This is a genomic window from Corynebacterium minutissimum, assembly GCF_000805675.1.
Lineage (GTDB): Bacteria > Actinomycetota > Actinomycetes > Mycobacteriales > Mycobacteriaceae > Corynebacterium > Corynebacterium minutissimum.
In genome coordinates, this window is the sequence record NZ_JSEF01000015.1 from 173,015 (window position 1) to 373,158 (window position 200,144).

Here is a 200,144-nt window from a genome sequence, read left to right on the forward strand (position 1 = left end):
ACCATCCTGGTGCACGCCCACATCGATAAACGCGCCAAAGGCCGCCACGTTCGTCACGGTGCCCTCCAGAATCATGCCCGGTTTCAAGTCCGAGACCTTGTCCACGCCTTCCTTGAACGTCGCGGTCTTGAACTCCGGGCGCGGGTCGCGGCCGGGCTTGTCCAGCTCCGCGATGATGTCCGTAACGGTTGGCACACCAAAGGTCTCGTCAGCGAAGTCGGATGGAGCAAGCTTGGCGAGCACCCGAGAATTACCAATGAGCTCCGACACTCCCAAGCCGGTCTTCTCCGCGATGCGCGCTACCACCGGGTAGGCCTCCGGGTGCACGGCCGAGGCATCGAGCGGATCCTTGCCACCGTTGATGCGCAAGAAGCCTGCGGACTGCTCGAAAGCTTTCGGACCCAAGCGCGGCACCTTCTTCAGCTCCTTGCGCGAAGCAAACATCCCGTTCTCATCGCGGTAGGCCACAATGTTGGCGGCAATCGTGGAATTCACGCCGGCTACGCGCTCCAGCAACGGGGCTGATGCCGTATTAAGGTCCACGCCAACGCCATTGACGGCAGCCTCCACCACGCCGTCGAGGGTGCGGGCAAGCGCCACCTGGTTGACGTCGTGCTGGTACTGCCCCACGCCAATCGCCTTCGGGTCAATCTTCACCAGCTCCGCCAGCGGGTCCTGCAGGCGGCGTGCGATCGACACTGCGCCGCGCAAGGAGACGTCCATGTCGGGGAATTCGTCAGCCGCCAGCTGCGAGGCTGAGTAGACGGAGGCGCCTGCCTCAGACACCACCACCGGCGTGGGGCGCGCACCGCCGGCCTGCGCAATAAGGTCCGCGACTTGACCTGCGAGCTTCTCCGTCTCACGCGAAGCAGTACCGTTGCCAATCGCCATGAGGTCCACCGAATGAGCAGCGCTTAGCGACGCCAACTCCCTCACCGCCTCCGCCCACTTCTGCTGTGGCTGGTGCGGGTAGACAATCGTGGTGGCTAAGACCTTGCCCGTTGGGTCGACAACCGCGCACTTCACGCCATTGCGGTAACCGGGGTCTAAGCCCAGGGTGGCGCGCTGGCCAGCCGGAGCGGCCAAGAGAACGTCGCGCAGGTTGGTGGCGAAGACCTTGAGAGCGCCTTCCTCGGCCTTTTCCTTGAGGCGCATGCGCACGTCGAGGCCCGAGGAGATGGAGAGTTTGGTGCGCCAGCCCCAGCGGACGGCGTCGGCAAGCCAGCGCGAGGAAGCGACATCCAGGTCGAAGCGGTCAGCAATCAGGCCCTCATACACAGCATCATCGCCAGCATCGAGGTTGAGCTGCAGCACGCCCTCATTCTCACCGCGCAACAGCGCCAGGATGCGGTGCGAAGGCAATTTCTCAAAGGGCTCAGAAAATTCGAAGTAGTCTTTGAACTTCGTTCCCTCTGCCTCTTTACCTTCCACCACGCCGGCGTTCATGGAACCGCTAGAGTACATGCGCTCGCGCACCTCACCAACGAGGTCGGCATCCAGCGCGAAACGGTCGATGAGGATCGACCGTGCGCCGTCGAGAGCCTTCTTGGTGTCTTCAAACCCCTCGGTGAGGTACTCCCCCGCCAGCTCGGACGGATCCGCCGAGGGGTTCTCAATGAGCTTATCCGTAAGCGGCTCCAGGCCTGCCTCGCGCGCGATATCCGCCTTCGTCTTGCGGCGCTTCTTGTACGGCAAGTAAAGGTCTTCCAGGCGGGCCTTGGTCTCACAGGCCACGATGAGCGCGCGCAACTCCTCGGTCAGCTTGCCCTGCTCCTCAATCGCGGCGAGCACCGCTTCCTTGCGCTCCTCCAGTTCCCGCAGGTAGGTCGAGCGCTCCTCGATGATGCGCAGCTGGGAATCATCCAACCCGCCGGTGGCTTCTTTGCGGTAGCGGGCGATGAACGGAACAGTATTTCCCTCCGCCATGAGCTTAAGGGCGGCGTCGACGAACTGTTCTTTCACGCCCAGCTCGCCGGCGATGGTGGCTGCGATATTCACAAAACCTCTTTGTATGGGTCGGGGACTTAAGACCTTCCCACCCTATACCCCGCCCTGCCACGCGCAGGAAGTGCCTAGCCCAAACTCGGTATGCCCAATTTCCGAGGTTCCGTACCACAAGGTATGCGGCGGCAGGCAGTCTGCAACGACTATGGTCACCTTCGTCAGCGGTAAATCTGAAGAGCCGTTGACGATGACGCGCCACACGTGCTCGCTTACCGGCGCGTAGCCATGTGTGGTCATGTACTCATTGACCAGGATGTTGTCCGGCTCGCAGGTAAAGGACACGATCTCAGCATTGATGTCACGCGGTTCGACGCCGCCCTCGCGTAGGCGCTGTGGCATGTCCGCTAGGACCTTGTTCCATTCAGCTTCGGTCATCAAGATTGACAGGTCAGTGCTCACGTCCATGACGTCTCCTCCTTCAGTGCTTCAAGATATGCGCGGTCGGCAGCATCTAGTTCAGCGGTCTCCAGCAGCTCAGGCCGGCGCTGCAGTGTCCGCTTCAGCGACTGTTCGCGGCGCCAGCGATCCACCTTGGCATGGTCGCCGGACGTCAGAACGTCTGGAACGGAAAGGCCACGCCACTCGCGAGGCTTGGTGTAGCTCGGGCCTTCCAAAAGACCGTCAGAGAAAGAATCCTCCTCGTGGGATCTCCGATTGCCCAGCACTCCCGGGATAAGGCGTACCACGGCCTCCGCGATGACAAGTGCAGCCACCTCACCGCCGATGAGCACGTAGTCCCCGATGGAAACTTCCCGCACGCGGTAGCGCTTAGCAGCATCCTCCACCACGCGCTGGTCAATCCCCTCATAGCGCCCGCAGGCGAACACAATGTGTTCCTCAGCCGACCACGCCTGGGCGTCTTCCTGTGTAAAAGGCTTTCCGGCGGGAGTCGGCACGATAAGCAGAGGTTTTTCTTCGGCGCTGGGCTCGGCATAAGCATGGGATTCCACGCCGTGGATATCGTCGTGTCGCGGCTTTGACAGGTGCGGCAGGGCACTGTCGAGATCGGACGCGGAGGCGGTGCCAGAGGAGACGTCGTCAAGCGCAGGGCCCCACACCTCAGGTTTCATCACCATCCCGGGCCCGCCACCATACGGGGAATCATCGACGGACTTGTGCACGTCCATAGCCCATTGACGCAGGTCATGCACACCCACGGCGAGCTTTCCCTGCTCAATCGCCTTGCCTAGCAGCGCGTGCCGCAGCGGGTCGAGGTACTCGGGAAAAATAGTGACAACGTCGATTCTCATAGCTCGAGCAGCCCCTCCGGCGGGGTAATGGTGCAGGTGCCGGCATCAAGGTCAACGTCCGGGACAATCGCCTCGACGAAAGGAACCAGCACTTCTTTACCGCTCGCCAGCTCTACTTCGAGTAGTGACTGCGTAGGGCCGTGCGTCACGCCGGTTACTTCACCAACGTCCTGGCCGTCCAGTCGTACGCGCAGCCCTTCCAGCTCGTGGTCATAGAAACCGTCATCGTCCGGATCCTCGATAGGCTCAGCAAAGAACTGGGTTCCTCGCAACGAGTCTGCCGCGGTACGGTCAGGGATTTCTTTAAAGCTAATAAGCAGACGCCCCTTATGCGCTCGGAGGGTGGCGATAGTGAGCTCGTGTTCCTTCTTTCCTTGTTTGCCATGAAGGACCTCGCCCACAACGTAGCGTTCCTCCGGGGAATCCGTGGTTACCTCGACGACAACCTCGCCTTTGATGCCGTGGGATTTCACCACGCGGCCGATAAGTAGTTCCATGCCTTAAAGCTTAACGGGATAGCCTGGGAAAGTATGACTAACCTTCCCATCAATGATGCCACCACGTTCGGCGATGCGACCCACGACGGTTCCGTGCTCACTGCTCTGAACCTGCTCGACGAAGCTCCGGCTCCTGATTCCACGCGCCCACGCCCGGCGGTCAAACGCGTGCTTAGTGCCGACGGTGCGAACCTGATTCTCTTTTCATTCACGCCTGGCCAGGATCTTCCCGACCACAAAGCCGCACACCCGATTACGGTCCAGGTTCTGCATGGTTCAGTAACCTTTAGCTGCGGTGAACAGGAAGAACCCCTCACTCCTGGACGTATCGTGCACCTACCGGCATATGCGCCCCATGCGGTGGCTTGTCGCGATGAACCGGCGCTCATGCTGCTCACGATGTTAACGCCGAACACTGGCCCTAATGTATAGACACGTAGTAGCATCGTTCTATCGTGAACAGTTCTAAGCCTTACCACCACGGAAATTTGCATGAGGCGATCCTCCACGAGGCGATCGCCCTTGGCCGCGAAGGAGGCCCCCAAGCCGTCACCATTCGCGCGGCCACTCGTGCGGTCGGTGTCTCCCCCACGGCGGCGTACCGCCACTTTAGAGACCAAGCCGAGCTTCTCGACGCCGTCTCTGACGTCGCCACCGCTGAGCTCATCACCCGTCTCAGCGCCGCCTTCCAGGACACCGAGGGCACCATCGTGGACAAGATGATGGCGGCCGGGTTTGCCTACTACCACTACGCCCTCGATGAGCCAGACTTCTTCGAATGCATGATGGCCTCACGTGGCTACGACATTCCCGGCGGCTTGGCAACCGCGACCGACGGCCCTAACGAGGACCCACGCGTACAAGCTGCGCATAACTTTTATTGCTACATGGAGCAATACGCTCGTGAATGCGGCCAGGTCCCAGACCGGAAGCACATGATGCGCAATTGCTTGGCGGGGTGGTCTACGGTGCATGGCTTTACCGTCCTGTGCACGAGCGGCCACTTAGCGTCGCTATCAGATGAGCAAAGGGAGGAGATGGCGAAGGCTGTCTTTGCCTCTGCCATTCGCGGCTTGGACTTTGAGAATTCCTCGGATCCTCACCGCAGTTACAAGAAGTCATAAAAAATCCCCGCTGGCCATTACAGGCAAGCGGGGATTAAGTATTTCGAGTGCGATTACTCTGCGGACTCTTCGGTCTCAGCAGACTCGGACTCCTCGGCCTCAGCGGCCTCTTCCTCAGCCTTTGCAGCCTCAGCAGCAGCGGCCTCCTCGGCAGCCTTCTCAGCGGCAGCCTTAGCCTCGGCCTCTTCCTTGGCCTTACGCTTCTTCTCGGTGATGGCCTCGATAGTCGGGCCATTGTTGGCCTCAGCCAGAGCAGCGTTGAAGAGATCCAGCTTGGACGGCTTCTCCTCAGCAACCTTCAGGGTGCCCTCTGCGCCCGGCAGACCCTTGAACTTCTGCCAGTCACCGGTCACCTTGAGCAGAGCGAGAACCGGCTCGGTCGGCTGAGCGCCGACGCCCAGCCAGTACTGTGCGCGCTCGGAATCGATCTGGATGAGGGACGGCTCCTGCTTCGGCTGGTAGATACCGATGTTCTCGATAGCCTTGCCGGAACGACGGGTGCGGGCGTCAGCAACAATGACGCGGTACTCAGCGTTGCGGATCTTACCGATACGCTGCAGCTTAATCTTTACAGCCATGATTGGCTCCTTTTCTAGTCACCGGGCAGTGCAGGCACGCGCCTTGGAATGGCGCGCCGGTTCAACCCTTGGATTTATCCTGCGCGTGACGTGCCGGCCGTCCGTAGGCGGTTGCGGCGTTACGCAGAAATGAAGTTGTCAGTGTTATCCACGCACAGTACGCAGACAACCCCACTAACTTTAGCGATACAGGTGGAAAATAGGAAATCCACCCTTTCGCCGCACTATTATGCCCCTCCCCGTGAAAGGGGTAGTCTGTAATGCGGTCAATTCGCTGCCACACATAGATCTTTTTATGACTCAACAAGCCCCATCCAGATTCCGCTACCGCTACGACCTTGACGGTCTGCGTGGCATCGCGATCGCTTTGGTCGTGATCTACCACGTCTTCGTCGGCCGTGTGTCGGGTGGCGTGGACGTCTTCCTGTTGCTGTCCGGTTACTTCTTCCTGGGTTCCCAGCTTCGCTACGCCGCACGCCCGAATGCCTCCCTCAACCCGTGGTGGCCCATCTGGCGAACGATTCGCCGCCTCGTGCCCGCCCTAGTGCTGGTTATCGGCGCAAGCTATATTCTCGTGCGGCTGTTCGCCCCAGAGCTCATGAACACCGAGCTCACCAAGCAGATTACGGCGACGGTCTTTTACTACCAGAACTGGGAGCTGGCACGCCAGAATGCCGACTACGCGGCGGCATCCGCGACGACGTCTCCCCTGCAGCACATGTGGTCCATGGCAGTGCAGGGACAGTTCTATCTCATCGGCATCCTGTTCGCCCTTGGTTTGGCGGCGTTCATGCGGCTGCGCCCGAAGAACACCGGGCTTACTCCCCAGCGTTTCCCCACCGTTAATTCAATTGCTGGCCCCATTCTTATTGTGGTCACCATCGCGTCCTTCGCCTATGCCAGCCGTGACGGCCTTTTCGGCACCCCGGAGAACTACTATTCCACATGGTCGCGTGCGTGGGAACTCACCTTAGGTGCTGTTCTGGTGATTTATGGCTCGCGGCTGCAGATGCCGCAGCGCCTGTCCAACATCGCCACTGCCGTGGGTTTGACGGCCCTGGCCTGCACGGGCCTTGTCATCTCCGATACCTTGGCATTCCCTGGCCCGCTGTCGCTGCTGCCAATTGGCGGCGCTGTACTCATCATCATCGGCTCCGGCGGTTCCTTCTCCCGAGTGCTGACCTCCCGTATCTCGCGCGGGCTAGGAGACATTGCTTACCCACTCTATCTGTGGCACTGGCCCCTGCTCATTATCTTTACGGTAGCTCTCGGCCTGGAAACTCCTCCTTGGTGGCTGGGCGTCATCATCATCGCGGTGTCGCTGGGGTTGGCGGATGTGACACATCGATTCGTCGAGAAGCCCCTGCGTCAGCACCGCAAACGCCCGCTTGCCGACGACCTCCCGGTCCAACGTGGCCTCGCTGACCTGCGGACCCGAAAGGGCGCTGCCCGCGGAGTTGGCGGTGTCGTGGTGGCCGCCTGCACCGTGGCGCTCGTGGCTATTCAGCCACTGTGGGCACGTACTTTGGACGAGGCCAATGCTGAGGTGCTGGATCCGGCGCTCTACCCAGGAGCAACCACCTTCCCCTATGGCATCACGCCTCCCGATAACGTCGAGTTTAAGCCTGACCCCATCCTGGCGCGCGGTATTACCCCGCCGGTGGCGGATAACTGGTGCTTCATTCCGGAAGGCCAACCCACGGACTTCTTCTTCGAAACCCGCAGAGACGGCGAAACTCCCTGTGTCTTTGGCGATATGGATTCCGATGTCGAAGTGTTCTTGGTAGGCGGTTCACACGCCGAGCAGTACTCCTCTGCTTTGGATTACTTGGGCCGTGAGATGGGCTTTAAGCTTGTCCCGCTCACTCGTGTGGGCTGCCCAATTGAGTTGGGCGATGAGCTCTCCGTGAAGCCCGAGTGCGCGGAATGGAGCAAACATGCCGTGCAGCGCATCATCGATGCTGACCCAGCCTTGGTGGTGTCGAACTCTACCCGTCCGGGTCAGCCCTTCGGCCACGGCCCTGACGCGGTCCCGCCAGGCTACAAAGCTTTTTGGGACGAGCTGGCCAAGCACGAGATTCCTTTCGTAGGCTTCCGCGATAATCCGTGGGGTTTTGATGATGAAGGTAACGGTCTGGAGTTTGATGAATGCTACGTTGCCACCAAGGATGCCCTGGGCTGTGGCATGCGCTTCGAGGAGGTCTACGAGAGCTACGACCCTGGTGCCGCAGTGTTGTCGGAGTACCAGAACATGCTGGCGGTGGATACCTCGAAGTGGTTCTGCAACGATGCCGGCGACTGCCCCGTTGTCATCGGCAACGTGATGGTCTACCGCGATATGCATCACTTCACGAAGGCCTTCGCGGATTCCATGATCCCACTCATCCGTGACATCATCACTCCGATCCTCAACGGTGAAACGGTACAGCAAGAAGCCCCGGAGATTCCGGCGCAAGCAGCAGCCGCCGATTCACAGCAGTCCACTCCTGCGCCCACCTCAACGCGCAATCAGCCTGTCCCCTACCCGCTGTACCCGGCAGGCCAGGCTATCTAAGGAGCCTATCCAATAGGGCCTATCCACGATAGGCCGGAAAAATGGCCCGTGGGATGTTTCCCACGGGCCATTAGTGTGCTGCGGTTACTTCTTCTTGCCCTGACCGAAGTCGAGGTTGTTGAGGTCGATATTCTCCATGCCCTTCGGCATCTTCATATCGCTGAGGTCCGGCATTCCGCCGCCCATCTGCTCCTGGAGCTTCTGCAGCTCCTGCATCGACGGCATTCCGCCGCCCATTCCCGGCATGCCACCGCCGCCGCCACGGCGCTTTGGCGGCTTGCGCTTGCCGTTCTTGCCCTTGCGGCCCTTCGGCTTCTTCTTCGTCGCCGAGCGGCCGCCACCCATGCCCGGCATGCCGAAGCGGCCGGCCATCTGGTTCATCATCTTCTTCGCTTCGTTGAAGCGCTCAATGAGCTGGTTGACATCGGAGACAGCCACGCCAGAACCGTTAGCGATGCGCTTGCGGCGCGAGGCGTTAAGGATCTTCGGATCTTCACGCTCCTGCGGGGTCATACCGCGGATGATGGCCTGGATGCGGTCGAGCTGCTTCTCATCAACCATGTCGGCGATCTGGTTCATCTTGTTGCCGCCCGGCATCATCTTGAGCAGGTTGCCCATCGGCCCCAGGTTGCGCACCATGAGCATCATGTCCAAGAAGTCATTGAGCGTCATCTCGCCAGAGCTCATCTTCTTGGCGGCTTCTTCCGCCTTAGACTGATCCAGCTTGGATTCCGCCTGCTCAATAAGTGTGAGCAGGTCACCCATGCCCAGGATGCGCGAGGACATGCGCTCCGGGTGGAAGACATCGAAATCATCGAGCTTCTCACCGGTCGAGGCAAACATGATGGGCTTGCCGGTGACCTCACGAATGGAGAGTGCGGCACCACCGCGGGCGTCACCGTCCAGCTTGGTCAGGACGACGCCGGTAAAGTCCACACCGTCGCGGAAAGCCTCGGCGGTCTGGACGGCGTCCTGACCGATCATTGAGTCGATGACGAAGAGGACCTCGTCGGGGTTGACCGCATCGCGGATGTTACGGGCCTGCGTCATCAAGGTTTCATCGATGCCGAGGCGGCCGGCGGTATCGATGATGACGATGTCGTGCTGCGTGCGCTTGGCTTCCTCAATACCGCGCTTGGCGACGTCCACCGGATCACCGTGCGACGTACCCATCTCATGCTCGTGGGAATCGAGGGAGGTACCCGGCTCCGGAGCGTAGACGTCAACGCCTGCGCGCTCGCCGACGATCTGCAGCTGCTGCACCGCTCCTGGGCGCTGAAGGTCACACGCGACCAGCATCGGAGTGTGGCCCTTGGACGCCAAGTGCTTGGAGAGCTTTCCTGCCAGGGTCGTCTTACCGGCACCTTGGAGGCCGGCAAGCATGATGACCGTTGGCGGGTTCTTCGCCAGGTTGAGGCGGCGAGTTTCACCACCGAGGATCTCGATGAGCTCCTCATTGACAATCTTGACAACCTGCTGCGCTGGGTTCAGTGCCTCAGAAACCTCGGCGCCGGCGGCGCGCTCCTTGATGCGCTTGATGAAGCCGCGAACGACGGTCAGCGAGACGTCGGCCTCCAGCAGCGCGAGGCGGATTTCGCGCGCGGTGGCATTAATGTCTGCCTCGGTCAGTTTGCCCTTGCCGCGCAGGCCTGACAGGGCTGATTGCAAGCGGTCAGACAAAGACTCAAACACGTCGGAGTGCTCCCTCAACTATCGTCGATAATTTTTAACTCCCCCAGCTTAGCCGTTGACCAGTGCTTGGGTCACATTCCGGACCAGCGCCGCGCGAGGAATGTCCTCACTCGGAAGCGCATGAAGCACCATCGTGGAGCCCGGAGTGGTTGTCGACAACCACTCGCAATCAGGCAACAGCGACAGCACATGACCGAGGGTGCCGGTGTAATCGTCGATGCGGATCTCGAAGATTCCTCCAGTCCACATGGCGGTTGCGGGCCCTGGAACAAACGGCGGCAGCACGGAGTGGGTTCCTGATTTATAGGCCTGGATAAGGCGCTGCTCGTCCGAAACCAGGTCGATGCTGCCCTGCAGAGCACGCACATCGAACTCGCCGGCATAGCCTTCCGCGGTGCGCACGAGACGTGACGACACAATGAACCATCCGAAGGCCGCGATGAGGGCGAGCGCTCGCACGGCTTCGCGTTGATAGTTGCCGCGCCACACCACGGTAAAGATGTCGTCTTCTGGGTTGTACCGCAACCCCATGTCCCGGTCGGCGGCCACCAAAGGCTTCGTCGGACGCAAGGATTCCAGCTGCTCAAAGGCGCGGCAACTCACCGTCTCAATGCCGCGCGCCAAGCGCTGATTCCATACCCCGGGCCCCGTCGATTCCGCATCAGCTTGAGCTAGCACGACGAGGAGCGCAAGGGTCAGGTAGTCATAGCGCACAGCTTCCAGGAGCTCGTCACGAGCAGCGTCGGACTGCGGGTCCGTGCGCGAAACGATACGCGCGAGTGTGGTGTGCTCCGCCACCACGGTTTGCACTCGCGACCGGTCCGCGAGGTCAAGACGTAGCTTCGCGGCCGCCCGGGCCACCATTTCCGCACCTACCACCGAATGTGGGCGGCCGTAGCCCTTACCAATATCGTGATAGAGCCCTGCCAGCAGCAACAAGTCCGGCCGCGCGACGGAGGTGCGCGCATCGGCGCAACGGGCCACGGTAAGAATCGAGTGATAGTCCACGGTGTGCGCATGCGTGCGCTCTCGTGGTAGTAGCCCACGAATGTGCGCCCACTCGGGGACGATCCGCTCCCACAGACCGTGTGCCTCCATCTCCTGGATAAGGCGTGGTGTGTGCACGGGTGAGGACAGCAGGGCGAAGAAGGAATCCGTCGCCGCGGCTGTCCACCGCTCGGGAAGCGCGGGGAGTTCGCGAAGCTGCTCCCAGACTTTGTCAGCCACTGGTCGGCCCGACCGCGCTGAGGCAGCCGCCACGCGCAGCAACAGCCATGGTTCGGTCAAGTCAGCGGTGCGGGCAAGGTGGATTTCACCGCCGGCATCAACGACGCCAATATCCAACGGTTTACGGGAGCGGCTAGGGCTGCGCTTGGCGACGACCCCTCGTGCCGTCGCCAGCGCCCTCTCCATAGCCTTATCCACCGCTGAAGCGGCCGTCACCACAGCGGAGGACAACTCATAACGGTCGGCAAAGCCTAACTGCTGCGCAATTTCGGCGGCGAACTCGGGATCGAGTACGTCGCGGTGGCGGCGCGCGGTGACGTGGAGGAGCGTGCGGACGTCGAGAAGCAAGGCTCTTTCGTTCTCCAGAGTGGGAACGTCCGCAAGGTTGCCCAGAGCTAGCGCCCGAAGGAACTGGATATCACGCAATCCCCCGCGGCCGTTCTTGATGTCCGGATGGGTCATCGTGGCGAGGGTGCCGGAGCGGCGCCAGCGCGCAATGGCGATATCAACAAAAGCATCAAAATTACGCTGCAGGAGGCGGCGCCAGGTGGCATACACCTGGGCACGGGTGGAATCGACAAGCTGCTTATCCCCCGCCACGAAAGCAAGGTCTAGCTGCGCAAACCCCGCCGCAGGGTCAGAGCCGGCGATGGCGGCGAATTCACTCGGGGTACGCACCGCATAATCGAGGCGGTACTTGGCATCCCAGATGGGATACCACACCTCGGACACGACCTCTTCAGACAGCGTCGTTCCCTCCGGGTGCAGGAGGATAAGGTCGAGGTCCGAAAACGGTGTCATAGCACGGCGAGCGAAAGACCCAGTGGCCGCTAAGGCGCAGCCTGGCGGTAGGACAAGGGACTGTGTGAGACGGGTGGCCGCCGCGAAGGCCTCCTCACGCAGTTGGGCGGCAGTAGGCAAGGTTTAGAGGGCCGACTCGCCGCGCTCGCCCGTGCGCACGCGAATGATGTCCTCGACCGGAGTAATCCAAATCTTGCCGTCACCAATTTTGCCGGTGTAGGCAGCATCAACGACAGCAGAGATAATCTCTTCTACTTGGTCGTCGGAGGTGACGATTTCCAGCTTGACCTTGGGCACGAAGTCAGTGGCGTATTCGGCGCCGCGGTAGACCTCGCTGTGGCCGCGCTGCTGGCCGAAACCTTGGGTCTCAGTAACGGTAAGACCATGGACGTTGTGCTGTTCGAGGGCCTCGCGGATATCCGGCAGCGTGAACGGCTTGACGATGGCAGTGATGAGCTTCATGTGTTTAATCCTATCCTGTCTATACGTCCTCGTCGCTGGCCTCAACTGTGCCAGCACGCTTATGCATACGCTTGGCGTACTTAACGTCCGTGACCGTCACGCCGTAGATGGAGCGGCCCATATAGTACGAGCCCACCGAGCCGATGATCCACACACCAAAGCAAGCGATGAGAACGCGAACCAGTGACCACAGAGAAAAGCCGTTCTCGGAGAAGTCCACGATGAGCTTCGCTAGGAGCAACAGCGGCACGGCCAAACCCACGGTGGGGCCCAGCAGGTTGACTCGAGTCAGGGCATCGGGGGCGCGCCACAGGGCGATAACCGTAGCAATCACCAGAATGGTGGCCAGTACCAACAACACGCTGGCAATGATTTCTGCAATGGTCATGGTCTACCTCCTGCCCTTCGAAATGATACGGGCCATGGACAACGTCGGCAGCACACCGGCGGCAATACCCGCAAGCATGGCGATGTCATACACGATGGACGCGTGGTTCGTCATGGCCCAGGCAAAGTACATGCACATCATGCCGTAGAAGACCATGTCACTCATCACGGTGCGGGTAAGCTCATCGCGCGAGCGCAGCGCGAGAGCCAATGCGGCACACACGCATGCGCACATGATGAAGACGCAGACAAAGACCACCCACTGAAAGGCGCTGAAAGAGGAAAAATCGATCATTTCTTGTCATCCTTTCGGGCTTTGCTCGGCACGCTGCGGCGCCGCGGCCGAACGGGGCGCTTGTCCACCTCGTGGGCGGCCAACGGTGTGTCATCGGTCTGCGCAATATCCGGGGCGCGCATATGCCGGCCCAGGGTATCGAGGGGGTATTCGTAGAAGGTCTCCGCCAGCTCGGTGGTCGGTCCTTGGCCAGGCACGCCATAATCAGTGCCCTTCACGTGCGGGGCAAGGCGCTCCTCCATATCCGCGAGGTCTGCCATGACGCTGGCGGGGTCATCGCCCATGACTGCCTGCACAAGCACAATGCGCGGCAAACCTTCCCGCACCGGCTCACGCAGGCCCAGCGAGAGGGTACCCGGCGTCGCCGTGATGGAGGAGGTAAACCAGAAGATTTCCCATGCCCCTGTTACACGCAACGGATAGCGCACGACGACGGGATTGTAGTTATTGTGTGGCTTAAAGGACTCGAGGGCGAGCGAAAAGCCAGCCACGAAAATCTCCTTGATGAGCCACAGTGCGTAGACAACAGAGTTCATAGCGGTCTTCATTTAACGGCCCTCCTGGATGGAGTCGATATCGGGTAGGGCTACGGGGTCGTCGCCAAGCACGGCGTTGGTATAAGCCTCCGTGTCGAGCAGGTCCGCAGAAGCCGCCATGGTGACGTCGATGACGAGGCCAGACAGGATGAACATGGTCAACGAACCCAAGATAAGGGCGGCCGAGGGAGCCATGAGCTTTTTACGGATGACCAATTCATTCGGCACCTTTTCCTTGGGCAGGTCCTTACCCCAGAACACGCGGCGCCAGACGCGCAGCATGGACAGGAAAGCGGCGAAGGACGCGATGATGATCACCGTGATCACGGTCCAGGCCCATCCCCCACCAGTGCGTGCCACCTCGGCCACAATAAGGACCTTGCCCCACATGCCGGAAAAGGGCGGGAAACCCACGACAGAGAAGGCACCGGCAGCGAAGATCCACGCGATGATGGGGTCACGCCGCGCCAAGCCGGAGAGCTTGTTGAGGCGGCCCGTGCCGTAGGTCTCCTCAATGGCACCTGCAGCCAGAATGAGCGAGCCGACTGTCAGCATGTGGTGAATCGTGTACAAGATACCGGCCGCCAATGCGCGCTGGGCATCGTGCGTGGTGAAAGCCATCATGACGAGAATGAACGGCATACCGTTGAGCATCTGATAACCCAGCACACGGCGGATGGAGTTTTCGGCCAAGCCACCGAAGGCGCCGACAATCATGGAAATGATCATCACGACGATGATGAGCGTGCCCCAGCGCTCGTCCATATCGAAAAGCTGGACCCACAAGCGGTACAGCATGTAGACCGCGACCTTGGTGTGTAGGCCGGAGAACAAGCCCATCACCGCGGCGGAGGTTCCCGGATAGGTTCGCGGCAACCAGTTCTGTACGGGAAAGACACCGGCTTTGGCTGCCACCGCGATAACGATAATGCCGGCGGCGACCGTCACTGGGCCATTGCCCGCCGCAGCGCCCTTTAGAGCGCCAAGGTTCACCACGCCGGTGACGGAGTAGATATAGCCCACACCGACAACCAGCAACGTGGAGGCAAATAGGTTCACCAACACGAAAGCACGGCCGGCGGCCAGACGTGACCACGTACCCGACATGGTGATGAGGCCATAGGACGGCAACAGCATGACCTCGATGAACACGAAGAAGTTGAAGAGGTCTGCGGTGAGTAGGGCACCGCACACGCCGGTAATGAGAATGAGCGTGAGCGATGGGTAGTAGCGCGACTTGGTCTCACCACCGACGATGGCGAACCAGTTAGCACCGAAGGCAACGATCATCGTCGTCACAATCATCAACGCCGAAAACGTATCCGCTGCGAAGGCAATACCCGCGTTGCCGAGGTAATTACCCACATTGTGGGCAACGACGCCATTGTTCATGGTGTAGAGCAGCAAAGCGAAGGCCGCGAAGATGCCAATGCCCGGCACAATCAACATGATCGCATCACGCACGCGGCGCCACGGCGCCAACAGCGCCAAGGCCGCTGATACGAGCGGAACGGCTGCAAAAAGCGGGAGGAGAGCACTTACGGTGTCAGACATTTACTTCTCCCCTTCCTGGTCGAGTTCCTTCAAACGGTCCATCTTGTTCGCCGAACGTTCCAGGATCGCACGGTTTTGTGTGTCACGGCCCAGCGTGGAGAAGGCATGGTCAATGGTGTTGTCATCCACAGGCTCAGCAACATCCGTGTCATCGTTAGCGCCCATGGCAGCCAACGTCAACAGGATCGTCGAGGTCGCCATGGAAATAACCACAGCGGTCAGGACGAACGCCTGCGGGAGCGGATCTCCCATCTGCTCCATCGGAACCTGCGATGGGAAGGACTCACCGCGGTAGGAGTACACACCAGTAGCCAACAGGGTCAGGTTCGCACCGTGGCCAAAGGCCATCATGCCCAGCACGATGTGCACGAGACTGCGCTGTTGGATGAGGTAGACGGCGCTGCCGATGAGCAGCGCGATAGTCAAGGCGAGAATCATGAGTTCTTCTCCTCTCCAGCCGGGGTGAAGTGAGGCGAGGACACGCGCTGGCGTGCCTGGGCGTCATTCAGCAGGGCCTCCGGATTGGAGGATGGATTGATGGATTCGGGGTAAGGATCGTCGACGTCGTCAAGCACTACGCGTGGCGTGTTCGGCAACGCCGAATCGTCATCATGGACCCACGGCAGGAAGTCGCGTTCCGTACCCGGGCGCAGGTAGCCGCCCAGGGCGTTAATCGCCATGGTGAGCATGCCCAGAACGGCGAGATAAATACCCAGGTCGAAGATGAGGGACGTCGTCCAGTGCTGCCCCAGCGCGTGACCGTGGATAGCGGTAAGGAATCCGCCATCATTGTGCGAGGTCGGAATGTAGCCGATGAAACCCGCAGTCAACGCGACGATGATGCCGATGCCGGTGAGGTGAATCGGCGTCATACGGCCAAAGACAATCTCATCCGTACCGCGCGAGAGATACGTCAAACCGATAGCTGCGCCCATAATGAGGGCGGCCGGGAAGCCACCACCGGTGGCCTGGTGGCCACGGTAGAAGACGATGACGGACAGCACCACCAGAATCGGAATAGTCAAAGCAATGCCCTTGCGCAGTGGAACCGAGTTGAGCTGTGACTGACCAAACGGTGCCGGGCGCGTACCCGAGGTGAACGGGAAGCGCGGCAGCGTCGAGGTCACCGCAGCAATAACCACGGCGGCCATACCCAACACGGAGAGCTCGCCCAGGGTATCGAGCGCACGGAACTCCACGATGATGGTGGCCACAACGTTGTCGCCGCCAGTGATGTCCGGCGCGCTGTTGAGATACCACATAGCCAGGTCCGAACGTTCGTGGCGGCCCATGAGCGCCCATACGCCGAGGAACGCAGCGGCACCTGCCAAGACTGCGATGATGATGGCACCAGTCTGGCGGCCCTTGTGGGACACCGGGTGGAATTTCTCTGGCAGGTAGCGCAGCACCATCATCATGACGATGACGGACAGTGCCTCCACCGTGAACTGGGTCAGTGCCACGTCCGGGGCACCCAGCAGGAACATTTGCAGGGTCACACCGGTACCGGCCGTACCGATCATGACCGCACCTGTGAGGCGGTTCTTCGTACGCACCAGCCCAATCATGGAGAGCGCAATGATGCCGAGCGGCAAGAGATCCCACGGGTTATCCAGGCCTTCGACGCGCGAGTTAAGTGCGACGCCATCCACGCCGTCGGACAGCAGCGTCGCACCAGCCAGAAGAATAATGAGGAAGATAATCGGCAGGATGAACAGCGACGGGTTGTGGGTATCAGACATACGGCCTACGAAGCGGCCGAACTTGGCGCATACGTCCTGAATCCATTTCAGGACTTCATTACCGGTACGCGGCAAGAGCTCTCGCTCCTCCATCGCCGACCACAGCGGCTTGCGGTACAGCACGCCTACCACGCCAGCGATGAGCACAAGCGCCGAGATAGCGAACGGAACGTTGAAGCCGTGCCACAGGGCCAAGTGCGAGTGGCCTTCCATGCCGATAGCAGCGACAACCTTATCGAGCGGGCCATCAAGCATGCCCATGAAGAAGACGATCGGCACGGACATAACTCCCGGCAGTGCTGCCGGCAGCCACAGGCGCACTGGAGCCTCGTGGGTCTTCGACATATCGCGCGGGCCGTCGAAGAAGGCGCCAAAGACAATCTTGGCCGAGTAGGTGAAGGTAAAGAAGGCACCAATGCCTGCAACGATGAGCAGAACAATCTGGCCTGCCGAGCCAATCGGCGCCTCCTCGAATGCGGTGAGCATTCCCTCCTTGGATACGAAGCCAAAGAGCGGCGGTACTGCGGCCATCGACGCCGCACCGATGAGCATGGAGCCGAACGTCCACGGCATCTTGTTCCACAGCACGCCAAGGCGGCGGATATCGCGGGAACCAGCCTCATGGTCAATGACGCCGATAAGCATAAAGATGGAGGACTTGAACAGTGCGTGCGCCAGAGTGTGGACCAGCGCTGCGGCGATGGCGAACGGGGTTCCAACACCGATGGTGGCCACGATCCACCCCAAGTGGGAGACGGTGGAGTACGCAGTAAGTTTCTTCAGGTCCGTCTTCTGTACCGCGAAGACGGCCGACATGACGGCCGTTCCCATACCGGCCACGATGAGCAACCAATTCCATGCCGCAACGTCGTGGAAGATGGTGGAGAAGCGAATCAGCAGGTACACGCCGGCCTTGACGACGGCCGCCGCGTGCAGGAAGGCCGACACCGGCGTGGCCGCCGCCATGGCCTCAGGAAGCCAGAAGTGGAATGGGAACTGTGCCGACTTGGTAAAGGCTGACAGAGCGATGAGGATAGCCACACCGGTGGTCAGGCCCGGGCGCTGTGCCCACACCTCAGAAGCCAAGATTCCCTCAAGGTTCGTCGTGCCTGCTGCCGTGGCGGCAATCGCTACACCAGTCAGCAGCGTCAAACCCCCGACGAAGGTGAGAATCAGCGTGCGCTGCGATCCTGCCTCGCCGGACTTGCCGCTGCGCGCAATGAGCATGAACGACGCCAACGACACTAGCTCCCAGGCGAGGAAGAGCACCACGACGTCATTCGCCAACACCAGCAACAGGATGGACAGCGTAAACGCTGTCATCAGCACGTAGAAGCTGACGTTTCCCTTGCCTTTAGGCAGATACGCTGCGGAGTAACAAAACACCACCGCACCGATGACGAGTGCCAGCATGGCGAAGAAAATGCCCAGCGCATCGCCCCTAAAGGCGAGGTTCACGTCAACGCCAGGCGCGATGACATCGCGGACCCACGTCACGGAGTAGGACAGTTCTTCACCGCGGGCAAGTGTAGGAAATTCTCGCGCTAACAATGCCGCGGCGATAATAAAAATGCCGGCTAGCGGGTAGCCGGCTGCGCGATCAGCAACTTTGACAGCTACTGGTGCAAGCGCCACTGCGACAGCTGCGAGGAGGACGACATACAAGAGTGTCACGAAAGAGTAGCCTCACGAACCGTTGAAGGGGCTGAAAAATCAGCCTCATAAAGACAGGACCGTCTCAGACTATCATTGTGACCTCCCACAAAGCACATTATTTGCGCTTTAAAAAGACCGTAGCGCCTTCCCACTGAGGCGCTACGGTCTCAGAAGAGATATAGGAATAGATCAGGCAGAATTCCGCCTGAAGAAATTCCTCTATTTTTCTCCCAACAGGGCATCAACGAAGCCCTCGATTTCGAACGGGGCGAGGTCATCTGCGCCCTCGCCGAGGCCCACGAGCTTCACCGGCACGCCCAGTTCCTCCTGAACCTGGAAGACAATGCCGCCCTTGGCTGTACCGTCCAACTTGGTGAGCACAACGCCGGTGATGTCCACGACGTCACGGAAGATCCGCGCCTGGGTCAGACCATTCTGCCCCACGGTGGCATCCAGCACCAGCAGGACCTCATCCACCTCGGTCTTCTTTTCCACGACGCGCTTGACCTTGCCCAGCTGGTCCATAAGATCCACGGAGGTGTGCAGGCGGCCAGCGGTGTCGACGAGAACAACGTCGACGCCCTGGTCCACACCGGCTGCAACAGCATCGAAGGCCACGGAGGCGGGGTCTGCGCCTTCCTTGCCGCGAACAGTGGTGGCGCCGACTCGGCGACCCCAGGTCTCCAACTGGTCTGCGGCCGCTGCGCGGAAGGTATCGGCAGCTCCGAGCAGCACGTTGTGTCCCATGGAGACGAGCACGCGGGCGAGCTTACCGGTCGTGGTGGTCTTGCCTGTGCCGTTGACACCTACCACCATGATGACGGCCGGCTTGCCCTCGTTCGGCATTGCCTTGATGGAGCGGTCCATTTCTGGGTGGCCCACCTCAATGAGCGCTTCGCGCAGCATGGCGCGTGCTTCTTCTTCGGAGCTCACGCCGCGTTCCGCAATCTTGTCACGCAGAGAATCGGTGACCTGCATGGTGGCCTTGGTGCCGAGGTCCGCCATGATGAGGGTGTCCTCGATGTCCTCCCATGCGTCATCATCAAGGTCACCGGCAGACAGGATGCCCATGAGGCCCTGGCCAATGGCGTTCTGGGAACGCGACAGGCGCCCACGGAGCTTGCCCAAACGGCCCGCTGCCGGCGCGATGTCCTCCTGGGGCTGCGCTGGAGCCTCAACGACCTCTGCGTCTTCGGAAACCTCGAGCTCCTCCGGCTCGGTTTCGAGCGCCGCGCTTGCCGACGCCGCCTGCTCCCCCGCCGCCGCAGCAGCTTCCTCTGCCTCTGCTTCTGCAGCTGTGTCAGCCTCTGCTTCAGGTTCCTCGATTGGCTGCTCTTCTTCCTGCGTGTCAGCGATGGGCTCATCGGCCTCCGTCTGAACCGGAGCTTCCTTCTCAGTGAGGGAATCCTGAGCCTCGTCTTCGCGCTCCTCCCCCTTAGCGGTTGCAGCACCTGTCACGGCCGCACCAGCGGCCGCTGCGGTCGCGGCACCAGCAGCGACAGCACCGCCAGTGGACTCAGCTTCCTTAGCCTTCTCGGGCGTGTCTTCTACCTTCTTGGTCGGCTCTGCCGGCGCGGCTGGCTTTTCTTCAGCCTTGGCTGGCTCTGCCGGCGCGGCAGGCTTAGCCGGCTCTGCTTCTCGGGTCTGCGCGGTGCCGCTGAGTTGCTCATTGGCCAGTTGCGTGGCGTCACGCTGCTCGGGCTGGGCTTCAGGCTGACGTTCCGGCTCGGCCTCAGCTCGCTGTACAGGTTCTGCGGCCGCGGGTTTGGGGCTCGCTGCCTGCGGCTCTGCGGGCTTGTGGGACTCAGCGGGCTTCTGCGGCTCGTTAGCCTTCGGCGCGCTAGCTGGCTGCTTGGTAGCATCACCGCCAGCGGGGGCAAAGTTAAAGCCGGACTTGGCTTGGTAATTACCCGATTTTTGCTGCTGGGTGAGCTCCTTGGGCTTCTCTACGGGCTTTTCAAAAGAGACCTTCTTTGACTCGCCGCGCTTCTTACCCAGCACGACCAGCCCGATCACCAGCAGGATCAGAACGATGACTGCTATCGCAATCCACAGATACGTAGTATTCATGCCCTCCATAGTGCCAGGGTTGCGCACCGCGGGCACCACGAGCCAAAGAAAAGCCAGTGAAATAGGCAGGGAAGCACTGCTCGCCTTCCTCGCCCGCGATTACTGCGGGCGCGGAGCATCGACGCCCAGGCGCGTGGCGTCTTCTGCAGCTTGTGCGGAGCCGGGGGCGTCGCCAGCGCGGCTCATCCTCTGCGAGATGACACGCGTAACACCATCGCCGCGCATGGTGACACCGTAGAGGACATTGGCCACATCCATCGTTGGCTTCTGGTGCGTAATGACGATGAGCTGCGAATCCTTACGCAATTCTTCGAAGAGGGCGATGAGGCGGCGCAGGTTGACGTCGTCAAGCGCGGCCTCCACCTCATCCATGACATAGAACGGTGAGGGACGCGCGCGGAAAATGGCCACGAGCATCGCCAACGCGGTCAGGGACTTCTCACCACCCGAAAGCAAGGTGAGACGCTTGACCTTCTTGCCCGGTGGGCGCGCCTCGACTTCGATGCCGGTCGCCAACATGTCATTAGGCTCGGTAAGGATGAGTCGGCCCTCACCGCCTGGGAAGAGCGTCTGGAAGACTTTCGGAAATTCGGCTTCCACGTCGTGCCACGCGTCCGTGAACAGTTGCAGAATCTGCGCGTCGACATCTTCAATGACACCCGTTAAGTCCTTGCGGGCTTGGATGACGTCATCGAGCTGCGTCGACAGGAAGGTATAGCGTTCCTCCAAAGCCTTGTACTCTTCCAAGGCGAGGGGGTTGACCTTGCCCAAGGAATTAAGGTCCTTCTCTGCCTGCTTGAGACGTGCAGTCTCCGCCGCACGGTCGAAGTCCTCGCCCGGAGTGTAATCCTTGAGCAAATCCGGAATCGCGATACCGAGCTGTTCGACGATCTTGGCCTCGGCTTCATCTACTCGGACCTGCGCCTGGCTGCGTGCGATTTCTGAGCTGTGGGCAGAATCAGTAAGCCTATCCAACTGTTGGCGGGTAGCGGATACTGCCTGCTTTGCGGTCTGGGCACGGCCCTGCAACACTCCCCGCTGGGTCACGAGTTCATCGCGCTCCTCAGCAGCACGTTCCAGGGCATGGGCTGCACGCGCGGCTACGTCTTGGGCATGTTTATCCACGGCCCCAGCCAACTGCGCCTGCGCTTGACGCCGAGCCATCGCTTGGTCATGGCGGGCCTTGGCTTGGCGTTCGTGTTGAGCTTGGCGGCGCAAGGCGTCTCCCCTACCCGCGGCTTGAGCTGCCTTATCCTCGGCACTACGGGCAGCAAGCTGAGCTTCGACCTCCATGGCCTTGACTTGTTCTAAAGCTGTGGACGCCTCATCGCGTTCAATAGAGGACGGTTCATCGGACTGCTCATCCGTATCAACGCGGGACAAGCGGTCGCGAGCTTCATCCAATTCTTCGCGCAGGCGCACGAGCTGGACCTCAATATCGGTGGCACGAGCTGCCGACTTCTCATGCTCTGCCTTGTTGGCCTCATATTGTTTGAGCAAGCGTTGATGGTCACGCTTCCAGGCCTCTACCTCCTGGTCGTGCTCACGCAGGGCTGCTTTAGCGCTAGCGGCGGCAACGCGTGCATCGTCAGCAGCAATCTTCGCGCCTTCGAGAGTTCCGGAAAGCTCCTCCAATTCCTGGGAGGCTTTGTCCAACTGCTTTTCAGCTTCCGCGATATGGGCGCTGACCTCCACGGTAGAGGTGCTGCCGGTGCCGGCCTCGACCCAGCCTTCGCCGACGAGCAGGCCCTTCGGGGTCACCGCACGCAGGCGCGGGTCATCGGCAACAACTGCACGTGCGGCAGAGAAATCCTTGACTAGGACGACATCGGACAGCAACCGCGTCAGCGCCGCTGACACCTCGGGGACCACCACCATGTGGTCCAACAGCCATTCCGCTCCGCTGGGCAGGTCTGCGTCGAGACGCCAGCCAGTAGCCGAGCTCGAAGCTCCAGAGCCCAGGTCGGCCGCGGAGACGTCGACCAGCGGCGTACGGCTAGCTTCCGCCAAGTTAGCGACGATCTCCTCGCTCACAGCACCTGCTTGCGCCTCAGCGAAAGACCCGAGCGCAGCGGCGACGGCAGTCTCATAACGCGTGGAGATGAAATCTGCCAGAGGTGCGAAGCCCTCGCCCAAGTCGAGCGCCTCCGGTGCAGTCTGGCCCAAGGTGTCGATGCGCGCGCGGAGGGAGTACACGGCGCGCTCACGTTCGCGTTGGGCATCGCGCAGTTGTTCCAAGCGCTTGTCAGCGGCAGCAGATTCACTGGCCGCACGCACGTGTGCCTCTTCGAGTGGCTCGCGCTCAGAGGCAAGCGTGCTCAACTTGTCAGCCACCTCATCTACTTCCGTCTGCGCGTCCCTCGTGCGAGCCTTGGTGCTCGACAGGGTCTCTTCTTGGCGGCCTAGCTCCGACTCGGCAGCGGCGACTTGGCCCGCTAGGTTTTCCTCGGCAGCGATGAGGCGAACTACGCCTTCGCGCCTATCAGCAATGGCACGCAACTGTGCCATGTGCTCTTTATCCGCAGCCTCGAAGGCCTCACGGCGTTCCGCTACTTCCTCACGAATCGATTCAAGCCGCTCCGCAGCCTCCTCGGCGGCGGCGAGGAGTTCGGCATGGGAGTCGTCGGCAAGCTGGGCCTTCGCGTCCAAGTCGTCCGGATCCTGACCGGCATAGGCTACCTGTGCGCCCACGTTGCTGGCGCGCTCAGCTGCGATGCGTTGCGTAGCGGAAATGCGCTCCGAGAGAGTCGACAAATCAAACCACAGTTTTTGAGCTGCCTCCGCACGCGGTGACACTTCCCCCAGCTCTGCCTCAATCTCCAACTGATTCGCGGTGGCTTCCTCAAGCTGCGCCGTAACTTCCTCGACCTGCTCAGCAAGCACCTCGGCGCGGCGCTCAGCATCCTCGAAGGTCGCACGGACACGGACGACGCGGTCGCCGGCCAAGCGCAAGCGGGCGTCACGAAGATCCGCTTGCACCGAGGCGGCGCGTTTCGCAGCTTCGGCTTGGCGTGCCAAAGGTTTGAGTTGCTTGCCCAATTCATCAGTCAGGTCCTGCAAGCGGTCAAGGTTGGCTTGCATGCCAGTGAGCTTGCGCTGTGCTTTTTCCTTGCGGCGGCGGTGCTTCAGCACACCTGCGGCTTCCTCAATGTAGGCGCGACGATCCTCCGGCCGCGATTCCAGGATTTCTGCCAGCTTTCCTTGGCCCACAATGATGTGCATCTCGCGACCAATACCGGAGTCTGAGAGCAGCTCTTGGATGTCCATGAGGCGCGCCTTAGCGCCGTTAATCTCGTATTCACTCGCGCCATCGCGGAACATGCGCCGCGTGACGGAAACCTCCGAATACTCAATGGGAAGCGCACCATCCGAGTTATCAATGGTGAGGGTAACCTCAGCACGTCCTAAGGCTTTGCGCTCGCCGGCACCGGCGAAGATGACATCTTGCATCTTGCCGCCGCGCAGCGTCTTAGCGCTTCCTTCGCCCATGACCCACGCCAAGGCGTCGACGACGTTGGACTTACCCGAGCCGTTCGGGCCCACAACGGCACAAATGCCGGGCTCGAATTTCAGGTTCGTCGCAGACGCGAAGGACTTAAATCCTTTGAGCGTGAGCGATTTGAGGTGCATTCGAACCAGTTTAGCGTTCGATGAAGCCGGACTCGCCGCGTGGCTCGGCCCACTGCTCCACCACGGCCTCAACCACGCCAGGGCGACGGGTGGTGGACGGTTCTTCACGCAGCAATTCCAGCAAACGCTCGCACTTCTCACGTGGGCCTTCGGCGACAACCTGAACGCGGCCGTCCTGCAGGTTGGTGGCGTGGCCAGCCAAGCCCAATTCCAAGGCGCGGGAACGGGTCCACCAACGGAAACCTACGCCCTGCACGGAGCCGAGAACGAACGCGGTCAGGCGCTGCTGTGTCATTTAAAACTCCCTCAAATTCGTGCGATCACCCAAATCGCGCTGGTGCTGCAGTTGGCGGCGATCCTCCAGGCTGCGGCGGGTTACCGGATCCGAGCCATCCCAGCATTCCACGCCCTTCAGTTCGGGCAGCATATCACGGTGGAAGACTGGGTCCACGCCTGTCCGGCGCTGCTCGTTGTAGTTCTTAAGCAGCTTAATGGCCACGCCCGACAGCGGCACGATGGCGCACACGTTGAGCAGCACCATGATGGCCGCGCCGGTATCGGCAAGATCGAAGATGGTACCCAACGGCGCGACCGCACCATAGAAGACGAAGGCCAGCACGATGATGCGGAAAGCCCACAGCACCCACTTCTTCTCCGAGAGGTACTCCACGTTGGACTCGGCAAGGTAGTAATTGCCCAGGATGGAGGAGAACGCTAGGAAGAAGAGGATAAAGGTGACAAAGTGGATTCCCCACTCACCTACCGTTCCGGCAAGAGCGTTCTGAGTCAGCGTAACGCCTTCAATGGCATCAGAGCCGAAAGTCTCAAAGTCGGTTCCCAGCAAAATGATGAAAGCCGTAATGGAGCAGACCACGAGGGTATCGAAGTACACACCGAGAGTCTGGACGAGGCCCTGTTTGACTGGGTGGGACACCGTGGCAGTTGCCGCGGCGTTAGGGGCAGAACCTTCACCGGCTTCGTTAGAGAACAAACCACGCTGAATGCCCTTGAGCATAGCCAAGCCCAAGGTGGCACCAGCCGCCTCACGGAAGCCGAAGGCAGAACCGATGATAGACACAACCATGTCCGGCACCTTGTCAAAGTTCAACGCCACAACAATGAAGCCAACGACCAGGTAGGCAGCTGCCATGAAGGGAACAATAAATTGCGTCATAGTAGCGATACGCTGCACGCCACCAACGATGATGAGGCCTGCCACGAGGACGATGGCAATGCCGACGCCTGCCTTAAACGCTAGGGAATCCTGACCGAAGGAAGCAGCCAGGGAATCAGAAATAGCGTTGGTCTGGAAGGCGTTGTAGAACCATCCGAAGGTAATCGCGATGGCTACGGAAAACACAGTCGCCAGCGGAGTCCAGCCCAGTCCGCGGGACATGTAGTAGGCGGGGCCACCGCGATAGGCATCCCCTTCGCGTACCTTCCACAGCTGAGCCAAGGTGGACTCCACGAATGCCGTAGCACCACCCAAAATGGCGATGAGCCACATCCAGAACACCGCACCGGGGCCACCCACCGAAATCGCCACGGCAACACCCGCAACGTTGCCGGTTCCGACGCGGGATGCTGCGGAAATCGTGAAGGCCTTGAATGCCGAAATTCCGCCATAATTGGCATCTTCATCCACGCCGATGCCCTTGGGCTTTTCGACGACCGCCTTGAACATGTCCGGCACCATACGCACCTGCACCACAGCGGTACGGATACCGAAGAAGAGGCCGGCGGCGATGAGCAGCCACGGCAAAACATAGGACCAGAGGCTGTTATTAATGGCACCAATCACAGTGCTAAAAACTTCTTGCATGGGCCATAATCTTAACGGCACCACCTACTAGAGACCTACTTGTGCGCCCCCTAAGCAGCACCCCTGCGCTGACAGGAGGGGCAATAGTGCGTGCCGCGTCCTCCCACGACGGTTTTTACTAGTTCGGTTCCGCATCGATCACAAGGCCGACCGCCACGTCCGTAGGCATGCAAGGACCGGTCAAAATACCCGGATTCGCCATTGACATTGACGTAGAGCGCATCGAAGCTGGTGCCGCCAACGTCGAGCGCAGCGCGCATAACCTCGGTGGCTGCGTGGACAATAGCCACGGCGTCTTTCTGACGCAGGGTGCTCGCCTTTTTCAGCGGGGAGATACCTGCTGCCCACAGAGCCTCATCGGCATAGATATTGCCCACACCACTGACGACAGTTTGGTCCAAAAGAGCCACCTTGACGGCGGTCTTCTTGGCGCGGATGCGGCGCGCGGCCGCAGTGATGTCGAAATCCGGCTCCAGCGGGTCAGGCGCAATGTGCGCCATCGTCAGCCACGGAGCCAGACGCCAGTACCCGAAGGTGCGCTGGTCGACGAAGCTGATGGGGGTGGCGTCATCAAGCACAGCCCGAATGCGCACGTGCGGGGAGTCCACCGCGCCGATGCGCACCTGGCCGGACATTCCTAAGTGGATAAAGAGGACATCGCGGGCCGGATCGCTCAGGTCTTCATCAGCGAATTCGAGCCACATGAATTTGCCTCGGCGTGCCGCCGCAGCAATGGTCCGGCCTTCCAGGAGCGCTGCGAGTGGCTCCTCCTGCCCGCGGTTCGCCCGCGGGTGCAGCACCTCTACCGAGGTAAACGTACGCCCAGCGATGTAAGGCTCAAGGCCGCGGCGAACGGATTCGACTTCTGGAAGCTCCGGCATCTAGCTCTCTTTGGCTGCAGTGCCTTGGACTAGAAGCGGGGTTTCGCGCAGCGCTTGGCAGGCTTCTTCCGCTGCTTTCTGCTCCGCGAGCTTCTTGTTGTGGCCCGTACCGCGCCCCACGGTCAGACCAGCGACAGTGGCCACGGCGCTAAAGGTTTGATCATGTTCCGGCCCAGTAGAAGTAGCCGAATAGACCGGCATTGCTGCCTTCAGCTCCGCGCACAGCTCCTGCAGAGTTGTCTTCCAGTCCATATGGCGGCCAGACACCACGGCGTTCTCGATCTTGGCGGCAAAAAGGTTCAGGATGACCTTGCGTGCTACTTCGAATCCGTGCTGGCGGTAAATCGCTCCCAGGATCGCTTCCGTGGTATCAGCGAGGATGGAGTCCTTATCGCGACCGCCGGTGGTCTGCTCGCCTTTGCCCAACAAAATGTGCTTGCCCAGATCAATCTCACGGGCCACATCTGACAGGCCGTAGCGCGAGACGATGGAGGCGCGCATCTTGGAGATATCCGATTCCGGGCGGGACGGATAGCGCTCATAGAGCTTCGCGGCAATCGACAAACCCAGCACGGCATCCCCGAGGAACTCGAGGCGCTCGTTATTGGGTAGGTGGCCGTTCTCGTTGGCAAAGGATCGGTGCGTCAGTGCCAAACACAGGTGTTCGTCACTGATGTCTACGCCCAGTGCGGCGAGCAACGGGGCGTGGTCTACCTCGGCATAGGCAGCTGCGAGGGCTTCTTCTCCTGTGAGCTTCTTTTTCTTGCTCATAGGAACTTCTCCAGACCTGACCAGCGAGGATCCACACGTTCTTCTTCACCAGAGACACCCGTGGTAACGCCCTCCGGTGTATCTGCTTCACAGCCGTCCTCGCAGGTCGGGGCGAAAGGCAAAGTTAAACCGGCTTCATCAATAACGGTCTGCAGCAAATCGAGGATTCCATCTTTGACCTCCGGTACTTCATCACCGGAGCCTTGGTCGTGCTCATCGGTGTCGTCTCCACTGATGAAAGACTCATCCGCCGCGAAGACCTGGGACACGTGGAGATCCAATTCTGGGTGGAGTTCCGCCAAACAGCGCGCGCATTCGCCGCTGAGGGTGCCAGTGACATCGGCATCCACCAGAATGCCCGATCCCAATGGGGTCAGGGTGGCGTCTACCGTTAGTTCATCGCCTTTCGGAATGGCGATCATTTCCACGCCGATGCGTTCCGGGGCGGGGCCGGTCTGAACGCGGTGCTCGGGCAGCACTTCGGAGCCTTGGCTGCGCAACAATTCCGTCACGTCGAACTTCAAAGGTGAATTCATAGCATCACCCAGCTTACCTTGTGCCGCCTAATCCCCCACTCCGGTGCCAGCTGGCAATGCCTGCCAGTTGACCCCCGCTGACTGGCAACAGCCTGAATGCTGGGGCACAACCGCGTAGGGACTTGTGTGCAGCACTCGCTAAGTGGTGCTTGCACCCCTACGGTGGAATGACATGAGCAACGCCACTACTCATTCAGCCACCATCACGGACGCGGCGCACAACCTCGCGGGGCTCTACCCAGTGCAGTGCCTCGCCCCAGCCGTGGTGTTGGCCGCCATCGGTGTGGTTTTCCGGCACGTGGTGACGCGACATCGGCCGAGTGTCTTTGGCCGTGATGGCCTTGTGCTGCACCACGTGGCGCCGATCGCCGCCCTCGCCGGCATTATGGTGGGCGCCGTGGCGCTGCTGCCGCTGCATTTCAGCTCCACCGTGATTATCTCCTCGGCATTGTTTTCTCTGTTTGCCGCGTTCATTGTCTGGGGCGCCCGGGAATCTATTTCCGCAGCATTCCTCACCGTCGGCATGATGATGCTCAGCGTGGGCGCAGTTGACCTCATGATCGCCGTGGCTGGCGCCCCATGGGCTCCCCTCACTGATCCCCTGACGGGCGGGCTGGGCTTTGGCAGCATGTGGGTACTCTATGCCCTACCCGGTATTATTGCTGCTGGCCTCGCTGCCGCTTTAAGTACCATGCCTGCAGCTGAAGCTGACCGCATTCGCCGCGCCGAGGCTGCCCGCGAGGCCTCCCAGGCTCCCGATGCCTCGCGCCGCTCCTACCCCGCCGCAGCTTAAGAATGAGCTCCGAGTAACGCTCCCGGCAACGGCCTAACGGCCTCGGCTGGGAGCTTTGTACGTTGTGCGTTCTAGTAGTCGCGCGGTGCGCGGGGCGCACGGCGCGGACGGGTCTCGCCGCGGTCCCAGCTTTCGCTACGCGCCTCACCGCGTGCCTCACGGCCCTCTGGGCGACCTTCGGCACGGGAGTCACCGCGCGACTCGCCTCGGGAACGCACTCCCGCGCCGCGGCGCAGAGCGGAGCGGTCATTGTTCACGGTGCGCAGCAGATCAGACAACGTGGTCTCGAATTCGCCCAGCTTTGCGTCCACAAACTCATCACACTCGGTACGCAGGCGGTTGGACTCAGAATGCGCAGTTTCGACAATGCGGTGCGCCTCATCATCAGCGCGGCGCACAACCTCAGACTCAGAAACGAGACGTTCCTGCTCTGCCTGTCCGGCGGCAACGGTACGCTGGTATTCCTCATCTGCCTGGGCGCGGGTGCGCTCAGCATCGGCGCGGGCGTTATCCACTAGGTTGGTAGCTTCATCTTCGGCTTGGGCCACCATGGTGGTGGCGCGATGTTGAGCGTCGGCAAGCATGGCATCCGCATCCTCACGCGCACGAGTAACCGTGTCATCTGCCTGGGCATTGGCATCAGAAATAATCTGGTCCGCGCGCTCCTCCGCGCCCTGCAGAATCTCATCCTGCTTGTCCAAGACGTCCTGAGCGTCATCCATTTCGACGGGGAGGGCATTACGAAGGTCATCAAGAAGCGCCAGCATCTCGTGGCGCGGGACCATGCAATTGGAGGTCATTGGAACGGCGTAGGCCTGTTCCAGATTGCGAACAAGTTCATCGAGGGACTCAAAAACGCGGTACATGGCACCAGCCTAACCAAGCCCGTGCGCAGCGCGACGTATCCCACGCGGGTGTTGACAGCGAAAACCTCCCCGTCGCGCTCTTGTTTGTTAGCGCGAGGGGTGGAGGTTGCATCGCGGCAGAACGCCTGACGCCGAACGTTAGATAACGCCCTGCGCCAGCATGGCGTCCGCTACCTTCTTGAAACCGGCAATATTGGCACCAGCCACGTAGTCACCGTCAAGCCCATATTCCTTCGACGTCTTATCGATGTTGCGGAAAATGCTCGACATGATGTCGTGCAGGCGCTGATCGGTGTACTCAAAGGTCCAAGAGTCACGGGAGGCGTTTTGCTGCATCTCCAGTGCGGAAGTAGCAACACCACCCGCGTTAGCTGCTTTGCCCGGCGCGAAGGCAATCTTCCGGTCCAAGAAGTAGTGAACTGCCTCCGGGGTACACGGCATGTTGGCGCCCTCCGCCACGTAGCGCACCTTGTTGTCGACCAACAGCTTGGCGTCATCACCATCGAGTTCGTTCTGGGTTGCGCACGGGAGAGCGACATCCGCCTGGACCTCCCAGACGTTACCGCCGTCGTGGTACTCGACTCCTTCGCCAGCCTCCTTGGCATACGCGGAGATACGCTCACGGCGGACTTCCTTGATGTCCTTCAGCAGCTCCAAGTCCACGCCCTTCGGGGTGGTGATGTAGCCGGAGGAGTCCGACATGGCCACAACGGTGCCGCCTAGCTGCTGGACCTTTTCGGCGGCGTAGATGGCCACGTTGCCGGAACCAGAGACAATAACTTTCGCGCCATCGAAGGACTCGCCGTGCGCCTTCATCATCTCTTCGGTGAGGTACACCAAGCCGTAGCCGGTAGCCTCGGTACGCACGAGCGACCCTCCCCAGGTCAGGCCCTTACCAGTGAGGATGCCGGACTCGTGCTTGTTCTCAAGGCGGCGGTACTGGCCGAAGAGGTATCCAATTTCGCGGCCGCCCACACCGATGTCACCGGCCGGAACGTCGCGGTATTCACCGATATGGTTGTGCAGCTCAGTCATGAAGGACTGGCAGAAGCGCATGACTTCAGCATCAGACTTGCCTTTAGGGTCAAAGTCCGAGCCACCCTTGCCACCACCAATGGGCAGGCCAGTCAGGGAGTTCTTAAAGATCTGCTCGAAACCGAGGAACTTGATAATGCCCAGGTTCACACTGGGGTGGAAACGCAGGCCGCCCTTGTATGGGCCTAGCGCGGAGTTGAACTGCACACGGAAACCACGATTGACCTGGATTTCACCATTGTCATCGACCCACGGGACGCGGAAGATGAGCTGACGCTCAGGCTCGCACAGACGCTCCACCAGGCCGTAATCCGCGTAGTGCGGATCCTTGTTAAGGACGATCTTGAGGGAATCAAGGACCTCAGCAAGCGCCTGATGGAACTCGGGTTCGCCCGCGTTCCGCTTCAGAAGCTTGCTGTAATAGTCAGAGATCTGCTGGTCGATGGACATGGCAATCCTTTCATCTGGCACTGTTCCGAATGGAAAGTGCTTCATTTAATGAACAGTTGTTAGTTTTCTATCATGCGACCTAAATTGCAACCTGGGCTGGCCCACTAATCACTAACTAGCAGCTCAGATACCCAAAATTTTTTCGTCACACGAGGGCCCATATACTCGTGACCATGCGCATCCTTGTTGCCCCTGACTCTTTTAAAGGCACCGCCACTGCAAACGAGGCCGCTGCCGCGATAGCTCTCGGTGCCCGGCGCGCCCTGAATAGTGCCGGGCTTTCCGCTACGTCCACTGTGACAACGCTTCCGATGGCTGATGGCGGCGAAGGTACTGCTGAGGTACTCGCCAGCGCCGCAGTCGCGCGTACTGGCAGCACTGGCCAGACTATTACGCTACCCACCACGGATGCGGTGGGCCGACTCACCGAAGCCAGCTACTACCTCGTGGGCGAGGAGGCGTTTATCGACGTTGCCGCGGCGACCGGCCTGCCTGCTGTATCCGATGCCCTCGACCCGCTGCATGCAGATTCCTACGGCACCGGTGTTTTAATCGCTGATGCGGAGGCGCGCGGCGCAAAGCACATTGTCTTAGGCTTGGGTGGAAGCGTCAGTATCGACGGCGGCCTGGGAATTCTCACCGCATTAGGCGCGGCAGCCCACGATGCACGCGGCTATGCACTCCCTAAAGGCGGCGCCCCACTGGTCACCCTCAACACCATCGATACCGCGCAACTCAACATGAAAGCTGCCCTGCTGGACTACACGTTGGTAACTGATACGCGCGCAGTCCCCATCCAGGCGGCCACAATGTATGGCCCACAAAAAGGCGCCGAGGGCGAGCAGGTAGCGCTACTGGCTGGCGCCATGCTCCAGCTGTGCGCAGTCACTGATACCAATCCGCAGGCGGAATTTATGGGCGCGGCCGGCGGAATCCCGATTGCGTTGAGCTGGCTTTCGCGCACGCTGTGGGGCACAGATGAGCACTGCCGAATCGTTCCCGGCGGGCGCTACGTCGCTGAAGCACTTAATCTCCCCACGCTCGCTGCGGAGGCCGACCTCCTCATTACTGGCGAAGGCCGCTTTGACGAACAATCCCTCACCGGAAAAGTAGTCGGCACGCTAGCCGAGCTCACGGAAGAAGCAGCAGGTTCCCCGACTCTCGGCATCGTTGCCGGTTCCGCAACTGCCCCGGCCCCAGCCGGGGCACTGCTCCAAGAATTAGAAAGCGACGGGAGCAATGCCACCAGCAGTGAGGTGGCCGCAGCAATCAGCAGCGCCGCCGAGCGCCTCGTGACAGAATTTATTGAGGCATCCGTTCCGGACGCTAGGGGTTAACCTGCACCGACCACGGGAAGATGGCCGGGCGCTCGTGTGCTACTTCATCTTCGAGCAGGACGTGATCCTTCGGCAGCACCGCATGGGGCGTGAGTAGACGGGCAAGCACCATGGTGAGCTGATTGACCGACCCGGTCACGCCCTCCACCGCAATCTCGTAGCGGTGAACACTCGCACCGTCGAGGTCGCGGTCTTCATGCTCGTCGCGGTAGGTCTGGCGCAGCTGCTCCTCCAGCCCCTCTTGGATCGCCGGTTCCTCTACGTGGGTAACATCGGCTGAGGTCAGCGAGTTGTTATCTACCAGCTTCTGCGTGGCAGTACAAAAGATTTCGGCAACGCGCTCGACTTGGGCATTCGGCACCAGAACATCAAACTGAATCATTGGCATGTAGGCAACCCTACCCTAACTTGAAGGAGAGTAACTATGGCAGATCCCACACTCGCGGCCCTTCTTGACAGTGACGCTGTTGACCTTTCTTGGCAGCGTGCCTTCTACGAGGATCTGCACTCCCACCCAGAGCTTCCCCACGAGGAGGAACGTACTGCCGGCCGCATTCTGGAGCAGCTCGACACGTATGACTGTGAGGTCGTCACTGACATCGGAGGCCATGGCATCGTCGCCATTTTCCGCAATGGCGACGGCCCCACAGCGCTCATGCGCGCGGACTTCGACGCGCTACCGGTAGCCGAGGAAACCGGCGTTGACTTCGCCGCCACCAACGGCAAGATGCATGCCTGTGGCCACGACGTCCACACCACCGCACTTTTGGGAGCCTGTGCGCTTATCGACGTCCACCGCGACGCCTGGCAAGGCACCTTCCTCGCCCTCTTCCAACCAGCGGAGGAATCCTCCATGGGCGCAAAATACATGATTGCCGATGGCCTCACCGAACGCGTGCCGAAGCCGGATGTCTGCTTGGGTCAGCACGTCATGCCTGGACCTGCAGGCCAGGTCCAGTCCACATCTGGCCCCATCCTCGCTGGCTGCGATTCCCTGCGCATCCACATCACAGGCCGCTCCGCTCACGCCTCTATGCCGCACGAATCCATCGACCCTTCTTACGTTGCCGCAATGGTGGTCACGCGCCTCCAAGCCATCGTGGGCCGCGAGGTTCCTCCCCACGACTTCTTTGTCATCTCCGTGGGCGAACTACATGCAGGAGACAAGAACAACATCATCCCCGGCAGCGCCGAGCTGGTGCTCAATACCCGTTATTACAAGCCGGAGTTAGCCGAACGCGTCTACGCTTCTCTAGAACGCATGGTGCGCGCGGAGTGCGTAGCTTCTGGTTGCCCCGCCGAGCCAACCTTTGAGTATTACGCTCATGGCGAAGTGACCGATAACGACCCCGTCGCCCACGATGCTGTGCGCGCCTCGTTCGACCAGGTCTTTGGGGAGCTTTCTGTCACCGCCACGCCGTCCACAGTGTCTGAGGATTTTTGCTATATTCCGCAGGCATGGGGCGTGCCTTACTACTTCTGGTTCATCGGCTCTACCCCAGATGAGCTCCTTGATAACCCTCCGGTTAACCACCAGTCCACCTTCCTACCGGACTACGCTCCCACGATGGACTCCGCTACGCGTGCCGCCGCCGCTGCGGTCCTGTCTTTTCTCAAGCACTAAAGCCAAACGTGCTCACTGCGTGTCGCCAAGGAACTGGTTAAGCTTGTAGGCGGTATTTTCCACACATTTCGAGTGCAACTTCTAAGGAATCTCATGAGCCAGCCCCAGCACGCTGATTTTCAGACCGCAGTTCCCGGGCACGTCCGCGCCGCCGCCGGTGTGACACCGCCAACCGCCTCCAACCGCAAGTTCTGGTCCGGCCTCTCTGCCGCAGTCATGGAACAGATTGCCGATAACTGGGAAGCCACCCGCAGCGCGTATGCCGCTGCCCGTCAGCAGCACTACTTCTCCGCAGAGTTCCTGCAGGGCCGCGCGCTGCTCAACAACCTCACCAACGTCGGTCTCGTCGATGAGGCCCGCGCCGCTGCCAAGGCCGCCGGACACGAGTTGGCTGATGTTCTCGAGGCCGAGCATGATGCCGCTCTGGGTAACGGTGGTTTGGGCCGCCTTGCCGCGTGCTTCCTCGACTCCGCCGTAACCCAGGATTACCCGGTGACCGGTTATGGTCTCCTGTACCGCTATGGCTTGTTCCGCCAGTCCTTCGAGGACGGTTTCCAGCGCGAGGAGCCGGATGCTTGGATGGAGAATGGCTACGATTTCATCATTCGCCGCGCCTCCGAGCAGCGCTGCGTTCACTTCGATGACATGGATGTGCGCGCCATCCCGTATGACATGCCCATTACCGGTTATGGCACCGATAACGTTGGCACCCTGCGCTTGTGGAAGTCCGAACCGATCGATGAGTTCGACTATGACGCTTTCAACTCCCAGCGCTTTACCGAGGCCATCGTTGAACGCGAGCGCGTTATGGACATTTGCCGCGTGCTCTACCCCAACGACACCACCTACGAAGGCAAAGTCCTGCGCGTTCGCCAGCAGTACTTCTTCGTCTCTGCGTCTCTGCAGCAGATGATTGATAACTACATTGAGCACCACGGTGACGATCTCACAGGCTTTGCCAAGTACAACTGCATCCAGCTCAATGACACCCACCCGGTGCTCGCTATTCCGGAATTGCTGCGCCTGCTTCTCGACGAGCATGGGATGGGCTGGGATGAAGCGTGGAAGGTTGTCACTGAGACCTTCGCGTATACCAACCACACCGTCTTGGCAGAGGCCCTGGAAAGCTGGGAAGTCTCCATCTTCCAGAAGCTGTTCTGGCGCATCTGGGAGCTTGTGGAGGAAATTGACCGTCGATTCCGTGAGGACATGACCCAGCGCGGGCTGGATCAGGGCCGTATCGACTACATGGCTCCCGTTTCCAACGGCCAGGTCCACATGGCGTGGATTGCCTGCTACGCTGCCTACTCCATCAACGGCGTGGCGGCACTGCATACCGAGATCATCAAGGCAGATACTCTGTCCGAGTGGCATGAACTGTGGCCGGAGAAGTTCAATAACAAGACCAACGGAGTGACCCCGCGCCGCTGGCTGCGCATGTGCAACCCGCGCCTGTCGAGCCTACTAACTGAGCAGGCCGGTTCCGATGCCTGGGTCACTGATCTGACCGAACTGGCCAAGCTCGCACCGTTGGTAGAAGATGAAAAGGTTCTGCGTCAGCTCATCAACGTCAAGCGTGCAAACAAGCAGGACTTTGCTACGTGGATTGAGGAGCACCAAGGCTCCACTGTGGACCCCGATTCGATTTTTGACGTCCAGATTAAGCGCCTCCACGAGTACAAGCGCCAGCTCATGAATGCTCTGTACATCCTGGATCTTTATTTCCGCATCAAGGTCGATGGTGAAACTGTTCCGAAGCGCACCTTCATCTTCGGTGCGAAGGCAGCCCCGGGCTATGTCCGCGCCAAGGCCATCATCAAGCTCATCAACACCATCGGTGATCTGGTGAACAACGACCCGGCTACCAAGGACGTGCTCAACGTTGTCTTCGTGGAGAACTACAACGTTTCCCCCGCCGAGCATATTATCCCGGCCGCAGATGTCTCCGAGCAGATTTCCGTCGCGGGTAAGGAGGCATCGGGTACCTCCAACATGAAGTTCATGATGAACGGCGCTCTGACGCTGGGCACCATGGATGGCGCCAACGTAGAGATCGTTGAGGCAGTGGACGAAGAAAACGCCTACATCTTCGGCGCTCGCAACGAGGAGATCCCGCAGCTGCGCGCCGAGTACAACCCCGGTGAACTCTACAACTCTGTTCCGGGAATGGCCCGCGTTCTGGATGCCTTTACTGATGGCACTCTGGGCTCGGAGAATAACGGCATGTTTGGTGACCTGCGCTCCTCGCTTCTGGATGGTTATGGCGAGCACGCTCAGGACACCTACTACGTTCTGGGTGACTTCGCTGACTACCGTGAGACCCGCGACCGCATGGCTGCTGACTATGACGCCGATGAGATGGCATGGGCTAAGAAGGCTTGGCTGAACATCTGCTACTCCGGTCGCTTCTCCTCCGACCGCACCATCGCGGACTACGCCAACGAAGTATGGAAGCTGGCCCCGACCCCCATTTCCAACGTCTAAAGGGAAACGACTGAAGAGACGGGGTTCCCTAAAAGGCAAAAGCGCCGCCTCACCCACCTGTCTCCTTGCTACTCGGTAGTTAAGGAGGCTGTGGGTAAGGCGGCGTTGTCTGTCTGCGGCCGTATTACTTATCGCGCAGCGTCTGGCCCAACTCGTGGACCTGAATCATGTTGGTGTTGCCAGAGATTCCCGGAGGGGTACCGGCGATGACAACGATCATGTCACCTTCCTTGTACTTGTCCATGCCAAGGAGGGCCTCATCGATGCTAGCCATCATGTCATCGGTGGACTTGACCTCAGAGCTCAAGAAAGTCTCTGCACCCCAGGTCAGGGCCAACTGTGAGCGAATTGCCGGGTGCGGAGTAAACGCCAGCAACGGCAACGGGGAGTGCAAACGAGCCACGCGCTTCGCAGTATCACCAGACGTGGTGAAGGCGACGATGGCCTTCGCGTTGAGGCGCTCTGCAATATCACGCGCGGAGTAAGACACCACACCCCGCTTGGTGCGCGGCACGTGGCTCAGCGGTGGAACCTGACCGCCAGACTCAGCGTTGGCCACAATCTTGGACATCGTGCGTACGACGTTTTGCGGGTCGATACCAACGGAGGTCTCACCCGAGAGCATGACTGCATCAGCACCGTCGAGCACGGCATTAGCCACGTCGGAGGCCTCCGCACGAGTTGGGCGCAGGTTGGAAATCATGGAATCCAGCATCTGAGTAGCCACGATGACCGGCTTGGCGTTCTCGCGTGCAATCTGGATGGCGCGCTTCTGAAACAGCGGAACCTGCTCGAGCGGTACCTCCACACCCAGGTCACCACGGGCAATCATGATGGCGTCGAAAGCCAGCACGATGGACTCGAGGGCGTCGACAGCCTCCGGCTTCTCCAGCTTGGCGATAACCGGAACGCGACGGCCTTCCTCATCCATGATTTCGTGGACCTTGTCCACATCCGCTGGGGAACGGACGAAGGACAGGGCAATCATGTCAACGCCCAGATTCAGCGCGAAGCGAAGGTCAGCGATGTCCTTCTCCGACAGGGCCGGCACGGAGATGTCCATGCCCGGCAAGGAAACGCCCTTGTTATTGGAAACTGGGCCACCTTCGGTGACCTCACAAACAACGTCGTTGCCTTCTACTTCCTTGCACACGACGGCAACCTTGCCATCGTCGATCAGCAGGCGGTCCCCCGGCTTAGCGTCCTTGGCCAGGCCCTTGTAGGTGGTGGAGACGCGGTCGTGGGTACCTTCGACGTCATCGACGGTAATTCGAACGATTTCCCCTTCTTTCCACATCTCCTCACCGTTGACAAAGCGACCCAGACGGATCTTCGGACCCTGAAGGTCGGCGAGGACACCGACGGCGTGGCCGGTCTCATCGGTAGCTTCGCGGACCCAGGCGTAATTTGCTTCGTGGTCTGCGTGCTCGCCGTGGGACATGTTCAGACGCGCGACGTCCATGCCCGCTTCCACCAAGCCCAGGATTCCCTCCTTGCTTGCCACTGCGGGACCCAACGTACAAACGATTTTGGTTCTTCTATCCAACATGGAGTGCCTTATTCGCATCGGGGATGTCTAACGGTTCCTAAACTACCCCCGTTTTCTAGTCTCTGCCACCATAAATGGCGCTCACATCTCCGTCCGAGTCGTGCCGTTATACCTTTCAATACCCTGCTTTCCACCACAAAACGCAGCATGAAATGGGCGCGAGCGGGCACGATCAGACATTTCTGGCGGGCCCCATAAGGCTCCTAGCGCGACGCCATCACCGCCCAAAGATGTACTGTGATTCCGGCTACTGTACCATCCCTCCGGCAGAGGAAGAATCCGAATGCGGGTACAGGTGAACCTGTGAACCTGCGCGCCCATCAGCGCCAGCGCTATGGTCTGCCCCACCTTTGACGCGATGTGGATCCACCTCTTCGGGAGTCTCCTGACCGCGCGGCAGACGGACAAACGCGATGAGCGCAATGATGAAGCAGACGACGGACACAATGACGTTGACGCGGAATCCGAAGATGTGCGTGGCCTCATCCGCGCGCATGTTCTCAACCACGAAACGGCCCGCGGTGTAGCCCGCCACGTACAGAGCAAAGACGCGTCCGTGTCCCAGCTTCCAGGCTTTGTGCGCCCACAGAAGGAAGAGGCAAATAACCACGTTCCACACGAGCTCGTAGAGGAAGGTCGGGTGCACCGACGTCATGACCTCACCCGTAGAGCGTCCACTAATCGGCGCGTAGTCGCCGTTCTCATTGACGCGGTAGTAAATATCGAGTGCCCAGGGCACTGTGGTTTCCCGGCCGTAGAGCTCTTGGTTAAACCAGTTTCCAAGGCGTCCAATGGCCTGGGCCAGGATAAGGCCGGGTGCTACGGCGTCGGCAAACGGCCCCAGCGGAATTCCCTTGATTTTAAACATGACCCACACAGCTACCGCACCAAGCGCCACCGCACCCCAAATACCGAGGCCACCGTTGGTGATCTTCAGCGCGTCGATAGGGTCACACGTGGAACAGAAGTATTTATCGTTATCCGTAATCACGTGGTAAAGGCGCCCACCGATAATGCCGGCGGGAATGACCACGATGGCCGCGTCCCACACCACGTCAGGGTTTCCGCCGCGCGCAGTGTAGCGGCGCAACGTCATCCACATAGCAACGAGGATGCCCAGAATGATGCACATGGCGTAGGCACGAATCGGAATCGGGCCCAGGTGCCATACGCCCTGCGGCGGGGAAGGGATATTCGCGAGGTAGTAAATCTGCACGGGAGATAGTGTGCCTGAAAAATGCGGGTACTACAACGCTTCCGCTACAGACCTAAAACTTGCGGGACGGGCAGGCCGGGTGTTGTCCGGCCGCCACCAGCGAACGAGCTAGCGCCATAGGGTCCTGAGCCGCCATGATTGACTCGCCCACGAGGATGGCATCCGCGCCGTGTGAGGCATAGGCCAGCACGTTGCGGGGGCTGTTCACGCCGCCGACGGCGATGCGGGTTATGGATTCGGGCAGACCGGGCGAAATAGTAGAAAAGGCCTCCCGATTAATAGCATCGGAGGCCAAAGACCACGCATTGATCGCCACAACAGAGCCGCCAGCTTTGATGACTCGATCTACTTCGGCACACGTGCGCACCTCAAGAATGGCGGTCATTCCCAACGATTCCACGCGATCCAGCAGTGACTCGAGGCGGGCTTGCTCAAGCAGCTCTACTTGCAGCGGAATCGCGTCCGCACCATAGCAACGTGCCTCATGAACCTGATAGGGATCAACGATGATGTCGCGACATACCATCGGTATGTCCACGGCATCGCGGGCAACCCGCATGTCCTCTAGCGAGCCATGAAAGCGACGGCGATCCGTCTGGCAGGCCATGACGTGTACGCCGGCTTGCTCAAGATCGTGGGCCAAAGCCGCCACTGACTGTGGGCTATCTAAGTGCGCAATCTCGCCGGCATACGGCACGGCGCGTTTGATTTCGGTGATGATGGAACATCCAGGACGAAGCAGCGCCGTCGCAGCATCGCGCGGGGTATCCATGTCGCGTGAACGCGCTTTTACTTCTTTGAAGGGAACACGGGCCTCACGCGCGGAGACATCGGCAAGCACGCCAGCGACAAGACGATCGACGGCTATTGGGGTAGGCATCAGCACCTCCCTCCGTGAAGAGACTCAAGGACGAACCGGGGCGATTGAGATCACAATCAGGCTAGCGCGCAGACACCTCTAACCGGAAATCCGGGGTACCCAAGGCGCTAGGTGCGCGGCGGAGTATCCGTAGGATCGATATCGGCATCGAGCGCATCCCACATCACGCGGCCGGAGTCCTGTGACGTCTCCAAATCCTCTTGCAGGCGCTCCTGACGTACGGCCGGGGTTTCGTATTTAGCGGTTCGCGGTTTGTCCACGCCCGGATTGCTGGCCACCATGACCGCGCCAAACAGTGCAAGCGCAGCGCCCACAATCGCGAGGATCGGCCCAGCAGAAGACGCATCGGCGGCGAGCACTACTGCCCAGTCGGAAATAGTGGTCGAATCAACCGAGGTGTCGTTCGTTCCACCATGCAGCAGCTCCTGGGCACGTTCAGCCTCAGCGCCTGCAGTGAGCAACGAAACCGGACGCCACGCGGCACCTGCTGCCGCCAGTGCAGTGAGGATCGCCACGATTCGTCGTGCGGTCCGGCGCAAGGCCAGCGCAGCCACGCTGCCGGCCAGAACCACGACCGTCAGGGCAATAAGCTCGAGTGACCACAGCGAACCTGATAAGTCCATCACGCTCGAACCGGCTTTATCGTCCTCAACTGCAGCCGTCACCCACGTCATACGAGAGGACAACCACAACACAATCGCGCCCACAAACATGAGGACTGGTCCCACTCGTTTAGCCATTCGTGGACTCCTTCAAGCTGTTGGATGTGCTGACAGAAGTGCTGCCGTTTGTGCAATCGCTTGTACTGTCGTTGTTCGCGGAGTCCGCGAAAAGGTCGCGGGCGTCGAAACATGTTCGGTCACCTGTATGGCAGGCGCCGCCTGTCTGGCGCACGGTGAGCAAGATAGTGTCACCATCGCAGTCGAGGCGCGCACCGATGACCTCTTGGGTATGTCCCGACGTTAAGCCCTTGACCCAGTACTCCTGGCGAGAACGTGAGTAATAAGTCCCCCGGCGAGTTGCCAACGTGTAGGCCAAAGCATGGTCATCCATCCACGCCATCATGAGGACTTCGCCGCGCTCCGACTGCACAATGGCCGGAACCAGTCCAGCCTCATTGCGCTTCAGTTGCTGAGCTATCTCTGCGGCGAGTTCATAGTCTTCAATTCTTTCTTCGCCACTGCTATTTGTGGAGCTGCCAGTGGATTCCTGTGTTGTACTCACTGTCGCACCTCATAACCGGCTTCAGCGAGTTTCTGCTTGACCGCAGAAATCTCGACTTCCCCAAAGTGGAAAATGCTGGCGGCCAAGACGGCATTGGCGCCGGCTGCAACGGCTGGTGGAAAGTGCTCGGCCTTACCCGCACCACCAGAGGCAATGACGGGAACAGAAACCGCCGCACGGACGGCCTCGAGGAGTTCAATGTCGAAACCTTCCTTGGTGCCGTCACCATCCATCGAGTTGAGCAAGATTTCACCCACACCGAGTTCTTCACCGCAGCGTGCCCACTCCACGGCATCCAAACCCGCGGGTTTAGTACCGCCATGAGTTGTGACCTCAAAACCGCTCGGGTAGTCCGGCGAACGCCGGGCATCAACAGACAGCACAATGCACTGTGAGCCGAAGACATCGGCGAGCTCTCGCAACAACTCGGGGCGGGCAATCGCCGAAGAATTGACGGAGACCTTATCTGCACCGGCGCGCAGTAGTTCGCGCACGTCCTCCACAGAGCGCACGCCACCACCCACGGTCAATGGGATAAAGACCTGGTCCGCGGTGCGGCGCACAACATCGAGCATGGTGCCACGACCGTCCTTAGACGCGGAGACGTCCAAGAAGGTGAGTTCATCCGCACCCAGCTTGTCATAGCGGGCGGCCAGCTCAACTGGGTCACCGGCATCACGCAGGTTGGCAAAGTTGACGCCTTTGACCACGCGGCCATTGTCAACGTCAAGGCACGGGATCACGCGCACGGCAAGCGCCATGATGAAAGTCCTCCTAGGGAGATGAGATAGTAATGGGCAATCTGGTTTAAGGTCTTAAGGCTTAGGGTCTAAATGCCCTAAGGCACTGTGCGAAGTATCAGCGCTGGCCCCGCGGGTTGCGGGCAATGGCGTCCAAAATGGTGGCATGGACTTGCGGGGTACCGCCGACGAAGCCCTTCGAGGTAGCGGTCCACTCGTTTCCATCGGGATCACTGACACGTCCGCCGGCAGCCTTAATCATGAGCGCACCGGCAGCGTTATCCCACGGGTGCGGGGAAAAGTTCACGGCACCATCGAACACACCCTGTGCCACGAAGGCATTATCAAGACCAACTGATCCGGTCATGCGTGGCCGCAGACCAGTTTCGCGGAGGTCATTGAACAAATCGGTGGGAAGGTGCGAGGAACAGCCGACGTGACCACGTGCCTCATCGAAGCCTTGGGCGCCTTCTCCCCCGCCGAACCCGGTGGCTGGTCCTCCGCTAGAACGCAGCGGCATGCCCTCAGCAGCGACAACGCGGCGCTCTAGCAGCGGGAAATCCGCCACGGCAACGACCGGCTTTGTGTCATGAAGCAGCGACACCAGAATTCCGCAGCAAGGATTTCCAGCGGAAAAGTTAGCGGTGCCGTCCACTGGGTCCACCACCCACACGGTGTCCTCCAAGGCACCGCCAGACTCCTCCCCGAAGACGGGAATGCCGGTGAGCTGGCTCAAGGTCACACGCAAGTGCTCCTCGATGCGCAGGTCAATTTCGGTGGCGAAATCGCTTTCGCCTTTGAAGCGGGCTGGCTCAGCACCAAGGCCAGCGCGGAAAAGGTCAGTGACCTGATCCACCGCAGCCTCAGCAAAAGCAACGAGCTCGCGAGGATCCGAGGAAGAAAGTCCTCTCATCGGGGCCATGTACTTTAGTCCTCCTCGATAGGGTCGATGTACTCCTCGGCCGGAAGCGGGGTGACTTCAGCAACGGCTGCGAGTGCGTCGCTCAGCGTAAATCGTTCCTCATACAGCGCCTTGCCAATGATGGCGGAATCGATTCCCTCGTTCTCATATAGGGCCAACTCACGCAGATCATCCAAGGTGGAGATTCCACCCGACGCGGTCACCGCGGCATCGGTGGCTGCAGCTACCTCACGCAACAATTCAATGTTCGGGCCCTGCAGCGTGCCATCCTTAGACACATCAGTGACCACAAAACGGGTGCAGCCAGCAGCATCAAGGCGCTCGAGTACCTCCCAGAGGTCCCCGCCGTCGGATACCCAGCCATGTCCGCGCGTACGCCATTCACCATCAACCAGCCGTACCGCCAGGTCCACAGCAATGCGATCGCCGTGCTCCGCGAGCACCTTAGCAATCCATTCCGGTTGCTCCAGCGCTGCGGTACCGATATTGACGCGACGTGCACCGGTGGCTAAGGCGCGAGCGAGGGACTCATCATCCCGAATACCACCGGTAAGCTCCACCTCAAGGTCCACACTCGACGTGATTTCCGCGAGCAGCTCATGGTTGGAACCGCGGCCAAATGCGGCGTCGAGGTCCACCGCATGCAACCACTGCGCCCCTTGGGCCTGCCATTTAAGGGCGGCCTCACGCGGGGAGCCATAGGACTTTTCGGTTCCGGCTTCTCCTTGGTCCAAGCGCACAGCCTGGCCATCAACAACGTCAACCGCGGGCAACAGTGTAAAGCTCATGGTGCTTAGTCTACCTTTCAGGCGAGCGCTTTAAAGCGTTCCAACCCAGTTCTTTAGCAGCTGCAAGCCCACGTCCCCGGACTTCTCCGGGTGGAACTGCGTAGCCCATAATGCGCCATTGTCCACGGCAGACACAAAACGGTCGCCGCCATACTCCGTCCAGGCAACCTTGGGCGGCTCAGTAATTTCGGTCTCCAGTTCCCAGCTGCGAGCAGCATAGGAGTGGACGAAGTAGAAGCGATCCTCGGCATCGATGTTGTCAAACATGCGGCTACCCTCGGGCATCTCGACGGTATTCCACCCCATGTGAGGAAGCACGTCTGCCTGGAGCTTTCCGACGTTCCCCGGCCACTCACCGCAGCCCTCCGTGTGGACGCCGTGCTCAGTACCGGATTCAAAAAGCACCTGCATGCCCACGCAAATACCCAGAACTGGGCGGCCACCAGCAAGACGCTGGCCGATAATGCGCGGCCCCTGGGCTGCGCGCAAACCCTCCATGCATGCAGCGAAGGCACCGACACCTGGGACCAGCAGGCCGTCAGCCTCGACGGCGATTGCGGGGTCCGCAGTCACAGTAACGTGAGCACCGACGCGCTCTAGGGCGCGAACCGCGGAGCGCAGGTTACCCGCTCCATAGTCCAAGATGGCAACGTTGTGCGAGCTCATCGTGGTTCCTTTCCGGGCCTTCTCGGCCGCCTAATCATGCGAAGTCGGGTTTGAATATCGTTGATTTCGCTCACGCGGGTCTTGCCCAAGGCACTATCAGCCAACGTCATGAGCAGACCCACCGCAATGATGGCAGAGCCCACGGCGAAAGCACCGTCATAGCCAGACATCGCTACGACCGCTCCAAGAGCGGTGGAGCCGAGACCGGTGCCGCCGTCATAGAAGATGTTCCACACCGCCGAACCTTCGGACAGGCGCTCACGCGGCAAGCGATCAAACATAGCCAGCAAAGCTTCGTTTTGGACGATGCCGAATCCAGCGCCGTACACCATCGTTCCGAAGACCAGCAGCCAAATCGACCATTCCTGCCACAGCACTGCGGCAATCAGGCCGACACCGAAGACAGAAAAAATCTGTGCAGGAATCATGAGCGTGCCAGGTCTGCCCGCACGGTCAGCGACAACGCCAGCCACGTAGCGGAAGATCATCGCCGCACCACCGATCACGGACAACATGAAGCCACCGAGCACAGCACCGCGTTCCGGATCGAGCTCACGCACGGCCGGGGAGATGAAGTTCGACGCCACACCGTAGCTCACCGAGAAACTCGTCAGCGCCAAGGCAGGGACGAGGACGAGCTTCCACATAGGAGCCCGTGGAGTCGTATCCGAGGGATCTGGGCTTCCCACAGGGGCCGCCTTAATCTTCGGCACCAAAATACACGTGAAGAAGCCCAGCAAGCCCAACCCAGCCGCCAACAGGTAAACGAGGTTGTAGTTATAGGCGGCAGCGACCGCAAGGCCGACCGGCAAGAAGGCCATTTGAGCTGCGCCGATAAAAAGACCGAAGATACCCGTTGCCTTCCCCAGCAGGCGCCGCGGCGTAATCTCTGCGATGAGAGCATTCTCCGCCACGGTCAGAGCACCGAAACCTACGCCACGCAGGGCAGAAAAGCCGAGGGCGATGGGGGCGGCGTCACCAAGCATATGGCCCAGCGCGGGAACACCCAGCAACAGCGCCGAGGAGGCCATAATGGGCCGGTATCCAAAGATGCGCAGCAGCATCGGCGTGATCATCTGCGTCAGCACGGTCGCCAACATGAAGACGCCGGTGGTCGCACCAGCCAAGGTCGCTGAACCACCAGCATCGAGAACCGCCAACGGCACGACCGGCAGCAAGACTGACCATGCACCGAACGCGGAGACCACCGCGATCATGGTCTCTTTAAAACCGGCGACCTTCCACACACTCGTCGGGGTCGCTTCAGTCACTTCGCCGCCACCCCTGCCGAAAAGATGTCCAGCAGCCATGCCAGCGCAGCGGCCACGGTGATGGCCGCCAGCACACCGGCTACAACGGTCAGCAGCTTCGAATCATTCTGGTAGGCCGACCATGCGCCGCCGATGAGCAGACCAGCAACGAGGAAAAGAATAAGAACAACAATGTTCATGACGGCTTAGAGGGCTCCCTTCGTCGATGGGACGCCGCTCACGCGCGGATCACGTTCAGTGGCCTGGCGCAGTGCACGGGCCACGGCCTTATACTCCGCTTCCGTGATGTGGTGTGGGTCGCGGCCATAGCGCACGTTGACGTGCAACGTCGTTGCCGAGTGGATAGCAAAGGTATCGAAGAAGTGACGGTTTATCACCGTGGCATAGTGACCACCGATAATCTGCCACTCGAGGTTCTCGGGTTCGCCATTCATGACGAAGTACGGGCGCCCCGAAATGTCCACGACGGCCTCAACCAAGGTCTCATCCATAGGCAGTAACTGGGAGCCAAAGCGGCGAATGCCGGCCTTATCCCCGAGCGCATTCAAGAACGCGCGGCCCAAGACAATGGCGGTGTCTTCGACGGTGTGGTGCGCGTCGATGTCGATATCACCCTCAGCATGGACAGTGAGGTCGAAGGAGCCGTGAGTACTCACTGCGGTGAGCATGTGATCAAAGAATGGCAGACCGGTGGAAATATCCGCCTGTCCTGTGCCGTCGAGATTGATTTCTACGGAGATCCTCGTCTCCCCCGTGGCGCGCTCAGCGCGGCCGATACGGTCACCGTTGTCCTGGCGCGCAGTTACGTCGGCACTCATATTCTCACGTTCCTCCTTCGCGTCGTGTTCATAGCGTTATCTCTTGACCATCTCTACTGTATCTGCCAAGTCCGCCGCCGCAGAAAGGAAGGCATCATTTTCTTGCGGCAGACCAATTGTGGCGCGCAGTAGTCCCGGAACTCCGTTGTCACGGATCAGAACATCGCGGTCGAGGAAGCCTTGCCACACCGCATGTTGGTCGGCAAAGCGTCCAAAGGACACAAAGTTGGATTCGCTGGGAACGACGTAGTACCCCAGCTCCTCGAGTCGATTAACCACGCGCTCACGTTCGGCCGACAGCTTCGCCACCGTGCTCAAGGTTTCATCCTTGTGCTCGATGGCCACAATGGCCGCAATTTGAGACAGCACCGAAAGGTGATACGGCAAACGCACGAGCATGACGGCCTCAACGAAGGCAGGGTCCGCCACCAAATACCCTAAGCGTCCACCGGCAAAGTCGAAGGCCTTCGACATCGTGCGGGAGACCACGAGCTTGGTGGGATACTTCTCCAGCAACGTGGTGGCTGATGGCGACGCTGAAAATTCCATGTACGCCTCATCCACAATGACGATGCCCGGCGCGGCCTGAATGATCTTTTCTACCAGCTCAATCGGGGTGACATCACCGGTGGGGTTGTTCGGGGTGGTGATGAAGATGACGTCGGGCTGGTGCTTCTCGACGTCCCTCAGCGCCGCCTCTTCATCAATCCGGAAGTCCTCATCACGTGGGGAGGAAATGAATTCCGTCTGCGTACCGGCACACAAGATGGGGTGCATGGAATAGCTCGGAGTAAAACCGAGTGCGCTGCGTCCAGGACCGCCGAAAGCCTGCAAGAGCTGCTGCAAAACTTCGTTGGAGCCATTGGCTGCCCACACGTTATCCACACTCACAGCCACGCCGGTCTGCTCAGAAACGTAATCTGCCAAGGCGGTGCGCAGCTCCACGGCATCGCGCTCCGGGTAACGGTTGAGCTCGGTCGCGTGCTTCTCGACGGCCTTCACCATATCCCGTACCAGCGCCTCCGACGGCGAGTACGGGTTCTCGTTGGTGTTGAGCTGGTTCGTGACCGTCAACTGCGGTGCGCCATAGGCGCTGGAGCCGCGCAGTTCTTCACGCAGGGGAAGATCTTTCAACTCAGCCATGGTATCGGCCTCCTCAAGTGGTGCTAGCTCTTTAATTCTTGGGTACGTTCGAGTCATCGAAGCGAGCGGCAATCGCCTCACCGTGCGCCGGAAGTTCCTCAGCGGCGGCGAAGGCAATGACCTTATCGGCCACCTCCCCCAGCGCCGAGCGGTCGTATTCCACAAGGTTGACTGGACGCAGGAACGTGTGCGTGGATAGGCCCGCGCTGAATCGTGCCGTGCCGGAGGTCGGCAAAACGTGGTTGGAGCCTGCCGTGTAATCACCCAACGGCACCGGTGAGTTGTCGCCCACAAAGATGGCACCCGCATGGCGGATGCGTTCGGCCACCTCACGGGCGTTCGCGGTGTGAACCTCCAAGTGCTCGGCGGCATACGCATCAGCCACGGCAATGCCCGCCTCGAGGTCGTCGACAAGCACAATGCCGGACTGCTCGCCGCGCAGCGCCTCGGCAGCACGCTCGGCATTCGCCGTCGCGGTGTAACGCTGCGCTACTTCCGCCGCCACGGCCTCTGCTAGTTTTTCGCTGGCGGTAATGAGAACCGACGCTGCCATCGGGTCGTGCTCCGCTTGGGAAATAAGGTCATACGCAACGTACACGGGATTTGCCGTGTCATCAGCCAGAATGGCGATCTCAGTCGGGCCCGCCTCGGCATCGATGCCCACCACGCCCTGCACAGCTCGCTTAGCTGCGGCCACGAAGACGTTGCCTGGACCAGTAATGATGTCGACTGGCTCAAGCGCTTCTTCTCCCGTGGCTGGCTCATCGTCACCATAGGCCAGCAGCGCGATAGCCTGTCCGCCACCAACCGCCCAAACCTCGTCCACGCCCAACATGTGACAGGTTGCCAGAACCGTCGGGTGCGGCAGTCCGCCGAAGTCTTTCTGTGGCGGGGAGGCCACAACCATAGCCTCAGCACCGGCTTCCTGAGCCGGGACGGCGTTCATGATGACTGAGGAAGGATAAACTGCCTTGCCGCCAGGCACGTAGAGACCTACGCGTTCGATCGGCTGGAACACCTCCGTGACCGTGGCGCCAGGAGCTAGCGTTGTGGTGTGCGAGGACGGATTCTGGTCCGCATGCACAGCGCGCACACGGGTCATGGATTCCTCGATAGCGGACCGGACCTGAGGATCAATGTCCGCTGCAGCCTTCTCAAGGGCGTCCGCACTGACACGCACCGCTTCCGGGCGTACGCCATCAAAGCGCTCGCCAAAGTCGAGGGCTGCTGCCGCACCACCGTTGCGCACCGCCTCCACCATAGGAACAACGGTGTCCATGACTGACGATACATCCGTCCCGCCACGCGGCAGGACTCGTCGCAAGCGGGAGGTGCTGAGCTTTTCTCCGCGCAGATCAATGGTTCGTAGCATGGCAAGGCCCCTTTAATAATATTTATAATATGCAGCGGTTTCTATACCTTCCCATTACTATACCTGCGCCAAAAAGCCAGCGGGCCCCAAGGTGCAGGTTATAGAATGTGTCACTAATAACACATTGAGGCACCACACCAATTGGTGAAGAGAGGCGGCGAGATGAATAACGACGCCGACGAGCACGACGGCCAGGCCCACTCCGAGCTACTCACACGCGTAGAAAAGCTCGCGCACTGTGAAGAGCTGGACTGCATCCGCGTTCATGCCGACGAACTCCTCTTTCCCCACTCACCGCTAGGTGAAACACGCGCCTATATGGATACAGAAGGCGAGCCCATTCTGCGCTTCTACACCACCCATAACGGCGTTCTAGGCTTCGGTGAAATTCCAGAGCTCAGCGAGTTTGTCAACGACTGGAACCATGACTGCCTCTCACCCCATTTGGTACTCAATTACTCCTCCCCCACTGAGGTTGAGGTGTGGGGTCATTCCTTCCTCGTCGTCCATCAGGAACCCACCACAGCGCAGCTTGCGGCATCCGTCCTACCTGCTTTGTTCAACGCCGGAGCGTGCCTCGAAGAGCTCGCCTCCCGATTCCCAGCCCTCATGTTGCCACGTCCACCAGCGCCGGACGAACCTTCAGAACTCGATGGTCCCGTAGCAACCGTCGACATCGCTCGCTTGGAGGAGCTCTTACCTTCGCTCGGGATCACGCGGTTTCAAGCTGATTCCACAGACGCACTTTACGCGTGGATTAACGATGTCCTCTTTGCCTTCGCCATCGATTCCGGCCCCAGCCTCATCATCAAAGGTCATTGGGACCCCAACTTGCCCGGCAGCGAGTTTTCCAGGATTTTCCTCATTTGCAATGACTGGAACCGCACCAATCACTCCGCCTCCGCGTTCTGCCACTCCAACGTCGATGGGCTCCAGGTTCGCGTGGACTATGCGGTGATGACGGGAGCAGGGCTTTCCGACGTCCAACTGGTCACCACCCTAGGTCGCGGCATCAAGCACGTGCTCCATGGCATCGACGACATTTCGCACGATGCTGTGGGCTCCTCCCCTGTTGTATGGCCCTAGTCAGTGTCTTCCGGCAGTGCACCAAGACCGGGATCGGGATTGATAAAAACTGCAGACCAGTAGGCAAACATAGCCATAAATGGTGCCACCAACCATCCAATGGCCGGGGTGAATTTAGGAACGAATTCGACGAACTCGCCAGGATTCTCCGGAGCCGAGGTCGCCGTGACTCCTCCACAAACGTAGAAGGCCGCTGCGCCAGCGAGGCAGACCACGCCAGACCAGACCAATACGCCGACTCCGCGGTAGCGCTCACCACGCAGATAGGCCACCGTTCCCATCACCACGCCTAGTATTCCAGTGATGATGACGAAGGTAATGAAGGACAGGAACTGAACGTTGGCACCGTTGCTCAACGCATAACCCCCGCCCTCTACTCGATGGCCTTCAAGCGTTGGCCGCCATAGACCCCACAGCGCGCCCGAGATACTAAAGATAAGGAGTGCCAACGCGAGCAACCCCGCGCCAAATCCGATGGCGCGGGGTATGCGAAAGCTAGGTGCACGTAGTGCAGTCACGAGCTGTTTTAGTTGCAGAAGGTCCAGTTACCGTTCTCACGCTTGAAGCGCATGGTGGAGCTGTCCAAGCCCTTGCTGGTGTTGACGTTCACGGTTGCGGAGGCGGAGTCACCGTCAACAACGACGTCGTTGATGGACTCAACACCGGTCTGGGTCCAGTCGAAGCCCTCCATCTGAGAGGTATCAGCACCGGAGGCGGCCATCATGTCCTTGAGCTGGTTCATCGGAACGTCCGGAATCTGGTTGTAGTCAAGCTCGCTTAGACCAGAGTTCGGGTCGTTGCGCACAGCTTCACAGGTGTGATCCGGCAGGTACTTCACGAAGCTACGCATGGTCTGCTGGTCGTACATACCGCGAACCAGTCCGTTGATGCCGTCGATGTCTTCCTGGCTAGCTTCCTGGCCCTGAATGGGCTCTACCTTCGGCATGCTCTGGAAGGGGTCTACGCCGTTCTCGAACGGGTTGGCCAGAGTCTGGTCAGCGCCTTCCTCAGCCGGGGCTTCCTCCTCACCCTCCGGCTTCGGATCCTGGCCCTCGCCTTCGTTCTTCTCTTCGCCTTCCTTCTTGTCCTGCTCCTCGCCTTCCTTCTTCTCTTCGCCTTCCTTCTTGTCCTTACCCTCGGAGGTCTCACCCTCCTTGGCCTTGGTCGTGGTGGTGGTCTTCACAGCGGAGGATGCAGCGTCAGCTACGTCTTCGCCTTTGTCGCCGCATGCAGTCAAGGTCAACGGTGCAACCAGCGCGACTGCAATGAGGGACTTTTTAGCGGGGGTCAGGAAAGACAAGGGATAACTCCTAATTTTCTAATGATGAGAGTGACAGATTGCACGCTCGTGTGCAGTTCACATAACCCTAACAAGCAGTGGTTGAAGAATTCATGACCTAAACCTTGAAGGTTCCTGTGAACCCCACTACTCTTTTTTACTCACAAGAGCCACACTGAGACCACGAGACCCGTACAGTAGTCTGTTGTGCACCTTTCTCGCGACGCTATTGTTTCCACGGCCCTCGAGCTCCTCACGAGCTACGGGCTGGCTGATGTCACCATGCGGCGCGTCGCTACCACCCTCGGTGTGGCTCCTGGCGCATTGTACTGGCATGTAGCCAACAAGCAGGCGTTGATTGCCGCCATGGCCACCGAAATCATCTCGCCGGTTTCCGGAGACACCCCTGCCGAGTTGGCGAGCTCCCTCCACCGCGAGCTCAGCCGTTGGCGCGACGGCGCGGAGGTAGCCATCGCCGGTGCTGCTTTCCCCGAGTCCACAACCCGCGCAGACCTCGAGGAGCTTTTCGCCGCAGCGTTGGAGCGAGAGGTTCCGGAGGGGACGTCGGAAAGCATCGGCGTTGCCGCACGCACCTTGATCCATTACGTCCTCGGCGCCACCTTCTTGGAACAATCCCATGCCCAGTTGGGAGGCGTCTCTGCATCGGCACACACTGATGACGCCTCCATCCGCGCCACCGAACTCGTGGTCGCGGGATTACGTGCGCTCTAAACTCACCTGCGCCGATAGTTTAAGGTCAGCCGCATTCCCCAGAATTGGCTAAGCTGAACCCCATGACTGACACCCGTGCCGAAGCACCCCATTCCCGCCAGGTGTGGCCTGGTTCCCCATCCCCACTCGGTTCCACCTTCGATGGAGCCGGTACCAACTTCGCTATCTTTTCCGAAGTCGCTGAGAAAGTCGAACTCTGCCTCATAGATCAAGACAACAACGAAGAGCGCATCGAACTCACCGAAGTCACGGCCCACGTGTGGCATGCCTACCTCCCCAACGTCACCCCCGGCCAGCGCTATGGCTACCGTGTCCATGGTCCCTACGATCCCGAGCAAGGCTTGCGCTGTGACCCCTCCAAGCTGCTTGTCGACCCCTACGCCCGGGCCTTCGACGGCGACTTCGACGGGGACGCCTCACTGTATTCCTATGACATCCATGCCGAAGAACCAGGCACCGGCCGCAACGAGGAAGACTCGCTGGGCCACACCATGCTCTCAGTTGTCATCAACCCGTTCTTCGAGTGGCACGGCGACAACCGCCCCCATACCCCGGATAACGAGACCATCATTTACGAAGCCCACGTTAAGGGTATGACGATGACCCACCCGGAGGTCCCCGAAGAACTCCGCGGTACTTATGCCGGCATGGCGCACCCGACCATCATCAATTACTTCAAGGACCTTGGCGTAACGGCAGTGGAGTTGCTGCCCGTCCACCAGTTCCTTCAGGATGATCGCCTACGTCAGCTGGACCTGCGCAACTACTGGGGTTACAACACCTTTGGCTTCTTTGCCCCGCACGCAGACTATGCCTACGCCAAGAAGCCCGGCGAGGTCGTTGCCGAGTTCAAGGCCATGGTTCGCGCCTTCCACGAAGCCGGCATCGAGGTCATCCTCGACGTGGTGTACAACCACACCGCTGAAGGCAACCATATGGGCCCCACCATCGCTTTCCGCGGCATTGACAACCACGCTTACTACCGCTTGGTGGATGACAACCCCGAGCACTACATGGACTACACCGGCACCGGTAACTCCCTGAACGTACGCCACCCACACTCGCTGCAGCTCATCATGGATTCCCTGCGCTACTGGGTCACGGAAATGCGTGTCGATGGTTTCCGCTTCGACTTGGCTTCCACTCTGGCGCGTGAACTGGATGACGTCGATAAGCTCGCCACCTTCTTTGATTTGGTGCAGCAGGACCCCGTGGTATCCAAGGTCAAGCTCATTGCTGAGCCGTGGGACGTGGGGCACAACGGCTACCAAGTTGGTAATTTCCCGCCGATTTGGAGCGAATGGAACGGCAAGTACCGCGACACCGTCCGAGACTTCTGGCGCGGTGAGCCTGCCACCATGGGTGAGTTCGCCTCTCGCTTGACTGGCTCTTCTGACTTGTACGCCAACAACGGCCGCCGCCCCACTGCGTCCATCAACTTCATCACCGCGCACGATGGATTCACGCTGCGTGACTTGGTGACATACAACGAAAAGCACAACGACGCTAACGGTGAAGACAACCGTGATGGCGAGTCCCACAACCGTTCCTGGAACCACGGTGTGGAGGGGCCGACTGACGACGAAGAAATTAAGAAGCTTCGCCGCCGCCAGGTCCGAAACTTCCTCACCACCCTCCTGCTGTCTCAGGGCACCCCGATGCTCTGCCACGGTGACGAGCTGGGCCGCACGCAAGACGGCAACAACAACGTCTATTGCCAGGACAACGAGATTTCCTGGATTGACTGGTCCATGATGAATGAGGAAAAGAATGCCGCCATGCACGGCTTCACCAAGCGCCTCATCAACATCCGCCGCAACCACCCGGTCTTCCGCCGGCAGCGCTTCCTGGCCGGTGGCCCCTTCGGTTCTGATGTCAAGGACCGTGATATCGCGTGGCTCGTGCCTTCTGGCAAGCTCATGACTCCAGAGGACTGGGACTTTGAATTCGGTAAGGCCCTCATGGTCTACCTCAACGGCAATGCGATTACGGAAACCACTGCCCGTGGTGAGCGTATTACGGATGATTCCTTCATCATGATCTTCAATGCCCACCACGAGGACATCGAGTTCACTCTTCCCACCAAGGACCTGGGTGCTAGCTGGCGCCTCATCGTGGATACGTCCGATTCCGGCGGTTACCCGGACGAGGAGAAGATTATTGACGCTGCCGGAACCATCGTGGTTCAGCCGCGTACGACTCTTATCCTGCGCCAGACCGAACCACCAGTGTTCGATGAAGCCGACGAGGCAACAGAAGCCGCTGACTCTTCCGAATCGAACGAGAACTAGACTGGCTTCTCATCCCCAGTCTGAAATGATGCCCTGAAAGGAATCCGTGTCCTATACCGCCCACGGTGCCGTCGTTGACGTCACCGCCGATGCTCTGATTCTTCACCGCTCCCAGCTTGCAGCTTCCCTTGGCGCACCAGCCCACGAGGAAATCCCGCTGGCTGGGGCCACGGGGGTAGAGTGCTCGGCACCGACGGCAACAAGTTTCGGACAGGTTGTCGTGCGTGGCGAAAGCGATACCGAACTCACTATCATTCGTATCGCTCCCGGCCAGGACTCGGAAGGACTAGCTTCCGCAGTAGAGGCTGTTTTGCGCGGCGAGACACCAGCCGTCAGCGCAGGTGTCAAAGGGCTGAATTTCACCGCCGTTGACGTGGAAACCGCCAACGATAACTGGGGTTCCGTGTGCCAGATTGGTGCGGTCCGTTTCCGCGATGGTGAGGAAACCGAATCCCGCACGTGGCTGTGTACTCCTCCGCCCGGTTTGGAGCACTTCGACGAAGTCAACGTCAGCATTCACGGAATTACGGCGGATGACGTTGCCGATGCCTCTCCTTTCGCGGACGCCGCTGCGGAGCTCTTCGAATTCCTCGGCACGGACACCCTTGTTGCCCACAATGCGCAGTTCGATTCAACTGCACTGCGCACGGGTCTGCGCACGGCCAAGGCTCCTGTTCCGGATGTTCGCCTCGCGTGTTCTTTAGCCTTGGCACGCGACGCCTCCCGCGCCGGCGTTATCGATGTGGCCAACCACAAGCTACCCACTGTGGCGTCCTTCGTCGGTGCGGACGACTTCCAGCACCACGAGGCCACCGCCGATGCCCGCGCGGCTGGCGCCATCGTCACCGGTCTCGCCCGCCGTTTCGGACACTCGGGTTCCATCGAGGACCTTTTCACCACCCGCGAGTTTGCTTTGGGCAGCTTAAGCGAAGAATCCGTCATTCCGATGTTGCGCGCTAACACTGCTCCACTATCCGCTGCGGATCTGGGTGCCGGCACAGATTTCCGTGATAACACTCGCATGGCCGGCACCGAAACGAGCTCGAAGAAAAAGAGCTCCGGCTCCCAGGACCGTCGCGGCCCAGCGCCCTGGCAATCAGTCGCTACCCCAGACACGATTCCGGACCCTAACCCCTACGCTGACCCTGAGGGCGCACTCTTTAACCAACACGTCACCCTCACCGGTGACTTTGAGCCTTTCGATAAAGGCCTGTTGTGGTCCAAGATTGCTGAGCGCGGCGGCCAGGTGGGCAAGAACGTGACCAAGAAAACCACCATCCTCGTCGTGGGACAGTGGGCTACGAAGACCTCCAAGGAAAAGCGCGCCGAAGAGTTACAAGCCAAGGGCCAGGACATCGCGATTTGGCCGGTGGACAAACTTCTCTCCGAACTCCAACTCGACGAAGCACCACCGTTTTAAAGGCACAACCGGCACGGCGTCTTGTCTAGCTCACGGAAATTTTTCCCGAAAGGCTGGGAACCAACGGGCATGTGGCGCAGTCCAATAAGGGCAAGAAATTCTTAAGCTCTACCCTTACTGGAGAACGCCATGACCGTTGTAGCGCCTTCTGCCCTCGATGTTGACCGCCTTTTACCGTCTTTGTGCCCGAGCAACGAGCTCAGCGGTGTGAAACTCTGTGATGACGGATTTGGTGACTCCCCTGCCAGCATCCAGCTTTCCCGCACGCTTTCCATGACGTTGACTCATGGCGAAGGTTCTTCGGTAAAACGCGTCAGCCAGCGTGCACTCGACGATATGGGGCTCACGGTTCGCCAGGCATGGGACGCCTCATCGCTCAACCTGCAGCGCAGGGCCCTGACGGACCAAGGGTTGCGCTTCTTTACTCGCCCTGCCGAACACAGCCTGCCCGGTGCTGAGGGCAGCGTGGAGGTTCGTGCGCACCGCTGCTCTATCTCCGCGTGGTTGGCACACCCCCAAACGTTCGTCATTGTGGATAATCACCTTCGCCGTCTGACCCAAGCTCAGCGCATCACGTACCTCGTTCCCGACGCACACACGCTATTCGCTTTGACTGATACTCCTGACAGCACAGCAACCGCGTTAGCCGGCCGCGCTAGCGAACTGCGCCCACGCCATCGCCCCACACTGAGCCTGCGCCCACTAGTATTGGCTAACGGCTTTCCTTTGGAGGTATAAAACAACCTCCTTTTCCCCCTCACCGCCGTGGCCGAAAGGAGTCGTGTTCATAGCGATGCCCGAATCCCCAATTTCTCGCCTGAGCAATCAATACCACTCCTGGGTTCACGCACACCCCACTGCAGCACAAGATTTCCTCGATGCCATCGAGGACTTGCTTAACGACGCCGGCATTATCTTCGACCGCGTGGCTACCCGCGTCAAGCAGTGGCCTTCTCTTAAGGCCAAGGCGAAGAAACGTCGTGAGAATGGCGAGCTTATGTACCCCGCACCGTGGGACGACATCCACGATGTTCTCGGCGTGCGTATCAACGTCTTTCACTCCACCATCATCCCGGAAACTATTGAGGTTTTGGGGGAAACCTTCAAGGTTGTGCGCTCCGTGGACAAGGCCGCGGAGACCCGTATTTCCGGCGGTTTTGGCTACGGCTCCCACCATCTCGTTCTCACGGTCACTGAAGATAGCGCTGCTGCCCTCGATGAGCTCGAGCCTTATGTGGGCTGGACTTTCGAGGTACAGATCCGCACTGTCCTGCAGCATGCTTGGGCAGAGTTTGAGCACGATATTCGCTACAAGCAGGGGCCGAACCCACCTTCTCCGCAGGTCGATCGTCTCTTTACTCTAGCCGCAGGTCTCATTGAATTGGCTGACCAGCAATTCGATGAAATCGCAGCGCTCAAGGCCCCCAGCACGGAAACCGATGAGGACATTGAGCTCACCGCGGAGACCCTACCGGGTGTGCTTGCCATCATTCTGGGTAGCCGCTTCCCACGCTCACGCTCGGAGCACTACCGCTTCCTGGCGGAGCTGCTAGAGAACAACGGCATCAACCGTTTGAGCCAGCTCAAACAACTCTTGGATGATGATGACATCGCCCACGTGCACGACGCTATGCGCTACCGCTTCCGCCCCGGGCAGGTCAGGCTTATCGACGACTTGTTGCTCAACAAGTTCGGTTCCCAGCACATCGACGCCACATATGAAGCAGGTGACCGCCCGGACCGCAAGCGCCGCTTGATCGCGCGGCTCAAAGCCCTGAAGAACGTCTCATCGAACTAGCAAACCCGAGACAACGAGGGAAAGCTAGCCGCGATTCCTCCCCAAAAACTTGTCCATCTGCCGGCGTTCCTTCTTCGTGGGACGGCCGGTGCCCCGGGCGCGGACGGGGACGGAGGGAAGGAATTCCTTCGGCGGGGGCGGCGGGGCGTGGTCGATGTAGCAGGTACGTGCCACGGGAGCGCCCACACGCTTCGATACGGTGGCAAGGACCTCGAGGTCATGCTCGTGGTGGTTTCGCCACACGCGTACGCGGTCGCCGGGGACAACCTGCTGGGCGGGCTTGGTGGCGTTGCCGTTGAGTTTGACGTGCCCAGCGCGCACTGCGGTGGCGGCCTCCGAGCGGGTCTTGAACATGCGGACGGACCATACCCAGGCATCGATGCGGACTGGGCGCCCGTCGGGCTGGTTGACCATACGGCTCTTAAAGGTTGTGGTTTTCGTTGACGATCTTCTGGATCTTTACCCAGTTATAGACGCCACCGACCACGGCAACGACGAGGCCAATGGCCATCCACGTCCAGAACCCAGTAAGCGCCCAGCCCAGCAGGATGCCGCCACCGATGCCGCCCACCACGGCAATGGCGCCGTTGCGAGCGTGCGTGCGTACAGCCTGCTTCCGCTTTTCAATGGGGTTATTGGGGCGTCGCTGCATAGTCATGCTGCCAATACTACAAGGCAACCACGCCGTGCGAGGAACTAGTGACGCGCTAGTGCGAAAGCTCCACCCAGGCGCTGCCGGCTTCCTTCGGAGCAACCTCACCTTGGGTCAAGGCGGCCAGTGTGGCCGCGAGTTCTTCCTCGTCACCCGGGGCGACGGAGACGGTAAAAGTCACTGCTTGGCCGTAAGCAGTATCGACAAGGTCCACGCCGCGGTTGCGCAGGTCCGCCTCCAAGCGGCCGGCATCGGCATGGGAGACCTCCAGCGTGTAGAGCTCACGCAAAGCGCGGGTGGCGCGCTCGACGTGCTCCATCGTCTCACTCACAGCGCCGCCATAAGCGTGGACCAAACCGCCCGCGCCCAGCTTGGTGCCACCGAAGTAGCGCACCACCACCGCGCAGATGTCCAGCATCCCGGACCCTTTGAGGACGTCAAGCATGGGTTTGCCTGCGGTGCCGGAGGGCTCACCATCGTCAGAGGAGCGTTCCACTGGGTTCGAGGCATCGACGTGGTAGATGTACGCCGAGCAGTGATGACGAGCATCCGGGAAGCGCTCCCTGGCAGCGTCAATGAACGCGCGTGCTTCTTCCTCATTTGTCACGCGCCCGATGAAGGTGATGAAACGGGAGCGCTTAATCTCAATCTCGTGCTCGTAAAGCTCGCCGGCAACGGGGCGCTGATAACTGTCCAGCATTATGCGACGAGGAAGTCGTACTCAGGAGTGCCAGGCTTCAACTGCTTGCATTGCAGCTTGGAGTCTGCCAATCTGCGCAACAATCCATCAATGCCGGCGGCGGATCCCAGCTCAATACCGACGAGCGCCGCACCGGTTTCGCGGTTGTTGCGCTTGAGGTACTCGAACAGGGTGATGTCATCCTCTGGCCCAAGCACATCTTGGAGGAAGTGGCGGAGCTGACCCGGTTCCTGCGGAAAGTTCACCAGGAAGTAGTGCTTAAGACCTCGGTGTACGAGGGAGCGCTCCATGATTTCGGCGTAACGCAATACATCGTTATTTCCGCCGGAGATAACGCACACGACGGTCGATCCCGGCTGCAGCTTCAGGGAGCGCAGACCGGTCACACTCAACGCGCCGGCGGGCTCCGCAATGATGCCTTCGTTCTGATACAAGGCCAGCTGCTCCGTGCACACCGCACCTTCGGACACATTATCCCAGTGCAAACGCCCCTGGTTGGCCTCCAGAATCTTGAAAGGTACGTCACCAATTCGCTTCACTGCAGCACCATCGACGAAGGGGTCCACGGTCTCCAGCGTCACTGGTTCGCCAGCGTCGAAAGCAGCGCTTAGCGACGCCGCCCCGGCCGGCTCAATCCCCACCACCGCAGTGCGGGGAGCCATGTCTGCAAGGTAGGACGTGATTCCGGAGATGAGTCCGCCTCCACCCACTGGAACCACCACGGTGTCGAGGGCCTTGCCCAACGAGGACAGCTGCGCCACGATCTCGGCAGCCACGGTGCCTTGACCGATGACGGTATCGCGGGCGTCGAAAGGCTCGATGAAGAATGCTCCACGCTCAGCGGCATCAGCATGAGCGGCAGCCGCCGCCTCATCAAAATTAGCTCCGGTGACGACGAGCTCCACGAAGTCACCGCCGTGAACGAGGATGCGGTCACGCTTCTGCTTCGGCGTAGGTTCCGGGACGAAAACCTTGCCTTGAATTCCCATGGTCCGGCAGGCATAGGCGACGCCTTGAGCATGATTGCCTGCCGACGCCGTCACGATGCCCTGCGCGCGCTCCTTGTCACCAAGGTTGGACATTCCATAAATGGCGCCGCGGATCTTGTACGAGCGCACATCCTGGAGGTCCTCCCGCTTGAGATAGACCTCGTAGCCGGTCTCCTGGGACAGGCGTGGGCAGTACTGCAGTGGGGTCGGAGCAATCTCCGAGCTAATCCGCGATTGGGCCAACTGGATGTCGGAGGCGTGGACTGGCTCGAAGTCTTCCGGGGTACGTGTCATGAGGGCTCATTCTACGCTCTACAGAGTGCCCTGCATGCATTACCTAGCATTCGACCGATTCACCAAAGGTTTACTCAAATCTTCCCCTGTCGTTACTCTCTGTTCTCCGAAAGGGGACGGTGTGACACGTACGGTGGTGCGGAATCTTTGTCGTCTCAACGCTAGGAGTTCTTCTATGTCTCGCTCTTTCTCTCGCCGCGCGCTTGCCCTGTGTGTCGCTACCGCCACCAGCGTAAGCTTGGCCGTTCCGGCAGCTTCCGCCAAGATTGTGGACAACGTCCACGTGCACTCTGCGGCTAACGCTAGCCTAAAGGTCAGCCCTATCGGCACCTACGAATCCGGCGTATACGAAGAGTCCGCTGCGGAGATCGTGGCCTTCCACCCAGCATCCAAGCGCATTCTGACCGTCAATGCCCACGCCGGCCAGATTGACGTTATCGACGCCGCCGACCCGACCAATCTACAGCACATCGGCTCTATCTCTGCTGGTGACAGCAAGGAAATTAACTCCGTGGCCGTGCGCCCGGACGGCCTGGCTGTCGCCGCCGTTCAGCAGGAAGACAAGACTGAGAACGGTGAAGCTCTGTTCTTCAACGCTGCCGCGGAGAACCTGGATTCCGCAGAGCTCGGCCGAGTTGCGGTAGGCGCTTTGCCGGATAACGTTCACATCACCGCTGACGGTGGTTACGCGCTGGTGGCCAACGAAGGCGAGCCGTCCGACGAACTCAACGCCGAGGGCACCGATTACGTGACTGACCCGGAGGGTTCGATTTCCGTTATCGCGCTGCCGAAGGATGTTGCAGCTCCCTCCGAGGCTGACGCCCGCATCGCGGATTTCACTGCCTTCGATGACCAGGAGCTTCCCGAAGGTGTGCGTGTCTTCGGCCCATCTGGCCATGACTCCAAGCCTTCTATCGACTTCGAGCCAGAATACATCTCCTCCCAGGACGGCAAGGCATTCGTGACCTTGCAGGAGGCCAATGCCATTGCCATCGTCGATATCGAGTCCGCCACCGTCGAAAAGATTGTCCCAGCCCACGTTGCTGACCACAGCAAGACTCCGCTCGACCCGTCCAATAAGGATGACAAGGCCGAGCTGCGCACCATCCCGGTGAAGGGCCTGTCCATGCCGGACTCGGTCGGTGCTTTTACTACCGGCGGCCAGACCTACTTCGCTACCGCTAACGAAGGCGATGCCCGCGAGTGGGGCGTGAAGGAAAAGGATGGAGGCTCCGGTGTCTACACCGACGAGGTAGAGCTCAAGGACCTCATCGAGGAGGGCGCGGTGTGCGAGGGCGCGCTTGGCGACGTCTCCGCGGAAGACCTCGCCGACAAAAAGCACGCCGGCAACCTGAAGCTCACCAATGCGTCCGGCTGGAATGAGGAGAAGGGCTGCTTCGACGAGCTGTACTCCTACGGCTCCCGCTCCTTCAGCATCTACGACGCTGAGGGCAACGTTGTCTTTGACTCCGGCGCTGAGTTTGAGCAGATCACCGCTGAGCTCAACGAGCCAGGTATCTTCCACCACAACGCTGACAACGAAGAAGCAGAGTTCGATGACCGCTCCGACAACAAGGGCCCCGAGCCGGAGGCACTCGTCGTTGGTACCGTCGGCGAGCGGACCTACGCTTTCATCGGTGCGGAGCGCGTAGGTGGCATCTTCGTCTACGACGTCACCGACCCGGCCAACGCTTCCTTCGTCACCTACGTCAATAACCGTGACTTCTCCACCGATGAGTACGCCGATGCTGGCGACCTTGGCCCAGAGGGCTTCGCCTTCGTCGACAAGAAGGACTCCCCCACTGGTGAGTACCTGCTCGTCGTGGGCAACGAGGTCTCTGGCACCACCACCGTGTACTCCGTTGAGGACCTCCTCACCGTCGAGGAAGACGAAGACGCCGACCAGGGCGACGGCAAGGACACGGATAAAGACAAGGACAAGGACGAGCAGGACACTCCGAAGAAGCCAGGCAACGATGCCGGTAAGGACGGCAAGGGCTCTGCAGACAAGAGCTCCAGCAGCGTCTCCGGCGGCATCATCGCTGGTTCCGTCATCGGCGTCATTGCTGCGCTGGCCGCCACCATTGGTGTGCTGCGCGTCCCGGGTATCCGCGAGACTGTCCTGAGCCTTGCACCAGCTCCGCTGCGCGCTCAGTTGGAGAAGTTCCTCTAAGCCCTATCCACCCCGCGGGAAGGGCTGCTACATTGAAGTGAGCTTTTCCAAGAAGCCCTTTCACACCTGTCCTTTCCCTTCCCAAGGAGAACCCTCGATATGCGTCTTTCCACCTCCCTCGTCGCCATTTGTGCCACGACCATGGCACTGGTCACCCCACTGGCCGCTGCTGATGATTCCTCTGCGTCAGCCAGCTCGACCGCGACAGCCACCTCAACCGTGGCTGACTCGGCCTCCCCGGAGTCCGCCACGCAGGACGCCTCCGAGGAAGCTTCCGAGGAGAAGGCTGCTGAAGACGTATCCGAGGAGAAGGCTGCCGAGGAGGCCGCGCAGGAGACGGCAAAGGACTCTTCCAAAGCTCTGGGAAGTTCTCTGAATGTTGGCCATACCAGCACCAAGGATCTCTCTCAGGAGTGTGCCGACCAGGTCAACCAAGCGCGTAAGGACCACGAGGCTGCCGTCGCTGATGGCACCGCAGGTTCGTCGTTCATGGGCCCACAAGAGCTGGCCAACGGTGTGCTCAACGGCTATGGCTCCTCCGGCATGCCGGACACCCCGGATTGCGTTGCGGAAGAAAAGGAAGCGAAGCTGCAGAAGGACTGGGACGAGATGCCCGAGTTCGTTCAGTCTGCACGTCCAACGGAAAAGTCCAAGGAGATTTACGCCTGGGTTGGCGGTGCTCTGGCATTGCTCTCCGTGGGTATTCGAGTTCTCGTCGTCGCCGCTGAGTTCGACCCGTCCATCCTGAATGGTCTGCGTGCCTTCCTCAAGAGCATGGGCTTCTACTGGGATAACTCCAAGAAGAAGGAAGAAGTCGAGAAGGCCGAAGACTAATCCCGCTCCAATGGGGATAGTAAAGGAGGCGCTGCGAGATTTTCTCCGCAGCGCCTCCTTCGTTTTGGCCCGTTAAAACCAATGAGACGAGAACTTAAAACAGTTCCTTCGTCGCAATCTCTGCGCCCTCAACGAGGGACTGGAGCTTGGCCCATGCGATCTGGTGGTGCAGGCGGCCGCCTAGGCCACAGTCGGTCGAGGCGATGACGTTTTCCGGGCCCACGAGCTCAGCAAACTGGATGATGCGGTCAGCGACCAGACGCGGGTGCTCCACAGCGTTCGTGGAATGCGACACCACGCCTGGGTAGATGACAGTTCCCTCCGGCAGCGTGTGGTCCTTCCACACACGCCACTCGTGAGCATGGCGCGGCGAAGCACCTTCGAAGGAGAATCCACCGACCTTGGCCTGCAGGATCTCCTCGATGATGTCCTCGAACGGAATGTCCGTGACGTGCGGGCAGTGCCAGGAACCCCAGCAGATGTGCAGACGAGTCTGCTCGCGCGGGATGTCCTTAATAGAGTCGTTGAGAATCTCAATACGCTCGTGCAGGAAGGCCTGGAAATCCTTCACGGTGGGCTCCGGCACCACAGAATCCCATGCCTCCGCCAAATCCGGCGCATCGAACTGCACGGTGAGACCCGCATCCGTGATGGCCTTATACTCGACCTTCAGCGCCTCACCACAGGCGCGAACGAGCTCAGACTCGTCCTCGTAGTACTTGTTGGGAAGACGTGCCGCGGCACCCGGGGACAGGGCGGCGACGAAACCTTCGGTGCCTTCGGGGAGGGCGTCGGCAAGCAACTTAACGTCCGCCTCAACCTGCTCCTGGCCGATGTAGGTCACCGGACCGGTGAATTCCGGGTTAGCTACCTTCTTGCGGCCGGTGAAGATGCCCGAATCAGGGTCATTGTAGGCTTCAGAAAACAGCGCACGGTCGCGGCGATCCTTCATCGAGGAAAGGCGAATCTTACCCGGCTCGGAACGAACCTTGTCACCGATTTCCCAGCGGTCCTTGTCCGTCATGGTCAGACCACCCAGGCGGGTAAAAGAGTAGTTCCACCACGCACCGTAGTCCACGGCGCCGGAGGTGATGTGGCCGTATTCGCCCTCGTTGATGATGTCGATGCCGAGATCAACCTGGCGCTTCACCACATCCGCTACGGAGCGTTCCAAGATGTCGTGGAACTTCTCGTCTGAGATGGTGCCGGCAGAGCGCTCGAGGTTAGCCTCGAGCAGCTCCTTCGTGCGAGGCAGCGAGCCAACGTGGGTGGTACGAATCTTGTTCACCATGGGAAACAGGCTTCCTTTCTTCTAGACTATGCTGTCTAGAGTAACCCAGGAGCCTGGTTCCCATGGGATCTTGATTCAACTTAAATTCACCCGAGGATGCCGGCCCCCATCGTGGCCTTGAGGTCACCCATAAGGTTGCTCGAGCGCTCCACACGCAAATGCTCACCGAGGACCATCATGGTGGACTCTTCGCCGTCGACAAGCGTGAGGTATACGTCCGACTCGCCCTTGTTGTTAACGAGCACCTGCTTGAGCTTGGCAATGTTATCCATCGTGCACTGGTCTGTGCGCATAGTCAGGCGCAGGGGCAGGCCGGCACCATTGCCAGGGCCTAAGTCAGGCACCTTGATATCGGAACAGAAGAGGGACATGCGCTCATCCCGAACCTTCACCTGAACCTTGGCCAAGATGATGTTGTCTTCTGCAATCTGCGGAGCCACTAGCGAGTACACCTGGTTGAACACGAGGATGTCTACCTGGGCGCCGTTATGATCTTCAATGCTGACGATGGCCCATGGAGAACCATCGCGCTTGGAAAAACGCCTGTCCACGCCCGAGATGATGCCGCCAATCACCAGCTCCTGCCCGTTGCCGACTTCACCGTTAAGAATCTTGGTAATCGGCGTATCGGTCTGTGCATCGAGTGCTTCCTCGAAACCATCGAGCGGGTGGCCGGAGACGTAAAGGCCCAGCATCTCACGCTCCAGGGCCAGCTCGTGCTTGCGGTCCCAATTCTCATCGGGGACGTCAATAGCAAAGGCGGAGCCAGAACCAGAATCGCCGTCCTCGTCGCCGCCACCGAAGCCGGCGAAAAGGTCGAACTGGCCTTTATCAGCTGCCTTCTTCGTGGTCTGAACCGAGTCCACTGCGTCCTCGTGAATGAGCATAAGGCCCTTGCGTGGGTGCTCCAAGGAGTCGAAAGCGCCGGCCTTGATGAGGGACTCCGTCACGCGCTTGGAGCAGGCCGCTAGCTCAATCTTGTCCAAATAGTCAGAGAAGGACGTATATGCGCCTTTCTCCCGACGGGTCTTCACGATGGAATCGACCACTTCCCCACCAACGTTGCGGATAGCGCCCATGCCGAAGCGAATATCGTCCCCCACAGCCTGGAAGGTTTCCTGGGACTCGTTAACGTCCGGGGAGAGCACGCGGATGCCAAGGTGGCGGCAATCGGCAAGGTAGATAGCGGACTTATCCTTCTTGTCACCTACCGAGGTCAAAAGCGCTGCCATGTACTCCGGCGCATAGTAGGCCTTGAGGTAGGCCGTCCAGAAGGACACCAAGCCGTAGCCCGCGGCGTGGGACTTGTTAAACGCGTAGGAGGCAAAGGGCTCAATCGTGCCCCACAGCGCGTCCATGGCTTCCTTGGAGTAGCCGTTGTCCTTCATGCCGCCCCAGAACTTGTCGTACTGCTGTGCCAAGACTTCCGGCTTCTTCTTACCCATGGCCTTGCGGAAGCCATCTGCCTCGCCGGCGGTGTAGTTCGCCACCTTCTGCGAGATACGCATGATCTGCTCCTGATACACGATGAGGCCGTAGGTCTCATCGAGGATTTCCTTGAGCGGCTCTTCCAGCTCCGGGTGAATCGGCGTAATTTCCTTACGCCCATTCTTGCGGTCCGCGTAATCCCAGTGAGCGTTCACGCCCATCGGGCCCGGGCGGTAGAGCGCCAGCGACGCGACAATATCCTTGAAACCTGTCGGTTTCATACGTTTGAGCAGCTCCTGCATGCCGCCAGAGTCGAGCTGGAACACGCCCAGGGTATCGCCGCGTGACAGCAGGTCATAGACCTTGGATACCTTCGGATCATCGGCGTGAAGGTCCTCCAGGCCAATCTCTTCGCCGCGGTTTTTCTTGATGTTCTCTAGGCAGTCACCAATCACGGTGAGGTTGCGCAGGCCCAGAAAGTCCATCTTCAGCAGGCCAATGGCCTCACAGGCTGGGTAGTCCCAACCGGTGATGTAGGCGCCGTCGGCTGGTCGCTTCCACATCGGAATGTGGTCCATGAGTCGGACCGAAGCCATAATCACCGCACAGGCATGCACGCCTGCCTGCCTGACGACGCCTTCAAGACCACGCGCGGTCTCATAAATCTTCTTGACGTCCGGGTCAGTCTCAATCATCTGACGGACCTCGGTGGCCTCCGAGTAGCGCTCGTGCTCCGGATCAGTAATACCGGCCAGCGGAATATCCTTGGCCATAATGGCCGGCGGCAACGCGCCGTTGATGCGGTCCGCCATCTGGAAGCCCGGCTGGCCAAAGTGCACCTTGGCGGAGTCCTTAATGGCCTGTTTGGTCTTCACGGTGCCGAAGGTAATCACCTGGGCAACCTTGTCCTCGCCCCAGCGCTCAGCAGCGTAGGTAATCATTTCGCCGCGGCGGCGATCATCGAAGTCGATATCGATATCCGGTGCGGAGGGACGCTCCGGGTTAAGGAATCGCTCGAAGAGGAGGCCGTGCTCGATGGGGTCAATGTTGGTAATCGTCAGCGCATACGCCACGAGCGCACCTGCAGCCGAACCACGCCCCGGACCGACGCGAATACCGATGGAGCGCGCGTGCTTGATGAGCTCGGCCACGATGAGGAAGTAGGAGGGGTAGCCCTTCATGTCGATGACGCTGATTTCATACTCGGCGCGGTCGATGTACTCCTGCGGCACATCCCCGCCGTTGAAACGATCCTTAAGGCCCTCCATGACCTCGTGGGTCAGCCACGACGTTGGGGTGTGGCCCTCGGGGACGTCCGCAATCGGCATGCGGTCGTGGGTATGCTCTTCCCAAATCGCGCCATAATCCTGGACGCGCTCCGCAATCCACAGCGTATTATCGCAGGCTTCAGGGACCATGTGGTCCCACAGTTCACGCATCTGTTGGGCGGACTTGATGTAGTAGCCGGTGCCATCGAATTTGAAGCGGTCCGGGTCCATGAAGGTCTTGCCCGTCTGCACGCACAGCATGGCCTCGTGCGCTGGGGCTTGGGACTCCAGAACGTAGTGGCAGTCATTGGTCACCAGCGGCGGCAGGTCCAGCTTGCGGCCAATCTCCAGCAACCCGTCTCGGGTGCGCTTCTCAATATCCAGCCCATGGTCCATGAGCTCGAGGAAGAAGTTGTCCTTGCCATAGATGTCCTGCCACATCGCAGCGGCCTCGAGGGCCTCGTTGAACTGGCCTAGACGCAGGCGGGTTTGAACATCACCGGAGGGGCAGCCGGTGGTCGCGATAATGCCTTCAGCATGCTCAGCGATGAGTTCCGCGTCCATACGCGGCCACTTGCCCAGCTGACCTTCGTAAGAGGCAAGCGAGGAGAGCTTGAACAGGTTGCGCAGACCAGTTTCATTTTCCGCCAGCATGGTCTGGTGCAGGTAGGCACCGGAGGCAGAAACATCATCACGCTTTTGATCCGGCGTTCCCCACAGCACGCGCTTCTTATTGAAACGCGACTCCGGCGCGAGGTAGGCCTCAATACCAATGATGGGTTTGACGCCTGCGCTCGTCATCCTCTGGTAAAAGGCATTGGAGCCGTACATGTTGCCGTGGTCTGTCATGCCGACGGCGGGCATGCCTTGGCGGACCACCTCATCCGCCAACATATCCACCTTTGCCATGCCGTCCAGCATGGAAAACTCGGTGTGGTTGTGTAGGTGGACGAAGGATGAGTTTTTGGCCATGCGGTCATCTTAGCGGGGCCGTCAAACTTCCCGGATTACTCAACGTCCTGTACATTTTTCTGTGATGTTCTACACTATTGCCGCCTATCTCATGTGGGGCTTCTTCCCGGCGTTCTTCCCGCTTCTGCGCCCCGCCAGCCCATTTGAAATCCTTGCGCACCGCATTGTGTGGACTGCGGTGCTCGTCACCTTCATGCTGGTGATTACTGGCGGCTGGCGCGAGCTGAAAGAGATGAGCCTGCGCACGTGGGGCTGGATGCTGGGCTGCGGTATCACCATCACTATCAACTGGGGTACGTACGTCATCGCGGTCAACAGCAACCACGTGGCCGATGCCGCGCTGGGATATTTCATCAACCCGCTCGTCTCCGTGGCCTTAGGCATCATCTTCCTCAAGGAAACGCTGACGAAGGCACAGGTGGCATCGGTCAGCATTGCCTTCGTGGCGGTGCTGTGGCTGACATTCATGACCGGCCAGGCACCGTATTATTCGCTGGCCCTGGCTTTCAGTTTCGCACTCTACGGGCTGCTAAAGAAACAGATTTCGGTCTCTTCCATGGGCTCCGTGGCCGCGGAAACCATCGTCATGCTGCCCTTCGCACTCATGTACCTGGGATACCTGCAGGTCCAGGGCGAATCCACCTTTGCCAGCGAGGGCCCCGGCCACATGGCGCTGCTCGTCACCTCCGGACTAGTGACTGCTCTGCCGCTGCTCTGTTTTGCACAGGGCGCTAAACACCTGCGCCTATCCACCATCGGCATGCTGCAGTACATGACGCCGATTATGCAGATGCTGTGGGCAGTCTTCGTCACCCAGGAGGATATGCCAACCGAGCGCTGGATCGGCTTCATCATCATTTGGGTAGCGGTCATCATTTACCTGGCGGATTTAGTGCGGATGGGCCGCGCTTCCCGACGCCGCGCCCGCCTCCACTCCCCGGCCCCCAGCACCGACGAGGCTGCCACCTAGAAGGCTGTAGCGCGCCTGCTTCTGCTTCTTCATCCGGCGCAGCTCGTCACGGGCTTCCTTGGCTCGGGCCCGCTTGGCGGCTTCCTCTGCACCGTTGAGCGCCCACCGCGGCATGAGCACTGCCATGGCGATGCAGTAGAGGGCCACAACAATCATGATGCCCAGCGTCAGCCCATCACTACCCAAGAGTGCTAGCGCGATGGCGGCGAGGACTGTGATGATGGCTCCTGCCCATACAAGAATGTAGGCGAAGCGGTAGTTGGCAGGCCACGTGGAGGTCTTGGGGAATAGTCGCATCATCGCTCCTTACTGGTGTGCTCTGTGTTGGGCGTTGGAAGGTGGGCGCACGCCGAAGGAACCCCAGGCGGCGTCGGCAGGCGCGGCTTCCACAGTCTTTACGCGAGGGTCAGCGGCGAGGGCTCGCAGGTCAGCGCCGCGGGAATAGACCACCGCGGCATCGACCTGCGTTGGTGTCTCGCCGCCATCGCCGGCGGCGTGAGCCACACGCTGAAGAACGGTAGTAATGACGTCCGCGCGGTCCTTGCCTGCTGTAGGTTCCGGGACTGCTACGGGGGCGGCCAATCCAATGATGATGGCATCCATACGCTGCACGGAACGCAGCACTTCAGCGGTGTCCTCCGGTGACAGCGCTGTGTGGAATCCCACGAGCGCATACGTCGGCTCATCTGCCTGGGCTAGGGACGCTTCCGCCCGCTCGAGATACTCGGCAGCGGTCTCAGAGCCGTCTGGGCCTAGCTGGTCTCCTTGGAGCGCAGTGCTTGGCTGCGTGCCAAAGATGCCAAAGGAAAGAACCACGAGCAGCGCTGTCACCGCAAGCAATACATAGGCCGCGATGCGGCGACGGCGATAAATGCGCTGGCGAGTGGAGCGTTTCCCCGTCATCCGCGCAAGACCTCTACTGCGTGTTCGAGGTCCTCCGGGTACGGCGCGGTGCACTCAAACCATTTGCCGGTGCCCGGGTGGGTAAAGCCCAAGGACACCGCATGGAGCCATTGCCGGATAAGGCCAACGCGCTTAGCCAGGTTCGGGTCGCAGCCATACATCGGATCGCCAACGCAAGGATGCCCGGTGGCGGACATGTGGACGCGAATCTGGTGGGTGCGGCCAGTCTCCAAATGAACTTCCAACAGGCTGGCCTCGCGGAAAGCTTCAAGGAGCTTGTAATGAGTAACCGCCGGCTTGCCATCGTCCACCACGGCGAACTTCCAGCCCGCCGACGGATGACGGCCAATCGGTGCATCAATCGTGCCGACGATGGGATCGGGTAGGCCTTGGACCACCGCGTGGTAGGTCTTGTCCACGGTCCGCTCGCGGAAAGCGGTCTTCAGCTGGGAGTAGGCGCGCTCGCTGGCGGCAACCACCATGACCCCGGAGGTGCCCACGTCGAGGCGGTGCACGATGCCCTTGCGTTCGGTAGGTCCGGCGTCGGCAAGCGCATAGCCCGCCGCGCGAAGCCCGCCAATCACGGTGGGCCCCTCCCACCCCAACGTCGGGTGCGCGGCCACACCCACGGGTTTGAACACGCAAATGATGTCCTCATCCTCGTAGAGGACGTCCATGCCCTCCACCAGCTCCTCTTTAGGCACCAGCGGTTCTTCCGGCGCCGGCATCATGACGTCAATCCAGCCGCCGGCGCTAAGCCGCTCGGACTTGCCCACTGCCACGCCGTCGATCTCCACGTCACCCGCCGCGCACAGCTCCGCCACCTTGGCCCGGGAAACACCCAAAAGCTTGGCCAAAGCAGCATCGGCACGCATACCCTCGAGGCCCTCAGGTACCGGCAATCTACGACTTTCACGCATCGGACTCTTGTGCCTCCTTCCGCTCTGCCATGAACATCGCGATGATAAACACCACCACACCACACGTGATTGAGGCATCCGCGATGTTAAAGACAGCGAAGCTGCCGACGGAAATGTAATCCACCACGTGTCCAAACCAGAATCCCGGCTCGCGCACCAGGCGGTCGATCAGATTACCCAGCGCCCCGCCCGCAATCATGGCCAAGCCTACCGCCTGCCACTTGTCATGAATCCTCGGCGCAGCGATGGCAACACCTACGACGAAGGCCAGCTGGATGGTGGTAAACAGCCACGTCGAGCCCTCCCCTCCCATGGAGAAAGCCGCGCCGGGGTTGAAAAGGAGGTAGAAGCGGAACCAGTTACCAATCACCGGCAGCGCTTCACCTTCGGTAAGGATCGACAGCATCAGTTGCTTCACTGCTTGGTCCACGGCAGCTACTCCCAGCACCACCGCGGCCATTGTTCCGATATATCTCCTTGCCTTCACCCGTTCCATTCTAAACAGCCCCATCCGGTATTTTGGAATGCGTGTTTCGTGTGAGAGTCGTTTCAGTTCTGTCCGCTGCAGCCTTGGCCTTGACCGGCACTCTTGCTGGCTGTTCCTATTCCCAGCCGGCCAAGCCGGTGGAAGAACCCGTGGGCTTGCCTCTCGACGCCCCACGCGTCACCGTCCACTCCCCCGGTGACGGCGCCGGCCGCGTGCTGGCCTATCAGGACCTTGATTCCGAGCAGTCCCTGACCTACTCCGTCGCCACTGGCTTTGACCAGGAGCTGCGCAAAGATGGCAGCGAAGGCACTGCGCCCGAAGCTACCGATAAAATCACCCTCCCGTTGCAGGCTTCCGTGGAGGCGGCTACCGAAAACGTCGAGGGCCAGCTGCCGGCGAGCCGCAATGCCTTCGTCACCGTGGGCAAGCCCGAGGCCGAAGGTGCTGATGTGGAGTCTGCTGAAGGTTTCCAGTTTGGTTGGCGCGGCACCGATACCGGCCAAATGAACTCACTGCGCCTCGCCGCGCCGCAGGCAGCCACCGATGAGGCGCGCAGTGCCGTGGAGCGCGCGATTACCAGCCTGACGTCGCTGCCCATTGTCTTCCCTGAAGAAGAGATCGGTCCCGGCGCGGAGTGGACGGTGGAGTCCCGCGTCACCGGTGAATCCACGCTGTTGCAAACCACCACGTACACCTTGGACAAGCTCGACGGCGATGTGGCGACGCTCAACGTTTCCGTGGAGCAGCGCCCGTCCCTGGGCGCGCTGTCCTTCGACGGCGCCGACGCCCCTGAAGAGCTACAGGACAAGGAACTTAAGGTCCTCGATACCACGACGCAGTCCGAGGGCACCGTCACCGTGGATCTGACCAAGCCGCTGCCGACTGCTGGCGAGGTCTCCATCACCACCGTCATCTCCTATGGTGCGGAAGGTTCGGACCTGCGTGTCCTGCAGACCAGCGCTACCGAAATGAGTTTTCACACCGACTAAACTCTCCACACCCATAAGAAAGCGCCCGTCGGCCCCGGTTTCGTACCGAGGACTGACTGGGCGCTTGTGCTTTCTCGCAGCTGCTGCGCGAGAAACTTACTGCGCTGGAGCCTCACCTTCGGCGGGGGCGTCAGCTGCGTCGACGGGAGCCTCGCCCTCGGCTGGCGTCTCACCGTCTGGGGCGTCGGCAGGCGCGTCTACTGCGGAATCGGCACACATCTCCGGAACCTCTTCCGGCGGCACAATATTGGTCACGAGGACACAGGCCCACGTCTGGGACAGCTTCCACGTACCGCCATCGTTGATGAACTCCACCTGATCAGCGGTCTGCTGCTGGCCGTCCGGGGTATTGATGTGAACGGTCGCCAGTGCAGAGTCCGGCACGAGGCCCGGGATGACCGGGGCAACAACCTCAAAGGTGGCGCCGGATTCGGCCTGGGACTGAGACATGACGTCGAAAAGCTCCGGCGCCGTCTCGCTGCCCTGGACCAGCTGAACTTTCTCTTCCTGCGGCACGTTCGGGTCAGAAGCCTTCGCCAGGATCTCGTTGAGCTGCTCCACGGACGGCATCTCGGTGGAGACGACCTGGGAGGCAGAGGTCTCGCCGGTGGGCTTCGCGGCGCTGCTCGAGTTCGCCGCGTCCTCGTCCGAGGACGAGCAGGCAGCCAAGGAGACACTTGTACCCAGGGCCAGGATGGCGGCGCTCAGCTTGATGGATTTCACAGATACTCCTCACGTAGGGGGTCGTGGTTAATCTCCTTCACTCTAGCGCTCACGCACACCAGCCTGTGTTTCCCGCGCAGGGTTGCGCCTGAAGTACCCTGGTGGAATGACTTTCGCGCTCATCGCCACCGGCGGCACCATTGCCTGCACCACCATTGCTGACGGTTCCCTCGTCCCAACTGTTAGCGGCCAACAGCTGGCTGACTCCCTGGGCAACGACATCGAAGTCGTGGAATTTCGCGCACTGGATTCGAGCTCAATTACGCTGGCTGACCTCGATGAGCTTCTGCTTTGCGTGCGCACACAGCTTGCTCGCCCGGAAATTAAAGGCGTGCTCATTACTCACGGCACGGATTCGATGGAGGAAACCGCGCTGGCCTTGTCCCTGTTTGACTTAGGTGATGGCCCCATTGTTCTTACGGGCGCGCAGCGCGCCTTCGACCACCCAGAGGGCGATGGCCCGCGCAATCTGCGTGATGCCTTCGACCTTCTGTGCTCGGGCAAACCTGGTGTGTGGGTTCAGTTTGGGGGAAAGACCATCCCCGGCCGCGGGGCGCGCAAGTGGCATACCTCGCACCTCAACGGCTTTGAGGAGCTGCCGGTGGGAGACTCCGCACTGCCGGCCTTGCCCCTAACAGCGATGGCCGAGTACCCAGTCGAGATCATCGCCGCCTACCCGGGTGCCGGATCCATGCTTGTCGACGCCTCCCTGGGCCACACCAAAGGCCTCGTCATCGAAGCCATGGGCTCGGGCAATATGGGCGCAGAGATGGGCGCCGGGGTGGCCCGCGCGCTGCAGGCAGGAGTGCCGGTGGTGATCAGCACGCGCACTCCCTATGGGGTAACCAAGCTGGCCTATGGCGGCGCGGGTGGAGGCGCCACCTTAGGCGAGATGGGCGCGGTGGCTTCCGGCGGATTCCGTGCCGGCCAGGCGCGTATTATGCTCGCCGCAGCATTGGCTACCGGCACTCCAGTGGCCGACATGTTTAGCTCCGCGCCGCAGGCCACGACGTATACCGCGAGCTAGCTGTCCCCAGCCGGTACTTCTTCCTCCGCATCATCGGACTCTGCGTCTGCCTCCATCGGGATGTCCTCCCACGCCAGCGAATCCAGCGGATCGGCGGGTCGGAGTTCTTCATCTTCAGCAGCAAAAGAACGAACAAACCCCGGCCCCGTCGCCCGCGTTTCAAAGCGCACGCTGACTACCCCATGTCCGGTGCCTTGAATCCAGCCGTGGCCAAACTCCGGGTGGTAGACGTCCTGGGTCGCATGCCAGCGCTGCGCCGAGTCCGGCCCCGCTTCCCTGAACGATTCCGCCTCTGCGCCGGTCTCTGTTTCAGTGTCAGGCACGCCGGGCAGGTGGTCGCTGACTCCGGTCTCGTAGTCCGTATCCGGAGCTGGGCGTACGATCTCGCGGTCAAGTTCCGGGAAAAGGACATCTTGGCGGGCTGTTTCCAAGCCCGAATAGCTCACTCCAACCAACCGGATGGGCCCTAATTCGTCGGGGTAGCGCGCCAAGCTCAATGCTCGCGCTTTGAGGATTTCTAGATCGTCGGTGGCATAGGGCAAGGTGGCTGAACGTGACTCAATGTGGAAATCCGCCATCCGCAATTTCACTGTCACGGTACGAGCACCCCGCCCATCCTTGAGCAAGCGGCGGTGCGCACCTTCTGCTGCCCGCGTCAACGCAGCATCCACCTCCGGCACCGTGCGCAAGTCCGTGGGGTAGGTAAACTCCGTGGAAATCTGCTTCGCAATCGCGCGCGGAGCTACAGGCCTCTCATCAATGCCTTGCGCCAACTGCCACAGCTGCACGCCCACCACTCCACCAAGGGAAATCTCCACCTCTTTGCGGCTCATGGCCGCCAGCTGCCCAATGGTCTCTACCCCAATGGCCGCGAGCTTCTGCTGCGTCACCGGACCCGCGCCCCACAGCTTGCCCACGGGCAACGGGTGGATAAGTTCACCGAACCGTTCCTGCGGCACCACGAAGGTGCCATCTGGTTTCGCTTCGCCCGAGGCAATCTTCGCCGCTTGCTTTCCCGCCCCCGCACCGATAGAGCTAGGTAGGCCGGTTTCCTCGCGGATCACACGGCGTAGGTTCTCGGCCCACTCGTGGACGTCGTCAGGCGCGGCCCCAGCCAGCGCAGCCGGTTCCATGAACGCTTCATCAATGGAAAGCTGCTCAATGAGCCCCGCATGGTCAGCGATGATGCCAAAGACTCGGCGTGAGGCCGCCGAATACACTGCTCGACGCGGCGTCACCACCACGGCCTGGTAGCCCACCAGCTGCTGGGCGCGGAACATGGGCATAGCGGAATGCGCACCATATTCACGGGCTTCGTAAGAAGCTCCAGCCACCACGCCGCGCCCACCTGCGCCGCCCACGAGCACGGGCCGGCCTCGCAGCGTGGGCCGGGTCAGCTGCTCCACGGAGGCAAAGAAGGCATCCATGTCGATATGAAGGACCCAGCGTTGCATGTGCTCCAGTGTAAACACCGCGCGCGGGTAACCACCCCATTATTCATGTTTCTTTGTTTCTTTCGTAACTTTTACGCTCCCCTCTGCTTACTTTACCGCCCTAACCTTTTTCGCCGTGACTTCTCAGCTCTCGCCCCAACACCCTGCCTCCCAAGCCCACGTGGTCATCAACGGCATTAAGCGCGAGTTCGCGGACAACACCGGTCTCCATGCCACTGACCTCGTCATTAACTCCGGCGAGTTCATCTCTATCCTCGGCCCCTCCGGCTGTGGAAAGTCCACGCTTCTGCGCTGCATCGCAGGCCTCGAAACACCTGATGCCGGCACCATTACCTTTTCCGGTAAAGAAATGTTCGGCCCCCACACGAACGTTCCGGTGAATAAGCGTAACTTGTCCATGGTGTTTCAAGATCTGGCCCTGTGGCCGCACATGACTGTGGAGAAGAACATCGAGTTTTCCCTCACGACCGCGGGGAACAAGCTGTCGTCTGCGGAACGCGCCGAACGAGTGCGCACGTGCATGGACATGGTCGGTATTACCCCGAAAGCTCAGGCTCGCCCCAATCAGCTCTCCGGCGGCCAGCAGCAGCGCGTAGCTATCGCCCGCGCGCTTGTCTCCAACCCGCAGCTACTTCTCATGGATGAGCCACTCTCTGCGCTCGATGCCGCTCTACGCGTTCAAATTCGTGCCGAGCTCACCGCGCTTGCTCACGATTTGGGCCTCACGGTCATTTACGTCACCCACGATCAATCCGAGGCTCTGTCGATGTCGGACCGAGTCGTCGTCATGAAAGACGGTGTCATCGAACAGTTCGCCGATCCTGTTACCCTCTACGATTCCCCCGCCACTCCCTTCGTCGGCGGCTTCGTGGGCACCATGAACCGCCGCGCCGGGCTTCCCGACGTCCGTCCAGAAAACCTCACCGTCCTTGGCGCGGAGGAAGACATCGGGTCTTTCCCGCACCACGTGGACGGGGTCGTCCGCACTGCTCAGTACATCGGCGGGCGCTACGAGTTGCACTGCGATGTCGAGGGCGCTGACGAACCCTGGGTGGCTTACAGCCGCTCCCGAGTCGAACGTGGTTCGACGGTACGTCTCGCGTACTAAACTCATCTGTTTTCTACTGTTAAGGATTCTCCATGCTGTATAAGAAGCTTTCTCTCGCTGTGGCTGCCACCGCTGCTTCCGCCCTGGCTCTGGCCGGTTGCGGTTCTGTTGATTCAGCCGACTCCACCGACGCCTCCTCCGCTGACAACACCGGCGCTGAGTCCACCGCTGAGGCCTGGGAGGCCCCGGAAGGACTGTCCGGCGAGCTGGACTACTACTCCGCGAACCCGCAGGGCCTTACCGACGCCCTCGTCGAGGCCTTCGAGGAAAAGACCGATGTCAAGGTCAACGTCTTCGCCGACACCACCGGAAAGATTACTGCCAAGCTCAAGGCGGAAGAGGCTAACCCGCAGGCTGACGTGGTCTACCTGGCTTCCTGGTCCGCTGCGTCCAAGCAGGACAAGGCCGGCGCTCTGGAAGAGTACACCCCGGAAGGCGCTGACAAGATCACCTCGAGCTGGGTGTCCAAGAACGGCACCTTCACCGGCCGCGATGGATCCGCATTGGCGCTGGTTACCAACACCAACGTGGTGGACTCCGCCCCTCAGGACTGGGAGGATCTCGCCGACGAAAAGTACAAGGATCAGGTCATCATGCCGGATCCGCGCGAGTCTGGCACGGCCGCTGACCTCATTGCCGCCATGGTGGACCAGTGGGGCGAGGACAAGACGTGGGAGCTCTTTGACAAGCTCTTCGACAACGGCATGATTGTTCAGGGCGCTAACGGTCCGGCCTTGGATCAGGTCACCTCCGGCTCCCGCGGCATCGTCATGGGCGGCGTGGACTACTCGGCGTACTCCGCTAAAGCCAAGGGCGAGCCGCTTGAGGTTGTTATCCCGTCCTCCGGCACTACCGTCACCCCGCGCCCAGTCATGATCCTCAAGACCACCGATAACAAGGACGCCGCCGAGGCTTTTGTTGACTTCATGTTCTCCGATGAGGCACAGGAGATTTCTGCGTCCAAGAACATGATCCCAGCCAACACCGACATCGCCCCGAAGAACGGACCAAAGCTGGAGGAGATTGACACTCTTAACGAAGATCTCGATGGCATCGCCTCTTCCTCGAAGGACGTCAAGGAAAAGTTCGCCGAGCGCTACCTGAAGTAGTCCCTACTTTCTCACCACGGAGTAACCCCACCACATGAGCACTACTACCCGCAGCCCACAGCGCACTCTTGGTATCTATGCAGTACTCATCGTGCTGCTCGTGCTTGTCGCCGCGCCGTTGGTATCGGTGCTCATCAGCGCCGTGGTGGGATACCGCGATGAGCCTTCCTCCCTCCACAAGATTGTGGAGCCGGGCATGGGAGAGGTACTGCTCAATACGGTCATCTTCTCCCTTCTCGTGGTGGTATTTTCTACTCTGTTCGCCGCCCCGCTAGCTTTCCTGCGCGCGTGGACGTCTTTCTCCAAGGCGAACTGGATAGAAATCGCCATCATGATTCCTTTCATGACCCCACCTTTTGCCGCAGCAATGGCGTGGATGGATTTCACCCGCCGCGGTGGAGTCTCCGAATTGCTCTTCGGGCATACCGTCGGCAAGCTCGCGCACGACGCCATTTACTCGGTTCCTGGCATGGCTTTCATCATGGCGTGCGAGCTCTTTCCCTTCCTCTACCTCATCCTGCGCAACTGCCTGACCTCAATTCCCGCATCCTCTCTGGAAATGGCTCAAGTCGCCGGAGCAAGTCGGTGGCAACAGATTAGTCGCATCATCCTGCCCACCGTCGTGGGCCCCTATTCACTGGGCGCACTCATCATTTTCATCAAGGCTGCCGGCGAGTTCGGCACCCCGGTTACCTTGGGAAACGCCATCGGCTTCACAGTATTGGTCTCCTCCATCTACCAAGACGTCACCATTGACCCGTTGAGTTTCTCTGATGCAGCAGCGTCCTCATCAGTATTGTTCGCACTTGGTGTCGGCGCGTGGGCATTCCAGCAATGGGTCTCGCGACGAGACCTCACCGGTGGCGGACGTGTCTCCCGTCAGGTCTCACTCCACATCGGCGCCGCGGGCAAGGCGCTCGGCGGCTTAGTCACCTTCCTCATCATCGCCTGCTCGGTGCTCATCCCGTATATCTCAATCACGCTTGCGGCGATGACCATTCTGCGCTCCGCTCCCCCGACCCCGCAGAATCTCACCTTTGATTACTTCGCCATCGTCCTCCAGATGCCCTCGGCCCAGGAAGCTTTGCTGCGTTCCATCGCCCTCGGCGCAATCGGCGCCACAACGGCGGTCATCCTCGGCATCGCCGTCACCTTGCTCACTCAGCGGACCAAGCAGGTCAGCGCCCGTGTCGCGGACTTCCTTGCGGTAGCACCGGATACGGTCCCTGGTATTGTGCTCGCCATCGGCTTCATTCTCCTTTGGAACGCTCCGTGGCTGCCGTGGACACCGTACGGCTCCATGGTCATCCTCGTCATGGCTTTTACTGTTCTCTTCCTGCCCATGGCGGTGCAGAACATCAAGACTTCTGCCGGTGCTGTCTCCCCCACTGTGTACGAGGCCGCCGCCGTATCCGGCGCCTCCGTGTCCCACACGTTGCGCAGCATCACCTTGCCGCTGCTTGCCCCGGGTATCTTTGCCGGTTGGCTGCTGGCGTTCTTTGTGGGCTTCCGCGAGCTCGTCATGTCCTCCCTAATCCGTCCGAGCCAGCTCAATCTGCTCGCGCCGTGGATTATGAACCAGTTTGACCAGGGGCACCGTGCCGAAGCCATGGCCATGACGCTCATCGGTGTAGGCACCTCCACCGTCGTGCTAGTACTTATCACCTGGTGGCAGGGACGGCGGGCGCGTGGCTAGCATTCTCATTTTCGCGGATCTTCACCTTGGCAGGCCTGGCGCGCCCGGCATGGAGTGGGCGCTCAACGTGCTCGAGACCACGGACGCGGATGCCTGCATCTGTCTCGGTGACATCATTGACCGTACGGCCGACACAGATACCTACGTCCCCCAGGCCCAACAGGTCATGGCCCGCGCCGGCGAGCTTTTCGACGACGCCCATTTCATCTCCGGAAATCACGACGTCCACCACAAACTCAGCTTCCCGTCGTCTGTGACCGTTCACCCCACCGAAGTTCATTCTTTTCACTGCGCCGGCGCAATCATCGTCACTGCCGCAGTGGCCACAGACCCTGACCCGCGCACGCTCGCGTTCCCCACTCGTGGAAGCAACGAACCGCACGTGGGACTGCTGCATACATCCGCAACTGGGGAGTTTTCCAAAAGCGTGTGCCTGCCCGCGACGCCTGAGGATCTACAGAGCTGTGGCTATGATGCCTGGATTCTGGGGCATGTCCATAAACCGCGGGTACTTGCGAAGGCTCCTTTTATCGGTTGGGTCGGCATGGGTAACGCAGTGCTTTACGACGTCCCCTCTGCCTCCCTCACCTACCTCTGATACTTCTCCTGTTTCTCTCACGCGGCGCACGGAGAACTAGCTCTCACTTGCCCTCCGCGTGATCGATGTCTCACGAATTGGCGCTTGCGCTAGATCTTGCGCACCGCATGCATGCATCATGTATGCATGCAGAAAGACAAGGCGCCCGCCGCGGAACGGGCCTACGAACACCTCAAACGCCGAATCATCGATGACGAGGTTAGTGACTCGGAGATGCTCTCCGAAGCCGCCCTCGCCTCAGAGCTGGGGATGAGCCGCACCCCGGTGCGTGAAGCTTTCCTCCGCCTCGAGGTGGAAGGCTTTTTGAAGCTCTATCCCAAACGTGGCGCCCTCGTGGTACCGATTAGTCCCCGCGAGATTCGTGAAGTGTACGAGACACGCATGCTCGTCGACGAGCACTCTGCCCGTCATATCTGCTCTTTAACAGCCGAGGAGCGCGGCCTCATCGCCGATGTCCTCGACGCCACCATTGCGGAACAACATGCCGCGCTCGACAAAGACGACTTACGCGCCTATGCCAGGCTCGACGCGAAATTCCACCAGACCATCATGGACAACGGTGGCAACCGTCTGCTGGCCAATCTGGGGCATACTTTGCGCGAGCGCCAGCAACGTTTCACCGCCACGGCCGTGGGGCGCAGCGTTAAGCGCGCACGTACCTTCGTCGCCCAGCACGCCTTGCTTGCCGACGCCCTCCGCGCCGGCCACCTCGACACCTACCTCACCGAACTCGAATCTCACCTCAACTCTTCAAGGAAGCAACTGTGACTGTCTCCGCACATTCGCACCCGGAGGTCGACGCGTCTGCCGACGACTCCGACCTATCAACTGACTCCGCTGTGTCCCCAGCCCAGGGAGCGCTCTCCTCACGCGCGTGGTTCCCCGTTGCCGGCTCCATGGTCGCTGTGGCCTGGGGTGGCAATGAATTCACGCCGCTGCTCGTGATGTACCGCGAGACCTCTCATTTCTCTCAAGTGACCGTCAACGGCCTCCTCGCGGCATATGTTGTCGGTATTATCCCGGCGCTGCTCATCGGCGGGCCGCGCTCTGATCTCATCGGCCGCCGCCCGATGCTGCTTCCGGCCGCTCCGCTCTCTCTTGCTGGTTCTTTCCTGCTTTCTATCGCTCCCGAGGAACCTCTCATTATCGCCTTGGGCCGTGTTCTATGCGGCATGGCGTTGGGCCTTGTCATGGCTGTGGGTTCAACGTGGATTACTGAGCTCATTACCCGTGCCGGTGGTGACCCTGCCTCCGGTGCACGCAAGGCATCACTGTGCTTGACCGCAGGTTTCCTCGTGGGTGCGGGCATCGCTTCTGTCCTGGCGCAGTGGGGTCCGTGGCCGACGCACACCGCATATATCCTCCATATGCTGCTCACCGTGGTCACTGCTATCTGGATTCTTCACACTCCGGAAACCCGCCAGCCCAGCCATGGCACCGTGAAGATGACCATCTTGGATCTCACCGTCCGCGAAATGCTCCAAATACTCCACGTCCCGACGGCCGCTCACAAGCGTTTCGTGCGCGTTGTCATGCCCGTAGCTCCCTGGGTCTTTGGCTGTGCGGGTGCTGCCTATGCTCTGCTGCCGCAGTTGCTGTCCGACTCCGCCGGCAATGCCCCCATCGCCTTCTCCGGTCTCATGACCGTCATTACCCTCGGCTGCGGCGTGGGCGTGCAAATGCTTGGCCGTATCGTGGATACGCACAAGTCCGCTCGCGCCTCCGCCATCGCCATGGGCGTTATCACCGCCGGAGCTATCTTTGCAGCTTTCGCCGCGTATACCTTGTCTCTGCCTCTGGGTATCGCCGCAGCTGCCACTATGGGAGCTGGCTACGGTCTCGCGCTCGTCGCGGGTCTCTCTGAGGTTCAGCGCATTGCGGGAGAACGGGAGCTTGCTGGCTTGACCGCCGTCTACTACTCCATCTCCTACACCGGCTTCTTCATCCCTATGGCCTTCAGCGCCTTGGCGCCGTACTTTGGGTTTAGCAACCTCTTCATCATCGGCAGCGTCCTCGCTCTGCTGTGCCTCGTCAACGTCGTCATGGCGTGGCGCGCACACTTGCCGGGAGCCCGCCGTTAGTTCTGCCGATACTAGAAAAGCTCCACTCTCCCTGCTGGGAGGTGGAGCTTTTCTCCTCGACGCTCAAGCGTATCGTGTGCTGAGCGCTGCTAACTAGGCCTTAAGCTTTGGCCACAGTGGCGGTGACGCCCTTGAGGACATCATGCACCGTCTGGCCGCTATTGCTCGGCAGAGTCTCCGCCGTCACGGTGAAGTCGACAGCGAGTACCTCCGCCGCGATGTGATCGCGGTGGCGGTTGGCCCACTCTTCCTTTTCTGCGGGAACGCAGAGGACCACCGTGATGCGGTCAGTCACCACGAAGTCCTCGGCCTTGCGAGCATCCTGGAGGCCGCGGATGACATCAGCAGCCCAGCCTTCGGCCTCGAGCTCTTCGGTGACCTCGGTATCCAGCACCACTAGGCCATCCACGCCGTCCACGCGCGCCGTAGACTCCGGGTTAGCCGCCTGCAGGCGCTCGGTGTACTCCTCTGGGCTCAGACGAATATCGCCGTCAACGACGACCTCGTCACCCTCGCGCTCGTAGTTACCAGCCTTGAGGTTTTTGATGGCACGCTGGACATCCTTACCCAAGCGCGGGCCCGCAACCTTGGCGTTGCACACCACGTCGAAGGTACCGACTTCGTCGACATCATCGGTAAGAACGACGTCTTTGACGTTGACCTCATCGCGGATGATGTCCTTGAAGTCCGCCAGGCGTGCCGAATCCGGCATCGCCACGGTCAGCTTCGGCAACGGCAAACGGTTGCGCAGCTTGTTGGACTTGCGCACCGACGACGCCGCCGAGGCCACCGCACGGGTAGCATCCATCGCTGCCACGAGGTCGTGATCAGCCGGGTAATCCTCAGCCTTCGGGTAGGACGCCAAGTGCACGGAACGCTCACCGGTCAGGCCACGGTAGATGACCTCAGCAACGTGCGGCAGCAGCGGAGCCACCACGCGAGAGACGGTCTCCAGCACCGTGTAGAGGGTATTGAACGCCTCAGCGTGGGTCTCCTCGCCTTCCCAGAAGCGATCGCGGGAACGGCGCACGTACCAGTTGGTCAAGGCATCCGCGAAGAGGCGAACCTCTTCGGTAGCCGAAGCAATGTCAGTATTCGCCAGCGCGTCATTCGTGTTCTTCACCAAGTCATGCGTCTTGGCCAAGATATAGCGGTCCAGCACGTTGGTGGAGCTGACATCGAACTTCGCTTCCTGGGAAGCATAAAGCTGCAGGAAGGTGTAAGCATTCCAGATCGGCAAGATAGCCTGGCGCACGCCTTCACGGATGCCCTGCTCGGTCACGATGAGGTTGCCGCCGCGCAGGATCGGCGAGGACATGAGGAACCAGCGCATCGCATCCGAACCATCGCGGTCGAAGACCTCGTTGACGTTCGGGTAGTTGCCCTTGGACTTGGACATCTTCAGGCCATCATTGCCCAGAACGATGCCGTGGGCCACAACCTTCTTGTACGCCGGACGGTCAAAGAGCGCGGTGGACAGCGCATGCATGACATAGAACCAGCCGCGGGTCTGACCGGAGTACTCCACGATGAAATCCGACGGCGAGTGGGTCTCAAACCACTCCTTGTTCTCAAACGGGTAGTGCTTCTGGGCAAACGGCATGGAACCAGACTCGAACCAGCAGTCCAGCACGTCCGGCACGCGGCGCATCGTGGACTTGCCCGTCGGATCGTCCGGATTCGGGCGAGTCAGCTCATCGATGTGCGGGCGGTGCAGGCTGGTCGGGCGCACGCCAAAGTCACGCTCCAGCTCATCCAAGGAACCGTAGACATCCACGCGCGGGTACTCCGGATCATCGGAGATCCAGGCTGGGATCGGAGCACCCCAGTAGCGGGTACGGGAGATGTTCCAATCACGAGCGCCTTCCAGCCACTTGCCGAACTGACCGTCGCGGATGTGCTCCGGCAGCCACTCGATCTCGTTGTGGTTGAGCTCCACCATGCGGTCACGGAACTCCGTCACCTTGACGAACCATGCGGGCAGCGCCATGTAGATGAGCGGCTCGCCGGAGCGCCAGGAATGCGGGTAGGAGTGCTCGATCGTCACGTGACGCACCACGCGGCCAGCAGCCTTGAGGTCCTTGATGATGGCCTTGTTAGCGTCGAAGACCAGCTTGCCCTCATACGGCGGTACCTGCGAGGTGAACTTGCCATCTTCATCCACCGGGATGACCAGGCCTACGCCGTACTTCTGGCAGGTGAGCATATCGTCCTCACCGAAGGCCGGAGCCTGGTGGACAACACCGGTACCGTCCTCAGTAGTGACGTAATCCGCAAGCAGCAGCCGGTAAGCATTCTCGACGTCCGGGAAGAAATCGAAGATCGGCTGGTACGTAAAGCCCTCCAGATCAGCGCCCTTGAAGGTCTTGAGGACCTCCGCCTCACCCAGCTCCTTCGCCAAAGTGCCGGTGAGTGCTTCGGCCATCACGAAGGTGCGGCCAGCAAAGTCGCCTTCGGTAGCCTTGAACAGGACGTAGTCGACCTCCGGGTGGACCGCCAAAGCCAGGTTGGACGGCAGGGTCCAGGGGGTGGTGGTCCAGGCGAGGAAGGAGGCGTCGGCAAGCTCGGCGTTCTCCGCCAACGTCTTCTCCGCCGCACTTCCCTCAACCGCACCAGCCACCGGGAAAGTCACCGTCAGGGTCGGATCCTGGCGCATCTTATAAGAATCATCCAGGCGTGTTTCCTGGTTGGACAGCGAGGTGTGCTCAGCCCAGGAATACGGCAGAACCCTAAATCCCTGGTATATCAGGCCCTTGTCATAGAGCTCCTTAAAGGCCCACATGACAGACTCCATGTACTCCAAGTCCATGGTCTTATAGCCGTTTTCAAAGTCCACCCAGCGAGCCTGGCGGTTAACATACTCTTCCCACTCATCGGTGTACTCGAGAACGGACTTAGCACAGTACTCGTTGAACTTCTCTAGGCCCATGTCCTCGATCTGGGCCTTATCGGTGATTCCGAGCTGCTTTTCTGCCTCCAGCTCCGCCGGCAGGCCGTGGGTATCCCAGCCGAAGACGCGCGGGACGTGGTTGCCGGCCATGGTGCGGTAGCGCGGGACGATGTCTTTGACGTAACCGGTCAACAGGTGGCCATAGTGCGGCAGGCCATTGGCAAAGGGCGGGCCATCATAAAACACGTACTCGGGGCAACCCTCTGTCTGTTCGAGGCTGGCTTTAAAAGTATCGTCGGCCGTCCAGTACTTCTGGACTTCCTGCTCCATGTCGGGGAAGCGGGAAGACCCAGCAGTCATATCGACCTTGGGATAAACGCTGCCGACGTTCGCAGGGTTGTTGCTCATCTGAAAATTCCTTCACTCGTTCGCTGTGACGGGGACGCGCCTTGCGGCTCGCGGTACCACCCCGCTTGGACGCCGAGGCGCCCCGCTTCGTTGATGTGAAGGAGATGACGGTCCCTACCCGCCCGGTTCTAATAATGCGGCACTCGCGCGCCTCACGTTCTTCCGGAATGCTCCCCGGTGATAGCCGGCTCACTGCATATAGCTCCAAAGTATAACCGAGGAGTCAAGTTTTCACAGGCTCCGGTTCCCCAGATCACGAAATAGAAACCCGTGTGTGCACACGATGCTCAGGTGAAAAGGTTATTCACAGGAACATTCTTTCTAGTGCGTGTGGTTCACATTGAGTCTTAGGCTTCGGAGTCATGAACGCACTTCAGACTTTTCTTGACGCCCTAGCGCCCGGCATTGATGTCGTCGCCGGGTGCGAAGGCATGTCTGAAGCAGATCTCATTGCTGCCGGATCACCGGATAAGACGGCCAAGGAATTGGTGCGCTTGCACTCGAGTTTCTTTGGCACGACTGCAATGACTCGCATGCAACGCGACGCCGTGACTGCAGCCCGCCAGCGCGGCCACTCCCTGCCCACACTCAACGTCATTGACCGCTATGCGCGCAAAGCGCGGACACTGGCGCTCGGGTGGCAGATGCGCCTTGAGCTGTGCCGCACGAGTGCTGATACCTTGGCGATGGAAGCTCTGGCCAAGAAGAAGCTCAAAGAGCTTTCTAAACCGCCGCAGCCCCACGGTGTATCGCCGGCGAAACTCGTTGTGGACAATGGCGATTACTGCCCCTTCTCATGTCATCGCTGAGCTTAACGACGCCGTCGATGAGCAACGTCCCATCGAATCCATCCAGGAAGCCTTCTTTCATGGCGCGGCCCCACGCAAAGGACTGCAGACCAATATCCTTGTCCCCTTGGATGCGTTGACTCAGATCCTCAATGGTGATGGTGAGGAAGTTACGCTGCGTATGACCAACGGCGCGACAATGACGGGTGCGGAGTATGTCAACAAGGTGATCTCCGGTGAAATAGACCTTGACGGCACATTGGCGACGCTCTTTCACCCCGTCCGCGGACCTGTGAACCTCTATCGGGAGGAGCGGAGCGCTAGCATCAAACAGCGCATCATGGCTATGGCCGAGTTTCCGGTCTGTGCATGGAATGACTGCATGAGACCGGCCGATGAGTGTCAGGTGCACCACATCATCGCGTGGAAGTACGGGGGCTATACCAACCCAGAGAACCTCGTCATGCTGTGTCCGTACCACAACGGGATCAACCAAGATAACCCCCAATGCTCCGCCAGGGCGTGGGCGGATGGCCCGGGTTGAAGGGACGGTAAAGCGCATCTTCGGTCCTCTCCCACCGCCTTCGCCACGGCAGGCGACTACGAGGGCAACTGGACCGCCAGACAACGGTGGCACATAGATGTGTACCTCCGGACAACGGTGGCCCCAAGACTCGGGCCGTGTCACTATCCGACAGAAGCTCTCCGCCCAAGGCCCTCCATCACAGGAGCCCTCTAGTTCAAGAGCCCTCTACCTCAGGAATCCCTTGAGGCCGAGGGCTACTTGTCGTGCTTGCGGCGTATTTTCACCACTGTATCGGCGATAAAGAGAATGATGCCGACACCGGCAGAGATGAACAACAGGTACAGGGACCAGTCAGCGGCGGTGAGGATGTAGTTCACGAAAGCCAAGAAAGCTACGAACGCCAGAACCAATGCGCCAATGAGCATGTTCGCTCCCCTTCCACGAAAACTAGTCTTGTGTCTACCGGAGGCCTCCGGTGGTCTACAGAAAAGAATAACGGCGTCCGGTGCCGGACGCCGTTAATTCAGTCAAGAGCCAGAGATTAGTTGTTGGCCTTGCCTGCCTCACCGTTCGGAGCCGCGGTGCCGCGGGACTCCAACTCCTCAAGCTGGGACTCGAGAAGCGTCTTGAGGCGGGTACGGTACTCGCGCTCAAAGGTGCGCAGCTCGGAGATACGAGCCTCGAGAGCAGTCTGCTGCTGCTTGACCGTGTTCATGACCTCGGTGTGCTTCTTCTCCGCGTCAGCCTGCAGGGCTGCTGCCTTCTCTTCGGCCTGGCGGATTTGAGCCTCAGCGCGGGAGGTGGCATCAGACTCGGTCTGCTTAGCCTTGGCCTCTGCGTCAGCGACGAGCTTCTTGGAACGGTTGTCCGCATCCAACAGCTGTGCGTCGAAGCGCTTCTGGGCATCAGCCAGCTGAGCCTTGGAGTGAGAGTCAGCGTCAGCAAGCTGCTTCTCGGCGGCCGTGCGGGCTTCAGCCAGCATGGACTCGGAGTCTGCCTTGGCCTCGTTGGTGAGGCGATCTGCCATTTCCTGAGCCAAGCCCAGAACACGAGCGGCCTGCATGTGGGTTTCCGGAGTAGCCAGTCCCTCAGCGGACTTGGTAGCGCCAGCGCCGGCGATGCCAGCGGCAGCGGTGGACGCACCGGAGTTCTTCTTGGCGGACTCCAGCTCCTTCTTGGTGGTCTCCAGCTCGCGCTTGGAGGCCTCAAGTTCACGCTTTGCTGCAGCGGCTTCCTCACGGGCGGCCTTGAGCTCTGCGGAATTGTCCTGCTGCTGAGCAGCCGGAGCCTGGGAAGACTGAGCCTGGGCCTGAGCTACCTTGGCCTGCTCCTGGGCCTTCTTGGTCTCTTCCTTGGCCTTGGCAACCTCATTCTTCGAGTCAGCCAGCTTTGCCTCGTACTCAGCGCGCAGCTTGGACTCCACGTCCTTGCGCACGGCGGCCTCATCGACCTTGGTTGCAGCGGCACCGGCGCCAGCTGCGGCGCCGCCCTTGGACTGTGCCTTCAGGTCCTCAAGCTGGGCCTGGAGGTCGTCGTTCTCATCCTGCAACTGAGCAAGAGCATCTTCGACGAGGTCGAGGAACTGATCGACCTCGTCCTCGTTGTAGCCACGCTTGCCAATAGGCGGCTTGCTGAAGGCGACGTTGTGTACATCAGCTGGTGACAGTGGCATTGACTTCTCTTCCCCTTACGAATCGGTCAAACCTCTAGTGGGTCCAGAGGCCGGGTACATATGCGGTTAATAATACGGATTGTGATAACTCATTGTATCCAAATCAACACATTATCTAACGCAGGCACGAGTCTCAACGTTAACAGGAGGGTTTAATACACCCGCGTATTAGGCCACCAATCCGCCGGCGCCAAAGAATACCCAACCGATAAGACGCGAGAGAATTGCCAACAGCAGGAACAGCACAATGACCGAGACGTCGAGAGCAATGCCGCCTAGCTGCAAGGGCGGGATAACCTTGCGCAGGGCCTTGACGGGTGGATCAGTGAGGACAAACAGCACTTCAGCCACCATCATGAACCACCGCGGCGGGTTAAATTGGCGCGAGAAGGACTGAATCATCTCGATGACGATGCGCGCGAGCAAAATCCACGAGTAGAGGCTCACCGCAAGAATGAGAATTGAACCTAAAGCATTCACATCGCCCGAGCCTATCTGAACCACCCCCGCAGGCGGTACTCCTCCGTCCGGCGGTTCGCCAGAAAAGCAACCCGAGAAAACGCAATGAGCCGCCGTTACCGGCCTCCTCCACTAGCCAACACGGGAGGGGGCAGGTTCGGCGGCCCTGAGGCGTCGAGTTTTAGCGCAAGTGCGCAGCGCGCTCCAGCTCAACGGTAGAGATGTCAGCGCCCTTCGGCACAATGGCGAAGACCTTGCGGCTGGTATCAACGCCCTTGGTGAGGTTCTTCATACGGCCTTCCAGAGCGAAGCACAGGCCAGCAGCGAAGTCGACGAAGCGCTTGGCGGAGCCACGGTCAGCATCGGTGAGCTCGAAGACAACGGCGTCACCATCACGGAACGGGCCGCCGACCTTGGCCGCGTCATCGAAGGAGACGAGAGACAGGGCCACGATGGTCGGAACGAATTCTTCTTCCTGCTTATCGTAGGACGGTGCTGCGTACGACGGAGCGTTGTAGGTGCGCTCGTCGGCGTAGTAGGCGTCGTCGGCGTCCATGTCCATCGGGCCCAGCCCGAAGAACTCCTTGGTCCTATCAATCAGTGACATTCTGGGTCTCCCTCTGACCTAGTTTTCTGTGAGATTAGTGTCTTTGAAATGCGCTTTTGCGATGCCACTTAAACTACTGGCCGTGGTCCCATAATTCCGGTTCCGACACGCACGATATCTGTTCCAGATTTAATTGCTTCCTGCAGGTCTGCACTCATTCCGGCAGAAAGCTTCAATGGGCGCCCGAGCTGCTTGGCCACGTCCTCCACAAGCCCCTTCACCCGTGTAAAAACCTCGCTCGGTTCGCTCTCCAGAGGTGGGACAACCATAAAGCCCTGAAGCTCAAGATTGTCGAGCTCTTCAACGACGTCCACTAGGTCAGAAACGAGGTCTAGTGGACAGCCGCCACGGGCAGTATCGCCGTCGGCGGAGACCTGAATGAAAACTGGCAAGATACCGTCGCGTTGGCCTCGTTCTTGGGCTAAAGCCACGCCGCGGTCGAGGGCACGGGCAAGTTTCTCAGAGTCGAGCGAGTGCACGCTATGCGCCCAGCGCGCCACATGGTTGGCCTTCTTGGTTTGGATTTGGCCAATCATGTGGAAGTGCATGTCAGGCAGAGCTTCGGCTTTGGCGCGGGCTTCCTGTTCGCGGTTTTCGGCGACGTCGGTAATACCCAGCTGTGCCAGCAGAGCAATGTCTTCTGCTGGGTGAAACTTGGTCACCGGCAATAGCTGCGGTGCCTCGCGCCCAGCATCATCGGCGAAGTGCTGGATGTCAGCGCGAGTGCGCTCAAGTCCAGCACGTAATTCTTCGAGACGGTTCTGGTTAGTCATGGTTATCCCTCCAGCCAAATCACGCCGGCTTGGCGTCCGGTGACACCTTCGCGGCGATAGGAAAAGAAGTCAGTATCTTCGATGGTGCACCGCGGATCGGACTCAATGGCGGTAATGCCCAGCTCCATCAACTGGCGCACGAGCCCGGCACGGACATCAACGCCCCAGGTTCCTTTCGTGGTACGCGTTAACGACCCGGGCAGGTGCTTCTCGACGTCCCTTGCCATGTCCTCCGGCACCTCATAGTTTCGGCCCGAAGCGGCCGGCCCCATGAGTACCTGCATGGTCGACGGGGTTGCGCCGAGTTCCATCATGGCGTTGACGGTGTTGCGGATGATGCCGTTGCGTGCGCCGAGACGGCCGGCGTGGGCGGCGGCGATGACGCCAGCGGGAACGTCGACAAGCAGCACCGGCGTGCAATCGGCCACGAGCACGCCGAGGCCCAGACGCTTTTCGGTGGTGACCAGCGCATCGCTAGCCTCCACCGGCTGGGTCATGCCGCGACGCTCCGCACCCACTGTGGTGACGGTATTGGTATGTAGCTGTTCCATCCAGACGATGTCGTCGAGCCCAGTAGCGCGCAAAAGGCGCTCGCGGTTAGCGGCCACGGCGGCGGGGTCATCGCCAACGTGATCCCCTAGGTTAAAAGAGTTGTAGGGAGACGACGACGCCCCGCCGGCACGGCTGGTAAAAACCATGCGGACGGGGCGCTTCGATGGGTGTGCTTCCTCGTTTACTGGCATGCACTCCAGAGTAGCTGGCTGCGGCTAGCGCATGAAGGAGGGCACGTCGAGATCGTCGTCGCCATCATCGTCGAAGCCACGGGAGCGGCGCTCGTCGGGGCGAGACAGGCGGTACTCGTCGCGATTCTCGCGCTCCTCGCGGCGGAAGCGATCAGAGCTGGTGAACAATCCGCTGGACGGAGCCGGCTCGGACGGCTGTTCACGCTCGTAGGAGTGGCGCGGAGCATACTCCTCGCGCTCGCGGCGCTCGGCGGCCTGCGGCTCGACGCGGGTGTAGTCCTCACGCGGGGCCTCGGTACGGGACGCGGCGGGAGCCTCGGGCTGCGCCTCGGCACGGTTCTCGAAGAGGGAACCCGGGCGAGCTGCAGGAGTGGCCTGCTGGCCCTGCTGTGCTGCCTGACTTGCCTGTGCTGGCTGTGCAGTCATGTTGGCCTGTGCATCGAAGCCGGTGGCGATGATAGTGACGCGAACTTCGTCGCCGAGGTTGTCATCGATGATGGTGCCGAAGATGATGTTGGCATCTTCGTCGGCGCGTTCTTCCACCATGGAGGCAGCTGCGTTGACCTCGTGGAGGCCCAGGTCGGAACCACCGGCGATGGAGAGGAGGACGCCCTTGGCGCCTTCCATCGTGGACTCCAGCAGCGGAGAATTAATGGCCTGCTCAGCAGCGTTGAGAGCGCGGTTATCGCCGCGGGCGAAGCCGATGCCCATGAGGGCGGAGCCGGCGTCGGACATGACGGAGCGCACGTCCGCAAAGTCGACGTTGATCATGCCTGGGATGGTGATGAGGTTGGTAATACCCTGAACACCGTTGTGCAGGACTTCATCGGCAGCGCGGAAGGCCTCTACGATGGACAGCTCCTCGCCGCCCAGCTGCATGAGGCGGTCATTCGGAATAACGATGAGGGTATCGCAAACCTCACGCAGCTCCTCGATACCGGCCATGGCCTGGCGGGTACGGCGAGCGCCTTCAAACTTAAACGGGCGAGTGACCACGCCGACGGTGAGCGCGCCCATCTTCTTCGCGATGGACGCCACGACCGGGGCGGCACCTGTACCGGTGCCACCACCCTCACCAGCGGTGACGAAGACCATGTCGGAGCCCTGGAGGGCGTCCTCGATTTCGGTCTTGTGATCCTCAGCGGAGGTCTTGCCTACCTCCGGGTTAGCGCCAGCACCGAGGCCGCGGGTGGCCTCGCGGCCGATGTCGAGCTTGGTGTCCGCGTCGGAGAAAATCAGCGCCTGAGAGTCAGTGTTGATGGCGACGAACTGAACGCCCTTGAGGCCTTCTTCGATCATGCGGTTGACGGCGTTGACACCGCCGCCGCCGACGCCGACGACCTTGATGTCCGCGAGGTTGTTGCTAGATGAGATCATACGAGGGTCTCTTGCCTTTCAACTAAGGATTTTATGTAAACGAGGAAGCGCCTCTAAATACGAGAGGCGGTTACATCCATCTTTAACGACAAGAGGGTTATTTGGGCGCACATTTTGCCGCGTGTCGGTACCCTCAACCTCTACTTTAGGGTTGCTGACGTGCGGTTTTATTAACAGGCGTCCCACCCGCCCCACTGAGGACGCGCTTAGCGGCGGGTCACCAGCGAAGGGTTAGAAATATTCCAGGATTCACCCTCCAACTGGAGCACATCCTCAAAGGCGATGGCCTTGTTGGCATTGTCTTCGGCTGCTCCCCAGAAGATGGTCTTCTCATCCTCCGTGACGAAGGTCAGCGAATAGGTGTCCTCGATGTCGAGGGTCTTGACGCGCATGCGCACCTCGGCAGGAAGCGCGGATACCGCATCCACCGCCGCCTGCATTTCCGGGGAACCGGATTCCGTGCGCCCGGTCAACTGGATGGCTTCTTTAGGTGGGGTGTCTTCGACAAATTCCTTGCCTTTGTCATCCACCAGCACTGTGCGACCACCATCCTCGACATACGCCACGGCCTCATGTTCCACCACGCTGATATGCACGGTCGACGGGAAGGCGCGCGAGACCGTTGCCGACTCTACCCATGACAGCGAGGCCACGCCGTGAGCCGCCTCACGCGCATTGAGGCGCACCAAATTGGAACCTGCAGCCACACCGCTGGCCTGTTCCGCGTCTTCGGCCGCCACGTGCTCATTGCCCTCAACCTCAAAGGAATTCACCTTAAAAATCGGGAAAAGCCATACAACGGCTGCAGCCACGAGTGCTACGAGGAAGACCGCGCCGACGGCTATCGCGCCTGTCTTCTTAGACATCCTGCTCCTCGGCCTCACTTGACTGCGAGGATTCCCCGCATGCCTCACTTTGCTCTAACTGAGAGAGGATTTCCCCTGCCACATAGGTAATCGTTCCCGCACCGATGGTCAGCACGACATCCCCTGGCTGGGCCAGAGAAATAACGTCGCCCGCAGCCTCGGAGAAATCCGGCTCAAAGATAACCGGCATGTCCTCCGGCATTTTATCCGTAATGATGCGGGAAGTTATGCCCTCAACTGGCTGCTCGCGGGCGCCGTAGATGTCGAGGACCACGGAAGCGTCGGCAAGCGCTAGTGCCTCTGCGAACTCCGCATCGAATTTCATCGTTCGGGAGTAGAGGTGCGGCTGGAAACAGGCGATAACACGCGCGCCTTCGCCTTCGGCATCGACCTTCGCGCGCGCAGCGGTGAGCACCGCGGACACCTCCGTCGGGTGGTGAGCATAATCGTCAAAGACGCGAATCCCTTTCGCGGAACCGCGGTACTCGAAACGTCGGCGCACACCGGTGAAATCGGTCAAACCCGCAGCAAGTTCCGCAGGATTTCCACCCGCCAGTGCGCCGGCAAGCAGCGCCGCAGCAGAATTGAGAACCATGTGGTGGCCTGGGACGTGGAGGTCGTAGGTGAGGTCTTCCGGGGGGACGTCGGGAAGCGTCAGGCGCACTCGCACATGCGCGCCCTCCGCTGATACCGACTCCTCCAGCACCTCGACGCCATAGGGCAAGGAGGACTCGTTGTGCGCGCCATACCCCAAGACGTGGATGCCGCGCTCGGCCGCGCGCTCACCGGTAGCCACGGCCTGCGCATCTTCCAGACACACCACGAGGTAGCCGCCGTCCACGACGCGGTCAGCGAAATCATCAAAGACCTTAAAGTAGCTTTCGGGGCTCTCGAAATAGTCCAAGTGATCCGGCTCGATGTTCGTAATCACCGCTACGAAGGGGCTATAACGCAGCAGCGAGGCATCAGATTCATCAGCCTCGGCGACGAAAGCCTCGCCGGTTCCTCCATGCGCGTTCGTCCCCGCACGGTTGAGCTGGCCTCCGATGGCAAAGGACGGGTCTAGCCCTGCCTGCTGCATCGCGCTCACTGTCATGGACGTGGTGGACGTCTTGCCGTGAGTTCCAGCCAAGAGCACTTGGCGGTGTCCCTCCATGAGCTCTGCTAGAAGGTCGGAACGTCGAATCACCGGAATTCCGGCCTCCCGTGCGGCAGCTAGCTCGGGGTTGTCCTGTGGAATCGCCGCGAAGGAGGTCACCACCACCGTGGGCTTTTCGCCGGCGAGTTCGAGGTTCTCGGCTGCATGGCCGATGGCGATGTGAGCGCCCATCGTGCGCAGGACCTCCACCGCGGTGGACTTCTTCACATCCGAGCCCGTCACCACCGCGCCGCGGGTCACGAGGATCCGGGCGAGGCCCGACATGCCCGAGCCGCCGATGCCCACGAGATGAACGCGAGACAGGTCAGTAGAAGCAGAAGTTGCAGTCATGAGGGATAATCCTTCGTTCGTGGTGGAGCGAGCCTAGTTGCGAGCACTTGAGGCGATACGGTCAGCGATAACGGCAGCCACGTCACCAGCGGTGCTGGCATCCGCAGCCGTGCGCATGGCATCCAGCGCGGCGGGGTTGTCGAGGATTGCGCGCACCTCACGGATGAGGCGCTCGGGACTCAGTTCGGCATCGGGAATCTGGACAGCAGCGCCCGCATCCACGAGCGCGCGGGAGTTCAGTGCTTGCTCGCCGTTTCCGTGCGGGAGGGGAACGTAAATGGCGGGCAGACCAGCGGCGGACACCTCCGCCACGGTCATGGCACCTGAGCGGCATACCATGAGATCCGCCACGGCGAGGGCGCCGGCCATGTCATCGATATAGGGCACGGGGGTGTAATTGCTGCGTTCTTCTGGCTTGTCGTTCTTCTTGCCATACGCATGCAGAACCTGGAAGTCCTGCGTGAGGTCGTCGATAGCACCGGCAACGGCAGAATTGATGCTCACTGCGCCCTGGGAACCACCCGTCACGACGATGGTGGGACGGTCGGCACCTAAATTCCAGTTCTCACGCGCAGAAGTTGCCTTGGAACCATCCGAGTCTTCCCCTAGGCCGGGGCGTACCGGGATACCGAGGACCTCGCCCGGCATGCCGGATCCCTCCTGCGCGTTAAAGCCGATTCCGCCCAGACGCACGCCCAGCTTGTTGGCCATGCCCGCCAACGCGTTAGTCTCCAGGACGAAGAAAGGAATGCCCAGCGACTTCGCCGCCAGGTACGCAGGCGCTGCAACGTAGCCACCGGTACCGAAGACGGCGTCCGCAGCCACGTCTTGAAGGACCGCGCGGGTTTCCCGCACGGACTTTATGACGCGCCACGGCAGTTTCAACGCATCAGCATTAATCTTGCGGGGCACTGGAACGGGAGTAATCATGCGCAAATCCACGCCGCGGGCCGGAACAATGTCTCCTTCCAAACCGCGTGGGGTGCCCAGAGCAGTCACTCGCGCACCGTGGCGCTGACGCAGCTCCTCCCCCACGGCAAGCGCTGGTTCAATGTGTCCGGCAGTGCCGCCACCTGCGATGACGACGGAAATTGGCGTGGCATTCATGCCCTACAGGCTACCAGCGCAGCATAACGCTACCGACGCTCGCCGCGCCGACGGTCCCCGTGTGCTTCCTGGCGTGGGACGCGGCGGCCAGTGACCGCGCGGCCAAATCGTTCCTCGCGGCTGCGCTCCGTCTGGCGCTGCGCCTGCGGGCGCTGACGACGTTGGGCGCGTTCTCCTCGCCCGCCACGCTCGCGGTCTGCGCGATGCGCGCCACCGCGACGCTCGTTGGGAGGGGTGGGTTCTGGGATGAGGAAAATGCGGTCAAAGAGCGGGCGACCAAAGTTCTGCATGGCGGAGACCTGCATCGGCTCGTGACGTGCGACGTTGCACAACAAGCCCATGGAACCAATCGTAATAATCGCGGCAGTGCCGCCGGCAGAAATCATGGGCAGCTGAATGCCCGTCACCGGCAGCACACCAATGACATAGCCAATGTTGATGAAAGCCTGGACCACCACACCAACGGACAACGTCGCCGCGAGTAGAGACTGGAATTGGTTCTGCGCCCTTTTCGCAGTGCGCAGACCGAAGTAGCCCAAAATGGCAAAGAGCCCAATAACCAAAGCACCGCCCCACAGGCCGAGCTCCTCGCCGATGATGGCGAAGATGAAGTCATTCTTTGCCTCCGGCAGGTAGAACCACTTGGCGCGTGACTGGCCTAGGCCGACGCCCCAGAAGCCGCCGTCGGCAAGCGAGAGGAAGCCCTGGTACGCCTGAAAACCTGTACCTTGCGTGTCTTCGATGTTGCCGCGCAGTGCGTCAAAGTAGGTGTGGAAACGGTGGGAACGGAAGCCGCCCGCCAGGAAAACCGTAGCCATGCCGATGACACCGAAGACACCGACAACCGTTGGCACGCGCCAGTCCACGCCGGCAAAGATGAGGGTAAAGACCACCACCAAGGCTAAGGACACACCCATGCCCAAGTCGCCCTGCGCCACGATGAGCACGAACATGATGCCGGAAATGATGGAGTACATCATGAACGGGTCCGTCAGACGCATCGAACGGTGAGTCTTATCCGCTAGAGCGGACGCGCCATACATTCCCACGGCCACACGTGCGAACTCAGAGGGCTGGAAGGCAACGCCGCCGGGCAGCATAATCCACGACTGCGAACCTACCTCGGCACGTCCCGTACCCACGCCGGGGATAAGAACCAAGATGAGCAGCACGATAGCCAATCCCAAGAACCACGGCACCAGCGCTCGTAGCGTTCGCGGGGAGATCCGCAAACCAATCCAAAACACAATGAGACCAGCGGCCACGAGGATGCATTGGCGCAGAGCGGCCGACCAGGGGCTATCGCTTTCTGAAAGCGAGGTCGCCATCGACGAAGAAAAAGCCATGAGCACGCCGATACCGATGAGCGAGAAAATGGCGATGCGCAGCATCTGATAATCCAGCCCGGGGTAGGCGCGTAGGCGCTCGCGGATATCGCGCGCACGGTGGCCCAGCGTGCGGGGTGGCTTCTGGGTAGTGGTCACGGCGAATGCTCCTGGTTAGCGGGCGAGACGGCGGGCGGCGGCGGCAAACATGTCGCCGCGCTGGCTCATTCCGGTGTACATATCCAACGATGCCGCAGCCGGTGCCAAAAGTACGGTATCGCCGGCGTCGGCGTGTTGCACCGCCGCTGCCACGGCCTCGTCCATAGCGGCTTGGGGGTCGCGGCTTTCCACCAACACGATGGGCACGTGTGGTGCGGCCTTGGTGAGGGCTTGGGCGAGCAGGTGCTTATCGACGCCCACCAGAACCGCCGCCTTTATCCTGTCCGCGTGGGTACGCAGCAATTCACTCACGTCTGCGCCTTTGAGCTGACCGCCGGCGACCCACACCACAGAGTCCAGGCCGCGCAGGGCGATTTCAGCCGCATGCGGGTTGGTGGCTTTGGAATTGTCGATGAAGGTCACGCCTGCGTGATCGTGCACGATTTCGCCGCGGTGTCCGGCAACAACATAGGACTGGAGCCCTTCCGTGATGGACGCAGGATGGGCTCCTGCACGGGCAGCGACGGCCGCAGCTGCCGCGGCATCGAGCACGCCGGCCAGGCCCGCAGGTTGGAGGGTCGTCACGTCCTCGATGACGGTGGCCGTGACTCCGGCGACGTCGTTAATGAAGAGCCCTCCGGCGCTCACACCGACCTGTCCTGGGGCTGGCTCGGTATGGGTAAAGCCGATGCGGGGCGGCTCAGTGTGGCCGTAGTGTGTGCTCACGTAGTCATCGTCCAGGCCGATCACGGCATGGTCCCCGCCCAGGATCTTTGCTTTATCCGCGGCATAGGCGTCAAAGGAGCCGTGCCAGTCTAGGTGATCGTCAGCCAGGTTGAGAAGCGCACCCACCTCTGGGTGCAACTGGGAAGACCAGTGCAGCTGGAAGGAGGACAGTTCTGCCACGAGGATATCCACGCGGGGAGTTGCTGCGAGGGCATCGAAGGGAGAAATACCGATGTTGCCTACTGCTTGGGAACGCAGGCCAGAGCGCTGCTCATCCGCAGCCATGATGGCCGCGAGCATGCCCGTGGTCGTGGTCTTGCCGTTGGTGCCAGTGATGGCCAACCAACGGCGTGGTGCGCCGAATACTTCGGCGAGGTCCAAGCGATAGGCCAGCTCGACATCGCCGATGACGTCGAGGCCACGGGAAGCCGCGGCGGCGAGGAGCGGGGAATCCGGGCGCCAGCCCGGGGAGGTCACTACGAGGGAATAGTCCGCCCAATCCACCGTGTCAGTGTCCACGGTAGCGACGCCCAATTCCGACTCGAGACGTGCTCGAGATTCCGCATTACCGTCCGCGACGGTGATGTCCACGCCTAGGCCCGCAAGCACGGCGGCGCACCCGCGACCAGACACACCTGCGCCGGCTATGAGGACGCGGCCGTTGAGGAAATCAGGACGTGGGCTCATGCGCTTAAGCCAATGCCGCTGGCGGTGAGCCAGTCACCGTAGAAGATTGCCACGCCGGCCATGGCAGCCATTGCTGCCAGCAGCCAGAAGCGGACCACCACGGCTGTCTCCGCCCAGCCGCCGTTTTCAAAGTGATGGTGGATCGGAGCCATGCGGAAAAAGCGCTTGCCGGTGGTGCGGAAGACAACAATCTGGATGACCACAGACACCGTCTCAATAACGAAGAGAGCACCGATGACAATCATCAGCAGCTCCGTGCGGCTGGCCACGGAAATACCAGCAACGAGGCCACCCAGAGCCAAGGATCCGGTATCGCCCATGAAGATCTTGGCCGGTGCAGCGTTCCACCACAGGAAACCCAAGCAGCCGCCCAGGCCGGCAGCGGCGAGGACCGCAAGGTCAAGCGGATCACGGACCTGGTAGCAACCAGCGGTGAACTCGGAGGCGCAGGAATAGCGGAACTGCCAGAAGGTCATGAGCGAGTAGGAGCCCATAACGATGGCCGTCACACCTGCTGCAAGTCCGTCGAGGCCGTCAGTAAGGTTCACCGCGTTCGACCACGCCGCGATGAGGATGTACATGAAGATAAGGAACACGATGGTGCCCACCACCGCTCCCCCGACTGCGAGGTCGAAGGTCTTCAGGTCACGGGTAAAGGACAGCTTGGTGGATCCTGGGGTAAGCCCCTCTTCATTGGGGAAGCGCAGCACCAAGAAACCGAAGAGCAGGGACAGCGCGAGTTGGCTGACGAGCTTGGCGGTCTTGTTGAGGCCCAGGTTGCGCTTCTTAAACAACTTGATGAAGTCATCCGCAAAGCCCACGGCACCCAGGCCCAAGGTAAGACCAAGGACGAGCACACCGGACGCGGTAAATCCCACATGACCAGTGAGCCTGCCATAGAAGCCTACGACGAGGTACGCCACCAGGATGCCCGCCAGGATGGCGAGGCCACCCATGGTGGGGGTTCCGCGTTTGCGCAGGTGCGATTTAGGCCCGTCTTCACGGATCTCCTGACCGCGGCCGGCGTCAGAGAAGTACCGGATGAGTACCGGGGTGGTAAAGATCGCCACGAGGAAGCTGACCACACCAGCGATGATGATCTGAGTCACGTGCTTGAAGTCCTTTCTAGCGGCTAGCTGTGGTTCAGCTCTTCCGCGACCAACCAGAGCCGCTGGGCATTAGATGCCTTCACCAAGACCACGTCCTTGACAGTGCGGTTGGCCCAGTCATCGACCCCTCCCGGGGCCGCGCGCAAGATACCCTCGACCGCTTTCGCAGCGGCAGCGGCATCGGCGCACACCATTGTATTTATACCCTGCTCGGCCGCAGCCTCCGTCATCGCCCGGCAGTTGGCGCTTTCTCCCACTCCGATGAGGTGACTAACGTGGTATTTCGACAGGACCTCACCCAGTTGGCGGTGCGCTGACTCAGCGTCATTGCCGAGCTCTCCCATCTCCCCCAATACGGCGATGGCGCGTGCATCAGGACGCGCGGCGGCAGTGTAGGCCAAGGCTGCGATGGCAGCGCGCATGGAATCTGGGTTGGCGTTGTAGGAATCATCGATAATGGTGACGCCATCCCGGCGGGTGCGCACGTCCATACGGTGTTCCGAGGCGTTGCGATGCCCAGAAAGCGCATTGGCCACTGCCTGTGCAGACATCCCCAGCTCTATCGCCGCGGCTGCAGCCGCCAGCGCGTTGGAAACCTGGTGGGAGCCGAAGACTTGCAGCTTGACGTCCACTGGTGGGGCGTCGGGGCTATGCAGGGTGAAGGAGGGGCGGGCGACGTCGTCAAGCACAATGTCCGTGGCAAAGTACTGCGCCGCCGGAGCACCACCACGGCGGGTCTCCGTGGAGTAGTACACCACCTTGGCGTGTGTGCGGGGCGCCATAGCGGCAACGAAGGGATCATCGGCATTGAGAACGGCGACTCCGCCCTCGGCTGCGGTGGGCAATGCCTCGACGAGCTCGCCTTTAGCCTTCGCGATGTTCTCGCGCGAGCCGAACTCGCCCAAATGGGCAGAGCCAACGTTGAGAACCACGCCGATACGCGGAGCGGTGATGTCGGTGAGGTGGCGAATGTGGCCAATACCGCGAGCAGACATCTCGGCGACGAGGTACTGGGTATGCTCATCACAGCGCAGGGCCGTATAGGGCAGGCCGATCTCGTTGTTGAAGGAACCCGGTGGTGCCACGGTCTCCCCCACTGAGCGGAAAATCGTGGCGATGAGGTCTTTGGTAGAGGTCTTGCCGGCAGAACCGGTCACGCCCACGATGTTGAGTTCGTGCTGTGCCAAACGCAGGGTAACCGCGCGAGCCAGAGCGGACAATGCGTAGACAACCGCCGCCGCAGAGCCGTCCTCATCGTTGGCATAGATATCCGCATTGGCGCCATCACCTTCGGCGCGCCCACGCGGCTCCACAATGACGGCTGGAACGCCGACCGGGCGTGCGGCGAGAACGGCAACCGCGCCTTTCTCGATAGCGGTCGCGGCAAAGTCGTGGCCGTCGACGCGCGCCCCCGGCAGTGCGACGAAAAGGCCACCCGGGGTAACTTTGCGGGAATCGAATTCGACGAAGCCGGTGACCTGGGCATCCGGATTCTCAACGTGATCGAGACGGCCGCCGGTGATCTGAGCGATCTCGCTGAGGCTTAAGGCGATCATGCGTCCTCCTTGGACTGAGAATCATCGTCGCTGTCACGGTACCCCGCTGAGGCCTGATTCGCGCTATGACGAAGAACCTCGTCGAGGGCTCGTGCCATTTCTTCGCGGTCGTCGAAGTGGTGCATCGTCTCACCAATGAGCTGGCCTACTTCGTGGCCTTTGCCTACGACAATGACGGCGTCACCGGGCCGTGCCCACGCAACGACTTCGTCGATAGCTGCGGCGCGGGAGTCTGCTTCACGAATATCGCCATCGGGGTTCGCTTCACGGGCGCCTTTAATGACGGCCGCGCGGATAGTGGCGGGATCTTCGGTGCGGGGGTTGTCGTCGGTTACAACGGTCAAGTCGGCGCGTTTCGCGGCCGCGGCTCCCATCAGCGGGCGCTTGGAGGAATCGCGGTCACCGCCAGCACCGACGACAATGCCGATACGGCCGGACGTTCCCTCCAGCTGTCCACGCAAGGTATCAAGTACCGCGGCGATGGCGGCTGGCTTGTGTGCATAGTCCACGACCGCCACGAAGTCCTGGCCGCGGTCAATGCGTTCCATGCGTCCAGGCACGGCGACTTTTTCCACGCCTTCGAGGAATGTCTGCGGGTCGAGTCCAATGGCTGCGGCCATGCCAGTCGCCAGGGCTGCATTAGCGATATTGAATTCACCTGGCAGAGGAAGACGGAATTCATAGGACGTGCCGCTGGCGGCAATGGTCAAGTCCACCTGCTGGGCACCGGTGGCTTCAGTGCTGAGTTGGCGTGCGGTGATATCAGCCTCGCCCTGTGTTGCAACGCGTGTAAGCGGTAGTGCTGCCGCACGTTTCGCCATGCGCTTGCCCCAGTCATCATCGACGCAGATGACGGCGCGTTCGGCGGCTTGGGGGCCGTCGAAAAGCGCGGCTTTGGCTTCGAAGTAGTCTTCCATCGTGGGATGGAAATCCAAGTGGTCCTGGCTCAGATTACTAAAGCCACCGACGTCGAACCGCGTGCCCCGCACGCGCCCCAGCTCCAGGGCATGGGAAGAGACCTCCATGACCACGTGGGTCACGCCCTCAGACAACATACGGGCAAACAGTTCTTGAAGGGTCGGGGCCTCTGGGGTGGTCAGGGACGTCGGCACCGGCTCGCGATTGATGCGGGTACCCGTCGTTCCGATGAGGCCCACCGAATAGCCAGCGTGAAGGAGACCGGCCTCGAGGAGGTAACTCGTCGTGGTCTTACCCGACGTGCCCGTTACGCCGAGAACGGTGAGCTTTTCAGTGGGGTGCCCATATATCTCCGCGGCTACGAGACCGAGGGTGGCGCGAATATCCTCCACCACGAGGATGGGTCGGGACTCCCCTACTTCAACAAGGAGGGTCTGTCCTTCCTCATCAGTGAGGATGGCTGCCGCCGGGGTATCCGCGGCATAACGCGCGCCATGCACGCGAGTACCAGGCAGCGCAGCGAACAGTCCACCCGGTGCCAGCGTGGCGGAATTAAGGCCACACGAGTCTACGGTGACCGAGGCATCCCCGATCACGCGGCCGCCGGCAATGTCCGCCAGGCGCTCAAGGCTGATGCTGCTTGTCACTGTGTCTCCTCTTCGTTGTTCTTCTATTTTCTATCGTGTACTGACTCGATAAGGCCTACTCGGCACGCAACGTCAGCGGCGGGGCCGGTGGTGACGGTGGAATGTTGTCGCGGTTGAGCAGCCATGCGGCGATGTCGCTGAAGACTGGTGCAGCCGACTGGCCGCCAGAACCATCGTCGTTCACGCCGGACTCTGGCTCGTCAAGCATGACGGCAACGACGAAACGGGGGTCGTCGGCAGGCGCGATGCCCGCAAACGTGATCCAGTACTTGGAATTGGAGTAGGCACCGGTCTCTTCATCTACCTTCTGCGCAGTACCGGTTTTACCGGAAAGCTGGTAACCCTCAATTTTTGCGTTGCCGGCAGTGCCGTTGTTGATACCCTGCTCATCGGATTGGAAGACCGCGCGGAACATATCCACCACGGTGCGTGCCGTTTCGGGGCTCACCACTTGTGTCTTTTCTGGCTCCTCAAGTTCTTCCTTTGTGCCATCTGGACCGGTGATGGAATCAATGATGCGCGGTTCAATGCGCTCACCGTCATTGGCCAGGGTCTGGTAAATCGACGCGAGCTGCAGAGCAGTCCACGACTGTCCTTGGCCGATCGGCAGATTGGCAAAAGTACCGCCGGACCACTGTGACAGCGCAGGAACGAGGCCAGGCGACTCGTTGGGAAGCTCAATGCCCGAGGTTTGGCCGAGCCCGAACTTCTTAAGATAGTCGGCGTACTTTTCCTGTCCTAGGCGCTCAGCCAACATGAGAGTACCCACGTTCGACGACTTACCAAAGACACCCGTGGTCGTATACGGCTCGACGCCGTGTGGCCACGCGTCGTTCACGGTCACACCGGCCATATCAATGGAACCAGGCACCTGATGGACCTCATCAGGATCGGTCAACCCTTCTTCAATAGTTGCCGCTGCGGTAATAATCTTGGCTACCGACCCCGGCTCGAAAGGATGGGAAATACTGAGATTATCGAAGGTTTTATCCTTGTCCAGCTGCTTCTCAATGTCCTTGTTCGGATCGATAGTGTCCGTGTTCGCCATGGCGAGGACTTGTCCGGTGGCGGCATCAAGAACCACTGCTTCAGCACTCTTAGCCTTGGAATTTGCCTTCGCCTTCTCCAGCTTTTGCTGGACGTAGGTCTGCAGGTCGAGGTCAAGAGTCAAGGTAACGTTCTTGCCGTCGGTAGTCGGCACTTGGTCGCGGAGGGTACCCGGGATAACCTGACCGCTGGCGGAGACATCTTCGGTGGAGCTACCGTCAATGCCGGTCAGCGTGGTGTCTCCGGAGGCCTCAAATCCAAACTGGCCCTGCCCATCCATGGACACCTTGCCGATAACGTTTTCCGCGATCGAGCCGTTAGGGTACTGACGAATCTGCTGTTCATCGGCAGCAAGACCGTGGAACTGCTCCGAAATTTCCACTGCGACATCCGGGTCTACGTTGCGAACGAGCACCTCGTACTGCGTGTCAGCGCGGAGCTTGTCCATAATCTGGTCGGAGTCCACATCCCCGGCATCGATGCCAGCATCTTTGAGCATCTTCGGGATGCCGTCCGCCATTTCGGTGAGGCGGTCATTGAGCTTGTTATCGAGGAAGGACTCCTGGGCATCAGGGGCAAGGCCCGCGTACTCAGCGGTGTTGACGGCCTCGAGCTTTTCTTGCTGGCGCAATTCATCGCGCAGACGCGTTGGCGATACTGTCAGCGAACGAGCGCGCATGGTGTAAGCAAGGCGCTGTCCGTCGCGGTCAAGAATCTCACCACGGCCAGCGGTGTCGATATAGACGCGGGTTCGCTGAGCGGCGGCCTTCGCTGCGAGGTCTGGCCCCCACACGATTTGTACCCAGGCTAGACGCCCCATCCACGCCAGCATGACGACGAGCAACAGTGAAGCGACAACGTGTACGCGACGGCGCATCGTCTTCTGCTGGCTGACGGCCGGTTTGCCGGTCCGCGGATTCTTGTCTCGCGTCGCGGGGATAACCCTATCGGCCTCATATCGCTGCCGGGGCTGGTGCGCTGTGCCACGTGGTTGGGAAGCACGGGCCGTGGAAGGGCGCCTCGGGCGCCGACCACCGTTGTGTGGTGGAGTCACACGTCACCTTTCTTTCTGCAGCAGATGGGCCTGGTTTGCCGCCGCGAGCGGCGAGCCTACTTACCCCCGAATTGTGCCCTATGATCACCGCGTGCCCTCGCAGGCACGCGCGGGCAGTGGTCGGAATCTAACCGCGAGCTGCGTAGGGCGCCTGTGCCGGAATATCCGGAAGCTCCACGCCGCCTTCTGCCGGGGCAGATTCTTCCGCGTGGCCCTCATGCTCCGCAGAAGCATCGCGCTCTGCATCGTCCCGGTGTGGCTGACCATTGTGGAGGTTCGGACGAGCATTGAGGTTGTCGGACATATTGGCCGTAGCGTTGGGATCACTCGAAGCACGGCCCGGGCGAACTGGCTCGCCGTTGACGTCCACGACGGATTCCATCTCGGGAGTGGCTTCTCGTTTCTCTTCAAGCTTGCCCTCGCCATTTACTTCAACGATGCCCGGCTGCACTGGGATGCCCATTTTGGCTTCGTGCGCCCGGCGGGCAACATCCGAGGCTGAGCGAACATTCTCCAAGTCCCGGTTGAGGGTCTCCAGCTGGTTATCAAGCGTTGATTCATGTGCCGTGAGCTGTTGAATCTTGAACGTTTGCGAAGTCGACAGACCTGATAGCCACATCGCCCCTACGACGCCAGTGATAAGCAAAGTAATGGCGATGACTGACAGCCGCGCAAAGCGTCCATTGTTCTGGGGCTTATGAACGACGCGGCGCCCGCGGTTGCTGACGACCTGCTTCGAGCCGAGACGGCCTCCACGCAGCCCCTCACTCTTGCGGCGAGTAGGCACGGTTCCGCGGTGCGGGGAACGGCTGGGCAGCGGAGTCGTGCGGCGGCTGCGCTCAAGCAGCGCGGTTGACCGACCAGCGTGGTCGGATCCAGTGGTGAAATCGCGGCTTGCTCCCATGGTAGGGGTCCTCTCGTGGTGGCGGGAAAGGGCTGTGCGGTCTCGAAGCGTCATGATGTTCCTCCCGGGTCATGGAACGACGGGGTTCCATCCACTCGTTCCAAGGCGCGAACGCGTACTGACGCGGCCCGCGAGTTTTCAGCCATTTCTTCCTCGCTGGCCTTTTCCGCACCACGCGTCACGATGGAATAGTGGGCGGCTGTCCCGGGAAGATCCATCGGTAAACCTGCCGGAGTGGTGGAAGTGCTGAGCTCTTTGAAGGCCTGCTTCACAATGCGGTCCTCGAGGGACTGGTAGCTCATGAACACCGCACGCCCGCCAACGGAAAGCGCATCCGTAATGACGGGAATAACCTGCTCGATGGCCTCAAGTTCCCGGTTAACCTCCACGCGCAGCGCCTGAAAAGTACGTTTCGCTGGGTGCCCTCCGGTGCGGCGAGTTGCTGCCGGAATCACGTCATACAGCAACTCGACGAGACGAGCAGACGTGGTGAAGGGTTCCTTCTCCCGTTCTTTGAGCACTGCGGAGGCAATCTTGCCGGCAAAACGTTCATCACCATAGGTTTTGAGCACGCGGGCGAGGTCACCGTGGCTGTAGGTATTGAGCACATCTGCAGCCGTTATCCCTTGACTCGGGTCCATACGCATATCCAGCGGTGCATCTGTCTTATACGCAAAGCCACGGTCCACTTGGTCGAGCTGCATGGAGGACACACCTAAGTCAAAGAGCGCTCCCGCCACGCCGTTGTTGCGGGCAGCAACGAAAATCTCGTGTTCACCACGCGCAATAGCGCCTCCGACCTCATCGAAACGGGCATTAACTCCAACAAAGCGATCAGGGAAAGCGGAGAGGCGCTGCGAGGCATTGCTCAATGATTGCCCATCCCTATCCACGCCAATAATGCGCACGGAAGGGAACTTCTGGAGGAAGTACTCACTGTGGCCGCCCGCCCCTAGCGTGCCGTCCACGATGACGGCATTCTCCCCTGCCGCCTCAACTGCGGGTGCCAGCAACTGCGCCATGCGCTCACGCATGACGGGTACGTGACCGTGGTTGTCGTTCACGTCGTAGGTGATGGTCTCATCCTGTGCCACAGCCCGCTGTCCCCCTTCCTCAAGGCGCCTGAGTTCGCTGTCTGGTTTGGTCGATAAAGATTGAGTGCGTATAGGGCCCTGTCCGAGGAAGGCTTCTGATGTCGGGGAAGTACACCAGATCATCTTCCTCGGGCAGAGTCCGTACACGCACTCCTGTTGTCCCGGCCTTACAAAAGACCGGCAAGCACGTCGTCGGCATCTGCTGCCGAATAAGCGTCTTCAGTTTGCGCCTGGTACTCAGCCCACGCGGCTGCGTCCCAGATTTCGAGGAAATCAACTGAGCCAACGACTACGCACTCCTTGGTGAGGTTTGCGTATTCGCGGTGACCCGCGGACAACGTGATACGCCCGTGCCCATCAGGACGCTGCTCGTCCGCACTTGCCGCCAAGTTACGGATAAACGCACGCGCGTCTGGGTTGGTACGTGACACAGCCGCTGCTTTCCTGGCTCGTGCCGCGAACTCCTCCCGCGGATACACCGCGAGCGAATGATCCTGCCCCTTGGTGACCATGAGGCCACCGGCCAGTTCTTCACGAAACTTCGCCGGAAGCGTGAGCCGCCCTTTGTCATCGAGCTTGGGAGTGTAGGTACCGAGAAACATCCCGGGTCCACCTTCCTGTCACTCGAAAACTCCGGATTCCTCTCGCGACAAGAGATCAACTCTCCTCCGCTACGCCCCACTCTACCCCACTTTCCCCCACCTTCCACACCTTGAAGGCAAAATACACACGCGTGTCTCACTATAACCGCAGATAAATAGCCCGTTTTTCAGTGGGGGAAATTCCCCATCACCCCCTTGACACACCTTCCAAATAACCCCATCTAACACTTTAGAATCATGTGCAACTTGGGTAGCTTTACCCACTATTCCCCCTACAGCTCCCCGCTTCCTGCAGAATCAACCAAAAGTTGACTCCCAGTTATCCGCCCAGCACGGGAACCAACACCCTCACGGCCACCCCAGTGGGACAAAGTGGGGAATGTGGGGTGCAGTGGGGGCACAGCGGTACGCCCCGACAGATCACAAAAGCGCCGCACCTCCTACACGCGATGACTAACGTCATCACCGGAAAGGAGTGCGGCGCTGAAAACTAATGAGAGCTTTTAACGCTCCTCGAAGCGACGGCGGAAGTTATCTTCCAAACGGTCACCCATACCACCATTTCGCTTCTTCGACTGCTTGGCACGGGGCGATGACGGCGCAGAAACAGACATCAACGAGTCCTCAGAGTTTCCACGCAACATCCAGACACCTGCGCCAAACATCACAAGGAAGCCGAGAATGGAGAGTGCGATAAACCACAGCGACTGCTGTGCGAGGGCGATACCGCCCACCATCATGCACAGGCCGACGACAACGAGTGCCACGCCGCGGAGGGTAATGGCGCCTGTTCCCCCACCAAAGGAGGAATCGCCAGACACAGACGCACCAAAGTCAGGGTCATTGGCCAGCAACGACTGCTCAATTTCACGCAGCGCTTGCTGTTCTTGCTCAGAAAGGGCCACAGCGTCCTCCGTAGTGAGTTTCGGGTAAACGAGGTCTTTTTAGGGGATATCTACCTCTATAACGTCAAGAGTAGCGAGATAGTTCCCGCAAAGACAGTCCGTCCCCCTGCACCCGGCCGCTACGTCACCGCAATCACAATAATGACTGCATTTTGCTGCCAATCTCGCTACGCAGCCATACCACCGAAGCCGAGTTCAGATTCGGTCGCGTCCACATATCGCGCAGCGAGCGCCAGATACTCAAAGACGGCATCCTCATTGGGAACTGGATCCATTCCCGATGCCACACGGGAGCGCACCCGCGAGTAGTCCTTAAACTCTGCTGCCCACTGAGCGTCCGCCGGACCTATCAGGGCAACCTGCTCCCATGCAGAGGTAGGCAGACGGCGACGCCGGGACACCGACGACGCTGCTACTCGCGCCCCTGCTGCACGCAGCGATGCACGATAGGCCATCTCAAGAGCATCCTCGAAGCGGCCGCGCGCAGCGCTCGCACGGGCACCGGCAAGCAAATCGAGGGCCTGAGCTACGAAGCGATCGCGCCGGACGCCCTGCAGCGAATCTCGCTTACGCCCCCGCGCCGCCGCCGTTGCTGAAATTACCTGTGACATGACCACTCCTCCTTGTTTTCCATAACCACGCCCACCGCGCGTGTACCTGCGATATTTGCCTGTAACGTTTGCTTGAGACGTTGTCCTGCGTTTCTGCGACTCACTGTAGAACCACCTCCGTACATTCACTCCTAATATTAGTTCACATGTTCGATTTAGGCAATGGTTCAAGCTCATCACTTTGACGTTTTTCGAACATTAACACGAGGAAGCCATTGCCCATTTTTCGGTTTCGCTTTCGCCAGCTGTGCTGATCTGCTGTTATTAGAACTGTGAGTTATACGCTGCGCCGCTTGAGCCCCCAAGAGTTCGCGATCGCTCTTCCGCAGTTGGTAGACATCTATATCGAGGCCATGGGCTACTCACCTGCAATGCGTGACAACTCGATCGCCCGCTGGAAGTCAGACCTCATGCGGCCGGGGTTTTCCTGCGTAGTCGCCACCACCGAGTACGGAATCTCCGGCTTTGCCTACGGTTTCCTGGGCTCCCCTGATACGTGGTGGGATAGGCAACTTCGCCGAGCACTGATGACTATTGGCGGCCCCAGCCCGGAGCAGGAGGACATCCTCCACAATTATTTTGAGCTCGCAGAAATCCATGTCCGCCCAGCAGAACAGGGTCACGGGCTTGGCCGCAGCATTCTCGAAGCCCTCGCCTGGAACCTCCCGGCGCGCTATATTCTCCTATCCACCCCCGAGCATCCAGACGAAGCCAACTCCGCTTTCCGCCTATATCGCCGCATGGGTTTCACGGACTTTCTACGCCAGCTCTACTACCCCGCCGATTCGCGGCCTTTCGCCATCCTGCAGTCCTCGGTACCGCTCACGCCCGTCGACACCACCCAACCTGGCGCCTAACCTGCTCACCCCTGCCAGGTATCGTGGCAGGTGTGACTGAACCGAAGATTCCTTCCTTGGACGATATCCCCGCTGCTGTGCGCGCTGAGCTCGCCCTCTTTCTTGAAGAGCAGCGAGACTCCATCGCCGCTATTGGCCAGCCGGTAACCAACGCCATCTCCTACTTGGAATCCTTTGTCCTCGATGGTGGAAAACGCATCCGCCCGCTCTACGCCTGGGCTGGCTTCGTGGGTGCGCGCGGTCTAGAGGGAACGGAATCGCCGGAGGCAATGCTGCGCGCTGCCTCCTCACTCGAGTTCATCCAAGCGTGCGCTCTTATCCACGATGACATTGTGGATGCCTCGGACACCCGGCGTGGAAACCCCACAGTTCACCGAGGCGTCGCTGCCCGCCACCGCGAGTTGGGATTGAATGGGGACTCAGATTTCTTCGGTCAATCGCTAGCCATCCTCATCGGCGATATGGCACTGGTCTGGGCAGAAGACATGCTCCAGGATTCAGGCCTGAGCTCTGAGGCTCTTGCCCGCGTGCGCGCCCCCTGGCGCGGTATGCGCCGCGAGGTGATTGGCGGCCAGATGCTGGATATCTCACTTGAGGCTGAGGGGTCCGAGGATGCTTCCTTGGCAGACTCCGTCAACCGGTTTAAGACGGCTGCCTACACCATCGAACGCCCCCTCCATCTAGGCGCGGCTGTGGCAGGGGCATCGGAGAAGCTCATCGCTGCCTTCCGCGGCTATGGCCGCGATATTGGTATCGCCTTTCAGCTTCGTGATGACCTCCTTGGCGTCTTTGGTGACCCTGCTATTACCGGTAAACCGGCCGGTGATGATCTTCGCGAAGGTAAACGCACTGTCTTGCTTTCTCTCGCGCTGCAGCGCGCAGATGCCACTGACCCTGCCGCCGCGGCAGAGCTTCGTCGCCTCATTGGCCAAACCGAAGACCCCGCAGAAATTTCGCGTATGGCTGAGATTATCGTTGCGTCGGGAGCGCCGGACGTCGTCGAGCAGCGCATTAGTGAGCTAACGCAGTCGGGTCTGTCGCACTTGCACGCCGCTCAAGTTTCCCCAGAAGTCACGGCGACGCTGGAGGATCTTGCCCGCAAATCCACCGCCCGCCGGATGTAGCATGGCTGCCCGCACATCCACGCGTATTGCCCTACGCATCCCCAACCCGCTTCCCTTGGGCATTGTCGCCAGCATCATTCTGGCGTTGGCGTCCTTCTCCGGCGGCGCTACCCGCAACCGGGGCGGGGCGTTGGAGGCGCTCAATATTGGCTTCCTCGCCTATGGGCACGGCCGCAACATCGGCATGGTGCTGTATTGGGTTGGTCTCTTCGGCCTGGTGGGTGCGTGGGTCCTGGCTGGGCGCCATGTTATTGCCCCGCAGCTCAAGGACCCGAAACCAGAGGGAGGTCTACGCGACATCCAGCGCATGTTGCTCAGCTGGATTGCCCCCTTGCTGATGGCCGCACCACTCGCGTCCCGAGATGTCTATTCCTATCTCATGCAGGGAGCCATGGTGCGGGACGGCTTCGATCCCTATACCGAAGGTGCCGCGGTCAATCCCGGGCCTTTCCTCCTGGAAGTGTCCCACGACTGGCGCAACACCACCACGCCTTATGGGCCGCTGCATTTGTGGATGGGCAAAGGCGTCACACAGTTGGTTGGTGACCACGTTGCTGCCGGCATCATCGTCTACAAGATCATTTCCGTCATCGGCTTCGCAGCCATTGCCTGGTCCATTCCGCGTCTGGCCCGCGCTATCGGCGGCGATCCTGCATTAGCGCTGTGGCTGGGTGTGGCCAACCCCGTCATGATTCTGCATCTCATCGGCGGCATGCACAACGAATCCGTCATGGTTGGCCTGGTCTCCCTGGGGCTTCTCGCAGCGGTGCACCACAAGTTCCATATCAGCCTTCTGCTCGTGGGCATTGCGGTCTCACTCAAAGCAACGGCCGTCTTCGCCGCACCGTTCATCGTGTGGCTCATGGTTCACCACTGGGCACCGGAAGGGACGAAGGCGCTCAAACGCGTCGGTGTTTTCCTTCTATCCGGAATCATTGCCGTGGCTGAGGTCGCGTTAGCGGTGGCAGTGATCACGTGGGCGTCGGGAAGCTCGTGGGGCTGGCTCTCACAGATTAGCGGCAACTCCAAGGTGATTAACCCGTTAGCAGGGCCGACGCTGCTTGCCGACGTCCTCGTGCCCCTCATCCAATTCTTCTCACCCGATACGACCTACAACGGCGTGCTCGGAGTGCTGCGTTCTGCAGGCATGGTGCTCATGCTGCTCGGGCTCGTCTTGGTGTGGTGGTGGGGACGCACTGGTGTGCGCCGAGCCATCGCCGCCACGGCTGCGGCCTACCAGGTGGCATTCGTCTTCAACTCCGTCACGCTGCCCTGGTACTACGCCTCAGTGTCGACGCTGATGGGCACGTTCCGCCCGCCGCTGCCCATCCTCAAGCTCGCTACGGGCGCCACCTTCTTCATCGGAGTTGCCTTTGCTGGTGACGGAAACCACCAGCTCTACAACTGGTTCTGGGTCATCGGCATGGTAGTCGTGGCATGGAGCGCCACGCAGTGGATCTTTGCTGGTGTTCCTGCAAGGTCGGCGTCTACGTCGTCGGCGTCTAAGACGCCGACGACTAAAAGGCCGAGGCCTGCGCGCGCCGAATAACCTCGCGCGCGAGGTGACCATGCAGTCCATCAATGGGACGGCCGGGCAAAGAATCATCCTCGGTAAACAGGTGCGCGAGGATTTCGTTATCGTGCCACCCGTTGTCCGAAAGCACAGTAATCACGCCCGAGACGTACTTGGAAATGGCGCCCTTTGAGTTAAAGAAGGACGCGGGGACCAGACGGTTTCCCTCCGGGTCACGCCAAGCAATGAATTTGCGGGCATTGAGCAAGTCATAAACGCGGGTGATAGGAAGATCGAGCTTCTCAGCTACGTCCTTGAGCGTCAGCAGCTCCTCGCCAGCGAGCAGCTCGGCCAGCTCGGGATGGGAATTCTCTTCAGGGTTCGCAGAATTAGTCACAGACACAACTGTAGCGGGATCACACTTTGAGGAGAGGATCGACCATACTGGAACCCATGACAAGGCTGAACGTGGGCGACATTCTTGAAGGACGCTATCGCATCGATCAGCCGATCGCCCGCGGCGGCATGTCCACTGTGTACCGCTGCGTGGATATGCGTTTGGGTCGCGCAGTCGCCGCCAAGGTCATGGATGAGCGCTATCACGATGACCCCGTTTTCGTCACTCGCTTCGAGCGCGAGGCCCGCGCCATGGCGCAACTGAGCCACCCCAACCTGGTGGCTGTGCATGACTTCTCTTCCGATGGCCTGCCCATCTATCTCATTATGGAGCTCATCACCGGCGGCACCTTACGCGAGCTTCTCGCTGAGCGTGGCCCCATGCCGCCACATGCCGCCGCCGGTGTCATGCATTCGGTCCTGGCAGGACTCAGCGAAGTCCACGACGCGGGACTCGTGCACCGCGATATCAAGCCGGATAATGTGCTCATCACGAACACACACCGCGTCAAAGTAGGTGACTTCGGTCTCGTGCGCTCAACGCGCGCGGATCACGATAGTTCCGGCCAGATCGTCGGCACCGTCAGCTACCTCTCCCCGGAGCAGGTCACCGGCGCGGAGATTACACCGGCTTCCGACGTCTACTCGGCGGGAATTGTGCTCTTCGAGCTGCTCACAGGCACCGTTCCCTTCAGTGGTGAAACCCCGCTGGCCCATGCCACCGCCCGTGTTCACGCGGACGTCCCCGCGCCTTCCTCACGTATCGAAGGCGTGCCGATGCTTTTCGACGCCCTCGTGGCCACCGCCACCGCACGCCACCCTGGCGAGCGTTTCGCCGATGCACGTGAATTCCTCGATGCTCTGGACGATGTTTCCCGCGAGCTTCAGCTGCCGGCCTTTACAGTCCCCATCCCCCATAATTCGGCCGCTGCCCGCACCGCCGCGGTACCCACGGACTTTGCCGGCACAGGCAATACCCGAGTCTTCGAGGCAACCTCTGCACTCAACACTCCGCGACCTGACGCGCCCCAGCCAGGTGCACCAGACTTCGAGACACGCGTCGAACCGCCCGTGGCTCCCCCACCAGCTGAACCGCCGGCTGCGGTCGAGGAGCCCTACGCTCCTGCCGGTGCCGAAGAAGAACCCGAGGAACGCCCGCTGACCAACCGCAGCGCGGTTTCCCTTTTCGGGTTCCTTATCCTCGTTAGCCTCGCCACGCTCGCCGTTGCGGTGGCGGCGTGGTGGTTTGGCTCCGGAGAATACGGCACGTGGCCGATTCTCTGGAGACCGTACTAGCTTCTAGTTGCGCAGCATCTCCGCGATGAGGAAGGACAGCTCCAGCGATTGCTGGGTGTTCAAACGCGGGTCCACGGCAGACTCGTAGCGGCCCGGCAGATCCACGTCCGTGATGTCCTCCGCGCCACCGAGGCACTCGGTCACGTCCTCACCGGTGAATTCAAGGTGCACGCCGCCCGGGTGGGTGCCCAGCTCGCGGTGAACCTCGAAGAAGCCCTGAACCTCATCGACAATCTTGTCGAAGTGGCGGGTCTTGTAGCCGTTGGACGCGGTGAAGGTGTTGCCGTGCATCGGGTCGGACTGCCAGACCACCTTGTGGCCGGATTCCTCCACTGCCTTGATAATCGGGGGCAGTACGGAGCGCACCTTGTCGTGGCCCATACGAGCAATCATGGTGAGGCGGCCCGGCTCACGGTTCGGGTCAAGCTTTTCCGCGTACTCCACTGCCTGCTCCGGAGTCACGCCAGGGCCCAGCTTGATGCCCACTGGATTGCCAATGATGGACGCAAACGCCACGTGGAAGTCCTCGATGCCGCGGGTACGCTCACCAATCCACAACTGGTGAGCGGACAAGTCATAGAGCTTGGTTTCCCCATTGAAATCCGTACCCAGTCGCAGCATGGAGCGCTCGTAATCCTTCAGCAGGGCTTCGTGAGAGCAGTAAATCTCCGCCGAGCGCAGGGTTTCATCGGACACGCCACAGGCATTCATGAACGCCAGGCCGTTTTCAATCTCGTTGGCCAGAGCCTGGTAACGGGCACCCGCAGGCGAGTTTGCCACGAATTCGCGGTTCCATTCATGCAGGCGGTATAGGTCCGCGGTGCCGGAGTGCGTGAGGGAGCGAACCAGGTTCATCGCGGCCGAAGAGTTTGCGTAGGCACGAATCATGCGGGCGGGGTCGTGGCGGCGAGACTCCTCGTTGGCTTCAACGCCGTTGACGATGTCACCGCGGTAGTTGTACAGGCCGTTCGCATCGAGATCGGAGGAACGCGGCTTCGCGTATTGGCCAGCAATACGGCCCAGCTTCACTACCGGGGTAGACGCGCCATAGGTCAAGACCACAGCCATCTGCAGCAGGGTCTTGATGTTGCCGCGAATGTGCGGCTCAGTGTTGGATTCAAAAGTCTCTGCGCAGTCGCCGCCCTGGAGGAGGAAAGCTTTGCCCAAGGCGACGTCGGCAAGCTTGCGCTTGAGCTCCTCAATTTCCGGGGCCACGACGATGGGCGGGACCGATTCCAGAATCTTGCGCACGTTATCTGCTTGCAGCTGGTCCCAGCTAGGCTGTTGCTTGGCCTCACGTGCAATAACGTCCTGGAACTTCTCGTTGATGCCCTCCGGCAGCGGCGGCAGATCAGGAAGCACTTCTTTGGGAATATCTACTGTCCAACTCACACCCAGTATTAAACCATCTCGCGCCTATAGTGCGTTAGTTAATCCCCCGATTGCCCCACCTTATAGATTCACGCGGTTGCCGCGGCTCAACGGCAGGTGTTGCTCGCAGGCGCGGAACTTGGCGAGGTTATGGCGGGCGTCGACAAGCGCATCGTGGTTCCCATTCGGCACGGGCGGCAGCGTGGGGCGGCCGGCAAACTCCCAATACTGCTTCAGCTCACGCGTATAGCGCGGCATTCCCTTGGGCAGCCCAGCCATGTCACCCCAGAGCTGTGCCAAGACCACATGGTCATAGGCGCCGACCCATGCCCACAGCTCAATGGGGCTGGAGTGACCGCCCATAAACTCGAGGAGTTCCTCACGGATCGTAGCGCGGGACTTCCATACCGGGTTCCCGGGGCTCGGCAGCTTGTCCAGGACGTTCTCACGTACCCAGGCGTTCGCCTTGGAGGGGTCGAAATCGGTGGACACGGCATAGTATTCGCTACCGTCTTCGCCCACGATGCCGATGGAGACCAACTCGATGGTCGATCCGTCCTCGATAAACTCGGTGTCGTAGAAGTAGCGCACGGTTTCGTATCCTAGCTTCTCTTCCATTCCCCGTTGTCACTGGGGCCTATACTCAGCACCGCTGCCGCACATGTCCTGGTACTGGTGGCGGCAGAATCTCGGGAACGACTATTTCCTTGTCACTATGCTGCTCATGGCCGCAGCATCGTGGTTGTCCAGTGGCTCAACGGGCTCTGCTTGGCGACGTCCCAGCGCCGGCGGCTTCAGCGACCAGCCCAGCACGGGAATCTTGCCCAGGGCCCACAGCGCCAGTGATGCCAGCCCCGCGTACACCATGCACATGCTCAGCCAGAACCACGTATTGTCCAACGGCCACTGCCCCGCCAGAGAAACCTCTCGTGGGTACAGCGCCATGGGGAAGCCATACAAGACAGTCAGACCAATTGGGTGCCCCAGATAAATCGGGAGCGTGTGCGCGCCGATGAATCTAAGCCCCGTCGACACTGCCGGAATGTAGGACACAGCCACCGCCACGGCGATGCCAAAAGGAACTTCACAGAACTGCTCCACCATGCGCACCAGAATGTGAAGGTCATGGTCAGCCAACACTTCAGCGCCAGGGAACGGCCACGCCATCTCCATAGGTTCGGCACGCTGATCCCAGGCGCGACGAATAAAGAAGCCAACGGCGTAGGCCACCATCATGCCTGAATAAGCCCACAACGTGCGCTGTTCCCAGCGCCCTTGGAATGGCGCCTCGAGGGCATCGGCGAAGGCCGTGATCGCGTCACGGAAGTAGGCCGCTGCCACGAACACGGGCAGGAACATGACTGCCTTGGCAATGGAGTGAAACTCCGCTTGCCACGCCATGAAGAGGATCGGGAAAAAGCTCAACGAAAGCCCCAGCCACCCCGGCAGCGTGCGCACACACCACAGGAAGACATTAAAAAGAATGAGGGCATAGAGGAACCACGCCATGGAGTGGCCAACGAGAAGGCTTGCCATCATCTGGCTCGGATCGAAAATAGGATCCCCAAAGACCCAGTGATACTCCACGCGCTTTGTCTGCTGCTCGATGAGCATCCACACCACATAGGGCACGAAGAAAAACCACAGACGCCGCGTGACCAGTTCGGCAAAGCTGAAGCGAAAAACCTTCTGGGAAAAATAGCCACTGACAAGGAAGAACAAAGGCAAGCGCAGAGGATCTAGCCAGACGTTAAAGGCAGCCAGCCACGTATCTTGGGCCTCTGGTACGGCTAAAGTGACGTGGAGCAACACCACGCCAAGGATGGATAATCCTTTCGCTATATCAGGCCAGGCAAGGCGATGAGAGAGGGAAGAGCTCACAGATTACTGCGCCTCCGAACCGGGCTCGGCCCCTTCCGGGTAGCCGTGTCCAGCTTGCAGGGATGCCTTGACATCAGAGGCGTAGACATCCACATATGGCTGCCCAGTCAGCTCCGCCAACTGCTTCATCACATAGTCCGTGAAAGCGCGGGCAGTGTCGTGGTCTTCTGGGTCTAGGCCGCGTTCTGCTGCCCACGCGGTAGGATCAATAGGCTCGCCCACGCGCATGCCGACGCGCACCGGACGCGGAATCCACGAACCAATGGGGTTAGCCTTTCGCGTATTGATCATGGCAATCGGCAGAACCTTCTCACCAGTGGTCAGCGCAATGCGGGCCATGCCGGTGCGCCCCTTGTAGATGCGGCCATCCGGCGACCGCGTACCTTCTGGGTAAATACCAAACAGATCGCCGCGTCCCATGATGCGCTGCGCGCTGGCCAACATGGCATCGCTAGCGTTCTTATCTACACGGTCAATCGGTACCTGACCCACGGAGCTAAAGAACCACTTCTGCACTCGCCCCACCAGTCCAGGGGTGGTGAAGTATTCGCTCTTAGCCAGGAAGGTGATTTGCCGCGGGCACAGCAGCGGGAAATAGAAGGAATCCATGACCGCTTGATGCGACGACGCCAAGATAGCCGGGCCGGTCTCTGGGATGCGTTCCATACCCTCAGACCATGGACGGTTCCATACCCGCAAGGCAGGGCCAAAGAAGATGTGCTTAAAAGCCCAATACCACTTATTTCGCATCGCTTATAGTCCTATCTCTGGTTGTGCCGGCCACGCGGATGACTCCGCGAAGGGAAAGTGTGCGGTGTTAACCTCGGTGCTCCTGACGGGCGAGATCAGCGACACCGATCATACCTGCCGCCGAGCCCAACTCGGCGGTCGCGACGCGCGCCAAGGGTCGGTGACCGGCACCGACGATCTGTTGCGCCATGCGCTCACGGGCGGTATCGAGGAACAAATCTGCGTCCTGCGAGACGCCCCCACCGATAACAATGAGCTCTGGATCGAGCACGTCCGCCACCATGGACAGACCTTGACCAAGCCACTGCCCGAAGTCCTCCATGACGGTTGTGGCCAGCGGATCTCCTTGACGCGCCGCGGCAGTAATGTCCTCACCGGAGGGCTTGTTAGGAAGCGCGGTCTCATACTTCCCACGCAATTCTGCGAAGGTGTCCGGCAGCGCAGTACCGGAGGCGTAGCGCTCCAGGCAGCCGCGCTTGCCACAAGAGCACAAGCGGCCACCGGGGTTGACAACGAGGTGCCCGAACTCGGGGGCAGTCCCGAACGCTCCTCGGTAGATGCGCCCCTCGGTAAACAACGTAGCGCCGATGCCCGTACCCACGGCAAAAAAGACCCATTCCTTGGCACCGCGGCCGGCGCCGAAACGCCACTCGCCCCACGCAGCCGAATTGGCATCGTGTTCCAAACGAACCGGTACATCTACTCGCTTGCTCAACGTCTCGCGCACAGCGGCGTCACGCCACGGCAGGTGCGGAGCAAAACGCACCACTTCGCAGTCAGGATCCAGGAACCCGGCGAGGGCGAGTCCTACCGCAGTGATGTCATGTCGAGCTGAAAGTTCCTCCACGCACCGAACGATGTCATCTTCCAGCTGGCCAGCATCGGTGGCTGTGGGCACGCTTGTGGAATCTACAATCTCTCCAGCTGCATCGATGACTGCAGCACGAAGGTTGGTGCCGCCGATATCGAAACCAATGGTGAGGCCAGCGTCGTCGCCTTCGGCGGAGGGAGAGTGTTCAAGCATGACTAGTAGGATATACCTCCGACTTAGCTCCGGTCACATTCAAGAACCTCGCGCAGACGCGCTCCCATAATTTCCCACGTCCAGTGCTCCTCCACGTGGCGGCGTCCGGAGGTTGCCATGTGGCGCCTCAGGGGGACGTCGCCAAGCAGCAGCTCCACCGCTTCCTCCACCTCCGCGAGGTCAGACCCCCTCACGACAACGCCTGACTCTGGGGTGATGGTCTCTGGAGCGCCACCGGAATCCCCCGCGATGACCGGCAACCCCGCCGCCTGCGCCTCGAGGTAGACAATCCCCAAACCTTCGACGTCGAGCCCTCCGCCACGGGTGCGGGCTGGCATGGCAAAAATATCGGCCGCATGCAGTGCCATGAGCAGCTCGTCGGTGTCCCGCGCCTCTTTAAGCACTGCATCAGGACAGTACTCCTGCGCTAGTACCCGCAGTGTGGACTCATAGCTTCCACGGCCGATAATAAGCAGCTGGGCATCCGGGTACGTCTGCCGTACTAGCGGCATGGCGCGCAAGAGTTGATCCTGGCCTTTGCGGGGCACCCACCGTGAGATACACACAATGACCGGCCCCTCACCCAAGCCAAAATGCTGACGCGCATTCTCCTTCTGTGCCTCCGTTGCGGGTACAAAGTCCTCGAGGTTCACCGCTGAAGGCAGGTGTACCCACCGCGGGTGTGGGCCAAACGCCCTTGTCAGTCGACGGCGAGTGTACTCCGAAATATAGGTAACAACATCAGATGTGTTTCCAATCCGGCGCAGTGCTTGTCGGGCCCCAGGCAGCATGGACCAGCCCACCTCGTGTCCGTGCGTCGTCGCCACAATGCGGCACGCCCCAGCTTTCCGTGCCGCTGATGCCATCAGCGCAAGAGGCGCTGCCGCACCAAACCACACGGTCTCAATACCGTATTCACGGATGAGGCGCTGCATCTCACGGGCCGTAGCCGGGGTCGGCAGCATCACCTTACGCGGCCACCGCACCACCGTATAGTCCACCGACTTGTCATATTCAGCAGCGGCATCCACATCCTGGGTTGAGGCAAAAACTACGACGTCCTGCGAGTCCAGAGTGCGGAGGAAATCTCGCAGGTAGGACTGAATTCCCCCAATGGTAGGCGGGAAATCATTCGTGACCAAGAGCGTCCGTGACATGCGCTAGTACCGGACAGCACCCTGAACTGGCATCGAATTCAACGGCACCACAGCAACCGGAACACCGTACGTTGATGCATGCACAACCTGCCCATCACCGATATACATACCCACGTGGGTAATACCTGGGTAGTAGCCCACAATGTCGCCTGGCTGCAACTGATCCAGCGGCACCGGCGTGCCACCAGCGATCTGCGCCTGCGACGTACGCGGAATCCTCTTGCCCATCTGCTGGTAGCTCCACACCATCAGACCTGAGCAATCGAAAGTGTCCGGCCCTGCAGAACCCCAACCATACGGTGCGCCCAGACGAGTCATCGCGGCTTGCACGGCAGCAGAACCGGAGCCGTCTGCGAGTGCAGCAAGGTCAATATCGGAGGAGCCGCCAAAGTGCTCAACCCATGCCTGGCGCGCCTCAGGGCTTAAAGCATCAATTTTTTCTTCCAGCTCTTTTTGCTGTTCTTCGAGCTCTGATTGCTCGTCCATCAGCGTTTCACGCTGGCGCTCCAGTTCATCACGGCTACGGCGTGCCTCTTCAGCCGCGTCGACTGCTTCCTGGTGGGCAGAATCGGCCGCTGCGGAAGCAGCAACCATGGCCTCTTCTTCACGCTTTGCGGCCTTCGACAAAGCCCCCAGATACCCCATGCGCTCCACAGCACTAGCGACATCTTCAGCGTCGAGCGCCGCTGCGATTGGTGACGCCGCGTCACGTCGATAGCGCTTTTGCGCCAACGCATCAATTCGCTTCTGCTGCTCGGCCACCGCTACAGACGCCTCATCAGCGTTGCGTTGGGCCCCCGCTGCTTGTGCATCGAGTTCGCCGATTCGTTTCTCGGTCTCCTCGATCTCATCCTCGAGCCCCTTGACTTCCTCGCTTTTAGCGGACACACGCTGAGCGACGTCCGCCATACGCTCAATGAGCCCCGCGAGATCCTCCGGCGCGTCCTCCTGCTGAATCTCCTGAGCGACAACCGAAGGAGCAACAACGGTCAGTGGGACTGCCGTCACCGCACATGCGGTGATGACAGAAGCAAGACGGCGACGCGACATGGACACCCCAGAATCCTAAGAGAATAATAATAGTTGACTGAAGTATAGCCTCAGTCAAGGGAAAATATAACACTACCAAATAACAATAGCGGAACCCCTTCCCCACACTCATCTTCGACGTGACGAGTGTGGCGGAAGGGGTTAAAAATATCCTCTGGGTCGTCTTTTAGAAGCGAACAGCAGAGTGGATCGGCATGTAGTTCAGGGAACGCTCGCCCACCGGGGTGCCAGTGTTCAGCGCGTCAATGATGGTGCCATGGCCGGTGTAGATACCAACGTGGGATGCACCGGAGTAGTAGACGATGATGTCGCCCGGCTGAAGAGCATCCAGGGAGACCTGGGTGCCGGCAGACGCCTGCGCCTGGGAGGTGCGCGGAATCTCCACACCAGCCTGACGGTAAGCCCAGGAGGTCAGACCAGAGCAGTCAAAAGCGCTCGGACCGTTGGCGCCGTATACGTACGGGGAGCCGACTGCAGAACGAGCAGCCTCAAGGACCTTCTCGCCGACAGACTTAACCGGGGCGGGGGCCGGAGCCTCCTGTGCTACCGGCGCCTCAACGGAGGCAGCGTAGCCGGAGCCCTGGTTGGACTTCAGGGACGGGACGTACTTATCCACGTTCGGAACCTGCTTGATGTTCGGAACGTTCTCCAAGCCAGCGACCTCGAAGCGGATGTCGGTGTTCGGAACGACGACCTCGGCGGCGTTGGCGGCAGCCGGTACGGTAACAGCTGCGGTTGCTGCGACAGCAGCGGTGGTTGCAATGCGACGGGTGTTCAGGTTGCCCTGGCGACGGTGCTTAGCCACGAATTCAAACTCCAAATCTTCCAGTGCGCCTACCTTCGCTGCCTCCGAACAGAACGTAGTTCTCTTCGATCGCAACGAAAGCTCTGACCCATGGGCGGGCCTAGCGTTCGACGGTGACCCATTCCTGTAGGACCACCTCCGCTCGGCCCCCGAATTTTAGGAGGGGCCAGACGCGGCGCATAAATCTTCAGTTCGTATTGAGCACCGGTGCTTGGTACACCGTGTCGGTAACTCAATGTCTCGAATAGGTTACGAAACCATCACAAGCGATGTCGAGTTAGAAACACGATTCCCGCTCCGTTACCGTCTTGTTACCAAACGTCAACCCTAAAGAGACCATCACACATTTTCAGGGCCCAATAGCCAAGGTACCCCACACCCCACCTGTCCTCACCTGCAACGACGTGATAACAATAGGATCGCTGGAAACTGGACCATTGCAAGTCTCTTCAAATGGAAACGGTAAGAAAAATTTAGACTGTGAGCTTCCTCACCACACTGTAATGTGGAGTATCAGAAGCCCCACATAACCCTTTCGGCACAGTTTTCCCACCAGGAAAAGTGCCGTCTTCCAGCAGTTTTCATGTCACCCACGTCACCTCGCTCAGAGATCTGGGCCTCAAAACTTCAAGCGGACACGCCCACATCGCAAAGGTAATGCGCAGGTAAACAGAAGGTTACGAGCCACCTCCAAGGGACTTACCCCTGCCCCACTATAGGCACTCAGGCATAAACACGTCAGATGACGCCCTACGGCCGCCTAGCAGCCCCAGCTCCTTTGTTCAGCCGAGCACTCTTGGTCGTCGTGTATTTCGACGAGCAAGCCAGCCTCATCGCCGTCATCCCCTCCCAGAAAGGCATATCTTCGCCGCTGGTGGCGATGGAAGAATCTGCGCAGCCTGTCATGCCGAAGACTTATAGATATAGGTATGTACCAACGCTTTTCCTACTGCCGGCTCAACCGAACCAGACCCACAGTTAAGCCACCACACTTAGACCACGCGCCACACCCAGGAAGGCACGGCGAGCTGGAGGGAAACGGCGCCAAACGCTGCCCGTCTCGAGATCGCAAAAGCCCGCTCCCCTCCTGAGTAGGAAGGAAACGGGCTTAGTGAGCGCGTTTCAGAGGGTGGCGCTAGATGCGACCGTTCTCTTCGTCGTCGCGACGGTTAGCCTCGTTGAGCTGACGGAACATCTCCGCCTCCTCAGCGTGGTTCTCCTCGCGGATTTCCTGTGCGCGGGACATAATGCCAGCGTCATCCGGGGAGAAGATACCCTGGGTCTCGGAGTCAGCCAAACCAAGCTGGTTGAGCTGCTTCGGAACCTGAGCACCGGCGTACTCGAGCGGAATCGGGTGGCCGTGGTCATCGACTGGGCCAAGCGGCTGGTGAACCTCGATGAAGGCGCCATTCGGCAGCTGCTTGATAACACCAGTTTCGATACCGTGCTCCAGGACCTCACGGTCAGAGCGCTGCAGACCAACGCAAATACGGTAGGTCATGAAGTACGCAATCGGAGGCAGGACGATAAGACCGATGCGGCCAACCCAGGTCATCGCGTTCAGCGAAATCTGGAAGAAGTGGGCCACGTGGTCGTTACCACCGGACATGGTCACCAGCAGGAAGAAGGTGATAGCCGCTGCACCGATAGCGGAGCGAACCGGAACGTCACGCGGGCGCTGCAGGAGGTTGTGGTGGGCGTCATCGCCAGTCAGCTTCTTCTCAATGAAGGGGTAGGCGAAGAGCAGGATAACCATAAGGCCACAGAGCAGCGCGACCCAGAATGCGGACGGGATGGTGTAGTTGCCGATGTAGAGCTCCCATGCCGGCATGACACGAGCAACACCGTCAGTCCACAGCATGTAGATATCCGGCTGGGAACCAGCGGAGACCTGGGACGGGTTGTACGGTCCAAGGTTCCAGATGGCGTTAATGGTCATCAGACCAGAGATGAGAGCAAGAACGCCAGCGACCATCATGCCCATACCAATTGCCTTGGTGGCAAAGACCGGCATAATACGGACACCGACAACGTTGTTCTCAGCGCGACCCGGTCCAGGGAACTGGGTGTGCTTCTGGAACCAGACCATGATGAGGTGAGCTGCGATAAGGCCCAGGATGATGCCCGGGATAACCAGCACGTGCAGGATGTAGAAGCGGTCCAGCATCAGGTCGGACGGGAAGTCGCCGCCGAAGATGGCCCAGTGCAGCCAGGTACCGATGATCGGCAGACCCAGGATGATGGCGGACATGATTCGCAGACCAACGCCGGAGAGCAGGTCATCCGGGAGGGAGTAACCGAGGAAGCCCTCGATCATGCCCAGCAGGATAAGTGCACAACCGATAATCCAGTTAGCCTCACGCGGGCGGCGGAACGCACCGGTGAAGAAGATGCGCAGCATGTGGGCAATCATGGACATCATGAACATGAGTGCTGCCCAGTGGTGCATCTGGCGGATGAAGAGACCACCACGCACCTCAAAGGAAATGTCCAGTGCGGTTGCGTAGGCGCGAGACATCTCAACGCCGTTCAACGGGGTGTATGCACCGTCGTAAATGACCTTCGTAATGGAAGGGTCGAAGAACAGTGCCAGGTAGATACCGGTCAGCAGCAGGATGATGAAGCTGTACAGCGCCATCTCACCAAGCATGAAGGACCAGTGAGTCGGAAAGACTTTGTTGAGCTGGGTACGCAGGACGCCAGCGGCTGAATAGCGCTCGTCCATGTTGTTGCCCATCTTGGCAAGTTTGTTACTCATTATGACTTACGCTCCCAGAATGCAGGTCCGACGGGCTCAACGAAGTTGCCCTTGGCAACCATGTAGCCTTCGTCGTCCACCTCGATCGGCAGCTGCGGCAGTGCACGGGCAGCCGGGCCGAAGACCGGCTTACCGTAGTGCAGAGCGTCGAACTGCGACTGGTGGCACGGGCAAAGAATGCGGTTGGTCTGTGCCTCGTACAGCGAGGTCGGGCAACCAATGTGGGTACAGATCTTGGAGTAGGCGTAGTAATCGCCGTAGTGGAAGTCCTCCTGGCCCTTGCGCTCGATGGCCTTCTTGGCGTCATCGTTGCGCAGGCGAATGAGCATCACAGCGTTGCGGTTTCCGTGAATGGAGTGCATGTGATTCTCGTACACGTCCTTATCCTCGGACCACTCGGCGCCATCGTTGACGTCCTCCGCTGCGAGCGGGAAGACGGTCTCCATGCCGCCAGCGGCAAGGTCCTCGGGACGAACACGCACCAGGCGTGCAAGGCCGCGGGTGGTGTAGTGCTCGCCAGACTCGCCAGCGTGCTTCTCGGCGATGGTACCGGTGTCACGAGCGAGGTAAAGCTTGACGCCCTTCTCGTGCATGGTCCAGCCGGAGGTCCACAGGGTGCCGTCGCCGGTGTAGTCCAGGTCGTGACGCTTCTTCCACGGGTTGTGGATAGCGCCGGCGAGCGGAGCGATGACAGCGAGACCGAACAGGACGCCGGCGCCGCCAAGCAGACCCTTGATGGTCTTACGACGACCCAGAGTCGACGTGTTCCACGAGTCATTCAGCAGAGCAGTGAGGGTACGGCGGTCAACTTCGTCGGAAGGACCGTCGTGACGACGCTGCACGGAAATCTCTTCCGGCAGAATCTTCTTCACGTACTGAACGATGGCAAAGCCAAGGCCCAGAATGCACAGTCCGGAGGTCAGACCGAGAAGCGGGGTGTACAGGGTGTGCCACCACAGGCCGTCCTCACCCAGCATCTTGTACTGCCACGGCCAGAACAGGTACACGCCAAGGAAGGCGATACCCATCAGCACGGAGATAATGAGCCAGATGGTGATGTTGGTAGCGGCACGCTTCTCAGCCGGGTCGCCCTCCACCGGGAAGCGCTCCTTGCGGAACGCTACAGTGACGTCATCAAGCTCGGTACCGAGAGCGGCGAGCTCGTCGTTGCTCATAGCATCGAGCTCTTTGCGAGAGTAATTCTTCTTTACGTTGCTCATGAGCGAGATCCAATCCACATAGCGGCAACGCACAGAAGGCTGATGCCGATAATCCACATTGCCAGGCCCTCAGCCACCGGGCCGAGACCGCCAAGGTCCCAACCTGCCGGAGACGGGGTTTCCTTCGCAGACTTGAGGTAAGCGATGATGTCCTTCTTCTCATCTGCGGTCAGCTGACGGTCAGAGAACTTCGGCATGTTCTGCGGGCCGGTCAGCATTGCCTGGTAGATCTCCTGCTCATTGGCCGGCGCTAGCGGCGGAGCAAACTTACCAGAGGACAGCGCGCCGCCCTGACCGGTGAAGTTGTGGCAGGACGCGCAGTTCATGCGGAAGAGCTCGGAACCCTTAGCAACGTCCTCAGCCTGAATCTGCCCGTTGTAGTTGGTACCACGCAGGGACTCCTGAGCAATGGAGCCGTCGTCATTGTAGACAATGTCGGGGCCGCCACCATTAGCAGCAACATAAGCCGCGAGAGCCAAGGTCTGCTGCTCGGTGTAGCGAGGGGTCTTACGCTCAGCCTGTGCGTCGTTGGACATCATCGGCATACGGCCGGAGTGCACCTGGAAGTACACAGAGCCGGCACCGACACCGGCGAGGGAAGGGCCGCGGTCCTCAATGCCCTGAAGGTTCGCACCGTGGCAAGTAATACAAGCGACTTCGTAGATGTCCTTGCCCTCTTGAACGAGAGCCTGGTCATCCTTGGCAGCGGTAGCCACCTGCGCGTCCGGAGTCAGGGCGGAAGCCAAGACACCAGCGCCGGTGAGACCGATGCTCAGAGCGAAGACGCCAGCAAGCGTGCGCTTCGCCTTACGGCGACGGCGGGTCTTCTTAGCCGCGGCAGTGGTCTCCTCCACTGCGGCGGGCTGCTGGATGTTATCCATCATTTTCCTTTAGATAACTCGTACATGGAAGTGAATGGCTGTAGGCCGGAAGCTCCGGCGCTTACGGCCTACTGAACTAGGTAGATGACTACGAAAACGCCAATCCACACAACGTCAACGAAGTGCCAGTAGTAAGACACTGCCATCGCTGCGGTTGCCTGTGCCGGCGTGAACTTGGAGCGGGCAATACGCGCCAAGATGATTCCGAAGGAAATCAGACCTGCAGTCACGTGGGCCGCGTGGAAACCGGTCAGGATGTAGAAGACCGAACCAAACACGGAGGACTGGACAGTCACACCTGCCATGATCAACTCTGTCCACTCGAATGCCATGATGCCCAAGAAGACAACACCCAACGCGAGGGTCACCGAGTACCAGAGTCGGAGCTTGTATACGTCACCCCTTTCTGCTGCAAACACGCCGAACTGAGAGGTCACGGAGGAGAGAACCAGAACAGTCGTGATGACAAAGCCCATCGGCACGTTGATGTGCGCGGTGTGCTCAGCCCAGTCACCCTCCTGGCCGTTCGCACGCGAGGTGAACCACATCGCGAACAGTCCAGCAAAGAACATCAATTCCTGAGACAGGAACACGATGGTGCCGACGCTGACCATGTTGGGTCGGTTCAGCGCGGCAACACGTGGTGCTGCCATACCTTGGTTAGAAACTACGCTCGTCACGCATAACAGTATGGCCGGTTGAGACGTATAAGTCATCTCAATTCCCCCCGATTTTTTGAGGCAGCGAGCTAGACCTTCCCAGCCTTCGCGCATCTACCTCACATTTATTCGGTACAGAAAGATGTGGGAACTTTGTGCCACGCTTTCCGACGTCCCATTGATGCAGGTAGCGCGACCCCTCGCCTATCGACCGTCACACACGCCCCTCGAAATAGTGCGGTGCCAACTCGATTCGCAAGCACGTAACGCGATTCCTTCAATGAGATAAATCACAGGGGCGAAAGCGGCATCAGTGCAGGTTTGCAACTTTCGGTTGACCCCCGAAGAAAATAGGCTTTTACGTGCTAAAAGTGGCATTGAGAAGGCGCGGTTCTCCAAAGGACACTAGGCACATTTACCCCAATGGAGAAAATTTTACGGAACTGAGGGAACTTTCTCGCGTTTTATCCGACCGCGCGATCGACAAAGCCCCCGCCCAGTTGAAATCGGGCGAGGGCTAGAGAAGTCGTGGCGCTTATCTGCGCGGCAGAAGAAACCTCTTAGTGCTTTTCCTTCGGCAGGCCGTACTGCAGGGACAAGCCGGTGACAGAGGCAACCAGCAGGACTGCGCCTAGGGCGATCAGCCACAGATACATGAAGATGATGCCAAGGCCGAGAACTGCAATAGACCCGGTCATGGCCAGCGGCCAGATGGAGTTCGGGGAGAAGAAGCCGAGAATACCGGCCTTGTCCTCAGTCTCTGCCTCTTCCCAGTCTTCCGGAGCCAAGTCGACCCGGTTATCGGTGAAGTGCAGGTAGCCGCCGAGCATGATGCACAGCAGCATGGCGAGGAGCATGCCCACGATGCCAACCCACTCAGGGCCATAGAGGTAGCCGTCATCCTTGACGTAGTTCACACCGATGATGTAGACGATGAGCGACACGAAGAGGTAGGTCGCAATGGCGTAAAAGACCTTTGATGTTGCACGCATTGTGTATCAGTTCCTTTTCTTATGCCGCTTCAGCGGTGTCGACGAAGTTGTCGGCATCGCGGGTATCGCGCAGGGAGTTGAACGGTGCCGTGGTCACAGCGTAAGGCTCTTCACCGATGTGCTCAAGAGCTTCAGCGTTGGTAGCCTCCGGGTTCTCTTCGCGGAACTTGAGGTACTCATTGAAGTCAGCGCGGTCAACGACACGCAACTCGAAGTTCATCATGGCGTGGTAGGTACCGCACATCTCGGCGCAGCGGCCGACGAAAGCGCCTTTCTCCTCAATCTTCTCTACCTGGAAGCGACGCTCCTGAGCGTTAACCTCCGGGTGAGAGTAGACGTCACGCTTGAACAGGAATTCCGGAACCCAGAAGGAGTGGGAAACGTCACCGGATGCAAGTCGGAACTCAATCGGGGTATCGACTGGGAGAACCAGAACCGGGATTTCCTCGGTGGAACCTACGGTCTCAATCTTGTTGAAGTTGAGGTAGGAGATGTCACCGGTGGACTTGCCGTGAATCGGGTTCGGGTTCGGGGTGCCCTCTGGGTCGGTGGCGGATTCTTCGGCGAGCTTCTGACGCTCAGCGTCAGCACCGTCGTAGTTCTCGCCGTCTACCTTGTTCTCGGCGTAACCAAACTTCCAGTTCCACTGGTACGCAGTGACGTCAACGGTAACCTCTGGATTCTTATCCAGTGCGGTGACCTTCTGCTGAGCCTGAACGGTGAAGAAGAACAGGCCCATGATGATAAGAATCGGCATGATGGTCAGCGCCAGCTCGAGCGGCACGTTGTACTGCAGCTGCTTCGGGAACTCGCCCTTGCCAGCCTTTTCCGCCTTCTTCGCGTTCCAGCGGAAGATGGCGGTAAGGAAGAGACCCCACATGATGAAACCGATAATCCAGGCTGCAACCCAGACCCAGATCCAGAAGTTGTACATCGATTCAGCCTCAGGGGTAATACCCTTAGGCCAGCCGAAACCGAGGAGGTTCTCCACGGCGGTCGGCGCTGCGACATCACAACCCGCCAGAGCGAGGCCGCCCATGGCGATGACGCCTGCTAGACCAGCCTTGCGGGCGAGATTGCGTTCTTTACGCTGTCCCACGTGTGTTCTGCCTTTCTGTGCACACAAACTTCTCGAATACTCATAGAGCATTCCTACCCAATTAGGATAGAGCATCACGCTCGAGTTTCAGACCTTTTCACTGGCCTGATGGGGAGATGATTCCGCTCTATAAATAGTGAACGAACGGGATGTTACAGGCCCACCTGCACAAGATCACTCCCGCTCCCCCGCCCTCCCCCTGCCCCCTATGACTCAATTCACAAGGTTTGCTCTCCTCCATCATCCGAAAGTTCGCACCCTATCGGGGAGCGCGGCGCGGGGTTCGCAGATCCCTAAGACACGGCCGTAAAGTGTGTCGCAGATGAACCTTCATATATAAGGAGAAACACGTTTATGTGCGGACTCTGCACGCTGCTTAGCGCCGATCGCAACGCCGCCGAGCACCTCGAAGCCCTCGAACAGTCCCTGCAGTGCATGCGCCACCGCGGCCCCGACGCCGCAGGCACGTGGCACGACGAGGACGCCGCGTTCGGCTTCAACCGCCTGTCCATCATCGACTTAGAACACTCCGACCAGCCTTTGCGCTGGGGCCCAGAGGACAATCCCGAGCGCTACGCTCTGACCTTCAACGGTGAAATCTATAACTACGTCGAACTTCGTGAGGAGCTCACGGCCGCGGGTTATTCCTTTAATACTCAAGGCGATGGCGAGCCCATCGTTGTGGGTTACCACCACTGGGGCAAGGATGTCGTCGAGCACCTGCGCGGCATGTTCGGCTTTGTTATTTGGGACACCGAAACCCGCACCATGTTTGCTGCTCGCGACCAATTCGGCATTAAGCCGCTCTACTACGCGACGACAGACAAAGGCACGGTCTTTGCCTCTGAGATGAAGTGCATCCTCAGCATGGCAGACTCGCTGGGTCTAGACCTAAGCCTTGATAAGCGCGCCATCGAGCACTACGTCGACCTGCAATACGTTCCGGAACCGGAGTCTCTGCATGCCAACATTCGTCGCGTCGAGTCCGGCTGCACCGTCACGCTGCACCCGGGCGAAGAAGTAGTGGCTGAGCGCTACTTCTCCCCCCGCTTCCCCATCCAACCCGTCAAGCAAGGAGAGGAACAGCAGCTTTTCGACAAGATTGCGAGGGCGCTGGAGGATAGCGTCGAGAAGCACATGCGTGCCGATGTGACCGTAGGCTCGTTCCTTTCCGGCGGTATTGACTCCACCGCCATCGCGGCACTGGCCAAGCGCCATAACCCAGACCTGCTCACCTTCACCACGGGTTTCGAGCGTGAGGGCTATTCCGAGGTGGACGTCGCTGCCGAGTCGGCTGCGGCCATCGGTGTGGAGCACATCGTCAAGATCGTCTCCCCGGAGGAATACGCCGACGCGGTGCCAAAGATCATGTGGTACCTGGACAACCCCGTGGCAGATCCGTCTCTAGTCCCCCTCTACTTCGTGGCCCAGGAGGCCCGCAAGCACGTCAAGGTGGTGCTCTCGGGCGAGGGCGCCGATGAGCTTTTTGGCGGTTACACCATTTACAAGGAGCCGCTGTCCCTCGCACCGTTTGAGAAGATCCCCTCCCCTCTTCGACAAGGCCTGGGCAAGCTTTCGCAGGTGCTTCCCGACGGGATGAAAGGCAAGTCCCTACTTAACCGTGGCTCTATGACCATGGAGGAGCGCTACTACGGCAACGCACGTTCTTTTAACTTTGAGCAGCTGCAGCGCGTTCTTCCCTGGGCCAAGCGCGAGTGGGACCACCGAGAGGTCACCGCACCGATTTATGCCCAGTCCCAGGACTTCGACCCGGTAGCTCGTATGCAGCACCTAGACCTTTTCACCTGGATGCGCGGCGATATCTTGGTCAAGGCCGACAAGATGAACATGGCCAACTCTCTGGAGCTGCGCGTTCCTTTCCTGGACAAGGAAGTCTTCAAGGTAGCGGAGACGATTCCGCACGACCTGAAGATTTCTCACGGCACCACCAAGTACGCACTGCGCAAGGCAATGGAGCAGATCGTTCCCCCGCACGTGCTCCACCGCAAGAAGCTCGGTTTCCCAGTGCCGATGCGCCATTGGCTGGCTGGTGACGAGCTCTACGGCTGGGCACAGGATCAGATTACGGAGTCCCAAACCGAGGACATCTTCAACAAGAAGGAAGTTCTCGAGATGCTCAAGGAGCACCGCGACGGCATCTCCGATCACTCCCGCCGCCTGTGGACCGTATTGTCGTTCATGATCTGGCATGGCATCTTTGTGGAAGATCGCATCGATCCCCAGATTGAGCAGCGCGATTACCCAGTGAAGCTCTAAAACGCATGAAGCCCTCGCCACCACGGCGAGGGCTGTGCTGTTTTCTACAGTATTTCTACAGCACTGATTTCTACTAGAAATTAGTTGAAGGAATCACCGCAGGCACAGGATCCACCCGCGTTCGGGTTATCAATGGTGAAGCCCTGGGCCTCGATGGTGTCAGAGAAGTCGATCTTGGCACCAGTGAGGTACGGGATGGACATCTTGTCTACGACGAGATTGACGCCACCAATGGTGTCAACCTTGTCACCGTCGAGGGTACGGTCGTCGAAATACAGCTGGTAGCGCAGGCCAGCGCAACCGCCTGGCTGGACGGCGATGCGCAGGGACAGGTCGTCGCGGCCTTCCTGCTCAAGCAGGGACTTTGCCTTGGCGGCAGCGGCGTCGGTCAGGATAACTCCGGTTGCAGACGCGGGAGCAGTCATGGTTTCTCCTCTTAATATGTACGGAATTTTCTGGAGCCCACCCTACCCCCTCACGCGGAAGGAAGAAAGGATGTCTCGCTAGGACTGGTGTCGTGTCACTTAACCCAACAACGATGAGGGCGGGCCTATTCCCAGAATGTCGTGACAACCTTGTACGCTAAACAGCGTGAAACTTCCGTGGCAAAAAGACGATAAGACCCCTTCCCCGGCCGAGCAGACCCCGGCGCCTGAGGAGAAGACCGCCGCCGAGAAACCGCACCGCAAGGGCTACACGCCGCCGAAGGGCCGCCCTACCCCTAAGCGCGATGCGCAGGAAATCGCTCGCGGCGTCAAGCGCGATCCCAAGGGCATGTCTGAGGCCCAGCGCCATCAGCACCGCAAAGAGCTCAAGGCCTCCATGTCCAAGGAGGAGTGGAAGGACTACAAGCGCAAGGAGCGCCAAGAGTCTCGGGCACGCAACAAGGAAGCCCAGGAACGCATGGCTGCCGGCGATGAGCGCTACCTGCTCGCCCGCGATAAAGGTGAGGTCCGCCGCTACGTGCGTGACTGGGTAGACTCGCGCCGCTTCCTAAACGAGTGGGTTATGCCCTTCGCCATCGTGCTCTTTGTGCTTTTGTTCGTCAGCAGCAGGAATCCGAACTTGGCCAACATCATCTCCATCGGTTCCATGGCAATCATCGCGGTCTTCGCTGTCGAAGGTATCTGGCTGTCACGCAAGTGCAACAACGCTGTGCGGCTGAAGTTCCCAGGCACCACCGAGGCCGGCTTCGGCTTGGGCTTCTACGCTTATTCCCGCGCTTCCCAGCCGCGCAAGTGGCGTACCCCGCGCCCGCAGGTGGAGCGCGGAGCCGCCGTTTAACCCGGAGGACTCATGCCTGAATTCACCGCCGTTCCGCAGCTGCGCAGCACGACCCACCATCCAGCAGGGCGTCTTGCGGAGATCGCCGCATGGCTGGCTGCCGCGCAGGATTCTGAAAAGGCCCAGCCTCTTACCCGCGCTCGTGCGATCATCTTTTCCGGCGCACATGGCATTGCGGAACGCACCGTTGACGGCGTCGGAATCGGACCGTTGAGCAGTGAAGACGAGGAACGCTGGCGCGACGATATCAGCACCGCAGCTCACCGCGCGGAAGCCGGTGTGGAGTTCATTGAGTGCGCGGACGCAGCGTCTATTGACGTCGCGCCTGCTATGTCTGCTGAAGAGCTCGAGCGCCACGTTGAGCTCGGCCACAAGGCAGCAGATCGTGAAGTTGATTCCGGTGCGGATTATCTCCTTACCTCGGATTTCGGTATTGGCGGAGAGACCGTCGCCGCCGCGGTTATGGGCCGCATTACCCGCACAGAGCCGGTAGCCATTCTGGGCACACGTACCAGTGGTGGCGTAACTGATCAGATGTGGAAGACCCGCGTCACGATTGTGCGCGATGCCATGTTCCGCGCCCGCAATCTGGAAGGCTGGGAGGTCGTGCAGACCATTGGCTCCCCAAGCCTCGCAGCACTGGTGGGTTTCATCGCGCAGGCAGCGCTGCGGCGAACGCCGGTGCTTATCGCCGGCCCCCTGGCCGCCACCGCAGCCGTCCTCGCGGAGCGCAGCGCCCCCGGCGTCAAGGGTTGGCTGCGTGCGGGAAGTACGTCCCCCGAACCAGCGCAGGCCCTCGCGTTCAAGGAGCTAGGGCTTAGCCCGCTCCTCGACCTCAACCTGAGCGCCTGCTACCCCCTGGGCGCGCTCGCGGCCTTACCACTCGTGCAGCTGGCCGCAGAGCTTAGCTAGACAGCGAAATTATTTCGCTTCCACGAGCGTGTGCAGCCAGCCGTGGGTATCTTCCACGGCACCGCGCTGAATGCCGGTGAGACGCTCACGCAAGGCCATGGTGGTCGCACCTGCCTCATCATTGTTGACGTGGAAGTCCACATCATTGCCCATGACATGGCCTACCGGGGTGATGACGGCGGCAGTACCGCAAGCGAAGGTTTCCTTCATCGCGCCGGAGGCAACATCGTCGGCCCATTCCTTGTAGGTAATGCGGCGCTCTTCGACCTTGAGCCCCATATCTTCAGCCACCTGTAACAGGGACTTGCGAGTAATACCGGGCAAGAGAGAGCCCGACAGGGCCGGAGTGACCAGTGTTTGGTTGCCCTCTTCGCCATAGATGAAGGCTAGGTTCATGCCGCCCATTTCCTCGATGTAGGTGCGGTCAATAGCATCCAGCCAGACCACCTGGTCACAGCCCTTTTCTGCTGCCTGTGCCTGCGCGAGCAGAGAAGCCGCGTAGTTGCCGGCGAATTTTGCAGCACCGGTGCCACCAGGAGCGGCGCGAACGTAGTCGGTGGATAGCCAGACGGATACCGGCTTGATGCCGCCGGAAAAGTACGCACCTGCAGGCGAAGCGATCACGACGTAGCGGTAGGAGTTCGCCGGATGCACGCCCAGGGATACATCAGTAGCGATCATGAAGGGGCGGAAGTACAGGGCTGCCTCGCCGCCGGCTTCGGGGACCCAGGCCTGGTCGACGTCGACAAGCTGGCGCAGAGACTCTACAAACTCCTCCTCCGGGAGCTGCGGCATGGCCATGCGCTCAGCGGAAGCCTGCAGACGCTGCGCATTCTGCTCTGGGCGGAAGGTGGCGATGCTGCCATCCGGCTGGCGGTAGGCCTTGATGCCCTCGAAGATGGCCTGGCCATAGTGGAATACGGTGGACGCCGGTTCCATGCTGAACGGTTCGTAGGGGCGCACCTGTGCATCGTGCCAGCCCTTCTCCTCGGTCCAATCAATGGTCACCATGTGGTCGGTGAAGTACTTGCCAAAGCCCGGGTTCGCCAGAATCTCCTGCAGGCGCTCCGGAGAGGTGGGGTTTTCAGTTCGCGTCACGGTGTAATTCAACATGCCACACAGCGTACTCCCTACTTGCCTATTGAGGTGCAGAAATACAAGAGTTCGCCCCTGAGCGGCACCAGCTACTACCACGGGTAGGGTGTGAGGAGTATCCCATTGTCACTTTCTCAAGGAGGACATCGTGGCTTCTTCCACGTTCGAACTGCCCGCACGCGGCTCTTTCCCCACCGTAGAGCTGGCCAAGAAGGCACCCAAGCAGGCGGACGCCCTGCTGATCGCTACTTTTTTTGGCGAAGACGGCCTCGAGGTTCCGGGCACGTCCCTGCTCGGTTCATCCGCACTGCGCTCGACGTATGAGGCTCTCGCGGCTGTGGGCGCGACCGGCAAGGCTGGGGAGATCGTGAAGGTTCCCGCCCCACAGAAAGCAGGTGCTGCACAGGTCATCGCGCTGGGTATGGGTGATGTTGAAGCGCTTGACGATGAAGCTCTGCGCCGCGCCGCCGGCAGCGCTGCCCGCGCCACCACAGGCGTAGGCACGATTGTGACGACCTTGGCGGACTTCGGCGTGTCCGCTGCGGTTGAGGGCCTCATCCTCGGTGGTTACTCCTACCGCGGCATCCGCTCCACCGAGCTCAAGGACGAGGAGCAACCGGCCACCTTCGTCGTGGTGGCCGATAAGTCCGCCACCGAAGAGTTCGAGGCTGCCCGCACCGTGGCCGAGTCCGTCCTGTTGGCCCGCGACCTGGTCAATACCCCAGCCAACGAGCTTTACCCGGAGTCCTACGCCGCCTTCCTGTCTGCCCAGGCCAAGGACGCCGGCCTCGATGTCGAGGTGCTCGATGAGAAGCAGCTGGAGAAGCAGGGCTTCGGCGGCATCCTCGCCGTGGGTAAGGGCTCGGCCCGGCCGCCGCGCCTGGTGCGCTTGAGCTGGAAGCCCAAGAAGGCCAAGAAGCACGTGGCTCTCGTGGGTAAGGGCATTACCTTCGACACCGGCGGTATTTCCCTGAAGCCGGGTAATGGCATGTGGGACATGATCTCTGACATGGGTGGCTCTGCAGCAATGGCAGCCACCATCATTGCCGCGGCCAAGCTGAAGCTGCCGGTTCAGATCACCGCTACCCTGCCGCTGGCGGAGAACATGCCGAGCGCGAACGCTACTCGCCCAGGCGACGTGATTACACACTACGGCGGCCTGACCTCCGAGGTCCTCAATACCGATGCCGAAGGCCGCCTCGTGCTTTCGGATGCGATTGCCCGCGCCAGCGAGGACAAGCCGGATTACCTCATCGAGACCGCTACGCTTACCGGCGCACAGATCGTTGCGCTAGGTTCACGCACCTCCGGCATCATGGGCTCCGAGGTCTTCCGCGATCGCCTCGCCGAAATCGGCCGCGAGGTGGGCGAGAACGCCTGGGCCATGCCGCTGCTGGAGGAGCACGACGAGGAGATCAAGTCCCAGGCAGCCGATATCCGCAACATCAACGCCAAGCGCGAGGGTGGCATGGAGTTCGCCGGTACGTACCTCAAGCAGTTCGTGGGCGAGGGCATCGAGTGGGCACACATCGATATCGCCGGCCCCTCCTGGAACGGTTCTGCTCCCCGCGGCTACACCCCGAAGCGCGCCACCGGTGTTCCGGTGCGAACCGCGGTGACCGCGCTCCGCGAGATTGCAGAAGCCTAGAGTGATTCGCCGGCGATGACGTAGTCCTCCTTATCCGCCAGCGGAAGGACCGTACCGTCGGACATGGCGCGGTCGGTGACGAGCCCGTTGTCATCGACCAGCGCCACCTCGTTGCCGCCCTCCCGCAAGCGGCGCAGGCCCTCCTTGAGCATGCGACGACCCACCGTGTGGAGGCCGGAGACCTGCGAGAAATCAAGCGCGAGGCGCTTGCCGGAGAACTGACGCTCCTCCAGTTCGTAAAGAATAGCTTCGGTGGCGGTGAAATTGATGTGACCCTGGAGGCGGATAATCGCGGTCTCGTCGTCCTCGTCCACGCTGCGCACTGGGTGCACGCCAAAACGGTTATCAGTAGACATGAGGTGCAAGCCCATGTCCGAGGACAGCTTTTGGAAAATAGCGGTGCCCCGCACACTATTGCCCTGCTCGTCCAAACGTGGGGACAGCGTGGCCACGCCGAGCTGACCAGGCAGGGTACCGATAAGCCCACCTGCCACACCAGACTTGGCAGGGATACCAACCTCCGCCATCCAGCGACCAGCACCGTCATACATGCCGCACGAGCTCATCACTGCCAGCGTGAGGCGGCAAACGTCGGCATCAAGAATCTTCTCCCCCGTCACCGGCTGGCGCCCGCCATTGGCTAGCGTGGCGGACATGACGGCCAAGTCGCGGACGTCGACAGACAGCGCGCACTGCGAGGTATAGGACAGCACAGCGTCGTGCGCGTCATCCTGAATAATCCCGTAGGAGCGCAGCATATGGGCAATCGAGAGGTTGCGCTCGGCATGTTCGAGTTCGGAATCACACAGGCGCTTATCGACGTTCACCTCGCGCCCCGCCAGCTTCGAGACATAGCTGCGGATGCGCTCCACGCGGTCTTCTACGGAGGAGTCCACGCCGTTGATCAGCTGGTTGACCACGATAGCGCCGGCATTAATCATCGGGTTGACGGGGCGGTGGTCCTTGGCCAGGGAGAGCTCGTTAAAGGCTTGGCCCGAAGGTTCTAGTCCCACCACTTCACGCACCTCACTCAGGCCTAGCTCTTGCAGGGCAAGCGCATAAATGAAGGGCTTGGAAATCGACTGGATCGTAAAGCGGTTCTCGGCATCACCGGCGCTGTACAGGTGGCCGGTGACGGAGCACAGGGCGACGCCGAGTTGGTCCGGGTTGGCGTCGGCAAGCTGCGGAATGTAGTCCGCTACCTCACCGCTGTCTTCATCGCGTACGGAGTTCAGGATCTTCTCTAAATAAAAAGGAATCGGAGTTTTCATCCAGACCCAGCGTATAGAATTGTGATGCATGAAGCCTGCACTCATCATCGTTGACGTCCAACATGACTTCTGCCCGGGCGGTGCTCTCGCCACCGAGAAGGGCAACGAGGTGGCCGATCGTATCGGCGCTCTCCAGCCCAGTTACGACACCGTGGTAGCTACCCAGGATTGGCACATTGACCCAGGTTCACACTTTTCGGAGAACCCGGACTTTGTCGATTCCTGGCCTGTGCACTGCGTGGCTGATTCCTTCGGCGCTTCAATGCATGAATCCATCGGCGCTGTACAGGCCTACTTTCGCAAGGGTGAATACACCGCGGCCTACTCCGGTTTCGAAGGCGCGGCAAATGGTGTTTCATTGGCGGATTGGCTGCGCGAGCACGACATCACCGACGTAGACATCGTCGGGATCGCCACGGACCACTGCGTGCGCGCCACAGCTGCCGACGCCGTGAAGGAAGGCTTCACTGTGCGTGTGCTGGCGGACTACTGCTCACCAGTTGATGTGGCCCGGGGCGAGGCCGCACTTGAGGAACTTGCCCAGGCAGGTGCCACCATCGTGAGAGATTGAGCGTGAGAGGTTAGGGCCCCGTTAACCCTCGTTCTGCTGGCGGCGCTGCTCGAAACGCTCGCGGCGTTCGCGCTGCTCTTCCCTCTTGCGCAAGATGCGCTCGCGTTCGATGCGCTCCCGCATTCGCTGTGGATAACCGGTTTCCTCCACGTCATAGATATCGCAGCGCAATAGCTTCGCTACTGCGTCTATCCCCTTCGGGCCGCCAATGCGGCGCCGGATGAAGGCGCCGTTCTCATCGACGACCACCACAGACATCTCATTGACCACGGTCTCGGGCTCCACAAAGGCCTCGATATAGGCACGGCCCTTTGCCCAGCGCTGCAGCTCCTGAGCATCCTCCGCGCGAATGGTCTCCCCCGGTGCGCGGGGCGGGCGCAATTGCGATCGGGAACTGTTGCGTCGGAAGGGGTTGAACATGACTCCCCAGCCTACCCCGTGACGAGGGTGCCCCAATTCACCCCACCCATGCGCACTGTCTGCGGGCACGCTGTAGAATCGAGCACTAGCGTTTCACTACTTCCAACTTTCGAGGAGTCTTATAACTTATGGCACACTCCGTTGTGATGCCCGAACTGGGCGAATCCGTAACCGAAGGCACGATTACCCAGTGGCTTAAGTCCGTTGGTGACACCGTTGAGGCTGACGAGCCTTTGCTCGAGGTTTCCACCGACAAGGTCGATACCGAAGTCCCCTCCCCGGTCTCCGGCACCATCCTCGAAATCAAGGCTGATGAGGATGACACCATCGATGTCGGCGAGGTCATCGCCATCATTGGTGACGAAGGCGAGTCCGCTCCGGCCGCTGACGAGTCTGACTCCGCGGATTCTTCCGAGAAGGCTGAGGAGACCCCGGATAAGCCTGCTGAGGACGCAGAGTCTGAGGCGGCTCAGTCGGGCGATGCCACCGACGTGGAGATGCCGGAGCTCGGCGAGTCCGTTACCGAGGGCACCATTACCCAGTGGCTGAAGTCCGTAGGCGACACCGTCGAGGTCGACGAGCCGCTGCTCGAGGTCTCCACCGACAAGGTCGACACCGAAATCCCATCCCCAGTCGCCGGCACCCTCCTTGAGATCCTCGCCGATGAAGACGACACCGTCGACGTCGGCGCCGTCATCGCCCGCGTCGGCGACGGCTCCGCAGCAGCCTCCGAGAAGCCTGCTGCCAAGGAAGACAAGACTGAAGAGAAGAAGGAAGAGCCGAAGGCAGAAGCCAAGGAAGAGACGTCCGAGGACAAGCCAGCTGCTTCTGGCGATGCTACCGACGTGGAGATGCCGGAGCTCGGCGAGTCCGTCACCGAGGGCACCATTACCCAGTGGCTGAAGTCCGTAGGCGACACCGTCGAGGTCGACGAGCCGCTGCTCGAGGTCTCCACCGACAAGGTCGACACCGAAATCCCATCCCCAGTCGCCGGCACCCTCCTTGAGATCCTCGCCGATGAAGACGACACCGTCGACGTCGGCGCCGTCATCGCCCGCGTCGGCGACGGCTCCGCAGCAGCATCCGAGAAGCCTGCTGCCAAGGAAGAAAAGAAGGAAGAGCCCAAGGCCGAAGAAAAGAAGGAAGAGCCCAAGGCCGAAGAGAAGAAGGAAGAGCCCAAGGCTGACGAGAAGGCAGAGGAGAAGAAGCCCGCCGCTTCCTCCCAGTCCTCCGAGCCGAAGGCATCCGAGACCTCCACCAAGGTCAACAACGGTGACAACGTCCCGTACGTCACCCCGCTGGTACGCAAGCTGGCTGAGAAGCACGGCGTGGACCTGTCCACCGTGTCCGGCACCGGTGTTGGTGGCCGCATCCGTAAGCAGGATGTTCTGGCTGCCGCTGGTGAGGGCGAGGCTCCGGCATCCTCCGCTGGCACCGGCTCCTCCAACCCGCGTGCTCGCTGGTCCACCAAGTCCGTGGATCCGGAGAAGCAGGAGCTCATCGGTACTACCCAGAAGGTCAACCGTATCCGTGAGATCACCGCTTCCAAGATGGTTGAGGCTCTCCAGATCTCCGCTCAGCTGACCCACGTCCAGGAAGTCGATATGACCGCCATCTGGGACCTGCGCAAGCAGTCCAAGCAGGCGTTCATCGACAAGTACGAGGCCAACCTCTCCTTCCTGCCGTTCATCGTGAAGGCTACCGTTGAGGCACTGGTGTCCCACCCGAACGTCAACGCCTCCTACAACCCGGAGACCAAGGAGATGACCTACCACGCTGACGTGAACGTGGCCATCGCCGTGGACACCCCGAAGGGCCTTCTGACCCCGGTCATCCACAAGGCTCAGGAGCTGACTCTCCCGGAGATTGCGCAGCAGATTGCAGAGCTAGCTGACAAGGCCCGCAACAACAAGCTCAAGCCGAACGATCTGACCGGTGCCACCTTCACGGTGACCAACATCGGTTCCGAGGGCGCCCTGCTGGATACCCCGATTCTGGTTCCGCCGCAGGCCGGCATCCTGGGCACCGCAGCTATCACCAAGCGTGCAGTTGTGGTGACCGAAGACGGCCAGGACGCCATCGCTATCCGCCAGATGTGCTACCTGCCGTTCACCTACGACCACCAGGTGGTTGACGGTGCCGACGCTGGTCGCTTCATTACGACCATCAAGGACCGTCTTGAGACTGCAGACTTTGACGCAGACCTCAACCTCTAAGCCCTTGGGCAAACCCTAAAGGCAGCTCCCCCGCCATTGCGACGGGGGAGCTTCGTCGTTTTGTCTACTTTTCTCCCCGCGGCACTGGGCAGGCTTCCTGCAGTACCGCACAGCAGTGCTGTTCCCACCCTCGCCGATAGACACGAGCGCTAGCACCCCGCCGATCTGCCAAAAGTCGGCACCGATCCTGCAAGCGGATGAGGAATCTTTGTCAGTTTTGCGCCTACCGCACGCACCTGACTCCGTCATTAAGCCACTGCACTGTGATTCAGCGCACTAGACTGGTCCGCATGATCTCTCAGAAGTGGTTCCGAGTAGCCCTCGGCATGTTCCTTGTTGCCTGCGGCGCCAACCTCTTCGCCCCCATGGTGGTGGTTTACCAAGTCACCACCGACTTAGGGGTTCTGCACACAACCTTCCTCTTCGGCGTCTATGCCCTCGGCATCATGGTGGCGCTTTTTCTCGGCGGCCCCCTGTCTGATTCGCTGGGCAGGCGCGCCATCATGCGCCCAGCCGTCCTCAGCACTACGGCGGGCTCACTTATTTTTCTGCTGGGTTTTCAAGGCGCTTTCCTTCCCCTGCTGATTGGCCGCCTGTGCGCTGGAACCGCTGTTGGCCTCGCCATGTCCTCTGGTGCTGCCTGGATCAAAGAGCTCAGCACTCGCCTTACTGTCGGTGCCAAGCGCTCCTCCATCGCCTTGTCTGCCGGCTTCGCTCTTGCCCCGGGTGTTGGCGGCATATGCGCACAGTTTCTGCCGTGGCCCACAGTCGTGCCCTACCTCTTTCACATTGGCTTAGCGCTCGTAGTTGTTCCTCTTGTGTGGACTGTGCCGGAGCACAAGAATGCTCCTTCCACCCGCCGCGCCTTGTTTCCGCGCAGTGTGCTCACGTCGCGCTATCTTCGCGTAGCCACTTACGCTCCCTGGGTCTTCGGAACGCCCACCACCGCTTTTGTGTTTCTACCAGCGCAGTTAAGCGAGCATCTGCACCGGCCGATTCTGGTTGCCGGCCTGCTTGCCATGCTGACGATGGGAAGCGGAGTCATTATCCAGCAATTCGCCGGACGAGTGACTCTTACTCCTGTGCACGGAATGCTCCTGGCCGCCTTGGGAATGGCCTTGTGCCTTATCATCGTGGCATCCGCACACCAGCGTTGGGCCGTTTATCTGCTGCCCGTGACCGGCATCGCGATGGGCTGTTCCTACGGCATTGGAATGCTCAGTGGCCTTGCCGAGACCCAAGCAATCGCTGACCCTGATGAGCTTGGCGCGGCAACGGGGGTGTTCTATTCTCTGACCTACCTTGGGTTCTTTGCGCCCTTCATCCTCTCCCTTTTGGGCCCTGCCGTGGGCAATGCCACCGCATTTGTGATTGGTCTGAGCGTCGCCATTCTCACCGCCGCGTGGCTTCATCTCTCAGCCAGGGGTAGTCAGAATTAATGCCATAGGCCACGCTTTATACTTGAGGACGGTTTAGGCCACACTGACTAACGCCACGAAGGAGTTCAAACACATGGATTTCATCTCTCGCCACCTCGGACCTGATGAGGCCGAGCGCGCGACGATGCTCAAGGCCGTGGGCTACGACAGCGTTGAGGCGCTTGTCGATGCCGCCCTCCCCACCACCATCCGCGCCGCTGAGGCTCTCCACCTCCCGGATGCGTTGAGTGAGGACGATGCCCAGGCCAAGCTGCGCGAGTACGCTTCTCAGAATGTCGTGCTGAAGTCTTTCTACGGCCAGGGATATTCCGATACTCTGACCCCGGCGGTCATCCGCCGCGGTCTGTTGGAAGACGCTGGCTGGTACACCGCGTACACGCCCTACCAGCCGGAGATTTCCCAGGGACGTCTGGAGGCTTTGCTCAATTTCCAGACGATGATTGAGTCCCTCACCGGCCTGCCCATCGCAAACGCCTCGCTTCTCGACGAAGCCTCTGCCACCGCCGAAGCCGTCGGCCTCATGGCGCGTGCGGTGAAGAAGGGCCGCCGCGTTCTGTTGGATTCCCGCCTGCACCCACAGGTCCTTGCCGTGGCTGCTGAGCGCGCCCGCGCCATCGAGCTCGAGGTCGAAATCGCCGATGTTCGCGACGGCATCGTGGGCGAGGATCTTGTCGGCGCCATCCTGGCCTATACGGGCACCGAAGGTGACATCGTGGATCCACGCGCGGCCATTGAAGAGCTGCACACCCGCGGCGGCCTGGCGGCCGTTGTAGCGGACCCGCTCTCCCTGCTTCTGCTCGAAGCCCCGGGCGAGATGGGCGCGGACGTTGTCCTCGGCTCCTCCCAGCGCTTCGGTGTGCCCCTCTTCTTTGGCGGCCCGCACGCAGCCTTCATGGCCGTCACGGAGAAGCTCAAGCGCCAGATGCCGGGCCGTATTGTGGGTGTGTCTAAAGACGCTGCCGGTCGCCCTGCTTACCGCCTCGCTCTCCAGACCCGTGAGCAGCACATTCGTCGCGAGCGCGCGACCTCCAACATCTGTACTGCACAAGCCCTTTTGGCCAACGTGGCCTCCATGTACGCGGTGTACCACGGGCCGGAGGGCCTCAAGGACATCGCGCAGCGCGTCCACGACCACGCTTCTGCTTTCGCCGCTGCAGTAAGCAGCGCCGGTAAGGAGATTGTCTCGCGCGACTTCTTCGATACCGTCACCGTCACCGGCGTCGATGCCGCCGCCATCAAGTCCCAGCTGCAGGAGCAGGGCTACCTGGTTCGCGCAATTGGTTCGGATAAGGTCGCGGTCTCCTTCGGCGAGTCCGCTACCTGCGAGGACGTGACTGCCCTTGCCGCTGCCTTCGGCTCCGCTGCGTCCGAGCCAGCCTCGTCTGGCTCCGCCGCCTCCTTCGAGATTCCGGCCTCCGTCCAGCGTGCCGAGGCCCCGCTGCAGCACGAGATCTTCAACTCCATCCACTCCGAGACCCAGATGCTGCGTTACCTGCGCACCTTGGCAGACAAGGACCTCGCACTCGACCGCACGATGATCCCGCTGGGCTCGTGCACGATGAAGCTCAACCCCACCTCCGCCATGGAGCCCATCTCTTGGCCGGAATTCGCCGGCATCCACCCCTTTGCCCCGGAGGAGACTACTGCGGGTTGGCGCGCGCTCATTGAGGAGCTGGAGGCGTGGCTGTCTGAAATCACCGGCTATGCCCAGGTGTCTATCCAGCCCAACGCTGGCTCCCAGGGTGAGTTGGCAGGCCTGCTGGCCATCCGCCGCTACCACGTGGCCAACGGCGATCACGGCCGCGATGTCATCCTCATCCCGGCTTCTGCGCACGGCACCAACGCGGCATCGGCCACCTTGGCTAACCTGCGCGTCGTCGTGGTCAAGACCGCTGACGACGGCTCCATTGACGTCGCCGACCTTGACGCCAAGATTAAGCAGCACGGCGAGCACATCGCCGGCATCATGATTACTTACCCCTCCACTCACGGTGTCTTCGACCCGGAGGTACGCGAGGTCTGCGATAAGGTTCACGCGGCCGGCGGCCAGGTTTATATCGATGGCGCGAACATGAACGCGCTGGCCGGTTGGGCCCGTCCGGGTGCTTTCGGTGGCGATGTCTCCCACCTCAACCTGCACAAAACCTTCACCATCCCGCATGGCGGAGGTGGCCCGGGTGTGGGCCCGGTGGGCGTCGCCAAGCACTTGGTACCCTTCCTGCCTACCGACGCCAACGACCCGCAGCTCGACCCGTCCCAGCCCGCGCAAGATGGCACCGGCGTGCCGTCCACGGCTACGCGCTACGGCTCCGCCGGCGTGCTGCCCATTTCTTGGTCCTACCTGGCCATGATTGGTGCCCAAGGGCTGCAGGAAGCCACGAGCCACGCCATCCTCGGCGCGAACTACCTGGCACAGAGCCTCAAGGATTCCTTCCCGGTGCTCTACACGGGCAATGCCGGTCTGGTGGCACACGAATGCATCTTTGACCTGCGCGAGCTTACCGACGCCTCCGGTGTCACCGCCGCCGACGTGGCCAAGCGCCTCGTGGACTACGGCTTCCACGCGCCGACCTTGTCCTTCCCAGTGGCTGGCACCCTCATGGTGGAGCCGACCGAGTCCGAGGACCTGGGTGAGCTGGACCGCTTCATCGAGGCCATGCGCTCCATCCGCGCTGAAATCCAGGAGATCATCGACGGCCAAGTAACTTACGAGGATTCCGTCATCCACCACGCCCCGTTCACGGCCGAGGCCGTTGCGGACGATGAATGGGACTTCACCTTCACCCGTCAGCAGGCCGCCTACCCGGTGGCCTCCCTGCGCCGCGGCAAATACTTCCCACCGGTACGCCGCATCGACGAGGCCTATGGTGACCGCAACCTCGTCTGCTCCTGCCCGCCGCCGGAGGCTTTCGACTACACCGACAACCAGGAGGATTAATTCAATGACTGAGTACCTGCACTCCCCGCTGCATGCTGAGCACGAGAAGCTCGGTGCCACCTTCACGCCTTTCGGGCCGTGGGAAATGCCGCTCAAGTACGACAATGAGCTGGATGAGCACCGCGCAGTTCGCAATGCTGCCGGCCTCTTTGACCTGTCCCACATGGGTGAAATCTGGGTCAACGGCCCGGATGCCGCCGAGTTCCTGTCCTACTGCTTCATCTCCAACCTGGTCCCTCTCAAGGAGGGCAAGGCGAAGTACTCCATGATCTGCGCCAAGGACGGCGGCATCATGGACGACCTCATCACCTACCGCCTAGAGGAGACAAAGTTCCTCGTCGTGCCGAACGCCGGCAACGCCGACACCGTGTGGGAGGCACTCAACGAGCGCGCCGAGGGCTTCGACGTGGACCTCAAGAACGAGTCCCGCGACGTAGCCATGATTGCTGTTCAGGGCCCGAAGGCGCTAGAGATTCTCGTCCCCCTGGTGGAGGACACCAAGCAGCAGGCCGTCATGGACCTGCCCTACTACGCCGCGATGACCGGCAAGGTTGCGCGCAAGTACGCCTTCATTTGCCGCACCGGCTACACCGGCGAGGACGGCTTCGAGCTCATCGTCTATAACTCCGATGCCCCGGAACTGTGGGAAGAGCTGCTCAAGGCGGGCGAAGAATACGGCATTAAACCCTGCGGCTTGGCAGCGCGCGACTCCCTGCGCCTAGAGGCCGGTATGCCGCTCTACGGCAACGAACTCACCCGCGACATCACTCCGGTAGAAGCCGGTATGTCCCGCGCCTTTGCCAAGAAGGAACAGGACTTCGTCGGCGCTGAGGTACTACGCCAGCACGCTGCGGAGGGCCCCAAGGCAGTAATCACCGGCTTGGTCTCCTCCCAGCGCCGCGCCGCGCGTGCCGGCTCCGAGGTATATGTGGGCGAGCAAAAGGTGGGAACGGTGACGTCCGGCCAGCCCTCCCCCACTCTGGGACACCCGGTAGCACTCGCGCTCATCGACACCGCCGCTGGTCTCGAACCGAGAGCTGCCGTCGAGGTGGATATTCGTGGCAAGCGCTACCCCTTTGAAGTTTCTGCCCTCCCCTTCTACAAGCGAGAGAAGTAAACTCCACTACTGAATTCAACTACCGAAAGGACATCCTTCACATGGCTAATCTTCCTTCCGATTTCTCCTACTCCGAGGACCACGAGTGGGTCAACGCCACCGCTGATTCCGTCGCCGGTTCCACCGTTCGCATCGGCATCACCTCCGTTGCTGCCGACCGCTTGGGCGAGGTTGTCTTCGCCGAGCTGCCGGCCGTCGGTGACACCGTTGAGCACGGCGAGACCTGCGGCGAGGTGGAGTCCACCAAGTCCGTGTCTGACCTGTACTCCCCGGTCACCGGCACCGTCACCGCAGTCAACGAGGACGTGCACGATGACTACGCCGTCATCAACAACGACCCCTTCGGCGAGGGCTGGCTCTTCGAGGTCGAGGTCACCGAAGTTGGCGAGCTCATGACTGCAGAGGAGTACGCCTCCGCTAACGGAGTCGCTTAAAAGTTCTGACGTCGCGGGGACTAGCATGGGTAGCCATGACTGCTCCCCGCGAACCGTTTTTCCCCGCTGATCGCTCCATCCGTGCCTCTGCCGAGCCACTGGAGATTCGCCGCCTAGGCCGCATGGGCTACCAGGAAACCTGGGATCTCCAGGCCGAGCTCGCCGCGGCCCGGGCAGCGGGCACGCAGGGTGATGTCATCCTCGTGGTGGAGCACCCCAATGTGTACACCGCCGGCAAACGCACGCAGCCGGAAGATTTGCCAGACAATGGCCTGCCGGTTATCGACGTCGACCGTGGCGGCCGCATCACCTGGCACGGCAAAGGTCAGCTGGTGGTCTACCCCATCATTAAGCTCGCGGAGCCCGTTGACGTGGTGGATTACGTCCGCCGCCTCGAGGAAGCCATCATCCAGGCCGTACGCCAGCTGGGTGTGACCACTGCCGGGCGTATCGACGGCCGCTCCGGTGTGTGGGTGCCCTCCACCACCCAGGCAGCCGACCCAGCCGCCCCGAAGCGCGACCGCAAGCTCGGCGCCTTGGGCATTCGCATCACCCGTGGGGTGACCATGCATGGCTTGGCGCTCAACTGCACCAATACCTTGGAGTACTACGAGCACATCGTTGCCTGCGGTATCGACGACGCCGACGTCTCCACGCTCTCGCTAGAGCTGGGCCGCGAGGTCACCATGGAGGAGGCGGAAGCCCCGCTTCTCGACGCCCTCCTCAAAGCCCTCTCCGGCGAGCTCACCGTGGCTGATCACACTTTCGCCTCGGCGCCTGATCCCATCAAGGTGGCCAACGAAAAGGCACGTCAGGCTCGCCGCGCTCAGCAGGGTTCTACCCCGGTGGAATAAAGCCTTATGCGGCTTTGATTGTATTAGGAAGAGCACTAACCGACGCGTAAAGTGAGTTTTTGTGACTGTAAAGCCTGAAGGACGCAAGATGCTCCGCATTGAGAAGAAGAATGCGGAGTCGCCCATCGAACAGAAGCCACGCTGGATTCGTAACCAAGTCCGCACTGGACCGGGCTACGAAGACATGAAGTCCCGCGTTTCCGGCGCTTCCCTGCACACCGTGTGCCAGGAAGCCGGCTGTCCCAACATCCACGAGTGCTGGGAATCCCGCGAGGCCACCTTCCTCATCGGCGGTGATAAGTGCACCCGCCGCTGCGATTTCTGCGACATCGCCACCGGTAAGCCGGAGGAACTGGACCGCGATGAGCCGCGCCGCGTTGCAGAGAACATCCAAGAGATGGACCTCAACTACACCACGATTACCGGCGTGACCCGCGATGATCTGCCGGATGAAGGTGCCTGGCTCTACGCCGAGGTGGTCCGCAAAATCCACGAACTTAACCCGCACACCGGTGTAGAAAACCTCACCCCGGACTTCTCCGGCAAGCCGGATCTGCTCCAAGAGGTCTTCGAGGCCCGCCCCGAGGTCTTTGCCCACAACCTCGAAACCGTGCCGCGTATTTTCAAGCGCATCCGCCCGGCCTTCCGCTACGAGCGCTCCCTCGACGTCATCCGTCAGGCCCACGAGTTTGGCCTTATCACCAAGTCCAACCTCATCTTGGGCATGGGCGAGACCGCGGAGGAGATTGAAGAAGCCCTGCGTGACCTGCGCGAGGTGGGCTGCGACATCATCACGATTACGCAGTACCTGCGCCCCGGCCCGCGCTTCCACCCAATTGAGCGTTGGGTTCGCCCGGAAGAATTCGTCGAGCACTCTAAGCTGGCTAAGGAGCTCGGTTTCGGCGGCGTCATGTCCGGCCCGCTGGTCCGCTCCTCCTACCGCGCTGGCCGCCTCTACGTTCAGGCTATGGAGGCCCGCGGCCTCGAGCTGCCGGAGAACCTCAAGCACCTGGCTGAAACCTCTCAGGGCGCTACTGCGCAAGAGGCCTCCACTCTGCTGGAGAAGTACGGCCCCTCTGAGGAAACGCCAGTGACCACCCGTATGGTCAAGACCCCAGCTGGTGCAGCGAACCCGAACTCCGCGGCCTCCACCATTCGCTAGTTCGATTCTCTTTTTCACCCTCTGACCTCTAAAGTAGGAGCCATGGCTAACGACGACAAGGCATCGCTGAAGGAAGCGAAGAAGCAGGAGCGCGCGGCGAAGCGCGCTCAGCGCAAGCAGAACTGGTCACAGATGTGGCAAGCGTTCAACATGCAGCGCAAGCAGGACAAGGCGCTCATTCCCATCATGCTGGCCGCCTTCCTGGGCATGGGCTTGGTCTTCTTCCTCATCGGCTCGCTCTTCAACGGCCAGTGGTTCATGCTCATCCTGGGTCTGGGCATCGGCGCCATCTTGGCCATGTTCCTGTTCACTCGCCGCCTCGAGCGCGATATGTACAAGAAGGTCGAAGACCAACCAGGCGCTGCCGGCTGGGCACTGGAGCAGCAGCTGCGCAACACCGTTGGCGTGGTATGGAAGGTCAAGACTGGTGTGGCAGCCACCCGCCAGCAGGATCTCATCCACCGTGTCATCGGTAACTCGGGCGTCATCTTCGTCGTCGAGGGCGACCGCAAACGCGTGGGCCCTACCCTTAACCGCTTGAAGAAGCGCGTGGACCGCTTGGCCGGCGGTGTGCCGGTGTACGAAGTCTTCGTGGGCAATGGCGAGGACGAAGTTCCCGTCTCCAAGCTGCGCAGCCACATCATGAAGCTGCCGCGCAACTACAACAAGAACGAGACTTACGACAACATCCGCCGCATTGAGGCAATGGATGATTTGCCCGGCACCACCCCGGGTCTGCCTAAGGGCCCGATGCCGCGACAGGCTCAGAACATGTCCGGCATGAACCGCCGTATGCGTCGTATGCAAGAGCGCAAGGGCGGCAAGTAAGCTAAGCTCCCTGCGCTAACCCGCTCACGTCAAAGGGTCTCTTCCGACAAGCTCGGAAGAGACCCTTTCTCATTGCAGATTCTCTGCCCTCAAACAAACCTTTTCAATAGAACCATCTGCGGTGCCCTTTAAGAGGCCACCATACTGAGCAGCTGAGGTTGTCACCTAAGCCATGATGACGGCGGTGCCCGTTGCACGGTCGTGGAGGCCGCGGCCATCCGCGTCAACCATCGCGGCGGGGAACAGCACGCCGGTGAGTAACGTGCGAACGGCGGCGCGCCAGAAGCCCACGGGTTTGCCCGGCTCATCGAGGCGCGCTACACCCATACCCAGAACGAGCATGCCCGGTGTGCGGGCAAAGAGCCAGCCACAGACAATGCCCATGACGGCCCACACCGCATAACCCAAGAACGCAGGTCCGCCGAGCGCGCTGGTGTAGAGCTCGAGGAGATTGGCAATGAGCATGGCTAATAGCCAATCAATAAGGACTCCACCGGTGCGGCGCATCACTGAAGCAAGTGAGCCGGAACCTTCCTTCGGGAGACCAAGTTCCTGCCCGGGCCACTCCCCCGGCCCAAAGCCATCTATGTTGTCTGCCATGCCCACCAATCTAGCGCTCCAACACTGCAGCAAGAAATTTCGATCTGACTCCCCCACCTTCGGCGGCGGTGGAGTCGATACCTGTAAACTAGTCGAGAGTAATACAGGTCAACCAACAGGAGACTACCGTGTCCTTCGAGACAATCCAGGACGTCGTCAAGTACATCAAGGAAGAGGACGTCAAGTTCGTTGACATCCGCTTCACGGACGTTCCCGGCACCGAGCACCACTTTTCAATCCCAGCCGATGAGTTCACTGAGGAAGCGGCCGCTGAAGGCCTCGCTTTCGACGGCTCTTCTATCCGCGGCTTCACCACCATTGATGAGTCGGATATGACCCTCCTGCCGGACCCGTCTACCGCGTTCGTAGATCCCTTCCGCACCGCGAAGACCTTGAACCTCAAGTTCTTCGTGCACGATCCGTTTACGCTTGAGCCGTTCAGCCGCGACCCGCGCAACATCGCCCGCAAGGCTGAGGAGTACCTGACCTCCACCGGCATCGCTGACACCTGCAACTTTGGCGCTGAGGCTGAGTTCTACATCTTCGACTCTGTTCGCTACGGCACCGAGGTGCACAATGGCTTCTACGAAGCCGATACCGATGAGGGCTGGTGGAACCGTGGTTCCGAGACCAACTTCGATGGCACCCCGAACACCGGTTTCAAGACTCGCGTGAAGGGCGGCTACTTCCCCACCGCGCCTGTCGACAAGCACGGCGAGGTCCGTGATGCCATGGTCGAGCAGCTGCAGAAGGCTGGCTATGTCATCGAGCGTTTCCACCACGAGGTGGGCAGTGGTCAGAACGAGATCAACTATCGCTTCGATTCTCTGCTCCACGCAGCGGATGATATCCAGACCTTCAAGTACATCATCAAGAACACTGCCGCCGAGTACGGCAAGTCCGTGACCTTCATGCCGAAGCCGCTGGCTGGTGACAATGGTTCCGGTATGCACGCCCACATGTCCCTGTGGCAGGACGGCAAGCCGCTCTTCCACGATGAGGCTGGCTATGCAGGTCTGTCCGATATGGCTCGCTACTACATTGGTGGCATTCTGGCCCACGCACCGGCCGTGCTGGCGTTTACGAACCCGACCTTGAACTCCTACCACCGTCTGGTTCCGGGCTTTGAGGCTCCGATTAACCTCGTGTACTCGCAGCGCAACCGCTCTGCTGCTATCCGTATTCCGATTACCGGTTCCAACCCGAAGGCCAAGCGCATCGAGTTCCGTGCACCGGATCCCTCGGGCAACCCGTACTTCGGTTTCGCTGCCATGTTGATGGCTGGTCTGGACGGCATCAAGAACCGCATCGAGCCGCACGCCCCGGTAGACAAGGATCTCTACGAGCTTCCGCCGGCAGAAGCTGCTTCCATCCCGCAGGCACCAACCTCCCTGGAGGCTTCCCTTGCTGCTCTGGAAGAGGACAACGACTTCCTGACCGAGGGCGATGTCTTCTCCGAGGACCTCATCGAGACCTACATCGAGTACAAGCGCGACAACGAGATTACGCCGTCGCGTCTGCGTCCGACTCCGCTCGAGTTTGAGATGTACTACGACTGCTAAGAATCGAAGCAGCACACACCGGCCCCTCTCCGCTTCTACGGAGGTGATGGGCCGGTTTCGTTTTCAACGGATCCCTCCGAAAGGGGACGCCGGTCACGCTTGTCCCTTCTAAGCCGCGCCCCACACACGGCGTTGTGCCCTCAGCAACTACGCACGACAATTCAGTGAAAACTCACCACGTTTTCGCTCTTCAGGATGAGGCATGCGCAATCGAAAGAAACTACCATGCCATCTGTGTCTGATAGATTCCGCCAATTGCCGCCGCCTGGCCCCGCATGGGGAGGCAGTCTCATGGGTACCTCGATCGTATCCCGCCTCCTTGTCGAAGACGGTTTGATGATTGGCTCCGCCGTGTTCGCTGGCATTGCCTGTGTCATCTTCCTGGTGCTCACCATCGGCTTTGCGCGCTACCGCCAGCCCAGCTTTGCGCGCACAACCATGGCGGAATGGTCGATGTACTTCATTGGAATCTTGGCGCTTGGCGCAGCGCTCTCTGGCCTAACCGGCATACCTGCCTTCCGACTCGTCGGATTTTGGATCGGCGCACCCGTTACTGTCATCACGTGGGCTATTCAGCTCACCCGTTTCGACGGCCAGCCACGGTTCACCTGGGGATTGCCGCTGGTGGGACCCATGATTTCCTCCTCTGTCGCCGGGTTCTGCGCCCGCGATTACGGCCAGTTCTATCACTTGTTGGGCACGGGCTTTTTCGCCATGTCGATTCTCACGGCCGTCCCAACGTTCATCCGTGTGTACTGGGCCGCGTGTCACGGAAAAGTGGATCTTAGTGGTCCGAACTCCGCCACCGCTTGGGTGCCACTTGGCGTGGTAGGTCAGTCCACCACTGCTATGCAGATCCTCTACCCAGGTAAGTTCTCCGTCTACTACGGTCTCACCGCGATGATTATCGCCATCCCTCTAGCCCTCTGGGCTATGGCGAAGTTCTACCCCAACGTCGTCCGTTGGACGGAGTACACACCGGCCTGGTGGGCATGCACCTTCCCGCCGGGAACGGTGAGCATGGGAGGCCACCAAGTCGCTCTCGTCAACGGCTCTGAGCTTTTGGACCTCATCTCCCTGAGCCTGCCTATCCTGCTTATTGTCCACTGGACTGCGTGTTCCAGCCGCTTTGTCAGCTGGGCAATCGAGGGCCGCCGAATTGCTGAACGCACAAAAGAAAGTGGCCAGCCCGTTGCGGGCTAGCCACCGTGCAGCGCAGTTTGTTTACTTTATTTACTCCGCAGCTTTGACGAACTGAATGACGTGTCCCTGGGTGACAAAGGCAATGGTCGAATCGTCGATGGCGTAGACGTGTGGCTTGGCGAAGATAAGACCCTTGAATGCATCAGCCTCTTCCATGACAGGCTTGTCACAGCCCTTCAGCGTGAACGCAACGTCCTTCAGTTCCACGGCGCCGTTCCTTTCGTCGACCACGTAGGTGCCGCTGCCGTCGTTGCAGCCGTCATCAACGCCGACGGTGCCGTCTTCGTGAAATCCGATGCTGATGTTCTTGTTCTTCTTGGCTTCAAATGGGCCGTCGAGGAGAACCTTGGTGGCCTCATCGGCAGAGAGTGGTGCCTTAAGGCCCTCGACGTCATCGATCTTTTCGACAAGGCCGGAGCCCTGCGCATCATCCTCGCCGCCGAAGATCTTAGAGCTAAGTTGTGCAAACTGGCTGGAGCTGGAGGCGAAGGGGTTGGTGGGGGCAGATTCCACAGCACCAGCAACGCCGGTGCCAAGGGCGCCGCAGATCAGTGCTGCGAACGCGGTTGCAATGGTCGCTTTCTTGAATGTGTGCGTCAACATGGTTTCACCCTAAAAAGCATCACGCTACAAACACAAGGCTTTTCAGGGGTTTGTACTACAGCTTTATCCTTTCTCCAAGGAAACCATTTGTCTCACAGCTTTGACACACACCGGCAAGCTTTTACTTGTCTTCAGACTTGACGAACTGAATGACAATCCCCTGGGCGCCTAGGGCGTAGGTGGAATCGTCGATGGGGAAGACGGCAGGCTTAATCTCCAGAATCGACTTGAAATCCTGGGCATCAGCCATCACCGGCTTATCGCATGCCATCCTGGTCTCAGTGAGATTGTCAATGACAATCGCATCAGTCTGGTCGAAGTGGTAGGTACCCGTACCGTGGTTGCAGCCGTCAGTGAAGGACAGAGTTCCGTCCTCATTGAAAGTGACAGATACGGCATCGTTCTTCTTAGCCGTAAAGGTGCCGATAATCGCCTTCTTCGCTTCATCGGCAGGAAGCTTGTCCTTGAAGCCGTCGACCTCCTCATACTTCTCGATGAGGCCGGAGCCCTCCTCGTTATCCTTGCCGCCATCGTTGTTGCCGTCCTTGTCCCCCTTGTCACCAAGGAACTTCGAGCTCAACTGCTCGAGCTGGCTGGAGCTGGAGGCGAAGGGGTTGCCGGAGGTCGGTTCCGCAGCACCAGCAACGCCGGTGCCGAAGGCGCCGCAGGACAGTGCTGCGAGTGAAGTTGCAATGGTCGCTTTCTTGAGTGTGTGTGACATCATGGCCCCGAAGCTATCGGGCACCACCGCCTACATCAACCCATTTCATGCGTTTCCGATGATATTTTGAGACAACTCTACAACTCCCCCATCCCCCTTACAGTCCGCGGACTAAAACACAGAAAGTGGCCGACCTCCTGCTGGGGTTGGCCACTGATAAGGAATGGTTAGTTACTTCTCTTCAGGGGTATCGACCTTGACGAACTGAATTGCCTTCCCATCTTTGACCAATGCGATGGTGGTGTCATCGATGGAATAGACCTGTGGCTTCTTCGGAACGATGACGTTGAAATCGCGAACATCGACCATCACATCTGGCTCGCAAGCCCTCATAATGGTTACGACGTCGTTAATCTCTAGGGCACCAGTGTCTTCCGCGACAGTCCAGGTACCCTTACCGGGGTTACAACCATCAGAAACTCCTACGGTTCCATCCGGCTGGAAGGAAAGTCCGATTTTATCGTTCTTCTTCGCAACGAAGCTGCCGTTGAGAACCTCCTTGGCTTGTTCTGCCGTCAGCGGTCCCGTGAGGCCCTCGATGTCCCCTACCTTTTCAATCAGGTCAGAACCTTCCGGCGCTTCTGGGTCTTCCGGGTTTTCCGGAGCAGGCTTCGAGCTACCAAACAGTGTGGAGCTCATATGTGCCAGCTCACCGGAGCTGGAGCCGAAGGAGATTCCGGAGGAAGGTTCTGCTGCGGAGGCAACCCCGGTTCCGAGTGCCGTGCCGGCGAGTGCGGCGAAAGTTGTGGCGATGGTTACTTTCTTGAATCTGAGTGACAACATGGTCCTGAAGCTATGTAGGATAGTTTCAGATAGCAATGTTTTTCATACATTTCCCATGATATGGACATATTCTCCCAATGTCGCCGGGTGCCAGCTTTCCCGCTTGCCACAGCCAGGCTGGCAGCAGAAAACACCTGGTTGAAGCACTAAAACCAGATCAAGACGTGCGCTTGACGCATCCCATCCACGGGCAGAACATGATGAGAAGGGCGATCGAGCCCCACAAGGTGGCGGGCACGCTCACAGGTTTTGGTGCAGTCATCTAGCGCCGCGGTTACAACTGGGTTAGCTCAAATTCCACTTGCTCGCCTTCGCGGCCGTTAATCAACAAACTTAAGGCCTGCGTACCCGGATAGTAGGTGCGTGTGCTGGTGACCCGAAACGGGTGCGTCTTGGTCACCACTCGGGTTTCGCCCGGATCAAGCGTATATTTGCCGAGGCGAAACACACTGGGCTTCCGGGTTCCGTTCTTCTTAAGGAAGTGCACGCGATACTCTGCAAGCACATGTGCGGGCGCATCGCCGGTGTTGGTGAGTGTCGTTGAAAGAGTCGCCTTTTCACCAATGGCCACAGTGTGGGGGAACTCGGGGCGGGTGGCGGTGACGGCGGTGGACGGAGAAAAGCCAACAAGCTCTAGGGCCTCCCTCTTGCCGCGCTTGATCAACCCGCGCAACCCCTGTTCCACCACCCACGCTGCGTGCGACGATCCGCTGTCTGCCCATCGCGAGGCGGTAGCAAGAGCCAACTCGGGGTGCGTACGGCCTATGTCGTTGAGGTTGTTGGCTACGGACTTGCGCACGAACAGCGACGCATCGTCGTACAGCCGGTGCAGGACCGGAAGGATCGGCGAGGGGTCCGCCACAAACGGCGCGTGCACCTTCGCCCACGGCAGACGCGGACGGATGCCCTCGGAAGCCAGGCGGCGCACGTTGTGGCTGCCCGAACCAGCCCACTCATGCACCCGGGCCATGGTCAGCTCTGGGTAGCGCTCTAAGAAGGGACGCACCGCAAACTCACCGGTGAACACCCTGGTGAGCGCCTCAATTGCATCTAAAGAAACCTCCGGCTCATCTATCCCGTATAGCTCGATGAAACGGCTCACCGGCCACAGGTGGAATGCATGGTTGAAGTAACCTTCCCCCTCCGCAAGCTCGGGCCCAAGCTTATCGACGATTCCGCCAATCGCCCTGACATAGTCCCCGCCGAGCTGCTCCCGAAGCCCTTGTGCAAACACGGTCACGCGGTCCAAGATCTCTAAATCCTCGACTCGCGGTGCTACCCACGCGGCGTATTCTTCGCCGTCAATTCCAAGCTGTGCACCGAGTTTTTGCGCCGTGTCAGCGTTGAAGTAGTCCTTCATTTTGGGAGCCATAGCTGTGCATGTTACCGGCGCGGAGATACTTTGTCGCGGCAGGATTGAGGGCTGGCGCATCGATCCGCCACTTAGATCCAGTGCCCTCACGTCGATGTCTAAAGAGAAAGCCTGGTTAAGACGAACGCTTGACGTAGCCCATGCGGGGCCGGAAGCCCTGCGGGTGCTTCATCTGCGCCACGGCATCGCCGATGACCATGCGGTGGCGGGCGCTGACGGATGTTGGCATCTGGGCCACGGAGAACCACTGGGCATCCAGATTTTCCTCGTCGGAGACGACAGGTTCGGCATCGTCCGGGACAGAGACGCGGAGCGTAGTGTCCATAAACATGCACTGATCCCCATTGGGAAAGGTAACAGGTCCAACCTGGCCCACGCCAAGGAGCGCCTCAATGCGCCCATCGAGGCCTATTTCCTCCTTGACTTCGCGCAGCGCCGTAGTGGTGATTTCCTCGCCCGGCTCACAAATTCCAGAAACCGGAGTCCAGGCACCGTTATCGGCGCGCTGCGCCAACAGCACCGAGGGTAGTTCCCAGATAGCGGAGCCAGTGGGCACCGCGCGCACAATTACTGCGGTAACGGCGGGGAGAAAGAGCTGGTCGTGGCCAACTTTCTCACGCAAGGACAGAATATATTCAGGAGTGGGCATGGCCTTTATCCTACTGGTTTAGAGGGCGTCCAGAATTCCCGGGAGGAGGGCCTCGATATCGGCTGCCACGGTAAAGGACATTTCCGCGCCGGCATCGGGCGCGCACTCGGCGCCGTCGATAGCCGCATCAGTCGTACCGGAAAGCACACCCACGATGACTCCTTCCTGCGGAGTTCCCGCTGCGCCATACACCGGCGCGCCGGAGTCACCGCGGGCCGAGCAGGCCTGCGCCCGTGCGGACATCGTATCCACCGTGCGCTCGTCATACGTGAGCTTGCCAGGGCCCGCGCGGTGTGTGAGTTGACCGCACGTCTCTCCTGTGATGCGCCCCAGCTTGCACACCTGGTCAGGCAAGGTGCTCTCCCCCGCCGCGGCGACGGAGGTCGGCATATCCTGTGGCGTGTAGAAGTCAACGTCGCGGGTAATCTCCACCAATGCGAAGTCGAGCTCGTGCGTTTCTGGCGCTGATAAATCCGAATAGATAATGGTGCCTACCGGCTCTGCCGGGTACGTGAATTCTCCTTCGGCATTGCCGCCCCACACGATATCGCCGGGCTCACCGCAATGGGAGGCGGTGACGGCGATCGTGCGGCCGTCGCCAAGCACAAAGCTCCATGCCACCGTGCACAAGTTGAAGTCGAAATTCTCCCCTGGAACGGGCGCACGGGAGCTGACATCTAGGGCAGCACCTGGCGGCACCGGGGATGCCTCCGGCGTGGTTGCCCGCGGCGGTGCGGCTACCACGGTCGAATACGGCGCGCTACCTGCCTGGGAGCGGGGTTCTTCCACGGGAAGGCAGGAGGCCGAAGCAAGTCCCACGGCGCACAGGACGCCGGGGAGGATGCGCTTAGTCATCCTGCTCTGGGCCAGCCTCTTCCGTATTCTTAGCCTTTTCTTTTTCCATCTCCGCAACCTGCTTCATGTCACGGATGAACTTCTCTGGATCAAACTCGGTGTAGTATTCCGGTCCCGAGAACTGTTCCTGCGCCATGGTCTAGACCTCCGTTGTGCTAATCGACGCCATAATGTAGTCCTTCACCGCCGCCGCCTCATTCGGCAGGTCCTTGACGTGGCGCTCAGCGTCGAGGATGCCCTGGAAGCGCTCAGGAACCTCTGGTTCTTCACCGATGGCCTCCACGATGGTCTCGGAGAACTTCACCGGAAGGGCCGTCTCCAGACACACAATGGGGCTTTCTACCCCGTATTCTTCCTTCACCGCGCGGGCCACCTTGATGCCGTCCGCGGTATGCGGGTCGACGAGGACATCGTACTTCTCGTGCACGTCCTTGATGGTGGCAAGACGGTCCGCGTGTGTCGAGGCACCAGACAGGAATCCATAATCCGCGTGGGCAGAGTCGAGCACGTGCTTGTCGACGCTAAACCCGCCTTCCTTCACCTTGACACCGAAAAGCTCGTCCACCTGCGCAGCATCGCGGCCAAGCAGATCGAAGACGAAACGCTCAAAGTTGGAGGCACGGGAAATGTCCATCGACGGCGAGGAGGTCTTGTGCGTCTGCGCCGAGGAACGCGGACGGTAGTTACCCGTGCGGAAAAACTCATCCAAGACGTCGTTCTCATTCGTGGCCACGATGAGACGGTCAATCGGCAGACCCATCTGGCGGGCAATGTGCCCGGCACAAATATCACCAAAGTTACCGGTCGGAACACTGAAGGAGACCTTCTCGGTGTTTTCCGCGGTGACCTTGAGGTAGCAGTTGATGTAGTAGACAATCTGCGCCATGAGGCGGGCCCAGTTGATGGAATTCACCGCACCAATGCGGTATTCCGCCTTGAAGTTTGCGTCAGCGGACACAGCCTTGACCACGTCCTGGCAATCATCAAAGACGCCGTCGAGGGCGATGTTGAAGATGTTGGGGTCATCCAGCCCAAACATCTGGGCCTGCTGGAACGGAGTCATGCGTCCAGCAGGGGTCAGCATAAACACGCGGATGCCTTGGCGCCCGCGCATGGCGTACTCAGCCGAGGAGCCGGTATCACCCGAGGTAGCGCCCAGAATATTGAGAGTTTTATCCCGGCGCGCCAGCTCGTATTCGAAGAGCTCGCCGAGCATCTGCATCGCCATATCTTTGAACGCAGCGGTGGGCCCCTCAGAAAGGTGTCCAATGTACAGGCCCTCTCCCAGCTCGCTGACCGGGACGATCTCCTCGTTAGCGAACTTCGGGAAGGTGTAGGCGCGCTGCGCGATCGCCTCAAGATCCGTATCCGGAATATCATCCACGAAGAGCTTCAGCACCTCCGCTGCCAGGGCTGCGTACCCGCCCTCCGCGAGCGTGTGGCGCCACGCGGTCAGGGTGGCATCGTCAATGCGCGGGTAAGATTCCGGCAGGTACAAGCCTCCGTCAGGGGCCAGGCCTCCCAGGAGGATGTCCGTAAAGGAAGCCGGCTGGCGGTCGGTGTCTCGGGTCGAAATGTACTTCACCCCCTGCATCTTAGTGGGTTGGGCGTAAAGTATCAGCCATGTCGGCTCCCCATCCCCGCGAAGTCATCACCACCAAAGCCTTGTCCGTTTGGGTTGCCGCGATGCTGGTGTACATCGTGGCGATGACTGGCCGCACCTCCTTCGGCGTGGCCGGGTTGGAAGCTATTGACCGCTTTGAGGTGGACGCCTCCCGGATTGCGGTATTTACCTCGGTTCAGCTGGGCGTTTATGCTCTCGCGCAGATTCCTACTGGGTTGCTCATTGATAAGTTTGGACCTCGGCGCTTGCTCGTCATCGGCTCCGTCATTATGGGTATCGGCCAAGTGGTATTAGGTTTTACCGCCAACTATTGGGTTGCCATCGCCGCGCGCATTTTAATCGGCTTAGGCGATGCCACCGCCTTCCTCTCGGTGATGCGTATCCTTCCTTATTGGTTCCCGCTGCACCGCACTCCTATGTTTACTCAGGTGACCTCATCACTAGGTCAGCTGGGCCAGTTCATGTCCGCCATCCCATTCTCCCTGGTGTTGGGTTGGGCCGGGTGGACCACGGCGTTTGTCACTCTGGGCGCGGTGGGCATCCTCATCGCTGTGGCCGCTGCGGTGGCGGTGGCAGACTCGCCTGAGACCCTGGGCATTGTTTCCGCCCCGAAGGAGCGGCCTAATGCTCAGCCGCGCCGCTTGGGATCTCTGCTGGCCTCGGTGCTGCGCTCCCCAGTGGCCTGGCAGGCTTTCTTTATCCACTGGGTGGGACTCGCTGCCACCAATGTTTTCGTCATGCTGTGGGGAATGCCGATGATGACCGCGGGCCTGGACTTTTCCAAGACAGAGGCTGGCTGGGTACTCACCTGGTTTAGCGTGTGCATGGTCCTCGTTGGCCCCCTCCACGGCAAGATTTCCTCCCGCGCCAGTGGCTATCGCCCATGGCTGGCACTTGGTTTTGTCGCGGTCAACATCTCTGTCTGGGTGGTCTTTTTCTTGGCGGGCGGCAGCTACCTGTCCTTGTTTATCCTCATCAGCCTGGTGTCGTTGTGCACACCGGTGGCAAATTATGGCTTCGATATTGTGCGGGAAAACCTTGACCGCACCGTGGTGGCCACCGCGACTGGCCTGGGGAATATGGGCGGGTTCATCTCCTCCATGCTCGGCGCCCAGTTGTTTGGCGTGGCGCTCGACCACTTGGGCCACGGCCCGGACTACCCCATGGCGGATTTCCGTCTTGCGGCATTCGCAGTGCTGGGAGTGTGGTGCGTGGGAATCGTGGGCGTCCTCATTACCCATTTCTTACGAGGTAAGGACTCTGGCCCACGCGCCACCATCGTGCAGGTTGGTTAACCTGCGGGCAGTGCGCTTATCGCCGTTTCCAAGGGCACCCCATTCGCCACCGCGAACATTCCCAATCCCCCGCCGATGGGAACGAGGATAGCGAGGCTTACGCCGCACACGGTTCGCAGGAACTCTCGCAGTTGTCGCCGTTTCTCCACGTCAACGCACCAACCTTTATCGTTTCGTTATCTGTGCGTTTGAGAATAAGGCGCCCTCCTGCCAGTAGCGTGCCGGGTTTCTGCCGACTACCTGCCAGAAGCTGGGGGTTTACTGCGCCGGGTTAGATTCGGCAACGATAGGCCCCACCGCAGGGGTGACGAGGCCGGCGTCGAAAGCAGCGAGCGTGCCCGCGGCATCCTCCTTGGTTATTTTGTTGTTGGCCACGGCTTTATCCAGCTCAGCTTTGAGAATTTGGCGGGAGCGGTACACATCTGAGGACACCGAGAGGATTCCGCGCGGTACTGATTCCGCAGGGATGCCGAGCGCTTCTGCCAACGCCACGATGCGGTCTTGTTCCGCTGGATCCACGTACGCGTTAAGCGATTGGTCTTGGGGCACTCCACCATCGACGACGTCCTTGACGGTGAGGGTGCCGTCCGGGGTTTGCTGACGCTCCGTCACCCACCAGCCAGTGACGATAGCGGCGATGATCGCCAGCACCACCGCGATCCACACGGCGATAATTTGCTTGGACTTCACGCCCATCAGTCTAGTTCTCTCTCATCCGCACGGCTTAATCCGTGTCGGGACCAAAGGTTCCAAAAGACCCGCCGCGCGGCGGGTACGGCGGGTCAAGGCGCTCGGAGAGTGCATCAATGATGGAACGGATGGTGTTTTCCGCTACGGGACGGTCGAAGTGTGAGCGCTGCTGTGCGCCCTTCTGTGGTTCGACTGGGCGCACGCGTGGCTTGTCGACGTCCACCCGCATCACCGTTCCATCCACACTCAGCGCTGCGTGCGGATCACTATCGGCTGCTCGCGCTGCGGCGAGAAATGCTTCGAGGTCGGCGAGGGTGGCATCTTTCAGGTCAAGGGAAAGGTTAAGGCTCATGATGTAGTGTTCCTTCTCTGCGGATTGTATGGGGAGAGGTCTGTGGTTCTGTGGGTCTCTGGTTTTCCACGGAGGGAAAGTCTTTTCCTAGTACTAAGGATATAGATTTTTAGCGACTCGGTTTAGTCATGTTCAAAGGACTCCGCTTCTCCCCAGAACACCTCATCCACCACTTTGCGGGCATGGCGCGTGACTTTGAGATAGTGCTCGAGGAAATCTTGGTTATTCTCTGGCGCCCATCCAGCAGCACCGGCGACCTGTGCCAATTGCGGCCCTGGTGCCGGTAGCTGGTCCACGCGTTTGCCGCGGACAAGGACTAAAGCATTACGGGCATCGGTGGCCAATAGCCAGGCTTCACGCAGGTCCTGGACTTGCTGCACCGGAATAACTTCATGTTCCTCCAGCGCATCCAACACGCGGAGCGTAGAAGGATCATGTAACTCCGGTACCTCGTGTGCATGCATCATTTGCAGCAGCTGCACGGTCCACTCGATATCGGTCAGACCACCACGCCCCAGCTTGGTGTGGGTATTGCGGTCAGCACCGCGCGGCAGGCGCTCATTATCTACGCGTGCCTTCATTCGGCGAATATCGCGCAGCGTTTTCTCGCTCGCTCCTTTGTCTGGATAGCGGAACTCATCGATCATGGTCATGAACCGCTCTCCTACGTCCTCATCGCCGGCAACGAACGCGGCGCGCAACAGCGCCTGCATCTCCCAGGATTCACCCCAACGCGAGTAGTAGCGCTTATAAGATTCAATCGAGCGGGCTACTGCACCTGACCTTCCTTCAGGCCGCAGGCCCAAATCGACCTCTAGCGGTGGGTCTCCGGAGGGCTTAGCCAGGCGGCGACGCAGTTTGTCGATCATGCTAATGGCCCACGCCATAGCCTCTGATTCTTCGTTTCCTTCTTCGGGCTCAGCAACGACGATGACGTCAGCGTCCGAACCAAAGCCCAGCTCCATTCCGCCTAGACGCCCCATGCCGATGACCGCGATGCGTGCAGGAGGTTCCGCGTCCTCGTTGTCTATCCGCCACGCGCGAACTTCAGCCCTCAGTGCAGCCTCGAGGACGGCATTCCAGATCGTGGAAAGCTCGTGGCACACCTGTTGCACTGGCAGGAATCCGAGGAGGTCAGCTGATGCAATGCGGGCAAGCTCCACGCGGCGCAATGACCTGGCCACTGCCACGGCCTTATCCGGATTGGCATGGCGCTTAGTCGAGTTAATGAGTGCCTTCGACACCTGATCCGGCTTCGTCTCCAGCAGTTTAGGCCCGGCTGCGCCATCGGATAGCTGCTTGACCACATCTGGTGCCTTGATGATGAGCTCCGACGTGAACGGCGAGGTGCCCAGAATCTTCATGAGGCGTTGTCCTACGACACCTTCATCACGCAACATGCGCAGGAACCAGTTACGGTCATAGGCTGCTTCCGACAGCTTGCGGTAGTTCAGAAGTCCCATATCGGGGTCTGCAGTAGCGGAGAGCCATTCCATTAGCGTGGGCAGCAAGATGGCCTGGATTCGGGCCTTGCGTGAGCTGCCTGCTGCCAAGGATGTGAGGTGCTCGAAAGCGCGATCTGGGTGCCGGTATCCCAACGCAGCCAGCTGTAGGAGTGCCGCTTCTCGGGAAAGCTTGATCTCATCTGCGGACATCGACGCCACAGAGTTGAGAAGCGGGCGATAGAACAGGCGCGAGTGCAGTTCCGAAATGAGCAGGCGGACTTTGCGCAGATGCTCATTCATCCTGTCCGCGGCTGACTGTTGGCCGTGGGAATGGAAGCCTGCATTGATAGCAAGCCACTTCAGCGCAGCGCCATCACCGTTGGATGGCATCGTGTGTGTACGGCGGAATCGCTCCAGCTGTAGGCGGTGCTCCAGCAACCGCAAAAACTCATACGCTTCGATGAGCTGCGTGCCGTCTTCGCGGCCCACATAGCCCGCGCGTACAAGTGCTGCGAGGGCATCGACCGTGGCCAGCGGCCGTAGCGTTTCATCAGAGCGGCCATGCACCAGCTGAAGCAACTGCACTGCGAATTCAACATCACGCAAGCCACCTTCGCCGAGCTTGAGCTCACGATGGCGCATATCTTCCGGCACATTCTCGAGGACACGGCGGCGCATGGCCTGGACATCCTCAACGAAGGATTCTCGCTGGGACGCCGTCCAAACCATGGGTCCGATTACATTGAGGTAGTCTTCCCCGAGCGGGAGATACCCGGTCTGTGGACGCGCCTTGAGCTGTGCCTGAAACTCCCACGTTTCTGCCCACCGCTTGTAATAGGCAACGTGCGAATCCAAGGTTCGTACTAGTGCGCCAGATTTTCCCTCTGGCCGCAGGTTCGCATCGACCTCGAAGAAGCAAGCCGAACCGATGCGGTTGAACTCTGAAGCCAAGCGAGTCACCCGTGGCGTGGCGTCCGAACCGACGAAGATGACGTCAACGTCTGAGATGTAGTTAAGCTCCCCTGCTCCACACTTGCCCATTGCCAGGACGGCCAATTGCGCATCGAGCGGTTGATCACCATAGACAACGCGAACTGCGCCGGCCAGGGCAGCCGTTAGTGCGGCGTCTGCCAGAGCCGTCGTAAGCCGCGTCACCTCGCGGAAACCGACGCGGGGTTGCGGTCGTGACTGTCCCTTTCGCGAGTGAAAAGTACCGGCGAGGTCGTGCGCGGCAATACGCATCATCAGGGTGCGGTATACCGTTTTGAGCTGAGCCTTATTGTCTCCCGGCTGGGCGCGGTAGGTTCCGGGAGTCGTCAGGTCTTCGCTCGCGGTATCAGGGCGCTCTGGCGCTTCAGCGAAGGTCGCGGGTTCTGCTCCCACCGTTGCGAGAAGAGTATGAAGCATTTCGGTAGGTGTCGGCAGCGCTCGCTGCAGTTCCTTCCATGCCTCTGGATGCGCTGCAAGATGGTCACCAAAGGCTGAAGAACCACCGAGTAATGCAATAAGACGCACGCGGAAAGTTTCGTCTTCCCGCATTGCGGTAATGACTTCTGGTGCTCCGTCAACGACCCGCATGAGAGTATTGAGCGCCATGTCAGGATCGCCTGCTGCAGCCAAAGTCCACAGTTCATCGAGTGACTCGGCGTTATCCCATCCCAATTGCGCAAGGTCTTCCGCAGCGGTCGGTCTCGTCAGCCCAAGAGTTGCTGGTGACGGTACAGATGCAGGACGCATGCTTCTCCTAGAAGTTCAGGTTGTGGCGAAGTTCAAAGGCCGTAATCTGCTGCTGGTACTCGTGCCATTCGTCCCACTTAGCACGTAGGAAGTACTCAAAGACATGCTCACCTAAGATTTCCGCCATAAACTCAGAGCGCTCAAACTCGCGAAGTGCCTGATCCAGGCTGGTAGGCAAATCCTTGTAGCCCATTGCAAGGCGTTCCCGGCGCGTTAGCTGGTGGACATCGTCCTCTGCTGGATCTCCGAGCTCGTAGCCTTCCTTAATCCCGCGAAGACCTGCGGCGAGCAGCACCGCGTAACCCAAGTAGGGATTCATTGCCGAATCCAGCGAACGAATCTCTACTCGGCGCGACATTTCCTTGGACAGTCGGTAGGTGGGAACACGCACAAGTGCAGAGCGGTTAGAAACACCCCAGGTCACTGACCCCGGTGCTTCGCTGCCGAACATGAGGCGCTTGTAGGAGTTCGTCCACTGGTTGGTGATTGCAGTCATCTCAACGGCATGCTCGAGAATTCCCGCAATAAACTGCTTTGCCGTTTCCGACAGAGAAATTTCGTCATCCGGATCGTGGAAGGCATTCGAGTCACCTTCAAAGAGACTCAAGTGCGTATGCATACCGGAGCCCGAACGATGCTCAAAAGGTTTGGGCATAAAGGTGGCATGCACGCCTTGCTGGGAGGCCACCTCCTTGATGACGTATCGGAACGTCATAATGTGGTCTGCCATCGTCAGTACATCCGCATGGCGGAGGTCAATTTCCTGCTGCCCTGGGGCGGTTTCATGGTGGCTAAATTCCGTAGCGATCCCCATGGACTCCAATGCATACATGGAGCGACGACGAAAGCTCGGCGCGTTGTCATGAGTAGCTTGGTCGAAGTACCCGCCATTGTCAGTTGCAACGAGGTTATTGATATCGCGGGCATCTTCGAGAAGATAAAACTCAACTTCTGGCGAGGCCATGCAGGTGAAGCCCTCGTTGGCAGCCTCAGTGACCTGACGGCGCAGAATATGGCGTGGATCCACCATCGAGGGTTGGCCATCAGGCTGGGCAATATCGCAGAACATGCGCGCCGACAAGAGCTCTGGTTCGCCCTTATCGAAGGGCATGATCTGGAATGTCGACGGGTCCGGCATCGCGATGGTGTCTGCCTCAGAGATACGCGAGAACCCCTCGACCGATGAGCCATCGAAGCCAACACCTTCCTCAAACGCAGATTCCAGTTCCGAGGGGCTCATCACCACGGATTTCAAGGCGCCCAGGATGTCGGTGAACCACAGACGGATGAAGCGGATATCGCGTTCTTCAACCGTGCGGAGGACGAATTCGTGTTGGCTGTTCATGATTTAAACCCTACCGGCGGGTACTGCACTCCAGCCGTAAGTTGCCGTGATTGCCCCCGCGCCGCCAAACGTTCTTCCTGTTCGCAAGAGTAACTCGGGGGCAAAGCTTTTCGAACCAACAAACGCTAATCCAAACAGCATGCTTGAATGGCACCACATCACGAACACATGTACCAAAAAGAAGGGCAATCATGAACTCTTACCACTCAGCTCTCAGCGACCGAGCTATCGAACTCGTCATTAACGCCGCTCAACGGGGCTGGTCTCCCAAGGACCTCCTCCATGTACTTGGAAACTACTGCTACCCCACTATCTACCGCGCCGCTGGACGGATACCGGCCCACATTACGTCTACGGTTCTCCGCAAAGAGTGGCTAACCCTTGAACCCCCGACATCCATGAGTATGAGCGCTCAAGAGGTGGAAACACTCGTTGAAGAGGTAACGAGGCTTCCTTGGTTGCGTGACGTCGACGTTCTCGCGGAAGAGACCACTTCGAGACCTTCACGCGATAGCAAAGAAGAGAAGATACGAACCAAAATCATCAACCTCCTTAAGAAGGCAGAGTCGACTCCGTACGAGCAAGAAGCCAGTGCGCTTATCGCCAAAGCTCAAAGCCTTCAGCAACAGCACCGCCTCAACGGACTGTGCGGCGATTCCCCTCTGAAATTCGCCTCCAAACGAATTCACATCAGCGCGCCATACATTAACCATCAAGCGACGCTGCTCAGCGTCATCGCTGACAGGAATGGTTGCTCCGCTTTACAACTTCACCCTAAAGGGATCATCACGATCTTCGGCGCTGAGGATGACCTCGACCATGTCATTGATCTCTTCATGTCACTTCAGCGCCAATGTGATTGGCATATGCGCCACGGTGAGCACGCCGAGATTGCGCAGCAGTTAGGAAATCTTGCTTCATACCGCCGAAGCTTTATTTTGTCCTACGCTTCCCGTATTGGAGAGCTGCTCGATGAAGCAAACCAGTCTTTTACGGCCCAGAACTCTGATGAAACTTGCGCAGGAAGGGCTGCCGAGGAAGATGAACAGGCAACTTTGGCTCTGACACGTCGCACCCTTAACGCTCTGGATCAGCGAAGACTCGACGCAGAGGCAATCCGTGACCGCTACTTCCCGCACGCGCGGACTATATCTTTGGCTGTGGGAAGCCGTGCAGGCATGTCCGCGGGGGCATCTGCGGCTGAAAAATCTCACCTCAGCGGTGATTCCGCAGGGGTGAAAGGGCGCCGACAGCTAACACGCTAAGCAATAGGAAGGACGCACAAATGAGTCTCGTACCCAGGTAAACTAGGTGCATAAGACAGGGCGTTTCCCGCCCGACAATGATCAATCCCTCCTGCCGACGAAGGTGTGTGTATGTCTCCGAAGACGTTCTTAGAAGTCGAAGCCAAGTTCGCCGTGGACGAATCCACCCCGGTACCTGATCTCACTCAGCTCGAAGAGGTCGCACGAGTCGCGGAAACCCGCCATCACTCGATGTCCGCGATTTACTATGACACCGAGGATCTGCGCCTTACCCATGCGAAGATCACGTTGCGTCGCCGTACAGGCGGCAATGATGATGGCTGGCACATCAAGATTCCAGGCGATGCGGGACGCACTGAGATTCGTGCCGAAATGGGCGAGCCGGTGGATGGCCGCTACGAGGTTCCGGCTGAACTCATCCACGAAGTTCGCTCGGTAATCCGTAATCATCCTCTGGCGCCCATCGCGCAGGTAGACAACAACCGCACCGAGTTGTTGTTGGTTGACGAGGCAGACCAGCCTATTGCGGAGTTCTGCGATGACCACGTCACCGGTTTCTCCTTCCTTCCCGATGGCACACAGTGCGCGTGGCGTGAATGGGAGGTTGAGCTTGCAGGAGAACTTCCTGCTACCAAGAAGGGCGGAGCGCTCCTTCGTCACGCCACTTCTCTCCTCATTAGCTCTGGTGCCCGCGTGTCATCTTCCCCGTCGAAGCTGAAATCAGCTTTGGGTGACTCCATCAATAATGTTGAGCTGCCGCCGGCTCTCGCTGTGTCGAATCTCGATCCGGACTCCCCCGCTGCTGCTGTTGTAAACGCCCTGAAGGCTAACCGTGACAAGCTCGTGGAGTACGACCCACGTGTTCGCCGCGACGAGTGGGATTCCGTCCACCAGATGCGCGTTGCTACTCGTGAGCTTCGCAGCCACCTCCAAACGTTCCACGGAATCGTTGTCGGTCCGGAGATTGAACGACTGGAGTCGGATCTCAAGCAGCTGGCCAGCATGTTGGGCGTTGCCCGCGATGCAGAAGTCGTCGAAGAACGTTGGCAGAGCCTGCTCGCATCTGAGGATTCGGATGTACTGGATGCGGCCACTCGTGAGCACATCGCGCATGACATGGGCCGTGACTACCGCCGAGCCCACCGTCGCGTCATTGCCGCTCTAGATTCCGACCAGTACCTTGATCTCCTCGATGCTCTCGATGCGTTCCTGGCCAACCCGCCAGTCGCGGGTGAGGACACCGAGCTCGAGGGCGATGCAACTGATTCCGATGCGGAGTCTGCAGCATCCGAATCGGCAGAAGAGATTGAATCTCCAGAGAAGCAGGAGCAGCCGAAGGAATCCAAGCCGAAGCATGCTAAGAGCGAGGATGCAGAGCACCATGACCTCGATACGGTTATGGCGTTGCACCTCAACCAGGCGTATGACAAGTTGGTGAAGCGCCACAAGAAGGCGGTCAAGAACTGGGATAACACCGAGTTGACCTTGCATGAGCGTGAGGAGTACTTCCACGACATGCGTAAGGCTGCCAAGAAGCTGCGTTATGCCGCTGAGGCTGCGGGCTCTGCCACTAACCTAAAGACCAAAAACCTTTACAAGGCCTGCAAGAATATGCAGTCGGTCTTGGGTGACTTCCAGGATTCGGTCACGTCCCGTGACAAGCTCATTGAACTTGCAGAAACGGCACGTCGCCGCGGCGAAGACACCTTTGGGTACGGTCTGCTCTACCAGCGTGAGCGTGCCATCGGCTTGGAGGCGCTCGACGCCTACGCGGAGAGCTTCAAGGCGATTAAGTCGGCCTTCAAGCCGCTGCGTAAGAAGCTGGAAAAGTAGCTCGGAGTAACTGAGCGGTGTAGAACGACACTGACCCCGCTGTTTCCCATATCACCCAGTGTGCAAGGCACTCGGTGGATGGGAATCAGCGGGGTCTCTTCTTTGTCAGCAGTCGCTGCTCAAAAGCGCTGCTTTAGTAGTCGTCTTCGGCTGCGTCCTCGGCATCGGCCGCGGCAGTGCGGGCATTGGCAATCTCGATGGCGTGCTCGGCTTCCTCACGGGAGTCATAGGGGCCCATACGGTTTTCCCAACCGGAAACCTTGCCCTGGGATACCTCACCGGTAGAGGGATCGTAGAACCACTTCTTGTCAGCGTCAGCCATTGTCTTCTCCATTCTGGGATGCTCATCCCTCATACTGTGAACCGCGGGAACTCGCTTACTTTTCTGGCACGGTGGCCCAAAAGGTGTGCTTTCGGTTCTCGGTGCACCCCACACTACAGACCGGCGGCGCTTCGTGCGGCTAGAATAGACAGGTCACTCTCTTCTGCACCTGTGCAGAGAACCTATCGCCACCAGCAAAGGAGTACCTTCCCCGATGCCCCAGTGGACTGCCCCTTCAACACCGGTCGTCGACCGCGCACGCACCGCTCACCGCGATAATGTCGGTACCGAGCCAACACACATCGCGAGTGCCCCGGCCACGTGGTCACTCATCGGCGAGCACATCGACCACTTCGGCGGCATCGCCATCATGGGCTTGGCGGCTCTTCGCGCCGCAGTTGCCGTCAGCCCCCGAGACGATGGCACCGTATCCGTTCGCTGCTTGTCTACTGATGGCAGCACTACCGAAGATTTCATCACCTTGGAAAAGGTGTCCGCTCTTGCCGCCGAACAGCAGCCCAGCGTTGATTCTGAGGGCCAGCCTGTTGTACCCCCTGCGCCGAATGGTGGGCTTGCTGCCCGTCTGGGTGGCATCGTCCACACGATGATCAACCGCCAGTTGCTGTCGCGTGAGACTGCCGGTGCAGATATCACCGTAGTCACCGACATCCCTGACAATGCGGGCCTGGGCGCTGCCGCAGCCATCGATATTGCGACCGCTCTTGCGCTGCTGGGCGGGGCCGATGAACCGTTCGATGCGCCTTTGCGCGCACGTCTGGCTGAGGTCTGCTCACAGGCCGTAGGAACCTTCGCGTGCTTCCCCGCCTTGCGTGCCCGTCACTCCGCCGCACTGCGCGGAACGGGTGAGTCCATCACCATCATCGACTATGCCGATGGTTCTGTCACCCAGGCGCCACATGCGGTGAATCAAGACCTCGTAGCGTATGCGCTTGCTGTCCCCGGCGACTTTGACTGCGAGGAGACGATTGCTGATATCCGTACCCGCGAGCGTTTCATCGATGACGCCTGCCATGCCTTCGGCACGGAGTCGCTGCGTCTTTTGCCGGATGCACCACAGCGCGTGCTTGATTGGTTGGCAGCCGTCCATAAGATTCACGGCCCCGAGAACCAGCCCACCATTGCCCAGGCCACGGCTTGGTTGACGTTTTATGCAGAGGAAACCCAGCGTGCCCAAGGCGTGGCCCGTGCGCTGCGCTCACGCCGCGGCACAGAGCTTTTCCCACTGCTGACGCAGTCGCAGTCCGCTCTCGCTACGGTCTATGGTTTTGATTCTGCGGAAAAGCTTGCCCAGCTGGCATCTGCCCGCGGTGCATCGGCAGCCCGCTCGGCGCATGCCGGTACCTCAACAGCGGTCATCGCATATGTCCCGAGTACTAAGGCCACCAACTTTGCTGCAGATTTGGCGGAAGATGGGTTGCTCGTGGTTCCGCTAAACGCCGGCGCACCGGCGGTGACCGAAAGCTAGTCGGCGGGCCAGGCAAAGAGCACGTCGCGCTCAGCCACATCAGCCTTAACCAGCGAGACGGTGGTCTCGCTACCCGTGGGAGGCTGGCCCACAGCCTCCCCCATCACGGGCGGCTCAAGGATGAACAGGCGTGCTTTGTCGCGCTTCTCGCCGCCATCGACCACGACTGACTCGAAGTTGGTGCCTACCCAGGGAGCCAGCACGGTGGCCTCAGTGAGGTTGAGGCAGGCTCGGTCTACTTGGGAAGCTAGCTGGGACGTGGAGCGCATCGAGGCGATGACATCCCCGGCGCGGTTGCGTACCCACTCCGGGACCTCGTAGCCGCCACTTAACGCGAGGCAGACTTCGGTGGCAAAGCGATCGACGAGTCGACGCAATGGAGCGGTGACGTGGGCATAATAGCCGCCAATACCTGCGTGAACGTCAGCTGGGGATTCTTCGAGCCACACATAATCAGCGCCGCGCAGCAGGCGCTGCGCCTCGCGCATGACGGCCATGCCGCGGGGAGAATCAGCATCGACTGAGTGCAAGAACTCAGAAATCGATTGGCCTTCCAACGAGAACCCCAGCGCTTGAGCTTCGGAGCGGAACTCAGCCTCAGCTTCCGGGGTAGCAGCTGCCAAGGTGCGTAGGAATCCAATGCCATGGGATTCCATGAGGCGGCCAGCGCACATGCCAGTCAGCAGGGAAATCTCCGAGTTATAGTCCATGACTTCGTAACGCGGCTCCATCACCAGCTCAAAGTGGCCTTCGCCCTCATCGCTGCTTTCTTGTACTCGCTGCGAAGGAAGGCGCAGGTTAATGGCATCTCGGCGCAACGACGAGGCTTGGCGTAGCTTGCCTACTTCCGGCAGTAACGCAATGGAGGAATGCAGGGAGCCGTTCTCCAAATCCTCGTGGACCTGGTCGTAGTCCAGCCGTGCGCGGTTGCGCACGAGCGCGCGCTCCACCGAGAAATCCTCCACCTCACCGGCGGAGTCGAGATCGAAGGTCCACAGGACGGCGGGACGGTCGACGTCGGCAAGCAGCGAGGCCCTATCCTCCGAAAGCTCAGCCGGGTGCAGCCGGGCGGGCTCATCGGGAAGGTAGATGGTCTGCCCGCGCTTGAGGGACTCCTCTTCCAGGGCTGAGCCGGGTTCGATGAAAGCAGCCACGTCGGCGATGGCATAGAGCACGCGGTAGCCGCCATCGCGGGCTTCGATGAAAACCGCCTGGTCCAAGTCCATAGAACCTACCGGGTCGATGGTGACCAGGGGAATATCGCGGGCATCGCGTCGCTGGTCCGCGTAGCGGTCCTGCGCGGAGGCAGCCTGTGCGGTGACCTCTTCTGGGAAGTCGGTCGGGACGGAAAATTCTCCCGCGATGGGACGGAAATCCAGGGGTGCGGCATACAGCTTCATGCCGCCCCATTGTTCCAAAAAATTAAAGAGTGGGTACGAATGAGCCAACCTATAAGCCGGATTCTGTACCGCGCACCACGGCGCGGTGGTAAACATCCATCCAGGCCAACCGTTGCCGGGTGGCTCAAGCAGCTACCTTCAGGCTTCGGCGAGCAACCTACTAACGCCTGATCAGGCCCGCTAGCGTGGCGGGCCGTGATGCCTTGCTCCCAGTGGGGTTTACCCAGCCACCGCCATCACTGACGGTGCCGGTGCGCTCTTACCGCACCTTTTCACCCTTACCGTGTGCCTACACCGCGCCGAAGCGCAAGTGGAGGCATGCGGCGGTTTACTTTCTGTTGCACTTGCCCGCGGGTTACCCCGGGTTGCTGTTAGCAACCACCGTGCTCTGTGGAGTCCGGACTTTCCTCGGCCCGCGCCTAGCCCCAGGAAGGGGGCCGGTTCGACGGAACGCGTTTACCCGGTCGGCTCATTCGCGCCTGTTAGTTTATCCCAGTGCGCTCAAATGCCCCACATCGTTGAAACGGTGCAGGACACCACGGTCATCGAAGAACTCGACCTCGCTAAGAGAAGCCAGGCCCAAGAAGAGGTGGAGAGGGGTCTGCGGGCCCGAGTCGAGGGCCTGGCGGATGAAGGACTTAATCGGGTTGACGTGGGAGACCGCGAGTACCGTCTTGCCTTCATAGCGCTTCTGCAGGTCACGACGGGCAGCGCTGACGCGGCGGTGGACCGCGCGCAGGGACTCGCCTCCGGGGCAGGATACGGAGGTATCCTGCAGCCAGCGCGCGTGGAGTTCGGGGTCGGCGGCGTCGGCTTCGGCGAAGGTCTTGCCTTCCCAGCGGCCAAAGTCCACCTCGATGAGCTTCTCCACGGTCTCAACCTGCAGGTCCCGGCCCTCCACGACCGCGGCGGCGGTCTGCTGGCAGCGGCGCAACGGGGAGCACACGACGGCGTCGATGTGGGTATCTGCCAGAGCCTGGGCGGCAGCGAGTGCCTGCTTCTTTCCCAATTCGGTGAGCTCCGGGTTCGCGCGTCCGGAATACTGCTTGGCAGCAGACATAGCGGTTTGTCCGTGGCGCAGCAGGATGAAGCGCGTCACGGGGCCGGTCTCGGGGCGCCAGTCGGAGGCTGGAGAAGAAGCAGTGCTTGGCCGCACCTCCCCGGCCCCGTCACTGCCCGTTGCATCGAGCTCAGCGTCGGCTTCCGCAGCGTCGCTGCCGCCCATATCGAGGATGCCAGCGGGCTCGCCTTTCGCGGCGGCGTCCATAGCGACGTTGGAGAGCTCATCGGCCACGGAGTTCTGGGCGCGTGGAACCCACTCGAGGGTGTAGCTGCCAATCTGGTTGAGCAGGCCACGTGCCTCAAGGGCGAGCTTTTGCATGTCTGGGTGCTTGATTTTCCAGCGCCCGTTCATCTGTTCCACCACGAGTTTGGAGTCCATATAGAACTCCACCTCATCTGCGCCCAGTTCCACGGCGGCTTCAAGTCCACGGAGGAGGCCATGGTATTCGGCCACATTGTTGGTGGATTGTTGGCCTACCACGTAGGCGATTTCCTTCAGCAGCTGCGAGCGGTCCTCGTTGTAGATCGCAGTACCGGAACCGGCGATGCCGGGGTTGCCGCGGGAGCCACCGTCAGCGAAGATGACGAGTTTCATGATGCCGGGCGCACCAGGTAGGAACCGCAGTCGCCGCACTGCGGGAGGACGTCGGCAGCCGCGTTGCGCACCGCATTTTGTTCAGCCGGCGGCAACACGATGAAGCAGCCGCCGCAGGCACGGCCGGTGAACGCCGCTGCACCTACGCCGTTTTCTTCACGCACAGTCTCATACTCGTCGAGGACGTCCGCCGGCAGCTGCTCACGCAATTCGTTGATGCGCACCTGCGGGTCCGGCTGGTTCGCTGCAGCTTCCTGGGCGGCCTCAGCTGCGCGCTTGAGTACCTCGAGCTTGCGCTCAGAATCAGACAGCTTGGCGCCGTGAACGTCCAGGTTGGCTCGCAGAGCGTGGATTTCGTTGTGGGCTTCCTGCAGCTCACTCATCAAGTCTGCGATGCGGGACTTGGCTGCATAAAGGTCGTGCTCAAGATCCTTGCGCTGATCTGGGTCGGTAGCGGCACCAAGCTGGGCCTTGTCGTCGCGCTCGCGCTGGCGCAGCTTGCGTTCATCTGCCTGGATGCGCAGGATTTCCAGCTCCATGTCGTCGACGGCGAGTTGGGCGGAGCCGGAGGCGTCGATAAGCCGGGCGTGTGCGGCCTGGGCCTTCTCGTATTCCTCTTGTTCCGGGATTGTGGCGGTACCACCCAGCGCCTGGGTGCGCTCCAAGGTGGCCAGTTCGAGCAAGGTCTGCTGCAGGTCCTGTGACAGCTTCATTTAGTTCTCCTTCTGCGCAGAAATCGTCCAAGGGTCGGTGCGGAGATCAATAATCTCGGTCTTCACGCGCAATACGCTCTCCACAATATCGCGCGCCTGGGCGGTCCAGGGAAATTCGCTGGCCCAGTGGGCGGTATCCACCACGGCCGGGCCTTCCGGATCCATGAGGTGGGCAGCACGCAAGTGCTCATCCACCGGGTGGTGGCGCAGGTCAGACGTGACATAGACATCCACGCCCAATGCAGCTGCCTTATCGAGGAAGGAGTCTCCCGAACCGCTGGAGACTGCCACGCGCTTGACCATCCGCTCTGGGTCGCCAGCCGCGCGCACGCCCCACTCGGTTTTCGGAAGAGCCTCGGCCACGCGCTGGGTGAACTCCCGCAGAGTGATTGCCTCCGGCAGCTCACCGATGCGCCCCAGCCCGAGGGCTTCCTCAAGGTTGTCATATGGCTCTACCGGAACGATGGGGCGGCCGGGTTTAATTCCCACAAGTTCCGCCAGCTTGTCATTGACACCGGGGCGAGCCTTGTCCGCATTGGTGTGCGCGGAGAGCAACGCCACGCCATTGCGGATGAGAGTGTGGATGACCTTGCCCTTCGGAGTATCCGCGGCGACTGAGGTCACTCCGCGCATGAGTAGCGGGTGGTGCACGATGAGCATCTGCGCGCCGAGTTCCACGGCCTTATCCGCTACCTCCTGCGTGCAATCAAGAGCGAAGGCCACGGTGCTGACGTCATCCTGCGGGTCCCCACAGACCAAGCCCACCGCGTCCCATGATTCGGCCAATTCTTGTGGGTAGGCCTCATGGATCACGCGGCGAATTTCGCCGACAGTCGTGCGTTCTGCCATCTCGTTTGCTCCTTAGTTGAAGGTAGGTTTCACGTCAGTCGCGTTGCTGCTATATCCTAGCTTTCGTTCGCCAGCGCACCCTCGATATTGTAAGGAGTCCCCTCCATGACGCCTCCGGAGAACGATAACCAGCTCCACATCGTCTTTGTGTGCACTGGCAATATTTGCCGCTCACCGATGGCGGAAATCATCACCCGCGACGCCATGGAGACCGACATGCTCGATCTTCTAGCCCGCGTCTCCTCGTGCGGCCTCGGCGGCTGGCACGTGGGCCAGGGAGCTGATGAGCGCGCGGTGGCGGAGCTGCGCCGCGGCGGCCACGATGGCGCAAGCCATCGCGCCGCCCAGCTCGGTGAGGAGCACATGGACGCCGACCTTTTCGTGGCCATGGATACCGGCCACCGCGATGCCCTCCTTGAGCGCGGCATCCCTGCGGAGAAGGTGCGCCTCATGCGCAGCTTCGATCCCAACTCCCCGGAGGATGCCAGCGTAGAGGATCCCTTCTACGGCACCGAGGTGGACTTTGAGCGCACCCGCAAGGAGATTGACGCCGCGGTGCCGGGCCTGCTCGATTGGATTCGCCAGCAGCGCGACTAGACTGGGCCTCATGCTCAAGACGTTCCTCAAGCCTGGGTGGGTACTCCTGCTCATCTTTGTCGTCGCTTTTAGCTACTTCACCTTCACGGTGCTTGCACCCTGGCAGCTGGGCAAGGACGACCAGATTGTGGAGCGCAATCACCTCATTGAGGAAGCCTACGACTCCGATCCGCAGCCGATTGAGGAGGTCTTCTCCGCCGACGGCACTCTCAACAAGGAGTGGACGCGCGCTGAGCTGACCGGCCACTACCTCCCCGACCAGGAGGTTTTACTGCGCTTGCGCCCAGTGGGGTCGAGCCCTGCGTTCCAGTCGCTCGTGCCTTTTGAGACCACCTCGGGCATGACGCTGTTGGTCAATCGCGGCTGGGTGCCCACGGACGAGGGCAACGCCGTGCCCCACATCGACAAGGCTCCGAGCGCGGAGGTCACCATCGAGGCCATGGCCCGCGTCAATGAGCCCCAGCACTCCTCCGCCCCGACTGAGCAGCAAGGCTACATGCAGGTCTACTCCATCCATACGGAACAGATCGCGGAGCTTGTCGACGTCCCCCTTGCCCACGACTACCTCCAACTCACTCCCGATCAGCCCGGTGAGCTCAATGCCCTCCCGATCCCGAAGCTGGACCGCGGCAACCACCTGTCCTATGGCTACCAGTGGATTGCCTTCGGCATCATGGCGCCGCTGGGCTTCGCATATTTCGTCTGGTCTGAGATTCGGGAACGCCGCCGCGCCCGCGAGGAGGAAGCTGCACTTGCTGCGGCTGCTGCTGCCGTCGATGGCCCCACCACCGACGAGACTGACCCTTCGCAGCCCTCTGTACCGCAGCAAGACGAGCCTGACACCACAGCGCCCTCCACGGAAGCAGCTCCGGCCTCCTCGCGGCGCACCCGCTCACGGTACGGAGCCTCCAAGCCGGACTTCTACGAGAAAATCCGCGAGCGCGGCCACGAACGCTTCTAGCGAAGACATGCCAGAAGCAGTGTGGCTAATCAACGGTAGTGAAGAAGAATGTCTCCGAATCGGCAAGCAGGCAAACGGACTCTACTGTGTCAGGATCTTCTCCTTGAGATTGGGCCTGACCCCCGGAAAGGCTTCCCTCTCATTCAAGCCCGACGCTACTAAATATGGGTCAATGCGGATACCGTTGCACCTTCCTGTGCTCGAACCAGGCCCAAATCAAAGAAGCCAAGAACAACAGTGGCGTAACCCACGCCAGACGATGCCACCAATGTGCTCCAAAGTATGATTCATCAGCGCTTAGTCCTGCTAGATAATTGATTACAAGCGTTGCGATGAACAGCACTACAACGACAGTAACGCTCCACCAGTAGGCTGCGCTTTTCTGTTTACGCATCAATGCCATCCTCCTCAATACATGTTTGCTGTTTTAGCGCGGGTTTGGGGCCTGACCCCCAACCCTAGACCCTGACGAACACTCCACGGGCATTGCCGGCCAAATCATCGGCTACGCCCGCGGGCGCCCTCCGAGCACGACGAAACCCCTCTCCGACTTAACGGAAAGGGGTTTCATTTGGTGCGGCCTGAGGGGATCGAACCCCCGACCTACTGGGTGTAAACCAGTTGCTCTTCCAGCTGAGCTAAAGCCGCAGTGCACTTGGTGCGCTCGCACAAGATTAGCCTATAGGCACCCGCAGCAACAAATCAGGGTTCCTCTTGTTGCTGCGAATGCCACCTGAGCAGGCTTTTCGCCTTAACCCTTAAGGCTTCTTGGTGTAGCCGCGAGCAACGAGGCAGGAGCCCTGCCACTCGCCGAGACGCTCAGCCTTGGTCTGCACGAGGCCAGCCAGCTGAGCGGATTCAGAAATCTCGCCCGGCTCCAAATTGCCCGGCTTTCCAGCACCCGGGGTCATCAGCCAAATGCGGCCAGAGTCCCCGAGGGGACGAGTAGCGTCTACAAGGCCATCAACCAAGTCGCCATCTTCCGCGCGCCACCACAGCAGCACAACGTCACACAGCTCGTCGGTTTCCTCGTCAAGGAAGTCATCTCCCAGTACGTCCTCAATGGACTCGGAAATCGTGGAATCGCAGTCCTCGTCCCACCCGAGCTCGAGGGCAATCTGTCCCTCTTTGATGCCGAGCTTGGCTGCCGATCCGGTCACGTGTTGAGTTCCTTCCGATGGAGTTGTCGTTGTCATGCAGAGTATTTTAACGTCTGCGGTGCACTTTTTCGCGTCGAACCGCCCCCAAATCTGCCTAGAAGTGGACATTTTCCCCCGTAAAACCACCCGTGGGGGCCTCGACGTGTCTCCCCAAAAAGAGGCGCGTATCCTTGTGACAGATCTTTGTACTACGAACCAGGAGGATTCCATGGCCGACTTGGACGCCAAAAACGGCGACTCCAACTTCCCCATCGTTCGCGATGGCGTAGCCGCGTACCTGCACGATAACGACCCGGAAGAGACCCGTGAGTGGATGGAATCCCTCGACGGTCTGCTGGATTCTTCCGATCCGGAACGCGCCCGCTACCTCATGCTGCGCCTACTTGAGCGCGCCACGGCAAAACGTGTACCGCTGCCGTCCCTGACGTCCACAGACTTTGTGAACACCATCCCCACCTCCCTCGAGCCGGAGTTCCCAGGCGATGAGGAGCTGGAGAAGCGCTACCGCCGCTGGATCCGCTGGAACGCAGCCATCATGGTGCACCGCGCACAGCGCCCGGGCATTGGCGTGGGCGGCCACATCTCCACCTACGCGGGCGCTGCCCCGCTCTACGAAGTGGGCCTGAACCACTTCTTCAAGGGCAAGGACGATCCGTCTGGCGGTGACCAGATCTTCTTCCAGGGCCACGCTTCTCCTGGTGTCTACGCCCGCGCTTTCATGGAGGGTCGCCTCACTGAGGAGGATATGGACAGCTTCCGTCAGGAGCACTCCCGTGGCGAGGACAAGGGACTGCCGTCCTACCCGCACCCGCGCCTTATGCCGGACTTCTGGGAGTTCCCGACTGTCTCCATGGGCCTCGGCCCGATTAATGCCATCTACCAGGCTCGCTTCAACAAGTACCTGGAGACCCGCGGCATCAAGGACACCTCGAAGCAGCACGTCTGGGCCTTCCTGGGTGACGGCGAGATGGATGAGCCGGAGTCGCGCGGCCTGCTGCAGATGGCGTCCCTCTACGAACTGGACAACCTCACCTTCGTGGTGAACTGTAACCTGCAGCGCCTCGATGGCCCCGTGCGTGGTAACACACAGATCATTCAGGAGCTCGAGTCCTTCTTCCGCGGCGCTGGCTGGTCCGTCATCAAGGTCGTGTGGGGCCGTGGCTGGGACAAGCTTCTCGACGCTGACAAGGAAGGCGCCCTTGTCAACATCATGAACACCACCTCGGATGGTGACTACCAGACCTTCAAGGCCAACGACGGCGCCTACGTACGCGAGCACTTCTTCGGCCGCGACGAGCGCACGCTTAAGCTGGTCGAGGACATGACTGATGATGAGATTTGGGCACTGCGCCGCGGTGGTCACGACTACCGCAAGATCTACGCTGCGTATGACAAGGCTCTGAGCTACGCCGGTACCGGCCGCCCGACCGTCATTCTGGCCCACACCATTAAGGGCTACGGCCTGGGCCACAACTTCGAGGGCCGCAACGCTACCCACCAGATGAAGAAGCTGACCCTGGAGGACCTCAAGCTCTTCCGCGATAAGCAGGGTATCCCGATTACGGATGAGCAACTGGAGGCTGATCCGTACCTGCCGCCGTACTACCACCCGGGTCCGGAGACTCCGGAAATCAAGTACATGCTGGAGCGTCGTAAAGAGCTCGGCGGCTTCCTTCCGGAGCGCCGCGAGAACTTCACTCCGCTGACCACCCCGGACCTGTCTAAGCTGCGTTCGGTGCGCAAGGGTTCTGGCAAGCAGGACGTGGCGACCACCATGGCTCTGGTCCGTACCTTCAAGGAGCTCATGCGCGATAAGGAACTGGGCAAGCGCGTGGTGCCGATCATCCCGGATGAGGCCCGTACCTTCGGTATGGACTCCTGGTTCCCGACCCTGAAGATCTGGAACCCGCGCGGCCAGAACTATGTGCCGGTGGACCACGACCTCATGCTCTCCTACCGTGAGGCCACGGACGGCCAGATCCTCCACGAAGGCATTTCTGAGGCCGGCGCTGCCGCTTCCTTCACTGCGGCAGCAACGTCCTACGCCACGCAGGGCGAGGCCATGATTCCGCTGTACATCTTCTACTCGATGTTCGGCTTCCAGCGCACTGGCGACGCTTTCTGGGCCGCCGCCGACCAGCTGGGCCGCGGCTTCATCATCGGTGCTACCGCCGGCCGCACCACCCTGACCGGTGAGGGCCTGCAGCACATGGATGGCCACTCCCCGATTCTGGCGTCGACCAACCCGGCCGTCGAGGTCTACGATCCTGCCTTCGGCTACGAGATTGCTCACCTCGTTCCGCGCGGCATCGAGCGCATGTACGGCGAGGACCACGAGCCCGTCATGTACTACCTCACCGTGTACAACGAGCCGGTCAAGCAGCCGGCTGAGCCGGAGAACCTCGACGTTGAGGGGCTGCACAAGGGCATCTACCACTACAACACCGCTGAGTCTGGCTCCATCCCGGCCAACATTCTGGCGTCCGGTGTCGGTATGTACGAAGCACTGCGTGCCCAGGAGATTCTGGCTGAGCAGTTCGACGTCAAGGCGGCTCTGTTCTCCGTCACCTCCTGGGTCAACCTGGCCCGCGATGGCGCTGCCCGCAACCAGGAGGCCCTGCGCAAGGGTGAAACCCCGACCGAGGCTTTCGCCACCTCCCAGCTCAAGGGCTTCGAGGGGCCGTACATCGGCGTCTCCGACTTCGCCACGGACCTGCAGGAGCAGATTCGCCCCTACGTCCCGGGCGAGTACATCGTCTTGGGCACAGATGGCTTCGGCTTCTCCGATACGCGCGAAGGCGCTCGCCGCTTCTTCAACAACGATGCCGAGTCCATCGTCGTCGCCGTCCTCGAGGGCTTGGCTCGCGAGGGCAAGGTCGAGCGCAGCGTCGTGCAGCAGGCTGCTCGCGACCTGAAGCTCGATGACCCGACCGCTACCTTCGCCACCTCTGAGGGCGAGGAGTAGTCGCACCACCGCATAGGGGCCCTAACTGACGGAAAGTTCCCCAGATCTTCACGGTCTGGGAGGATCTGCGTCAGTTAGGGCCCCTCTGTCGTTTCACGTCGTCGTGTCAAAAACCCCGTCGAGAACTCGGCCCAACGCCTTGGACACTTCGCTGGGTTCTTCCAGGATGACCATATGCCCAGCACCATCGATAACGGTGAGGTTGGCGGAAGGCCAGTGGCGGGCAATGACCTTGGATTGGCGGTGAGGGGTGACAATGTCCTGTTTGCCCACCACAATTTCGCCCGGAATATCGCGCAGACGAGCGGCGGCACCGAATTCGGAGTGCTCCACGAGGTCATCGAAGAAACCGGAATAGCTCGACATCGGGGTATCCAGCAACATGGACACGTGGAACTGAAGCTTGTCCATCTGGGGGAAGCCCTGCAAGAACGCCGCGAAGGCTGGGGCCACCAGAGCTGCTATCTCAAAGCGCGCGTTGTTTGCGCGTTCGGGAAGCCGCAAGCAGGTCCGGTACACCGCTTTCATAAACTGTGTTTCGAGGATTCGCGCGAACCCCGCTGCGGCAAAGCGCTGCATGGAGGTCGACACCAGCACCATGCCGTCAATGCGCTGGGCCACCTGTCGAGGTGCGCGCCGAAGGAGATTGAGGGCAATCATCCCGCCCATGGAATGGCCCAGCACGACGAGAGGTCCGGAAGCGGCACGTTCAGCAATAACGGCAAGCACATCATCGGTTGCGCCCCGAACCGTGCACTCGGAGGGGGTGACGTGGGTGGTGAGGCCGTGGCCGCGGACGTCGACAAGCAAGCAGCGCACCGAGGGGTAATTCGCGCGGACGTCGTCGACTTGGGAGTAGAAGCTCTCCGCAGACAAGCAGTATCCGTGAATAAAAACAGCGGTCACCGCAGCATCAGAAGGCCCAACTTCATACCAGGCCACGCGCACGCCATCGTTGTCCACGAAGCCGTGGTCACTGACCTGCGTCAGCCCTGGTTCCGTGGTGAGATCGTGCAATTGAGAATAAACAGTATGCTCGACGCGACGCATTTGTGGGCGGACCCGGCGGGTCCAGCTGCGGGCGATTGCGGAGGAGCGTGCTCGATAAACCATGACATTTCAATACTAGACTGATGCACATGGCTAACGACCTTTCCGCACAACTCGCAGCCCGCTTCGGCTCAGCACCGGCCGAGGACACCGATTCGGCACCTGCCGGCGACACGTACGGCGAACTCACTCGCCTCATCACGAAAGTCACGGGCATCGAGGAAGGCTTGGAGCGCGATGCCCTTCTAGAAGACCTTGGGGTGGAGTCGCTGGAGCGCATTGAGCTGGCCGTTCGCCTCGAAGAGGCCTGTGGTGTGCGCCTTGATGAAGAAACCATGCTCTCCGTGACCACGGTGGGCGACCTTGCTGATTATCTGGAGGAACACTCGTGATTTCTTATCTCTCTGACATGGACGGCGTCCTCATCAAGGAAGGGGAGATGATTCCCGGCGCGGACGCCTTCATCCAGACGCTGAAAGATAATGACATCGAGTACATGGTGCTGACTAATAACTCGATGTCTACGCCGCGGGACCTCTCCGCACGCCTGAAGAACACCGGACTGGATATCCCGGCGGAGCGCATCTGGACTTCGGCTACGGCTACCGCTGCGTTCCTCTCGAATCAGGCGGGGCTGTCCACCGCTTACGTCGTGGGTGAATCTGGCCTCACCACTGCTCTGCATGAGGCGGGCTGGATTCTCAATGACACCGACGCGGATTTCGTGGTCCTGGGTGAGACGCGTACCTACTCTTTTGAGGCCATCACCACCGCCATTAATCTCATCCGCAACGGTGCACGTTTCATCGCCACCAATCCCGATGTCACTGGTCCGGCACCCCAGGGCGTACTGCCGGCCACCGGAGCGGTGGCTGCACTTATTACCGCGGCAACGAACCGCGAACCCTACTACGTGGGCAAGCCGAACCCGGTGATGATGCGCAGCGCGCTGAACAACATTGGCGCACACTCGGAGAACACCGTGATGATTGGTGACCGCATGGATACCGACGTCAAGTCTGGCTTGGAGGCCGGCATGCGCAGCATCCTCGTGCGCTCGGGTATCAGTGATGACCGTGAGATTGAACGCTACCCGTTCCGCCCGACACGCATCATCGATTCCGTAGCAGATCTCCCTGAGCGCATCTTCGATCCTTTCGAGGATTAGGGCTTAGGCTGCGCGCTTGACGACGGCCCGAAAACCGTACTCCCCTGCCAGCATCTCCACCGCACGGCCCAGGGCCTCCAGCTCGCTGGGCGTGCCGGTGAGCACTTGACGGCAGCCGATTCCTACGCCGCGCGCAGTACCGTTCAGCGATTTCCCGCTGACGGGGTCCCAGTCGGCATCGCGGCACCAGCGGGTGCACCACTGCGCGGTGAGGGGATCATCGCCAGGCACGATGAATTCGCTCTCGCTGCGAATGCAGCGCGCCATAGCCCGCTCGATCGCTGGGCGCAGGCAGCGGGGCATGCCTGAAATCTGCAGCACGGCTGTGCAGACCTCACCGCTGACACGGTTGGGCCAGCTTTGTGCTGCATGAGCGAGCGATTCCCAGTCTGGGCTCGCTGACGAGACTGACGCAGATGCGTCAGCCTGCTGCGGGTGAACGCGTAGATTCACTCCTGTGTCTCCTTTGACGTCCGTGTGATGGCACGCCGACTCAAGCCGACGCAAGACGAGCTTCGTCTTCCCCTACGAACTTGTCTGCATCACATGCGGTGCGTCTGAAGTGTGACCACAATCTTCCCCCTGCCACTCGCACCCCATCAACCCTCAACCTGCACTTAAACCCCCGCTGTCTCAACGTAAACTTGAGACTTACCCCCTAAAAATCACCACATCAATCACTGAAGTCACAGGCGTTAACATGAACACCAGCTGCACATCACAGCCCCAGCGCCCCCACTACCCCCGCGCGGATCAGCTTCGCTAGCCGCGCGAGGCTTTCCCGGCGCGGCTAGCGGGACTGGCATTCCTCCCAGATGGCCGTGTTGGTCTCTGCCCACAGGGGCTTGCACCAGTCTCCGAAGTCACGGTCAGTCAACGCCACCATGGCCCACTCGCCAGCGATCCAGAGGAAGGTGCCGCTCATGCCGAAGTGGCCAACAGCATCGGAAGGCAGGCTGCCCATCCACTGGTCTTTCTCACCATGAATCTCAAAGCCCAAGCCCCACGTGCAGTCTTTGAAGCTGCCATAGCCCGGCACAATGCCCCGCAGACCAGGAAATTGGACGCGTGTCATCTCAGCCACCGTTGAGGAGTCCAGCAGCTGTGGCGACTGCACCTCACGGGCAAAAGCGACAAGGTCCTCCACCGTAGACGTCAGCCCATGCCCAGCAGATCCCTCAAGCGTGGTGGCGGACATGCCCAAGGGAGCACAGACACCTTCAGCAAGGTACTCAGGGAAAGGAATCTCGGTGGCCTTCTCCACCACCTCTGCGGCCCACTCATAGCCCGCCGAGGAATAGATGCACCGCTCCCCCACAGGTTTCTGTGGTTCGCGGGAATCAAAACCCACGCCGGCGGTATGCGCCAAGAGGTGGCGCAACGTAGAGCCTTCAGGACCAGCTGGTTGGTCCAACTCCACCGCACCTTCTTCCACGGCCACCATCACCCCATAGGCGGCCACCAGCTTGGTCACTGACGCAACGGGGAAGCGGCGGGAAGCATCACCCACCTGCTCCACTACCTCGCCGCGGTGCAGCAGCGCACCGGCAACGGTATCGACAGGCCAGGACTCGATGGAAGAAAAAGCGCTCATGCGCTCTAGCTTAACGAGGATCGCGCTCGCAGCCTACGCCATCACCATCGCGGTCAAACTTGGACTGGAAACCCGGGTCGCTCGGGTAGATGGGACGGCCCAGTGCGTTCCATACATCAAGGCAGCGACCGTAGGTAGCAGGAGCCGGACGTGGTGCCGGGGCAGGTGCAGGTTTCGGAGCCGGCTTCGGCGCAGGAGCTGGCTGAGGCGCAGGCTTAGGGGCCGGAGCAGGCTCGGGCTTCGGCGCAGGGGCCGGGGCAGGAGCAGGTGCCGGTGCCGGAGCGGGTGCTGGCTTCTGTGGCGACGGGATGACTCCCGGCAGCGGGTTCGGGATGATGCCCTGCTGCACGGCCCAGTACACGCCACCAGCGACAGCGGCGAGAACAGCAGCGGTGATGCCCACGCCCAAGGCAATCTTTTCGCCCTGGGAGGACTGCTGGCCTTCAGCATCGCCAGCTTCTTCCTTGCTGGACGATTCCACGTTCAGGTCAGACGACAGCTCACCGCCGAGTTCAGACACCGAGGATTCAGACGGAGAGGATTCAGACACCGAAGCTTCCGAGGTGGCCGGCTCCACAGCGGGAGCGTCGACCTGCGCGTGTGCAGGGCTAACGACAGACAGAGACAGAGACAGAGATACAGACAAAGATGCGACGAGAACCGCGCGAGAGAACTTCTTCATAAAAATAAGTTATAGCCCTAAACTTCTTCTCCTGGAAATCCCTCCACCCCTTGGGGTAAAGCCTTCGTAACATGCGGGAAAACGGTTTTTAACCAGCGGGCGAATTCTCACGCCTCAAGTTGCGCTTATGCTTCAGTGGAGAAACCGTGGAGGCATGCGCCGTTCCTTCTCTCGTCGCCGCCTCCTTCATGCCTCCGGCTTGGCCACCGCCACGGCCGCTTCCCTCGCCGCTTCTTCCGCCTCCGCTGCTGACCCCAACTCCACCGCTTCACTCGGCTTGGTAGACCCGCCGCAAGGCGAACTCCCCTTCCTCCATGGCGTGGCCTCAGGAGATCCGATTCCGGATTCGGTCATCCTCTGGACGCGCGTGACCCCCACGGATGAGGCGCTCCCGGGCAGTGGGCTGGGCCCTGCGGTCACCGTGGAGTGGGAGGTGGCCCGGGATGGGGAGATGGGGGACGTCGTCAAGCGCGGGCGCACCCTAGCCACTGCGGAGCATGACCATACGGTGCACGTGGACCCGCATGGTCTGGAGCCAGACACAGTGTATTTTTACCGCTTCCTCGTAGATGGGGTCTCCTCCCCCATCGGCCGCACCAAGACGGCACCGGCGGCGAGTGCGTCACCGGAGAAGCTCACTTTTGGTGTGGCGTCATGCGCGAATTGGGAATCGGGGTTCTTCAGTGCCTACCGTGACATCGCGCAGCGCGCACATGCAGATCAGCTCGATTACATGGTCTTTTTGGGCGATTACATATATGAATACCGCTCCGGGGCCTATTCCGGTTTCGGCCCGGTGCGCCTGCACCACCCAGCACACGAGATTACGACGCTGGCGGATTATCGCACGCGCTATGGCCGCTACCGTACCGACCTTGACCTGCAGGCAGCGCACGGCGCGCTGCCGTGGGTCGTGGTGTGGGATGACCACGAGATTGCGAACGATAACTGGTCTGGCGGCGCAGAAAACCACGACCCGGCTACGGAAGGCCCGTGGGTTACGCGTCAGTCAGCGGCCATGCGCGCCTATTTCGAGTGGATGCCGGTGCGCGCTACTGCGCCGTCGGAGGCAGGGCATCTCTACCGTTCGCTGACTTTTGGTGATCTGGTGGAGCTGACCATGATGGATCTGCGTACCTACCGCGATGAGCAGGTCTCCTGGAACCCCGTGGCTTTCACTGAGGAAGGCCGCTCGATGCTGGGTTCGGAGCAGTACACCTGGCTGCTGGGCAAGATTGAGACCTCACAGGCCAAGTGGAAGCTGCTGGGCAATTCCGTCATGTTTGCCCCGCTCAACCTGGTAACGCTGCAAGAGAATTCCATCACCGCGCAGGTGGCCAATGCCCTCACGAGCAACATCACGGGTATCCCCGTTAATGGGGATCAGTGGGATGGGTATTCCGCGGAGCGCCGAGCGCTTATCGACGTTCTCCCGGACCATACCCTCTTCCTCACCGGGGACATCCACACCGAATGGGCCCACACCATCTCCAAGGGCGACCGCATCGTAGGAGCAGAGATGGTGTGCGCCTCCATTTCTGCGCCCAACATCAACGAGGCGCTCAACATGCGCCCGGGTAATGCCGTGTCCCACACCGCGCAGCAGGTTCTGCGCGCGGCCAATCCGCACTGCAAGCACGTGGATCTGGACAGCCACGGCTATAGCTTCGTCACCGTCACTCGCGAGGAAGCCCACATGCGGTGGATGCGCGTCGAGGACCTACTCACACCGGATTCCCCGGTTCATGAAGCAGTATCGATGACGTTTAAGCCGGGCGTGGGTTTTATTAATTAATTCCCCGAATCCAGTAACGAAGGGTCCTCGGGGACCGATAAGTCAGATGTAACGCTTCACCGCGTTGCATCCCTATCACTCATATGTCTCATGCGCTCTCTCCCGAGCGTCTCCCACGGTGAGCCTCCCGTTAGTTCGCGGTAGAAGGCTCGGTGGCGCCGGCAGTCGCCACCGCCGTCTCCGGCACGTGGGATTCCTTGGTACCCGTGGCGGTCTCCGTGGCACCCTCAGTGCCCGAACCGCCACCTTCTACTGCTTCAGGAGTATCCACCGGCGCTGGTGCGACGGACGTCTGATCCTGCGCGGCATCCTCCGTCGCCCCGTCCGTCACCTCTGCGGTGGGCTCTTTACCTGTGCTTGCCGGCGTCTCGTGCTCACTCGGCCCGGGTTCCGGCGTAGCGGACTCCGTAGATGGGACTGCGGATTCCGTAATTTCACTCATCCAGCGCGATGGAGACAGCCACCCGGCATCCACTCCATCCGGGTTCGCGGAGGCCAGCCACAGCGCGCCAACCACGCCAAGGCCTGCTAGGAGGCCGGTTGTCGACGCCCTCACGCGCCCACCTACCGTCCAGAAATAGGCCCACTTATTCTTCGGCTTATCCGCACGCCAGATGCCTCGCCGGTACTCGTCCTGTTCTTCGTCCTTGTCGCTATCCGAGTACGCTGGACGGCCCGGCCCATTGTCATTGCTCGTGTCCGTCTTGGCCACGGCCCCGGACACCGCCTGTGACGCTTCCTGCGACTCTGCAGCTGATCCTGCAGCCTTGTTTGCTGCCTGCGCCTTCGCTGCTGACATGACCGTCGGGGGCGCCTCGTTCAGGTCCACAGGGAGTTCATCCGGGATAGCTTCCGAGTTCGGCAGCTTATACAGGTCCCAGAAGGAGGCAAGCAAGGCCGAACGAATGGCGCGTTCCACTGCCCACTGGCGCGCAGGGTTGACTTGCACGAGCACGCGGTACTTGACTTGCCACGGCTGGCCGGCGACGGTCGGCGCCACGATTCCGGTCGCGGGGAGAACATCCAGCTCGCCGGCCACATCTGCGCGAATATCCGGGGAATGGATGGCATGTTCCGAAATCTTCTCCACGCGCGCGGTAATGTCCGGCAGGTTATCGCCCTCATGAACCGGGATGGCGATATCCACCACTGCACGCGACCACTCTTGCGAGAAGTTCGTCACCACGCCCGCCGAGCCGTTAGGCACCATGACTACCTCGCCTGTAGGGGTGCGCACGGTCGTTGTACGCAGGGTCAAGGACACCACGGTGCCCTCCACGCCCGTCACGCCGTCGAAGCTCACGTAATCGCCCACACCGAACTGCTTCTCCGACAGAATGAAGAAACCCGCGAGGAAATCACCAATAATGCTCTGCGCGCCGAAACCAACGGCAGCAGACACGACCGTTGCAGGGATGGCCGCTCCCAGGGGCGGCACGCCGAGGTTGGCCAATGCTGCGACGATAAGAAGGAAATACGCCACCGCCTGGGCCACGTACACCAGCGCGCCGGCCAGCGCTAAGCGCGCCTTGGTTGACTCCTCGTTCTCATCGAGCCGCGACTCGATTACGCGCACGGCCAGACGGCCAATGCGAGGAATGAGAATCGCCGTGAGCAGCATGCCCAGAAGCGGCAGACCGTGGTCGACGACTGCCTGCCAGATGGCGAACATGTAAAACTTCAGCATTGCACCAAGAGTAGACCTCGATGCTGCCAGAAGCCTTGGAGAATCAGACCACCTTAGCGCTCAGCGCGGTGAATAAGGTAGTAGTTGGGCGTTGGCTTCCACGTGTATCCTGCCGGAACAATATCCTTGCCATAGGCCCCCAAGGACTTCGACGTCCACAGCGGAATCGCCGGCATCGCCGTCACCAGCAGGTCCTGGGCCTCGGCATAGTACTTGTGGGCTTCGTCCTTGGTGCGCGCCTTGCCAGCCTTCTCCAGCAATCTATCGAACTCCCGATTATCAAACCCAGACTCATTTGCCGCCGAGTAGGAGGCAAACAGCGGTGCTAGGAAGGAAGACTCGTCTGGGTACTCCGCCTGCCAGGACGTGCGGAACGCACCAGTGATATGGCGGGCAGTGACCTGTTGACGCAGCTCCTTGAAGGTATCGATGGGACGTCCTTCCACCGGCACACCGAGGGTATCTTCCATCTGCTGCGCCACGGCATCGACCCACTCCTTGTGGCTGCCGTCAACGTTGTAGGCAATGCTGAAGGTCCCCTCGAAGGGATCCATCTTCTCCGCCTTGGCCCAGAGCTCGCGAGCCTTGTCTGGCTGGTGAGTCAGCACCTCCGCATCTTGCGGTGCTGGCGGCATCTCTCCATGCAGCGGCGCGATAAAACCATTCGCTGGAATCACCGTGTCATAAAACAGTTCACTAGCTAGCTTCTCGCGGTCTATGGCCATCGACAACGCTCGGCGGCGCAAGCGACCTGCCTCACCACTGAAATTAGACTCATTAGCCGGGATGGTGATTTCCATCATGGAACCCACTGGCCTGCTAAAAGCTTGCGAACCCAACTCTTCTTCAAACGTTCTGAGCTTCTCCGCCGGAATGTGGACCAGCACGTCCAAGTCTCCCGATACTAAGTCCTTGTAGGCCTGACCCTCTGAGGGGTACACCACGAACTTGATGCCCTCATTCTGCGGAGTGCGCGGGCCCGTATAGCGCGGATTAGGCACCACGGTCAGCGCTTTTTCGTGCTCCCACGAGGCCAAGACATAAGGCCCGTTGCCAATGGGATCAGTACCGCGTTCGGCCAGTTCATCCTGATCCTCAGAACGCATAGGGAAGAAAACCGAGTAGCCCAAGCGCTCGATGAAGCCACTAGTGGGACGGGAAAGCTCAATGCGGAAGGACTTCTCCCCCGTCACCGTCAACCCGCGCATGTTCTTCTGGCCCTCATGGAATCCCAGAATCGGCTCGAAATGATGCGCCGAGAGCAGCGACTGGCGCACAGCGGTATTCCACGTATCTACGAAGTCCTCGGCATCGACATCGGAGCCATCAGCAAAGACCGCGTCATCCCGGATAACCACGTTATAGGTCGTATCGTTGACCTGGGTCACGGATTCCGCCATGTCATAGTGCGGCTTGCCAGATTTATCGAGGTACATCAGGCCGGAGTACACCAGATTGATAATGGTATGTCCGCAGACATCATTGGAGTCTGCTGGTATGAGAGAATTCTGCGGTTCCGAAATGTCGGTGGTGATAAGGTCTAGGCCTTCAGTGTCCATGGGTGCTGTGTCCGCTGTACACCCAGTAGACACAGCTGCCGCAGCACACGCTACGGTCAGCGCTGCTATTACTCTGCGGCCCAGGCGAACAATTCTCACCTTTGACTCCTCTCGTCCGCACCTACTTTAACGTATTTATTAGCTTCTAATCATCTCTTTTCTCATAGCGCCGCATAAGTTTTTCCACCAGCTCATCGGTGAGCTTGTCATCAGACAAAATACGGTCCAGAAGCTCACGCGGCGTGGGCCCATCAGTGTTCTGGGAATCATAGGAGTCACCAGAAAGGTCTACGCCAAAGTCAGAGTCGGTATCGGAGGAGGCCGCCGCCATCTCTGCAGACATCTCGGCGACTTCTTCGTTGAAGGAATCGAGGAACTCGGAGGCGTCGATAGTCGCGTCGGCCCTGCGCTTTCCTTCCCGCACCTCACGTTCAATGCGGCGCTGCAGGGCCTTTTCCATCTGGTTGTGACGCCATGCGCGCAGCTTGGTCGGCTCCAAGCGGCGGCCAACGGCACGGCCTTTATTCTCCGCCTTGCGCGCCAAAACCATGACATAGGCCGCGGTGTCATTCACCGGCGCCCACTCTTGACGAGCAGGCACGCGCCAGCCCGCCCAAATACCCAGCATGGTCAGGACAAAGGAGACGATGGGGCCAATAATGACGCCCCACGCCAAGTGACCCGTGGAATTCGCCCCCAACACCACCAGCGCGCATGCCACCGCCGGAATCACGGTGGGGGTGTTATCACCGAAGATGGCCGGCTGACGGCCCATGACGATGTCACGAATCATGGAGCCACCCGTGGCCGTAAACACGCCCATCATGATGCAGGGAATGAAGGGCAGGCCGTAGGCAATGGCCTTGAGCGCGCCTGTCGACGCCCACAGGGCCGACACCACCGCATCACCATGAGACTGCACATAATCCCAGGTCTTGCCCTTGAAGTAGACAAAACGCGCAAGGAGCGCCCCGGCGAAGGCGAGGTAAAGGTACTCCGGCTGGCTCATCGCCGCTACCGTGCCACGGTTAATGAGCACGTCACGGGTCATACCGCCGCCGAGGGAGGAAAACATCGCGATGAAGAAGAAGCCCACGATGTCATAGCCGCGCTGGCGGGCCATCGTGCCGCCAATCATGCCCATGAGAAGGACGCCGATAATGTCGGACCAGTAATACAGCGACTCGATTAACGGGTCCATCTCAACACTCATGTGGGTCATCGTATCGGGTAGCGCGCCGATTCTCGCATTAAGGGCACTCTGACCCGCACTGTGGATGCTGCAGTGAGAAAGGAAGCAGTGTCGTGCTAGTGCGAGTACAACTTGCCGTACGTGTTCTCTATCCAGATTACGTAGAACACTTCCCTGTCTTTCCAGCCCACAAACGGCAAGTTTCCCTTGTGGCGGTAGACCCTAAACCGCGATAAGTCTTGAAAAGGCTGTGGGATGTCAGGCTTAATGGCAGTAGCAGGGATGTATTCAGAGCCCAGCCCATGTTTTGGATGCTGCGTCAATTCTTTCCATGTGAGGATAGACCGCCTGTGCCATTTTTCTAGGAACTCCGCTCGCATGGAATCATCCATTTCTTCAAAGCCCCATCCCTTTTGGAGAAACCTAGTGGATAAAAGCGGATAGTCCTCTCGAGTACTGCCTAGAGCATCAAGAACGCCCTTCTCTGGTGTGCTTCTTGCTGCGCGAACTGGGCGAGTCCCCCTTCGTTTATTCTTGCCCACGGCTAGCAGAAATAGCTCTTTAGATCGGCATCAGTGATTTCCAGCCCGCGCTCGCCTCCTACAAAGTTTCTTTGCCAAGGAGATTCCGTGTGCGTTTTATTCCGCAGCGCCCATGCAGAAAATGGTCCGTACTTATCCCAGACCTCAATCAGATCCTGTTCGACATCACGAAAGTCATTCCAGTTAAAATCCTCTGAGACAAAGTCGTCTGGGTCAATCGGAAGCTTTCCGTAGTGTTTTAGCTGGTGATAGATATCCACGACTACAGGGCCGTGCGCCCAAGCTTCCATTCGTTCAGGGAATAGTGGAACCCCCGAAGAGGACCGCATATACAGCCCTTTCGCATAATACAGAAGCTTCTGAAGCTTAAGCTGCGTTATCTCAGCGTCGTCGGTCTCATCCGCCCACGCGACGAACCATTCGGCAATCTGCCGTGCCGTATGTTGCTCCATGACAGTCCTCCCTTCCTTCCCCGTCAGAGTACAACAAGGCTTGGACATTCACCCAGCACAACGTTGCATTGTCATGACAAAGGTGCTCCGTCCCACGGAAAAGAGGCTGCCTACTGTGGGGCCACCGGGGCTCGAACCCGGGACCAACGGATTATGAGTCCGTAGCTCTAACCGACTGAGCTATAGCCCCGCGTATTCCCTGCTTCCATGTTCGCACCAGACCTCAAGCCAGCCGTGCCATGTTCAGCAGTGAATCCGCTCCCCGCAACATTAATCGGCAGGGTAGAAAAACAGCAATTTGCCGCTCCTCGTCGTTGTTCTTAAAGACCGGTACGGATCGATCATTTAAGGCCTTGGATCTTCGAGTTTTTGGGGCGTTATTTGTTAGTAATGTACTTCGCCACGGCACTAGTCGGCGGATTCCTGCGCCGACGCAGCAGGCCCCTCACATACGACCGCGCAGGCTTGTGTAGCGTAGCGGGCATGAGGCTCCTTTCCTTCAGCGTGTCGAACTTCCGTAGTATCCGTGCAACGCAAACGCTGTCGTTTTATCACCACTGGACGCACTCGACGCCACCCGAAGATGGCTGGGATTCGGTAAGCCAGCCCATCACCGTGCTGGTGGGCCCGACGGCGTCGGGAAAGAGCAGCGTGCTCGATGCACTGAACTTTGCGCTGCGAGCTATTTCCTTATCTGCCACACAGTGGCTCGATGATGCCCCGCCTAATCAGCTGCCCCACGCGCCGTTTCGTCTTAACCCCACCACGCAGCGCCGCCCCAGTACCTTCGAGCTGGAGTTTGCCGTCGATGGGGTGCGCTACCTTTACGGTTTCCAGTGGAGCTACACCGGTGTACATACCGAATGGCTCAGCCGCGTGCCAGCGAATCGCTGGACCCCCTGCTTTGTGCGCAGCCGCGGGGAGGAAACACAGTGGACGCGGACGTTTATGGATAAGGGGGACGTCGCCAAGCTTGGCTCTGTTGAGGACACCGAGCTGATTCTGTCTGTCGGTTTGCGCGATGAGCACCCCGTGCTCGCCCCGTTGGCCCGCGCGCTGGTGCATGATGTAGCGTACCTGCCGCATGCGCATTCCACGGCTAACAATGCCGCGCGGTTTACCGCCCTTATTCGTGAGGGCAAGCTGCGCCTGCACGAGGCTGCCCCGCTGCTGCGCGCGGCCGATGCCGGCATCCATTCCGTACGGCTCAACCAGGACCAGATCCCACGGCATGTCTTCTGCCAGATGCGCCCGGTCATTAATGCGTTGAGCAGTACCGACGGCGCTATACTGCGCCCCGATGCTTTCCGCAGCTACTCCGACGCCGAAATCGAATCCCTGCTCCATGCGATCATCGTCGAGCACAAAGGCGAGGCCGCACATTATTCACTGAGCCTTACCGATGAATCCGGCGGCACGCAGACGTGGATGGCCACCGTGCCGCTTGTTCTCGACGTCTTGCGCCGCGGCGGCATCCTGGTTGCTGACGAGCTCGATTCCTACCTACGCCCAGCCCTGCTGGACTTCATCATCCAGGCCTTCCGCGAGCCCAGCATCAACGTCAACGGCGCCCAGCTCATCTTCGCCTCCCACACCTTCAGCGTGCTCGAGCGCGCCGCCGAGCTCGGACTCAATCCGGAAAGCTTCTGGTCCGTGGAGAAGACCGCCGCCGGCGAATCCGAGCTGCATAACCTTGCCGAAGTCTCCCTCGACAACCCCGACACCACCCATCGCTTCCTCACGGAGCGCTATGGCACCGCCCCGCGTGAGGCCCTCGACGCGCTCAAGGAGCTCGTCACGGCTAGCGCGTGAGCAAGCTTAGGTTCCCGCGTACAATCGGCGGCCACACAGCCCACAACATTCAAAGGAGTTACACATGACCGCCGCCTACACCACCGAAGCACTCTCCACTGGCGCTGGCCGCGATGGCCGCACCGTAGTCCAGGAATCTGACCTCGACTTCACCATGACCGCCCCGAAGGAAATGGGCGGCAGCGGCGAAGGTGTTAACCCAGAGCAGCTCTTCGCCGCCGGCTACGCCGCCTGCTTCCACTCCGCGCTCAAGGCCGTGGCCAAGGACAAGGACGTCGACGTCACCGACTCCGCCGTCGGCGCGCGCGTGACCCTCAACAATGGTTCCGAGGGCTTTTTCCTCAGCGCCGAGCTTGAAGTCACCATCCCCGGTGTGGAGCAGGAAGAAGCACAGGCGCTTGCCGACGCCGCCCACGAGATGTGCCCCTACTCCAAGGCCACCCGCGGCAACATCGACGTCACCGTCACCGTGGCGGAGAACTAGACGGAACGCTCCGCGAGGCCTCGCTGCACGGCGGTTGCACGTGGACGCTAGCATCGTCACAGGACACGAAGCGGCTATCTAAGCGCCTAGTAAAAGACCTTGGGCCGGCACTACTACACGAGCGACAGTGGTTTCCCTAGAAAAGCTCTGGAGCTTCACGCGACTCCAGGCGACAACGTTCCGGTGACCGGCTCGTCGCGCCTTCACCTTGAAACTGCCACTTGGATTCAATACTGAGTCCACTGGGCTCCTTCGTTTACTTCGAGTATCTGCGCTCAACCCTTTGGGTGAGTCTGTTCGACGATGGCCGCTAAGCTAGGGGAACGCAGAAGGAGCAATCGCTATGTCAGAAAAAGAACGCCTCCAAGCACTTGAGACTCGCGTTAGCGAATTGGAATCCCAGGTAGCCCAGCTGCTGGAGGCCCTCGGTGATACTCCCTCACGCCCTAGTCCCGCAGACACGGCGGCGCCGGCTAACGTTCATTCTGAAAAGCGCTCACCGGATGAGAAAATCGCGCTCTTCATGGACTACTTCGCGGGGAGGACAGATGTCTACGCAGTAGCCAACAACTCTGCGGAGAAGAAGGCGTGGTACCCAGCCAGCAATGGCTACTATGACCGAAGAAACCCAGACCTGAAGCCCCTGACACCAAAGGTAATCGAAGGGCATTTGCGCCGAGACAACCACTTCCACGTCGGGCTTTATCCACTGTGTACAGATGATAGCTGCCGGTTATTGTGCTGCGATTTTGATGATGACGACTTCAAACAAGCCGCCCGCGCCTACGCCGAAGAATGCAAGAACCAAGGCCTCGATCCACTCATAGAAGTTTCGCGCTCCGGAAACGGAGCTCATGTTTGGCTCTTTTTCGAGGAACCCATCCCTGCAAGCCTTGCCCGATCGGTTGGCATCGGACTTCTTGCCAAAGCTAGTCCGGATTCCTACTTCTCCAGTTTCGACCGCTTCTTTCCGTCACAAGACACGCTGCCGGCGAAAGGACGCGGTTTCGGTAACCTGATTGCTCTCCCGTTGGCTGGCCACCATCGATCCGCAGGCACAACAGTTTTCGTTGACGGCGCGTTTCAGGCATTGCCCGACCAATTCGAAGCTCTGGCGGGAACAAAGAAAACGACGCTCTCCGAGCTCAAAAGAATTTACGCTGAGCTTCAGCCCGATCCCGAGACATCCCTTCCCCAATCACCAACTCGCGAAGAGCTGAAGAATCTCAGAGCCTCCGGAAAAGTCCACGTCTCGCACGATTCTCACGTCCACGTCGATTTATCAGGCGTCGACGCCACCACCCGTACGGCCCTGCGGCACCTAGGCGCTCTTGCCAACCCGCAGTTTTATATAAAGCAGGCCCAGCGTTTCTCCACTTTCGGCACTCCACGGCTCATCGTACGTTTTGATGAAAAGGACCAAGTCCTCACGCTCGACCGCGGCACGCTCGATGACGTCCTCGACATCTTAAAGACTGCAGGATATACCGTCACTCGCCGCAGCCGGACGACCAAGTCACAAGTCATCGATGCATCATTCGCTGGCGAACTACGTCCATACCAACAGTCCGCCGTCACACAGATGTTCAAGCACAAGTCTGGAATGCTTATTGCACCTCCGGGCACTGGAAAGACCGTCATGGCATGTGCCATCATCGCCCAGCGTTCAGTCCCCACTGCAGTGATCGTTCCATCGAGGGAACTTGCTACCCAATGGCGCCAAGCCCTCAAGCAATTTCTCCCTGATGCTCAGGTCGGACAATACTCGGGCGCCAAGAAGAAGCTCAGCGGCGTGGTAGACATTGTCACAGCCCAGTCCATTAGCCGTAATGATTCCAAGACTGATTTTCTCTCTGCCTATGGACAGATCATCGTTGACGAATGCCACCGAGTCGGCGCTGCGGGTTTAACCAACGTCCTCGCACACCTTAATGTTCGTTTTATGCTCGGCATGACTGCCACCCCGTACCGCTCTGACGGCCTTGACAAGCTACTTCCCCTTATCTGTGGCCCTATCCGCCATACCGTCGAACTCGAACACCCTGGGCGCCGGAACTATGTAGTCCACAACACGGAGTTCACTTACGATGCTCCTTACCTATTCTGGCCCGACCTCGACACCGCTCTGGCGGCGGATGAGCACCGCAACCAACTCATCGCCGACGTCATCTCACAAGCCGCGAAGGACGAGCACACTGTCCTCGTTCTGGTGAAACGACGCGAACATCTCGCAGCCCTCAAAGCCTTGCTTGCCGACGCCTCCTACCCCGTCCTCCAGCTGCACGGCGGACAAAAGGCCACAGAACGGCAGACCGTCCGTGAGCAGCTTGCTGCAACACCGCATTTCGTCTTATTGGCCATGTCCCAGGTAGCAGGCGAAGGCATTGATCTGCCAGCACTGGACACTCTTGTGCTGGCCGCCCCAGTAAGCTTTCGTGGCGTTGTCATTCAACAGGTTGGCCGAGTCACTCGCGATACCGAGGACAAAGAGAGCATCTCTGCCACCGTGCACGATTTTCTCGATCCCAACGTCCCTGCCCTTGCCGCAGCCTTCAGGAAGAGGAGCTCTACGATTGCCAAGCAGGGGTTCACTCGCAACAACAGTTAGAACTGCCCCATGGTTGACTGATTGCTACTAGATTAGGGGCTGTGAAACTGAAATCCTTGTTGGCCACATCCCTCCCGTTTGTAGACGCTGCTTAAGGCAATCGGAGGAACTTCAAAGCGCTGGGTGAGCTACAGATCTCCCTACTCTGGCTTACCAATCGAAAGCGAGAATTGGGAATTGATGCACGGTAAAATCGAACATACAGCGAGCACACAACGATCGTAATAGAAAGAATCGTCAAGTTGATGCCAGACGACACGACTGTAAATTACAAAGTCTTCATTGGTTCTCCCTCCGATCTTGACGCCGAAAGGCGACAGGTAAGACGCGCGTTCAGCAGATGGAATGCCGAAGTAGAAGCCGGCAACCAGAAACCAAACTTCACGCTAGTAGACAGTTCGTTAACAGCACCTACTCTGAATCGCGCGCAATCTGAAATCAATAAACTGCTTAGAGAATGCAACTTTAGCCTTATTCTCTTTAAAGAAAGTTGGGGGACTGATCCCGAAAGAGGAGGGCCTTACTCTAGTGGTACCGTGTTATGTCCATAGGGTTTTTGGACATGGAGTCCGGTGTCTTTTTGGACACGGAATCCATGGAGGTCTTGG

177 protein-coding genes, 2 tRNA genes, 1 other RNA gene and 1 pseudogene (1 of these 181 cut by a window edge) are annotated in these 200,144 nt (G+C 60.2%); 58 read left to right on the forward strand and 123 right to left on the reverse strand.

Annotated features, from left to right (window positions below; translation table 11 throughout):
- The 4 genes in view from NX84_RS08870 to rimM are tightly spaced (at most 42 nt apart) and all read right to left on the reverse strand, a layout consistent with a single transcriptional unit that may run on beyond the window.
- A protein-coding gene (locus tag NX84_RS08870) for a Tex family protein (RefSeq protein WP_039675955.1) crosses the window boundary here: on the reverse strand, window positions 1-1,998 show its 5' portion. It extends 312 nt beyond the left edge of the window; 1,998 of the gene's 2,310 nt are visible here — the first part of the coding sequence; its start codon is at window positions 1,996-1,998; its stop codon lies off the left edge, out of view.
- A gap of 42 nt (window positions 1,999-2,040) precedes the next feature.
- Entirely contained in the window at window positions 2,041-2,409 is a 369-nt protein-coding gene (locus tag NX84_RS08875; protein ID WP_039675957.1) for a hypothetical protein, read from the reverse strand.
- Entirely contained in the window at window positions 2,400-3,254 is an 855-nt protein-coding gene (gene trmD / locus NX84_RS08880) for a tRNA (guanosine(37)-N1)-methyltransferase TrmD (RefSeq protein ID WP_039675959.1), read from the reverse strand. The genes NX84_RS08875 and trmD overlap by 10 nt, the downstream gene beginning before the upstream one ends.
- Window positions 3,251-3,751: a ribosome maturation factor RimM gene (gene rimM / locus NX84_RS08885; protein WP_039675961.1), complete on the reverse strand. Its 501-nt coding sequence runs from the start codon at window positions 3,749-3,751 to the stop codon at window positions 3,251-3,253. Before rimM ends, trmD begins: the two co-directional genes overlap by 4 nt.
- A 33-nt stretch (window positions 3,752-3,784) precedes the next feature.
- Here rimM and NX84_RS08890 point away from each other — a divergent pair, with 33 nt between their 5' ends.
- Both NX84_RS08890 and NX84_RS08895 read left to right on the forward strand, forming a co-directional pair.
- On the forward strand, window positions 3,785-4,183 hold the full coding sequence (locus NX84_RS08890; protein ID WP_039675962.1) for a cupin domain-containing protein: 399 nt from the start codon (window positions 3,785-3,787) through the stop codon (window positions 4,181-4,183).
- Between the two features lie 23 nt (window positions 4,184-4,206).
- Window positions 4,207-4,875 (forward strand): TetR/AcrR family transcriptional regulator, encoded by a 669-nt coding sequence (locus tag NX84_RS08895; RefSeq protein ID WP_039675964.1) that lies wholly within the window; start codon window positions 4,207-4,209, stop codon window positions 4,873-4,875.
- Window positions 4,876-4,928: 53 nt separating this feature from the next.
- Here NX84_RS08895 and rpsP read toward each other — a convergent pair whose 3' ends face one another.
- The gene (rpsP, locus tag NX84_RS08900; protein WP_039675966.1) at window positions 4,929-5,453 is read right to left on the reverse strand and encodes a 30S ribosomal protein S16; all 525 of its coding nucleotides are present in this window, start codon (window positions 5,451-5,453) and stop codon (window positions 4,929-4,931) included.
- Window positions 5,454-5,748: 295 nt separating this feature from the next.
- Between rpsP and NX84_RS08905 the strand changes: the two genes are divergently transcribed.
- Window positions 5,749-8,007, forward strand: a complete 2,259-nt coding sequence (locus tag NX84_RS08905) for an acyltransferase family protein (protein ID WP_039675969.1) — start codon at window positions 5,749-5,751, stop codon at window positions 8,005-8,007.
- 84 nt (window positions 8,008-8,091) lie between these two features.
- Here NX84_RS08905 and ffh read toward each other — a convergent pair whose 3' ends face one another.
- From ffh to NX84_RS08985, 16 genes are all read right to left on the reverse strand, one after another.
- Complete coding sequence (gene ffh / locus NX84_RS08910; protein ID WP_039675971.1) at window positions 8,092-9,699, reverse strand: signal recognition particle protein; 1,608 nt, start codon at window positions 9,697-9,699, stop codon at window positions 8,092-8,094.
- Between the two features lie 48 nt (window positions 9,700-9,747).
- Entirely contained in the window at window positions 9,748-11,847 is a 2,100-nt protein-coding gene (locus tag NX84_RS08915; protein WP_039675973.1) for a [protein-PII] uridylyltransferase, read from the reverse strand.
- A 3-nt stretch (window positions 11,848-11,850) separates the two neighbouring features.
- Complete coding sequence (locus NX84_RS08920) at window positions 11,851-12,189, reverse strand: P-II family nitrogen regulator (protein WP_039675975.1); 339 nt, start codon at window positions 12,187-12,189, stop codon at window positions 11,851-11,853.
- 19 nt (window positions 12,190-12,208) lie between these two features.
- Window positions 12,209-12,577, reverse strand: a complete 369-nt coding sequence (locus NX84_RS08925; protein ID WP_039675976.1) for a Na+/H+ antiporter subunit G — start codon at window positions 12,575-12,577, stop codon at window positions 12,209-12,211.
- Between the two features lie 3 nt (window positions 12,578-12,580).
- Complete coding sequence (locus NX84_RS08930) at window positions 12,581-12,871, reverse strand: cation:proton antiporter (protein ID WP_039675977.1); 291 nt, start codon at window positions 12,869-12,871, stop codon at window positions 12,581-12,583.
- Window positions 12,868-13,419 carry a monovalent cation/H+ antiporter subunit E gene (locus tag NX84_RS08935; protein WP_082013943.1) on the reverse strand — a complete coding sequence of 184 codons (552 nt, stop codon included), beginning with the start codon at window positions 13,417-13,419 and terminating at the stop codon, window positions 12,868-12,870. The genes NX84_RS08930 and NX84_RS08935 overlap by 4 nt, the downstream gene beginning before the upstream one ends.
- Window positions 13,420-14,961 carry a monovalent cation/H+ antiporter subunit D family protein gene (locus tag NX84_RS08940; RefSeq protein WP_039675979.1) on the reverse strand — a complete coding sequence of 514 codons (1,542 nt, stop codon included), beginning with the start codon at window positions 14,959-14,961 and terminating at the stop codon, window positions 13,420-13,422. It abuts the gene before it with no gap.
- Window positions 14,962-15,399, reverse strand: coding sequence for a cation:proton antiporter subunit C (locus NX84_RS08945; protein ID WP_039675981.1), 438 nt, complete (start codon window positions 15,397-15,399; stop codon window positions 14,962-14,964). It lies immediately after the preceding gene.
- Window positions 15,396-18,377 (reverse strand): DUF4040 family protein, encoded by a 2,982-nt coding sequence (locus tag NX84_RS08950; RefSeq protein ID WP_039675983.1) that lies wholly within the window; start codon window positions 18,375-18,377, stop codon window positions 15,396-15,398. The genes NX84_RS08945 and NX84_RS08950 overlap by 4 nt, the downstream gene beginning before the upstream one ends.
- 201 nt (window positions 18,378-18,578) lie before the next feature.
- A complete protein-coding gene (ftsY, locus tag NX84_RS08955) occupies window positions 18,579-20,429 on the reverse strand; it encodes a signal recognition particle-docking protein FtsY (RefSeq protein ID WP_039675985.1) in 1,851 nt (616 codons plus the stop codon).
- 99 nt (window positions 20,430-20,528) lie between these two features.
- Entirely contained in the window at window positions 20,529-24,059 is a 3,531-nt protein-coding gene (smc, locus tag NX84_RS08960; RefSeq protein ID WP_039675987.1) for a chromosome segregation protein SMC, read from the reverse strand.
- Between the two features lie 10 nt (window positions 24,060-24,069).
- On the reverse strand, window positions 24,070-24,354 hold the full coding sequence (locus NX84_RS08965) for an acylphosphatase (protein WP_039675989.1): 285 nt from the start codon (window positions 24,352-24,354) through the stop codon (window positions 24,070-24,072).
- Complete coding sequence (locus NX84_RS08970; RefSeq protein ID WP_039675992.1) at window positions 24,355-25,881, reverse strand: alanine/glycine:cation symporter family protein; 1,527 nt, start codon at window positions 25,879-25,881, stop codon at window positions 24,355-24,357.
- Window positions 25,882-25,931: 50 nt separating this feature from the next.
- Complete coding sequence (gene mutM, locus NX84_RS08975; RefSeq protein WP_039675994.1) at window positions 25,932-26,762, reverse strand: bifunctional DNA-formamidopyrimidine glycosylase/DNA-(apurinic or apyrimidinic site) lyase; 831 nt, start codon at window positions 26,760-26,762, stop codon at window positions 25,932-25,934.
- Entirely contained in the window at window positions 26,763-27,533 is a 771-nt protein-coding gene (gene rnc / locus NX84_RS08980; RefSeq protein WP_039675996.1) for a ribonuclease III, read from the reverse strand.
- A complete protein-coding gene (locus NX84_RS08985; protein WP_039675998.1) occupies window positions 27,530-28,069 on the reverse strand; it encodes a YceD family protein in 540 nt (179 codons plus the stop codon). The genes rnc and NX84_RS08985 overlap by 4 nt, the downstream gene beginning before the upstream one ends.
- 172 nt (window positions 28,070-28,241) lie before the next feature.
- On the opposite strand from NX84_RS08985, the gene NX84_RS08990 reads away from it, so the two are divergent.
- The gene (locus NX84_RS08990) at window positions 28,242-28,862 is read left to right on the forward strand and encodes a hypothetical protein (protein WP_174519874.1); all 621 of its coding nucleotides are present in this window, start codon (window positions 28,242-28,244) and stop codon (window positions 28,860-28,862) included.
- A gap of 71 nt (window positions 28,863-28,933) precedes the next feature.
- On the opposite strand, the gene NX84_RS08995 is transcribed toward NX84_RS08990, so the two are convergent.
- Both NX84_RS08995 and gdhA read right to left on the reverse strand, forming a co-directional pair.
- A complete protein-coding gene (locus NX84_RS08995; protein WP_039676000.1) occupies window positions 28,934-29,728 on the reverse strand; it encodes a DivIVA domain-containing protein in 795 nt (264 codons plus the stop codon).
- Window positions 29,729-29,866: 138 nt separating this feature from the next.
- Window positions 29,867-31,213: an NADP-specific glutamate dehydrogenase gene (gene gdhA, locus NX84_RS09000; protein ID WP_039676002.1), complete on the reverse strand. Its 1,347-nt coding sequence runs from the start codon at window positions 31,211-31,213 to the stop codon at window positions 29,867-29,869.
- A 173-nt stretch (window positions 31,214-31,386) separates the two neighbouring features.
- On the opposite strand from gdhA, the gene NX84_RS09005 reads away from it, so the two are divergent.
- A complete protein-coding gene (locus NX84_RS09005; protein ID WP_039676266.1) occupies window positions 31,387-32,550 on the forward strand; it encodes a glycerate kinase in 1,164 nt (387 codons plus the stop codon).
- On the opposite strand, the gene NX84_RS09010 is transcribed toward NX84_RS09005, so the two are convergent.
- On the reverse strand, window positions 32,540-32,938 hold the full coding sequence (locus tag NX84_RS09010; protein ID WP_039676003.1) for a hypothetical protein: 399 nt from the start codon (window positions 32,936-32,938) through the stop codon (window positions 32,540-32,542). The genes NX84_RS09005 and NX84_RS09010 overlap by 11 nt on opposite strands.
- A 36-nt stretch (window positions 32,939-32,974) precedes the next feature.
- Between NX84_RS09010 and NX84_RS09015 the strand changes: the two genes are divergently transcribed.
- Window positions 32,975-34,174, forward strand: coding sequence for an amidohydrolase (locus NX84_RS09015; RefSeq protein ID WP_039676005.1), 1,200 nt, complete (start codon window positions 32,975-32,977; stop codon window positions 34,172-34,174).
- Between the two features lie 93 nt (window positions 34,175-34,267).
- Complete coding sequence (locus NX84_RS09020; protein WP_039676007.1) at window positions 34,268-36,658, forward strand: glycogen/starch/alpha-glucan phosphorylase; 2,391 nt, start codon at window positions 34,268-34,270, stop codon at window positions 36,656-36,658.
- A gap of 124 nt (window positions 36,659-36,782) precedes the next feature.
- Here the strand turns inward: NX84_RS09020 and pyk are convergent, their stop codons facing one another.
- From pyk to hisD, 14 genes and pseudogenes are all read right to left on the reverse strand, one after another.
- Window positions 36,783-38,204 carry a pyruvate kinase gene (gene pyk / locus NX84_RS09025; RefSeq protein ID WP_039676267.1) on the reverse strand — a complete coding sequence of 474 codons (1,422 nt, stop codon included), beginning with the start codon at window positions 38,202-38,204 and terminating at the stop codon, window positions 36,783-36,785.
- Between the two features lie 250 nt (window positions 38,205-38,454).
- Window positions 38,455-39,423, reverse strand: coding sequence for a prolipoprotein diacylglyceryl transferase (gene lgt, locus NX84_RS09030; RefSeq protein WP_082013944.1), 969 nt, complete (start codon window positions 39,421-39,423; stop codon window positions 38,455-38,457).
- Window positions 39,424-39,475: 52 nt separating this feature from the next.
- Window positions 39,476-40,303 carry an indole-3-glycerol phosphate synthase TrpC gene (locus NX84_RS09035; RefSeq protein WP_039676009.1) on the reverse strand — a complete coding sequence of 276 codons (828 nt, stop codon included), beginning with the start codon at window positions 40,301-40,303 and terminating at the stop codon, window positions 39,476-39,478.
- A 107-nt stretch (window positions 40,304-40,410) separates the two neighbouring features.
- Window positions 40,411-41,043 carry a TIGR02234 family membrane protein gene (locus NX84_RS09040; protein WP_039676012.1) on the reverse strand — a complete coding sequence of 211 codons (633 nt, stop codon included), beginning with the start codon at window positions 41,041-41,043 and terminating at the stop codon, window positions 40,411-40,413.
- A 100-nt stretch (window positions 41,044-41,143) separates the two neighbouring features.
- Window positions 41,144-41,470: pseudogene (gene hisI / locus NX84_RS09045) on the reverse strand (phosphoribosyl-AMP cyclohydrolase); the annotation flags it as partial.
- A gap of 53 nt (window positions 41,471-41,523) precedes the next feature.
- On the reverse strand, window positions 41,524-42,288 hold the full coding sequence (gene hisF, locus NX84_RS09050) for an imidazole glycerol phosphate synthase subunit HisF (protein WP_039676013.1): 765 nt from the start codon (window positions 42,286-42,288) through the stop codon (window positions 41,524-41,526).
- A gap of 97 nt (window positions 42,289-42,385) precedes the next feature.
- On the reverse strand, window positions 42,386-43,189 hold the full coding sequence (locus NX84_RS09055; RefSeq protein WP_039676015.1) for an inositol monophosphatase family protein: 804 nt from the start codon (window positions 43,187-43,189) through the stop codon (window positions 42,386-42,388).
- 5 nt (window positions 43,190-43,194) lie between these two features.
- Complete coding sequence (gene priA, locus NX84_RS09060) at window positions 43,195-43,977, reverse strand: bifunctional 1-(5-phosphoribosyl)-5-((5-phosphoribosylamino)methylideneamino)imidazole-4-carboxamide isomerase/phosphoribosylanthranilate isomerase PriA (RefSeq protein ID WP_039676017.1); 783 nt, start codon at window positions 43,975-43,977, stop codon at window positions 43,195-43,197.
- A gap of 30 nt (window positions 43,978-44,007) precedes the next feature.
- Window positions 44,008-44,643: an imidazole glycerol phosphate synthase subunit HisH gene (gene hisH / locus NX84_RS09065; protein WP_039676019.1), complete on the reverse strand. Its 636-nt coding sequence runs from the start codon at window positions 44,641-44,643 to the stop codon at window positions 44,008-44,010.
- Window positions 44,640-45,914 (reverse strand): MFS transporter, encoded by a 1,275-nt coding sequence (locus tag NX84_RS09070; RefSeq protein ID WP_039676021.1) that lies wholly within the window; start codon window positions 45,912-45,914, stop codon window positions 44,640-44,642. Before NX84_RS09070 ends, hisH begins: the two co-directional genes overlap by 4 nt.
- On the reverse strand, window positions 45,911-46,093 hold the full coding sequence (locus NX84_RS09075; RefSeq protein ID WP_039676023.1) for a hypothetical protein: 183 nt from the start codon (window positions 46,091-46,093) through the stop codon (window positions 45,911-45,913). Before NX84_RS09075 ends, NX84_RS09070 begins: the two co-directional genes overlap by 4 nt.
- 6 nt (window positions 46,094-46,099) lie before the next feature.
- Window positions 46,100-46,732: an imidazoleglycerol-phosphate dehydratase HisB gene (hisB, locus tag NX84_RS09080; RefSeq protein ID WP_052319729.1), complete on the reverse strand. Its 633-nt coding sequence runs from the start codon at window positions 46,730-46,732 to the stop codon at window positions 46,100-46,102.
- 36 nt (window positions 46,733-46,768) lie between these two features.
- Window positions 46,769-47,875: a histidinol-phosphate transaminase gene (locus NX84_RS09085; protein WP_039676024.1), complete on the reverse strand. Its 1,107-nt coding sequence runs from the start codon at window positions 47,873-47,875 to the stop codon at window positions 46,769-46,771.
- A gap of 31 nt (window positions 47,876-47,906) precedes the next feature.
- Entirely contained in the window at window positions 47,907-49,247 is a 1,341-nt protein-coding gene (gene hisD / locus NX84_RS09090; protein ID WP_039676025.1) for a histidinol dehydrogenase, read from the reverse strand.
- Between the two features lie 162 nt (window positions 49,248-49,409).
- Between hisD and NX84_RS09095 the strand changes: the two genes are divergently transcribed.
- Window positions 49,410-50,333 (forward strand): YbjN domain-containing protein, encoded by a 924-nt coding sequence (locus NX84_RS09095; RefSeq protein ID WP_039676027.1) that lies wholly within the window; start codon window positions 49,410-49,412, stop codon window positions 50,331-50,333.
- On the opposite strand, the gene NX84_RS09100 is transcribed toward NX84_RS09095, so the two are convergent.
- Window positions 50,330-50,851 carry a hypothetical protein gene (locus NX84_RS09100; RefSeq protein WP_231913809.1) on the reverse strand — a complete coding sequence of 174 codons (522 nt, stop codon included), beginning with the start codon at window positions 50,849-50,851 and terminating at the stop codon, window positions 50,330-50,332. The two genes, NX84_RS09095 and NX84_RS09100, sit on opposite strands and share 4 nt — an antisense overlap.
- 8 nt (window positions 50,852-50,859) lie before the next feature.
- Window positions 50,860-51,633, reverse strand: coding sequence for a hypothetical protein (locus tag NX84_RS09105; protein ID WP_052319730.1), 774 nt, complete (start codon window positions 51,631-51,633; stop codon window positions 50,860-50,862).
- A 186-nt stretch (window positions 51,634-51,819) separates the two neighbouring features.
- Between NX84_RS09105 and NX84_RS09110 the strand changes: the two genes are divergently transcribed.
- The 5 genes from NX84_RS09110 to NX84_RS09130 all read left to right on the forward strand — a co-directional run bounded on the left by NX84_RS09110 (window position 51,820) and on the right by NX84_RS09130 (window position 57,853).
- Window positions 51,820-52,344, forward strand: coding sequence for a TetR family transcriptional regulator (locus tag NX84_RS09110; RefSeq protein WP_039676029.1), 525 nt, complete (start codon window positions 51,820-51,822; stop codon window positions 52,342-52,344).
- Between the two features lie 62 nt (window positions 52,345-52,406).
- Window positions 52,407-54,635: a glycogen debranching protein GlgX gene (gene glgX / locus NX84_RS09115; protein WP_039676031.1), complete on the forward strand. Its 2,229-nt coding sequence runs from the start codon at window positions 52,407-52,409 to the stop codon at window positions 54,633-54,635.
- A 46-nt stretch (window positions 54,636-54,681) separates the two neighbouring features.
- Window positions 54,682-56,055: an exonuclease domain-containing protein gene (locus tag NX84_RS09120; RefSeq protein WP_039676033.1), complete on the forward strand. Its 1,374-nt coding sequence runs from the start codon at window positions 54,682-54,684 to the stop codon at window positions 56,053-56,055.
- 129 nt (window positions 56,056-56,184) lie between these two features.
- On the forward strand, window positions 56,185-56,793 hold the full coding sequence (locus NX84_RS09125) for a hypothetical protein (protein WP_039676035.1): 609 nt from the start codon (window positions 56,185-56,187) through the stop codon (window positions 56,791-56,793).
- A 55-nt stretch (window positions 56,794-56,848) separates the two neighbouring features.
- On the forward strand, window positions 56,849-57,853 hold the full coding sequence (locus tag NX84_RS09130) for a GTP pyrophosphokinase (RefSeq protein WP_039676037.1): 1,005 nt from the start codon (window positions 56,849-56,851) through the stop codon (window positions 57,851-57,853).
- A 24-nt stretch (window positions 57,854-57,877) separates the two neighbouring features.
- On the opposite strand, the gene NX84_RS09135 is transcribed toward NX84_RS09130, so the two are convergent.
- The 4 genes from NX84_RS09135 to ilvA are packed head-to-tail and all read right to left on the reverse strand — an operon-like array spanning window position 57,878 to window position 60,488.
- Window positions 57,878-58,267, reverse strand: a complete 390-nt coding sequence (locus NX84_RS09135) for an RNA-binding S4 domain-containing protein (RefSeq protein WP_039676039.1) — start codon at window positions 58,265-58,267, stop codon at window positions 57,878-57,880.
- A gap of 7 nt (window positions 58,268-58,274) precedes the next feature.
- The gene (locus NX84_RS09140) at window positions 58,275-58,511 is read right to left on the reverse strand and encodes a hypothetical protein (protein WP_039676041.1); all 237 of its coding nucleotides are present in this window, start codon (window positions 58,509-58,511) and stop codon (window positions 58,275-58,277) included.
- Between the two features lie 49 nt (window positions 58,512-58,560).
- Entirely contained in the window at window positions 58,561-59,205 is a 645-nt protein-coding gene (locus tag NX84_RS09145; RefSeq protein WP_039676043.1) for a YigZ family protein, read from the reverse strand.
- The gene (gene ilvA / locus NX84_RS09150; protein ID WP_039676044.1) at window positions 59,205-60,488 is read right to left on the reverse strand and encodes a threonine ammonia-lyase IlvA; all 1,284 of its coding nucleotides are present in this window, start codon (window positions 60,486-60,488) and stop codon (window positions 59,205-59,207) included. The genes NX84_RS09145 and ilvA overlap by 1 nt, the downstream gene beginning before the upstream one ends.
- 175 nt (window positions 60,489-60,663) lie before the next feature.
- Between ilvA and NX84_RS09155 the strand changes: the two genes are divergently transcribed.
- Both NX84_RS09155 and NX84_RS12370 read left to right on the forward strand, forming a co-directional pair.
- On the forward strand, window positions 60,664-62,661 hold the full coding sequence (locus NX84_RS09155) for a choice-of-anchor I family protein (protein WP_039676045.1): 1,998 nt from the start codon (window positions 60,664-60,666) through the stop codon (window positions 62,659-62,661).
- A 99-nt stretch (window positions 62,662-62,760) separates the two neighbouring features.
- Complete coding sequence (locus tag NX84_RS12370) at window positions 62,761-63,495, forward strand: hypothetical protein (protein ID WP_052319731.1); 735 nt, start codon at window positions 62,761-62,763, stop codon at window positions 63,493-63,495.
- A gap of 94 nt (window positions 63,496-63,589) precedes the next feature.
- Here the strand turns inward: NX84_RS12370 and NX84_RS09165 are convergent, their stop codons facing one another.
- Both NX84_RS09165 and dnaE read right to left on the reverse strand, forming a co-directional pair.
- A complete protein-coding gene (locus NX84_RS09165) occupies window positions 63,590-64,786 on the reverse strand; it encodes a cobalamin-independent methionine synthase II family protein (RefSeq protein WP_039676046.1) in 1,197 nt (398 codons plus the stop codon).
- An 86-nt stretch (window positions 64,787-64,872) separates the two neighbouring features.
- A complete protein-coding gene (gene dnaE, locus NX84_RS09170) occupies window positions 64,873-68,454 on the reverse strand; it encodes a DNA polymerase III subunit alpha (RefSeq protein ID WP_039676049.1) in 3,582 nt (1,193 codons plus the stop codon).
- Between the two features lie 64 nt (window positions 68,455-68,518).
- Between dnaE and rarD the strand changes: the two genes are divergently transcribed.
- The gene (rarD, locus tag NX84_RS09175) at window positions 68,519-69,424 is read left to right on the forward strand and encodes an EamA family transporter RarD (protein WP_039676051.1); all 906 of its coding nucleotides are present in this window, start codon (window positions 68,519-68,521) and stop codon (window positions 69,422-69,424) included.
- Here the strand turns inward: rarD and NX84_RS12670 are convergent.
- Genes NX84_RS12670 through lspA form a run of 4 tightly spaced genes read right to left on the reverse strand, consistent with a single transcriptional unit; the run spans window position 69,344 to window position 71,743 of the window.
- On the reverse strand, window positions 69,344-69,724 hold the full coding sequence (locus NX84_RS12670) for a hypothetical protein (protein WP_060920960.1): 381 nt from the start codon (window positions 69,722-69,724) through the stop codon (window positions 69,344-69,346). The genes rarD and NX84_RS12670 overlap by 81 nt on opposite strands.
- Window positions 69,725-69,730: 6 nt before the next feature.
- On the reverse strand, window positions 69,731-70,327 hold the full coding sequence (locus NX84_RS09180; RefSeq protein ID WP_039676053.1) for a hypothetical protein: 597 nt from the start codon (window positions 70,325-70,327) through the stop codon (window positions 69,731-69,733).
- The gene (locus NX84_RS09185; RefSeq protein ID WP_039676055.1) at window positions 70,324-71,247 is read right to left on the reverse strand and encodes an RluA family pseudouridine synthase; all 924 of its coding nucleotides are present in this window, start codon (window positions 71,245-71,247) and stop codon (window positions 70,324-70,326) included. The genes NX84_RS09180 and NX84_RS09185 overlap by 4 nt, the downstream gene beginning before the upstream one ends.
- Entirely contained in the window at window positions 71,240-71,743 is a 504-nt protein-coding gene (lspA, locus tag NX84_RS09190) for a signal peptidase II (RefSeq protein WP_039676057.1), read from the reverse strand. The genes NX84_RS09185 and lspA overlap by 8 nt, the downstream gene beginning before the upstream one ends.
- A 32-nt stretch (window positions 71,744-71,775) precedes the next feature.
- Between lspA and NX84_RS09195 the strand changes: the two genes are divergently transcribed.
- Window positions 71,776-72,723 (forward strand): DUF6263 family protein, encoded by a 948-nt coding sequence (locus NX84_RS09195; protein WP_039676059.1) that lies wholly within the window; start codon window positions 71,776-71,778, stop codon window positions 72,721-72,723.
- Window positions 72,724-72,819: 96 nt separating this feature from the next.
- Here NX84_RS09195 and NX84_RS09200 read toward each other — a convergent pair whose 3' ends face one another.
- Window positions 72,820-73,446, reverse strand: a complete 627-nt coding sequence (locus tag NX84_RS09200) for a WKL family lipoprotein (RefSeq protein ID WP_039676060.1) — start codon at window positions 73,444-73,446, stop codon at window positions 72,820-72,822.
- 106 nt (window positions 73,447-73,552) lie between these two features.
- On the opposite strand from NX84_RS09200, the gene NX84_RS09205 reads away from it, so the two are divergent.
- Window positions 73,553-74,473, forward strand: a complete 921-nt coding sequence (locus NX84_RS09205) for an asparaginase (protein ID WP_039676062.1) — start codon at window positions 73,553-73,555, stop codon at window positions 74,471-74,473.
- Here the strand turns inward: NX84_RS09205 and NX84_RS09210 are convergent.
- Window positions 74,470-75,927, reverse strand: a complete 1,458-nt coding sequence (locus NX84_RS09210; protein WP_039676279.1) for a DNA polymerase IV — start codon at window positions 75,925-75,927, stop codon at window positions 74,470-74,472. The genes NX84_RS09205 and NX84_RS09210 overlap by 4 nt on opposite strands.
- Before the next feature lie 115 nt (window positions 75,928-76,042).
- Here NX84_RS09210 and NX84_RS09215 point away from each other — a divergent pair, with 115 nt between their 5' ends.
- The 6 genes from NX84_RS09215 to NX84_RS09240 all read left to right on the forward strand — a co-directional run bounded on the left by NX84_RS09215 (window position 76,043) and on the right by NX84_RS09240 (window position 82,519).
- Window positions 76,043-77,035: an ABC transporter ATP-binding protein gene (locus NX84_RS09215; protein WP_052319732.1), complete on the forward strand. Its 993-nt coding sequence runs from the start codon at window positions 76,043-76,045 to the stop codon at window positions 77,033-77,035.
- 32 nt (window positions 77,036-77,067) lie between these two features.
- Window positions 77,068-78,144 (forward strand): ABC transporter substrate-binding protein, encoded by a 1,077-nt coding sequence (locus NX84_RS09220; protein ID WP_039676066.1) that lies wholly within the window; start codon window positions 77,068-77,070, stop codon window positions 78,142-78,144.
- A gap of 34 nt (window positions 78,145-78,178) precedes the next feature.
- Window positions 78,179-79,840, forward strand: a complete 1,662-nt coding sequence (locus NX84_RS09225) for an ABC transporter permease (RefSeq protein WP_039676067.1) — start codon at window positions 78,179-78,181, stop codon at window positions 79,838-79,840.
- Window positions 79,833-80,438: a metallophosphoesterase family protein gene (locus tag NX84_RS09230; RefSeq protein WP_039676069.1), complete on the forward strand. Its 606-nt coding sequence runs from the start codon at window positions 79,833-79,835 to the stop codon at window positions 80,436-80,438. The genes NX84_RS09225 and NX84_RS09230 overlap by 8 nt, the downstream gene beginning before the upstream one ends.
- Window positions 80,439-80,564: 126 nt before the next feature.
- The gene (locus NX84_RS09235; RefSeq protein ID WP_052319733.1) at window positions 80,565-81,206 is read left to right on the forward strand and encodes a GntR family transcriptional regulator; all 642 of its coding nucleotides are present in this window, start codon (window positions 80,565-80,567) and stop codon (window positions 81,204-81,206) included.
- 128 nt (window positions 81,207-81,334) lie between these two features.
- On the forward strand, window positions 81,335-82,519 hold the full coding sequence (locus NX84_RS09240; RefSeq protein ID WP_174519876.1) for an MFS transporter: 1,185 nt from the start codon (window positions 81,335-81,337) through the stop codon (window positions 82,517-82,519).
- A gap of 100 nt (window positions 82,520-82,619) precedes the next feature.
- On the opposite strand, the gene ileS is transcribed toward NX84_RS09240, so the two are convergent.
- Entirely contained in the window at window positions 82,620-85,817 is a 3,198-nt protein-coding gene (gene ileS, locus NX84_RS09245; protein ID WP_039676074.1) for an isoleucine--tRNA ligase, read from the reverse strand.
- Between the two features lie 362 nt (window positions 85,818-86,179).
- Between ileS and NX84_RS13190 the strand changes: the two genes are divergently transcribed.
- The gene (locus NX84_RS13190; RefSeq protein WP_231913806.1) at window positions 86,180-86,626 is read left to right on the forward strand and encodes a hypothetical protein; all 447 of its coding nucleotides are present in this window, start codon (window positions 86,180-86,182) and stop codon (window positions 86,624-86,626) included.
- Window positions 86,592-87,149, forward strand: a complete 558-nt coding sequence (locus NX84_RS13195; protein ID WP_231913802.1) for an HNH endonuclease signature motif containing protein — start codon at window positions 86,592-86,594, stop codon at window positions 87,147-87,149. Before NX84_RS13190 ends, NX84_RS13195 begins: the two co-directional genes overlap by 35 nt.
- Before the next feature lie 236 nt (window positions 87,150-87,385).
- On the opposite strand, the gene NX84_RS13000 is transcribed toward NX84_RS13195, so the two are convergent.
- The 21 genes from NX84_RS13000 to NX84_RS09355 all read right to left on the reverse strand — a co-directional run bounded on the left by NX84_RS13000 (window position 87,386) and on the right by NX84_RS09355 (window position 109,568).
- Window positions 87,386-87,556 (reverse strand): hypothetical protein, encoded by a 171-nt coding sequence (locus NX84_RS13000; RefSeq protein ID WP_039676076.1) that lies wholly within the window; start codon window positions 87,554-87,556, stop codon window positions 87,386-87,388.
- 116 nt (window positions 87,557-87,672) lie between these two features.
- On the reverse strand, window positions 87,673-88,803 hold the full coding sequence (locus NX84_RS09260; RefSeq protein WP_039676078.1) for a DivIVA domain-containing protein: 1,131 nt from the start codon (window positions 88,801-88,803) through the stop codon (window positions 87,673-87,675).
- A 168-nt stretch (window positions 88,804-88,971) separates the two neighbouring features.
- Complete coding sequence (locus NX84_RS09265) at window positions 88,972-89,283, reverse strand: YggT family protein (protein WP_039676280.1); 312 nt, start codon at window positions 89,281-89,283, stop codon at window positions 88,972-88,974.
- A gap of 160 nt (window positions 89,284-89,443) precedes the next feature.
- The gene (locus NX84_RS09270) at window positions 89,444-89,869 is read right to left on the reverse strand and encodes a cell division protein SepF (RefSeq protein WP_039676080.1); all 426 of its coding nucleotides are present in this window, start codon (window positions 89,867-89,869) and stop codon (window positions 89,444-89,446) included.
- A gap of 68 nt (window positions 89,870-89,937) precedes the next feature.
- Entirely contained in the window at window positions 89,938-90,642 is a 705-nt protein-coding gene (locus NX84_RS09275; RefSeq protein ID WP_039676082.1) for a YggS family pyridoxal phosphate-dependent enzyme, read from the reverse strand.
- A 2-nt stretch (window positions 90,643-90,644) separates the two neighbouring features.
- Window positions 90,645-91,385 (reverse strand): peptidoglycan editing factor PgeF, encoded by a 741-nt coding sequence (pgeF, locus tag NX84_RS09280; RefSeq protein ID WP_039676084.1) that lies wholly within the window; start codon window positions 91,383-91,385, stop codon window positions 90,645-90,647.
- Window positions 91,386-91,409: 24 nt separating this feature from the next.
- Entirely contained in the window at window positions 91,410-92,762 is a 1,353-nt protein-coding gene (gene ftsZ, locus NX84_RS09285; RefSeq protein ID WP_039676085.1) for a cell division protein FtsZ, read from the reverse strand.
- 206 nt (window positions 92,763-92,968) lie between these two features.
- Window positions 92,969-93,628, reverse strand: a complete 660-nt coding sequence (locus tag NX84_RS09290) for a cell division protein FtsQ/DivIB (protein ID WP_039676087.1) — start codon at window positions 93,626-93,628, stop codon at window positions 92,969-92,971.
- Window positions 93,621-95,117, reverse strand: coding sequence for a UDP-N-acetylmuramate--L-alanine ligase (gene murC / locus NX84_RS09295; RefSeq protein ID WP_039676089.1), 1,497 nt, complete (start codon window positions 95,115-95,117; stop codon window positions 93,621-93,623). The genes NX84_RS09290 and murC overlap by 8 nt, the downstream gene beginning before the upstream one ends.
- 33 nt (window positions 95,118-95,150) lie before the next feature.
- A complete protein-coding gene (gene murG, locus NX84_RS09300) occupies window positions 95,151-96,224 on the reverse strand; it encodes an undecaprenyldiphospho-muramoylpentapeptide beta-N-acetylglucosaminyltransferase (RefSeq protein ID WP_039676091.1) in 1,074 nt (357 codons plus the stop codon).
- Window positions 96,225-96,253: 29 nt separating this feature from the next.
- Window positions 96,254-97,708, reverse strand: coding sequence for an FtsW/RodA/SpoVE family cell cycle protein (locus NX84_RS09305; RefSeq protein ID WP_039676093.1), 1,455 nt, complete (start codon window positions 97,706-97,708; stop codon window positions 96,254-96,256).
- A gap of 15 nt (window positions 97,709-97,723) precedes the next feature.
- Window positions 97,724-99,121, reverse strand: coding sequence for a UDP-N-acetylmuramoyl-L-alanine--D-glutamate ligase (gene murD / locus NX84_RS09310; RefSeq protein WP_039676095.1), 1,398 nt, complete (start codon window positions 99,119-99,121; stop codon window positions 97,724-97,726).
- A complete protein-coding gene (gene mraY, locus NX84_RS09315; RefSeq protein ID WP_039676097.1) occupies window positions 99,118-100,230 on the reverse strand; it encodes a phospho-N-acetylmuramoyl-pentapeptide-transferase in 1,113 nt (370 codons plus the stop codon). The genes murD and mraY overlap by 4 nt, the downstream gene beginning before the upstream one ends.
- A 23-nt stretch (window positions 100,231-100,253) precedes the next feature.
- Window positions 100,254-101,786, reverse strand: coding sequence for a UDP-N-acetylmuramoyl-tripeptide--D-alanyl-D-alanine ligase (locus tag NX84_RS09320; protein ID WP_039676099.1), 1,533 nt, complete (start codon window positions 101,784-101,786; stop codon window positions 100,254-100,256).
- Window positions 101,783-103,351: a UDP-N-acetylmuramoyl-L-alanyl-D-glutamate--2,6-diaminopimelate ligase gene (locus tag NX84_RS09325; protein ID WP_039676100.1), complete on the reverse strand. Its 1,569-nt coding sequence runs from the start codon at window positions 103,349-103,351 to the stop codon at window positions 101,783-101,785. Before NX84_RS09325 ends, NX84_RS09320 begins: the two co-directional genes overlap by 4 nt.
- Before the next feature lie 55 nt (window positions 103,352-103,406).
- Window positions 103,407-105,275, reverse strand: coding sequence for a peptidoglycan D,D-transpeptidase FtsI family protein (locus NX84_RS09330; protein WP_039676101.1), 1,869 nt, complete (start codon window positions 105,273-105,275; stop codon window positions 103,407-103,409).
- A 304-nt stretch (window positions 105,276-105,579) separates the two neighbouring features.
- A complete protein-coding gene (gene ftsL / locus NX84_RS09335; protein WP_231913800.1) occupies window positions 105,580-106,356 on the reverse strand; it encodes a cell division protein FtsL in 777 nt (258 codons plus the stop codon).
- Between the two features lie 50 nt (window positions 106,357-106,406).
- Window positions 106,407-107,450 (reverse strand): 16S rRNA (cytosine(1402)-N(4))-methyltransferase RsmH, encoded by a 1,044-nt coding sequence (gene rsmH / locus NX84_RS09340; RefSeq protein WP_039676105.1) that lies wholly within the window; start codon window positions 107,448-107,450, stop codon window positions 106,407-106,409.
- 167 nt (window positions 107,451-107,617) lie between these two features.
- Window positions 107,618-108,052, reverse strand: a complete 435-nt coding sequence (gene mraZ / locus NX84_RS09345; protein WP_010190539.1) for a division/cell wall cluster transcriptional repressor MraZ — start codon at window positions 108,050-108,052, stop codon at window positions 107,618-107,620.
- A 503-nt stretch (window positions 108,053-108,555) separates the two neighbouring features.
- Window positions 108,556-108,957: a DUF3040 domain-containing protein gene (locus NX84_RS09350; protein WP_039676109.1), complete on the reverse strand. Its 402-nt coding sequence runs from the start codon at window positions 108,955-108,957 to the stop codon at window positions 108,556-108,558.
- Between the two features lie 167 nt (window positions 108,958-109,124).
- The gene (locus NX84_RS09355; protein ID WP_039676111.1) at window positions 109,125-109,568 is read right to left on the reverse strand and encodes an SAV_6107 family HEPN domain-containing protein; all 444 of its coding nucleotides are present in this window, start codon (window positions 109,566-109,568) and stop codon (window positions 109,125-109,127) included.
- Between the two features lie 272 nt (window positions 109,569-109,840).
- Here NX84_RS09355 and NX84_RS09360 point away from each other — a divergent pair, with 272 nt between their 5' ends.
- From NX84_RS09360 to NX84_RS09370, 3 genes are read left to right on the forward strand one after another with little or no spacing between them, the layout of a single operon-like run.
- Window positions 109,841-110,425: a GNAT family N-acetyltransferase gene (locus NX84_RS09360; protein WP_039676113.1), complete on the forward strand. Its 585-nt coding sequence runs from the start codon at window positions 109,841-109,843 to the stop codon at window positions 110,423-110,425.
- A 32-nt stretch (window positions 110,426-110,457) separates the two neighbouring features.
- A complete protein-coding gene (locus NX84_RS09365) occupies window positions 110,458-111,549 on the forward strand; it encodes a polyprenyl synthetase family protein (protein WP_039676114.1) in 1,092 nt (363 codons plus the stop codon).
- 1 nt (window position 111,550) lies between these two features.
- The gene (locus NX84_RS09370) at window positions 111,551-113,098 is read left to right on the forward strand and encodes an alpha-(1->6)-mannopyranosyltransferase A (RefSeq protein WP_052319734.1); all 1,548 of its coding nucleotides are present in this window, start codon (window positions 111,551-111,553) and stop codon (window positions 113,096-113,098) included.
- On the opposite strand, the gene NX84_RS09375 is transcribed toward NX84_RS09370, so the two are convergent.
- The gene (locus NX84_RS09375; RefSeq protein ID WP_039676115.1) at window positions 113,067-113,465 is read right to left on the reverse strand and encodes an Rv2175c family DNA-binding protein; all 399 of its coding nucleotides are present in this window, start codon (window positions 113,463-113,465) and stop codon (window positions 113,067-113,069) included. The two genes, NX84_RS09370 and NX84_RS09375, sit on opposite strands and share 32 nt — an antisense overlap.
- 50 nt (window positions 113,466-113,515) lie before the next feature.
- On the opposite strand from NX84_RS09375, the gene NX84_RS09380 reads away from it, so the two are divergent.
- Window positions 113,516-114,754, forward strand: a complete 1,239-nt coding sequence (locus NX84_RS09380) for a protein kinase domain-containing protein (RefSeq protein WP_039676117.1) — start codon at window positions 113,516-113,518, stop codon at window positions 114,752-114,754.
- A gap of 3 nt (window positions 114,755-114,757) precedes the next feature.
- Here NX84_RS09380 and NX84_RS09385 read toward each other — a convergent pair whose 3' ends face one another.
- From NX84_RS09385 to ctaC, 14 genes are all read right to left on the reverse strand, one after another.
- Window positions 114,758-116,146 (reverse strand): class II 3-deoxy-7-phosphoheptulonate synthase, encoded by a 1,389-nt coding sequence (locus NX84_RS09385; protein WP_039676119.1) that lies wholly within the window; start codon window positions 116,144-116,146, stop codon window positions 114,758-114,760.
- Between the two features lie 60 nt (window positions 116,147-116,206).
- Window positions 116,207-116,716 carry a polyadenylate-specific 3'-exoribonuclease AS gene (locus tag NX84_RS09390; protein ID WP_039676283.1) on the reverse strand — a complete coding sequence of 170 codons (510 nt, stop codon included), beginning with the start codon at window positions 116,714-116,716 and terminating at the stop codon, window positions 116,207-116,209.
- A gap of 108 nt (window positions 116,717-116,824) precedes the next feature.
- A complete protein-coding gene (locus tag NX84_RS09395) occupies window positions 116,825-118,006 on the reverse strand; it encodes an acyltransferase family protein (protein WP_052319735.1) in 1,182 nt (393 codons plus the stop codon).
- A gap of 3 nt (window positions 118,007-118,009) precedes the next feature.
- Window positions 118,010-118,756, reverse strand: coding sequence for a lysophospholipid acyltransferase family protein (locus NX84_RS09400; RefSeq protein ID WP_039676121.1), 747 nt, complete (start codon window positions 118,754-118,756; stop codon window positions 118,010-118,012).
- Between the two features lie 67 nt (window positions 118,757-118,823).
- Window positions 118,824-119,780 (reverse strand): ROK family protein, encoded by a 957-nt coding sequence (locus NX84_RS09405; RefSeq protein WP_039676122.1) that lies wholly within the window; start codon window positions 119,778-119,780, stop codon window positions 118,824-118,826.
- 23 nt (window positions 119,781-119,803) lie between these two features.
- Window positions 119,804-120,937 carry a glycosyltransferase family 4 protein gene (locus tag NX84_RS09410; protein ID WP_039676124.1) on the reverse strand — a complete coding sequence of 378 codons (1,134 nt, stop codon included), beginning with the start codon at window positions 120,935-120,937 and terminating at the stop codon, window positions 119,804-119,806.
- Between the two features lie 3 nt (window positions 120,938-120,940).
- Entirely contained in the window at window positions 120,941-121,987 is a 1,047-nt protein-coding gene (locus NX84_RS09415; protein ID WP_039676286.1) for a C40 family peptidase, read from the reverse strand.
- A gap of 166 nt (window positions 121,988-122,153) precedes the next feature.
- A complete protein-coding gene (locus NX84_RS09420) occupies window positions 122,154-122,792 on the reverse strand; it encodes a C40 family peptidase (RefSeq protein WP_039676287.1) in 639 nt (212 codons plus the stop codon).
- 1,135 nt (window positions 122,793-123,927) lie between these two features.
- Window positions 123,928-125,550 (reverse strand): cytochrome bc1 complex cytochrome b subunit, encoded by a 1,623-nt coding sequence (gene qcrB / locus NX84_RS09430; RefSeq protein WP_039676128.1) that lies wholly within the window; start codon window positions 125,548-125,550, stop codon window positions 123,928-123,930.
- The gene (qcrA, locus tag NX84_RS09435) at window positions 125,550-126,770 is read right to left on the reverse strand and encodes a cytochrome bc1 complex Rieske iron-sulfur subunit (protein ID WP_039676129.1); all 1,221 of its coding nucleotides are present in this window, start codon (window positions 126,768-126,770) and stop codon (window positions 125,550-125,552) included. The genes qcrB and qcrA overlap by 1 nt, the downstream gene beginning before the upstream one ends.
- Window positions 126,767-127,654, reverse strand: a complete 888-nt coding sequence (qcrC, locus tag NX84_RS09440; protein WP_039676130.1) for a cytochrome bc1 complex diheme cytochrome c subunit — start codon at window positions 127,652-127,654, stop codon at window positions 126,767-126,769. Before qcrC ends, qcrA begins: the two co-directional genes overlap by 4 nt.
- A 65-nt stretch (window positions 127,655-127,719) precedes the next feature.
- Window positions 127,720-128,331, reverse strand: coding sequence for an aa3-type cytochrome oxidase subunit III (ctaE, locus tag NX84_RS09445; protein WP_428829328.1), 612 nt, complete (start codon window positions 128,329-128,331; stop codon window positions 127,720-127,722).
- A gap of 539 nt (window positions 128,332-128,870) precedes the next feature.
- The gene (ctaF, locus tag NX84_RS09450) at window positions 128,871-129,302 is read right to left on the reverse strand and encodes an aa3-type cytochrome oxidase subunit IV (protein WP_039676134.1); all 432 of its coding nucleotides are present in this window, start codon (window positions 129,300-129,302) and stop codon (window positions 128,871-128,873) included.
- Between the two features lie 19 nt (window positions 129,303-129,321).
- A complete protein-coding gene (gene ctaC, locus NX84_RS09455) occupies window positions 129,322-130,401 on the reverse strand; it encodes an aa3-type cytochrome oxidase subunit II (RefSeq protein WP_039676136.1) in 1,080 nt (359 codons plus the stop codon).
- 354 nt (window positions 130,402-130,755) lie between these two features.
- Here ctaC and asnB point away from each other — a divergent pair, with 354 nt between their 5' ends.
- Complete coding sequence (gene asnB, locus NX84_RS09460; RefSeq protein WP_039676138.1) at window positions 130,756-132,678, forward strand: asparagine synthase (glutamine-hydrolyzing); 1,923 nt, start codon at window positions 130,756-130,758, stop codon at window positions 132,676-132,678.
- Between the two features lie 80 nt (window positions 132,679-132,758).
- On the opposite strand, the gene NX84_RS09465 is transcribed toward asnB, so the two are convergent.
- On the reverse strand, window positions 132,759-133,103 hold the full coding sequence (locus NX84_RS09465) for a HesB/IscA family protein (RefSeq protein WP_039676139.1): 345 nt from the start codon (window positions 133,101-133,103) through the stop codon (window positions 132,759-132,761).
- Between the two features lie 166 nt (window positions 133,104-133,269).
- Between NX84_RS09465 and NX84_RS09470 the strand changes: the two genes are divergently transcribed.
- A complete protein-coding gene (locus tag NX84_RS09470; protein WP_039676140.1) occupies window positions 133,270-133,962 on the forward strand; it encodes a DUF3043 domain-containing protein in 693 nt (230 codons plus the stop codon).
- Between the two features lie 12 nt (window positions 133,963-133,974).
- Window positions 133,975-134,874, forward strand: a complete 900-nt coding sequence (locus NX84_RS09475; RefSeq protein WP_039676143.1) for a nicotinate-nucleotide--dimethylbenzimidazole phosphoribosyltransferase — start codon at window positions 133,975-133,977, stop codon at window positions 134,872-134,874.
- A gap of 9 nt (window positions 134,875-134,883) precedes the next feature.
- Here the strand turns inward: NX84_RS09475 and NX84_RS09480 are convergent, their stop codons facing one another.
- Window positions 134,884-135,987 carry a branched-chain amino acid aminotransferase gene (locus NX84_RS09480; protein ID WP_039676145.1) on the reverse strand — a complete coding sequence of 368 codons (1,104 nt, stop codon included), beginning with the start codon at window positions 135,985-135,987 and terminating at the stop codon, window positions 134,884-134,886.
- A gap of 130 nt (window positions 135,988-136,117) precedes the next feature.
- Here NX84_RS09480 and NX84_RS09485 point away from each other — a divergent pair, with 130 nt between their 5' ends.
- Window positions 136,118-137,617: a leucyl aminopeptidase gene (locus tag NX84_RS09485; protein WP_039676147.1), complete on the forward strand. Its 1,500-nt coding sequence runs from the start codon at window positions 136,118-136,120 to the stop codon at window positions 137,615-137,617.
- On the opposite strand, the gene NX84_RS09490 is transcribed toward NX84_RS09485, so the two are convergent.
- On the reverse strand, window positions 137,614-138,888 hold the full coding sequence (locus tag NX84_RS09490; protein ID WP_039676148.1) for a glutaminase: 1,275 nt from the start codon (window positions 138,886-138,888) through the stop codon (window positions 137,614-137,616). The two genes, NX84_RS09485 and NX84_RS09490, sit on opposite strands and share 4 nt — an antisense overlap.
- A gap of 28 nt (window positions 138,889-138,916) precedes the next feature.
- On the opposite strand from NX84_RS09490, the gene NX84_RS09495 reads away from it, so the two are divergent.
- Window positions 138,917-139,459 carry an isochorismatase family protein gene (locus NX84_RS09495; RefSeq protein ID WP_039676150.1) on the forward strand — a complete coding sequence of 181 codons (543 nt, stop codon included), beginning with the start codon at window positions 138,917-138,919 and terminating at the stop codon, window positions 139,457-139,459.
- Window positions 139,460-139,480: 21 nt separating this feature from the next.
- Here the strand turns inward: NX84_RS09495 and NX84_RS09500 are convergent, their stop codons facing one another.
- The gene (locus NX84_RS09500; protein ID WP_039676152.1) at window positions 139,481-139,879 is read right to left on the reverse strand and encodes a hypothetical protein; all 399 of its coding nucleotides are present in this window, start codon (window positions 139,877-139,879) and stop codon (window positions 139,481-139,483) included.
- A 128-nt stretch (window positions 139,880-140,007) separates the two neighbouring features.
- Between NX84_RS09500 and sucB the strand changes: the two genes are divergently transcribed.
- The 8 genes from sucB to NX84_RS09540 all read left to right on the forward strand — a co-directional run bounded on the left by sucB (window position 140,008) and on the right by NX84_RS09540 (window position 150,867).
- Complete coding sequence (gene sucB, locus NX84_RS09505) at window positions 140,008-142,095, forward strand: 2-oxoglutarate dehydrogenase, E2 component, dihydrolipoamide succinyltransferase (protein WP_039676153.1); 2,088 nt, start codon at window positions 140,008-140,010, stop codon at window positions 142,093-142,095.
- Window positions 142,096-142,385: 290 nt separating this feature from the next.
- Window positions 142,386-143,534 carry an MFS transporter gene (locus NX84_RS09510; protein WP_039676154.1) on the forward strand — a complete coding sequence of 383 codons (1,149 nt, stop codon included), beginning with the start codon at window positions 142,386-142,388 and terminating at the stop codon, window positions 143,532-143,534.
- A 73-nt stretch (window positions 143,535-143,607) separates the two neighbouring features.
- The gene (gcvP, locus tag NX84_RS09515; protein WP_039676156.1) at window positions 143,608-146,472 is read left to right on the forward strand and encodes an aminomethyl-transferring glycine dehydrogenase; all 2,865 of its coding nucleotides are present in this window, start codon (window positions 143,608-143,610) and stop codon (window positions 146,470-146,472) included.
- Between the two features lie 4 nt (window positions 146,473-146,476).
- Window positions 146,477-147,589, forward strand: a complete 1,113-nt coding sequence (gene gcvT, locus NX84_RS09520) for a glycine cleavage system aminomethyltransferase GcvT (protein WP_039676158.1) — start codon at window positions 146,477-146,479, stop codon at window positions 147,587-147,589.
- A gap of 41 nt (window positions 147,590-147,630) precedes the next feature.
- A complete protein-coding gene (gcvH, locus tag NX84_RS09525) occupies window positions 147,631-148,023 on the forward strand; it encodes a glycine cleavage system protein GcvH (RefSeq protein ID WP_039676160.1) in 393 nt (130 codons plus the stop codon).
- Window positions 148,024-148,058: 35 nt separating this feature from the next.
- Entirely contained in the window at window positions 148,059-148,877 is an 819-nt protein-coding gene (gene lipB / locus NX84_RS09530; RefSeq protein WP_039676161.1) for a lipoyl(octanoyl) transferase LipB, read from the forward strand.
- 88 nt (window positions 148,878-148,965) lie between these two features.
- Window positions 148,966-150,039 (forward strand): lipoyl synthase, encoded by a 1,074-nt coding sequence (lipA, locus tag NX84_RS09535; RefSeq protein WP_039676162.1) that lies wholly within the window; start codon window positions 148,966-148,968, stop codon window positions 150,037-150,039.
- A gap of 42 nt (window positions 150,040-150,081) precedes the next feature.
- Window positions 150,082-150,867: a DUF4191 domain-containing protein gene (locus NX84_RS09540; protein WP_039676164.1), complete on the forward strand. Its 786-nt coding sequence runs from the start codon at window positions 150,082-150,084 to the stop codon at window positions 150,865-150,867.
- A 165-nt stretch (window positions 150,868-151,032) separates the two neighbouring features.
- Here the strand turns inward: NX84_RS09540 and NX84_RS09545 are convergent, their stop codons facing one another.
- Window positions 151,033-151,467 (reverse strand): RDD family protein, encoded by a 435-nt coding sequence (locus tag NX84_RS09545; protein WP_039676288.1) that lies wholly within the window; start codon window positions 151,465-151,467, stop codon window positions 151,033-151,035.
- Window positions 151,468-151,595: 128 nt separating this feature from the next.
- Here NX84_RS09545 and glnA point away from each other — a divergent pair, with 128 nt between their 5' ends.
- Both glnA and NX84_RS09555 read left to right on the forward strand, forming a co-directional pair.
- Window positions 151,596-153,029, forward strand: coding sequence for a type I glutamate--ammonia ligase (gene glnA, locus NX84_RS09550; protein WP_039676166.1), 1,434 nt, complete (start codon window positions 151,596-151,598; stop codon window positions 153,027-153,029).
- Between the two features lie 225 nt (window positions 153,030-153,254).
- Window positions 153,255-154,232 carry an SLAC1 family transporter gene (locus NX84_RS09555; protein WP_082013946.1) on the forward strand — a complete coding sequence of 326 codons (978 nt, stop codon included), beginning with the start codon at window positions 153,255-153,257 and terminating at the stop codon, window positions 154,230-154,232.
- A gap of 30 nt (window positions 154,233-154,262) precedes the next feature.
- Here the strand turns inward: NX84_RS09555 and NX84_RS09560 are convergent, their stop codons facing one another.
- The 8 genes from NX84_RS09560 to thrC all read right to left on the reverse strand — a co-directional run bounded on the left by NX84_RS09560 (window position 154,263) and on the right by thrC (window position 160,800).
- Window positions 154,263-154,835, reverse strand: a complete 573-nt coding sequence (locus NX84_RS09560; RefSeq protein ID WP_052319736.1) for an META domain-containing protein — start codon at window positions 154,833-154,835, stop codon at window positions 154,263-154,265.
- 121 nt (window positions 154,836-154,956) lie between these two features.
- Window positions 154,957-155,559: an META domain-containing protein gene (locus NX84_RS09565; RefSeq protein ID WP_231913798.1), complete on the reverse strand. Its 603-nt coding sequence runs from the start codon at window positions 155,557-155,559 to the stop codon at window positions 154,957-154,959.
- 168 nt (window positions 155,560-155,727) lie between these two features.
- Window positions 155,728-156,339 carry an META domain-containing protein gene (locus NX84_RS09570; RefSeq protein WP_039676170.1) on the reverse strand — a complete coding sequence of 204 codons (612 nt, stop codon included), beginning with the start codon at window positions 156,337-156,339 and terminating at the stop codon, window positions 155,728-155,730.
- 274 nt (window positions 156,340-156,613) lie between these two features.
- On the reverse strand, window positions 156,614-157,711 hold the full coding sequence (locus tag NX84_RS09580; protein ID WP_039676174.1) for a DNA alkylation repair protein: 1,098 nt from the start codon (window positions 157,709-157,711) through the stop codon (window positions 156,614-156,616).
- Window positions 157,712-157,826: 115 nt separating this feature from the next.
- A complete protein-coding gene (locus NX84_RS09585) occupies window positions 157,827-158,360 on the reverse strand; it encodes an NUDIX hydrolase (protein WP_039676175.1) in 534 nt (177 codons plus the stop codon).
- Between the two features lie 18 nt (window positions 158,361-158,378).
- Complete coding sequence (locus NX84_RS09590; protein WP_111689383.1) at window positions 158,379-159,215, reverse strand: S1 family peptidase; 837 nt, start codon at window positions 159,213-159,215, stop codon at window positions 158,379-158,381.
- A complete protein-coding gene (locus tag NX84_RS13005) occupies window positions 159,208-159,351 on the reverse strand; it encodes a hypothetical protein (RefSeq protein ID WP_169744712.1) in 144 nt (47 codons plus the stop codon). The genes NX84_RS09590 and NX84_RS13005 overlap by 8 nt, the downstream gene beginning before the upstream one ends.
- Before the next feature lie 3 nt (window positions 159,352-159,354).
- Window positions 159,355-160,800, reverse strand: coding sequence for a threonine synthase (gene thrC / locus NX84_RS09595; protein WP_039676176.1), 1,446 nt, complete (start codon window positions 160,798-160,800; stop codon window positions 159,355-159,357).
- 38 nt (window positions 160,801-160,838) lie between these two features.
- Here thrC and NX84_RS09600 point away from each other — a divergent pair, with 38 nt between their 5' ends.
- Window positions 160,839-162,134 (forward strand): MFS transporter, encoded by a 1,296-nt coding sequence (locus tag NX84_RS09600; RefSeq protein WP_039676179.1) that lies wholly within the window; start codon window positions 160,839-160,841, stop codon window positions 162,132-162,134.
- 258 nt (window positions 162,135-162,392) lie between these two features.
- Here NX84_RS09600 and NX84_RS09605 read toward each other — a convergent pair whose 3' ends face one another.
- The 4 genes from NX84_RS09605 to NX84_RS09620 form a co-directional block, all read right to left on the reverse strand.
- A complete protein-coding gene (locus NX84_RS09605; RefSeq protein WP_039676181.1) occupies window positions 162,393-162,830 on the reverse strand; it encodes a hypothetical protein in 438 nt (145 codons plus the stop codon).
- A 28-nt stretch (window positions 162,831-162,858) separates the two neighbouring features.
- The gene (locus NX84_RS09610; protein ID WP_039676182.1) at window positions 162,859-163,176 is read right to left on the reverse strand and encodes a hypothetical protein; all 318 of its coding nucleotides are present in this window, start codon (window positions 163,174-163,176) and stop codon (window positions 162,859-162,861) included.
- Between the two features lie 122 nt (window positions 163,177-163,298).
- A complete protein-coding gene (locus NX84_RS09615; protein WP_039676184.1) occupies window positions 163,299-166,358 on the reverse strand; it encodes a bifunctional [glutamine synthetase] adenylyltransferase/[glutamine synthetase]-adenylyl-L-tyrosine phosphorylase in 3,060 nt (1,019 codons plus the stop codon).
- Window positions 166,359-166,365: 7 nt separating this feature from the next.
- The gene (locus NX84_RS09620; RefSeq protein WP_039676186.1) at window positions 166,366-167,703 is read right to left on the reverse strand and encodes a glutamine synthetase family protein; all 1,338 of its coding nucleotides are present in this window, start codon (window positions 167,701-167,703) and stop codon (window positions 166,366-166,368) included.
- Between the two features lie 191 nt (window positions 167,704-167,894).
- On the opposite strand from NX84_RS09620, the gene NX84_RS09625 reads away from it, so the two are divergent.
- The gene (locus tag NX84_RS09625) at window positions 167,895-168,968 is read left to right on the forward strand and encodes a DUF2786 domain-containing protein (protein WP_039676188.1); all 1,074 of its coding nucleotides are present in this window, start codon (window positions 167,895-167,897) and stop codon (window positions 168,966-168,968) included.
- 111 nt (window positions 168,969-169,079) lie between these two features.
- Window positions 169,080-170,801 carry a CYTH and CHAD domain-containing protein gene (locus NX84_RS09630; RefSeq protein ID WP_039676189.1) on the forward strand — a complete coding sequence of 574 codons (1,722 nt, stop codon included), beginning with the start codon at window positions 169,080-169,082 and terminating at the stop codon, window positions 170,799-170,801.
- Between the two features lie 133 nt (window positions 170,802-170,934).
- Here the strand turns inward: NX84_RS09630 and NX84_RS09635 are convergent, their stop codons facing one another.
- Entirely contained in the window at window positions 170,935-171,123 is a 189-nt protein-coding gene (locus tag NX84_RS09635; protein WP_039676191.1) for a hypothetical protein, read from the reverse strand.
- Between the two features lie 214 nt (window positions 171,124-171,337).
- On the opposite strand from NX84_RS09635, the gene NX84_RS09640 reads away from it, so the two are divergent.
- The gene (locus NX84_RS09640) at window positions 171,338-172,609 is read left to right on the forward strand and encodes a galactokinase family protein (RefSeq protein ID WP_039676193.1); all 1,272 of its coding nucleotides are present in this window, start codon (window positions 171,338-171,340) and stop codon (window positions 172,607-172,609) included.
- Here the strand turns inward: NX84_RS09640 and NX84_RS09645 are convergent.
- The 5 genes from NX84_RS09645 to NX84_RS09660 form a co-directional block, all read right to left on the reverse strand.
- On the reverse strand, window positions 172,606-174,009 hold the full coding sequence (locus NX84_RS09645; RefSeq protein WP_039676194.1) for a ribonuclease catalytic domain-containing protein: 1,404 nt from the start codon (window positions 174,007-174,009) through the stop codon (window positions 172,606-172,608). The genes NX84_RS09640 and NX84_RS09645 overlap by 4 nt on opposite strands.
- Window positions 174,010-174,045: 36 nt before the next feature.
- Window positions 174,046-174,481: RNase P RNA component class A (gene rnpB, locus NX84_RS12375), an RNA gene on the reverse strand.
- Between the two features lie 15 nt (window positions 174,482-174,496).
- The gene (locus NX84_RS09650) at window positions 174,497-175,666 is read right to left on the reverse strand and encodes a bifunctional RNase H/acid phosphatase (protein ID WP_039676195.1); all 1,170 of its coding nucleotides are present in this window, start codon (window positions 175,664-175,666) and stop codon (window positions 174,497-174,499) included.
- On the reverse strand, window positions 175,663-176,379 hold the full coding sequence (locus tag NX84_RS09655; RefSeq protein ID WP_039676197.1) for a zinc ribbon domain-containing protein: 717 nt from the start codon (window positions 176,377-176,379) through the stop codon (window positions 175,663-175,665). Before NX84_RS09655 ends, NX84_RS09650 begins: the two co-directional genes overlap by 4 nt.
- Complete coding sequence (locus NX84_RS09660) at window positions 176,380-177,228, reverse strand: Nif3-like dinuclear metal center hexameric protein (RefSeq protein WP_039676198.1); 849 nt, start codon at window positions 177,226-177,228, stop codon at window positions 176,380-176,382. It lies immediately after the preceding gene.
- Between the two features lie 105 nt (window positions 177,229-177,333).
- Between NX84_RS09660 and NX84_RS09665 the strand changes: the two genes are divergently transcribed.
- Both NX84_RS09665 and NX84_RS09670 read left to right on the forward strand, forming a co-directional pair.
- The gene (locus NX84_RS09665; protein ID WP_039676200.1) at window positions 177,334-177,825 is read left to right on the forward strand and encodes a low molecular weight protein-tyrosine-phosphatase; all 492 of its coding nucleotides are present in this window, start codon (window positions 177,334-177,336) and stop codon (window positions 177,823-177,825) included.
- Window positions 177,826-177,835: 10 nt separating this feature from the next.
- Window positions 177,836-178,786, forward strand: coding sequence for an SURF1 family cytochrome oxidase biogenesis protein (locus NX84_RS09670; protein WP_039676202.1), 951 nt, complete (start codon window positions 177,836-177,838; stop codon window positions 178,784-178,786).
- 572 nt (window positions 178,787-179,358) lie between these two features.
- Here the strand turns inward: NX84_RS09670 and NX84_RS09675 are convergent.
- Window positions 179,359-179,434, reverse strand: a tRNA-Val gene (locus NX84_RS09675).
- Between the two features lie 110 nt (window positions 179,435-179,544).
- Complete coding sequence (locus tag NX84_RS09680; RefSeq protein WP_052319738.1) at window positions 179,545-179,982, reverse strand: DUF3052 domain-containing protein; 438 nt, start codon at window positions 179,980-179,982, stop codon at window positions 179,545-179,547.
- A gap of 172 nt (window positions 179,983-180,154) precedes the next feature.
- Here NX84_RS09680 and aceE point away from each other — a divergent pair, with 172 nt between their 5' ends.
- Window positions 180,155-182,911, forward strand: coding sequence for a pyruvate dehydrogenase (acetyl-transferring), homodimeric type (aceE, locus tag NX84_RS09685; protein WP_039676205.1), 2,757 nt, complete (start codon window positions 180,155-180,157; stop codon window positions 182,909-182,911).
- A 93-nt stretch (window positions 182,912-183,004) separates the two neighbouring features.
- On the opposite strand, the gene NX84_RS09690 is transcribed toward aceE, so the two are convergent.
- A complete protein-coding gene (locus tag NX84_RS09690) occupies window positions 183,005-184,024 on the reverse strand; it encodes an alpha/beta fold hydrolase (RefSeq protein ID WP_039676206.1) in 1,020 nt (339 codons plus the stop codon).
- A gap of 26 nt (window positions 184,025-184,050) precedes the next feature.
- On the opposite strand from NX84_RS09690, the gene NX84_RS09695 reads away from it, so the two are divergent.
- Together NX84_RS09695 and NX84_RS09700 are read left to right on the forward strand one after the other, a co-directional pair.
- Window positions 184,051-184,353 (forward strand): acyl carrier protein, encoded by a 303-nt coding sequence (locus NX84_RS09695; RefSeq protein ID WP_039676207.1) that lies wholly within the window; start codon window positions 184,051-184,053, stop codon window positions 184,351-184,353.
- Window positions 184,350-185,129: an HAD-IIA family hydrolase gene (locus tag NX84_RS09700; RefSeq protein WP_039676208.1), complete on the forward strand. Its 780-nt coding sequence runs from the start codon at window positions 184,350-184,352 to the stop codon at window positions 185,127-185,129. Before NX84_RS09695 ends, NX84_RS09700 begins: the two co-directional genes overlap by 4 nt.
- Before the next feature lie 3 nt (window positions 185,130-185,132).
- Here the strand turns inward: NX84_RS09700 and NX84_RS09705 are convergent, their stop codons facing one another.
- The 3 genes from NX84_RS09705 to NX84_RS09715 form a co-directional block, all read right to left on the reverse strand.
- Complete coding sequence (locus NX84_RS09705) at window positions 185,133-185,582, reverse strand: hypothetical protein (protein WP_039676211.1); 450 nt, start codon at window positions 185,580-185,582, stop codon at window positions 185,133-185,135.
- 337 nt (window positions 185,583-185,919) lie between these two features.
- On the reverse strand, window positions 185,920-186,723 hold the full coding sequence (locus NX84_RS09710; protein WP_039676213.1) for a serine hydrolase domain-containing protein: 804 nt from the start codon (window positions 186,721-186,723) through the stop codon (window positions 185,920-185,922).
- Between the two features lie 10 nt (window positions 186,724-186,733).
- On the reverse strand, window positions 186,734-187,405 hold the full coding sequence (locus NX84_RS09715; protein ID WP_039676214.1) for an excalibur calcium-binding domain-containing protein: 672 nt from the start codon (window positions 187,403-187,405) through the stop codon (window positions 186,734-186,736).
- 127 nt (window positions 187,406-187,532) lie between these two features.
- Between NX84_RS09715 and NX84_RS09720 the strand changes: the two genes are divergently transcribed.
- Window positions 187,533-189,200: an alkaline phosphatase D family protein gene (locus tag NX84_RS09720; RefSeq protein WP_231913796.1), complete on the forward strand. Its 1,668-nt coding sequence runs from the start codon at window positions 187,533-187,535 to the stop codon at window positions 189,198-189,200.
- A gap of 130 nt (window positions 189,201-189,330) precedes the next feature.
- Here NX84_RS09720 and NX84_RS09725 read toward each other — a convergent pair whose 3' ends face one another.
- The 5 genes from NX84_RS09725 to NX84_RS09750 all read right to left on the reverse strand — a co-directional run bounded on the left by NX84_RS09725 (window position 189,331) and on the right by NX84_RS09750 (window position 194,822).
- Window positions 189,331-190,887, reverse strand: a complete 1,557-nt coding sequence (locus NX84_RS09725; protein WP_039676217.1) for a mechanosensitive ion channel domain-containing protein — start codon at window positions 190,885-190,887, stop codon at window positions 189,331-189,333.
- 53 nt (window positions 190,888-190,940) lie between these two features.
- A complete protein-coding gene (locus NX84_RS09730; RefSeq protein WP_052319739.1) occupies window positions 190,941-192,545 on the reverse strand; it encodes an ABC transporter substrate-binding protein in 1,605 nt (534 codons plus the stop codon).
- Between the two features lie 46 nt (window positions 192,546-192,591).
- Window positions 192,592-193,668, reverse strand: a complete 1,077-nt coding sequence (locus tag NX84_RS09735) for a trimeric intracellular cation channel family protein (protein ID WP_370664348.1) — start codon at window positions 193,666-193,668, stop codon at window positions 192,592-192,594.
- A gap of 514 nt (window positions 193,669-194,182) precedes the next feature.
- A complete protein-coding gene (locus NX84_RS09745; RefSeq protein ID WP_039676220.1) occupies window positions 194,183-194,632 on the reverse strand; it encodes a Panacea domain-containing protein in 450 nt (149 codons plus the stop codon).
- A 116-nt stretch (window positions 194,633-194,748) separates the two neighbouring features.
- Window positions 194,749-194,822: transfer RNA gene (locus tag NX84_RS09750), tRNA-Ile, on the reverse strand.
- A 293-nt stretch (window positions 194,823-195,115) separates the two neighbouring features.
- Between NX84_RS09750 and NX84_RS09755 the strand changes: the two genes are divergently transcribed.
- The 3 genes from NX84_RS09755 (at window position 195,116) to NX84_RS09765 (ending at window position 199,536) form a co-directional block, all read left to right on the forward strand.
- On the forward strand, window positions 195,116-196,444 hold the full coding sequence (locus NX84_RS09755; protein ID WP_039676222.1) for an AAA family ATPase: 1,329 nt from the start codon (window positions 195,116-195,118) through the stop codon (window positions 196,442-196,444).
- 64 nt (window positions 196,445-196,508) lie between these two features.
- On the forward strand, window positions 196,509-196,928 hold the full coding sequence (locus tag NX84_RS09760; RefSeq protein WP_039676224.1) for an organic hydroperoxide resistance protein: 420 nt from the start codon (window positions 196,509-196,511) through the stop codon (window positions 196,926-196,928).
- Between the two features lie 343 nt (window positions 196,929-197,271).
- On the forward strand, window positions 197,272-199,536 hold the full coding sequence (locus tag NX84_RS09765; protein WP_039676225.1) for a DEAD/DEAH box helicase: 2,265 nt from the start codon (window positions 197,272-197,274) through the stop codon (window positions 199,534-199,536).
- The last annotated feature ends 608 nt before the right edge of the window (window positions 199,537-200,144 follow it).

What these genes read in the sequence shown, in the direction of transcription:
- NX84_RS08875 (WP_039675957.1), bottom strand. Translation starts at nt 2,409, where the DNA reads ATGGACGTGAGCACTGACCTGTCAATCTTGATGACCGAAGCTGAATGG.
- trmD (WP_039675959.1), bottom strand. Translation starts at nt 3,254, where the DNA reads ATGAGAATCGACGTTGTCACTATTTTTCCCGAGTACCTCGACCCGCTG.
- rimM (WP_039675961.1), bottom strand. Translation starts at nt 3,751, where the DNA reads ATGGAACTACTTATCGGCCGCGTGGTGAAATCCCACGGCATCAAAGGC.
- NX84_RS08890 (WP_039675962.1), top strand. Translation starts at nt 3,785, where the DNA reads ATGACTAACCTTCCCATCAATGATGCCACCACGTTCGGCGATGCGACC.
- rpsP (WP_039675966.1), bottom strand. Translation starts at nt 5,453, where the DNA reads ATGGCTGTAAAGATTAAGCTGCAGCGTATCGGTAAGATCCGCAACGCT.
- NX84_RS08905 (WP_039675969.1), top strand. Translation starts at nt 5,749, where the DNA reads ATGACTCAACAAGCCCCATCCAGATTCCGCTACCGCTACGACCTTGAC.
- NX84_RS08920 (WP_039675975.1), bottom strand. Translation starts at nt 12,189, where the DNA reads ATGAAGCTCATCACTGCCATCGTCAAGCCGTTCACGCTGCCGGATATC.
- NX84_RS08925 (WP_039675976.1), bottom strand. Translation starts at nt 12,577, where the DNA reads ATGACCATTGCAGAAATCATTGCCAGCGTGTTGTTGGTACTGGCCACC.
- NX84_RS08930 (WP_039675977.1), bottom strand. Translation starts at nt 12,871, where the DNA reads ATGATCGATTTTTCCTCTTTCAGCGCCTTTCAGTGGGTGGTCTTTGTC.
- NX84_RS08935 (WP_082013943.1), bottom strand. Translation starts at nt 13,419, where the DNA reads ATGAAGACCGCTATGAACTCTGTTGTCTACGCACTGTGGCTCATCAAG.
- NX84_RS08940 (WP_039675979.1), bottom strand. Translation starts at nt 14,961, where the DNA reads ATGTCTGACACCGTAAGTGCTCTCCTCCCGCTTTTTGCAGCCGTTCCG.
- NX84_RS08945 (WP_039675981.1), bottom strand. Translation starts at nt 15,399, where the DNA reads ATGATTCTCGCCTTGACTATCGCGCTGCTCATCGGCAGCGCCGTCTAC.
- ftsY (WP_039675985.1), bottom strand. Translation starts at nt 20,429, where the DNA reads ATGAATACTACGTATCTGTGGATTGCGATAGCAGTCATCGTTCTGATC.
- smc (WP_039675987.1), bottom strand. Translation starts at nt 24,059, where the DNA reads ATGCACCTCAAATCGCTCACGCTCAAAGGATTTAAGTCCTTCGCGTCT.
- NX84_RS08965 (WP_039675989.1), bottom strand. Translation starts at nt 24,354, where the DNA reads ATGACACAGCAGCGCCTGACCGCGTTCGTTCTCGGCTCCGTGCAGGGC.
- NX84_RS08970 (WP_039675992.1), bottom strand. Translation starts at nt 25,881, where the DNA reads ATGCAAGAAGTTTTTAGCACTGTGATTGGTGCCATTAATAACAGCCTC.
- mutM (WP_039675994.1), bottom strand. Translation starts at nt 26,762, where the DNA reads ATGCCGGAGCTTCCAGAAGTCGAATCCGTTCGCCGCGGCCTTGAGCCT.
- rnc (WP_039675996.1), bottom strand. Translation starts at nt 27,533, where the DNA reads ATGAGCAAGAAAAAGAAGCTCACAGGAGAAGAAGCCCTCGCAGCTGCC.
- NX84_RS08985 (WP_039675998.1), bottom strand. Translation starts at nt 28,069, where the DNA reads ATGAATTCACCTTTGAAGTTCGACGTGACGGAATTGTTGCGCAGCCAA.
- NX84_RS08990 (WP_174519874.1), top strand. Translation starts at nt 28,242, where the DNA reads ATGAGCAACGCCACTACTCATTCAGCCACCATCACGGACGCGGCGCAC.
- NX84_RS08995 (WP_039676000.1), bottom strand. Translation starts at nt 29,728, where the DNA reads ATGTACCGCGTTTTTGAGTCCCTCGATGAACTTGTTCGCAATCTGGAA.
- gdhA (WP_039676002.1), bottom strand. Translation starts at nt 31,213, where the DNA reads ATGTCCATCGACCAGCAGATCTCTGACTATTACAGCAAGCTTCTGAAG.
- NX84_RS09005 (WP_039676266.1), top strand. Translation starts at nt 31,387, where the DNA reads ATGCGCATCCTTGTTGCCCCTGACTCTTTTAAAGGCACCGCCACTGCA.
- NX84_RS09010 (WP_039676003.1), bottom strand. Translation starts at nt 32,938, where the DNA reads ATGCCAATGATTCAGTTTGATGTTCTGGTGCCGAATGCCCAAGTCGAG.
- NX84_RS09015 (WP_039676005.1), top strand. Translation starts at nt 32,975, where the DNA reads ATGGCAGATCCCACACTCGCGGCCCTTCTTGACAGTGACGCTGTTGAC.
- NX84_RS09020 (WP_039676007.1), top strand. Translation starts at nt 34,268, where the DNA reads ATGAGCCAGCCCCAGCACGCTGATTTTCAGACCGCAGTTCCCGGGCAC.
- NX84_RS09035 (WP_039676009.1), bottom strand. Translation starts at nt 40,303, where the DNA reads ATGCCTACCCCAATAGCCGTCGATCGTCTTGTCGCTGGCGTGCTTGCC.
- NX84_RS09040 (WP_039676012.1), bottom strand. Translation starts at nt 41,043, where the DNA reads ATGGCTAAACGAGTGGGACCAGTCCTCATGTTTGTGGGCGCGATTGTG.
- hisF (WP_039676013.1), bottom strand. Translation starts at nt 42,288, where the DNA reads ATGGCGCTTGCCGTGCGCGTGATCCCGTGCCTTGACGTTGACAATGGC.
- NX84_RS09055 (WP_039676015.1), bottom strand. Translation starts at nt 43,189, where the DNA reads ATGGCCCCGATGAGAGGACTTTCTTCCTCGGATCCTCGCGAGCTCGTT.
- priA (WP_039676017.1), bottom strand. Translation starts at nt 43,977, where the DNA reads ATGAGCTTTACACTGTTGCCCGCGGTTGACGTTGTTGATGGCCAGGCT.
- hisH (WP_039676019.1), bottom strand. Translation starts at nt 44,643, where the DNA reads ATGAGCTCGCACAACGTTGCCATCTTGGACTATGGAGCGGGTAACCTG.
- NX84_RS09075 (WP_039676023.1), bottom strand. Translation starts at nt 46,093, where the DNA reads ATGAACATTGTTGTTCTTATTCTTTTCCTCGTTGCTGGTCTGCTCATC.
- hisB (WP_052319729.1), bottom strand. Translation starts at nt 46,732, where the DNA reads ATGAGTGCCGACGTAACTGCGCGCCAGGACAACGGTGACCGTATCGGC.
- NX84_RS09085 (WP_039676024.1), bottom strand. Translation starts at nt 47,875, where the DNA reads ATGGCTGAGTTGAAAGATCTTCCCCTGCGTGAAGAACTGCGCGGCTCC.
- hisD (WP_039676025.1), bottom strand. Translation starts at nt 49,247, where the DNA reads ATGCTACGAACCATTGATCTGCGCGGAGAAAAGCTCAGCACCTCCCGC.
- NX84_RS09095 (WP_039676027.1), top strand. Translation starts at nt 49,410, where the DNA reads ATGAATAACGACGCCGACGAGCACGACGGCCAGGCCCACTCCGAGCTA.
- glgX (WP_039676031.1), top strand. Translation starts at nt 52,407, where the DNA reads ATGACTGACACCCGTGCCGAAGCACCCCATTCCCGCCAGGTGTGGCCT.
- NX84_RS09125 (WP_039676035.1), top strand. Translation starts at nt 56,185, where the DNA reads ATGACCGTTGTAGCGCCTTCTGCCCTCGATGTTGACCGCCTTTTACCG.
- NX84_RS09130 (WP_039676037.1), top strand. Translation starts at nt 56,849, where the DNA reads ATGCCCGAATCCCCAATTTCTCGCCTGAGCAATCAATACCACTCCTGG.
- NX84_RS09135 (WP_039676039.1), bottom strand. Translation starts at nt 58,267, where the DNA reads ATGGTCAACCAGCCCGACGGGCGCCCAGTCCGCATCGATGCCTGGGTA.
- NX84_RS09140 (WP_039676041.1), bottom strand. Translation starts at nt 58,511, where the DNA reads ATGACTATGCAGCGACGCCCCAATAACCCCATTGAAAAGCGGAAGCAG.
- NX84_RS09145 (WP_039676043.1), bottom strand. Translation starts at nt 59,205, where the DNA reads ATGCTGGACAGTTATCAGCGCCCCGTTGCCGGCGAGCTTTACGAGCAC.
- ilvA (WP_039676044.1), bottom strand. Translation starts at nt 60,488, where the DNA reads ATGACACGTACCCCGGAAGACTTCGAGCCAGTCCACGCCTCCGACATC.
- NX84_RS09155 (WP_039676045.1), top strand. Translation starts at nt 60,664, where the DNA reads ATGTCTCGCTCTTTCTCTCGCCGCGCGCTTGCCCTGTGTGTCGCTACC.
- NX84_RS12370 (WP_052319731.1), top strand. Translation starts at nt 62,761, where the DNA reads ATGCGTCTTTCCACCTCCCTCGTCGCCATTTGTGCCACGACCATGGCA.
- NX84_RS09165 (WP_039676046.1), bottom strand. Translation starts at nt 64,786, where the DNA reads ATGGTGAACAAGATTCGTACCACCCACGTTGGCTCGCTGCCTCGCACG.
- dnaE (WP_039676049.1), bottom strand. Translation starts at nt 68,454, where the DNA reads ATGGCCAAAAACTCATCCTTCGTCCACCTACACAACCACACCGAGTTT.
- rarD (WP_039676051.1), top strand. Translation starts at nt 68,519, where the DNA reads ATGTTCTACACTATTGCCGCCTATCTCATGTGGGGCTTCTTCCCGGCG.
- NX84_RS12670 (WP_060920960.1), bottom strand. Translation starts at nt 69,724, where the DNA reads ATGATGCGACTATTCCCCAAGACCTCCACGTGGCCTGCCAACTACCGC.
- NX84_RS09180 (WP_039676053.1), bottom strand. Translation starts at nt 70,327, where the DNA reads ATGACGGGGAAACGCTCCACTCGCCAGCGCATTTATCGCCGTCGCCGC.
- NX84_RS09185 (WP_039676055.1), bottom strand. Translation starts at nt 71,247, where the DNA reads ATGCGTGAAAGTCGTAGATTGCCGGTACCTGAGGGCCTCGAGGGTATG.
- lspA (WP_039676057.1), bottom strand. Translation starts at nt 71,743, where the DNA reads ATGGAACGGGTGAAGGCAAGGAGATATATCGGAACAATGGCCGCGGTG.
- NX84_RS09205 (WP_039676062.1), top strand. Translation starts at nt 73,553, where the DNA reads ATGACTTTCGCGCTCATCGCCACCGGCGGCACCATTGCCTGCACCACC.
- NX84_RS09210 (WP_039676279.1), bottom strand. Translation starts at nt 75,927, where the DNA reads ATGCAACGCTGGGTCCTTCATATCGACATGGATGCCTTCTTTGCCTCC.
- NX84_RS09220 (WP_039676066.1), top strand. Translation starts at nt 77,068, where the DNA reads ATGCTGTATAAGAAGCTTTCTCTCGCTGTGGCTGCCACCGCTGCTTCC.
- NX84_RS09225 (WP_039676067.1), top strand. Translation starts at nt 78,179, where the DNA reads ATGAGCACTACTACCCGCAGCCCACAGCGCACTCTTGGTATCTATGCA.
- NX84_RS09235 (WP_052319733.1), top strand. Translation starts at nt 80,565, where the DNA reads ATGCAGAAAGACAAGGCGCCCGCCGCGGAACGGGCCTACGAACACCTC.
- NX84_RS09240 (WP_174519876.1), top strand. Translation starts at nt 81,335, where the DNA reads ATGGTCGCTGTGGCCTGGGGTGGCAATGAATTCACGCCGCTGCTCGTG.
- ileS (WP_039676074.1), bottom strand. Translation starts at nt 85,817, where the DNA reads ATGAGCAACAACCCTGCGAACGTCGGCAGCGTTTATCCCAAGGTCGAT.
- NX84_RS13190 (WP_231913806.1), top strand. Translation starts at nt 86,180, where the DNA reads ATGAACGCACTTCAGACTTTTCTTGACGCCCTAGCGCCCGGCATTGAT.
- NX84_RS13195 (WP_231913802.1), top strand. Translation starts at nt 86,592, where the DNA reads ATGGCGATTACTGCCCCTTCTCATGTCATCGCTGAGCTTAACGACGCC.
- NX84_RS13000 (WP_039676076.1), bottom strand. Translation starts at nt 87,556, where the DNA reads ATGCTCATTGGCGCATTGGTTCTGGCGTTCGTAGCTTTCTTGGCTTTC.
- NX84_RS09260 (WP_039676078.1), bottom strand. Translation starts at nt 88,803, where the DNA reads ATGCCACTGTCACCAGCTGATGTACACAACGTCGCCTTCAGCAAGCCG.
- NX84_RS09270 (WP_039676080.1), bottom strand. Translation starts at nt 89,869, where the DNA reads ATGTCACTGATTGATAGGACCAAGGAGTTCTTCGGGCTGGGCCCGATG.
- NX84_RS09275 (WP_039676082.1), bottom strand. Translation starts at nt 90,642, where the DNA reads ATGACTAACCAGAACCGTCTCGAAGAATTACGTGCTGGACTTGAGCGC.
- pgeF (WP_039676084.1), bottom strand. Translation starts at nt 91,385, where the DNA reads ATGCCAGTAAACGAGGAAGCACACCCATCGAAGCGCCCCGTCCGCATG.
- ftsZ (WP_039676085.1), bottom strand. Translation starts at nt 92,762, where the DNA reads ATGATCTCATCTAGCAACAACCTCGCGGACATCAAGGTCGTCGGCGTC.
- NX84_RS09290 (WP_039676087.1), bottom strand. Translation starts at nt 93,628, where the DNA reads ATGTCTAAGAAGACAGGCGCGATAGCCGTCGGCGCGGTCTTCCTCGTA.
- murC (WP_039676089.1), bottom strand. Translation starts at nt 95,117, where the DNA reads ATGACTGCAACTTCTGCTTCTACTGACCTGTCTCGCGTTCATCTCGTG.
- murG (WP_039676091.1), bottom strand. Translation starts at nt 96,224, where the DNA reads ATGAATGCCACGCCAATTTCCGTCGTCATCGCAGGTGGCGGCACTGCC.
- murD (WP_039676095.1), bottom strand. Translation starts at nt 99,121, where the DNA reads ATGAGCCCACGTCCTGATTTCCTCAACGGCCGCGTCCTCATAGCCGGC.
- NX84_RS09320 (WP_039676099.1), bottom strand. Translation starts at nt 101,786, where the DNA reads ATGATCGCCTTAAGCCTCAGCGAGATCGCTCAGATCACCGGCGGCCGT.
- NX84_RS09330 (WP_039676101.1), bottom strand. Translation starts at nt 105,275, where the DNA reads ATGCGCCGTCGCGTACACGTTGTCGCTTCACTGTTGCTCGTCGTCATG.
- ftsL (WP_231913800.1), bottom strand. Translation starts at nt 106,356, where the DNA reads ATGGGAGCAAGCCGCGATTTCACCACTGGATCCGACCACGCTGGTCGG.
- mraZ (WP_010190539.1), bottom strand. Translation starts at nt 108,052, where the DNA reads ATGTTTCTCGGTACCTACACTCCCAAGCTCGATGACAAAGGGCGGCTC.
- NX84_RS09355 (WP_039676111.1), bottom strand. Translation starts at nt 109,568, where the DNA reads ATGTCACAGGTAATTTCAGCAACGGCGGCGGCGCGGGGGCGTAAGCGA.
- NX84_RS09370 (WP_052319734.1), top strand. Translation starts at nt 111,551, where the DNA reads ATGGCTGCCCGCACATCCACGCGTATTGCCCTACGCATCCCCAACCCG.
- NX84_RS09380 (WP_039676117.1), top strand. Translation starts at nt 113,516, where the DNA reads ATGACAAGGCTGAACGTGGGCGACATTCTTGAAGGACGCTATCGCATC.
- NX84_RS09400 (WP_039676121.1), bottom strand. Translation starts at nt 118,756, where the DNA reads ATGCGAAATAAGTGGTATTGGGCTTTTAAGCACATCTTCTTTGGCCCT.
- NX84_RS09405 (WP_039676122.1), bottom strand. Translation starts at nt 119,780, where the DNA reads ATGCTTGAACACTCTCCCTCCGCCGAAGGCGACGACGCTGGCCTCACC.
- NX84_RS09410 (WP_039676124.1), bottom strand. Translation starts at nt 120,937, where the DNA reads ATGTCACGGACGCTCTTGGTCACGAATGATTTCCCGCCTACCATTGGG.
- NX84_RS09415 (WP_039676286.1), bottom strand. Translation starts at nt 121,987, where the DNA reads ATGTCGCGTCGCCGTCTTGCTTCTGTCATCACCGCATGTGCGGTGACG.
- qcrB (WP_039676128.1), bottom strand. Translation starts at nt 125,550, where the DNA reads ATGAGTAACAAACTTGCCAAGATGGGCAACAACATGGACGAGCGCTAT.
- qcrA (WP_039676129.1), bottom strand. Translation starts at nt 126,770, where the DNA reads ATGAGCAACGTAAAGAAGAATTACTCTCGCAAAGAGCTCGATGCTATG.
- qcrC (WP_039676130.1), bottom strand. Translation starts at nt 127,654, where the DNA reads ATGATGGATAACATCCAGCAGCCCGCCGCAGTGGAGGAGACCACTGCC.
- ctaF (WP_039676134.1), bottom strand. Translation starts at nt 129,302, where the DNA reads ATGCGTGCAACATCAAAGGTCTTTTACGCCATTGCGACCTACCTCTTC.
- asnB (WP_039676138.1), top strand. Translation starts at nt 130,756, where the DNA reads ATGTGCGGACTCTGCACGCTGCTTAGCGCCGATCGCAACGCCGCCGAG.
- NX84_RS09465 (WP_039676139.1), bottom strand. Translation starts at nt 133,103, where the DNA reads ATGACTGCTCCCGCGTCTGCAACCGGAGTTATCCTGACCGACGCCGCT.
- NX84_RS09475 (WP_039676143.1), top strand. Translation starts at nt 133,975, where the DNA reads ATGCCTGAATTCACCGCCGTTCCGCAGCTGCGCAGCACGACCCACCAT.
- NX84_RS09480 (WP_039676145.1), bottom strand. Translation starts at nt 135,987, where the DNA reads ATGTTGAATTACACCGTGACGCGAACTGAAAACCCCACCTCTCCGGAG.
- NX84_RS09490 (WP_039676148.1), bottom strand. Translation starts at nt 138,888, where the DNA reads ATGAAAACTCCGATTCCTTTTTATTTAGAGAAGATCCTGAACTCCGTA.
- NX84_RS09495 (WP_039676150.1), top strand. Translation starts at nt 138,917, where the DNA reads ATGAAGCCTGCACTCATCATCGTTGACGTCCAACATGACTTCTGCCCG.
- NX84_RS09500 (WP_039676152.1), bottom strand. Translation starts at nt 139,879, where the DNA reads ATGTTCAACCCCTTCCGACGCAACAGTTCCCGATCGCAATTGCGCCCG.
- sucB (WP_039676153.1), top strand. Translation starts at nt 140,008, where the DNA reads ATGGCACACTCCGTTGTGATGCCCGAACTGGGCGAATCCGTAACCGAA.
- NX84_RS09510 (WP_039676154.1), top strand. Translation starts at nt 142,386, where the DNA reads ATGATCTCTCAGAAGTGGTTCCGAGTAGCCCTCGGCATGTTCCTTGTT.
- gcvP (WP_039676156.1), top strand. Translation starts at nt 143,608, where the DNA reads ATGGATTTCATCTCTCGCCACCTCGGACCTGATGAGGCCGAGCGCGCG.
- gcvT (WP_039676158.1), top strand. Translation starts at nt 146,477, where the DNA reads ATGACTGAGTACCTGCACTCCCCGCTGCATGCTGAGCACGAGAAGCTC.
- gcvH (WP_039676160.1), top strand. Translation starts at nt 147,631, where the DNA reads ATGGCTAATCTTCCTTCCGATTTCTCCTACTCCGAGGACCACGAGTGG.
- lipB (WP_039676161.1), top strand. Translation starts at nt 148,059, where the DNA reads ATGACTGCTCCCCGCGAACCGTTTTTCCCCGCTGATCGCTCCATCCGT.
- lipA (WP_039676162.1), top strand. Translation starts at nt 148,966, where the DNA reads ATGCTCCGCATTGAGAAGAAGAATGCGGAGTCGCCCATCGAACAGAAG.
- NX84_RS09540 (WP_039676164.1), top strand. Translation starts at nt 150,082, where the DNA reads ATGGCTAACGACGACAAGGCATCGCTGAAGGAAGCGAAGAAGCAGGAG.
- NX84_RS09545 (WP_039676288.1), bottom strand. Translation starts at nt 151,467, where the DNA reads ATGGCAGACAACATAGATGGCTTTGGGCCGGGGGAGTGGCCCGGGCAG.
- NX84_RS09555 (WP_082013946.1), top strand. Translation starts at nt 153,255, where the DNA reads ATGCCATCTGTGTCTGATAGATTCCGCCAATTGCCGCCGCCTGGCCCC.
- NX84_RS09560 (WP_052319736.1), bottom strand. Translation starts at nt 154,835, where the DNA reads ATGTTGACGCACACATTCAAGAAAGCGACCATTGCAACCGCGTTCGCA.
- NX84_RS09565 (WP_231913798.1), bottom strand. Translation starts at nt 155,559, where the DNA reads ATGATGTCACACACACTCAAGAAAGCGACCATTGCAACTTCACTCGCA.
- NX84_RS09570 (WP_039676170.1), bottom strand. Translation starts at nt 156,339, where the DNA reads ATGTTGTCACTCAGATTCAAGAAAGTAACCATCGCCACAACTTTCGCC.
- NX84_RS09580 (WP_039676174.1), bottom strand. Translation starts at nt 157,711, where the DNA reads ATGGCTCCCAAAATGAAGGACTACTTCAACGCTGACACGGCGCAAAAA.
- NX84_RS09585 (WP_039676175.1), bottom strand. Translation starts at nt 158,360, where the DNA reads ATGCCCACTCCTGAATATATTCTGTCCTTGCGTGAGAAAGTTGGCCAC.
- NX84_RS09590 (WP_111689383.1), bottom strand. Translation starts at nt 159,215, where the DNA reads ATGACTAAGCGCATCCTCCCCGGCGTCCTGTGCGCCGTGGGACTTGCT.
- NX84_RS13005 (WP_169744712.1), bottom strand. Translation starts at nt 159,351, where the DNA reads ATGGCGCAGGAACAGTTCTCGGGACCGGAATACTACACCGAGTTTGAT.
- NX84_RS09600 (WP_039676179.1), top strand. Translation starts at nt 160,839, where the DNA reads ATGTCGGCTCCCCATCCCCGCGAAGTCATCACCACCAAAGCCTTGTCC.
- NX84_RS09605 (WP_039676181.1), bottom strand. Translation starts at nt 162,830, where the DNA reads ATGGGCGTGAAGTCCAAGCAAATTATCGCCGTGTGGATCGCGGTGGTG.
- NX84_RS09610 (WP_039676182.1), bottom strand. Translation starts at nt 163,176, where the DNA reads ATGAGCCTTAACCTTTCCCTTGACCTGAAAGATGCCACCCTCGCCGAC.
- NX84_RS09615 (WP_039676184.1), bottom strand. Translation starts at nt 166,358, where the DNA reads ATGCGTCCTGCATCTGTACCGTCACCAGCAACTCTTGGGCTGACGAGA.
- NX84_RS09620 (WP_039676186.1), bottom strand. Translation starts at nt 167,703, where the DNA reads ATGAACAGCCAACACGAATTCGTCCTCCGCACGGTTGAAGAACGCGAT.
- NX84_RS09625 (WP_039676188.1), top strand. Translation starts at nt 167,895, where the DNA reads ATGAACTCTTACCACTCAGCTCTCAGCGACCGAGCTATCGAACTCGTC.
- NX84_RS09630 (WP_039676189.1), top strand. Translation starts at nt 169,080, where the DNA reads ATGTCTCCGAAGACGTTCTTAGAAGTCGAAGCCAAGTTCGCCGTGGAC.
- NX84_RS09635 (WP_039676191.1), bottom strand. Translation starts at nt 171,123, where the DNA reads ATGGCTGACGCTGACAAGAAGTGGTTCTACGATCCCTCTACCGGTGAG.
- NX84_RS09640 (WP_039676193.1), top strand. Translation starts at nt 171,338, where the DNA reads ATGCCCCAGTGGACTGCCCCTTCAACACCGGTCGTCGACCGCGCACGC.
- NX84_RS09645 (WP_039676194.1), bottom strand. Translation starts at nt 174,009, where the DNA reads ATGAAGCTGTATGCCGCACCCCTGGATTTCCGTCCCATCGCGGGAGAA.
- NX84_RS09650 (WP_039676195.1), bottom strand. Translation starts at nt 175,666, where the DNA reads ATGAAACTCGTCATCTTCGCTGACGGTGGCTCCCGCGGCAACCCCGGC.
- NX84_RS09655 (WP_039676197.1), bottom strand. Translation starts at nt 176,379, where the DNA reads ATGAAGCTGTCACAGGACCTGCAGCAGACCTTGCTCGAACTGGCCACC.
- NX84_RS09660 (WP_039676198.1), bottom strand. Translation starts at nt 177,228, where the DNA reads ATGGCAGAACGCACGACTGTCGGCGAAATTCGCCGCGTGATCCATGAG.
- NX84_RS09665 (WP_039676200.1), top strand. Translation starts at nt 177,334, where the DNA reads ATGACGCCTCCGGAGAACGATAACCAGCTCCACATCGTCTTTGTGTGC.
- NX84_RS09670 (WP_039676202.1), top strand. Translation starts at nt 177,836, where the DNA reads ATGCTCAAGACGTTCCTCAAGCCTGGGTGGGTACTCCTGCTCATCTTT.
- NX84_RS09680 (WP_052319738.1), bottom strand. Translation starts at nt 179,982, where the DNA reads ATGACAACGACAACTCCATCGGAAGGAACTCAACACGTGACCGGATCG.
- aceE (WP_039676205.1), top strand. Translation starts at nt 180,155, where the DNA reads ATGGCCGACTTGGACGCCAAAAACGGCGACTCCAACTTCCCCATCGTT.
- NX84_RS09690 (WP_039676206.1), bottom strand. Translation starts at nt 184,024, where the DNA reads ATGGTTTATCGAGCACGCTCCTCCGCAATCGCCCGCAGCTGGACCCGC.
- NX84_RS09695 (WP_039676207.1), top strand. Translation starts at nt 184,051, where the DNA reads ATGGCTAACGACCTTTCCGCACAACTCGCAGCCCGCTTCGGCTCAGCA.
- NX84_RS09710 (WP_039676213.1), bottom strand. Translation starts at nt 186,723, where the DNA reads ATGAGCGCTTTTTCTTCCATCGAGTCCTGGCCTGTCGATACCGTTGCC.
- NX84_RS09715 (WP_039676214.1), bottom strand. Translation starts at nt 187,405, where the DNA reads ATGAAGAAGTTCTCTCGCGCGGTTCTCGTCGCATCTTTGTCTGTATCT.
- NX84_RS09720 (WP_231913796.1), top strand. Translation starts at nt 187,533, where the DNA reads ATGCTTCAGTGGAGAAACCGTGGAGGCATGCGCCGTTCCTTCTCTCGT.
- NX84_RS09725 (WP_039676217.1), bottom strand. Translation starts at nt 190,887, where the DNA reads ATGCTGAAGTTTTACATGTTCGCCATCTGGCAGGCAGTCGTCGACCAC.
- NX84_RS09735 (WP_370664348.1), bottom strand. Translation starts at nt 193,668, where the DNA reads ATGACCCACATGAGTGTTGAGATGGACCCGTTAATCGAGTCGCTGTAT.
- NX84_RS09745 (WP_039676220.1), bottom strand. Translation starts at nt 194,632, where the DNA reads ATGGAGCAACATACGGCACGGCAGATTGCCGAATGGTTCGTCGCGTGG.
- NX84_RS09755 (WP_039676222.1), top strand. Translation starts at nt 195,116, where the DNA reads ATGAGGCTCCTTTCCTTCAGCGTGTCGAACTTCCGTAGTATCCGTGCA.
- NX84_RS09760 (WP_039676224.1), top strand. Translation starts at nt 196,509, where the DNA reads ATGACCGCCGCCTACACCACCGAAGCACTCTCCACTGGCGCTGGCCGC.
- NX84_RS09765 (WP_039676225.1), top strand. Translation starts at nt 197,272, where the DNA reads ATGTCAGAAAAAGAACGCCTCCAAGCACTTGAGACTCGCGTTAGCGAA.